Source organism: Streptomyces sp. NPDC098789, assembly GCF_044759975.1.
In the GTDB taxonomy this organism is placed as follows: Bacteria; Actinomycetota; Actinomycetes; order Streptomycetales; family Streptomycetaceae; genus Streptomyces.
The window spans coordinates 100,571-290,883 of record NZ_JBIWAJ010000010.1; the positions used below are offsets into that span (position 1 = coordinate 100,571).

Here is a 190,313-nt window from a genome sequence, read left to right on the forward strand (position 1 = left end):
TACCGGGGCCGGTGCGCGGCCCGCAGGTGTCACGGTCGCAGCGTTGGTGGTCACCGCCGCAGGGGCCGGCTCCCGTACCGGGGCCGGTGCGCGGCCTGCGGGGGCAGCGGTCACGGCCGGGGTGGGCGCCGCGCCACGGGCCGCCCCCCGCGCAGGAGTTGGGACGCGGCCCGCCGGGGCGGACCCGACGGGGCGGGCGCCCGGGCGCGCCGGGTGGACCCCCGGCACGGGGGACGCCACCGGGACCGCCCCGAGCGGCGCCACCGGCACGCGCCGCACAGCGGGCACGCCGGCGGCAGGCAACGGCACGCGCTGCACGGCGGGCACGCCGGCGGCAGGCACCGGCACCCCGGCCGCGGGGAACGGCAGGGCGGGCGCGGGCCGTCCGAACCCCACGACGGGCCCGGCCGCCGCGGCCACCGCACCCGGGAGCAGGCCGCCGCCCGCCGCGGGATCCAGCACCGCCGGGGAGGGGCCCCGGGTGAACGCCGGGTCCTGCCAGGTCGCCAGCCGCCCGCCGAAACCGGCGTCCGCGACACCCGTCACAGCGCCGTCCGTCGCCCGCCGCAGCGGCGGCAGGCCGGCCCAGGCGGCAACGGCCACCGGGGGCGCGGAAGGCGCGGGCACCGGGGCCGGGGCCGCGGTGCCCGGAGCGGGCGAGCCACCGGGCGCCGACGCGCCACGGCCGCTCCGCCTCCCCCGCAGCCGGTCCAGGAATGCCACCTGCTCAGCCCTCCGGTGCGGCGCGCGTCACGAACGACGCGATCTGTTCGGTGTACCGGCGCCGGTCCTGGTGCTCCAGGTCCAAGATCGCCTCCAGTTCCCAGTGGAAGTGGAAGGCCACGTACGCGATCTCCTCGTGCAGCCGGTCGGTCGCGTACGTCACGATTCCCCCAGGCGGCTCCCGCCGAGCTCCACCTCGAAGGGCTCCGCGCAGTGCGGACACCGCACGGCCGCGCGGGTGTGGCCCTCCGCGTTGATCTGGCGGTAGAAGTCCTGGAGGAACGCCAGGTCGGAGGCGAACATGTTCTCCACGATCCCGTCGTGCACCATCGCCAGCGTGCCCAGCCTGACGATGACCCGGCCGAGCAGCACCACCGAGAGGTAGGCGGGGTTCTCCTGCACGCGCACGTCCCGCAGCGGGACCAGCTCGTCGCGCGCCGTGGACAGCCGCATGACACCGTCCCGGTGCACGGTGCCCGCCTCGTCCACGTAGCCCCGCGGCAGCTCGAAGGGGAACTCGGTGCGCAGGGACCACCCGGCTGCCGGTTCCGCCGACGGGCCGGTGGGCGCGGCGGGGGCGGGCGCGGCGGCGGGGGCCGAGGGGGGAAGATCCGCCCCCGCCGCGACCCTGGTCGTCGAACGGCGCATTACTCGATGACCAGTTCTTCGAACACGATGGTGACCGACTCGGTCAGCGCCGCGGCCTCGCCGGCCTTCACCGTGCTCGTCTCGATCTTGCTGCACCAGGCGTTGCGCAGGTTGTAGCGCTTCACCGGGTTGTCCTGGTAGTCCATCATGATGATGGAGGCGTTCTTGCGGGCCGTGCTCATCTGGCCGCGGATCGAGTCGTTGATCCACTGGGTGAAGGACGACGACTGGGTCATGCCGCGCACGACCGTGCACTGGCCGTTCTTCTGGACGCCCGGCAGCAGCGCCACCTCGGGCCGGCCCTGCGCGCTGTTCTGCTGGTAGGTGATGACGTCCTGTTCGAGGGTGAGACCGCTGATCTCGGCGAGGTACTCGACCATCACCCCGTCGATCTGGAGGCCGAAGTTGTGTGACGTGAGGGCGTCACCCGGCTGGAGGCTCATGTGTTCGCTGTCCTTTTCACGACTTCACGACGGGAGTTGCGCACGACGGGAGTTGCGCGCAGGGGTACGGAGAGACGACGGGGCCGGAGGCGGGCTCCGGACCCGGTCACTCCTCCAGCTCCCCGTTGCCGCCGGAGAACTGCGCCAGCCGGAAGATGACGAACTCGGCGGGCTTCACCGGTGAGATGCCGATCTCGCAGATGACCCGGCCGAGGTCGACCGACTCCGGCGGGTTCGTCTCCTCGTCGCACTTGACGTAGTACGCCTGCTCGGGGCTCTGCCCGAACAGGGCGCCGCCGCGCCACTCGTTGACCAGGAAGGCGGAGACGTTGCGCCGGATGCGCGCCCAGAGGTTGTGGTCGTTCGGCTCGAACACCACCCACTGGGTGCCGATCAGGATCGACTCCTCCAGGTAGTTGAAGTACCGGCGGATGTTCAGGTAGCGCCAGGCCGGGTCGGAGGAGAGGGTGCGCGCTCCCCAGACGCGGATGCCGCGGCCCGGGAAGGGCCGGATGCAGTTCACGCCGATCGGGTTGAGCAGGTCCTGTTCGCCGCGGGTGATCTGGAGTTCGAGGTCGACCGCGCCGCGCACGACCTCGTTGGCGGGGGCCTTGTGGACACCGCGCTCGCTGTCGTTGCGGGCCCAGATGCCGGCGACGTGACCGCTCGGCGGGACCAGGCGCGACTGGCCGGTCGCCGGGTCGAAGGACTTGATCCACGGGTAGTACAGGGCCGCGTACTTGGAATCGTAGTTGGCCGTCTCCTGGCGCCAGACCCGGATGGAGCGGGCGTTCATGCCGGGCGGCGGGTCGATGATCGCGACCCGGTCGCCCATCAGCTCGCAGTGCGCGATCAGGCCGAGTTGGACCGCCTTGACGGCCTCCAGGTCGATCGCACCGCGCTGGTAGGCGGACATCAGGTCGGGCACGGCGACCATGGAGATCTCGTCGACGGCCTCCAGACCGCCGAAGCCCGTACGGTCCGCCGAGTCGCCGAGGTACTGCGCGGGGCCGGGGTGGGAGTCCTCGACCCGGTCGGCGGGGAGGGCCGGGGCGGCCGGGGGCGCCGGCAGGTCCACCGTCTGGTTCTCCGGTCGCGCCAACTGCCCCGACGGCGCGGCCTCGGTCACGGTGATGAGCCGGGAGTGCTCCTTGACGTGCGTGACGACGTAGGACCGGTTGCCCTTCTTCGCGCTCACGTCGAAGGTCTCGACCGGCTTGTCGCCGTCCTTGACGATCAGCTTGAACCGCTCGGCCGGCCCTTCCCCCTCCGGGTCGGCGACCTCGACGGACAGCGGGCCGAGGCCCTCCGCGACGGCGGCCACGGCGAAGGAACCGAGCGGGCGGGACGGGGCGGCGGCCAGCGGGGGCCGGGCGGACGCACCGGTGACGGCGGCGGGCGCCGCCGCCCGGCCCGGGCCCTGAGCGGCGGCGTCCCCGGCGGAACCGCCGACGCGCACGACGTACGCGGCCGAACCGCCGTTGTTGAAGAACCCGTAGACGGAGTGCGCGAGGTAGTAGCCGTCGGTGAAGTCGCCGAAGGCCGCGACGTACTGGGTCCAGTTGGTCACCAGCGTGGGCTCGTTCAGCGGGCCGGTCGGAGCCAGACCGACGAAGGCCGCCACCGACGTGCCGACCCCCTCGATGGGGCGCGAACCGCTGGCCACCTCCTCGACGTAGACGCCGGGCGACAGGTAGGACGGCATGCTCTGCTCTCCTCGGGTACGAGACAGGACACCACCACCCTGACGCGCGCGCCGCCCCCTCGAAACGTCCCCCGGTACCTGCACGGGGGCACGGTCGTTGCCCCCGCTGCTCCCTGGACGGGGGCACGCAGGGGCAGGGACAGGGGTAGCGACAGGAACAGCGGAGGAGCAGCGACGCGGTCACTGGCAGGGGAGGTGCCGGCGGCAGGGGCAGCGCCGTGCGCCGGCGCGGACCGGACGGGCTGCCCCGAGGTCTGCCCCCGCGGCTCCTGGCCGGCGGTGGGGCCGCGGTTAGCGTGCGGGGGGTGAGCCTATGGACTTCCCTGGAACCCGCCTCCGTCACCGTCGACCCGGGCAGCAGTACGCGCGTACGGCTGCGCGTGCGCAACACCGGTGACGTGGTGGACGAGTACCGCTTCGAACCCGTCGGCGACGTGGCGCCCTGGACGACGGTGGAGCCGGCGACCCTGCGGTTGTACCCGGGCACCACCGGCACGGTGGAGCTGACCTTCGCACCGCCCCGCACCCCCGACGCCACGGCCGGCCCGAACCCGTACGCGGTGCGCGTCACACCGACCGAGCACCCCGAGGCCGTGACGGTCCCCGAAGGGAACCTGACCGTCACCGCCTTCACCGAGGTGCGCGCCGAACTCGTGCCGCCGACCGTCAAGGGGCGCCTGCGCGGACGCCCCAGGCTGGCGGTGGACAACCTCGGCAACACCAAGGTGACGGCATCGATCACGGGCGGCGACACCGGGGACCACCTCACCTACGAGATCCGCCCCGGGAACGTCCAGATCGACGCAGGGCGCGCCGCGTTCGTCGACACGACCTTGCGGCCCCGGCAGATCGTCTGGTTCGGTTCCAAGGAGGTGCGGCCCTACACCCTGGCGGTGCGCCGCTCCGGGGCCGAGCCGCTGGAGGTCGAGGGGACCTACGTCCAGCGCGGCTTCCTCCCGCGCTGGCTGGCCACCTCCTTCGGGCTGCTGCTCGCCCTGGCCGTCGCCTTCGTGATGATCTGGATGGCCTACGACCCGCAGGTCCGCACGGCGGCCACCGAGGCGACCGAAAAGGCCGGCACCGTGCTGCCGACCACCCAGCCCCTCGCCCCGCCGCCCCCGCCCTCGCCCAGCGCCACCCCCGAAGCGCCCAAGGCCGAGAAGCCGGGCGCCGACGGCGGGGGAGGGGGAGAGCAGTCCGCGAAGCCCGCGGCCCCGGCGCCCGTGGTGCCCGCCGAGAAGGTCCTGCTGCGCAATGCCACCACCCGCATGTGCGCCGACCTGTCGGGGCTCGACAAGGGCCGGATCAACCAGCCCGTCGCGCAAGCCGGTTGCGTCGGCACCACGGTGGACAACCAGCTGTGGAACCTGGAGGTGAAGTATCCGGTGCTCGGCCCGGGCGGCACCCCCCTCTTCCAGATCCGCAACGTCAAGGACCAGCTCTGCATGGACCTCGGCGAGTACGACGGTCGGCCCGTGGGGACCGGCATCGGCGAGTTCACCTGCGACGGGACCACCGCCGACAACCAACTGTGGTGGATCGCCGTGCAGGAGAGCGGCGACTACTGGATCCGCAACTACGCGAGCAACAACAAGTGCCTGAACGTGAAGGGCGGGGCCGTCGACGACCGGCTGGACATCGCCGACTGCACCAACACGGGCAACCAGGAGTGGAAGATCGTCCACCCCAAGACCGGCTGATCACGGGCTGTCGGCCGCCGGATCACCAGCCGCCTTCGCCCGGTACCAGCCGCCCCGCCTTGCGGTACTCCCGGCGGGCACCCTCCAGGAGGTCCTGCGCCGTCACCTCGTCGCCCCGACCGGCGGCGAGGTAGGCGGCGGTCACCACCGCACTGCGGATGGAGCCGCCGGCCAGCTCGAAGTCCCGGGCCAGCGGAGCCGCGTCGATCCCATCGGCGGACGGCACGTGCGCCAGCCCGTGCCGCCACAGCGCGAGGCGCTGCCCCGGGTCCGGGAACGGGAAGTCGACCACCAGGTCGAGGCGCCGGGTGAACGCCGCGTCGATGTTCGCGCGCAGGTTGGTGGTGAGCAGCGCGATCCCGTCGAAGGACTCCAACCGCTGGAGCAGGTAGGAGCTCTCCATGTTGGCGTAGCGGTCGTGGGCGTCCTTGACCTCGGAGCGCTTGCCGAAGACGGCGTCCGCCTCGTCGAAGAGCAGCACGGCGTCGGTGCGGTCCGCCTCCGTGAAGATCCGCTCCAGGTTCTTCTCGGTCTCACCGACGTACTTGTCCACGATCGACGACAACTGGACCACGTACAGGTCGAGTCCGAGATCGGCGGCGACGACCTCCGCCGACAGCGTCTTGCCGGTCCCGGACTCCCCGGCGAACAGGCCGAGCACGCCCCGCCCGCGCCCCCCGCCGGCGCTGAGCCGCCAGTCCCCGAGCACCCGGTCGCGGTGGCGGGCCCGCAGGGCCAGTTCGCGCAGCTGCGCCAGGGGGCCCGCGGGCAGGACCAGGTCCCCCCAGTCCACGGCCGGCCGGATGCGTCGGGTGTGGCTCTCCAGCCCCGAGGCCGACTGGCGGCGCGCGGCCCGCCGTACGTGGGCGGCGCCGAGCGGTGCGCCGTCGAAGGCGGCCAGCGCCCGGGCCGCCCGCGCGGCCCGCCCTATCCGGTCCCCGCCGAGGCGGTACGGGGCGACCGTCGCGGCCAGGTCGAAGCCGTCGGCGGCGTCGGTGCCCAGCGCGGCCCGCCACGCGGCGGTCCCTCCGTCCCGGCGGTCCGGCGCGTCCAGGACCAGGGGGTCCTCGGGGGCCCAGTGGGGGTCGTACGGGCGGGGCCCGGCCAGCAGCACCGTCACGTCCGGCGCCGCGACGAGCGCCCGGACCAGCGGGCCGGGCGCCTCGGGCAGCGCCGGCACGACGACGGCCCGGCCGCTGAGGCGGGCCTCGCGCAGCAGCTCGGCGACGTGTTCGCCCGGCTCGGCGCAGCACAGCCCGTCCAGGCCCGCGGCGCGCAACGCCGAGGCGTAGGCGGCCAGGCCGTCGCCCTCGCGCTGTTCCCGCAGGTAGACGGTGGCGGGAGCCGCCGCCAGGAGGGCCGCGAGCCGGTGGGTGAACTGCTCGGCCGTCCGGTCGCCGGGCAGCGGATCCGGCATCGGGCGCACCAGGCCGAGCAGGGCCGCGTCCGGGGTGTCGTCACCGAGGAGATGGCCGGTCAGCCGGTCGGGCACGCGCAAGGAGCGGGTCAGGAAGGGGCGTTCGGGTTCGATGACTTCCAGCAGGCCGAGTGCCAGGAGGGGCGCGGACGGGTGCAGCCGGGCCCGGGCGGCGGCGGACCGGGCGGGCACCCCGCAGAGTTCGAGGGCGAGACCGACCGTCGCCCGGCGCCTGCTCACGTCGTCGTTGAGGTAGCCGTAGAGGGGTTCGAAGGTCCGGTCGACGTCGGGAGCGAGGGCGACGAGCACGACGGCGACGTCGAGCGCGCTGAGGCCCGCCCGCCCGGCCAGCCGGGCCATCCGGTCCATCCCCTGCCCGGAGTCGTGCGACGGCGCCGCGATGACGCTCCGGTCGGATCCGGCGGCCACGTCGGACACCGGGGGCCAGGTGTCGAGCACGTGGTGGACCGCCTCGTCGGACAGGTAGAGCCCGCGCAGGGGGTCGTCGGCGGTCGGATCACCGGCGGTCCGCTGTTCGACCAGCGCCGACACCCGCCCGCGCAAGGCGCCGAGACGGTCGAGCAGCCCCTGGCCCGGATCGCCCGCATCGCCCGTGTCGGCCGCCGGCTGCGGGATCAGGCCGGCGTAGGGGGCGTTCACCGCGCGTCCGAGCGGCGGGAGGTCTCCCCGGGAAGGGGCGCGCCCCCGGCGTCGGCCCGCGCCGCCCGGGCGGCCCGGGCGGCCGCCACCTGGTGGGGACGGTGCGAACGGCCCCCGGTCACCGCAGGGTCGCCGTCCATCCCGCCCAGCCGGACGGTCGCGCCCTCGGTGACCGGCGGCCCCGCCTCGTACTCGGGGAAGGCCGGGAAGGGCGCGGTCACCACCAGGTCCAGCGAGGGTTTCAGCTCGCCGCCGAGCGCGGACCAGATCTCCGCGAGCGAGCGTGCCTCCGTCTGCACGCCGGCCGCCGTCAGCTGCACGGAGAGCCCCAGCGCCCGCAGGGAGCCCGGCAGTTCCTCCGGCGGCAGCACCTCGCGGGGCAGCAGGGTCGCGAGCACGGCGGACAACAACCGGTGCTCGTCCTGCGGGGTCTTCGTCCACGCGGTCACCAGGTACGACAGCTTGAACCAGCGCGGCGGTTGACTGCGCCGCACGACCACGTCCCGATCGTCGCGCACCTCCGTCCGACCGCGCTGCCGCCGGGCCACGTCCTCCCGGATGTCGTACAAGTAGGTGTTGACCACGGGGGCGTTGCGCCGGGCCGCCCAGTCCCGGGTCGGTGCCTCGAAGGACACCTCGATGCCCGAACCCGTCAACGCCCCGCCGCCGAGGAGGCCCTTGAGCACCTCGTCCACTTCGTGGATCACGCGCGTACTCCTGCCCAGCCCTGCCCTGCCCGCACGGCCGGTCGTGCCCGGGCCGTCGTCCTGCGCCGATCGTCCCCCGGGCGGCATCCGGGCCACAGGAGCGCGGGGGACGACGGCGGGGCAGTCGGCCCTGCCCGCGCGGACACCCGCCGGCGCCCGCGGTTGCCCGATCGGTCAGATGTAGCCCTCCCGGAAGGCGAAGGCCACGGCGTGCGCACGATTGCGCAGGTGGAGCCGGATGGTGAGGCCGTGCATGACGTTCTTGACGGTCCGTTCGGAATAGGACAACTTGCCCGCGATCTCAGCGGTGTCGAAGCCCTCGGCGACCAGACGCAGGACGTCCACCTCGCGCGGCGTGAGCCCGAGGGCCGGCGGACCGGGCCGGCCCGCGGCACCCCGGTGGAGCGTGCCCAGCTGGTGGATGAGCCGACCCAGGAGATCGGCGGGCAGATCGCTGTCGCCGCGGGACGCGGCCAGCACCGCCTGCACCAGCCGCTCGGCCGTGGCGTCGCGGCGCCGGACGATCGCGCCGATCCCGCACTCCATCACGTCCAGCAGCTCGCTCTCCCGCATCGCGCCCACCACGAGAACGGCGCGTGCGCCCTCGCTGCGCACGAGGCGGCGCAGCCGGGTCAGCGCGGCATCGTCGAGGGCGTCCACCACGAGCAGGGCCACCGTGTCCGGACCGGACTCCTCGCGCAGCTCGACCTCGGGGCGTCTGCGCAGCTGGCCGACCGCCCCCTCCAGGCTGATCGGGTCATCGGCGTACACGGCCACGGGCACGCGCCGGTCCGCGGAGCCCGCGTGCGGGCCCGGACCGGCGGAGGGCGTCGTGGCGGAGGGCAGGGTGGTGGTCCGGGGTGAGTCGAGCAACGTTTCCCCTATGCAGCGGCCCGTCGTGCGGCTCGGGCCGGTAGCCGATGAGCTCCCCAACACTTCTTCGGGCGCCACGGGCGGGGCAATCGTGGACGACCACGGGCCCCACCACGAGAGCACGGTGGTGATGACCACGAGGCCGGCCCGCTTCGTGAACGTCGTCGCAGGTCACGGCGGTGCCCCTCGGTCTCGGGCCGGCCCCGGCGAGCGGAAGTGAGCTGCGCCACTTCCGGTCACCACGTCGCGGGCGCGGTCGTCTCATCTGGCGGCGGAGCACACCCTTGCCCACGGAGGTACCGATGACCACACCACTCCACGAGCGCGAAGGCGCCCGGGCGCTCCTCGCGGACCGGGCGGGGCGGGCCCGCTCCGGTTCCGGTTCCCTGGTGCTGCTCCAGGGCGCCACCGGCACCGGCCGCACCGCCGTGCTGGAGGGCGCCGTGCGGGAGGCCGGGGGACCGGGCATGCGGGTGCTGTCGGCGCGGTGCTCGCCGGAGGACACCGGTGTGCCCTTCGCCACGGTGCTGCAACTCCTCGGCCCGGTGCCGGACTTCATCGACCTCGTGCCCGACCACGTCGACCGGGGGAACGCCGCCCGACTGTGGCGGCTGCTGCGCTCGTACGCGGCCGAGGGACCGCTCCTGATGGCGGTCGACGACGTCCACCTCGCCGACTCCGCGTCACGCCGCTGGCTACGCGAAGCGGTGCGCCACATCGACCGATTACCCGTATTACTCGTGGCGAGCGAGCGCAGCCAGTACGACATCGGCCCCCGGCGCTCCGGGCTCGCCCGGTCGCTGTCGCCCTCGCTCGTCCACATCCACACCATCGACCCGCTCGGCGACGCGGCCGCCGCGGAGCTCGTCCGCACCGCCCTGCCGGCGGCCGGACCCGAGGGGACGGCGGAAGCCGTGCGGGCCGGTGCGGGCAACCCACTGCTCCTGCACGCCCTGCTCCACGACCTCGGCGGCGCACCCGAAGCGGTCCCGCTGCTGCCGGACACCTGCGCCGCGCTGTATCCCGGCAGCTACCCGGCGGCCGTCTCGTGGTGGCTGGAGAGCGCGGGCGCGGAGACGGCCGAGGTGGCCCGCTGCCTGGCCGCCCTGGAGGAGGCCTGGCCCCAGCCGTCCCCACCCGAGCACCGCCCGAGCCGGCCCGCCGGGAGCGCCATCGAGGCCGTGGCCGCGTCCGGCCCTCCGGCCGACCCCGATCCGGCCATCGGAGCGGCCGGCGCCCCGGCGGGTCCGTTCGCGGTCGGGATCGCGGCAGGTCCGGCCACGGCCGGGGTCCCGGCCGGTCCGTCCGTGGCCCGGATCCCGACGGGCCCGGGGGTGGCCGGTGTCCTCGCGGAGGCCGCCGGAGCGGATCCCGCACGGGTCACGGGCTGGCTCACCGCGATGACCCGCATCGGACTCCTGCGTCCGGACCCCGCCGGCCTGCCGCGCTTCGCGCACCGCCTGCTGCGCGACGCCGTGCTGAGCGGCTGGCCCACCACCCGGCGGGAGGCGGCGCACCTGGTGGCCGCGAAGACGATGCTGCGTCGCGGCGAGCGCGTCGAGACGGTCGCCGCCCACCTGCTGCGCACCCCGGGCGACGGCCTGCCCTGGGCCCTGCGCGTCCTGCGGGACGCGGCGACCGTCGCGGTGCACGACGCGCGCCCCCGCGACGCCGCGGGCTATCTGCGCCGCGCCCTGGACGAACCGCTCTCCGACGACCACCGCCAGCGCCTGCTGACCGAACTGGGCTCGCTGGAGTACGCCTCGGACGACGGCACGGTGGCGATCGCCCGGCTGGCCGAGGCCCAGTACCTGCCGGCCGCACCCCGCGACCGGGTGCGCGCCGCCGTGGCCCTCGGCACGGCCCTGGTCGGCCGCGGCGAGGTCACCACGGCGCTGGAGGTGATGCGGCGCACGGAGGACGGCCTGGACGGCCACCCGGGACTCGCCCGCACCGTCCAGACCGTCACCGCGCTGCTGGCCGACGCCGACCTCGCCTCCCGTCAGGAGACCTACCGCAGGCTCTCCGCGAGCGGCGAGGACGCGCCGGAGCTCGTCGGCACCGCCAGTCGGGCCCTGCTGGTGCGGTACGAGGCGACCGCCGGACTGATCTCGGCCGCCGAGGCCATGACCCGCGTACGGGCCCTGCTCGCGCAGCCCTGCGACCCGCTGGCCGAGCCCTTCCTGCTGGGGACGGCGGCGGCGGTCGCCGAATGGGCCGACGAACTCGACGAGGCCGAGCGGCTCGTGGACCGCGGCCTGGTCGGCCAGTACCCCGCTCTGCTCCACCCCATGGAGGACGCGCTCCTCAACACCCGCGCGGACATTGCGGCCGCCCGCGGCGACGTCGCCCGGCTGATCGCGGTGCGCGGCGACGGTGCGGCCGTCGCCGCGCGTGCCCACGGCGGGCCCTCCAACCGGGACGCCCACGTGCTGATGGCGCTGGTCCACACCGGCCGCCCGGAGGAGGCCCGACGGCTGGCCGAAGCCTTCGACCTCGGCCGGGCCCCGGAGTCGTGGGAGCTGAACCGCTTCCTCTACGCGCGGGGGGTGCAGCGCCTCGCCGCCGGCGACCCGGCGGGCGCGCTGCACGACTTCCTGGAATGCGGCCGCCGCCAGAGCGCCCGGGAGGTGTTCAGCCCGGTCGTCACCCCCTGGCGGACCGCAGTCGCCCAGTGCCGGCTCGCCTTCGGCGGCGACCAGGAGGCCCTGGCCCTGGCCACCGAGGAGCTGCGGCTGGCGCGGGTGTGGAACACCCCGCGCACGGTGGGGCGCGCACTGCGCGTCCTCGGCACCGCGACCGGTGGCCGTCGGGGCCTGGACCTCGCAGAGGAAGCGGTCGGCACCCTCAGGCACGCACCCGCCGACGCCGGGATGGAGCTGGTCGAGGCCCTCCTCGCCCAAGGCCGCCAGCTCCTCGCCGCCGGCGAACGCGGCCGCGCCCGTGACCGGCTGCGCGAGGCGGCCGACCTGGCCGAGCGCAAGGGCGGCCTGCGGCTGCTGGCGCTGGCCGAGCAGGCCCTGCGCGAGGGCGGCGCCCGGGTCCCGGCCGCGGCGCGGACCGGTTCGGCGGCCCTGACCGACAGCGAACGCCGCATCGCCGAACTGGCCGCGGCGGGCCGGACGAACACCGAGATCGCCGACCTCCTCCACCTGGCCCGGCGCACCGTGGAGACCCACCTGACGAGCACCTACCGGAAACTGGGCATCCGCAGCAGGGCGGAACTGCCCGCCACCCTCGCCCGCGCCCGCCGATGAAGGGGACCGGGCCACGACCCGGCACCGACCGGGCATCCGTCCCTTGTCATGTCCGTCCGGTCGCCGATCTACGATGGAGGGTGTGACGGACCCCTGCTGACGTCCTACGACGACGCCGCGCCCGTCCCCACCGATGAATCCGCAGATCGCTTCACCTCATTCCCGGAGAGCTCGTGACCGACAGCAAGAACATCAACAACCCCGTGGGCCAGGGCGGCGGCCACCGCAAGAAGCTGTCCCGCGCCGAACGGCAGAACAACGGCCCGCACCGCAACCTCGACCGGCAGGGCGCCGCCGACCAGAAGGCGGAGCTGGTGCGCAAGATGCGCGAGAAGGCGCTCGCCGCCGAGGCCGCCGAGGCCGCCGCGCAGGCGAGCGACGACACCGCCCAGAACTGACGCACCGCCGCGGCGGGGCCGCCACCGCACGGCCGGTCCGGCCCCCGCCGCCGCGCGCGTCCCGTGGGTCGGCGCGTACGTTGGAGGGGTGCGCTCAGAAACCCGCTCCGAGGCTTACGGCACGGCCACCGGACCCGTCTCCGGTTTCCTGGAGAACCCGGTCGTCGGGATGGCGCCGTGGATCGTCTTCTCGCTGGTGGTCGGCCCGGGGCGGTTCGAGATCGCGGTCGGGATCGCGCTCGGCACGTCCCTCGCCCTGATCGCCCTGAGCCGGTTCGTGCGCCGCGGCGGTTCCTGGAAGCTGCTGGAGCTGGCCGACGTCGTGTTCTTCGCCGCGCTGGCCGTCATCGGCGCCCTCGCGAGCGAGGGCACGCTGCGCTGGCTGGAGACGTACGCGGGGGAGATCGCGAACCTCACCCTGACGGTGATCGCCTTCGGCTCGATGGCCGTGCGGATGCCCTTCACCCTCCAGTACGCCCGCGAACAGGTCGACCCGTCGCTGTGGCACGCACCGGCCTTCCTGCGCACCAACTACGTGATCACCGGCGTGTGGGGCCTGGCGTTCCTGGTGGCGGCCCTCGCGGGCGGCTACGGCGACCTGGTCCTGCACAACCCCGACAACATCTGGACCGGCTGGATCATCCAGGTCCTGGCGATCGTCGCCGCCCTGCGCTTCACCGTCTGGTACCCGGGCGTGGTCCGCGCCCGCGCCCGCGGCGAGAGCACGCCGAAGGGGGCTTCGCTGCTGCTGCCCCTGGCGGGGCTGCTGGTGCCGATCGGCATCGCGGTGCTGGTCTTCGACGGCAACGTCTGGTGGCTGGGCGTCGCCCTGATGGTCGCGGGCGGGCTGCTGACGAAGACCCTCCGGGCGCGGAGCTGAGCGGCTCCGCACGCCCGGCCGTCCCGGTCCCCTCGGTCAGGCGGGGTGGTGGTCGGCGACGGCGCCGATCTCCATGTCGTGTTCGAGGAGGGCCTTCATGGCGCACAGGGCGGTGGTGAACCCGCCGACGGTGTTGTTGAGCCACGCCACGAGGTCCGCGCCCCGGCCGTGGAAGCCGGTCTCGCGCACCTCGACGAAGGTGGCCTCCGGTAGCCCGGGGCGCGGGGTGAAGGTCACCTCGACCTGGGTCGGCTCCGTGTAGTTGCCCCACTCGAACCGGATCAGCCGGTCCTGCTCCACGGCGGTGACCCGGGCACGGACGCTGGCTCCGTACGTCTCCCACTCCCATTGGAGCTCGGCGCCGGGGACCATCGGCCCGCTGCTCCTGCTGTACCAGAACCGGGTGGTCACGTCGGGGTCGGCGAAGGCGCGGAACGCGGTGGCGACCGGCTTCCGGACGATCATGCAGGCATAGGCCACGGCTTCTTCTTCGGAACTCACGGGCACGATCATGCCCCAGAGGCCGCTCCACGGGCGCGGCGGCGCGGCCGACGGCGAGCACGGCCAGCTCGACCACCCCAGCCGGCGTCTGTCGGCCGTTCTTATATTCTTCTGAGAATCGCCCCATAGCGTCCGCGCATGACGATGAAGCGCATGCTCCCCGTATCGGTATCCGTCGTGCTGACGGCGGTGGCTCTGACGAGCACGGCGGGGGTGGCCGTCGCGGCCCCCGCGGCCCCGCGTGGCAAGGCGCCGACGGACTACCTCTACATGTCGCTCGGAGATTTCGAGGAAGCCGTGTCCGGAAAGGCCCCGGACATCAAGGCGAAGATCGACCGTCCGGACATTCACGGTGTCCAGGTGGTGGCGCCGTGGAAGGCCCTCGAAGGTCGCAAGGGCGAGTACAAGTGGTCGAGGATCGATGACGCCCTGACGTATCTCCAGGGCCACGGCAAGAAGCTGTTCGTCCAGGTCCAGGACCGGTTCTTCGACGTGGACGGCATCGAGAACGCCAATGTCCCCCAGTACGTGAAGGACGAGGGCGGGGTCGCCCCGACGATCGACGAGAACCCCGATGTGGTCACGAGCGCCGGAGCCATGGCCGCGCAGTGGAAGAAGGACGTGCGGACGGACTTCCAGGGACTGCTGAAAGCCATGGCGGCGAAGTTCGACGGCAAGCTCGGCGGGGTGAACCTGCCCGAGACCGCGATCGAAGTGGACACGAAGAAGGACCGCACCGGATACGACTCCACGTCGTACATCGACGCCGAACTGGAGAACATGGCCTACGGCAGGAAGGTCTTCACCAAGACGCCCTTCGTCCAGTACGTGAACTTCCTGCCGGACGACGACGACCACGAGCGCATGAAGGAGATGTTCGACCTCGCCCGGGACAAGGGCATCGGAATCGGCGGACCCGACACCCTGCCGGACCGGGACTGGCAGATGAAGAACTCCTACAAGTTCCTCCACGCCTACAAGGACGTCCTCCCCGTCGTCGCCATGGCCGTCCAGGAGCCCGACATCGGCGCCAAGGACCCCAGGACCGGCCTCCCTTACACCCGTCAACGGTTCACCGACTTCGCCGGCGACTACCTGGGCGCGAGCTGCCTCTTCTGGACCACCGAGGCCGATTGGCTGGCGAAGCCCGCGGCGGGCGCGGGTCCCCGGTAGCCACCGGTGGTCCGCCCGTAGCCCCTGGTACGTGGGCGGCGGTCGAGCAGGATAGTTTGCTCGGATGAGTCTCCTTGATGATGTGGCCGAGCGCGACGGCTGGCGGTGCTGGGTGTGCGACGAACCGGTCGACCCCGACGAGTCGGTGAACGACCCGCGAGGGCCCAGTGTCGACAGCCGGACCACCGACCGGAAGGCCAAGGTCGCCGAGCGGCTCGCCCACCGCGGGTGCAACACCCGCAAGGGCGCGGTCAAGGTGGTCATCGCCTGGCCGGAGCACCTGTACGTGGTCGAACCCGCGCCGCTGATCACCGTTGCCGACCGGTTGGAGCGCAAGGGCGGCCGCGAGATGGTGGGCCGTTGCCCGACGAAGAAGGACGCCCAGGAGGCGGCGGACTGGCTGGTGGACCGGTTCTCCCGGCTGGTCCCGGGGCTGCCGGTGACCGCCGCCGTCGAGCAGGGCGGCGGTCAGTTCCTCGTCGTCCTGGCCACGGGCCGCCGCTGACCGGAGATCACCCGCGCTCGCTCGCCCGCGCCGAGGTGCTGGTCACCTCGGCCGGTCGACCGGCGGGCGAAGGCACCGCCGGGGCGCGGTTCCACCGCATCCGGGACCACGGCAGGGCCAGCTGGCCCTGGTCGGACACCTCGCGCGGGGCGAAGTCCGCCATCGGCGCGACCTCGCGGTGCCGGGCGTAGACGGTGTCGACGTAGCGGTGTCCGGTGTCGGCGGCGATGAAGAGGACCGTCCGCTCGGGGGAGCGCTCGCGTTCGTGGCGGGCGGCGAGGTAGCCCGCGCCGGTCGACAGGCCGGCGAAGACGGCGTGCCGCCGCAGCAGGTCGACGCTGCCGGCCAGCGCGGCGTCGAAGGCGACCCAGTGCAGGACGTCGTACAGCTCGTGGGAGACGTTCCCGAAGGGGATCGAGCTGCCGATCCCGGCGATGATGATCTCCGGGTCGCGGACGTGTTCGGCGCCGAAGGTGACGCTGCCGTACGGCTGGACACCGACGAGTTCCACATCGGCTTCCCCACCGGCTTCCCCGTTCGCCTCCGCCTTCGCCGGGCCGTCGGCGGCCCCGCGCAGGTAGCGGGCGAGGGCTCCCGTGGAGGCGCCCGAGCCGACCCCGCCGACGAGGGTGAGCCCGTCCGCGCCGGTCGCCTCCCGGATCCGGTCGGCGACCGTGCGGTAGCCGAGGTAGTGGATGTCGTCGTGGTACTGCCGCATCCAGTGGTACTCGGGGTGTTCGGCGAGGATCTCGTGGATCCGCTCGACGCGCCGTTTCTGGTCGAGTTTGAGGTCGTCGCACGGTTCCATCTGCGTGAGCGTCGCCCCGAGCACGGCGAGCTGGGTGCGCAGCGTGTGGTCCACCGTGGTCGAGCCGACGATGTGGCAGCGCATGCCGTGCCGGTGACAGGCCAGGGCGAGGGCGTAGGCGTAGATGCCGCTGGAGCTGTCCAGCAGGGTGTCCCCGCGGCGCACGACTCCGGTGTCGAGCAGGTGCCCCACCGCGGCGAGGGCGGAGACCACCTTCATCGTCTCAAATCGCAGGCAGACGAGCCGGTCGTCGAGGCGTACCAGGTCCGGCCTGCCGATCGACTCCGCGATGTGCTGGTCCATTTCGGATCTCCTTGGTGGTGGTGCAGGTCGTGAAGGTACGAGTGGCGGGGATCGCATGGGCGTCCAGGGCGCGCAGGCAGCCGCGCACGCGGTGGCGCAGGCCGGGCGCGGCCGGGTCGAAGAGCACCCCCGCCACCGCCCCGCTGTGCGCGATCTGGACGCCCACCGCTCCCGCCCGCCGGGCGATGCCGCACAGTGCGTCGAACTCGGGGTGGCCGAGGACCCGCTGGCCGCGCCGAGCACTGGCGGTCGCGACCCGGCCGAGCAGCCGCACGTCACCGGTGGCCACCGCCCGGCGCAGCAGCCCGCGCAGCCGCTCCCCGGCCCGCACGTCGTCGTCGCCGGGCTCGGGCACGTTCAGGGCCAGGGTGTCCACGGGCGCGCCCCCGCCCAGAGCGCAGCCCACGACGACCAGCGGCGGCAGCCGGGGGCCGAGGACCTCCAGGACCCTGCCCTCCCGCTGGGCGAAGAGCACCGGGCGGCCGTCGCACATCAGCGGATCGCAGGCCAGCTCCGCGCGCACGGCCAGCCGGGCGACCGTTTCGGCGGACAGCCGCAGCCCGTACGCGTCCGCGACCGCGCGCACGGCGGCGATCACATCGCTGGTCGAGCTGCCCATGCCGAGTCCCACCGGCACGTCACCGGTGAGCCACAACTCCCCGCCGCAGGGCGGCTGGCCGGCCCGCTCCGCGCATTCCGCCACCGCGAGGGCGGCGGCCCCCGCGGCTTTCGTACGGTCGGCCGGTACGACGCTCAGCTCCCCGGGCTCGGTGCCGGGACGACGGACGAACGTGGCGCGGCTGCCGGGGCCGGCCATGGGGAGGGTGACCAGGCCCGCGCACCGGCGTCCCGCGCCGTCGAGGAAGACGCCCTGGAGGATCTCGCCGTGGTGGCAGGGGGCGTACCCGGCGCCGGTGGGGAGGCCACCGCCGCCGGGCGCCACCGGACGTGGGGCGCGGATCATGCGCGGCCCACCGTCCGGTAGCGGTACAGGGCGGTCTCCTCGGCGCTGAACTGGGAGAAGGGGAACGGTTCCGCCGACAGGGCGGTCACGCCCGAGCCGAGGAAGGCGCGGGCCACGGCGCTCCCGGTCTGCGCGTAGACGATCAGCGGGATGCCGCGGGACCGGCAGCGTTCCAGGACGGTGTCGAACGAGCCGTTGCTCAGGGTCATCCCGGTGGCGACGACGGCCTCGGCGCTCTCCAGCACCTCGTGCATGTCGGTGGTGACGGGATCGCCCCACTGGGTGGCCTTGAGGTTGAAGTCGCAGGGCAGCGGTGTGCCGCCGCGCTCGCGGATCGCCGCGACGAGGGGGTTGACGACGCCGATGAGGCCGACCTTGGCGCCCTCCTCGATGTCCAGGAGGCCGGCGATGGCCGCGTCACGGGCCTTCGCGCGGAGCTCCGGGGTACCGGTGGGCAGGGTCACGGACTCGGCGTCGCCCGCCCCGGCGGCGACGCGGTGCGGGCGGGCCTCGGAGAGGTAGGCGTCGAGGGCGGCGATCCGCAGCGGGCGCGGGCCCTCGCGCAGCAGCACGTCGAGCGGGGCGCCGGAGGAGCCGTGGCAGATCGCCGGGGCGATCTCGCCGGCCTCGAAGGCGCAGCCGCCGAACGAGCCGCCGAGGCGGACCAGGACGTACTGGTTGAGGTAGGTGGTGTCGCCGCCGGCCAGGCGGGTGCCGTGGTGCATCCAGAACACGCTGGTCGCGACGAGCCGGTGGGGGAGCGGGCCGTGTTCGCCGGCGAGGACGGCCTCGATGAGGGCGTCGACGGTAAGGGGATTCACGGGATTCGCGGGGTTCACGGGGTCCACAGTGTTCATGGGGTTCACGGGGTTCACGGGGTTCCTTTCATGGGGGCGGGTCGGGGTGCGGCAGCCGGTGCTCCGAGCGGGCCCCGGCAGGTGAGCGCGGGGTTGCCCAGGGCATCGGTGGAGAGTTCCGCGTCCACCTCGAAGACCTCGGCGAGCCGATCGGAGGTCAGGACGGCGGCGGGCGTGCCGGCGGCGACCAGGCGACCGTGGTGCAGGAGCAGCAGCCGGTCGCAGTACCGGGCGGCGAGCGACAGGTCGTGCAGCGCGACCAGGACCGTCTGCTCGGTGCCGGTCGACAACTCCATCAGTTCCAACTGGTGTTTGATGTCGAGATGGTTGGTGGGCTCGTCGAGCAGGAGTCCGTAAGGCTGTTGGGCCAGCGCCCGGGCGATGTGGGCGCGCTGGCGCTCACCGCCCGACAGCGCCTTCCAGGGGCGGTCGGCCAGTGCGGTGAGTCCGACGCGCTCCAGCGCGGCGGCGACCACCGTGCGGTCGGTGGCGTCGGGTCCGCGCCAGTGGTCCCGGTACGGGGTCCGCCCGAGGCCGACGACATCGGCGACCAGCAGGTCGCTGTCCGCGCCCGAGCCCTGTTCGACGAAGGCGACGTGACGGGCGATCCGCCGGGCGCTCCAGTGGCGTACGGACTCGCCGTCGTAGCGGACCGTGCCCTCGTCGGGGGGTCGCAACCCGGCCAGGCAGCGCAGCAGCGAGGACTTGCCCGAGCCGTTCGGGCCGAGCAGTCCGACCGTCTCGCCGGGTGCGATGTCCACGCAGACGTCGCGCACGACCGGCCTGCCCGCCACCGACCAGCTCAGCCCTTCGGCGGTGATCCTCACAGCTCACCCCTCCTGCGCAGGACGAGCAGGAAGAGCGGTACGCCCAGCAGGGCGGTGATCACGCCCACGGGAACCTCGCGGGGCGCGAAGGCGATCCGCGCCAGCGCGTCCGTCCACACCAGGAACACCGCGCCCGCGAACGCCGCGTACGGCAGTAGCACCCGGTGCAGCGGGCCGACGAGGAACCGCACCCCGTGGGGGACGATCAGCCCGACGAATCCGATGGCGCCGACGGTGGCCACCGCCACGGCGGTCAGCACGGCCGTGACCACGAGCAGCAGCATCCGGGTGCGCCGTACGCCGATCCCGAGGGAGGCGGCGGTGTCGGTGCCGAAGGCGAGCCCGTCGAGGGAGTGGGAGCAGAGCCAGGCCGCCGCCAGCCCCAGCGGGGTGACGATCGCGCAGACCACGACCGCGTTCCAGCGGGCCGGCGCCATCGAGCCCAGCAGCCAGTGGGTGACCGCCCGCGTGGTGTCCGCGTCCGCCGAGGCCATCAGGACGAGCGAAGTGATCGCCGTGAAGAGCTGGCCGACGACGACACCGGTGAGGACGATGCGGACGGAGTCCAGTCCGGTGCGCTTCAGCAGGAGCAGGAGCAGCCCGAAGGAGAGCAGCGCGCCGGCGAGGGCGCCGCCGGTGACCCCGAGGGCGTTGGCGCCGACCCCGAGGACGACCACGGTGACGGCCCCCGCCGAGGCCCCCGACGAGACGCCGAGCAGGTAGGGGTCGGCGAGCGCGTTGCGGGTGACCGCCTGGAGCACCGTGCCGCACACGGCGAGCGAGGCGCCCACGAGGGCGGCCATCAATACGCGCGGTAGCCGCAGGTCCCAGACGAGGGAGTCCAGCAGCGGGGGCAACGGCCTTACGTCCAGGCCGAGACGGGAGCCGAGCACGCGGGCGAGGTCGGTCCAGCCCACGTCGGCGGTGCCGATGCGTACGGACGCGGTCACCGAGGCCACGAGGGCGACCGCGGCGAGGAGGAGGAGCGCCTCCGGGCCGCCGCGGACCGGCCCGGAGGCGAGAGGTCCCGCATCCCCTGCCGGGCGACGGGGTCAGCGGACATATCCGAGGCCCTTCATGCCGTCGGCCAGCAACCCCAGGGCGTGTACGGAGCGCACCGAGGGATCCAGCTCGATGCCGGGCACTTCGAGGACCTTGTCGTCACGGACCGCGGCCAGCTTGGAGATCACCGGATGCTGGGTCATCGCGGCGCGCTTCTCCTTGGCGCTGTCGCCGGGCCGGCCGCGCTCGGACAGGTCGCCGATCACGATGAAGTCGGGGTCGCGCTTGGCCACTTCCTCCCAGGAGACCTCCGGCCAGTCCTGGTCGACGTCGTCGAAGGCGTTCTGTGCGCCGATGATCCGGCTCATCTCGCTGGGCAGGCCGGTCCTGCCCGCCACGTACGGCATGCCGTTGAAGACGGAGTAGAGGTAGACCACGGTGGGCCGGCCGGGCCGGCCCGCTCCCCGGGCGGCCTTGGCGGCGTTCTGTCCGGCCCTGGCGACGGCGGCGCGCTGGTCGGCGGCGAGCTTGCCGGCCCGCTCCTCGACGCCGAAGACCTTGCCGAGGTTCTCGTAGTCGGAGAAGAGGAGCTCGAAGGGGGCCGTGCCGGCCGGGCTCTGCCGCGGGCAGTCCACGGCGCTCACGAAGGTCGGGACCTTGAGGGCGCCCAGTTCCTCACGGGTGCCGGCCCGGTCCTTCGTGAAGAGGTCCGCGGAGCCGGCGACGACGAAGTCGGGTGTGGCGGCGCGCAGTTGCTCACCGGTGGCGATCTTGGGGGCGATGACCGGGATCTTGGCGTACGCGGCCTCGTACTGGCCGGGGATCTTCGTCTTGAGGTTGGCGGTTCCGGCCGTCCGGTCCTGGAGCCCGAGTTCGAGCAGGGTCTCGGTCGAGGTCTGGTCCAGGGCGACGGTCCGCTTCGGGGGTGCGGTGAGGGACACCTGACGGCCGCAACTGGTGAAGGAGGCCGCCTTGGTGGAGGCGCGTGCGGCGGGACCGTCGTCCGCCGTGGAGCCGTCGCCGGCCGCTGTGGAGCAGCCTGCGGTGGCGAGGGCGATGGTCAGGGCGATGCCGAGGCGGGCGGGGTGGCGCATGGGTTCTCCGGTCCGGGAGCGCGGGCGTGGGTGTTGTCGTGCACAGGGCAGAAGCTCTGCGTGTGAAGGGTACTGTAATGGTATTCATTTTCATTAAGAAACCCGGGTGCGGTTCGACGAGCCGCCACCCCCACCCCGAGGAGCAACCACACCGTGGCGACCACACCCGCGCCCATCGCGGCCAAGACCCCTACCCCGCGCCCACGTTCGGTGCTGCGCGACACCGCGTTCCTGCGCCTGTGGGCGGGCACCACCGCCTCGGGACTCGCGACCTGGGCCCTGCCCTTCGTCCTCGGGCTCGCCGTACTCCACCGCGGTCTCGGCGCCGCCGGTCTCGGCCTCGTCCTCGCCGCCCGCACCATCGGCTTCCTGGCCGCCGTCGCCGTCGGTGGCGTGCTGGCCGACCGGCACTCCCGCCGCGCGGTCGTCCTCTGGTCGGGCCTCGCGGCAGCGGTCGCCGCGCCCCTGCTCGCCGCCGGACTCGGCCGTTCGCTCGTGCTGATGACCGCCGCTGCCGCCCTCGCGGGCGCCGGACAGGGCGCCTGCCGCCCGGCGTTCCAGGCGCTCACCGCCGAGACCGTGGCGCCCGAGCGCCGCCAACAGGCCAATGCCGCGCTGACCATGGCTGTCCGCGGATGCACGCTTGCCGGGCCCGCGCTGACCGCGCTCCTCGCCGCCGTCCTCGACATCAGGACGCTGCTGCTCGGCATCGGCCTGCTGTGGCTGGTCGCCGCGTTCGTCCCCGGCAAGGGTGCCGCCGGTCCGGCGGACCCGCAGGCCGAGCCGGAGCCGCGCGCCGGCCTGCGCGCCGAGTTCCTGGAGGGGATACGAGAAGCGCGCCGCCACCCCTGGTTCCTGGCCGGACTCGGCGGACTGACCGCGGTGATCGCGCTGGGGTATTCCGTCACCAGCGTCGCGCTGCCCCTGATCAGCCGGGACCGCTACGACACCCAGTGGGTGCTGGCCGCGGCCGTGACCGCGTACACCGTGGGCGCGCTCGGCGGGGCCCTGGTCACCGCCCGGTGGCGGCCCCGCTCGCAGGGGTGGGCCGCCTTCGCGGGGTTGGCCGCCTACGGTGTCGCGCCGCTGAGCTTGATGCTGCCCGTGCACCCGGCCGTGGTCGTCGCCGCCTACGCGGTCGCCGGGACAGGCATCGAACTGTTCAACGTGCCCTGGTTCACGGCCACCCAGCGCGAGGTCGCCCCGGACAAGCTGGCCCGCGTCTCCTCGCTGGACTTCCTCGTCTCCTACGGTCTGGCGCCGGTCGGGCTGGCCCTGATCGCGCCGGCCATCGCGGCCTTCGGCGTCACCCCGGTGCTCGCCGTGTGCGCCGCCGCCTGCTTCCTCGTACCGGCCGCCGCGGCGTTCGTACCCGGCGCCCGCCACTTCGCGCGGACGGCTCCGGCGGCGAGGGGCTGACCTGCACCTGGGCCTGGACCTGCGCCTCCGTCGGCGCCTGCGCCTGGAGGACCGACGCCCGGGGGCGAGTGACGGTCCCGTCCGTCCTCGGGCGGACGGGACCCCTTCCTCAGGCGGCGCCGGTCTTCGTGGCGTTCGTGGCGTCGACCGTCGCCGTCGCGGCGGCGACGGACGGTCGCGGCTCGCGGACCAGCGGGAGCGTCGCGCACGCGGCGAGCAGGGACGCCGCGGCGACGGCGTACCAGCCGTGCTGGAACGCGGTGACGACGTGTTCGGGGGTCGGGGTGCCGAGGAGGCCGATCAGGACCGCCACGCCGAGGACCGCGCCGATCTGGCGGCCCATCGAGGTGATGGCCGAGCCGGTGGCGAAGCGGGCCGGCGGGAGGGCGGCCGCCGACGCCCCGGTCAGGACCGGGAGCGTCATGCCGACGCCGAGGCCGGTCAGCATCATGCCGGGCAGGAGCGAGGTCGCGTAGGCCGAGCCGGTGTCGAGCGCGGCGGCCCACCACAGGATGCCGGCGGCGAACAGTACGGTTCCCGCCAGCGCGATGCGGCCCGCGCCGAACCGGGCCACGGCGGGCCCGATCCGCAAGGCGACCGGCGGCACCAGCAAGGGCCCCGGCGCGATGGCGAGGCCGGTGCGCAGGGCGGAGTAGCCCCATACGCCCTGGCACCACAGCACCGCGCCGAGCAGCATGCCGGCGAAGGCGACGGCGAAGAGCGTCAGGGCGGCCGCGGCGGATGCGAACGCCGGAACCCGGAGCAGTGGCAGCTCGACGATCGGCACGGGGTGGCGGGCCGAGCGCAGGACGAACCAGACACCGAGCAGCACCGCGGCAGCCAGGCCGCCGAGGGTCGCGGCGCTCGTCCAACCCCAATCGGGAGCCTTGACCAGACCGAGCGCGAGCGTGGCGATCGATCCGGTGAGCAGGGCGGCGCCGAACAGGTCGGGCAGCGCGCTCCTGCCCGCCCCCGCGCGCCCGGGCGACGGCAGCACCTTGATGCCGAGCGCGATCGCCGCGATCCCCACCGGCACGTTGACGATGAACACCCAACGCCATCCGGCCTCGACCAGCAGCCCACCGGCCACCGGCCCGAGTCCGGCGGCGATCCCCCCGATCGACGCCCAGGCCCGCACCGCTCCGGCACGCTTCTCGGGCGCCGTCGTGTCGAGCAACAGCGCGAGCGAGGTGGGCATCAACAGCGCGGCGCCGGCGGCCTGTACGAGCCGTGCCGCGACCAGCGTCCCGACGCCGGGAGCGAGCGAGCAGCCGATCGAGGCGAGGGTGAACACCGCCAGTCCGGTCAGGAAGACCGGTTTGTGCCCGGAGCGGTCGGCGACGCGGCCGGCGACCACGAGGAGTGCCGCGAAGACGATCGCGTAGCCGTTGAGCACCCAGGAGAGGGAGCCGAGGCCGCTGCCGCCGTACGAGCGGCCGATCTCCGGGAGGGCGACGTTGACGATGAAGAGGTCGAGGTTCGACATGAAGACCGCAGCCGCGACCGTCGCGAAAACGGCTCGGGACGCGCGGTGTGGGTTTGAAATTCCAACTGTCATGGGGCGGAGATTAGTCGTGTGAGTTTGAAAACACAACGGAGTCGGGGATGATGGGGAGGTGACCTCGAATGCGAAGCGGGCCGCGCACGCGGTTCCGCACCCCGAAGTGCCCGGTCGACCGTGCTCCGTGGCCGCCGCGCTGCAACTCATCGGCGAACGCTGGGCCCTCCTGGCGGTGCGCGAGATCTTCTACGGCAACCAGCGCTTCGACCGGATCGTCCGCAACACCGGCGCCCCCCGCGACCGCCTCGCCGCGCGACTGCGCGCACTGGAGGAGGCGGGCGTGGTCGAGCGCCGCGCCTACAGCGAGCGCCCGCCGCGCTTCGAATACCACCTCACGGAGGCCGGCCGCGATCTCGCGCCGGTGATGCGGGCGATGCTGACCTGGGGCGATCGCTGGGCGGTGGACACCCCGCCGGTCGCCTTCCGGCACCGCGGCGGACCCGGCTCCGCGCACGAGGCCGAGCACGACCTGGACCCGGCGTCGACGTGCCGGACCTGCGGCGAGGAGGTCGCGCCGGGGAGCCTCACGCTCGACGTGCGGGCGCCCGGATGGGACCAGGCCGGACCGACCGAGGGCTCCTGAACCGAGCGGCGATCGCCGACCCGAGCCCGATGGCGGATCCGAGCCCGAGGACGAGCCCGGGTCCGAGTCCGGGTCCGAGCCCGACGCCGGCTGTGACGCCCAAGGGCCGCCAGCCCTTAGCCTGTTGTCATGCCGGATCTTGCCGTCCCGGGCCGCGCGGGCGGCCGGATCGCCCTGGGTGCCGCGGACGCCCTGTGGGCCGACCTGACGTCCGACAGCGCCGTGCCGACGGCGCCCGAGGTGTTCACCCGCCCCGCCGCCCGCGGTCGAGCGGGGTACGCCCTGCTCGGCTGCCGTGTGGTGGCGATGGTCGAGACGGGCGGCGGCCGGTGGAGCGTTCTGGAGGAAGAGGTGCGCCGCGCGGCGGCGGAGATGAACGCGGTCGAGCTGGACGGCCGGGACCTGGTCCGCATCGGCCCGTTCCGCGGCGTCCCGCGGCAGGAACCCGACGGGGGAACGCCGCTGCGATGGCGCGCGCGCATCATGTGGGAACTGCGGCAGCCGTGCTCCCCGGCGGAGTCGGGCGCCCCGGAGCGGACGGCACGAAACGAAGACGGCGGCCGGCCGTGTCAGCTGGCGGGGATCGACTGGCGGCGGATGCTCGTGGAGAAGTCCCACGACCGCACGGTGCGGACCTGGTGGCTGCCGCGCGCCCTGGTCCGACTGCTCGACGCGGCCGAACACGCCGAAACGCGCTGGCTGCACGCCGAACGGACCCGCCGGACGGGCGCGGCCGCCACCGAACAGCCCGCCCCGCGCCGCCCGCCCCGCTCCACCGGCGACCCGCGGACGACGGGCCGCGACCGCCCGACCGCCCCGTCGCGCCCGTACGAAGGGGAGTGGGAAGGCCACCTGTACTCGGTACTCAGCAGGAAGGCCGGTACCGCCCGCAAGGTGGCCGGGTGGGCGTGCGCCGTCTGCGGCGCGGCCCCCGCCGCCGTGCTCGACCACTGCCACGAACACGGCTACGTCCGCGCCCCCGTGTGCCAGTCCTGCAACACCCACGAGCGCCCCGACCACCTGTACAGCAACGACGTCCGCGTCGCCGACCACTACACCCGCCTCTTCGACACCCACGCCGCCGATTGGCTCCGCCACTGGCACCGCTGCCCCGGCTGCCGCACCCGCAGCACCCTGCCGCTGCCGCACCTCGCCGCGTGGGCCGCGCACACGGCCTGCCGATCCCTGCGCCCGACCCACCACGCCGCCCGCGGGCGCCGACCCTGCGGCGTGCTGCGCGCCTACTGGACCGGCAGCCACCGCGCGCCCCGCTCCTGCCTGCTCACCGTCGCCGTCGACTTCTGCCCCTCCGGCGAACACCGCCTCCTGGCGCAGATGCCCTACCGCGAAGCCGTCGAGCGCTTCGGCGCCTGGCTGGCCGAGACCGCCCCCACCGTGGCCGCCGCGGCCGGACCGGAGCGCCTGGACGACCTCCCCGTCCGGTCCCGGCCGGTCGTCGTCGACACCGGCGGCGACGGCCTGGCGCTGTTCTGACCGGCCGGTATGGAGGAAGCGGTGCGCGGCCGCCGGGAATACCCCGGGCGGGTCCCTCGTTGGAGCCCATGGTTGAAAATGAAACAATCATGGAGAGGGAGCCAGGAAGTCATGGGAGCCACGGGAGCCATGCAGTTCGGGATCTTCACCGTCGGTGACGTCACGGCCGATCCGACGACCGGACGTGCGCCCAGCGAGCACGAGCGCATCAAGGCCGTGCTCGCCATCGCGCAGAAGGCCGAAGAGGTCGGCCTCGACGTCTTCGCCACCGGCGAGCACCACAATCCGCCGTTCGTCCCCTCCTCGCCGACGACCCTGCTCGGCTACATCGGCGCGCGCACCGAGTCCCTGATCCTGTCCACGTCGACGACGCTGATCACCACCAACGACCCGGTGAAGATCGCCGAGGACTTCGCGATGCTCCAGCACGTCACGGACGGTCGCGTCGACGTGATGATGGGCCGCGGCAACACCGGCCCGGTCTACCCGTGGTTCGGCAAGGACATCCGCGACGGCATCGACCTCGCCATCGAGAACTACGCGCTGCTGCGTCGACTGTGGGACGAGGACGTGGTCACCTGGAAGGGCAAGTTCCGCACCCCGTTGCAGGCCTTCACCTCCACTCCGCGCCCCCTGGACGGCGTGGCGCCCTTCGTGTGGCACGGCTCCATCCGCTCGCCGGAGATCGCCGAGCAGGCCGCCTACTACGGCGACGGCTTCTTCCACAACAACATCTTCTGGCCCATCTCCCACACCCAGCAGATGGTGAGCCTGTACCGGCAGCGCTACGCCCACTACGGGCACGGCACCCCCGAACAGGCCGTCGTCGGACTCGGCGGTCAGGTGTTCATGCGCAAGAACTCGCAGGACGCGGTGCGCGAATTCCGGCCGTACTTCGACAACGCGCCGGTGTACGGTCACGGCCCCTCCCTGGAGGAGTTCACCTCCCAGACGCCGCTGACCGTCGGCTCGCCGCAGCAGGTCATCGAGCGCACCCTGTCCTTCCGGGACTACGCCGGTGACTACCAGCGCCAGCTGTTCCTCATGGACCACGCGGGCCTGCCCCTCAAGACCGTCCTGGAGCAGCTCGACCTGCTCGGCGAGGAAGTCGTACCGGTGTTGCGCAAGGAGTTCGCGAACCTGCGCCCGGCCGGTGTACCGGACGCGCCGACGCACTCCGCCCGCGTGGCGGCGGTCCGGAACGCTCCGGTGACGGACACGGAGGCACGATGAAGCTCGTCGTCGTAACAGCGGGCCTGAGCACCCCCTCCTCGACGCGCCTGCTGGCCGACCGCCTCACGGCGGCGACCGTGGCGCACCTGGACGCCGAGGCCGAAGCGATCGAGCCGATCGAGCTGGTCGAGACGATCGAGCTGAGGGAACTGGCGACGGAGATCGGCCAGCACCTCGTCATGGGGTTCCCGCCCGCGCGACTGGCCGCCGCGCTCGACGCCGTGGCCGCCGCGGACGGCCTGATCGCCGTGACACCGGTCTTCGCCGCCTCCTACAGCGGCCTGTTCAAGTCGTTCTTCGACCTCATCGACAAGGACGCCCTGACCGGGAAACCGGTGCTCCTCGGAGCGACCGGCGGCACGCCCCGGCACTCCCTGGTCACCGAACACGCCCTGCGCCCGCTGTTCACCTATCTGCGCGCCCTCGTCCCGCCGACCGCCGTGTACGCGGCCTCGGAGGACTGGGGCGACGCGGGGCTGGACCACCGCATCGCCCGGGCGGGCGCGGAACTGGCCCGCTTCATGGCCGCCGCCGCACCCTCCGCCGCCTCTGTCCCCGTTGTCCCCGCCGCGAGCGCTCCCCGCTCGCTGACCGGATCGATCACCTCGGTGCACCCGGCCGACGGCTTCAAGGTGATCCCGTTCGAAGAGCGCCTGGCCGCGCTACGGCCCGAGTAGGGGAGTCGCTCGACCTCGTCCGCCGGGTACGGCCGCTCAGACCCCGGTGGAGAGTGCCACATGGCGCCACTGGTCGAGTTCGCTCCGCACCAGATCCAGCTTCGCCTCGACGCGCTCGACCGCGTCCGCACCCAGTTGCAGGCGCAGCGGAGGCTCGGCGACCTCGGTGATGTCGACGATGGCCTTCGCCGCCTTCACCGGATCGCCCGGCTGGTGGCCGTCGTTCTTGGCCAGCGCCTCGCGCACCGGCCCGGCGCCGGCGACGTAGTCGGGTATGGAGGCCGGTTCGACCCGCATGCTGGAGCTGCTGAGGAACTCGGTGCGAAACCCGCCCGGCTCCACGATCGTGACGCGGACGTCGAGCGGCGCCAACTCGCCGTGCAGCGCCTCGGAGACGCCCTCGAGAGCGAACTTCGACGCGCCGTACAAGCCCACCGCCGGGGCGGTGGCGAAGCCGCCCACGGAGCCGATGTTCAGGACGTGCCCGGAGCGCTGCGCGCGCAACGTCGGCAGGGTCGCCCGCAGGGTGTTGAGCACGCCGAAGACGTTGACGTCGAACAGTGCCCGGGCGGCCTCGTCGGAGATCTCCTCGATCGCGCCGATGAGGCCGTAACCGGCGTTGTTGGCCACGACGTCGATCCGGCCGAACCTCGCCAGGCCGGCCTCCACCGCTGCCGCCAGCTGCTCGGGCTCGGTGACGTCCGCGTCCACCGCCAGCAGTCCCGCACGCCCTTGTGGGTACGCCCGGCGCACCGCGGAGGCGTCCCTCGCCGTGGCGATCACGCTGTGCCCCCGCTCCAGCGCCTCCCGGGTGATCTCGGCGCCGAGCCCACGCGATGCCCCGGTGACGAACCAAACGCTCATGTTCTCCCCTGTTCCACTGTTCCGCTGTTCCACCGCGCCGCCGTTCTCATGACCCGACGGGCTGATGACCAGACGCTAGAACCTAGAGTCGGGTCTAGATCAACAGCAGGTGAGGAGGGGACGCTCATGGACCTGAGCATCGGTGAGGTGGCGCAGCGCAGTGGACTGAGCGTGCACGCGCTGCGGTTCTACGAGCGGGAGGGCCTGTTCGCCAACCCCGTGCGCCGCCTGTCCAACGGCCGCCGGGTCTACCACGAGGAAGATGTGGAGTGGCTGGCCATCTGTACGAAGCTGCGCTCTTCCGGCATGTCCCTCGCGGTGATCCGGCAGTACATCGAGCTGGCCCGTCAGGGCCCGGGCAACGAACACGAACGCCTCCAGCTGCTGCGCCTCCACGAGGCCCACGTGGAGGAGCGGATCCGCGAACTGCAGGGCGCCCTGGACGTGATGCGGTACAAGGTGCGCGTCTACGAGGAGCACCTGGCCCGCGGTGAAGCCGACCGGCTCTGGAATCCGTCCTCCTCGGACGCCGCACACGACGACCCAGCCGATCGGTAGGGCGGATGGCTCCGCAGGTGCGGCACGGAACTCCGGCCGCACCCGCGGAGCGGCTCGCTTCACCGCACGAGGAGCCTGGTGACCTGCCGCGCCACGCCCTCCAGGTCCGCGTCCGGCGGTAGCGGGAGCGTGCCGCTGAGCTGCAGCGCCGTGAATCCGTGGACCAGCGACCAGGCCGCCAACGTCGCGATCTGAGGGTCCCCGTCTTCGGCGCGGGCGGCCAGGAGGGCTGCGCCGCGGCGCAGTGACTCGCCCGCGCGGGCCCGGGCGGCGACCAGGTCGGCGGAGTCCGCGTGGCACAGTCCGGGTTGGAACATCACCTCGAAGTGCCCGCGATGGGTCAGCCCGAACCGTACGTAGGCGACGCCGACCTCGGCGAAGTCGCCCGTCCGTTCCCAGGTGGCGTCGAGCGCGTCGGCGAAGAGGTCGAACCCTTCGACGGCCACTTCGGTGAGCAGGCCGGCCTTGTCGCCGAAGTGGTGGGCGGGCGCGGCATGGGAGACCCCGGCCCGTCGGGCGAGGTCGCGCAAGCTCACCGCGGAGGCGCCGGTTTCCTCGATGGCCTCGACGGCAGCGGCCAGGAGCGCGCGGCGGAGGTCGCCGTGGTGGTAGCTCTGACGGTCTGCGGCGGGGCGGGACGCGGAGGAGGGGGGTGTCATGGGATCAGCCTACCTGGATCTAGGCATTGACAGGATTGATGTGATGAGTGAATCTTTCCAGTGTCAAGTTCTGGGAACTCGAAGGGTGAACACGCAATGGCTCCCGTGATCGTGCTCGTCGTCGGTTGGATCCTGGCCCGCCTCGCGGGACTGCTCGGCCTCTCCGTTCTGGACGGCTGGCAGCCCGCGTTGTGCGTCGCGTTGGCATTGATGTTCACGCTCACCGGCGTTGCCCACTTCACGGGGCGCCGAGCCGAGATGATCGCGATGGTCCCGCCCGCGCTGCCCCGGGCGGACCTGCTGGTGACGGCCACGGGGCTGCTCGAACTGGCAGGCGCCGGAGGCTTGTTGCTTCCCGTGACGCGCCCCTTGGCCGCGATCGGGCTCACGGTCATGCTGCTGGCGATGTTCCCCGCCAACGTCCACGCCGCCCGGTCCGGGCTCACGCTCGACGGGAAGCCCGTCATGCCACTGGTGCCGCGCACCATCCTCCAGGTGGTCTTCGTGTCGGCGTGCGTCCTCGCCGCGCTCTGACCACCGAGCACCGCGCACCGAGCACCGCCCTGATACCCCGAACCACCCGGAGACCGGCAGCGGTTGCGCACAAGCGGCCGCTGCCGCTTCCGTCCACGCCGGAGCCCTTCCACCCGTGTTGACCTGCGGCGAAAGTAGTTCTTGCCCGACGGACACAGGTCCGGAAGGGACTCGGACCGGAAAGCGCCGCCGCGGGACGCGACCGGGTCGGGGCACCAGGGCAGCACCAGCACGCCAGGGCGACTTGCCGACAGACAGCACTCAAGAACGGAAGGCCTTCGTGATGCGCATGCGCAGCGCCCAGGACACCGCGGTCCTCACGCTCTTCCTCATCGCCCCGCACCCCGCTGCCGGATCGGCGCCCGTGGTGCCCGCCGGGTCCGTTCCGCCACCGGCGGTGCCGGACGCCATGGGCCGGCGGTAGCTGCGACCCGGAGCCGGGCGCGGCGAGGCTCCGCCCGTACCGACCACCGGTCGACTCCGCAGCCCGGGGACTCGTAACCCCTCCGCGCAACGGGCCGGGCACCAAGAGCAGCCACGGCGGCAGGAAGCCACCCGGACGAGCCGTTCCGTTCCAGCAGGGGCCGCGCCCGCAGGTCCGGTGACTGGCCTGCCGAAGTCGTGCCGCCGCATCCCCGGCCGCACGACTTCCCCAGAGGTCTTTCCAAGGGCCTTCCCCGCGGGCCGTTCCCACAGCCCTTCCCACGCCCCGTACGCCGCGCCCTCAGGCCGGCCACGCGACATTCTTCTCCGCGAGCTGATGAGGGCTGCCCACGAGCCCGACCGCCGCGGGACCACCGCCTACTTCGTACCACCCACCCATCTGGAGTTCTCGATGACCCGCTTCCTGCGCCGTTCGTCCGCCACCGCCCTGCTCGCCGCGGGCCTCGCCTCCGTCGTGCTGACCAGCACGATCCCGGCGCAGGCAGCACAGGCCCCCGCGGTGCCGGCCGCCTCGCGGACCACCAAGGCCGACACGGGCACCATCACGCCGTTCACGCCGACCGTGCCCAACCCGACCACCGCCACGAAGGCGGAGCTCGCGGCGGCCGCCGCCAAGACCGCGAAGCCCGGCCAGATGTTCCTGGCCCCACAGGCGCAGGCCGCCGCCGCCGACTCCAGCGCCGGCGGTCGGATCAGCCGCACGGAGGTCATAGCGCGCGCCAAGACCTGGGCCGACGCCGGGGTTCCGTACAGCATGACGAGCTACCGCTCGGACGCCAACGGGCGCTACCGCACCGACTGCTCTGGCTTCGTCTCCATGGCCTGGAACCTCGCGTCGTCCTCGGCCAACAACTGGGGCGAGACGACGGGGAGCCTGTTGGACTTCACGTCCTCCATCGCCAAGGAGTCCCTGAAGCCCGGTGACATCCTGCTCAACCCCGCCTCGGGGGCACTCGGCCACGTCGTCGTCTTCAACGGCTGGGCCAACGCTGAACACACCCGGTACGACGCCTACGAGGAGGCCGGCAGCACCGGCGCGGTGCACCACGAGATTCCGTACCCGTACTACTCCGGGCACGGCACCTTCAGCCCCCGCCGCTACGACAACATCACCGACGCCGGGAACGGCGACCTGACGGGTGATGGGAAGGCCGACCTGGTGGCGCTCGAGGCGGACGGCTCGATCACGGCCGCTGACGGTACGGGGAACGGGTTCACCAACTACCACAAGATTGCGAGTGGTTTCGGTCTGCATGTGAATGCGGACCGGTTGAACTACGTGGACGCGGACGGTGATGGGAAGGCGGACCTGATCGGTCTGGAGACGAACGGGTCGCTCACCTTGGCCAAGGGCACGGGGAGTGGTTTCACCGACTACCACACGATTTCCAGCGGGTATGGGGAGTACGTGAACAACAGTCGGCTGAAGTTCGGTGACATCACCGGTGACGGTAAGGCCGATGCGTTGGCGGTGGAGAGCGATGGGTCGCTGACCCTGGCGGTCGGTATGGGCAACGGTTTCACCAACTTCCACAAGGTCGCGACCGGTTTCGGCGAGTACGTCACCGGTAGTCGGCTGAAGCTCGCCGACATCACGGGTGACGGCAAGGCCGACCTGATCGCCTTGGAGAACAACGGGTCGCTGACCCTGGCCGTCAGCAACGGTGACGGGTTCTCGAACTACCACACGATCTCCAGTGGTTACGGGGACTTCGTCAGCAACGACCGGCTGCGTTTCGGTGACGTCACCGGGGACGGCAGGGCCGACATCCTCGCGGTCGAGCCCGACGGCAGCCTCACCCTCGGCACCGGTACCGGCGACGGTTTCAAGGACTTCCGCAAGGTCGCGACCGGCTTCGGCACCTACGTCAACGACCACCGCCTCCAGCTCGCCGGCTGACCCCTCCCGCGGGTCCCGCCGCAACTCCGCGGCGGGACTCGGGCCGTTAGGCGGCGTCACGGGATGCGGACCCTTCCTTCGCGGAGAGTGAGCACGTACCGTGAACGGGTGCGATGCAGCCGTTGTGGGGCGGAGATCGATACCGGAAGCCTGCTGCTGATACGCGACCACGAAGTCGCGAAGACGGTCCGACTGTTGCGCGGGGAGCTGGACTTCCTGCGCTGCCCGACGGGATGCCACACGACCGTACCCGCCAAGGTCTTCTATTGGGCGTCCACCGAGCGGAGCCTGATCCGCTCTCCCGAGTCGTCCGAGATCGCCACGCCCGACGCCCTGCGTGCGGCGCTGCGCGAGCGGATCCAAGGGATCCGGAGCAAGGATCAGGATCAGAGCGAGGACCAGGACCAGGACCAGGAGCCGTACCGGGAGTGGGTGCAGGAACTGGCGCAGGGTCAGGGCCAGGGTCAGGACCGGGGGCGGCAGGGGGAGAGCCTCCTCGCCGATTCGCCCGCCCACTTCAAGCACCTGGTCGGCGCACTGCTGCGGCTCCGGATCGAGGCGGTGCTCGGGTGGTTCACCGAGGCGGAGTACGCGGAGCTCGACCGGCGCTGGCGGGAGCTGACCGGGGCGGTGTACTCCGCGCTGGCGGTCGCTGCGGCCGGGGCGCTGCCGAAGGTCAGGGTCGACCCGGATGAGGGGGTCGCCGTCCTGGGCTCCTGTCAGGCGCGGACGTGGCAGAACCTCTGCGCGGCGTGGGCCCTACGGGCGCGCGGGCTGCCGAGGACCTTCGAGGAGGACCTGCGTACGTACGTGGACGGGTCACCGCCCATCGGTGACGCGCTCGGCCAGTTCTCCGCCGCCGTCGCCCGCATCGCGCGGACCGGGGCCAAGGGCGAGCGCGAGTGGTTCTACTGCGCCCGGGCCGTCGAGGCCGTCCTCCACCACAGGGCCGGCCAGTCGAACCCGGCCTCCCTCGACTGGGCGATGGAGTACATGAGCCTGGAAGTGCGGGTGCGGCGGGCCTGGATCGGTACGTCGTTCAGCGAACGGCTGCGGCTGAGCGAGGAACACCTGCGGCCCACCGTGTCGGCCTTCGACCTCGGCCGCCTCATCGAGCTGGAGAAGGGGCTCCGCATCGACGCGTTCCAGCGGCGGCCGCGCCGGGTCGCCAGGAAGTGGAACAAGACGGAGGAGCGCATCCAGCGGGCGGCGGTCAGGGCGGGTCACCCGAACCTCGCCGCACGGCTCGCCGACCACATCGCCATCCGTTTCCCCGAGAACGAGGTCGGCGTCGCCCTGGCCGGCATGATCGACGGACTCGGGGTCGGGTCCCTCGGCATGGTGCGCTCCCAGATCTACTCGGGACTGGCGCACCACGGCACGGACGCGGACTTCGATCTGGTCCACGCGGCTCTGGAACGCAAGACCGGGTCGTTGAACGCCACGGTGCTCATGGGCGAGGCGCTGATCACGGCGCGGAACGCGGCGGGCGCCCTGCGCATGCTGGAGCGCGTACAGGACCTCGAACCGGCACAGGACTTCCGCCGATCGGACCTGTCCGACGTCCGCGCCCTCGCGCTGACCCTCACCGGCCGCACCGAGGAAGCGCTCGCGGAGATCGGCGACCAGGACGCCTGGTTCACACCCGATCGATGGCTCACCGCGGTCCACCCGTTCCCGCACAAGCACGTGACCACCACCGCCGTCGTGCTCCGCGAACGCGGTCGGGTCGACCAGGCCCTGGCCCTCCTGGAACCGCAGTGGGCGAAGCTGCGGCCGAGCCTGCGCCCGTACGTCGCCGTGGAGCTGGCGCCGGCCTACTTCACCACCGGCCGGTTCGGCGACGCCGTGACCCTGCTGAGGCAAGCACTGGTCCACGCGCTCGAATTCTCCTCCCTCGTCACCCCGATCGTCCGGGCGCAGCTCCAGTACGCGCTCCTGCGTGACGACGAGGAACCCGAGGAAGAGTTGTGGGCCCTGCCGCTGCACTCGCTGGACATCCGCGGACCGGGAGAGGTCACGAACCTCGGAGCCGTCCCGTACAACCCCGTCGCGGACCTCTATGCCGCCATGGCCCGGCTGGAGGAGCTGCGACGCGGAGCCCCAGGGGCCGGAACCCTCGACGGGCTGGCGGACCTGCGCGCGCGGGCGGCCGCCCGCGGCGACTGCTTCGTGCACCTCCAGGCCACCCGGGTGGAGGCCCTCGTCGAGGAGATCCGCGGCGGCGCCCCCGACGCGCGGGCCCCCGACTGGGAAGCCCTCGAACGGCTGGCCGTGGAACAGTACGGGGTCGATCCGCCGGTCGAGTGCTTCGTGCGCCCCGCCGTCGCCGCGGTCTCGGCCGGCGCGCACCAGGACGCCCTCGGGCTCGTACGGAAGGCCGACCGGCTCGTCGGCCGGGCGATGGAGGGGTTCTCCGACTTCGAGCAGGCCGCGGGCGTGGAGGTGGCGTACCCCGGTGACCTGCGGGCGATCCAGGGAGCGCTCCTGGACGGCGAGGGATGCGGAGAACTGCAGCGGACGGTGGAGGAGCTGTGGCGGGACCCGGCGCGGCGGATGCTCACCTCGGGTGCCTCGGGTGCCCCCAGTGGCTCCGAGGCCCGTGGCAGGTTCGCCGACGACCGGGCGCTCGCCGCTTTCTGCGACCGGACGGGGCTCGCCCGCACCGCCGTCCTCGAACAGGTCGAGCACGGCCCCGACCGGCGGTCGCTGGTCCTGACGCTCATCGAGGCCGGACGGACTCCGGTCACGGAGGTCGTCATGACCCTGGACGATCTCGGTCCGCTCGCCGCCCGGCTCGGCACCCGCATCGCCAACTGGACCCCGAGCCGTCCAGGCGACCCCCTCGACGTCCCGCAGTGGCGGACGTTCACCAGCACGCTCCACGCCGTGCTCCGCGAACGGCTCGGCGCCGCCGACCACGTCGTCGTCATCGAGTCGCCGCAGTTGTACCGGCTGCCGTGGCACCTCGCCCTCGGGCCCTCCTGGACGTGCTCCTACGCGCCGAGCTGGGGATCGCTCATGCTGCGGCCGGACGCCGCGGTCGCACGCCCGGCCGTCGGTACGGTGCGCGCGCCCCGCTTCGGCGAATCCCGGGCCGTCGAAGCGGCCCTGACGGCGTCCCTGGTCGCGAGCCGGGCGGAGGCCGCCGCAGCCGAGCTCGCCTTCGCCTCTGCGGACGGGGAGCAGGCGGACGCCGCCGCGCTCGTCCGCATCCTCGAAGGCTCCGACCTCTGCACACTGCTCTGCCACGGCCTGGTCGACACCGGCAGCGCCTCGGTGTCGCTCCTGCTCTCGTCCGAGGGGCGGCTCCCGCCCGGTGATTCCCTGGCCGCCGCCCGTTCCGACCCCGCCCACCGGTTCGACTGGCGGTCCGCGACGGCCGTTGCCCGCTCGCCCTCCGCGATCTTCTCCGCAGCCTGCTCAAGCGGGCTCAACCACACCCGCGGCGGTCAGCAGGTCGGCCTGTTCAGCACGCTCCGCCACCGCGGCCTGCGCACCCTGGTCGCACCGCGCTGGGACATCCTCGCCGAGCAGGTGCTGCCGGTCCTCGACCGTTGCCGCGCCCTCGTGCTGACCGGCAGCCCACCGGGCGTCGCCCTGCGCACGTCCTGTCTGGAAGCGGAACGGTCCGGCGTGCCCGGCTGGATCGCTTGGTCGATGGCTCTGGAAGGTGACTGGTAGATGACTCGGACCTTGACGTCGGCGTTGTCGGAGCGGGAGGTGGACCCCGACACCGTCCACCACACCCTGCGCTACTACCTCAGCGAACGGCTGGACGACCCGACCACGGAAGAGATGCGCGCCGAACTCGCCCGGGGATGGGGCCCGGACTTCGCGGCCGACCTGGAGCGGCTCACCGCCGACCCGCTGCTCCTGGAGAACGCCGCGCTCCTCGTCCTGTCGGGCGCCTGGGACGAGCCGGACCAGGCCGAGCGGATCCTCCGGATCGCCGCCGACGCCAAGGCCAAACTCCCCGTCATCGAGATCGGGATCATCAGCGTCGCCGCCATGTACGGCCTCTACCTGCTGCGCACCGGCGGCATCAGGCGCAGCCAGCGCACCACCATCCGGCGCGGGGACGGCACGTTCGAGGAGCGGGAAACGGTCGACTACGCCGACCCGCTCGGCCCGATCGCCGCGCTCACGCGCTTCCTCGGCCGCGTGCAGCCGCCACCGTAGTGCGGTTCTTTCCGCACCCGCACGCCCCCCGCTCGCGTCAGGCGAAGGTGACCGTGACCGAGGTGAAGCCCAGGGAGTGCAGCATTCCTTCGAGCACCGCGGCCGTGTTGCGTTCGGCGCGCTGCTCCAGCCCGCTCGCCTTGGCCGCCTCGCCGATGCGCTGCACGGCGACCTTCTGCACCGCCTGTTCGCCCGAAGGATTGTCCGAGAAGAAGTCGCCGAGCCGGTCGAGCAGGCCGCGTTGCTTGGAGACCGCGTACGAACGCGCCGGGTCCAGCGCCGCGGCGCCCAACTTGGCGTGCGGCAGCCGCAGCGAGGCCGAGGTCCGGTCCGCGTCGACCGTGACGGCCTGCTGGCCCAGCCCGCCCATTTCGACGTACGCCGACACGGAGCCCGCGCCGACGTACAGGGTGCGGGTGCCGCGGATGCCGTCGGGGAGGAACGGGGCGTCGTGTTCCAGGTCCACCACGACCTGGTAGTCGCCCGCCGCGCCCTCGAACCGGCTCAGGTCGCGCAGGGACTTGAGCACGGCCGGTCCGGTCCGGTCGTGGGTGCGCGAGCCGAAGAGGTCTCCCAGGCCCGGCACGGGGAGGAAGCGCAAGACGAGGACCAGCAGTGCGGCCGTCACGACGACGGTGACGGTGATCCGGCCGACCGTGCGGGCCGTGCGGGACCGGCGTTCCGGGGCGACGTGCGTCTCCTTGGTGTCCATGCTCACCGGATTCCCCGTCGATCCATGGTCACGCGCGCGGCGCGGGGAGTCCTGTAGTTGCTGTAGTACTCCTTAGTACTCCTTGACGCCGTCGAAGCACCTCCTGCACCCACGTGGAGTCAGTGATGTCCGTACGCCGTGTCGTGCCCAACATCCGGTCGGAAGCCGCCGAGGAGAGCCGGGAGTTCTACGGTCTCCTGGGGTTCGAGGAGGTCATGAACCACGGCTGGATCATGACGCTCGCCCCGCCGTCCGCTCCGGCCGCGCAAGTCAGCTTCATGGCCGCCGACCGCACCGCCCCCGTCACCCCGGACATGAGCATCGAAGTGGACGACGTGGACGCGGCCTACGCGGTCATGCGGGGGAGCGGAGCGGAGATCGTCCACCCCCTGCAGGACGAGGAGTGGGGGGTGCGGCGGTTCTTCGTCCGGGACCCCAACGGTCGCGTGGTCAACGTACTCGGCCACCTTTGAGGTGACCGACCGGGGCCGGATCCACCGGCGGGCGCGGTCCGCCGGGGATCCGCGCCGCCGCCGCGTGCAGGGAGCGCAGGGCGAGCAGCAGCACCCCGATGTCGTCCAGGTACACCGGGTCCGGGATCAGGTCCACGGGCGAGATCGTGTACACGACGGCGACCCAGAACAGCGCCTTGTCGCGCAGCGGGATCCCGGCGTCGAGCAGCAGCCGCCGCGCCGCGAAGACGCGCACCAGCAACACGGCGGCGCCGACCGCGAGTCCGGCGGCGACCACGGCGGCCAGGATGAGCCAGGCTTTTGTGTCCATGGCACCCGTATACCCGATCCGCCCCGGTCCTCCCCCCCGCCCCCGTCCGTCAGCCGGTGCGCGCGTGGTCAGCGGGGCGTGGCCGTGTCGGTCGCCGGTGCGGTCGGGGCCATGTCGTACGTCACCCACATCGTGCGGGTGGCCACCTGGTCGTACTTGGACCGGGCCCGGTGGTTGTCGTCGGCGGTGATCCAGCGCACCACGCTCCAGCCCTTGTCCGCGGCCATCGCGCGCAGGGCGTCGAGCAGCAGGTCGGCCGCTCCCGAACCGCGGTGCTCGGGTGCGACGAACAGGTCGTCGAGGAAGCAGCCGACGGTGGCTGAGAGCGGCCGGGCGAACGGACGGTAGTGGGCGAGCCCGACGAGCTGCCCCGCGGCGTCCTCGGCCACCAGGGCACCGACCTCGTGCGCGGGATCGTTCACCCACGCCCAGACGGTCGCGGCGGCGGCCTCCGTCTGCTCCACCGCGTAGAAGTCGGCGTAACCGCGGTAGAGGGCGCGCCACTGGGCGAAGTCCCCGGGCCGGGGCGCACGGACGGTGGTGTCGGGCATGGTGGGGAACTCCTGTACGTGGAGGCGGTTGGCGGGCGGCGGACGGCGGACGGACTCGCCTTACGGCCCTGGTCTTGGTGCCGGTCCTGGTACTGGTACGAGGACCGGTCCTCGATCATGGCGCGACGCGACCGCCGAGGCACGCACCGCCCTGTCGAAGTACGGACGCCCGGGCCGCCACCATGGACGGGACGCCCTCCGCGCCGGAGCGTGTACGGCCGCGGCCCCACCACCCCTTCCTACGGCTGACGTGGGATCAGGGCCCGGAACCGGGCCGCCGCCCGCTCGGTCACGGCCTCCACGTACGGCACGTAGGCGTCGGGGTCCGCGTGGTCGGCCATCGGGAAGGTCACGGGACGGCTGTGCCCGGGGGCGTCGAAAGCGACGATCTCGTGGTGGATCAGCAGCTCGGCGAACCGTTCGGGGTCCCTCGTGGACCAGCTGTAGCGGTAGCCGTAGCCCCCCGGAGGGATCTTCGACCGGCTCTCCGTCGCGAAGCCGTACGCGGCGGATCGGGCCGCGACGAAGATCTGGTCGGCGGGCAGGTGCAGCCGGTAGAGCCACCTGTTCGCGTCGACGGACCCCGGCGGCACGTCCGGTGGGGTCCTGAGCCGCCCGGTGTCGGGCAGGTCCGACCAGTCGAAGTGGATCCACCACCCACGGAGCACCTCGCTGGGATTGCCCCTGATGGTTTCGATGCCGGGCCTCCCCGCGGCCTCCAGCGCCGAGGCCGCCTCGGCGATCGCCCCGAGGACCCGCCGCAGGGCCAGTGCCTCCGCCTGCCGGTTGCGCACCGAGGCGCGCACACCCGCCCACCACGCGGCGGGGTCGCCCACGGCCGCCCGTACGTCCTCGGGCCAGTTCGCGGGACCGTCCCCCCGGGCCGCCATCTCGCGGGGGGTGAGACCGCCGGCCAGGGGACGGTCGGCGACGGTTTGTCGGGCTTCCCACTGCCTGAACCGGAGCACGACCTCCCGCCACCGCCGCTCCTTCTCCTGGTACGCCCGTCGGGTGACGTCGCGCGCGTGGGCCTCCTGAGCGGCCAGGCGCACCTCGATGACGTCCCGGACCGGTTGGTAGACGGCCGCCGCGGCCCGCACCTGCGCCAGGAAGTCCGCTCGGGAGTCGTCGTACCTCGCCCGCGCCCGTCGACGCGTCACCACGGAGTCCCATCTCCGGATACGGCGCTCCGCCCGCCCCAGCAGGCGTTCCGCCTCGGCGATCCGCCGCACGAGCGCGGCGGCGGCCGCGGTCCAGCACTCGACCTCCTCGGGAGTACCGCCCAGGTCGACCTGTCGGGGCGGCCAGGTCCGCCAAGACCCGAGCGCGCGCGTGACGTCGTCCGCGGGCCGGTCCGGCTCGCGGGGGAAGAGGTACACCGTGACGTCGAGCTCCTCACCGAGCCGACCGCCCGCGTACGGGATCCGTAGGGCCATTCCCCCACCATGGCAGGTTCGGTGGCGCCGGTGGCCGTTCGCGCGCGCCGCGTCCGCCGCTGCGACGCGCTCTTCCGGTCGGGCCCGGCGTCCGGCAGGATGCCCGGTGCGCGCGGGGCCGCTCCCGGGCGCGGACCGTGGGACGGGGGCTCTGTGTGTCAGCAGGTCACGAGCAGGCGGTGCGGGACGCGTTCTACCAGGACCCCTATCCCCGTTACGCCCTCGCCCGGCGAGCAGAAGGACTGACCTGGCTTCCGGAGGCCGATGCCTGGTTGGTCGCGCGAGAGGCGGACGTGCGGGAAGTCCTGCGCCGTGACGCGGACTTCTCCTCGGCGAACGCGCTCCTGCCGGACGTCCCGCTGTCGGAAGCCGCGCTCGGGGTCCTCCCGCGCGGGTTCGGCCCACGGCCGACGGTGGTCTCCACGGACGGGACCGCCCACCAGCGCCTCCGGGCCCCGCTGAACCGGGGCCTGTCCTCCGCCCGGATCGCGGCGCTGCTGCCGTACGCGCGGGAGCGGGCGCGCGAGCTGGTGGACGCCTTCGCCGCCGACGGCTCGGCCGAGTTGGTGGAGGCGTACGCCCGGAAGCTGCCCGGGCTGGTCATCGGGCACCTCATCGGGCTGGAGCCCGAAGACGCCCTCGCCGCGGTCCACGGCGGCTACCGCGCCGAGGAGTTGTTCTTCCGGCCGCTGACGCCGCAGGGGCAGGCCGCCGCAGCGCGGGACGTGGTGGCACTCCAACACCTGTTGGACGGCTACGTGCGCGACCGACGGGCCCGTCCCCGCGACGACCTGTGCTCGGACCTGGTGGCGGCCCTGGCGCCGGGGGAGGGCGAGTTGACCCTGGAGCAGCGTCACGAACTGGTGGCCAATCTGCAGAACCTGCTGATCGCCGGATTCCTGACGACCAGCGCGCTGATCTCCACCGCGTTGCTGCACCTGCTCGGGGACCGGGAGCAGTGGCGGTTGCTGTGTTCCGAACCGGAGTTGACCACCTCCGCCGTGGAGGAATGCGCCCGCTTCGATCCACCCATCCAGGCCTTCCGCCGGACCACGACGCGGTCGGTGACGCTGGGCGGCACCCGCCTGCCCGCGGGCGCCGCGGTGCTCGTCGCCTACGCCTCCGCCAACCGCGACGAACGCCGGTACGGGACGGCCGACCGCTTCGACATCCGACGGCCCGCGGACCGGCGTCACCTCGGCTTCGGCCACGGAGCGCACAACTGCCCGGGCTCCCGCCTGGCACGTGCCCAGCTCCACCTGACGCTGGAGCTGTTCTCGCAGACCCTTCCCGGTCTGCGGCTGGACCCGGACCGGCCACCGCCGCCCATGCGCCCGACCCTCATCCACCGCTCGCCCCGGACGCTCCACGCGACCTGGTGAGCATCCGACGAAACCAGCGAAACCAGCGAAACCAGCGAAGCCAACAGGTCCGACGAAGCTAACGGAACCACCGAATCCATCGGAGGGACTCCGTACCGGCAGAACATCTCCTACATCACGATTGAACGGCGCTGACCTGCGGTTTTATGCCGATCTGCGGTGGTGGGGGAGTGCCGTGTGAGGATGCGGCGCCGGTGGGCCTGTGCGAGGTTGGTACGAGTGGGGGCTGGACGGGGGGCGTCTTCTTCCCCGAAGGGGTGCATCACAGATGAACCGACTTCTCGCCGCTGCCGTGAGCACGGCCGCCGCAGCGCTCCTCGTGACCGGCGGGGCCGCCTCGGCCTTCGCCGCCGCGCCGACCGATGACGCGACGAACAAGCTGTGCAGCAGCCTGACCGAACTCAAGGCCGACAACGCGAAGTTGCGTACGCTCGACCCGGCAACCGCCACCAAGGACCAGATCAAGAGCGCGCACAACGCCGTTCAGGATGACTGGAAGACCGTCGCCGAGTCCACCGCGCAGTTCAACGCCGCGCAGAAGGACGCGGTGAAGTCCGCGGCCGACGCCGTGAAGAAGACGTACGACGGCCTGCCCGGTGACACCACCGGCGCCGATGCCCTGACCAAGCTCACCCCGGACCTGCAGAAGCTCGACACGGCCGTGGCCAGTGCCCAGTCCGGGCTGAAGTGCGGCTGATCCGACCCACCACCGGGCCTGCTGCGGGTGCTGCCGGGCCCGCCACCGGACCCACCACCGACGGCGGTGGTTCGATCGCGCACTGTGATCGGGCCACCGCCGTCTCCGTTGCCGTCTCTGTCGCCGTCTCCGTCGGGCTCCGACCCGCCGGGGCCGTCTCGCTCCTCAGCCCGCCAGTAGGGTCCGGATCTCCCGGGCGAGGGCGTCCGGGGCCGTCGCCGGCACCATGTGGTCGGCGTCCGGGAGGACCACGTGACGCCCGTGCGGGGATCGGCCGGCCCGGTAGGCGTGGGAGGCCGTGGCCCGTTCGCGAACGCGGGGCGGCATGCCGATCGAAGGGCGGCCGGCGGAGACCACGAGGAGAGGGATCTCCCCGAGGTCCGGCGGGGTGTCGAGGAGGGCTCGGAGATCACCTCGGGTGTCCTCCAGCTCACGGCCCCGCGTACGCATCGCGGCGACGGTGTAGCCCTCGGCCCGCATGTCGGCGGCCGCGTCGGCGGGCAGGGCGGCGGTGAGCGAGCGGTAGGCCGGGCCGAGCAGCCCGATCCGGGCCAGTAGGGCGCTGATGCGTTGGCCCATCCGCTCCTGGCGCCGCATCTCGGGGCGGAGCAGCAGGTCACAGGACTCGTCGGCGGGGTCCACGAGCGCCAGAGCGGCGATCCGCCCGGGTCGGGCCGCCGCGGCCAGCCGGACGAGGGGCCCGCCCCAGCTGTGCCCGACCAGGAGGAACGGACCGGGCCCGAGGTGGTCGAGCAGGTCGCCCAGGTCGCGGGCCAGGTGGTCCAGGCGGCGCGGACCGGGGTCGGGCGCGCTGCGACCGAGGCCGCTGCGGTCGTAGACGACGGTGGGAGCGAAGGCCGACACGGCCACTTGGACGGGCGCCCAGTAGGAACGTCCCGCCGCCAGACCGCCCTCGAAGACCACGGTCGGCATCGCGGCCGCGGCCCCGGACGCGGCTGCGGCCCCGTCCGGGGCGTCGGGGCCCGCGAGCCGCTGGTAGTAGAGGCTGCGGCCGTCCCTGGTGGGCGCCAGGCCGGCCTCCCCCTGACTGTGCGCGGAGCCGCCGCGCCCGGGCTCGGTCGCCGCCCGCCCCTGCCGCGCGTCCTGACCCCGCTCTTGCGCCCGCCCCATCCGGATCACCCTCCTCGTACGTCACCGACCACTGACCAACGGCCACCCGCCAGCAGGGCGAGTTAGGTAACCCTAACCAATGGGTCAGGCCGTTGCCTACGCCCCCGCTCCCCGCTCCCAGCCAACGCTCGACCGGCGGCTCGTGGCGTGCGGCAGGATGACTCCGTGCCCCTCGTACCAGGAACCCATGGCCGGATGGCCGCCGACCCCGTGCGGATCCGCCTCGTGGCTGCCGTCGCCGCCGCGGCAACCGTGGGCGCGGGCCTGGGGCTTCGGGCCGTGGCGGGCGGGGACGTGGCCAAGTACGGCGGCGACGCCCTCTATACGGTCCTGTTGCTCGCGCTCGTCGTCGTGGTCGCGCCGCGTACGACGCCCCCGCGGGCCGCCGCGATCGCCCTGACCGCGAGTTGGGCGGTCGAGTTCCTCCAACTCGGCCCGCTGCCGGCGGAGCTGGCGCGGCACAGCACCGTGGCCCGTCTCGTGCTCGGTTCCACCTTCAACGCCCCGGACCTGCTCTGGTACACGGTCGGGGCCGCGGTCGGTTGGTGCGTCCACGCCTGTGTCCACGCCTGCGCCCACGTCTGCGCGCGCGCCTGGGCGCGACGCCGTCCGCCGTCGAAGTCGCCTCTGCGGGCGCCGGGCCCGTGATGCCCACGGGCGGCCCCGCCCCTCTGCTCCCCCGTGCGGGGGAGGGGCTCCTCCTGCGAGCCGACGCCTGGCCCGCGCCCCGGCTCGTAGCGTCGAGGGCATGGAATCCGAACCCGGGAAGACCCTCGTCCGCTGGGCGTACGCGGCCGTCGCCTGGTTGGTGGTGAGCTTCGTGTGGCATGTCCAGATGGGCGTCATGTACGAAGACGCGATGGGCCCGGACGACGGCACTCCGGTGTGGCTCTTCCTCTCCTACGACGCCCTCATCGTCCTCATGTCGGTCGTCGGCGTGGTGTGCCTGCTGACCACGGTCGAGCAGGGGCGCCGACGTGCGTCGCACCGGCTGGTGCGCGCGCTCCTGTGGATCGGCTGCGCGGTGCTGACGGTGCGGGGCGTGCCCGGCCTCGTCGAGAACATCACCACGGCGACGGGACTCACTCCGCATGGCCTGCTCGGGATGGAGAAGGAGGCCGTCGTCACGGGGTCGTGGGACTTCTGGAAGACCATGCTGATCAACGGCTACTTCTTCCTCGGCGCGGTACTCCTCGTGCCGGCCACCGTGTTGTCCCGCCGGAGTCGACGCGCGGCGAAGGCGACGTGAACCGGGGATGCGGCCCATGCGCGTTCCTGAGAGCCGGTTCCACGGAACCGCCGGTTCCTACGGCTGGTATCCCGGGTCGGCGAATGCCCGCCCGGGCCACATCCGGTCACACGGCGATCGGAACGTCCTCGATCCAGCAGTCGACCGACTTCGCGGTGATCACGGCTCGGGCCTCCTCGGCATCGGCTCTGGTCAGGAAGGCCCCCGCCGCGGTGACCTCGGGTCCCTCGGGGCGCATCACCCGTGTCATGAGGACGCTGATGTGTCGGTGGCGCTCGCGCCGGATCGTGGCGTTCTCCTCGGCCGACAGGGCCTCGACGAGTTCTTGGGCCGAGGCGATGTCGAGGCCGGCATCGATGCCGGAAAGCGGCCGGCTGGGCCAGGCGAGCGGCCTGGCGGGGTGGAACGGGTTGAAGAAGCTCTGCTGCGTGCGGCGGAGCACTCCTTCGGTCCAGCCGACGGCCATGGCGACCACGTAACCGGACTCGCCCCGGCTCTCCAGGACGAAGACGCGATCTTCCCTGCCGAAGGACGTGTCGGCGTGCTCGGCCTTCACCTGCTCGGTCTCGGTCCCGGTCGCGCACCTGATCGCCAAGCCGCGGTAGTCGGTGCTGATCTTCAGCACGTAGACGGGCTTGAAGAGGAGGTCGATCGTCGTCTCGGGCTCACCGGGCTCACCGGGCTCACCGGGCTCGTCCGCCCCATTGGGTTGGCCGACGCTGCGCATCAGGAGTTGGCCGTGGCTCGCCGTGAAGGCCAAGAGGTGGAAGCTGCGCTCGCTGCGAAAGAGCTCCTTGCCGGGGGCGAATTGGTGGTCGCGGTTGAGCCAGGTGCTGTCCGTCATGGGCTCACGATCTCCGTCCCGCCCACGCCGGTCAATCCGAGGGTGCGTTGGACCCTCTGCCGGTAATGCCCGCCTCGTACAGCGGGGTGCGGGCGTGAGGCATTGCGGACTCCCTCGGGGGTGGCGCCGCGCGGAGCGGCTCCCGTGATCACACCGGTCAAGTCGTGCGCAGAGCAAGACTGTTTGACGCTTGATGTCGAACGCTTTACCTGAATGCGCAAGACGGAGTCGAGTGTCAGGATCTGGTCAAATCCTGTCCGGGATACGCCAGTTGAGGTCCTTGGGTGCCGATTCGCTCCGGCCCCGCGCGTCCGCTCGCCGGTCGCCACCCATCGGAATCCGGACATGTTTCGGCCGATACATGGCGTGTCCATGGCGATCATGAAGATCGCTGGCAACCTCTCCCCATCCCCAACAGCACCACCAGAGCCAGACACACCAACGGCACCAACAGCACCACCGGTGCCACCGGCTCTGCCCGGCGGGCCGGCCTCGTCCCGGCCGCCGATTTCGTTCCACCCCCCACGCTCTGAAGGAGTCCGCGTGAAGTCCACGCATCGCCGGAACGCCACCGCCACCGGCGCCCTGCTCGCAGCCGCCGCCCTGCTGACCGTCGGCGTCCAGGCCGGCAGCGCCAGCGCGCAGCCCGAAGCGTCCGCGAACACGAACGCCCCCGGTGGCGCACCCGTGCGCAACCCGGGCGCACTGCCCGCTCAGCTCACCCCGAGCCAGCGCGCCGAGCTCATAGCCAAGGCGCAGGGCACCACGGCCGCCACGGCCAAGGAGCTCGGTCTCGGCTCGCAGGAGAAGCTCCTGGTCCATGACGTGGTGAAGGACCAGGACGGCACCACCCACACCCGGTACGAGCGCACGTACGAGGGCCTCCCCGTCCTCGGCGGCGACCTGGTCGTCAGCCGCACCGCCGCGGACCGGACGCAGAGCGTGAGCAAGGCGTCGGCCGCCCAGTTGCAGGGCATCTCCACCTCCGCCCCGGCCGACGCGCCGGCAGCGGCCTCCGCGAAGGCCCTCGACGCCGCGAAGTCGATCGGTTCCAAGGCCGACAAGGCCGACGCCGCGCCCCGCAAGGTCGTGTGGATGGCGAACGGCGTGCCGACGCTGGCCTACGAGACCGTCATCGGCGGCCTCCAGGACGACGGCACCCCCAACAAGCTCCACGTCGTCACCGACGCCAGGACGGGCGCGAAGCTCCACCAGTGGCAGGGCATCGAGACCGGTGTCGGCAACACCCACTACAGCGGCCAGGTCACCCTCGGCACGTCCGCGTCCGGTGCGAGCTACACGCTGAACGACGCCGGTCGCGGCGGCCACAAGACGTACAACCTGAACCGCGGTACGTCGGGCACGGGCACGCTCTTCAGCCAGTCCACCGACACCTGGGGCAACGGGGCCAACTCCAACGCCGCCACCGCGGGCGCCGACGCCGCGTACGGCGCCGGGGTCACCTGGGACTTCTACAAGAACGTCCTCGGGCGCTCCGGAATCCGCGGCGACGGCGTCGCCGCCTACTCCCGCGTCCACTACGGGAACGCCTACGTCAACGCCTTCTGGGACGACGACTGCTTCTGCATGACGTACGGCGACGGAACGGGCAACAACGACCCGCTGACCTCGCTGGACGTCGCCGGCCACGAGATGACGCACGGCGTCACCGCAGCCACCGCGGGCCTGGAGTACAGCGCCGAATCGGGCGGCCTGAACGAGGCGACCTCCGACATCATGGGCACGTCCGTGGAGTTCTACGCGAACAACCCCAGCGCACCGGGCAACTACCTCATCGGCGAGCAGATCAACATCAACGGCGACGGCACCCCGCTGCGCTACATGGACAAGCCGAGCAAGGACGGCGGTTCCGCGGACGCGTGGTACTCCGGCGTCGGCAACCTCGACGTCCACTACTCCTCGGGCCCGGCCAACCACTGGTTCTACCTGGCCTCCGAGGGATCCGGCGCCAAGACGGTCAACGGGGTCAGCTACAACTCGCCGACCTCCGACGGCCTGCCCGTCACCGGCATCGGCCGGGACAAGGCACAGCTCATCTGGTACAAGGCCCTCACCACCAAGTTCAACTCCAGCACGGACTACGCGGGTGCCCGGACCGGCACGATCGCCGCGGCGACCGAGCTGTACGGTGCCGGCAGCGCCGAGGTCAAGAACGTCACCGACGCCTGGGCGGCCGTCAACGTGGGCGCCCGTTCGGGCGGCACGACCACCCCGGGGAAGGTCTTCGAGAGCACGACCCGGGTGGCCATTCCGGACTCGCCCGGCCCCGCGGTCACCTCGTCGGTCACCGTCAGCGGGGTCACCGGCAACGCGCCGAGCACCCTCAAGGTGGGCGTGAAGGCCACGCACACCTACATCGGCGACCTCCAGATCGACCTCGTGGCCCCCAACGGGACCTCGTTCCGGCTGCAGAGCTCGTCGTCCGACTCCACGGCGAACCTGGACAAGACCTACACGGTCAACGCCTCGGCCGTAGCGGCCAACGGCACCTGGAAGCTGAAGGTCCAGGACAAGGGAGCCGCCGACGTCGGCACGATCACCGACTTCAAGCTCACCTTCTGACACGTACGGACGTGAAGAAGGTGCCCGGAGCCTCCCCAGGCCCCGGGCACCTTCGCGTCCTCTCGGAGCGGGGCTACGTCACGGTTTCGGCGATGGGCGCGACGCGCGGCACGGCGAGCCGGGCGTAGTCCTCGCCCGAGATGACCGCCGACCGGTCGAGCCGGGCGGCATTGAAGTACAGCTGGGGCCGGGCGATGACCGCGGGGTCGGCGACGAGTTCGAGGTCGGGATCGAAGGCGAAGGGCAGCACGGTGCCGGGGACGGCGTGGGCCAGTCGCTCGGCGGTGGCGGCGTCGCTGAAGCCGACGTAGCGGGCGTCGAACAACGTACGGACGGCGTCCAGGTCTACGCGCCGGTCGCCCGGGACGACCGCGAGGACGTGGCGGGTCGTCTTCTTGTCGGTCTTGACCCGCAGGACGATGCACTTCGCCGCCTCCGAGGTGGGGTGCCCGCGCAGGGCACACACCGACTCCGTGCTGCCCTCGGGTGCGTGATCGATGAGCCGGTAGGGCGTCCCGGTGGTGTCGAACAGGGTGATCAGGCGCTGGTACGTGTCATGTTCGGGCACGCTTCGTCCTCTTTCCCGGTGCTTGCTCTTGCTGGGGTGGTGTGCTCGGTCGGGTCGGTCCCGTGGGTCCGGTGGGTACGTTCGATGTTCTGGCCCCAGTAGGTGCCGGCGACCATCAGCAGGGCGCCCAGGGCGGCCCACGGGGTGAGCCGTTCCCCGCCGACGCCGATGCCGATGGCGACGGCCCAGATCGGTTCGGTGCCCAACAGCAGGCTGGCCCGACTGGCGGAGGTGCCCTGCACGGCCCACGTCTGCGCGAGGAAGGCGAACACGCTGCAGAACAGGGCGAGATAGGCCAGCTGGGCCCAGGTGGTGGCGCTGCTGTGGAACAGGTCGGGCAGGTGGACGGCGGCGAGCGGCAGGAACAGGGCCGAGCCGAGAGCCGTCTGCACGGTCGTGAGGTGCAGCGGGTCCACGGGACGGCGCCCGGTGAGCCGGCCGACGAGAACGACGTGCCCGGCCCGGACGAGCGCGGCGGCGAGCATCAGCGCGTCTCCGGTGCGCAGCGCGTGCAGCCCGGTGCTGGAGGTCAGCAGCCCGACGGCCACGACGCAGACACCGGCTGCGAGGAAGAACGTCCACGGCAGTCGGCCGCCGCCCGTGCGGTCCAGCAGCGGAGTCAGCAGGGGCGTCAACACGATGGTCAGGCTGATGATCAACCCGGCGTTCGCGGCGCTGGTGTGCGCCACCCCGTACGTCTCCAGCACGAGCACGGCCGCCTGGGTGACTCCCAGCAGCGACCCTGCGCCGACCTCCGCACGCGTCCAGCGGGCGCGGCTGCGGGTGCGGCCGCGGACGGCCACCAGGGCTCCGCACGCGAGTGCGGACATCGCGTACCGGGCGAACAGGACCGCCAGCACCGGAAGTGCGACGGTGGCCGTCTTGGCCGCGAGGTAGCTGGAACCCCAGACCAGCGCGACCAGGAAAAGTACCGCATCGGTGCGGCGGGCAACATGCATGCCGCCACGCTGCCCCACCAGCACGTTGAAGGCCATGACCAACGTCTAAACCTACGGTGTAGCGGCACTACAATGTCAGCGTGGACGAACGGCAGCTGCGCATCCTGCGCGAACTGGGAGACCTGGGCAGCGTCAGCGCGGTCGCCGAGGCACTGCACGTGACGCCGTCCGCGATCTCGCAACAACTGCGACTGCTCCAGCGCTCGATTCCCGTCCCGCTCACCGAACGGGCCGGACGCAAGGTGGTGCTGACCGATGCCGGCCAGGCCCTGGCCGCGGCGGCCGTCCAGGTCGAGACGGCCCTGGCCCAGGCCCGGAACACGATCAGCGACTTCGCCGAGCAACCCGACGGCGACGTGTCGGTGGCCGCGTTCCACAGCGCGGCGTCCGCGTTCTTCCCGCTGCTGTTGCGCGGCCTCGCCGGCCCCGGACGCCCCCGCCCGGCACTCGCCGACGAGGACGTCCCCCAGGACCGTTTCCCCACCCTCACCCGTGACTACGATCTCGTACTCGCCCACCGTCTCGACCACGGCCCGCCCTGGCCGCGCACCGTGACCTCGACGACGCTGCTGCGCGAGCCCCTCGACGTCGCCCTGCCGGCCGGTCATCCGCTGGCGGCCGAGCCGCGGCTCACCCCGCGGGACGTGGCGGACCAACCGTGGATCACGGTGCACGACGGCTTCCCGCTGATGTCCACCATCGAGGCCATCGCCAGCGTGGCCAACCGCCGACTCGACATCGTCCACCGCATCAACGAGTTCGCGGTGGTCGCCGAGGTCGTCGCCGCCGGGGGAGGCATCGCGCTGATGCCCCGCTGGACCGCCCGGCCGCACCCCGACGTCGTCCTGCGGCCCCTGAGCGGAGTGCGCGCGCGGCGCGACATCGACGTCCTGCACCGGCCCGAGCGCACCGCGCGCAGGGCTGTGCGCACGGTCCTCGCCGAGTTGCACCGCGCCGCGGCCGCGATCCAGGGGCGCGGCCGCTGAGCATCGATCGCACGGTCGACGCGGCTCCTCGGTCGACGAGGCTCCTCGGGTGCGGCGTCGAACGGGGGCCCGGCAGTGGGCTGTTCAGGCGGATCACAGACACCTGCGGCGGGTTCCGTCGTTGATCGGGGCGTCATTCACCGTGCACTCGTAGAAGGACCTGTGATGTTCAACAAGATTCTGGCCACCGCCGCTGCGACCGCGTCCATCCTCGGAGCGGGCGCCGCCGTGGCCGCCCCGGCCATGGCGATCGGCAATGACGACGGGATCAACACCGTCAACGGCAACGGTGCTTCCCAGGTCTACGGCAACCAGAAGACCGCCGGCAACCAGAGCCCGCAGCTCAGCCTGGTCCAGGGCTCCGCCAACAAGCCCTGCGTCGGACTGCCCGTCAAGGTCAACGCCCAGTCGCTGGTCGCGATCATCGCCAACGTCGGGGTCCAGGACATCCCCGTCCTGTCGAACCCGATGAACCAGCAGTGCACCGAGAACTCCACCCAGGCCAAGGGCGACGAGCCGCTCTCGCACATCCTGGACAACATCCCGGTCCTGTCCGGCAGCGCCTCCCTCAACAGCTGATCCGTTGCCCTCCCGGCGGGCCGGGGCGCCGGCCGCATGCACGAGTGCGGCCGCTGCCCCGGCCCTGACCGGGCGTCACCGCCGACCGGAGGCCCTCGTTCCTCACGGGCCGTGACGAGGGAATTTCGACAGGTAGTAATTAGGTGAATTCCTGACTGAATTCCTGTCAATAGTCCTCCACTTCATATCTCATTTCGATAACGACTGCCGCCTATAAGGCCTGGACCAATCCGCGTGACGCGCGTAACTAGGCTTGTTTTACCGGGTGGTGATTGTTCGTCAAATTCGACGAGCAGGTAACGGAATGATTTCTTGAGGTGCGGCCCCTCTTTGTCCGAATTCTCCGCCGCGTTCGTCTGGCAGGCTTCCGCGCACCCACTCATCCGATTCACAGTTGAGGTGCGCATGACAGGACGACGTAGACGGCGGGAGCATCGCCGCAAGCCCCGGCGGTTGATACTTCTCACCGCCGCCATGAGTACGGCGGCGGTGATAGCCGTAGGCATCGCCTACTCCGGCATGGGTGACGGCGCCCAGGCCGTGCCCGTACGAGCCGCCGAGGGAACCGCCGCGGCACCGGCCTCCGCGCCCGCCCGGGACCAGGAGCCCAAGCCCCTCGCGGCCGCGCCCGCCAACGAGAGCGCGCGCGGCATGATCTACGACGGTCTCGCCCCCGCGCCGGGAGGCGACCGGTGCGCCGGCGTCTACCGGACCAGCGCCGGCCTCTGTACCCACGGGCCCGACGCCCCGCCCAAGGGCGTCGACATCACGAAGGACATCCAGCCCGCGGTCAAGTCCGCGGCTCCGGCGGCCGATCCGGCCCGCCCCCAGGCCGACGACCCGGCGAGCTCCGAAGGCGGCGGACGTCCTGAGGACGCGCCCGCCGCCGACGCCGGTCGCGCCGCCGACAAGTCCGCCGCGCCCGCGCCCTCGGCCGCGGGCCAGGCCGTCGCCGCCGGCCCCGCCGGCCAGACCGTCCAGTGCGACGGTGACGGCAGCACCGGCAACCGGGTCCAGGTCGTGTACGTCCACGGGCCGGGCCGCGACCGCTACTCCGAGTACGTCGCCTCGTTCCGCAAATGGGCGGCCGACGCCGACCTCATCTACGCGACGAGCGCCCAGGAGACCGGCGGTATCCGCCACATCCGCTACGTCACGGCCGCCGACTGCACCCCGACCGTGGTCAACATCGAGCTCCCCGACTCGGCTCTGGCCGAGTTCAGCTCGACCAACACCGCCCTCGCCGGCAAGGGGCTCGACCGCCGGGACCGCAAGTACATGATCTTCGCGGACACCCAGGTCTACTGCGGCATAGGCACCTTCAACGGTGACGAGCGGCCCGGCCAGGCCAACATCAGCAACTTCGGCCCCTCGTACGGGCGCACGGACTCCGGCTGCTGGGGTGGCCACACCGCGGCGCACGAGCTCGGCCACAACCTGGGAGCGGTCAACAACAGCGCCCCGAACACCAGCCGTGGCGCGCACTGCACCGACGAGTTCGACGTCATGTGCTACTCGGACACGCCCTACTACCCGCAGATGCGCAACGTCTGCACCAACCAGGCGTCCGAGAACATCCTCGACTGCAACCACGACGACTACTTCCACACGAGTCCCAAGGCCGGCAGCTACCTCGCCACGCACTGGAACATCGCGGACAACCAGTTCCTGATGCGCACCCAGGGCGGAGGCGGCACGGACCCCGGCCCGAACCCGGGCCCCACGCCGACCAAGAAGCCGACGCCCACGCCGACCAAGAGCCCGACGGGCGGTCCGGACGTGACGGTGGGGCAGATCCAATCGGACTCCGCCGTCGTGAACTGGCCCAAGGTCGAAGGCGCCGCCTGGTACCAGGTCCTGCTGAACGGCAAGCACCTGGGCTGGGTCCAGTCGCCCGTGCTGCGCGTCTACAACCTCCGGCCCGACACCTCCTACACGGTCGCCGTCTCCGTCCGAGACAACGCCGGCCGCGACACGGGAGCCGGTAGGACCGCGTCCTTCCGCACGAAGGGCACGGGCGGCGGCGCGACCACACCCGGCACCCGCTACCTGCTCGGCAACGGCAGCACCGGCATGAACGCCGAGGTCTGGGGCGGGCGCGCCGCCGACGGCACCGTGCTCGTCGGGGCCCGCTCCAACGGGTACGCCCAGCAGCAGTGGTACTTCGACGACGCGGGCAACGGACTGGTCCGCATCCGCTCCGCGGTCTCCGGCAAGTGCCTGCAGCCGGGCAGCGCTCCGGCCGCGGGGGTGTGGGTCGCCCAGCAGCCGTGCGGCGGCGCCGCGCAGGCCTGGAAGCTGACCTCCCGAGGCGCGGCGGTGACCGTCACCGACCCGAGCGGCGGCTTCGCGCTGACCGTGAGCAGCCGTCCCTACTACGGGAACTGGCTGCTGGACCTCCAGCGCGCGGACGGCCGCGCCGCACAGTCCTGGACCGCGCAGAAGGTCGGCTGACCCTCCCTGAGGCCCGCCTGAAACCCCCTCCGGCGGACGGCCGCGTCACGCGCGCGGCCGTCCGCCGGTCCCACTCCCCTCCACTCCCCTCCACTCCATCCCACCCGGAGCCCCTTCACGATGCGCATACGAATCGCTCTCCGAGCCGCCCTGACCGCCCTCGGCCTGATCCTGTTGTGCCCCGCCGCGGCGCACGCCCACGGGGACACCGTGAAGGTGGTGATGACCGGGCAGCGGGAGGGCCACGTCACCGCCGACATCGCCTGGGAGAACGACGGCGACGCGGTCGAGGAGGCGGTGGCCGCCACCGTGAACGCGGTCAGTGGCGACGGCTCCCGCACCATGGGGCCCTGGCGGCTGGTGCGAGATCCCGCCAAGGCGCCGGCCGGCTGGGTCACCGCAGAGTCCCTGCCGCCCGGCTCGTGGAAGGTCGCCGTGGACGTCGGCTTCCCCGCGCTCGGACACGGCGAACTCCAGGTCGACGTCCCGGCGGTGGACCCGGCCCCGGTCACCGGCACGCCGTCGCCCTCGGCGCCCCGTACCCAGACGCCACCGCCGGCCCCGGCGTCGTCCCCCGAGGCTCACGCAGCGCGCGCGGAAGCCGGATCGGGCTCCGCCATCTGGTGGACGGCGGCGGGCGTGACGGCAACGGCCCTGATCGGATCGGCCGTGGGGATCCTCGTACGCCGCCGACGCGAGCGCCGCCGCGGGCACTCGGGGCGGCGGCCGGTATTGCGTTGATCAAGGCGGCGGGGGCGTGCCAGCATGTCGGTGCGTCAGAAGTCACTCTCGGTGCGATGGAGAGGAACCGCCTCCGCGATGCAACCCGTTCCCGCTGACCCCACCGTGCTCCACCCGATGCAGGAGCACCCGCGTGTGGTCCTGCTCAAGCCACTGGTGAAGTCGCCGCTGATCGAGGTCGGCGACTTCACCTACTACGACGACCCGGACGACCCGACCGCCTTCGAGACGCGCAACGTCCTCTACCACTACGGCCCCGAGCGGCTCGTCGTCGGGAAGTACTGCGCCTTGGGCACGGGCACCCGGTTCATCATGAACGGCGCCAACCACCGCATGGACGGACCTTCCACCTTCCCGTTCCCCACCATGGGGGGCTCGTGGGCGGAGCACTTCGACCTGATCACCGACCTGCCCGTCCGGGGCGACACGGTCGTCGGCAACGACGTGTGGTTCGGCCACGGCGCCACGGTCATGCCCGGTGTGCGCATCGGTCACGGCGCGATCATCGCCGCCGGCGCCGTGGTCACCGCGGACGTCCCCGACTACGCCATCGTCGGCGGCAACCCCGCCCGGCTCATCCGCACCCGCTACGACGCCACGGACGTCGCCCGCCTCCTCGCCGTGGCGTGGTGGGACTGGCCCGTGCGATCCATCACCCGGCACGTACGGGCGATCATGTCGGGGACCGTGACCGACCTGGAGGAGGCCGTGGCGCAGATCGACCCGGCCTGACCCCACGACGTCCGACGAGGACGGCCTGCGCTTCGCGCTCCGCCGCGGATTCGTCGAGAGCGAGCGCTACCTGCTGGCCGGGGAGACGATCCCCTGGATCGACTTGAGGCTCGCCTGACGGCCCGGACCGGGGTCGGTCGCCCGAAGGGCCGGTGGCCATCGCCTCAGGCGACGGCGGTTCCCTCGATCTCGACCAGTTGGCCGGGGACGGCCAGTCGCACCACTCCGAGCATCGTGGTGGGCGGTGCCACCCCGGCCGCGCCCAACCGCGCCGCCAGCTCGCCGTAGTGCTGGAACAGCAGGTCGACGTCGGTGGTGTAGACGTTGAGCCGCACGAGGTGCGCGAGGGACATGCCGGCCGCGCCGAGGACCGCCTCCAGGTTGTCCGTGCTCAGGCGCAACTGCGCCGCCATGTCCCCGTCGTGCAGGGGCTCGCCGTCGCCGCTCATCGCGGTCTGTCCCGAGACGTACAGCGTCCGTGAGTGCCCGGACACGACCTCGCCCTGGTTGAACCCCAACGCCACCGACCACGTGCTCGGGTTGACCGCCGTGCGCTCCACTGCCACACCAACTCCATCCGTTCGTCGCGGGGACGTACGTCGACCCGCTCGGCAGACGCCGGTTCCGACGTCGTGTGGACGAGCCTCGTCGCGAATCACGACACCTTCCGTCAGGTATTCGCATAGCGTTCTGCCGTGCGCGCCGATCGGTTGGTCTCCCTGGTCCTACTGCTGCGCCAACGCGGCCAGTTGACCGCCGACACCTTGGCCCGCGAGCTGGAGGTGTCCACGCGCACCGTGCTGCGCGACATCGAGGCGCTCTCCGCGGCCGGCGTCCCCGTCTACGCCGAACGGGGCCGGCACGGCGGTTTCGCGCTGTTGCCCGGTTTCCGGACCGAGCTCATCGGACTCAACCGCGACGAGGCCCTCGCCCTGCTGGCCGCCGGATCGGGGCGCGGCGAGGGGGCGTTCGGCCTCGGCCCGGCGCTCGCTTCGGCCCTGCGGAAGGTGGTCGACGCGCTGCCCGAAGGGCACCGGGCCACCGTGAGCGACGCGGCCGGGCGTTTCCTCGTCGATCCGCGGACCGACCTGCTCCCGCGCCGCCCGACCGCCGACGAGGTGTCCGACGCCACGATGATCGAGGTCCGTCGTGCGGTGCTCGCCGGGAACAAGCTGCGCATCCGCTACGCGCCCACGGGCGGTACGCTTCGGTGGCGCACGGTGGACCCGATCGGACTGGTGACCGTGCGCGACCGTGGATATCTGCTGGCGACGAGATCGGGCGCGGACCGTACCTACCGGTTGTCGCGCGTGCTCGCCGCCGAGGAGCTCGCCGAGGCGGCCGAGCGGCCGAACCGGGTCGATCTGGACCGGATCTGGCGCGAACGCTGCGCGCAGTTCCTCGGCAGCGACCACATCACCGTCCTGGTACGGGTGGAACCGGAGCGCCGGGACGACCTGGTGGACACCGCGGTGGCCGTGCGCGCGGAGGAACCCGACGTGGACGGGCGGCTGCGGCTGGAGCTGACGTTCCAGGATGCGCGACATGCCGAATGGGCACTGTGGCAGCTCGGCGCGGACGCGGAGGCCCTGTCACCGCAGTCGGTGCGCACCGCCCTGCGCCGCCGCGCCGCCGCGATGGCCACCCGCTACGGGGACGTGCCGCTACCGAGACGTGCCTCAGCACCTTGACCTCAACCAAGATCGAGGTCCTAGCGTGGCGCCCAGTTGATCACCTGACGACGGGAAGCACGCTCATGATCCTCGTGACCGGAGCCACTGGAAACATAGGCCGCGCCTTGATCGAGGAGCTGCACGCACGCGGCGCCGGGCCGGTGAGGGGGCTCACCCGTGACGCCGCTCGGGCCGTCCTCCCGGAAGGGGTGGAGGTGGCGGAGGGCGACTTCGCGCGGCTCGCGTCGTTGGAGCCCGCGTTGGAGGGGGTGCGCTCGATGTTCCTCGTGTCGCGCCTGGGCCCGGATGCCGAGGTACTCGATGCGGCCCGGCGGGCGGGCGTGGAGCACGTCGTGCTGGTGTCGTCCATCACCGTCCAGAGCCACCCGCACCTCGGCCCCGCCGGCGAGAACCTGGCGGTGGAACAGCTGCTCAAGGCGAGCGGCATGGCCTGGACGATCCTGCGGCCGACGCAGTTCGCGTCGAACGCCCTGATGTGGTCCGCGACCGTCCGGGGCCGCGGACGCGTCAGCGCGCCGTACGCCGGGACCGCGCTGCCCACCATCCACCCCGCGGACATCGCCGCGGTGGCGCGCGTGGCCCTCACCGAGCCCGGTCACCACGGACGCACGTACGCCCTGACCGGTCCGGAACCGGTGACCGCCCGACAGCAGGTCGAGGCCATCGCGGCCGCACTGGGACGGGAGGTGCCCTTCGTCGAGATCGGCCGGCAGGAGGCCCGCGCGCAGATGGCCGCCGCCTTCGGGCCGGAGGCCGCGGACGCGGTGCTCGACGTCACCGGCGGCGACGTGAACGACGAACTGCTGGCGGTGCGCGACACGGTCGCCCGGGTCACCGGCGAGCCGGCCCGCCCCTTCCGGCAGTGGGCCGCGGAGAACGCCGACGCCTTCCGCTGAGCGGCATCCCCCGCTCGGGCGGGCACGTTGCCGGAGGCGAGCAACCGCAGGGCCCGGGCAGGGGCGGGACCGGCGTGGCGGTGCGGGGCGGCCACCGACCGCCCCGCACCGCCACGCCGACGAAGGTGGATCAGGCGCCGGCGGGCTCCGCCGCCCCGGCCGGCTCCTGGGCCGCGGGGGTCTCGCCGTCGGGGTGCGGGATGCGGTGCAGCCCCCGGCGGTCGTAGAGGCGGGTGACCGCGAAGCCGAAGACCAGGGCGGCGAATAGGGCGACGCCCATCGAGGTCCACGCCCGGGTCAGACCGGCGTCGGCCTGGGCGCCGTAGTAGAGCAGGGAGCGCAGGCCCTCGGTGATCTGGCGCAACGGCTCGAACTCGGCGAGGGCGCGGAAGAAGCCGGGCAGCGCCTGGAGCGGCACGGTGGCGCCGGAGGAAGGAACGGCCATCGCGACGAAGACGATGGTGGCCAGCAGCATGCCCGGGGTGCCGAAGGCGGCGAAGAGGGCCAGGCTGCCCAGGCCGACGACCGCGATGGTGGCGACCGAGTAGAGCCACAGCAGGCCGAGGTGGGAGGCGTCCATGTCGAGGATGCCGACGGTCGCGACCTCGACCAAGGTGCCCATGACCACGGCCATGCCGAGCATCAGCGCCATGCCGATGGCCAGGGTGCGCACGCGGCTGGTGTGCTGCACGGGTTCGCGCTTGCGGATGGGGCCGTAGTCGGTGTGCAGGTAACCGAGCGCGGTGTCGACCTGGGAGTTGACCAGGTTGGCGCCGAGCATGCCGCAGACGACCAGGACCAGCGCGTAGTAGAAGGCGCTCAGGCCCATGGCGCTGCGCGCCCCGAGGGGGTGGCCGTCGGCGACGGCCACGGTCACCGGGTCGGCCAGCTTCAGCTGGGCGGCCGTGGGGAGCGCGGTCTTCTGGGCTCCGGCCTGCTTGAGGAGCTCCTGGCCGATCGAGGCGGAGGCGGCGTGGGCGGCCTTCTGGGCTGCCTGGGAGGACATCGAGGAGCCGATGCTGCCGGCTGCCTGGTTGGTCAGCACGGTCATGGTCGGCGGGGCGGCCTTGCCCTGGGCCGCGGGCTGGGGGGAGCCGAGCGCGGCCACCGTCGCGGAGAAGTCCTCGGGTATGACGAGGGCGCCGAAGACCTTGCCGCTGCCCAGGCGCTTGTCGGCCTCCGCACGGCTGACGACCTGCCAGTCGATGCTCCGGTCGCCCTCGGCGGCCTTGCGGATCCCCGCGACGGCCTGATCGCCCAGGTCGAGGTGCCGGCCGCCGGCGTCAGCGCCGCGGTCCCCGTTGACCAGGGCCACGGGCAGATCGCGCAGGTTGCCCCTGGGGTTGACGTTGCCGCCGACGTAGAGCAGCGCGAACATCATGGAGACCACTGCGGCGATGAGTCCCGTACCGATCCACAACCGGGGTCGGCGGAGCACGGAGGGGGGATTGGGCTGAGGCATCGATTCTCCGGTACGACTGCGTTCCTGAGGCTGGATACTGAAGGTATCCAGATGGTGGATACTGGCAGTATCTTGTTGCGGTGTCCAATCGCCGACGGCGCGAGCCGGACCGAGTGACCAGCAGGGAAGCCGCATGAAGATCTCCGAGCTCAGCCGGCGGACCGGCGTACCCGTCGCCAGCATCAAGTACTTCCTGCGCCAAGGCCTGTTGCCGGCGGGCCGGGCCACTTCCGCGACCATCTCCGAGTACGGGGACGAGCACGCGCAGCGGCTGCGGTTGATCAAGGCGCTGACCACGCTCGGCGGCCTGTCCATCGCCGCCACCCGGGACGTGCTGGGGGCCGTGGACCAGGCCGACACCTCCGAGGGCGCCCTCGGAGCGGTCAGCTACGCCCTCCCGGTGCCCGTGGCCGCCCAGGGCGGCGCGGGGCCCGAGGACGACGGCGCCACCCCGGCCGCCGCTGCGGAGGTGACCGAGCTGCTCACGGCCCTGGACTGGCAGGCCCCCGACACCTCACCGCACGTGCGGGGGCTGACGACCGCCCTGCGGGAGCTGCGGCGGCTGGACGCGCAGTACGGCCCGGGCGAGCTCGCGGCCTACGCACGGCTGGCCGAGGGGGTGGCCCGACTGGACCTGGAACGCGCGGCGGTCCTGGAGGACCCGGTGGCCCTGGCCGAGCGGGCGGTGATCGTCTTCGCGATCTGCGCTCCGGTGTTCGAGCTGCTGCGCCGACTCGCCCAGGAGGACCAGGTCCGGCGGCGCCTGATGGACGACGGCGCCGGCGCCGGCCCCGGACCGGCCGCGCCGCGCGCGTAAGTCCGCGGGACGGACCCGGCTCGGCTCCGAACCGCTCCCGCACCGCTCCCGGATCGGCCCCGAATCCGAAAACGAGTCCCCTTCGTCATGCTGCGGATGGGTTTAACCGCTATGCCGTTTCCCTACCGTGACGCGCCGTTAAGGTGTCACGTGCACCCATCCGTCGGTGCCGGGCGGTCCGCGGCACGGCGGGCACCCGCCGCGCCATCCCACCGAGGAACGCCGGTTGTCAGGACGCAGGCCCACAGACCCAGCAGGACGGAACGCACCCGCCTGGGCGCGCACGCGCTACTGGTTCGACACCATGGTGGCCCGCGGCACGGCGGTGCTGATCGGCTGGCTCGTACTGATGTGCACGGCCATCGTCGTACCGGCCAGCGCGGCCCTGGTCTGGGCGGACGACCACGGCCCGACCACCTCCTCCGGCCGGGCCCTGGCCGTCTGGGTGAGCGTCGGCCAGACCCTCAAGCTCGGCGGCGCCGTCGGTAGTCCCCTGTACGTGGTGCTCTCGGTGGTGCTGGCCCTCGTCGCGCTGCTCTTCGTCTCCACCCTCGTCAGCCTCATCACCACCGGTCTCAACGACAAGGTCCTCGCGCTGCGGCGGGGCCGCTCCACCGTCCTGGAGTCCGGGCACACGGTCCTGCTCGGCTGGTCCGACCAGGTCTTCCCGATCGTGTCCGAGCTGATCACGGCCAACGCCAACCAGCGCCGGGCGGCCCTCGCCGTCCTCGGCCCCAAGGACAAGGCGCAGATGGAGGACGAGATCACCGACGCCGTCGGACGGCTGGGCCGGACCCGGCTGATCTGCCGCAGCGGGACGACCACCGACCCCGCCCTCGTGTCGCTCGTCGCACCCGGGACGGCCCGCGCCGTGCTGGTCCTGACCCACGAAGGAGAGGGGGGCGACGCCCACGTGGTGAAGACCCTGCTCGCCTTGGAGGCCGCGGTCCGCGGACTCGGCGCGCCCGCCCGGCCCGGCGTGGTCGCGGCCGTCCGCGACGGGCGGCACAAGCGGGCCGCGGACCTGGCCGCCGGACCGCTGGGGCACGTACTGAACATCGAGGACATCACCGCCCGGCTGATCGCGAGGACCTCCTGCGAGCCCGGGCTCTCGCTCGTCTACCGGGCCCTGCTCGGCTTCGACGGGGACGAGATCTACACCGTGCCCGCCGGCCACCTCGCCGGCAGCACCTTCGGCGACCTCCTGTTCGCGTACGCCGACTCCAGCGCGATCGGCCTGCTGCGCGCCGACGGCCGGGTGGAGCTCAACCCGCCCTCGGCGAGCGTCCTCGGCGTGCGGGACCGGATCGTGGTGATCACCGAGGACGACGACACGGCCGTCCCGACGGACCGGCCGCTGCCCGTCGACGACCGGGCGGTCGTCACGGCGCCGCCCTCGCGGCCCTCCCCGGAACGCTTCCTGATGCTCGGCTGGAACCCCCGCGCCCCCCGCATCATCGAGCAGCTCGACGCGGGCGTGCCCGACGGCTCCGTGCTGGTGGTGATGGCGGAGGGCGAGGAGCACCTGAAGGACGCGGACCGCTGCGCCCGGACGCCCGGGCGGCGGATGCCGGTCACCGTCCTCGACGGCGACGTGAGCGACCCGGACGTACTGGCGGCGATCGACCCACTGGGCTTCGACCGGGCCGTGGTCCTGGGGTACGACGGCCCGGAGGCGGGCGGCCCGCCCCTCGGCGGCGATGATCGGACCCTGGTCACGCTGCTGCACCTGCGGGCCCTGGAGCGGGCGGCGGGCCGGGAACTGGCCGTGGTGACCGAGATGGCCGACGACCGCAACCGCCTGCTGGCACCCGCCCGCGAGGGCGCCGACTTCATCGTCGGCAGCCGCCTGATCAGCCTGCTGATGACCCAGATCGCCGAGGACGGAAGCCTCGGAGCGGTCTTCGACAGCCTGCTCGCGTCCACCGGCGACACCCTCCACCTGAGGCCCGCCGCCGACTACGTCGTGACCGGACGCCCCGTCGGCTACGCCACGGTGGTGGAGGCGGGGCGCCGCCGCGGGCACTGCGTCATCGGCTACCGGCTCCAGCCGGACGGCCCGGACGGCCCCGCGCACGGCTTGTGCATCAACCCCGACAAGCGGGCGGAGGTCTGCTTCGGGCCGCGGGACTCCGTGCTCGTCCTCGCACCCGGACCGGCCTCATGCGCCGCCCCCGCCCCTGCCCCAGCAGCCGGTACGACGCCCTCGCCCCGCCTGCCGTTCCCCACCTCGTGACGGCCGGCCGGGCTCGACGCGGTCCCGGCCGGCCCGGGACGCCGGCCGGCCCCGTCAGCCGAGCCGCAGGAGCGGGGTGTCCGTGGTGAGGAGGGCCCGTAGGGCCGGGATGTCCGACCAGGTCAGGCCCAGGGTGCGGGCGGCGTAGCGGAGGGTGACGTGCTCGGCTCCGTCGGCCGCCGCGCGCAGCGTCCGCACGGCCCCGTCCCGGTCGAGGAGGGCGGTCCCCCCGGCGGGCGGCTCCCGCCGGGGGGTTCCGGCGCGTTCGCTCTCCAGCCCGGGAATGCCGGTGAGCCGGTGGGAGACGTCGGCGGCGGCTGCCAGGGTCGCCGGGCGCTCCTCGACGAGGGCCCGGGCCACGGGGTTGTGGGCGATGGCCTCCTGGAGCGGCAAGGGGTAGAGCCGCGGGGAGGCGTCCGTGAGCGCGATGACGTGGTTGACGGTGCGCACGGTGCCGCGGACGCCGTGGAGGGCGGCGGCCCACAGCGCGGACGCCTCGGAGGGGTGCCAGGCCAGTGCGCGGGCGGCCGCCGTCGTCGCGTCCCGGTCGGGGACGAGGGGCGGGCTCGCGGCGAGGCGTTCGAGGAGGACCCCTTCGCCGATCTCCCCGTCGAGGCCGGGCCCCGCGACGTGCACGGTGGTGGGGAGCCCCGTGAGGTGGCAGGCGGCGAGGGTGAGGGCGTCACCGAACGGGCTGCACAGCCCGGGCTCGTCGCCGTGGGTCAGGACGTCGCCGCCGATGTCGACGACGTGGATCCGACCGCCCGCCGCTTCGGCCATGGACGCGATCTGCCGGGCCAGGGCGGCGAGGCCCCGGCCGGGGTCGAGGAGCAGCAGCCGGGCGGGCAGGTCCCGCGCGAGGGCGGGCATGGTCGACCCGGCGGGCGGGCGGGCCCGGGTGGCCGGGGTGAAGGCCGCGAAGCCGTCACCCCGGCCGCTTCCGGCTTCCTGCACGAGCCCGTCGAAATCCGCCGCGCCGAGCGGGCTGGAGGTCGGGTCGACCTCGGGGCGCTCCCACGCGTACGTGGCGATCAGCGGCGGGTCGGCCGGTCCGGCCGGGTCCGCCGCGAGGGCGCGGGCGGCGACGAGGGTCCCGACGGGATCCCCTCCGCCGCCCGCCGCGACGTACAGACCGCTCACGCGACCCCCTCGCGCTCGCGCAGGTCGATTCCGGTGATCCGGACCGGAGTCGCCCCCATGTTCTTCTGCGCGCGCCTGTTGGCCGCGTGCAGCCGCTCGTAGTACTCGCGGTCGAGGTCCTTGACGGACCCGGAGTAGAACATCCAGGACAGCACGTCGCGGTACTTGAAGCCCTTGGAGGTCAGCTGGACGCGCCGGCCGAGGCGGTGGATCAGCCCGTTGGACTCGGCGGCCTCCAGGATGGGCTCGAACTCGGCGGCGTGCCCCTGGTAGCCGAAGCGGTCGAGCTCGCCGAGGTCGAGGTCGAAGGTGTCGAGGACGAGGCGCTTGCGGACGATCTCCTCGGCGGTCAGCTCGAAGCCGGTGACGGGGGCGAGTTCGTGGTTCTTGGCCTTCGTGATGTAGTCGGCCACCTCGGCCGCCGACGGCTTCACGCTGCCGCACATGTAGTCGAGCACGCTGGTGTAGGAGCGGGCGCCGACGCCGAGGCCGAGCAGCGGCACGCCGTGGAAGGTGAGCACCTTCTGCGCGTAGCCCCCGCGGCCGGGCTTCTTGTAGCGCACGGAGCCCTCCTGGACGTAACCGTGGTCGAGGAAGACCTGGCGCGCGTAGTCGTAGCGCTCGTACAGCTCGGGCTGCCACATGTACTGGTAGGCGCCCGTCCTGGAGAACCAGGCGTCCGGCCGCACCGTGAGGAAGTACGTGCTGATGGTGGTGGGTTGGAGCGCGGCCAGCTCGTCCACGCTCTGGCGCCAGGTCTCGGGGGTCTGCCCCGCGAAGCCCATGATCAGGTCGGTGGACAGGTCCGGCAGGCCCAGGTCCTGGGCCGTGCGGATGGCGCGGCGGATGACGTCCTCGTCCTCCCCGCCGCGGCCGGCCTCGCGGATCTCGCGCGGGACGAGGGACTGGATGCCGACGTTGGCGCGGGTGAGGCCCATGTCGATGAGGGCCTTGAACTCGTCGGGAGCGTCGGCGATCGACGACGGGGTGGCCTCCACGGCGATCTCCTCCGCCGTGGAGCGCCAGTTGGGGTAGATCTCGCCGATGGTGGCGAATATCTGCTCGAAGTGGCGGGGCCGCAGCAGGGCGGGGGTCCCGCCGCCGATGTAGATGGTGCGCAGCCGGCGGGCCTGGATGATCTCCGCGTGATCGCGGATCTGCGTACAGAGCGCGTCGGTGTAGGCGTCGTAGACGTCCTCGTCCGTGCTGATGATGGTGTACAGGTTGCAGAACCCGCATTTGCGGTCGCAGAAGGGTACGTGCAGGTAGAGGTTGAGCTCGGGAACCTGGTAGTTGGCGAGGTCCGCGGCCCAGATGTCGGGGACGGTCCATTTGCCCTCGGGGAGCGGGCGGTAGGTGGAGCGGGGCGGGTACGAGTACTGGTAGGGCGGAATGACGCCCTGTTCGATGTGGTCGGCGAGCTCTTGGTGCAGCCTGCTGGTCACGGTGTTGCCTTCCGGGACGGGTCCGGGCGCGGGTTCACCCAGCCTGGTGATCGGACCACGGGGCGCCCTTCGGGGCCCATCGGGTGGGAGCACCAAATACCGTCCACCTACTGACCAGTTCATTGTGTATTGCTCCAAATGGTGGTGCCGTGCGGCGAGTTGATTTCGTCTGTCAGGCCCATAGCCGCCGCGCCCGGCCCACGGCTTTGCTGGAGGAATGGAAAACGGGACGGGTCCGCACGGGCCGGGAGTGCTGGTCATCGAGCCGATGGGGAACGCGGGGCGCTTCCTCGTCGAGGCCGCCGAACGCCTGGGAGTGCGCCTGTACGCGGCCACCCACCAGGACGTCCACGACGGCTACCCGCAGTGGCTGCGGGCCGCCCTCGCCGGGCTCTGCGCGACGGACCTGACCGATACTTCGAAGGCGCTGGCGGACATGGAGGCCTTCTGCCGGCAGCACGCCATCGCCGGTGTCGCCCCCTGCTTCGAGCTCTTCACCCCGCTCGCCGCGCTGCTCGCCGAACGGCTGGGCCTGCCCGGCAACGACCCCCGGCTCGCCCGCGCGGCCCGCAACAAGGTCCTGATGGGCGAGGCGTTCGCGGCCGCCGGGATCCCCGCCCCCCGCTGGGCGGTCGCGCACGACGGCGCCGAAGCCCACCGGGTGGCACTGGAGCGGGAGTTGGGCTGGCCCCTGGTCGTCAAGCCCGCCGAGCAGGGCGGTTCCTGGGGCGTGTCCGTGGTCGACGGCCCGGACCAGCTCGCCGAGGCCGTCCGCGCGGCCCGCCAGTACACGCACGCCCAGCCGCACGGCCTGGAGCTCGACGCGCGGGCCCTGATCCAGGAGTACGTCCCCGGGGACGAGTACTCCTGCGACACGGTGGTCGCCGACGGGGTGGCCTACCCGCTGCCCGTCGTCGCCAAGGACACCACCAGGGGCCGGTACCGCATCGAGACCGGGCACACCTGCCCTTCCGGCCTGTCCGCGCCGCTGGTCAGGAAGGTGCAGCACACCGCCGCGCGGGCGGCGCTCGCCGTGGGCGTCCGCGACGGGATCGCGCACACGGAGGTGAAGATCCCACCGGACTCGGACACGCCGTACGTGATCGAGACCGGCGCCCGCCTGCCGGGGGACAACCTGTGCGAGGTCGTCGAGGCCGCGACGGGCGTGAGCGAGGCGGTGGCCCACCTCCAGGCCGTGCTCGGCCTGCTGCCCGACACCGTCCCCTCCCGTACGGACGCGGCGTCGATCCGCTTCCTGCTGCCGGAGCGCGGCGGGGTCCTGCGGCGGGCGGTCATCGCGAACCTGCCCGGTACGCACGGCGAAGTACACCTGCGGCCCGGGGCGGTGGTGCCCGAGCCCACGGATTCGATGTGCCGCATCGGGCACGTGGTGGCCCGTGCGGAGACGGCCGACGCGGCGCGCGGGCTGGCCGGCCGGGCGGCCGCCCGGTCCCGAGTGGAAGTGGGCTGACCCAGGTGCGGAAGATCGCCTTCCTCCGGTCCGTACGCATCCAGCGCGCAGACCCCTACATCCAGCGGGCCGTACGCGCGCTCGCCGACGACGGGATCGAATCCGGGCTGTTCCACACCAGCGGCGCCGCCGGTGACGAAGACTTCCCCGGCCACCGGCAACGGCTCGACCGCGGGGTGACGCCACGGGAACTGGCGGACGCGGTCGCCGGCTGGGGAGCGGACGCCGCGGTGTCGATCTCGCTGCCCTGCGAGAACGCGCTGCGCGACGCCGCGACCAAGGCGTTCCTGGACGCCGCCGGCATCCCCACGGTCATGACCCCGCTCGCGGCGACGATGCTGCTGGTGGACAAGTGGGAGACCAAGCAACGGTGCAGGCGGGCCGGGCTGGCGGTGCCCGACGGGTTCCGCGTCGAGTCCGACCTGCTGGCGGGGCGGGGCCTCGCGGTGCCCGGCTACCGGGACGCGCTGCGCGCGCTGGCCGAGGAGACGGGATACCCGCTGATGTCGAAGCCCGTATGGGACTCGACCAGCATGGGCATCCGCACCCTGCACACGCCCGCCGACCTCGACGCCCACCTCGACGCCCACCGCGCACCGGGTCCCGGGGCGGTGTCCACGGTGGTGGAAGAAGTCGTCGTGGGCGATCTGTGCAGCGTGGACATCGTCGGGCGTCCGGGCTCCTACCAGGTCCTCCCTCCGTGCTGGACCGGACGGGCCGGGCCGGAGCCGGTGTTCACCTTCGCGGACCTGCGCTGGTGCGGCCCCCGCGCGCGAGCGGACGCTGCCTTCGCCGAAGTGGCCCGCACCCTGGTCGACTTCTGCGCGGACCTGGGGGTGTACGGATCGGTGAACGTCGACATGATCTACACCGGCGGCCGGTTCGTGGTCCTGGAGGTCAACCCGCGCATCGGCGGCGCCACCACCCTCTCGTGCGCCGCGTCCGCCACCAACACCTTCGCCTCCCTCGCCCGGATGGCCCGCGGCCTCCCCCTCACCGCGGGCGCGGTGCCACGGGTGGGCTGGGCGATCGAGTTCCTCGCCGGGGACGGCATCGCGCCGGAGCTGGTGGCGGAGCTGCGCCGGCGCGTCAGCGTGGTCACCGCGCACGAGCTGGTGATCGACGGGGCCTCCCACGGGGACATCGTCGTGATCACCCTCGCCGAGGGCGAGGAGGACCGGACGGTGAAGTCCTTGACGGAGCTGCACGAGACGACCGGCTTCCCCGCGGCCGACGTCCTGGGCAAGATCACCTCGCTGCTGAAGCGGTGAGCGCGCCCACCGGAACCCGCCGCCCGCGCTCCGCGGCGGACCGCCTCGGCCTGCCCGCACTGCGCGGTCACGGCCTCTTCGTCACCGGCAACCTGATCGACTCCGTCGGCAACGGCATGCTCCTGCCGCTGGGACTGCTGTACTTCACCGAGGTCCTGGGAGTGCCCCTGGCGCGGGTGGGCGCGGCCATGACGGTCGGTCAGGCGCTGGCCCTGCCGGTCACCTTCCTCGCCGGACGCCTCATGGACCGTGTCGGGCCCCGGCGCGTGGTGGTGTGGGCGAACCTCCTCTCCGCCGCCGGGTTCGCCCTGTTCCTGCTCGCCCGCGACCCGTGGCACATCGCCGCCGTGTACGTGCTCGTCCAGGCCGGCATCAACATGTACTTCACCGCCCAGCGCACCCTGATCACGCACGTCACCCGGGCCGAGGAACGCCGTGCCTGGTTCGCGTTCACCGGTTCGCTGCGCAACATCGGGCTCGCGGCGGGGTCCGCCGCCGCCGCGGGCGCCCTGACCGTGTTCGGGAACGGCTCGCTGCGCTGGATGATCGCCGTCGACGCCGCCACCTACCTGCTGGCCGCCGCCTGCTTCGCGGCCCTCCCCACCACCCCGCCCGAACGGGAGGCCGCGTCGCCGAGCGCGCCGGCGACCCGGTCCGACGACACCCGCCGCTACCTCCTCCTCGTGGCGGTCAACCTCCCCTACGTCCTCGCGCAGGCCGTCCTCGCCGTCCTCGTCGCCGTCTACACCACCCGCGCCCTCGGGCTCCCCGCCTCGGCGGCGAGCATGCTCTTCGTCATCAACACCGTGATCGTCTCCGCGTGTTCGACGGTGGTCACCGCACACGTGGCGCCCAAGGAACCCCGCCGCGCGGTCGCCGCCGGATACCTGATCCTGACGGTCGCGATGGCGGTGTTCGCGCTACCGGCGCTGCCGCGTGCCGCCGCCGTCGCCTGGGTGGCCCTCATCGCTGCGATCACCCTCTTCAGCGTGGCCGAGATCCTCCTCGGCCCGGCCCTGAGCGAACTGTCGGTGAGCCTCACCCCGCAGGCGGCCGGAGGCTTCACGCAGGGCCTGTACCAGTTCTCCTGGGCCGCCGGCATGGTCGCCGCTCCGGCCCTGTTCACCCTGCTCCTGGAGACCGGCCCCCTCTACCCGTGGGGAGTCGAAGCCGCCGCCTGCCTGATCGGCGCACTTGCCGCGCCCGCCCTCAGGGCCACCCACCGCCACCGCCGGAGGAACCAGAGTTGATCGCGAGCACCATCGAGTCCATCCACGAGGTCCCCGCCGCCGAGTGGGAGCACCTGGCCCGCCCCGCGGGTCTCTACCTCTCCCACCGATGGCTCGCCGGGGAGGAGAAGGACCCCACCGCCACCCGTGCGTACGCGCTCGTACGCGACCCGGCGGGCGCCCTGCTCGCCGCCGCCCCGTTCTCCTTCGTGCACGAGGAACCGAACGACAGCTACCAGCCCCGGGCCGTGCTGCCCCCGCACCTGGGGCCCCGCGTGATCGCCGGGGCGCGCCGCGGCTACCACAACACGCCGCTGACCGCCCCCGGCCTCGACCCCGACCGCCGGGACCTCTGCCTCATCCATCTGCGGGACGCCGTACGCCGTTTCGCCGAGGACCACGGCACCACGCACTGGTGGCCCTACCTCACCGCCCCGGCCACCGCCCTGCTCGCGCCCCTGTACCCGGACCCCGCCCTCCACCTGGAGGACGACGCCCTCATCCCCCTCCCCGGCACGGGCATCGACGACTACGTCGCCTCCCTGCGCCGCAAGCGCCGGGCCGCGATCCGCGGCGAACGCCGCGACTTCGCCGCGTCCGGCCTCGACGTACGCCGACAACTCCTCGCGGACTGCGTCGAGGACGCCGCGTTCCTCCTCGCCGGACACCAGCAGGACCACGGGCACGACCGCGACGGCGTGGACGCCATGACCGCCCTGCTGGAGAGGCAGGCCGCGGCGATGGGCAGCGAAGCGCGGGTGGTCGCGGCCTACGACGGAGACCGGATGATCGGTTTCTGCCTCTACTACCACTACGGGAGCACGACGTGGGTCCGCGCGGCGGCCCACGACCGCCGCCACCCCGCGCCCCACCTGTACTTCAACCTCACCTACTACCTGCCGATCGAGGACGCCTACGCCCACGGCGCGAGCGCCCTGCACGTCGGCATGGGGACGATCGAGGCCAAGCGCCTGCGCGGCGCCGCCGTGTCCGGCCTGCACGCCCTGGTCGACCCGCACCCCGCCGGGCCGCGGTGACGGAGGGCCCGTGGGCGAGGTCCTTCCGCCCCGCCGCCCACGGGCCCGGGCTCAGTCGAGGTCGTAGTCGAAGGTGTACGCGACCGACGGCTCGCCGTGCCGCGCGGTGAAGCCGCCCGTCCCGCGCAGCCCGGCCAACTCGCCGGTGCCCGAGCCCGGCACGACCTCGAAGGTGCAGTGCACGGTGCCGTCGGCGTCGAAGGAGCCGCGCTCCTCGACGGCGAAGCCGCCCTTGCGGCCGTCGAGACTGCCCCGCAGCACCTCCATTCCGGCGAACGTACCGGTCGTCGCGCTCACGTACGCGATCGTGTAGTCGCAGGTGGTGTCCGCGGCCTCGATGCCGCCGGTGAAGGTGTTGACGACGCCGGCGCGGGCGAGCGTGGGGTGCGTGCCTCCCGCACCGATCGGGTGCTCCGCCCAATCGGCGGCGGTGAAGTGGCCGGTGGTCTGCACGGGCATGGTCGTCCTCTGGTCCGGCCGCGCGGTCTGCCCCGCGCGGTAGGTGAACAGCCTGGCCGCCGTACCTGACACCTCTTGTCAGGTACGGCGCGACAATGGCCCCATGCGCGCCGACCGGCTTCTGTCCCTGCTCCTGCTGCTCCAGAACCGCGGCCTGATGACGGCCCCCGAACTGGCCACCGCACTGGAGGTGTCCGTCCGCACCGTCTACCGCGACGTCGAGGCGCTCGCCGCCTCGGGCGTCCCGGTCCTGGCCGAGCGCGGACCGGCCGGCGGGTTCCGCCTGATGGACGGCTACCGGACCCGGCTGACGGGGCTCACCGACGCCGAGGCCGGGTCGCTCTTCCTCGCCGGAGCCCCCGGCCCGGCGAACGACCTGGGCCTGGGCGCGGAGTTGGCGACCGCCCAGCTCAAGCTCCAGGCCGCGCTGCCCGCCGCCCTGGCCGACCGGGCCCGGCGCGTCCAGGACCGCTTCCACCTGGACGCCCCGGCCTGGTTCCGCGACGCCGACCCGGTGCCCCACCTGGCGGCCCTCGCCCGCGCCGTGTGGGAACAGCGCGCGGTGCGCACCCACTACCGACGCTGGCGCGGTGAGGTGCACCGGGACCTGCACCCCCTGGGCCTGGTCCTCAAAGCGGGCATCTGGTACGTGGTGGCGCTGGGGGAGGACTCCGTACGGACCTACCGGGTCGCGCGGTTCCTGGCGGTGGAGGGCCTGGCGGAAACCTTCGAGCGACCCACCGGCTTCGCCCTGGCGCCCTACTGGGAGCACTCGTCCCGGCGGATGGAGGCCGCGCTGCACCACGACACGGCCCGGCTGCGGATCTCGCCGGACGCCGCGCGGCTGCTGCCCATGCGGCTCGGCGCGGCCGGCCGGCGCGCCCTCGAAGGGGCCGGGCCGCCCGACCAGGAGGGCTGGGTGGAGGTCCGGCTGTCCGTGGAGACCACCGCCGTGGCGGTCGGCGACCTGCTCGGGCTCGGTGCGGAGGCGGAGGTCCTCGACCCCCCGGAGCTGCGCGACGCCGTCGCCCGCGCCGCCCGCGCCCTGGCGCGGCGCTACGGGCCGCCCCCCGAGTGACCCTCGGCGAAGGAGCCGGCGCCGCCCGGCGACGCGCGGCAACCGACTAGGGTGGAACACCGATCGTGGGCTGCGGAGGGGGATCCGTGGGGAAGTACCGGGTACCGAATCCGCTGCGCGCGGTCCTGGCCGGGATACCGGATCTCCGCTGGCTGCGCGGGCGGCTACCGGACGCTCCCGTGCACCCGCAGCCGTCCGGCCGGTCCCGCTCGCGCGAGCGGGAGAAGAGGGTCCGGGCGGAGTGGGAGGCGCTGCGCGCGCAGCTCGCCCCGGCCGCCGCCGAGCACGTCACGCGCGTGGGCGAGCTACTGGCGGACCCGCGCACGGAGTTCACCCCGGACCCCGGACAGAGCGCGGTGCGACGGGACTACCTGGCCGCCACGGAGGCCTACCAGGCGGCCGGCAAACTGCTGGACGAGGCGCAGGACCTGCCGGACCTGGCGGCCTGCGTGGTGCTCGCGGACCGGGCGGTCGAACTCTTCGTCGCCGCCCGCGCCCGGCACCTGGGGCAACGCCCGCCCGTGCCACGGCCGCGCTGCTTCTACAACCCCCTGCACGGCGCCGCCGCCGAACCGCCGCGCGACCGCGGTGTCCGCAAGGGGCGGCGGGTGGTCGCGCGGGAGGCCGCCGCAGCGCGCCGCCCCGCGTGCGAGCCGTGCCGCCTCGCCCTCGTCGCGGGCGAGGCCCCCGACGTACTGCCCGCCCTGTGGACCGTCCGCGACGAGCGCGACCGCCCGGTGACCCTGCTCGTGCCGTACTACGCGCTGCCCCGCCAGTCGTCCATCTGGGCGGGCACCGCCTGCGGGGCCTACGACGCCGCGGCGGCCGCCCGGGTGCTGCGCGGCGAGCACCGACGCCGTACGGTCGGACGTCCGGCCGGGTGACCCGCGGTCACCGGAAGGACGGCTGTCCCCCGGAACCGGCCGGGACCGATCAGCAAGGCCGCGCGCGGAACCGGTGGGCGCGACCGAATGCGCGGGGAGGTAGGAAGAATGATCGCTCTGGTGTTGGTGGGGATCCTGGTGCTTGCGGTCGGCGGGTGCGCGTGCGTGCTCTGGGCCGAGCGGGGCGGGCCCCGCTGGGCCCGCACGGTGGCCACCGTGACGCTCGCCGCAGGCGCTCTGGTGCGACGCTCGGCGAAGCGGCGGCGCCGCGGCCCCAGGGGGTCCAGCGGCGGAGAGTAGGCCGTCTCCTTCGGCCCGGAGTTCGCGGGTTCGGGCCCGGCCCGCTCGGCGGGCCCGGTAGCCTGAGGCGGCCGGAGAAGGACCTGCCGTTCCCGTCGAACGAGCCGCAGCACCCCCAGAGGTGGATGGCCGTGCGTGTCGCCCCGCGCTCCTACGGAGAACTGCCCGAGTTCGTACGGCACGCCGTCGCCGACCGGGTCGGAGCGGGCGGTTCCGCGACCGACATGGTCCACGGGAGCAGCGCGGGCTTCGCGGCCCTGCTGTCCGTACCCGGTCGCGGGCACGTCTTCGTCAAGGGGCTGCCCGAAGGCCACGAGCGGACGGCGGAGCTGGACGTGGAGAGCCGGGTCGCGCCCTTCCTGCCCGCCTTCGCACCGCGTCTGCTCTGGCGGATCTCGGTGAGCGGTTGGACGGTCCTGGGGTTCGCGGGGATCACGAGCACGTCGCCATGGGTCGACTTCGACGCCGAGGCCGGCCGCCAGCTGGAGGCCGTCACCGCGGTCCTGCGGGAGTTGAGCACGACGGCCGCGCCGCCCGGGGCCGGGTTGCCGGCGGCGTGGGAGCGGTGGAAGGAGTACTGCGACCCGGCCGACGAGCCGCTCCTGATCGGCGACGGGCTCGTGCACGGGGATCCGGCGGCGACCAACTTCCTGCCGGGGGCCGACCGGACGTGGCTGATCGACTGGGCGTGGGCGGCCCGCGGCCCCGGGTGGGTGGACGCGGTCCTGTGGGGTCAACGGCTGGTCCTGGACGGCCGGCAGACTCCCGCACAGGCCGCGAGCTGGTGCGCGCGCGTCCCCGCCTTCGCCCGGGCGCCCCGCGAGGCCGTCGTGGTCCTGGCCGAGGCGGACGCCCGGTCCTGGGAGGCCTGGCAGGCGTACGGAACGACCGGCCTGGAGCGCACGGTGGCCGCGGCCCGGGCCTGGGCCGACTATTGGCAGACGCCGTAGCCGCGCGTCAGACACTCCCCAGGGGGGCGCCGGCCGCTTCGGGATCCGGTGCTGCGCCGGCTTCGCCGCACAGGCTGGCGAGCAGGCGCAGCCCGTCCGCGGTCGGGGTGCCGGGGGCCGCGGACATCACCAGCAGTTCCGTGCCCGTCGGGTCCGGCAGCGCGAAGTTCTCCTGGTGCAGTTCCAGCAGTCCCACCAGCGGGTGCCGGTACGTCTTGCGCCCGTGCGTGCGGGCGCGCACGTCCGCGCGGGCCCAGAGGTGGCGGAAGCGCTCGCTGCCCATCGCCAGCTCGCCGATGAGCGAGGCCAGGCGGGGGTCATCGGGGTAGGTGCCGGCCGCCAGGCGCAGGTGCCCGACCACATCGAGCGTGCAGTCGTCCCACTCCGCGAAGAGGCCGCGCTCGGCCTCCTCCAGGAACACGTGCCGGGCGATGTTCAGGCCGGGCATCGGCCGGCCGAAAAGGAGGCGGGCCAGACGGTTCCCGGCGAGCGCGTCCAGCCGGTGGTTCATGATCAGCGCGGGTGCGTCGGTGACCAGGTCCAGGACGCGCAGCAGCTCCGGCCGCAGCCGGCCGCTCGGCGTCTTCGGTCGCCGGCGGGGCTGCCGGGCGAGCCGGTCGAGGTGTCCGCGTTCGGTCTCGTCGAGGCCGAGGACGCGGGCGAGCGCGTCGAGGACCTGCTCCGAAGGCTGCGTCGCGCGGCCCTGCTCCAGGCGCACGTAGTAGTCGACGCTGACTCCGGACAGGTGCGCGACCTCTTCGCGGCGCAGCCCGGCGACCCGGCGGCGGCTGTCGACGGGGATGCCGACGGTGGCCGGGGCGACTCGGGAGCGCCGGGTGCGCAGGAAACCTGCAAGATCGTCCATGCCCCCAGTATGGCTGCGCCCCAGCAGGTGAGGGTGGCCCTGCCAATACCAGGAAGTCCCGTCCGACGGAAGGCGCGCCCCTGAACACCGGGCGCCGCGGCGGCCAGGATCGAGGGCATCCGAACCGTTTCCCGAGGAGCTCCCGTGAAGATCCTGATCGTCCACGCCCACCCCGAGCGGCAGTCGCTCAACAGCTCGTTGAAGGATCTGGCGGTGTCCACGTTGGAGGCCGCCGGGCACGAGGTGCGGGTGAGCGACCTGTACGCGATGGACTGGAAGGCGGTCGTGGACGCGGAGGACTACGGCCCCCACGCCTCGACTCCGCTGAAGGTCGCCCTGGACTCGGGCCGGGCGTTCGAGGCCGGGACGCTCACCACGGACGTCCTGGCCGAGCAGGAGAAGCTGCTGTGGGCGGACACGATCGTCTTCCAGTTCCCGCTGTGGTGGTACTCGATGCCCGCGATCCTCAAGGGTTGGGTGGACCGGGTGTTCACCTACCGCTTCGCGTACGGGGTCGGGGAGCACAGCGCCACGAAGTACGGCGAGCGCTTCGGCGAAGGCACCCTCGCGGGCAAGCGGGCCCTGCTCTCCGTGACCACGGGCGGGCCCGAGTCGCACTACGCGGCCCGCGGGATCAACGGCCCCATCGACGACCTGCTGTTCCCGATCCAGCACGGCATCCTCTACTACCCGGGCATCGAGGTGTTGCCGCCGTTCGTGCTGTACGGCGTCGACCGGATGACCGCCGAGGAGTACCCGGACGTGGCCAAGGCCTGGGAGGAGCGCCTGCTCACCCTGGAGTCGACCGAGCCGATCGCGTTCCGGCGGCAGAACTTCGGTGACTACGAGATTCCCTCGCTGCACCTGAAGGAGGGGCTGGAGCCCACGGGCCGTACCGGCTTCGGGCTGCACGTGCGCGGCTGATCGGAAGGCGCCCCCTCCATGGCATGGAGGGGGCGCCCGTCATCGTCCGGGTACGGATCAGTTGACGTTGACTCCGGACCAGGCGGCGGCCACGGCCTTGTACTCGGCGGAGGTCGTGCCGTACAGGTCTCCCGCGGCGCTGAGCGTGGCGGTGCGGGCGCCCTTGTAGTTGGTGGTGGACGTCATGTGCACGGTGAGCGCGCGGTACCAGATCTTGAGGGCCTTGTCCCGGCCGATGCCGGTGAGCGCGACGCCGTTGGAGGTGGGGCTGTTGTAGGAGACGCCGTTGATGGTCTTGGCGCCGCTGCCCTCGGAGAGCAGGTAGAAGAAGTGGTTGCCGACGCCCGAGGAGTAGTGGACGTCGAGGTTGCCGACGCCGGAGGACCAGGAGTCGGCGGAGCCGCCGTCCTTGGAGGGCTTGTCCATGTAGCGCAGCGGCGTCCCGTTGCCGTTGAGGTTGATCAGCTCGCCGATGAGGTAGTCGCCCTTGTCGGCGGCGAGGTTGGCGTAGAACTCCACGCCGGTGCCGAAGATGTCGGAGGTGGCCTCGTTCAGGCCGCCCGACTCGCCGGAGTAGTTCAGGCCGGCGGTGTTGGAGGTGACGCCGTGGCTCATCTCGTGGCCGGAGACGTCCAGTTCGGTGAGCGGGTGGGTGTTGCTCGCGCCGTCGCCGTAGGTCATGCAGAAGCAGTCGTCGTCCCAGAAGGCGTTGACGTAGTTGCGGCCGTAGTGGACCCGGCTGAAGGCGCCGACCCCGTCGTTGCGTATGCCGCTGCGGCCGAAGGTGTTCTTGTAGAAGTCCCAGGTGACCGCGGCGCCGTACTGGGCGTCGACCGCCGCGGACTGGCCGTTGGACACGGTCCCGGTGCCCCAGGCGTTGTCGGCGTCGGTGTACAGGGTGCCGTTGCCCGAGGTCTTGTTGGCGAGGTTGGTGGTGTACTGGCCGCCGCGCGTGGCGTCCTTCAACTGGTAGGTGGAGCCGCTCTGGTTGGTGGTGAGCGGCACCGATCCGACGAAGACGCCCTTACCGCTGCCGGTGGCGTTGGCGGTCTGGATGCTCTCGTGGGTGGAGAGGACCGCGCCGTTCTCCCCGTCGGTGACGACGCGCTGCCGGCTGGGGGTGCCGTCGGCGCGCACGCCCTCGACGACGGTCTCGTACGCCAGGCGCGGGGTGCCGCTGGCGGCCCAGACCACGAGGCGCGGGGTGCCGGCGCGGCCGACCGAGGAGAGGGCGGGCTCGTCGGCGTCCTTCGTGATGCCGACGGTGGCCTGCACGGCTCCGGAGGCCTTGGCGGACGCTTCGCCCGCGGAGAGCTTCGGCGAGAGCGAAGCGGGGGCGATCGGAGCCTGGACCGCCTTGTCGGCCGACTTCACGGCCCCCTTGGCGTCCTGGTGGACCACGAGGTCGCCGCCGAGCACGGGCATCCCGTTGTAGGTGCGCTCGTACCGGACGTGGCGGCTGCCGTCCGCGTCGGTGACGACGTCCTTCGCGACGAGCTTCTCCGTGCTGCCGAGGCCCAGCGTGCGGGCCGCGGCGGGCGCCTCGGCCGTGGCCCGGGCGAGATCGGCGGCGCGCTGCTGTGCGGGGCCGGAAGCGGGAGCGGGGGTGGGGGCGGCCTGGGCCGCTCCGGAGCTGACCTGGATGGCACCGGCGAGCAGGGCCGAGGCGGAGAGTACGGCTCCGACAGTGAGCTTTCGCTTCACGTGATGTTCCTTCCGATCCAACCGCGTGTGCGCGGTCGCACCTCGTTCCGGGGCACTTGGGGTGAGTGCTCGCAGGGGGCGGAACGGGTGCTGCGGCTCCGCACGGGAAGCCGTGCCCGTCGGGGTGGGGATCGACTGGGCGCCGCCGTACGAAGCTGTCGGAAGCATGACAATCGACGTGGTCACATGCACAGAGGGCCAGGGAAATTGGCGCACGCCCGCCAGAATTGACGCTCCGTCAACAACTGAGGCCCCGTCAGCCGAGATGCGCATTTCGGCCGAACGGGACCTCAGGAGCGTGGTTACTGCAAGTATTTCGGGGTGCGATTCGGTGGATCGACGCCATTTCCGGCAAAGCCGGGCACGGTTACGGGTTCATTACCACGGTGTGTCCTGCCGCGGGGCGCGGGGTGAACGTGGCGGGTAACTGCCACCCCGCTCAGTGGTGGCGGTGCCCGGCGGACGGGCCGGGGGAGGGGGAGCGTCGGTCGGCCGGCTCAGGCGATGCCGTAGAAGTCCGCGTAGAAATCGGTGATCTGGTCCGTGTGGCCGGCCAGTTCCGGCAGGTGGACGTCGATCGCCGTGCGGACCTGACGGGTCAGTTCGGTACGGTCCTGCACCGCAGGATCGACGAACGGGTCGATGCGGCGGACCAGTTCGTAGTTGCTGGCGACGTCGGCGGCGCGCATCGCCTTCTCCAGCCTGGTCGCGCCGATCGGGGTCACCGGGGGGAGCTTGCGGCTGACGAAGGTCACCCGGTGCAGGACGCGCCAGCACGGGGGCTTGGCCTCGGACTGGCGGGCCTGGCGCAGCGCCGCGGCGTTGGGGTCCGCGCCCTCCAGCCACTTCCGGTCCACGACCTTGCCGTAGAAGTCCTCGAAGTTGTTCTTGTCGCTGTCCAGGTAGAAGGTCATGAACCGGTAGGCGTCGACCCGTCCGGGGACTTCGACGGGCTTGCCGTCCTTGTAGACGGGGTTGGCGTCGGCGTCGTACTTCTGCATGTCTCCGGGGGTGTCGACCATGATGTTGAGGCCGAAGGTGCGGGTCGACTCCTTCGACTTCGCCCGGGTCCGGCTGATGCCGCCCCCGAGTGCGGAGTCCACCTGGACCCCGATGCCGACGCCGAAGACGGTGAAGCCGGTGTTGAGGCCCGCGGTGGCCGTGCCGTTGAACCGGTAGGAGCCCGTGGTGGTCTCGGTGACCACGTCGGTGGTCTCGGTGGTCTCGGCGAAGAAGCCGCCGTCGGCGGACCACACGTAGGTGTTGACGAGGTCGCGGCGGGCGAAGGCGGCCGCCCGGTCCTTGTCCCCCTGGTCCTTGCCGGGGCCCGGGATCGGGCCGGTGAAGCGGCTCAGGAGCTCCTCCGCCCGCTTGTAGGTGGGGTCGGGGTCGGCGTCCCCGGTCGAGACGCCCTCGTAGAACGCCTGGCGCCGCTGCTGGTCCTCGGCGATCCGACGCTTGAGCGCGTAGGCCTCCTTGGGCTTGTAGTAGCTGTACTCGCCGTAGTCCGAGGCGTCCTGGTAGTCGGGGTCGAGGAGCTTGCCCGTCGCGGTGAAGCCGACGGTGCCGTCCAGGGTGCCCTGCTTGACGTAGCGGGGATTGAGCGGGAACGGCAGCAGGTTCCAGTCCCGGGGGATGTCCGGGTTCGGCAGCATCCGGTAGGCCACCACCGCGCCGCTGTGCTCGACCCGCAGCGCGAACACGTCCGCGGTCTCCGACTGCACCAGCGCGTAGCCCGTGTTGGCCGCGATGAAGCGCCGACCGCCCTCCGGATCGAGCTGGTCCTTCGCGGTGTCCGGCTCCCAGCCACCACTGAGGCCCACGGACGTGGAGCGAGCGGTGTTCACGCCTTCGGCGACGTCGGTCTGGTGGCCCCAGGCGTTGGAGACCTCCAAGGTGCCGCCGATGGTGACGACCGCGTCGACGCTGGCGGCCGGGGTCGCCACGCCGATGCCGAGCGGCGCCTGGATCAGGAGGGTGTCGCTGTCCACCGTGTTGTTGAACTGCACGGCCAGCGAGGTGTCGACGCTCTTCTCGCCGCCCGAGGACAGGGTCTGTACCACCTGGTCGGCCTGCTGGAACTCCACCGACGTGGCGTTGATGTAGCTCAGGGAACTGAGCCGTCGGGTGGCCACCAGGTTCTCCGACGGAATCGGCGGCGCGCCCTCGATGTAGCCCACGAGCTGCGGGTCGAACTGCACTTGGCTGACCCATTCGGACTTCAGGTCACCGAGCTTGTAGCCGGTGACCAGGTGCCAGGCGCCGTCCTGGAGGTAGGAGTAGGCGCGCTTCAGCACGCCGCGCGTCGAGCCGTCCCGCCGACTGCGCTGCAGGTCGGCGTACTCGCCCACCGCCGGGGTGCCGGTGATGGTCCGCACGTAGCCGGGCTGCCCGGTGGCGAAGACCGGGCGGACCTCCGGGGAGTCGGAGGAGATCGGCGCGGTGGACATCAGCGGGGTCGGGCGGGCCGCGGCGGCCGTGGGCAGCGGGAGGTCCAGGGCGCGCGGGCCGTGGTCGAGCACGGCCGTCGCGTCCGTCTCGGTCGACTCGTCGTCGAAGGGGTAGTAGGCGATGAGGTCGGCGGTGTCCCCGATCAGACGGCCGAAGAGGTTGTCGAGGATCTGCTCCTCGCCGCGGGCCACGCGCCAGATCCGTACCTGTTCGAGGACGCCGAGGTACCGCTCCGCCGTCGTGCTCCCCTCGGTCCGCCCGCCCAGGGCGAACTGCTCCGTGCCGTAGGACCCCCGACCGGGAGCGTCGGCGGCGGCCAGCGGGAGGCTCTGCGTGGGCCGGCCGTTCAGGTACAGGCGGAAGGTGCTGCCCTTCGGATCGGGGTTCTTCACCCACTTCACGCCGTGCAGTCGGACCTGGTGGCTGCCGGCGTCGTCGGCCGCGAGGTTGCCCAGCTTCTCCTCGAACCGCCAGCGGGCGATCAACCCCTCGGGGCGGACCGTCGGCCCGCCCCAGGTCCGACCGTCGGTCACGGGGAGGTCCGAGCCGATCTCCTTCGCGTCCCGGGCGGTGTTCCACACCCGTGCCTCGCCGATGATCCCGGTGAACGGCTGGTCGCCGGCGCTGCGGCGGCCCCGACCGATCTCCAGGGCCCCGGGATGACCCAGGTCGGGCGCGCCCGCGTAGCGGACGTTCCCGGCGGCGACGCCGTCGATGTAGAAGGTGATGTCGGACCACTGGCGGACGACGATGGAATCGACGAACGCGGTGACGGCCTTCTCCAACGCGGCGGTGTCGTCGGCCTTGAGGTCCTTGGGCAGGCGCGTCTCCTCACGGCTCTCGCCGAGCTTGCGGACCACGCCGACGCGGTGGACGGCGTTGGCCCTGACCTTGCCCTGCGCGGTGTTCGCCGAGTTCAGCCGCACCTCGCTGCCGGCGGCGTCCTCGAAGGCGAAGAAGAGCCGACCGTCGGCCTCGATGCCGAGTTGGTAGGGGACCCGTCCTCCCCGCCCGTCGTCGATGCGGCCCTTGGACAACACGCCCTGGGCGGCGCCGAGTTCCGCGGTCCGCAGGAACACCTCCAGGGTGAGGTCCTTGGAGACGTTCAGGTCGTCGGCGTGCGGGGTGTCGGCATGGACGCCGCCCGCGAAGCGCAGCCCCCAGGACTGCTCGAACGCAGCGGCGACGTGGGTCCACTCGTCGGCGGCGACGGTGGCCCGGGACACCGCGAAGCTCGCGCCGACGCCGAGGACCACCGGTCGTCGCCCGGCCGCGTCCTTCGCACCGAGAGCGAGCACGTACTGCGACTCCGCGCCCAGGTTGGCATGGACGACGCGCGCCGCGTCGCCGTCCTTCGGCTTCAGCCACGCCTCGACGGTGAGGTCGTCGGAGTGCCGGGCGGCCGGGCGGAGCGCGGCGGGCAGGGCGGGCGGCTCGGTCGTGGCGGCGAAGTCCAGCGCGCGGCCCGGCAGGTCGCCCCACCACCGCGACGGACGTGCCTCGCCCTCGTCGGTCGCGGTACCGTCCTGGACCTTGCCCGCGCCGCCGATCAACGAGGCGGTGACGAAGCGGGACCCGTACGCGCCCCCTGATCCGGGGCGTTCGTGCGTCACGAGTTCCGGGGCGTACGAGACGAGGCGGACGGCGGTCCCGACGGCGACGGCCGCGTCGTTCGGGCCGTGGGTCAGCCGCAGCTCGGTCGCCTTCGCGGCGACCTCCGCGGTGAGCGCGTAGGTGGCGCCGCCGACGTCGATCAGATCGCCGGCGGCGAGCGCTCGGCGGGCGCCGGGGGAGGCGAGGGTCAGTACGCCGTCCTTGAAGGACGCGGTGCTCCCGACCGGGACCGGCTCCGCGCGGACGCCGTTGAGGGCGGCCACCATGGCGCTCGCGGAGCGCGGCAGCAGGGCCCAGGTCTCGGAGCCGCCGTCGCCGCCGGTCAGGGTGAGGGTGCAGCGGTCGGCGAACGGGCCGACGGCGTCCGCGGCGACCTTGACCTTGCACGTGCCGAGCGCGAAGCCCGCGTCCCGGGCGGTCAGGTGCACCGTGGTGCCGTTCGAGGCGGCGAGCACCTTGCCGGCACGGCCGATGGTCGTGTCGTAGAAGACGCCGGAGAAGCGGCCGGAGTCGTCGCGGTAGTAGAGGCCGAGGTGCCCGGTGCCGCTCTCCGCGAGGAAGGGGGAGCCCGAGGTGGTCGCGAAGTCGAGGACCGCGCCGGCCCAACCGAGGCCCAGGCCGTCCTGCCCGAGCCGGGCCATGGGCAGCGTGCGGTCGCTGCGCCCCTTGGTGCCGCCGGTGATCCGACCGAGCCGTTCCTGCTTGGCGGCCAGGGAGTCCTTCAAGCGGGTGATCTTGTCGGTGTGGCCGGCGATGTTCGCCGCGCCGTTCGCCACGAGCTGGCGGCGCACGTCGGCGGCCGCGATGGCGGCGGCGGCCTCCTTGGCCTTGTCGTCGGGCGGGTCGATCGCGACGCAGTAGACGGCGACGCGGTCGCCTTCGCCCTTGCGCATCACCAGCTTCTTGTGGTGGCCGTCCCAATGGAGCAGGTTGCAGTAGCCCCGCTCCATGGTGCCCTTGGTCCCGCCACCCGCGTTGATGCCGGTCTTCATGCGGTATCCGGCGCCCCGGGCTTGGAAGTCCAGCCACAGGGCCGAGCCGGGGTCGCGCCGCAGCACCACGGAAGAGCCGTCCGGAGCGAGGACCTCCTTGGTCACGGCGGTGATCAGCCGGTGGTAGGAGTTGGTCTTCTCGACCTGCCACCGCGCCGAGGCATCGGCCGGATCCGCGAGCTCCACGGCGGTGACGGGCTCGTACTCCTTGTCCCCGTCGGGGTCGGCCACCTTCACGAGCCTGATGTCGACGTCGTTGTCGAAATAGACCCAGCAGTCCGTCTTCCCGCCCGATGCGGTGGGGATCCCCGCCGCCGTGGTGGCGGCGCCGAGGGCGACGCGGAACGCGTCGCGGATCCGCCCCGGGTTCTTGATGTCCAGCCGCAGGGACGCCAGTTCCTCCTCGGCCGTCCTGAGGGTCCCCTCCAAGGCGGCGATCTCCGCCTTGAGCCGGTTCTCCTCGGCCGGGTCGATCTCCTCGATGTCCGAGCCGACCGAGGGGAGGTCGAGGTTGTCGGTCATCTGCGCGAGGCGGCCGTCGCGACCCACACCGAGGTCGAGTGCGGCGATCCGGTTCTTTTTGTCCTTGTCCTTCGCCGAGGCGCTCACCGTCCAGGTGAGCAGCACCCTGGCCTGGCGCTTGAGCGGCTTCAGCTGGCCCTCGTGTCCCACGGCGGCGTCCTCCTGCTGGTGCAGGAGCGCGGCGGACAGGCCACCGGCGACGGTGCGGCCGAGCACCCGGAAGCAATCGCGACGGATGCCGGGGTGGTCGGCGATCGGCGCTCCGGAGGAGACCCACCGGACCCCGCCGGTACCCCGGATCTTGGCGTCCAGGCCGTTGTCGGTCTGGTCGAAGGTGCCGCCGCCCCCGTGCACCGTCTCGTCGAAGCGGTAGTACGCCGCGAGCCCCGGCTCGTCCCCGACCAGACGCTCGCCGCGGGTCGCCGCGACGCGCTCGGGCTTGCGGTCCCGGGACCACAGGCGCATCTCGTCCAGGACGCCGTCGAAGAAGCCGTCCGTGGCGCTCCTGGTCGCGATGAGGAGCTTGGCCGGCGTGGCGGCGGGCGCCAGCGGGCCGATCGCCACCTGTAGATCGCCCACGTACAGGGCGGCCTCCGCGCCGTCGTAGATCGCGCAGACGTGGGTGTACGCGTCCTGCGGGACGACGGTCGTACCGGCGGCGCCCTCGACGGCGCCCGTGCCGGAGGCCAGGGTGGCGGCGCCGTGGGCCAGGGTCAGGCGGCCGGAGGCGTCGAGGGAGAGGGCGAGGCCGGTGTCCGTGGCCACGATGGTTCCCGGCTGGGCGGCCGGCTTGATCCAGGCCTCGATCGTGTAGGCGCCCGTGCCGAACCCGGTCGGCGCGGGCGCCTCCAAGTACGCGGTGTTCGGCGCCGCCTTGGCCGTCGACCGCTTGAACCACATCGCGGATTCGGCGAACTCGGTCTGCACCGGGACGTGGACCAGGGGCTTGCCGGTGAAGGGGCAGGTGCCCGGGGCGCGTTCGAGGACGGAGTCCTGGTGCCGGGGATCGGGACTGGTGTAGAAGCGGGTGCCCTGCGTGTGGAAGAGGCCGTCGGCGCCCTGCTCGACGTTGATCGCGTCGATCCGCTCGGACGTCGCGTTGTGGACGAAGAACTGCCAGCGCTGGACGTCGGCGACCGCGGTGGGGACCAACAGCACGGCGAACCGGCCCTCGGCGACCCGGCCGACGAAGCCGAGTTCGAGGGTGGGTTCCAGGAACGGCTCGCCGTCCATGTCCATGATGCCGAGGCTGTCCTTGGCCGACTCCGGGCGGTCGCGGTGCCGGCTGCGCCGGTAGCGCACCTCCTGGACCGGCTTGAGGTCGCCGCCGGCCAGGACGAAGCGGTCGCAGAGCAGGGCGTCCGGGGCGACGGCGGGATTGCCGTCCTTCGCACCCGTGACGTCGCCGTCGGGCGTGCGGTACAGCGCGTCGCCGTGGGAGGCCGCGACGGCCTGCCGGAAGACGAAGACGTGCCGACCGTCGGAGAGCGCCTGGAAGGGGGCGGCGGCGGTCAACCGGGCCGTGGAGGAGAGCAACGGGTCGACCTCCTCCTCCAGGAAGAAGTCGTCCTCGCCCTCTTCGGCCCGGCTACCCCTGCGGACCCGCGGCAGCGGGGCCGCGCCGAGCACGGCGTACCCGGCGCGGGTGATCTCCCTCGGGAAGACGAACTCCTTCGGGTCCTCGCCCCAGTGCCAGACGTCGAGGTCGGGGTTGCCGTCCTCGTCCTCCCCGGTGGGCAGGGCGGCGGCCGCGTCGAGGTCCAGGACGCTGTAGTACAGGCGCCGCTCGGAGTCGAGGGCGAGGGCGACGGTGGTGCCTTGGTGGCGGACCAGAGTGGTGTGGACGTAGGTGCGGTCGTTGTAGGTCTTCAACCTGCTGCGTGCGGGTCGAGCAGTCGTCACGAGGGGTGATTCCTTCCGTGGTGGCACTCCGGCCGTACCTGGTGCGGCACGGACGAGACCTCCCCGGGGGGTGATCCAAATAACCGGACCCTTCGTGATCTGGCGGGATATCGAGGGGCGCGTGGGGCGCGCGCGGCGCGGTCCCCGGTGCGCCCTCCCGGCCATCCGAAGGGCGGTGCCGGCGGGCCCACGGCGCGAGCGGCGAGGTGCCGACGGTCAGCCGGCACCTCGCCGAACTGCGAGGTCGGATGGACGTGCCCCCACTCCTCGCGGCCCTGCCGCGCGCCCGGTCAGGAGCCGGCTTTGCGCTTGTTGTAGACATCGAAACCGACGGCCACGAGGAGCACCAGGCCCTTGATGACCTGCTGGTAGTCGGTGCCGACGCCGACGAGCGACATGCCGTTGTTCAACACGCCCAGGACCAGACCGCCGATGATCGCGCCGAGGACGGTGCCCACGCCGCCGCTGGCGGAGGCGCCGCCGATGAAGGCGGCGGCGATGGCCTCCAACTCGAAGTTGATGCCGGCCTGCGGCGTGCCGGCGTTGAGCCGCGCCGCGAAGACCAGTCCGGCGAGCGCCGCGAGGACGCCCATGTTGGTGAAGGCGAGGAAGACGACGCGCTTGCTCCGCACCCCGGACAGCTTGGCCGCGGCCTCGTTGCCGCCGATCGCGTAAGTGTGGCGGCCGATGATCGAGTTGCGCATCAGGTAGCCGAAACCGACCAGCAGGGCGCCGAGGATCAACAGGACGATCGGCACGCCGTGGTAGCTGGCCAGCAGCAGCGTGAACACGAGCACGGCCGCGGTGATCACCGCGAGCTTGGTCAGGAACAGCCCGAGCGGGAGGACCTCCAGCCCGTACGAGGCCGTCTGGCGCCGCCCGCGCAGCTCCTGGAGGACGGCGACGGCCAGCACCGCGAGGCCCAGCAGCAGGGTGAGGTTGTGGTAGTCGGTGTGCGGGCCGACCTCCGGGAGGAAACCGCTGCTGATGCTCTGGAAGCCCTTGGGGAAGGGGGCGACCGACTGGCCCTGCAGGATGATCTGGGTGCCGCCCCGGAACAGCAGCATGCCCGCCAGGGTGACGATGAAGGACGGGATCCCGAGGTAGGCGATCCAGAAGCCCTGCCAGGCCCCGGCGAGCGCCCCGATCACCAGCGCCGCGAGCAGGGCCACCGGCCAGGGCATGTGGTGCTTGACCATCATCACGGCGGCCGCCGCCCCGACGAAGGCGGCGAGCGATCCGACGGAGAGGTCGATGTGCCCGGCGATGATGACGATCATCATGCCGATCGCCAGGATGAGGATGTAGCCGTTCTGCTGGATCAGGTTGGTGATGTTGAGCGGCTGGAGCAGGATGCCGTCCGTCCAGATCTGGAACAGGAGCACGATCAGGGCCAGCGCGACCAGCATGCCGTACTGGCGTACGTTGCCGCGCAGCGCGCCGGCCAGGGCAGAACCGACGGATCGGCTCGGGCCGGCCTTCGGCGCCTTCTTTGCCTTAAGTGCCTTAAGTGCCTTCGGGGAAGAATCAGGGATGATCTCGGTCGGGGCCATGCCTCACACCTGCTCGTTGCTGGATGCGGCGCTCATGGTCATGAGCCGCATGAGGTTTTCCTGGGTCGCGTCGGCGCGGGCGACCTCACCGGTGATCCGGCCTTCGGCCATGGTGTAGATCCGGTCGCACAGGCCCAGGAGTTCGGGGAGTTCGGACGAGATGACGAGCACGGCCTTGCCCTGGGCGGCCAGCTCGGCGATGACGGTGTAGATCTCCGCCTTGGCACCGATGTCGATGCCCCGGGTGGGCTCGTCGAGGATCAGCACCTCCGGTTCAGCGAAGATCCACTTGCTGAGGACGACTTTCTGCTGGTTGCCGCCGCTGAGCGTGCCGGTCCGGGTGAACACCGTCGGGGCCTTGATGTTCATGGTCCGCCGGAAGGTTTCGGCGACCCTGCTCTCCTCGACCCGGTCGACCCGGTCGACCCGGCCGAACCGCGCGATCCTGCCGAGCGCGCTGAGCGAGATGTTCCGGCTGATGTCGTCGATGAGGTTCAGTCCGAGGTGCTTGCGGTCCTCGGTGACGTAGGCGATGCCGTGCCCGATCGCCTCCGGCACCGTCCGGGTGCGGATCTCCCGGCCGTGCAACCGCACCCGCCCGCCGCTCCACCGCCCGTACGAGCGGCCGAAGACGCTCATCGCCAGCTCCGTGCGGCCGGCGCCCATCAGCCCGGCGATGCCGACGATCTCGCCGCGCCGCACGTGCAGCGTGGCTCGGTCCACCACGGTGCGCTGCGGGTCGATCGGGTGCCGAACGGTCCAGTCCTCGACCTCGAAGGCGGTCTCACCGATGTCGGGGGTGCGCTCGGGGTAGCGGTGCTCCAGGTCGCGGCCGACCATGCCGCGGATGATCCGGTCCTCGGAGATGCCCTCCCGGCCGATCGCGAGGGTCTCGATGGTGCGACCGTCGCGCAGGATGGTCACGGAGTCCGCGACCCGGGCGATCTCGTTCAGCTTGTGCGAGATGACGATGCAGGAGATGCCCTGCGCCTTGAGTTCGAGGATCAGGTCGAGCAGCTTGCGACTGTCCTCGTCGTTCAGCGCGGCGGTCGGCTCGTCCAGGATGAGCAGTTTGACCTCCTTGGCCAGCGCCTTGGCGATCTCGACCAGCTGCTGCTTGCCGACGCCGAGGTCGGCGACCCGGGTGTGCGGGCTCTCGTCCAGGCCGACCTGTCCCAACAGTTGGCCGGCGTGGGTGAGCGTGCGGCGCCAGCCGATGATGCCCCGGGTGGCGTGCTCGTGGCCCAGGAAGACGTTCTCGGCGATCGACAGGTACGGCACCAGGGCCAGTTCCTGGTGGATGATGACGATGCCGCGCTGCTCGCTGGCCCGGATGTCCTTGAAGCGGCAGGGTTCGCCCTCGAAGAGGACCTCGCCCTCGTAGCCGCCGTGCGGGTGGACCCCGCTGAGGACCTTCATCAAGGTGGACTTGCCGGCGCCGTTCTCACCGCAGATGGCGTGCACCTCACCGGCGGAGACGGTCAGGTTGACGTCGGAGAGCGCTTTGACGCCGGGGAACGACTTGCTGATCGACCGCATTTCGAGAAGGGGTCCGGCCATGGGTGTGCGTCCGTATCGTTCGGGGCGGGGCGGGGCGGGGCGGTGGGGGAGGGCAAAGGGTCCAGGGCAAGGGGTTCGGGGCAGAGGGGTCAGGGCACAGCACGAGCGGGCCCCACGCGCTACTTGAGCTGGTCCGCGGTGTACTGGCCGCTGTCGACCAGGACCTTCTGGTAGTTCTCCTTGTCGACGCTGACCGGCTGGAGCAGCTGGGCCGGCACGATCTTCACGCCGTTGTTGTACTGGGTGGTGTCGTTGACCTCGGGCTTGCCGCCGGTCAACAGGGCGTCGCCCATCTGGACGGAGGCCTTGGCGAGTTGCCGGGTGTCCTTGTAGACCGTCTGGGTCTGCCCGCCCGCGATGATCGACTTCACCGAGGCCAACTCGCCGTCCTGGCCCGTGACGACGGGCAGCGCCTTGGCACCGCCGTAGCCGACGCCCTTGAGCGAGGAGAGGATCCCGATCGAGATGCCGTCGTAGGGCGACAGCACGGCGTCGACGTGGGCGCTGGTGTAGGCCTTGCTCAGCAGGTTGTCCATCCGGGACTGGGCGACACCGCCGTCCCAGCGCAGCGTGGCGACCTGGTTGAACTCGGTCTGCCCGCTCTGCACGACCAGCTTCTTCTGGTCGATGTACGGCTTGAGGACGCTCATCGCGCCGTTGTAGAAGAAGGTGGCGTTGTTGTCGTCCGGTGAGCCGGCGAACAGCTCGATGTTGAACGGCCCCTTGCCGTCCTTGAGGCCGAGCTTGTCGGCGATGTAGCTGCCCTGGAGGACACCGACCTTGTAGTTGTCGAAGGTCGCGTAGTAGTCGACGTTCGGGGTGCCCCGGATCAGTCGGTCGTAGGAGATGACCGGGATGTGCGCGTCGGCGGCCTTCTGCAGCACGTTGGTGAGGGAGGAACCGTCGATCGCGGCGATCACCAGCAGCTCGGCACCCTTGGTGATCATGTTCTCCACCTGGGAGACCTGGTTCTCGACCACGTTGTCGCCGTACTGCAGGTCGGTCTTGTAGCCCTTGGCCTGGAACTCCTTGACCATGTTGGTGCCGTCGTTGATCCAGCGTTCCGACGACTTGGTGGGCATCGCGATGCCCACGAGCCCGCCCTTGGCGTCGCCCTTGGCCGTCCCGCCGTCGGCGCCGTCGGTGCCGTCGGTGCCGTTGGCGCTCTGGCCGCAGGCCGCCAGCGAGAGCATCAGCCCCACCGCGACGAGTCCAGCTGAAAGCTTCCGCACAAGATCCTCCAGTGATGATGTTCCGCGACCGGCGTGGAGCGACCCTGGTCGGGCGACCGGGAGCGGTCGGGCGGGGCGGGCCGGAGCGGTTCCCGGTGCCGTGGAACGGCGGGCCGCGGTAGCTCTGGCCTGGCGTGAAATGAAGTGTTAACGCTCACATCAGAGGCGTCAAGGGGCGTCGGGGGCTTCCGTGAATCTGGGTCGCGTACCGGATCAGGGCCGGCCCGGCCCGGCCCGGTCCTGGTCGCGTACTGTGGTCCGCAATCGAGGAGGGAACTGCGAGTGGGAACCGATAACGCCGGGACGCAATCGCGCCAGCCCGTGATGGCGGACGTGGCGAAACTGGCCGGGGTGTCCCATCAGACGGTGTCCCGGGTGCTCAACAGCGCCCCGCACGTGCGGCCCGACACCCGGGACCGCGTGCTGGCGGCCATCCGGGAGCTCGACTACCGGCCCAACTCCGCCGCCCGGGCCCTGGTCACCCGACGCTCGCAGGCCCTCGGGGTGGTCAGCTTCGATTCGACCCTGTACGGCCCGGCGTCGATGCTCGAAGGCATCGAGCGGGCCGCGCGCAGCGCCGGGTACGCCGTCAGCGTGACGAGCCTGCGCTCCCTCGACGGCCGTTCCGTCCAGGAGGCCGTCGACCGGCTGCGCGACCAAGGGGTGGAGGGCGCCGTCGTGATCGCGCCACAGACCTCCGCCGTCAGCGCGGTGGCCCGGCTCTCCAGTTCCGTACCGCTCGTCGCGGTCGGTTCGGGCAACCAGACCCAGGTGCCGATGGTGTCGGTGGGCAACCGCTACGGCGCCGGCGAGGCGACCAGGCACCTGCTCGACCTGGGCCACCACACGGTGCACCACCTCGCCGGACCGGCCAACTGGCTGGAGAGCCAGGACCGGGAAGAGGGGTGGCGGCTGACCTTGCGTGCGGCCGGAGCCCCCGAACCGGCGGTGGAGCGCGGCGACTGGAGTGCTCGCTCGGGCTACCAGGCGGGGCTGCGGATCGCCGAACTGCCCGACGTCACCGCCGTCTTCTGCGCGAGCGATCACATGGCCCTCGGCCTGCTGCGCGCGCTGCACGAGGCCGGCCGGTCGGTCCCGGACGAGATCAGCGTGGTCGGCTTCGACGACATTCCGGAAGCCGGCTACTTCATCCCGCCCCTGACCACCGTGCGGCAGGACTTCGGCGAACTCGGCCGCAGGGCGCTGGAACTGCTTGTCGGGGAGCTGGCGGGCGGCACGCCTTCGCCGACCCATGTGCAGATCTCCCCGGAGATGGTGTTGCGGCGCAGCGCGGGTCCGTTCGTCCGGCGCTGACCCGGGGGGCGCCCGTGGCCCCGATGGCCGCGGTGCCTGGTCCGCGTTGTCCGCTCGCCGTGAAGACCGGCTCCGGTCGAGGCGGCCCTCCCGAGCCTTCCTTGAAAAGTCAACTTGTTAACGCTCGCCATATATGTGAGCGTTAACAATGTGCGCGCCGCCCCTTTCCGAACCGTGTCGAACGGAGCAGTCCCGTGTCCAGAGACGCACTCGTCACCCCTGGCCAACTGATGCTCAGCCAAGAGGACTTCGCAGGACTTCCGGACGGGCGGTGCGTCACCAAATGGACGTTCGGCTCGTGCGACAACGTGACGGTGGAGGTGCTCAGCCTGGGCGCCCGCCTCCAGGCCGTGAACGCGCCCGACCGGTCCGGTCGGCGGGCCAACGTCGTCCTCGGTGGCGACAGCGTGGCGGACATGCTCGGCGCGGCGTCCTTCTTCGGCGCGACCGTGGGCCGCTACGCCAACCGGATCGCCCACGGCGCGCTGCCCCTCGACGGCGTGACGCACCGGCTGGCGACCCTGGCCGGCGGCCACACCCTGCACGGCGGCCCGAACGGCTTCGCCACCCGCCTCTGGGACGGTGTCCCGGTCCGGGCGGACCGCCGGATCGGCGTCCGCCTGCGCACCCGCAGCCGCGCCGGTGACCAGGGGTTCCCGGGCAACCTCACCGCCGAGGTGACGTACCTGCTCGATCCCGAAGGGGAGCTGTCGATCGCCTACCGGGCCACCACGGACGCCCCGACGGTCGTCAACCTCACCAACCACGCCTACCTCAACCTGGCCGGCGAGGGCAGCGGAACGGTGCTCGACCACCTGCTGCGGGTCGAGGCCGCCGAGTACCTGCCCGTCGACGAGGACCTGATACCGCTCGGCCCGGCCGCGCCCGTCGCCGGTACCCCCTTCGACCTCCGCCGGGCCCGGCGGATCGGCACCTCCATCGCCGACGACGAGGAGCAACTCCACCGGGCGGGCCGTGGTTTCGACCACACCTGGGTGCTCGACGGCACCGGCTACCGGCGGGCCGCCGTCCTGAGCCACCCGGCCAGCGGCCGCCGCGTCGAGTGCCTGACCACGGAACCGGGGATCCAGGTCTACACCGGCAACCACTTCGACGGTTCGCTGAGGGGCCGCTCCGGGCGCCCGTACCCCGCCCACGCGGGCATCGCCCTGGAGACGCAGCACTTCCCGGACTCGCCGCACCGGCCCCGGTACCCCTCCACCGTCCTGCGGCCGGGGGAGCGGTACCGGTCGAGGACGGCGTACCGCTTCTCCGCCGGGTAGGGCGAGCGACGCCCGGGGGCGGCGGGTCCCGGTCGGCCCGCCGCCCCCGTCGTGCTCAGGACGCGACGAAGACCCGCACGTCCCAGGCGCCGAGGGAGACCGACCCGCCGGCGGGCACCGACGCGCCGCCGAGCGCGTTGGTCAGGTGCGCCGGGGCCTGGGCCAGGGCGGGCTGCCAGCTCCAGTTGTGCACCACGTGGACGCGGCGCCCGTCCGGGGCCGTCCCGGTGGTCGCGGTGACGGACGCGGGCAGGTCGCGCCAGCCGCCGACGGGGGCGGGCGCGAGCCAGGAGGCCAGCTCGCGTCCCGGCACCGTGCCGACGCACGTCACCCGGCCGGAGCCGTGGGCGCGGGTGGTGACGGCCGACCAGCGGCCGAAGTGCGGGTGTGCGCAGCCGGCCGGCTCGGTGGCGTCCGTGGTGGTGAGGCCCTCCATCCAGCGCGTCGCGGTCGCGCCCGGCGCGAGCGCCAGCGGACTGCCGGGTACCGTGCGCAGCGGCAGATCCACGGGGAGATTGCCGAACTCGTCGTACCACGCGCCCGCGGCCGCCACCAGGCGCGGCGGGGCGGTCTCGTGGCGGGCCCGGGCCTCGTGGTCGGCGTAGCCGGTGCGCGGGCCGAGGACGAGGTGGCTTCCACACCCTGCCGCTGCTCGCCCGCCCGGACTCCGTGATCCCGTCCGGGGCCGATGACCAGCGCCCGGTCTCCGCCTGGGCCGAGGGCGTCGAGCTGCGGGTGCACGCATTCGCCGACGGCGCCGAACGCACCGTGGTGATCCCGCACACCGAGGGCCCCGGCGAGAGCGCCCGCTTCACGCTGCGCCGCACCGACGACCGCCTGCGGGTGACCACCGACAGCCCGCACCCCTGGCGGGTGCGGATCGGCGGCCCGGACGGAGCCCTGCGCGCCGCCCCGGCCGGCACCCGAGAGGCCGAACTGCCCTACCCGGCCTGAGGCCCGCCCGGGAGGCGGACGACGACGGAGCCGGACCGTGCCGGTCGCACGGCCCGGCTCCGTCGTGGGTAGGGTCAGCGGGCGCCGAGGAGGTGTTCGAGGGCCAGCTGGTCCAGCTGCTCGAAGGCCATGCCGCGCCGGGCGGCGGCGTCGACGTCGAACTCCTCGAAGGCGGAGGTGTCCGCGAGCAGCCCGGTGAGGCCGTCCTCGGCCGTGGGGAGGGCGAGCTCGGGCAGCCGGGAGGCGGTGAGCGCGGCCTGCACCTCCGGGTCGGCCCGGAAGGCGCGGGAACGCTCCGCCAGCAGCAGGTAGTTGCGCATGCAGCCGGCCGCCGAGGCCCAGACTCCGTCGAAGTCCTCGGTGCGCGGCGGCTTGAAGTCGAAGTGCCGCGGGCCGTCGTAACCGGCGGACTCCAGCAGGTCGACCAGCCAGAAGGCCTGCCGCAGGTCTCCGGCGCCGAAGCGCAGGTCCTGGTCGTACTTGATGCCGGACTGGCCGTTGAGGTCGATGTGGAACAGCTTGCCGTGCCACAGGGCCTGGGCGATGCCGTGCGGGAAGTTGAGCCCGGCCATCTGTTCGTGGCCGACCTCGGGGTTGACACCGACCCGATCGGGCCGCTCCAGCGCGTTGATGAACGCCAGGGCGTGGCCGACCGTGGGCAGCAGGATGTCGCCGCGCGGCTCGTTCGGCTTGGGCTCGATCGCGAAGCGCAGGTCGTAGCCCTGCTGCTCGACGTACTCGCCCAACAGGTCGAAGGCCTCCTTGAGCCGGTCGAGCGCGGTGCGCACGTCCTTGGCCGCGCCGGACTCGGCGCCCTCGCGCCCGCCCCAGGCGACGTAGACCGAGGCGCCGAGTTCGGCCGCCAGGTCGATGTTGCGGATCGTCTTGCGCAGCGCGTAGCGCCGTACGTCGCGGTCGTTGGCGGTGAAGGCGCCGTCCTTGAAGACCGGGTGGGTGAAGAGGTTGGTGGTCGCCATCGGGACCGTCAGCCCGGCGTCGTCCAGCGCGGTGCGGAAGCGCTTGACGGTCTGCTCGCGCGTGGCCCGGTCGGCTCCGAAGGGGATCAGGTCGTCGTCGTGGAAGGTGACGCCGTAGGCGCCGAGGCCGGCCAGCCGCTGCACGGTCTCGACCGGATCGAGGGCGGGACGGGTCGCGCCGCCGAAGGGGTCGCGACCCTGCCAGCCGACGGTCCAGAGACCGAAGGTGAACTTGTGCGCCGGCGTGGGGGTGAGGGTGTCGCTGGGCATGGAGCGGCTCCGGGTTCAGTGCCGAAGAGGTGTTTGTAATGACTCTAAACAAATTAGTATGCGGAAACGCCAGAAGGAACCCCATCGGAGGAACGCATGCCCGAACAGCGCGTCGTGATCGGCTTCGACAGCTCCACCCAGTCGACCAAGGCGCTCGCCGTCGACCTCGACACCGGCGCCGTCCTGGGCCGGGGTCGCGCCGTGCACACCGTCAGCACGGGCGCCGGCCGCGAGAGCGACCCCGAGCAGTGGTGGGACGCGCTCGGCGAGGCCGCGGCGCGAACCGGCCGGGCGGACCGCGCGGCCGCCGTCTCGATCGCCGGCCAGCAGCACGGTCTGGTCACCCTGGACGCCGCCGGGAGGCCGGTCCGTCCGGCGCTGCTCTGGAACGACGTCCGGTCCGCGCCCCAGGCCGCCGAGCTGAAGGCCGCGATCGGCGCCGCGGAACTCGCCCGCCGCACCGGCAGCGTGCCCACCGCCGCCTTCACCGCCCCCAAGTGGGCCTGGTTGCGCGCCCACGAGCCCGCCGCCGCAGACCGGGCCGCGGCCGTCCGCCTGCCCCACGACTTCCTGACCGAGCGGCTGACCGGCGCGGCGGTCACCGACCGGGGCGACGCCTCGGGAACCGGCTGGTGGGGGCCGGACGGCTACGACCGGGACGTCCTCGCCCGGATCGGCCTCGATCCGGGGCTGCTGCCGGAGGTCCTGCCCCCGGGCGCCCGCGCCGGCGCCGTGCGCGCCGGAACGCCGCTGCGCGAAGGCACGCCGGTGGCCGCCGGCACCGGCGACAACATGGCCGCGGCCCTCGGCCTCGGCCTGCTCCCCGGGCAGCCGGTGCTCAGCCTCGGCACCTCCGGCACCGTCTACGCGGTGGGCCGGACCAGGCCCGCCGATCCGAGCGGCACCGTCGCGGGCTTCGCCGACGCCCTCGGCGGCTGGCTGCCGCTGGCCTGCACGCTCAACTGCACCCTCGCCGTCGACCGCTTCGCCGCCCTGCTCGGCCGCGGCCGCGAGGACGTCGAGGACGGCGGCACGGCGGTCGTCCTGCCCTACCTGGACGGCGAGCGGACACCGGACCTCCCGGGTGCCTCCGGCCTGGTCCACGGGCTGCGCCACGACACCACGCCGGGGCAGCTGCTGCAGGCCGCCTACGACGGCGCCGCCCACGCCCTGCTCGCCGCCCTGGACGGCGTGCTGCGCGCGGGCGGCGCGGACCCGGCGGGCGATGAGCCGCTGCTGCTGATCGGCGGCGGCGCCCGCGGGCGGACCTGGCAGCGGACCGTCCTGCGGCTCTCGGGCCGCGCGGTCCAGGTGCCCGACGCGCAGGAACTGGTGGCGCTCGGCGCCGCCGCCCAAGCCGCCGCGCTGCTCACCGGCGAGAGCGCCGACGCCGTCGCCCGCCGCTGGAAGACGGCGCGGGGCCCGGTGCTGGCGCCGGTGGAGCGGGACGAGGACGCCCTGACGCGGATCGGGGATACGCTGCGTCGGGCCGGGGCCTTGCAGGGAGTTCCGGCCGAGGACCGGTAGGAGGTGCGGCGCGTGGCGGTGGGCGGCAGGGCGAAGGGCGACCCGGGCAACGGGCCCGCTTCGCTACAGGACATGCGACGACGCAACCTCGGGGTGGTCCTCGGCGAGGTCGCCGCGCACGGCTCGCAGTCCCGCCCGCTGTCCCGTGCGGACGTCGCCGGACGCGTCGGCCTGACCAGGGCGGCCGTTTCGTCGCTGGTCGACGAGCTGATCGGACGAGGCGCGCTGACCGAGGCGGAGAACCCGCCCGACGGGCGGGTCGGTCGCCGGGGACGCGCGCTGTCGCTGGCCGACGAGGGCCCCGCCGGAGTCGGCCTGGAGATCGGCGTCACCCACCTCGGCGCCTGCGTGGTGGACCTGCGCGGCGAGCCGCGGGTGTGGCGCAGGGTGGAACGGGCCAACGCGGGCCGGCCCGCCGGGCGGGTACTGGCGGAGCTCGCCGCACTGGCCGCCGAGGCGGAGGCCGAGGCCGCCGCCCTCGGGTTGCGGGTCGAGGGCCGCGTCCTGGCCGTGCCCGGGGTGGTGCCGAACGGCCCCGGCGGACTGGTCGAGCGCGCGCCCAACCTCGGCTGGCACGGCATCCGGATCGCCGACCACTGGCCCGACCCGGACACCGTGCCCGAACCGGAGAACGAGGCGAACCTCGGGGCACTGGCCGAGTACTGGAGCGCCGAGCAGGCCGTGGAGACCTTCGTCCACGTCTCCGCCGAGACCGGGATCGGCGCCGCCCTGGTCATCGACGGGCGCTTGTTCCGGGGCGCCCGCGGCTTCGCCGGCGAACTCGGCCACATCCCCATCCAGCCAGACGGCGTCGCGTGCGCCTGCGGTGCCCGGGGCTGCCTGGAACAGTACGCCGGCGAGGCGGCCGTGCTGCGCGAGGCGGGTCTCGCGGAGCACGGCCGCGCCGCCGGGGCCGGCGCCTTCCCGGCGGGCGACCCGATCGCCCTGCTGGCCGAGCGAGCCGCCGCCGGGCACGCGCCCACCCTGGCGGCGCTGGAGCGCGCGGGACGGGCGTTGGGCCTCGCCCTCGCCTCGGCCGTGGAACTCATCGACCCGGACGGTCTGGTCCTCGGCGGCGCCTACGCCGAACTCGCCGACTGGCTGATCCCGTCCGTGCGCGCCGAGTTGGCCGCCCGGGTCACCGTGCGGCCGTGGGCCCCGGAGGCGCTGCGCCCGTCCGCGCTGGGGCGGCGCGGGCCGCTGTTGGGCGCGGCGCTGACGACGGTCCGCCGGATCGTGGCGGACCCGACCCTGCTGCCGGTCGGCTGACCCGGAGCCTTCCCGGGCCCGCACCTACGCGCCCCCACGGCGTCAGTGGTGCTCGACCACGACCATCGCGTGCCCGTCCGCGGTGGTGACCCGTACGCGGACGTACCCGCCGTCGTGCTGCCAGGCCGGCTCCCGTCCGGCGGGCTGCGGCCGCACCGAGCGCGGCGCGGTGGCGAGCCGGACGGCGACCGGCACGTCGACCAACGGGAACGGGTCGTGCACCAGGCCCAGTTCCGGGGTCTCCCGGGAGGGGATCACGATGGACACCGGGCATTGGCCGATGTTCTCCCAGCCGCGCGAGCTGGCACGGATCCTCCTCGACGCTGCCGTGGAGTGACAGATCGTCCACGCTCGTGATCGACACCGTTCACTGCCGGGGGCGGGCCCCCGGGCCCGGCGTGGCGGTGACGTCCCCGGGGGAGAGGACGGTGTGCTCCGCGGAGCACTGGACGGCGACACGGACCGGGGCGCCGCAGTCGGTGTGGCGCACGTCCATGACGGGCCCTTCGGGGCCGAGCGCGTGCGTCTCGCCCCACTGGCTCAGCGCCACCAGGACGGGCCACAGGTCCCAGCCCTTGCGGGTCAGGCGGTACTCGTTGCGGGAGCGGCTGCCCGGCTCCTGGTAGGGGCTGGACCGTAGGACGCCGGCCGACGTCAGCTTGCGCAGACGGTCGCTGAGGACGGCCTCCGACAAGCCGATGTGGCGGCGGAAGTCGTCGAAGCGGCGGACGCCGTTGACGGCGTCACGCAGGATCAGCAGGGTCCACTTCTCCCCGACCACATCGAGTGCCCGCTGGACGGGACAGTTCTCCGTGCTCGCCTCAAGCCACTCCATCCCGCCATCGTAGGCGCCTGGCTGCGTCATTGACAGTCAGGTGGCACCGGGTCTAGCTTCATTCACAAAAGTCAGATGCTAGGGAAGGCGCTGCGCCGTGGGGCGGACACGTACGTACAGCTGGGACGATCCGGCGGTCCCGGCTCGGGCCGCGGGAGCCATGGCCGGGCTGGAATTCCTGCGCGAGGTGCAGGCGGGGCGACTGGCCGGCGCGCCCCTCGGTCAGACCCTCGACTTCGCCCTGGACGAGGTGGAACACGGCCGGGCGGTCTTCTCCCTGCTGCCGGGGGAGGAGCACTACAACCCGATCGGGAGCATGCACGGGGGCGTCTTCGCCACGCTGCTCGACTCGGCGGCGGGCTGCGCCGTCCAGTCCACCCTTCCCCGAGGGATGGCCTACACCTCGCTCGATCTGACCGTGAAGTTCTTGCGGCCGGTCACGGTGGAGACGGGCCGGGTCCGCGCCGTCGGCACGGTGATCAACGCCGGGCGCCGCACCGCCCTCGCCCAGGCCCAGCTGTTCGACGCGAAGGACCGCCTGCTCGCCCACGCCACCAGCAGCTGCATGCTCTTTCCCTTGACGGGCTGACGGGCTGACGGGCTGACCCGCTGATCGGACAGTCGCCCCCCCGAGCCCCCTCGGTCCTGGTGGTGGGCGATCCTGTTCCCTGTTCGATCTTCTTCAGGAGCGGAGCAGGCATCCGCGAAACCGGCCGGGGGCATGGGATGGCGGAGCAGGCGACGGTTGCGGTAGAGCGCATGGACGGAGCGGCCGCAGCGAAGGCCGAGGGGGCCTTGGGGCTGATCTACGCCGAGGTGTTCGCGGAACCTCCGTACAACGAGACCGAGGACGACGCCGTAGAGGCGCTGCGGCGCCTCTCCTCACAGCTGCACCGGGCCACCTTTCGCGCCGCCTTGGCGCGTACGCAGGACGGGGACCCGGTCGGCATGGCCTACGGCTGGGCGGTCCCCCCGGACACGGTGTGGTGGGACGAACTGACCGTGCCGGTGTCCGCCGACATGCGACGTGAGGACGGGCACCGCACCTTCGGGCTGATGGAACTCGCCGTACGCGCACCGTGGCGGGGGAGGGGCATCGCGCGCCGCCTCCACGAGGCGCTGCTCGAAGACAACGGGGCCGAGCGCGTGTTGCTGAACGTGCAGCCGGGCAGCAAGGCCGCGGTGGCCGCGTACCGGGCCTGGGGATACCGCACGATCGGCGAGGCGGAGCCGCGGGAGGTCGGCGGGAACCCCCGCGAGGTGATGCTGCTCGACCTGCGCGGTTGAGGCTCGCCGAGGGGCCCGAAGGGCCCCGGGCGGGCGGCCCCACTGCCGATGGTCTGTGAGGCAGGTCACCGGAACCGGACGCCCCCGGTGGACAAGGCAGTTCGTGAACTACTCATCGCACGACCGGATACGCGCCGGGGACCCCGAGGCGTTCAGGGAACTCTTCCGCGACCACGCCCCCCTGGTCCACCGGCACGCCGTCCGCGTGACGGGCGATCGCGCCCTTGCCGAGGACGTCGTCTCGCTGACCTTCCTGGAGGCCTGGCGGCTGCGGGAGCGGCTCCTCGACCACGAGGCGGGCCCGCGCCCGTGGTTGATGGGCATCGCGGTCAACGTGCTGCGCAACACCGGACGTGCCGCACGCCGCCACCAAGCCGCCCTCGGACGGCTGCCGGTCCGCGACACCGTCCCGGACTTCGCCGACGAACTCGTCGGACGCATGGCCGACGCCGACCAACTCGCCGCGGCGAAGCGGGCGCTGAAGATGCTGCGGCGCACCGAGCGCGAGGTGTTCACCCTGTGCGTCTGGTCCGGCCTGGGCTACGCCGAGGCCGCCGCCGCGCTGGGCGTCCCCGTCGGCACCGTACGGTCGCGCCTCTCACGGGCCCGCGCGCGGCTGCGCAAACTCGCCGGACAGGAACTGAAGAAGAACCGGGAACCGCTTGCGCGCCCCGGACAAGTACAGGGTGGCCGCACCGCCGCGGCCCGGTCGTACGAGTCGCACGAGGAGACGTACGGATGACCCGCAAGTTCTGGAAGCGGACCGAGCCCGTGACCCACACCGGGCTGAACCGCTCGGGGCCGGAGCACGCAGAGCCGGACCGCGCAGAGCTGGACCGCGCAGAGTCGGACCACGCGGAGCTCGCCCGGCTGTTGCCGGCCCCGTCGGCCCCCGAGATGTCGCTCGACCGCCAGCTGCTGTTCGAGGAGCACCTGTTGAACGAGATCCACACGTCCGCCCCCCTGCCCACGCCGCCGGGGCGGCCGGTCCGACGCGCCCTGTTCATCGGCGTTCCGGTCACCGCCGTCGCGCTCGGCACCGTTTTCGCCGTGAGCGCGCTGACCGGCGGTGGCAACGCCGAACCGGCTTCGGTCGAGGCGCCCGTCGTAGCGGTGGAGGCCGGTAGCACGGTCCAACTCGTCTCGACCGTCCAGCAGATCGCCGCCGCCGCGGGCGCGCAGAAGATGCCGGAGCCCAAGCCCGGCCAGTTCATCTACATCAAGAGCACGGTCTCCTGGATGTCCACCTCGCTCAACGGCGCCACCAACGAGTCCAAGACGTGGGTCCAGCCGCTGCACGGTCGCGAGATCTGGTACACCCCCGACGCGAGCAAGGGCTGGCTCGACGAGCCCGGCTACCAGGCCAAGGGCGGCATCGGCCTCGGGGCGAACAACCCCTACTCCAAGCCCAAGAACGGCAAGGACATCCCGGGCGATGAGACCCGCCTGTCGTACGACTGGCTCAAGGCCCAACCGGCCGACCCGCAGGCCCTGTTGAAGACGATCTACGCGAAGCTGAGCGGCCCGCGCGACCGGGACCAGCAGGCGTTCGAGGAGATCCAGAAGATCATCAACGAGCAGCTCGTCCCGGCGCCGACGGCCGCCGCCCTCTACCGTGCCGCCTCACAGGTCCCGGGCGTGGTCCTCGTCCAGAACTCCCAGGACGCCGTCGGCCGCGGCGGGCTCGCCCTGGCCCGCCTGGACGAGAAGACCGGAGAGCGCACCGAGCTGGTCTTCGACCGTGCGACCTTCGCCTACCTGGGCAGCCGCGGCGTCCAGGTCAAGGAGTTCGGCGGCATCAAGCCCGGCACGGTCGTCGAGCGCACCGCCGTCCTGGAGCGGGCCGTCGTCAACGCCGAGAAGGAACGACCCGCGAAGGGCGGAACCGCCTGAGCGGAGGGCGCACGGTGCGCCGCGGCGCCCGCGGTCGGGGCGCCGCGGTCGCCGCCCCCTACCCTTCCGTGCCGTTGGCCTCGATGGTCCGCTCGATCCAACGGGCGTAGGCGGGCGCGCTGGAGTAGAGGCCGGGGCCCCGCGAGCACGCGACGTTCGGGGCGCCGGGCCCCGAGGTGACGCCGATCAGCTCCCAGCGGCCGCCGCGCCCCCTCTGGACCTGCGGTCCACCGGAGTCCCCGAAGCAGGCCATGGCATGCGGCACGGTGGTGATCGTGCACAGCCGGGTCCGGTCCGCGTACCCGGGCGCGCACTCGGACTCGGCGCCCCTGCGGGTGTTCAGCTCCTGTAGCCGGTCCGGGAACAGGAACTCGGTGTCGGAGGTGGTGCCGAAGCCCAGGAGCCGGGTCGGCGTGCCGGGCTTCCCCGGCCGCTCGGCGATCTTGATCGGCTTCGCGGAGACCGGTCGGTCCAGGCGGATGAGCGCCACGTCGTCCTTGTTGGCGGCCGTGTTGTTGCCGTTCAGATAGCCGGGGTGGACGAAGGTCCGGTCGATCTTCCGGACGGTGCCGCCGGATTTCCGGTGATCGCTGCCGAGGCGCACGATGCCCTCCAGTTCGAGGCCGTCGCCCTGCACGCAGTGGGCCGCGGTCAGGACCCACCGCTCGTCGATCAGCGATGCCCCGCAGTTCCCGTCGAGCAGTCCGTGCTTCGGGGCCGACATCGGCACGCTCGCCATGAAGGGGTAGCTCTCGCTGGATCGCGACCCGTTGACGATGGCACCGGCGCTGCCGGCCGTGACGGTGGCGCAGGCCACGACGGCAAGACCCCCCACGGCGACGGCGCGAGCGACAGCGGTACGGGTGGCACGGGCGGTACGTCGGCGGCGCAGCGGTTTGAAGCTGAACACAGAGGCTTCCCTTGTTTCGCTCGGTCGATCTGTACGCGTTCAGCCTCGTTTCTCACCATCCGCCGGACCATCGGGGCAGCGGGCCGGCCGATGGTGGGGCCAGCACCCCCTCCGTACGGGGGAAACGCCTCGCGGTCTCGGGCGGCGGTGCGGGTCGGGTGCGCGAGGTGTCGCTCCAGGATCACGGCCACGCCGTCCTGGTCGTTCCCGGTGGTGATCTCGTCGGCGACCGCCTTGAGGCTGTCGTGGGCATCGGCCATGGCGACCGAGCGGCCCGCCCAGGCCGACGTGCCTGGCCCCCGCGGCGACGGCGACGGCGGCGGCGAGGACGTCCGTGGTGCGCGGGGAGACGGTACGGTCGCTGCGCACGGGTCCCCGAACGATCTCGGCCCGTCCCGCACTCCGTCCGCCCGTGGTCCACACGGGGGCACCGGAAGAGGAACCGCGTAGGGAACATCGGTGGTCGCGCCTACAGTCGGAGCATGCGCATCGTCTCTCTGCTCCCCGCGGCCACGGACATCGTGGCGGACCTCGGACTCGTCTCCGACCTGGTCGGACGCACTCACGAATGCGACTGGCCGCCCGCCGAAGTCGCCACCGTTCCGGTCGTCACCCGAGCGGAATTCGACGCCGACGAACTCAGCAGCCGGGAGATCTCCGACGCTGTCGGTGGCGCGGCGCACAGCGGGTCCTCGCTCTACACCCTCGACACGGAGGCACTCGCCGCGCTCGCGCCCGACGTCCTGCTCACCCAGGACCTGTGCGAGGTCTGCGCGGTGTCCTACGAAGGCGTCTCCCGGGCGGTGCGCCTCATGGACGCGGGACCCCGCGTGCTGAGCTTGGAGCCCCGCACCCTGGACGACGTCCTCGACTGTCTGGTCACCGTCGGCGAACTGCTGGGCGTGCGCGAAACGGCCGTTCGGCGGCGCGCGGAGCTGCGAGGCCGACTCGACGACGTCCGACGCCGTACGCGCGGCCGGCCCCGGCCCCGGGTCGTCGCCGTCGAGTGGCTCGATCCGCTCTGGCCCGCCGGCCATTGGGTACCCGAGCAGATCGCCGCTGCGGGCGGGGACCCGCTGATGGCCGCGCCCGGCGAGCACACCAAGCCGATGACCTGGGAGGCGGTGCGGGAGGCGCGCCCGGACGTGCTGCTCGTCCTGCCCTGCGGGTTCCCGCCCGAACGGACCCTGGCGGAGATCGATCTGCTCACCTCGCTGCCCGGCTGGGGCGAGTTGCCCGCGGTCCGGGCCGGAGACGTATGGGTCCTGGACGGGCCCGCGTACTTCAACCGGCCGGGCCCCCGTGTGGTCCGAGGAGCCGAGGTGCTCGCCCACGTCCTCCACGGAGTGCGGTCCGGGGACCCGGTGACGGAGTCGGAAGCACGCCGGCTGGGCCGGGCCTGACGGCCACCCCGTGCCCGAGCCCCGCGGCGAACGGCCGTGCGGCGGGAGGACACCGGGCCGCCTACGCCTCGGAGCCCTCCGTGGGCCCCCACTGCCGCGACGGCAGGTGGACCAGCAGGAGCACGATCCCCGCCAGGGTGAAGTTGCGCCCGGCGGGCTCCAGCCCGTTCCACTTGGTGGACTGCCACATCGCGAACCACTCGCCGCCGATGACGAGGAAGCCGAGGCCGAACAGCAGCATCAGCATGAGCAGCCCGAGCGTCGTCGCCCGCCGGGCACGTTCATGGAGCCCCGAACGCAGACCCCGGCCGTGCAGCACCGTCGCGGTGGTGAGCACCGCGGCGGTGAGGACCTCCCAGACGATGATCCCCACGTAGGCGAGGTACACCAGCGTCGGTGAACCGACGGCCCGCCACATGAGGTCCGGGTCCCGGAACGTCGTGTCCATGGCGAGCACGTGCTGGACGAACGCACGGTTGGAGCCGAAGTCGGTGATGTTGCCGAAGGCCACGAGCGCCATGTACGCGGCGAGGAGACCTGTCAGGACCATGACGGCCACCGGCAGCCGGCCGAGCCGCAACAGGCGATCGGCCGCCCCGCCCGGCCGGGACGATGAGGAGCCCCGCCCCGCTCTGTCGCCGGTGCCCGGCCGCCCGGAGATGTCCATGCCCGCACCCTATCCGCGGCCGCGGTCCCGGCTCCGGATCTCCCACGGTCTCGGCGGCGCGCCGCACCACCGCTGAACCTGCGGAACCAGGATGACGACCGGTCACTACGACCGGTCGCTACGGCCGGTCGCTACGGCCGACGGGCCAGCCGCTCCTGGAGCCGGACGTGCCGGAACTCGTAGGCGGGCCCGTTCGCTCGGAGGAGCCCGCGCCGGTGCGCGTCGTCGAGGAAGGTCATCAGGCGCAGGGGTGTGCCTTCGCGGACGGAGAGTTGTACGGCGGTGAGGGCGGTGGCGACCGCCGCGTTGCTCAGGACGCCGGCCGCGAGGGCGTGGCCGCTGCCCACGACCACACCGAGGGCGAGACCGAAACCGGCTCCGTTCGACATGGCGGCCACCCCTCCTGCGTACAGGCCCACGGCGCCGCCCGCCAGGAGCCCGAGGGGGAACAGCATCCGCGTGTGGTGCCGCCAGACGTCCCTGGGACCGAGGACCCTCGTCTCCGTTTCCAGCTCCGGGATCATGGCGCGGGCGGAGCGGGTCAACCGGAACGGCGCCACGATCGTCCTGGCCACCAGGTCCGCGGCACGCCCCCGCAACAGTGCGCCGCCGAAGCCGTACGGCAGCCCCAACGAGCAGCACAGCAGCAGGCTTTGCGGCTGCCCGGCGAAGCGCAGGAGGAGCCAGGTCAGACCGGTCGTCGTGATCCCGTCGAACAGACCGCCCACGATCGCGAGGAGGGGCAGCACGTCCCGCCAGCCTGCGCTGGTCAGCCGCTGCTGATGGTGGAGCCGGGACATGCGGATGCCGGCGTCGAGAGTGCCGAGGGTCCACCCCATGAGTGCGGCGACTACGGCCCAGAGCGGTCCGATCCACGGTGCGAGGGTGAGGAGGACGACCGTCAGGTACACCACGGTGACGGCGGCCCCCGTGATCCACACCCTCGATCGCCGCCCGGGCCAGGACGGGATCCGCCACCAGTGCAGTGCGGCGGCGCCGTCCTCGGTGAGCCGCGCGGCGAGATGCCGCAGCGTCCGTTCGGCCGTCTCGGGGCGGTAGGGGCGGCATCCAGGGGGCCGCGGCCCTCGCGTATAGGCCGCGGCGACCGCGTGATCGAGCAGGTGGTCGCGGACGGCGTCGGGACCGGTCAGGCCGAACAGCTCCTCGACCGGGCCGCGAGGCGCGTATACCTCCGCCAGCAGACTCACCGTCAGGGGATCGTCCAGCGCCCGGGCCACCGCGCCGTCCGGCTCCTCCCGGATCTGCCGGACGAGCTCCCGCCAGGCCGCGGGCGCCGGGTCGTAGAGCGAGTCGAGCAGGTACGAGGCGGCGTCGGCGGGCCGCACCGGTTCGAGCTCCAGGGCGACGGCGCCGGCCGGCAGCTCCCGCTCGGCCGTGTCCGCGGCCTCCTCGGTGCGGGAGACGAGGACGACCCGGAAGGGCGCGGACTCCAACGCGGCCACCGCCAGGGGCCGTACCTCCTCGTGGACCTCGTCGAAACCGTCGAGGAACAGCGCGATGCGGCCCGTGGCCAGCAACTGGCGCAGATGCCGGTGCCCCTTGTGCAAGCGGGAGAGCCGCTCGACCGCCCAGTCGACCACGTCCCTCCTCTGGTCGTCCGGCGCCCAACCGTCCAGCGTCACCAGCACCGGCACCGGGATCCCCGACGTGTACGGCGCCACCGCCGGGTCCGCGCGGTGGTGCAGGGCGGCTCGGAGCAGCACGACCGCGGCGGACGTCTTGCCGGCCGCGGCGGGTCCGACGATCATCAGGCGCCCCGAGGCCAGCCCGCCGTACACCCGGTGCAGATCGGTGAGGTCGCCGCCCGCATCCAGGTCCTCCTCGGTCACCGGGACGACCCCGGGCAGCGGCGGGAACCTCGGCGTACCCCGCTCGGCCGTCGCGGCGGCGACCCTGGTCGTGAGCCGGCGCCGGCTCACCCGCCAGTGCACGGGCACCTGCCTCTTGAGCAGTCCCCGGCTGTCCGCCTCCGCGTACCAGTGCCTGCCCACGGCGTCGGCCAGCTCGTTGGCGGCCCGGTCCAGGTCGTTCTCGGTGATCGCGACGGTCGTGTGGTGGATCTCGGCCCGACTGCCCCTGCCGTTCAGGACGACCGCGGGCCCGAAGAAATCGTTGATCACCCGGCCGTCCCGAAGTTGATCACGGCACGGCTGTTCGCGCCGTTCAGGACCACGGGGGAACCGCCGTGAAAGTTGTTGATCACGCCCGCCCCCGCAGAGCCGTCGCCGGCCACCAACTCCTTTGCCAGTGCACGTGCTTCGGCGGCCACCCGGCCGCGCTCGGCGGGATCCATGCCTGCCAGTGCCTCGGCGAACTCGGCGGTCCACCTCCGCAAGTGGTCCGCGCGCACCCGCTCCCGCTCGTCGTCGTCCAGGGCCGCGTCCAGCGCGGCGACGGTCTCCTCCAGGCCCGCCTCGACCTCGCTCTGCCGCCCGCTGTCGCCCCGGCCGAGAAGCCGGGTGAACCGGAGCGCGCCGGCGTTGTAGCCGTGGGTCAGCGCCGCCGTGAGCACCGTGGTGCCGCAGAACGCCGCCAACTCCGGGACATCGTGAAGCCAGTCCATGGCGATGTCTCATCCCCCCATCGGGTGCGGGTCCTCCCGCACGCGAACCAGATGGTCCTACCGCCGTCGACTCCCCGAGTGGGCCCCGCTCGTCGACCTCGGCAGGGCCCAGACTAGGTCAGCCGCCACTCTCCGCGAGGGTCATGGGACCCTCTGTTACGCAAGTGGGGCGGCCGCTCACGGTACGAGCACGATGCGCCCGCGCAAGCCGCGCGAGGCCAGCGCGTCGTGAGCCGCGCCCGCCTCCGAGAACGGCATCGTCCGGTCCACCCGCAGGCTCACCCGGCCGGCGTCCGCGAGCCGGGCCAGTGCGGCGAGTTGCTCGGCGTCGCTGTGCACGCGGACCTGGGACACGCGGATTCCGCGCTCCGCCGCCGGGCCCGCGCCGAGGACACTGACGAACGCCCCGCCGTCTCCCACCGCTCCGATCACCGACCCGCCCAAGGCCGCGGTGTCGATCAGCCCGGCCACTCCGCCGGGGACGGCGGTGCGGATCGCCGCGGTGGGGTCCTCGGAGCGCGGTACGAAGAGGTCGGCGCCGAACCCTCGTACCAGTTCCTCGTCCCGGGGCCCTGCGACGGCGACGACGCGCAGGCCGCGCGTGACCGCCAGCTCGACGAGATAACCGCCGACGGCGCCCGCGGCGCCGGTGACCGCCACCGTGTCGCCTTCGGTCGGGGCGAGCAGGTCCAATGCCTGCCAGGCGGTGAGTCCGTTCAGCGCGAGTGTTGCCGCCTGCACCGGGGTCGCGCGCCTCGGTGCGGTGGTGACGGCGGTGGCGGGCAGGACGACGTACTCGGCATGGGTGCCGGCCTGGGTCTCGGGCCAGTCGGACAGGCCGATCACGGCGTCGCCGACCGCGAAGTCGCGGACGCCGCTGCCCAGGGCGTCGACGGTCCCCGCCACGTCGAGACCGGGAACGTAGTGGTCCCGCGCGGGGACGCGGGAGGCGAGGGCGCCGGAACGGATCAAGGCGTCGGCGGGGTTCAAGGCGGCTGCCGAGACCCGGACGCGGATCTGACCGTCACCCGGCTCGGGGGTCGGCACCTCGGCGACTCGGAGCACGTCGGAACCACCGTATTCGGACAGGATGACAGCACGCATCGGCACGTCTTCTCTCTGCGGGTGTTCTGTCCGGGCGGGCCCCGGCGAGCCATCCCGTGAACCCGGAATGCCGGTCGCCCATTCCTGGCTCCGGCGAGATCGGCCCGGCCGCCGGGCGGGGATGGAGGTGCGGTGGCGGCCTGTGCGGGTGAGAGTGGGGGGAGCCGGCGCGTGCTGTCAGGTGCTGTCGGGTGCTGGTTCGCGCCGGTCGGTGTTCCTCGGAGGACGGAGTGTTCGATGGCCCGGACGAAATCGACCCGGCGCGCCGATGGTTCCCGATCGCGGCCGGCTCTGTCTCCACGGCTGGTGGCAGGCCTGGTACTCGCGGGACTGGCCGTCTGGTTCGTGCTGATCAACACGCGCACGGCGCGGATCCACTTCTGGATCCCGTGGGTCGACGCACCGATGTGGTTCGTGCTCGCCGTCACCTTCCTGGCGGGAGCCGCGACGGCATGGCTGCTCGGACGCCGCGGCAAGTAGCCGTCGGCCCCGGATGCGCGCGGCGGCGGTCGCACGGGTCGGGGCAGGGCCGGGAAGGGCGACGGCATGGGTGACTGGTGGTACCGCAACATCGTCGAGCCGGGGAAGCTGCCGCTGTTCCTGGCGCTGTCGGCGTTCGTCCTCACCTTCGCCGTCACCCGGGTCATCACCCGAATGATCAGGGCGGGGAAGGGGCCGTTCCGTAACGTCACTCCCGGCGGCCTGCACGTCCACCACGCCGTCCCGGGGGTGATCCTGATGACCGTGGGGGGTTTCACCGGCAGCGCGGCCGGCCGGACGGGGTGGGGGGCTGCGCTGGCAGCGGTGGTGTTCGGCATGGGAACGGGTCTCGTCCTGGACGAGTTCGCACTGATCCTGCACCTGAGCGACGTCTACTGGACCAAGCAGGGCACGATCAGCATCGAGGTGGTGATCATGACCTCGGCGCTGGCGGCGCTGCTGCTCTGCGGGTTCCTGCCGCTGGGAGTGGACGGGCTCTCGCCCGAGGAGGAGCGCAGCCGGCTGACGGTGATGAGCACGGTGGTGGGCAACCTGCTGCTGTCGGTCGTCGCCATGTACAAGGGGAAGCCACGGATGGCCGTACTCGGGTGGTGGTCCCGGTGATCGCCCTGGTCGCCGCCGTCCGGCTGGCCCGGCCCGTGTCACCGTGGGCCCGGCGCTTCTACGGGGGCCGGCACAAGGTCCGGGCCCGGGCCATCAAGCGGGCCTACCACCACGACCGGCGCTGGAGCGGCCTGCGGCGCCGGGTGGACTACCTGATCGGCGGTGCGCCGAGCCAGTAGCCGCGCGAGCGGGGTGCCGGGGGTGTCGCCGGGGATCCGACGCTGCGGGCCGACCCGTCCGTCAGCGCGCGGTCGCGGCCCACGGGGCGGAACACAGATCGTCCGTACTGCGCCGTGCCCGCGTGCTCGCAGGCGCGTCGGCGGCCTTGCCTATCGCGGCCATCGCGACGATCTCCCATCCGGGGTTCGGCCGGAGTTCTTCGGTGAGCGCTTCGAGGTCGAAGGCGCGGAACTGGTGGGTGGACAGCCCCATGGCCTGGGCCTGGAGGCTCAAGTGGGCCACTGCCTGCCCGAGGTCGTAGTCGGCGAACTCGGAGTAGACCAACCCGGTCCCGTCGACATGCCGGCGCGTCAGCGCCACGACCAACAACCCCGCGTCCTTGGCCCACCGCGCGGAGCTGGGCGCCAGGTGGGGCACCACCCGCTTGTACTCCGGCTCCCCGGGCCTGGCCATCAGGAACCCCCAGGGCTGGGAGTTGCCCGCGGAGGGGGACCACCTGGCCGCTTCCAGGAGCAGTTCCAAGGCCTCGTCCGGCACGACACCGGCCGGATCGAAGGCGTACGGGCTGAACCGATCGGCCAGCAGCGGGTGGACCCGACCGGACCACTGATGAGCATCAGACATGATCATCACCAACAGCCGCCCCGAGCGATTCATTTCCGCCCGGCGCGCGAGTGCGTACGAACCCGCGAAATACCGCACGCCCCGACCAGGCCCGACCAGGCCCGAAACGGGGTGTCTCGCCGCGACCGGTCCCGTCCGAGGCGCTGCTGGAGGGCTAGGTCCGGGCCGACCACCAGTTCGGCGGCCGGGGCGTCCCGGCCCGACCCGCGTCCAGCTCGGCCTGCTGGACGGCGTCGTGGGCGGCGAGGGAGGCACGCAGGGTCAGGATGTCCGCGCCCCGGGAGGCGTCCAGCCCGGTGAGCTCGGTGGCCTTGCGCAGCCGATAGTCGACCGTGTTCGGGTGCACCTGGAGCCGGGCGGCGGCCCGGCGGCGATCGAGCCCCCGAGCCAGGAAGACGCGCAGCGTGTCGAGCAGCTCCGGGCGGGCGTCCAACGGGTCGAGCAGTGCTGCCAGCCCCGCCCTGGCCGGGCTCGGGCGGCTCAACTGGTATTCCAGCAGCACGTCGTCGAGCAGGTACAAACCGGGCCCCCGGCCGGACGCCTCCGCCACCGCCCGCACCTCCCCGGCCAGCCGGGCGGCCTCCGCGACCCCCTCCGGCGCCGCGGCGGTCGCTGCGGCCAGCAGCTCGGCGCCGCACATCCGGCCGAGCTGCTCGACCAGCCGGGACAGCCACGCCCGGTCCAGCTGGCCGGATTCGGCCGGCGGAGCCTCGTACGGGATGAGCACCGTCCCACCGCGGCCGGACAGCACCGAGAGCGGAACGCCCGTCGTCTGGCGCTGGATCTCGTTGCGCAGTCGCCGCAGCTTGCGGCGGGCGGCGACCGAGTGGTTCACGCCGGGCACCAGCTCGTCGGGGTGCGGCCCCACCGCGATGCTCAGCACCAGGTAGCAGGCCGGCAGCCGGATGCCGGCCCGGTCCGCCGCGCCCTGGGGGCTGCCGCCCTCCAGCAGACGGGACAGCAGCGACTGCCGCGCGACCTGCTCGTCGCTGAGGGCCGTCTGCCGCTCCTGCACGTACCCCGCGGCCACTTCACAGCTCACCAACCGCAAGTACGCGAGCATTTGGCGCTGCACCAGTAGGACGTCGGCCAAGTCGCCCGGCTCGGCCGCCGGGAAGACCCGGGCCGCGCATTCCTCCGCACCGAGGTGGTAGGCACCGACCACGGCCTCCAGCGGCACGCCCTCGTCGGCGCGCCTGGCCGACGACTCGCGGATGACCGCCGCCTCGGCCTGCCCGAGCATCTCTCCGGTGCGCAGGACCGCCGCGAACCCCCGTATGCCGTGGGTCACCTGCTTGGCGATGTCGCCGCCGAGCTGCTCCGCCGGGAGCGTCCCGTATACGGGGAGCCGCTCGACCAGCCTGACCATCACGGCGCGTTCGAGCGCTCCGGCCGCGTCCTGGAGCCGCTTGTGGACCGGCACACCGCCGAACCGCGGCACTCTGTCCCGTTCCCGGTCACGGCCCCGCTCCCGTTCCACCCCGTTGGATCCGGTCACAATCCACCTCGCACATCTTTGTTCCCCACCCCGGAGACCCGGCCGCGTACCGGCCCCATGATGTTTCCGGGACATCACTTACTGGTTGGTAACACGACTGGCCGGTGCATGGCCAGATGTGGCAGGACCTCGGCCGCATCGTTCACCGCATCTCCTTGCCGGGGACCGCCCACCCCGGCCCGACGCGGCGCGCACCGGACCCCATGCGGCTGCGTCGGACCCCCCACCCAGGATTCGAGGAACGCATGTCGAAGACGGCCGTTCGCCTGATATCCGTCGCTGTCGCAGCCGCTGCAGCCATGGCCACCGCACCCGCCGCCACCGCCGTCGCAGCCACGCCGCCGGCCGCCGCGCCGGCAGCTGCGGCAGCCTCGGCGAGCGACCCGTTCTACAGCTACGGCGGCAGCGAGCCGCTGTCGACGTTCGCGCCGGGCGCCGTGCTGAAGACACGGACCCTGCCGTACCACATCGTTGGCATTCCCACGCCGCTCAAGGCGATCCAGCTGCTCTACCGCACCACCGACGCCCAGGGCCGCCCGGCCGCCAACGTGACCACGGTGGTGCGCAGTCTGACGGGCGACAGCAGCAAGGCGGTCTCCTACCAGTCGTTCTACGATTCGCTGAACCCGCAGGACAGCCCCTCCCGCGCGATCGCCGGCGGCGTCACCCTGGGCGGCGCCATCCCCAATGCGGAGGCCCTCTTCATGGCGCCGCTGCTGCTGCAGGGCTACAACCTCGTCATCCCGGACACCGAGGGACAGCAGGCGAACTTCGCCGCCGGACCGGAGTACGGGACGAACACCCTGGACTCGATCCGCGCCGCGACGAGGGCGGCCGAGACCGGCCTGGACTCCACCACGTCGTTCGGCCTCCTCGGCTACTCGGGCGGCGCGATCGCCACCAACTGGGCCGCCGCGCTCGCGCCGAGCTACGCGCCGGACGTGAACCGTCGACTGGTCGGCTACGCCGAGGGCGGCCTCCTCGTGGACCCGGCGCACAACCTGAAGTACGTCGACGGCTCGCTGGCGTGGTCCGGCGTCATCCCGATGGCCGTCATCGGCGTCTCCCGTTCGTACGGCATCGACCTCAAGAGCTACCTCAACAGCTACGGTCTGAGCGTCTACAAGGACCTGGAGCGCGGATCGATCATCAACGCCCTCGGCCACTACCCGGGTCTGACCTGGAAGAAGATGGCTAAGCCGGAGTACGCCGACCCCAACTCGATCCCCGCCTTCCTGACGGCGATGAACAAGCTCAACCTCGGCTCGGCCGCCACCCCGTCCGTCCCGGGCTTCATCGGCCAGGGCAACGGAGGCGTCTTCGAGGGCACCTTCAGCAACCGCCCGGGCATCGGCACGGGCGACGGCGTGATGGTCGCCGGCGACGTGCGCTCGCTCGCTCGGCAGTACTGCGCCACCGGCAGCTCCGCCGTCAAGTACAACCAGTACGAGCTGCTCAGCCACACGGGCGCGACCCTGGCCTGGGCCCCCGCCGCACTGGGCTGGCTGGGCGACCGCTTCGCCGGCCGGACGGCGCCGTCCGACTGCGGCCGGATCGCCAGCGGCAACTCCCTCGCCCCGGAGGAGCCCGCTCCGCGGTCGTGATCCGCAGCGGCCCCCTGCTGCCCGACGGCGCCGACGGCTCGTACACCCACGGGACGCCGGCGCCGCCGACGTGTCCCGAGCCACCTGAGCACGAGCAGTGGCCGACTCCGCCCCCTTCGGCGCGGGGCATAAGTCCAGGGCGGACGACAGGCCCTAGGCCGGCGCGGGCGTCGCCTTCTCCGCCGCGCGGCTGACCTGCTCCCAGCCGGAGTAGGTCGCCTTGCGGCGTTCCGCGACGTCGACGGCGAGGTCGTACACCATGCTCCCGAGGACCATGCGTATCGGCGGTTCCTCGGCGGCGACCAGTTTCAGGAGTGCCTCGGCGGCCAGCCGCGGTTCGCTGTCGATCGATCCCTCGGCCCACTGCTTCTCCAGCTCGGCCCGCAGCGGGGCGTAGGCCGCCATCGGCGTGGTGGCGCGCATGGCTGCGTACAGGTCGGTCCAGTAGCCGCCCGGCTGCACGATGCTGACCTTCACGCCGAACGGGGCGCCTTCCATGGCCAGGGCCTCGCTCATGCCTTCGAGGGCGAACTTGCTCGCGCTGTAGAGGCCGGTGGTCGTGAAGCCCGAGATGCCTCCGATGCTGGAGATCTGGACGATGTGACCGCCGCCCTGGGTGCGCAGCAGCGCCATGGCCGCTTGGCTGACCCAGAGGGCGCCGAAGAAGTTCACCTCCATCTGCGCCCGGGCCTCGGCCTCGGTGAACTCCTCGACCATGCCGGTCGACAGCGTGCCGGCGTTGTTGACGACGATGTCGAGCCGCCCGAAGTGGTCGGCGGCCGCTTCGACCGCGGTGAAGGCGGCGGCCCGGTCGGTGACGTCCGCGGTCAGCGGCAGGACGCGGCCGGGGTGGGCCGCTGCCAGTTCGTCCAGGGCGGCGGTCGTACGGGCGACGGCCGCCACCCGGTCGCCGGCGGCGAGGGCGGCCTCCGCGAACGCGCGTCCCAGGCCCCGGCTGGCGCCGGTGACGAACCAGGTCCGCGGTCCGTCGCTGCGCGGGCCGACCGATGCTGCGGTGGTGGTCATGACTACCTCATTCTCTCTCGTGGAACCGGGCCAACCTGAGACGAGACGGTCCGTCTCGCACGAGTGTCAGCATGGCACACGCGGAGCGGGTGACGCAAGACGGATCGTCTCGTCTCTTGAATTGGGTAGGGTTCCCCCATGACTACTCCGCCGTCCAAGGCCCCCAACGCCGCCCGGCGCAGCGAGGCCTCCCGCCGAGCGATCCTCACCGCCGCCTTCGACCTCGCCGGAGAGCTCGGCTACGGCAAGCTCAACATCGAGGCCATCGCCACCCGCGCCGGAGTCGGCAAGCAGACCATCTACCGCTGGTGGCCCAGCAAGGGCGCCGTTCTCTTCGACGCGTTCCGCATGCTCAGCGAAAGCCACGGCACAGGTCACGGCGCAGGCCACGGCACAGGTCACGACGAGAGCCGCGGGGAGGACCCCGCGGCCGGGCTGCCGGACACCGGAGACTTGGCGGCGGACCTCAAGGTCGTGCTGCGCGAGACCCTCGCCGAATTCCGCGACCCCCGCATCGCGGAACCCATGCGCGCGCTGACCATCGAGGTCGCCGGCGATCCCGAACTCGCCGCCCAGTACGCCGAGCACCTCGACGAACCCGTCCGCGCGCTCAAGCGCCGCCGCCTAGAGGCCGCCCAGCGGGCCGGCCAACTCGCCCCCGACGTAGACCTCGACCTCGCCATCGACGCCATCTGGGGCCCGCTGCTCAACCGCTGGCTGCTGCGCACCGGACCGCTCACCCCCGAGTACACGGACGCCCTCGTCGACAACGCCCTCCACGGCCTGCGTCCCACCGTGCCCCAGGCCGCCGAGTAGCCACCGCCGCACAGCAGACGGCGAGCGATGCCGGGCGTCCGGTCGGCCCGTAGCCCCCGCACCGAGGCGGGCCCGGCAGGTGCACGGCGTAGCGTCCCGGATCCGCGAGGGCGGCGAAGCCGGTGAGCGTCTCCAGGAGCGGGGACAGCGCGAACCTGACGCCCGCGACGGCCGACACGCCGAATCGCACCTCACCCGTGCCCGTGCATCCCCGCCCCGCCCCGCCCGTCCCGCTCAAGGAGCACTCCGTGCGCTACCTCCACGTCGACGTCTTCGCCGGTCGCCCCTACACGGGGAACAGCCTGGCCGTCTTCCCCGAGGCCCAAGGACTCACCGCCGCACAGATGCTGGCCATCACCAGGGAACTGCGGCACTTCGAGTCGGTGTTCCTGACGCAGGACCCCGCACGACCGCGGACCCACCGGGCGCGGGTCTTCGACCTCGCGGGTGAACTCGACTTCGCGGGGCACCCCCTCATCGGCGCCGCGAGCGTGCTGCACGCGCTGGAGGACGCGCGCGGCGCCACCGGCCAGGAGGCCGCGTGGGCCCTCCGGCTGACCGCCCGCACGGTACGCGTGGCCACCCGCCGCAGCGGACCACGGCGCTACGAGAGCACCCTGGACCAGGGACCTGCCGAGTTCGCCGGCCGCCCGCACGGCACGGACGCCACGACCACCGCGGAGATCGCCTCCTGGTTCTCCCTCGACCCGCACGACCTGGACCCGGACCTGCCCCCGCGGACGGTGTCCACCGGCCTGCGCTACCTGGTGCTGCCCGTACGGGGTGACGCCCTGGCGCGCGCCCGCGTCGCCACTGCGCTCGACGGTCCGCTGTCCCGCCTGGGGGCCGAATTCGCCTACCTCCTCGACGCCGGCGCCATGGAGGGACGGCACTGGACCAACGACGGTCTCCTCGAGGACACGGCCACCGGTAGCGGGGCGGGCTGCGCCGCCGCGTACCTGCGCCGCCACGGCCGCATCGGCGACGGAGTGCCCACCCTGCTACGGCAGGGCCGCTTCACCGGCCGGCCGAGCGAAATGACCATCAGCGCACACGGCGACGGAGGATCCGTCCACACCGTGGAGGTCGGAGGCTCCGTGGCGATCGTCGGCGAGGGGCAACTGGCGGAGCTGCCCTGACCGGACGGTACGGGCGGGTCCACAGCACCCCACCCCTCCCCGCACCACCTCGTACCGGCGTCCATGGCGCCCGTGTACCGATGACCACAGGCCCTCACCCGTGCATGCGGGAGCCCTTGAGGACCTTGTCCACGGAGTTGCGCGGCCCGTGGACGGCGATCCCGACCAGGTCGAGCTGGTCCTTGCGCACCGCCGCCACCGCTGCCCGGTTCGCCCGGTCGTGGCCCGTGGCGAACAGGTCCGACGTGAACACCGCGGTCGGCAACCCACGGCGCAGCGCCCTCTCGTGCGCCGCCGTGACCGCCTCCTTCCCGCCTTCGAAGACCAGCACGGGCTGGCGGAACATCGGCAGGTAGGAGCTGCCGTCGGCGTCCCGGTACGGCTCGCCGACCACCTCGGGCAGGACCGTTCCGAGCCCGCTGACGAGGAAGGCCGTGACGTTCAGCCGCTGCCACGTCTCCAGGTCGTCGCGCAGCAGCACCGCGATCTTGGTGTCGAAGCGCACGGGCCCGTCCGCGCCGCCGCCCACGCCGCCGCCCACGCTGACCTGCCCGCCGTTCTCCCCGCCGTCCCAGCTGCTCCCGCTGCCCTCGCTCTCGCCGTTCTCCCCGCTTCCGTCGTTCCCGCTGTTCCCGCTGTTCCCGTGGTCGTCGACCGATTCGTTGATCGCCTCGTTGCTCATGGCCCGAGACTGCCGGCCGCGCCCGCGCGCGGTCTTGTACGTTCCTTGCGTGGCCCCCCACCCGAAGTCACGGCCTGGCGGCGCCTGATCACTCCGTTCGATCCGGTGCCCCGTACGAGTGGTGCGAGGGGGCATGGTGCTGCAACCGGTCGGTCCGCGCACCTAAACTCGGCGCTCATGTCGCTCTGGCTTCTCAACCATTTCAGTACGTTCACCCTGGCCGCCGTCGCCGTCGGAGGAACCGTTCTCCTGGCCGTCGCCGGCAGCTTGCTGCTGCGTCGCAGGTATCCGTCGTTGGCCCGAGGAGAGCACAACGACATGGTCGGTGTGACGCTGGGCATGTTCGGCGCGATCTACGGGATCATCCTCGCCTTCGTCATCGTCACCCTGTGGACGCAGTTGGAGGACACCCAGACCATCGTCGCCTCCGAGGCCACCGACGCGGCGCTCATCACCCGGGACGCAGCCGCCTTCCCGGCGCCGGTGCGTGCCGGTCTCGATGCGGCCATCAGCGGATACGTCCATGCGGTCGTCGAGGACCAGTGGCCCCTGATGCGCGCGGGACGACCCAGTTACGGAGCCACGGAGGTGCACCTGCAATCCGCCTTCCGGGTGCTCCAGGCCTACGATCCGAAGAGCCAGACGGAGCGCGTCTTCTACGAACAAGCCGTCGACCACCTCAACGACGTCGCCTCCCAGCGGCGCGCCCGCCTGACCATGGCCCGCCAGGAACTGCCCCCGTTGCTCCAGGCTTTGGCCTTCGGCGGTGCGATCGTCCTGGTGCCGCTCACGTTCCTCTACGGTCTGCGCAAGCTGCGGGTGCAGATCATGTTCATCGCTTCGGTATCCGGGTTGATCGGCTTCAGCCTGTTGTTGGTGTTCGTCCTGGACCGCCCCTTCTCCGGCGACCTCAGCGTCAGCCCGGACCCCTACCGCGAAGGAGCCCTCGCCCAGTACTGGACGCCCTGACCCGAAGGCGTGCTCCGGTCAACCGGCGGCCAGCAGGCTCCGCGTGTGCTCGCGGACCTGCGCCGGCGTCAAGTACATGTCGGTGTCCTCGAACTCCCGCAGCGCGGGCGGCCGCGCGGACTGGAAGCCGGTGCGGACGAAGTCGTCGCCGGCCACCGCGTTCAGCAGCCAGTTGGTCATCACCCGGGTCCTGGCCACGTTCGTGCGCAGCGCCGACCAGTGGTACCCCCGGGCCACCGCCTGGGCCGGCAGGCCGCGCAGTGGGACGCCCAGGGGCTTGGACACGGCGTCGGTGCCCCCGAGGTCCACGACCAGGCCGAGGTCCTTGTGGACGTACGACCGCAGCGGCCGCCCGCGCAGCGAGGCGACCAGGTTGTCGGCCAGGACGCGTCCTTGGCGCAGCGCGTGCTGAGCGGTCGGCGGGCAGATCGCCCCGGTCCCGCCCTTGGCCAGGTCCGGAACGGCGGCGGCGTCTCCCAGAGCGAACACTCCGGCCGCCTGTGGCACCGTCATCTGCGGTGTCACCACCAGCCGGCCCTTCTCCGTCTGCGCATCCATGGTCCCGATCAGCGGGCTCGCCGCGACGCCGGCCGTCCAGATCAGCGTCCTGGTCGCCAGGATCCGCCCGTCGGTGAGCGTCACTTCCGCGGGCCCCGCCTTGGCGACGCTGACCCCCAGCGAGACACGGATGCCGCGCCGCCGCATGATCTCCAGCGCCGCGCGGCCCAGGGAATCGCCCAGCTCGGGCATCAGCTTGGGCGCCATGTCCAGCAGGTGCCAGCTGATCTGCCGGGCGTCCAGCCGCGGGTACCGCTTCACCGCGTGGTCCGTCAGCCGCTGGAGGCAGGCGGCCGTCTCGGTGCCCGCGTATCCACCTCCGACCACGACGAAGCACAGCCGGGCCGCCCTCTCGTCCTCGTCCTGGCTGGCGTCCGCGAGATCGAGCTGGGCGATGACGTGGTCCCGCAGGTACGCGGCCTCGGCGAGCGTCTTCATGCCCCGCGCGTGGTCCAGCAGCCCCGGAATGTCGAAGGTGCGGGTGACGCTGCCGGGTGCCAGTACGAGGTGGTCGTACGGCCGGTCGATCACCTCGCCGGTGATCTTGCGGACGATGACGACCTTGGCCGCGGTGTCCACGCCGATCGCCGTGCCGGGAACGATGTGCGTGCGGTGGCGGCTGCTGCGGCGCAGGGACACGGCGATGGACTGCGGGGTCAGGACCCCGGAGGCCACCTGGGGGAGGAGGGGCAGGTACAGCTGGTAGGAGTGCGGAGTGACCACGCAGATGTCGGCCTCGCCGGGGGACAGACTGCGCTCCAGACGGCGTACGCATTCCACGCCTGCGAAGCCCGCACCCACCACGAGGATCCTCGGTCGCGCCACGGTGTCGTCCTTTCTGAGGTTCTGAGGTCCACCAGGTCGGTGACGCGCCTGCCCCGTTCGCGGCGGTGTGCACCTGCGGGGCCGCAGGAATCTCCCGGGACGGGGACGGGGACGGGGACGGCGACGGCGACGGCGACGGCGACCGCCCCGCGCCCGGTGCAGCCGTGGCGCACTGGGCGCGGCGGCCACTTCGACGGGGGCGTCCGCTGCCGGCACCTTCCCGGCACCTTCCCGGCACCCTCCACCGCCGAGATGGACGCGACGACGTCCGCAGGGGGTTTGGAAACGTTCAGACGGTGCAGACGCGGTGTTGACACCGACCACACATCACGAGGTAGGAGACCCACCATGGGCATCATCGCCTGGATCGTCATCGGTCTGCTCGCCGGCATCATCGCGAAGGCGATCATGCCGGGCAAGGACCCGGGCGGCATCATCATCACCATGCTCATCGGCATCGCCGGCGGCCTGCTCGGTGGTTGGCTCGGCAAGGTCATCCTCGGCGTCGACTCGATCGACGGCTTCTTCGACCTCTCCACTTGGATCGCTGCCATCGTCGGCTCCGTCATCCTCCTGGCGCTGTACCGCCTCGTGACCGGCGGTCGGCACTCCCACCGGCACGCCTGACAGGTGCGCCCGGACGGCAGTACCCGGAAGCGGCTCTCCCCGTTAGAGGGAGAGCCGCTCCGTCGTTCCCGCCCGACCGGCCGGCGACCGTCCTCTCGCACCGCCGCCGAACCGGGCGATGGGCCGACCGGGCTGAGAGTCTGTCGTATGAGGTGAGGAGAGCGCCGTGCAGACGTTCCTTCCGTTCGCATCGTTCCGGGACACGGCAGCCGTGCTCGACGGGCGCAGGCTCGGGAAGCAGCGGGTCGAAGCCGTTCAGGTGCTGCGCGGTCTGATCGTGCCGGGGTACGGCTGGCGCCGACACCCGGCCGTACGGATGTGGGCGGGCTACGAGGAGGCTCTCGTGCGCTACGGACTGGACGTGTGCTCGGTCTGGACGGCCGAGGGACGCCGTGACACCTGCGCCGTCACGCTCGTCCAGGACTTCCGCGGATGGCTACCGGGTGGTGCGCCGAGGACGCAGGACGAACTGGAATCGGACGGCGACCTGCCGCCCTGGCTCGGCTCACCGGACTTCCACCGCAGCCACCAGTCGGCGCTGGTGCGCAAGGACCCGGACTTCTACGTCGGGCACTTCCCGGGGGTGCCGGACGACCTGCCGTACGTTTGGCCGGCATCCGACCGCGACGAGGGCATCCAGGATGCCTGAAGCCGAGATCCCGCAGGAGCCGCACATGGGTAGGGGCCAGGAGCGACACGAGGGAGCACCGCCGCACCGGGGCCGTCCGGCCGACGGTGACCCGGACGCGCTGTTTGCCCTCGACGACCTCGACATGGGGCAGGAAGGTCTTCCCCCGGCCGTCACCGGTCCGCTCTTCCGTGACACCCCGGCCGCCCGACGCCTGCTCGCGGTGCGCGAGATCCGCGCCGAGCCCGCCGCCGCGGCCTCCCCGCGCGGCAGGCAGGTCCTCGCCCGCTTCCCGGACGCCGAGATCGTCCCCGTGGACTCGCACTGGGGCATCCCGGACCTCCACGGCAACGCGGGGAACGTCGACCGCTGGGTCCGGATCAAGAGCGAGGTCCTGGTCCTGGGGGAGAAGAAGACGCTGACGACCCGCCCCAACGGACGCTCGGCGGACTGGATCGCCCCGGGCGCCGCCAACGGCTGCGCGATGGCCTGCGCCTACTGCTACGTCCCGCGCCGCAAGGGGTACGCCAACCCGATCACGGTCTTCACCAACAGCGACCGGATCATCGCCCACATCTCGCGGCACGTCGCGCGCCTCGGCCCCAAGACGGAGGCCAACCAGTGCGATCCGACCGCGTGGGTCTACGACGTGGGGGAGAACAGCGACTGCTCCGTCGACGCCCTGATCAGCGACAACGTCAGCGACACCATCCGGGCCTTCGCCCGGTGGCCCTCCGCCAAGGCCTCCTTCGCCACCAAGTTCGTCAACCCGGACCTCCTCCTGCTCGACCCGCGCGGCCGGACCCGCGTCCGGTTCTCCCTGATGCCGCAGGCCGACTCCAAGCTGCTGGACGTCCGGACCAGCCCCGTGGAGAGCCGCATCGCCGCAGCCGGAGACTTCCTGGAGGCGGGGTACGAGGTCCACTTCAACCTCTCACCCGTCGTACTGCGACCGGGCTGGGAGACGGATTGGGCCGAGCTGCTGCGCCACATGGACGATGTGTTGCCGGCGCCGGTCAAGGACCAGGCCGCGGCGGAAGTGATCATGCTGACGCACAACGAGGACCTGCACGAACTCAACCTCGGCTGGCACCCGCGCGCCGAGGACGCCCTGTGGCGACCCGATCTCCAGGAGCCCAAGCGCTCGCAGAACGGCAGCTGGAACGTCCGCTACCAGGGCGGGGTGAAGTCCGTAGCCGTCGAGAAGCTGCGCGCGCTCGTCGCCACCCACGCCCCGTGGCTGAGGATCCGCTACGCCTTCTGACGCCGGTACGCCGGTACGCCGGTACGCCTGTCTGCCTGTCCGCCTGCGAGTCCGCACGCACGCACGCCCGCCCGCCGTCCGGGCCGTTCCGGGGGTAACGTGCTGGGCATGGACCTCCGCACCACCGCCCAGCGCGCTCAACGCCTCAAGTACCTCCACGGCGCGCACAAGCCGCTCGTGTTGCCGACCGTGTGGGACGTCTGGTCGGCGCGTACGGCGGTCGGGGCCGGGTTTCCGGCGCTGACGGTCGGCAGTCATCCGCTCGCCGAGTCCCGAGGGGCCGAAGACCACGAGGGGCAGACCTTCGAGGAGGTCCTCGCCGCCGTCAGGCCGATCATCGCCGCGGTCGACGTCCCCGTGTCCGTGGACCTGGAGTCCGGGTACGGACAGGAGCCCGCGGACCTCGTCGCCGGACTCATCGAGGCCGGCGGTGTCGGCCTCAACGTCGAGGACACCGTCCATTCGGACGGGGGACGGCTGCGCAGCACGCAGGAACACGCGCGCTACGTCGCCGGCCTGCGCGCGGCGGCCGACGACGCCGGGGTCCCCGTCTGGATCAACGGGCGCACGGACCTCTTCCTGCACGCGGACGATCCCTCCGCCGTCCTGGACGAGGCGATCGAGCGACTGCGGTCCCTGGAGCAGGCCGGAGCCGACAGCGTCTACCCGGTCCGGATCCAGGACGACGACGACCTGCTCAGGGCCGTGATCGACGCCGTCGGCATTCCCGTGAACTCCACGGCCCACCCCGTCAAGCACGACCTCGAACGCTTCCGCCGCCTCGGCGTCGGCCGGATCACCTACGGCCCGCTGCTGCAACTCGCGATGACGGACGCGATGAAGGCCGCACTCGGGCCCTGGGCGCCGTAGCCGACCCGGTACGGGGGAGACGGTCCGGATCGCCGGGTGTTCGCGGCCGGGAGCGGGCGTGTGCGCACGGCCTGAAGCGTGACCGATCGACAATGAGCTGCATCCTGGCTTAAACGTTTCATCTCCGACTCGGATGCCTAAAACGGGACATCTTGGCGCCAAATCCAGCCGTGCGCAGCTGACTTGATTGCATGGCGCACCCATTGCACAGGAGTCTTGATGTGCACCCGCGAAGTTCTCGCGGGTGCCTCAGTCGCTCGTTTTCCTTGCAAGGAGAGTGCGTGCGCATGCATACGAAGAGGTTCCTCCGGTCGGCCGCCGTGGCATTCGTCGCGGCAGCGTCGTTCACCCTGACCATCCCCGGCAACGCCTACGCCATCGACCACGTCGAGTGCCGCGGCGGCGAGAGCTTCCTGAAGATCTGGTCCCACAGCGGCGGCTCCGACAGCGTGGACTGCTATGCGAACAAGGGCCGGACCGACTTCGGAGGCTGGTGGGTCGACAAGATCTCCACCGGTAACAACGACCTCATCTACTACGACGCCAACGGCGATTCCGTGCGGATCAACCGCTGGACCGAGATCACGTTCCCGAACCGCCCGCCCAAGGTCAACTCCATCGAGATCCTCTGAGCCCTGAGCCCTGAGCTCTGAGCCCTGAGGCTTGAGGCCCTCGTCGGGATTCCCCCGCAGGTCCGGGTGCCGCCCCCCGGCCCTAGCTCCGCGGCCTGCGGGGGAGTCCTGCCCGGGCCGCCGCTCCCCGTGCGACGTCGCAGTTGCTCACGACCGGCACCCGGGCAAAGACCCGGCCGGTCCCACAGGTGAAGAGGGACCCGAACTCCACGAGTTCGGGCCCTCGCCGATGGAGTTCAGAACGCGATCTCGTGGACGACCAACCCGAGGACGAGGAGGACCAGGGCGAGGACGACGCCGCAGGTGAGACGGAACCGGAAGATGCTCCAGAATTCCGCTCGGCGGCCTTCAGGAGTGTCGGTGCGCCAGACCGACGGGATGTCGACCCGACCCTCGGTGATGGCCGCCGCGGCCCGCCGGACATCCCCGGGATGGTAGTCGTAGTACGTCGGCGCCGCCCCGTACGTGCCCCGGCTCTCCCCGCCGTACCGACGGGTGCGGACGTCCGCACGACCGGCGGTACCGGGCAACCAGTCCGTACGGATCGGCCACAGTGCGGCGACTTCGTGGCTGCTCAGCCACGGCTCCTCCTCGTGCTCCGATTCGGGTGCCCCTGGATCCGGTGTGCGCGGCATGCTTCCCCCTCGACGCGGCCCGCCCCCAGTACACACCCGCCGCTCCGCACGCCGACTGCGATGCGGCGCTTTTGTGACGGGGATCCCGACTTCCGGGCACCGTAACCGGCACCGAACCAGGCAACCAGCACCGCGCCTGACACCCCCGGCCCGGCCTACTGGGCCAGGTAGCCGCCGTCGACGGGGAGGACGGTGCCGGTGATGAAGGAGGCGGCGTCGGAGGCCAGGAAGGCGATGGCCCGGGCCACTTCCGCGGGCTCGCCGAGCCGACCGAGCGGGTGGAGGGCCGTGATGCGGTCGACGTACTCGGGGCCGCCCGGCTCGTCCGCGAGGCGCCGGACGCGCTCGGTGCGGATGGTGCCGGGAGCCACCGCGTTGACCCTGATGCGGCGCCCGGCCCACTCGACCGCGAGGTGCTTGGTGAGCCCGGAAGCGACGAACTTGGCGGGCCCGTAGGCGGCCTGGCGGGCCTGGCCGGCCAGCCCGGAGATCGAGGAGACGCAGACGACGGACCCGCCGGTCTCCTGCCCGGCCATCTGCGCGATGGCGTACTTGCAGCAGAGGAACATCCCGCGGCCGTCGACGGCCATCACCCGGTCCCAGTCCTCCGCGCTGGTTTCCAAGACGTCCGACAGCGGCAGGATCCCCGCGTTGGCGACGAGCACGTCCAGCCCGCCGCCCGCGGTCACCGCGGTGTCGGTCATCCGCTCGGCGTCCGCGGGCCGGGACACGTCCCCGGTCACCACGGTCACCTCGTACGCGTCGCCCCGGTCGGCGCAGTCGCGCCGCAGCGCGTTGAGCCCCGCGGTGTCCAGGTCAGCGGCGGTCACCCGGGCCCCGAGCCGGGCGAAGAGGGCCGCGGTGGCCCGTCCGATCCCGCTGGCAGCGCCCGTGACCAGGCACGACCTGCCGGTCAGTTCGACGAGTCCGCCAGTCTGCACGCCGCACCGCCTCCGTTCGCGGGGCAGGGCCCTACCCCGCCACCGGCCTCCCCAACGAGCTGGAGACCGTACCGGTTACGCCTGGCCGTCGGTGGCCCGTGCCGGGGCGAGGGCCAGGAAGTCGTCGTGGGTACGGACCCGGAGCCCGGGCCGGTCCTCCGCCAGTGCGGCGATCATCGCCGCGGCGAGCCGGCCCGCGGGCACCGGCCGGTAGGGGCGGGCGGGCCCCACCAGCAGCGGGGCCAGCGCGCTCGCGGCCCCGCTGCCGAGCCCCTCGCCCCGGCGGTGCGCGGGCCGGCGCCCGAGGATGAAGGAGGGCCGGAAGAACTCGGTCTGCGGGTAGCCGAGCGCCGTCACCTCCGCTTCCATGTCCCCCTTGACCCGCAGGTAGAAGGCCCGGGCGCCGGAGCCCGCGCCGACCGAGGAGACCACCGCGATCCGCTCGGCGCCCGCCTCCCGGGCCAGCCCGGCCACCCGCACGGTGTGGTGCTGGTCCACCTCGCGGAAGGCCTCTTGCGAGCCTGCCTGCCGGATGGTGGTCCCCAGCGCGCCGTACACGTCGGCCCCACCGGGCCCGAGGGCCAGGTCGTCGGCCCCGAGCGCGGCGAAGTCCACCACCCGGGTGTCCAGCCGCGGGTGTTCGAGGGCGATCGGGCGCCGGGCCAGCACGGTGACGCGCGTATACAGCGGATCGTGCAGCAGCCGCGCCAGCAGTTGTCCGCCGACCAGTCCGGTGGCTCCGACCAGGAGCGCGCTACGGGTCACGGGAGATCCTTTCCGCTGCCGACGGCCGGCCCGCCGGTGTCTGCGCAGGATGCCACACGGGTGTGGGTCCGCCGGTGTCAGACGCGGTCCGCCGCGATGAGGAGGTAGTGGAAGCTGCCTTCCTTGTAGGCCGTCAGGAAGGCTTCCTCGATGCCGGTGGCGAGGTGGGATCGAGCGCGCAGTTCCCAGTAGGGGATGGCCTGGGGGGTGAGGTCGGTGACGGTGATGGGGGTGAGGCCGTTGGCGGCGAGGGCGTCGAAGTAGGCGCTGCGCGGGTGGATGTTGCAGGTGTAGTGGGTGTCGATGTGACTGACGGCTTTGGAGCGCCCGCCGGTGAGGTCGTTGGAGCAGCCGGTGATGCAGACGTAGCGTCCGCCGGGGGCCAGGGCGCGTGCGAACTCGGCGAAGGCCTGGTCGAGGTCGACGTACATGGTGGTCTCGTTGGTCCACACGGCCTGTCGGGAGCCGCTTTCGAGGCCGGTGTCGAGCATGTTCCGGAAGTGGAAGCGGACGTGGTCGTCGACGCCGTGCTCCCGGGCCTGGCCGTTCGCGAAGTCGACCTGGTACTGGGAGATCGACACGCCGTCGACACCGCAGCCGAACCGCTCGTGGGCCATGAAGGAGGTACCGCCACGGCCCGATCCGGCGTCCAGCAGCCGGTGTTCGGGGGCGATCGGACCGAGGTGGTCGAGGAGGAGGTCGGCTTGCGCGCTCTCCAGCCGGTCGAGCTCGCGCACGAGACGCTCCTCGCGGTCGGCTCCTTCGGCGCGCAGGACGGCGGGGTCGTAGTCGCCGATGCCGTAGTGGTGGTGGTAGAGCTCGTCGACGTCGCCGAGGAGGACGTTGACCTCGTCGCCGGTGTGGGTGTTGTCCCAGTAGGCGGCGATGGCCCGCTGGTAGTCGGTGCGCAGCACGGTGCGGGCGGTGTGGGGGGCGGCGGTCATGTGCGGTCCTTGTCCTGGAGGGAGGGCTGGAAGGCGGGCTGGAGGGCGGGCTGGTGGTCGGTCTGGTGGTCGGGTCGGGCGGAGTGCTGGTGGTAGCGGGCTGCGGTCCGGTGCCAGGCGAGGCTGCCGGCGCACCAGTCGAGTACGCCGTCGAGGAACCGCCGCAGTTCGCTTCCGCCGAGGTGGGCGAGGTGCTCCCGCTGCTGGTGGAAGCGGTTCATGAGCTCGTTGTGAAGGCCCGCGCTGATTCGCAGCGCCTCCTGGGGCGTGCAGCGTTGTTCTTCGCGGACGGCTCGGGGGAGGTTGAAGTCTCCGTCGAAGGTGTGCTCTTCGACGGGGGCCGAGTAGATGTCGTTGGCGATGCAGGCGGCCAGGGCCGCGGTCCCGGCCGCGTCGAGTACGCCGGGATGGGCCCAGACGTCGGCGGGCAGCCGGTAGCCGCCCAGGGCGTCGAGGACGGTCATGCAGGGAAGGAAGCTGTTGGCCTGCCGGTTGACCAGGTACTCCCACACCCGCGGTCGGTGACCGGTGGCACGCCAGGTGGCTTCCTGGGCGAGAGCGGAGAACAGGGTCCGCAGGGTGTGCAGGGTCCGCTCCAACTGGTCGGGCGCGGTGATGCGCCGCAGGTGGCCGACGGCGGACCGGAGCCCTTCGAGCGCGGGGTCCTCGCGGGTGGCCGCGGTGAAGGCGCTCTCGTACCGGTCGGGCAGGTGGACCCTGCCCAGGACCGCGGAGGCGGCCGCCAGCCGGGATCCCAACAGGCCGGGGGTCGCGCCCAGGGACGGGTCGTCGCAGTAGTGGTCGTCCATGGCCCAGATGGCGAGCGTGCAGCGCGCCGGCACCATCAGCAGGTCCTCGGTCTCGACGCCCGGGTAGCAGAGCGCGGCCAGCCGCCCGAAGCCCGCATCACGGACCCGCTCCAGGCGCCCGTGGTAGAGGCCGATCTCCTCGGCCCACGCCAGGAGGCGCTCGTCGAGACGGGCGGCCAGCAAGGGATCGTCGCGGCGCGGAGGCGGACAGTCCAGCCGCACTCCGCCCACCACGGCCTCTGCTGCCGGCCCCGGCCCCGGCCAGCGGGCAGCGGTCCACCGTACGGTGGCCGTCGGCGGCCCGGCGAACCGGCGGGCGGCCGACGTGCCGGTCCCGGTGGGCCCGGGCAGCGGGCTCACGCCAGCTCCGGGGGCTTGTTGTAGTGGCCGACCTCGACGTTCTCCAGGACACCGAACGCGCTGGGCAGCAGCGGAACCACCGAGTAGTAGTTGCTGACCAGGTACGAGAGCACCGCGCGGTCGTCGATGCCCATGAACCGCACCGACAGGCCCGGTTCGTACTCGTCGGCGATGCCCCTCTGGTAGAGGCCGATCACCCCGCCGGCTTCCTCGCCCGTGCGCAGCGCGATCACCGAGCTGGTCAGATCGCCCGAGATGGGGATCTTGTTGCAGGGCAGGAACGGGATGCCCCGCCAGGCCAGCACGTGGTGCCCGTTGAACTCCGTGCCCGTGGGGCAGATCCCGGCGCGGGTGCACTCGCGGGCGAACGCGGCGATCGTCCGCCGGTGCGCCAGGAGGAACTTCGTCTGCCGGCGCATCGAGACCAGCTCGTCCAGATCGTCCGGCGTCGGCGGCCCGTGCCGGGTCGAGATCCGCTGCTGCGCGTCGACGTTGTTCAGCAGCCCGAAGTCGGGGTGGTTGACCATCTCGTGCTCCTGCCGTTCGCGCAGGGCCTCGATCGTCAGCCGCAGTTGCTGCTCCGTCTGGTCCTGGGGGCCGTTGTAGAGGTCCCCGACGCGGGTGTTGATCCGCAACACGGTCTGGGCGACGCTGAGCGGGTACTCGCGCGGCGAGACCTCGTAGTCGACGAACGTGGCGGGCAGGTGGGCTTCGCCGTCGTGCCCCGAGGCGATCGCGATGTCCGCCTCGCCCCGGCGCGACATCGCCGGCCGGGAGCGGGCGGCGTAGTCGGCGATGTTCGCGGCGAGTTGAGGCGCGGCGGAGCGGATCCTCTTGAACTCCTTGCGCGGGAGGACCAGCACCGTGCAGGCGGTCACCGCCCGGTAGGTGTACTCCCAGGTGCTCTTCCCGGCCAGACACGCATCGCCGAAGTAGGACCCCTCGGCGAGGATTCCGTGCGAGACCGACTCCGTGTACGCGCCGGCGGTGAAACGGTCCACCTTCCCGCGAGCGACGAGCACGAGCCGATCGGTCTTCTCGGCGGCACGGGCGAGCACGGTTCCCGGCTCGACCTGCCGTTGCTCGAAGGCACCGGCCACGGTGTCGAGCAGCGCATCGTCGGCGAGGTCCCGCAGGAGCGGGATCTGACGCAGGGTCCGGGACAGCACCCGGGTGCGGGCACCGGCGGTGTCGAACGCCACGCGGCCGTCGCCGAGCGTGAAGGCCAGACGCCGGTTGACCCGGTAGGTACCGCCGGGGACGTCCACCCAGGGCAGGACGCGCAGCAGCCATCGTGAGGAGATCCCCTGCATCTGGGGAACGGACTTGGCCGTGTGGGCGAGGTTCCGGGCGGCGTCGCTGCCCGTCGCCGTCGGTTCGACCGGTGGTTCTTCCAGCCGGGATATGGATGCGGGCACGGCTGACTCCCTTCATCGGAACAAGGGGGATGCGGCGGACGGAGCCCGATGGACAGGTCCCGCGGCCGTACGGGGTGCCTGGGGCGACTCCGCTGCTGCGGGTCGGCCTCATGACCACCAGTCCAGGGCAAGCCATCTCAACCGGCAACACGGCATGCGCCGTTCGGGCGGCCCGCATCCTCCGCGCCCTGACCACGACTCACCCCGGAGCCCAGTCACACGAAGAGGGGAAACGATTCTGCAATGGCCCGGGGCGAGACGGCCGGGCATCCGAACTCCGCCCACTCGGGGGCGCGCTGGCCCGGATCAGGCGCCAGCGCCCGAAGGCATCTGTGGCGGTCTGCGACGCAATGCCCCGCGGCTTCGCTCGGGTTGTGTCAGAGATGCGCGCCAAGGGGGTGTTTCGGTCCAAATGACGGCCTCGGATTCCGGGCCGGAACGCCGGGCCCGCCCGCGGGGACACCGGCGGTCCGGGGGCCGTGGGGGCGGCGGCCGGGCCTCGGGCCGATCGGCCCCCGGCCCGGTGGGACGTGGGCGGGGGCGGGCCGCACCCGGGTCCGAAGCGGAATCGCGGGCGCGGTCGCGGGCCCTGCGGCGGACGACGTCCCACCGCGGCCGGGGCGCCTCCTCACGGTGACCGGGCGGCTCTTTCCGGTCACGGACCGGGGTCACCGCCGAGCGGCCGCCTCGTAGTCTGGGACCGGCTCGCTGGTTCTCTCGGGGAACCGCGACAGCTCGTCGATCGTGGCCAGGAGGGGTACATGGCAGTGCGCGGGGAGATCGGCCGCAGTACGGAGACGGCCCGGCTCGGTGCCGCTCTCGAACGGGCCCGCACCGGTCTCGGTCCGGCCGTGGTGGTGGTCCGGGGAGAACCGGGCTCGGGCAAATCGGCGCTGCTGGAGACGTTCGCCGCAGGGGCGGCGGCCGGTGGGTTCCGGGTCGCCTCGGTCCGTGCGACCGGGTCCGCGGACCGCCCCTATGCCTCGGCCGACCGGCTCCTCGCCCTGCTCGGAGCCGCGGCGCCGACCGGCCCGGTCGGCGCCGACGAGATCCGGCACCGACTGGAGGCGACCCGCGTGCGCGGTGACGCTCCGCTCCTGCTGTGCGTGGACGACCTGGACCGTCTGGACCCCGGCTCCCTGCGCTGGCTGCGCGACCTGTCCCGCACGCCGCCGCCCGCACCCCTGTTGATCGTCGTGACCGCCGCACTGCCCGGCACCGGCTCCGGGGCGGTCACCGCCCCCGCCCGCGGCGCCGCCACATCCCCCGCCGTCGCCCTCCTCGCCGGCGCCGACCTCGTCGAGTTACGAGGACTCCCGCCGCACGCCCTGCCCCGGGCCGCCGAACGATGTCGGATCGTTCTCGGCCCCCGCACCACCGCCGTCTGCGCCGAGCTCACCGGTGGCAACCCCGCCCTGCTGCACGCTCTGCTAGCCCCGCACGCGGACACCACCCCCACGGCCGCCGCGCTCCTGGCCACCGCCGCCTCCGGCCCCCTTCCCGGCGCCGACCGCTGGCTGGCCGGGCTGGGCGAACCGGCCCTGGCCCTGGTCCGCGCGGTCGCCGTGCTCGGCGCCGACGCCGAGGTCACCGACAGCGCGGCCCTCGCCGGACTGCCCGTCGGCGCGACCCTCGCCGCCGTCGACGAGCTCGTCGAGGTCTGCGTCCTCGCCAACCGGACCCCGCTGACCTTCCGCCACCCGCTGCTCGCCTCGATGGTCCTGGGCCGGATAGCCGCCGGTACCCGGGTCGCCCTGCACCTGCGGGCGGCGACCCTGCTGCGCGGCCGGCACGCCGCCCCCACCACCGTCGCCCGCCACCTGATCGCCGCCGGACCGGTGGGCGAGGACTGGGCGGTGCGCCAACTCCGCTCCGCGGCGCACCGCCTGGAACGGGACGGCCGGCCGGAGGAAGCCGCCCACCACCTGCGCGGCGCCCTGCGCGAACACCTGCGCCCCCACGAACGCTCCGCCGTGCACCGCGAACTCGCCGAGATCGACGCCTTCGTGGACCCCGAGCGGGCCGCCCGGGTGCTCGACGCCGCCCGCCAGGAATGCGAGATCCCGGCCCTGGCCGCCGACTACACCCTCGCCCTCGCCTCCGTACTGACCGAATGCGGCCGTGCCGATGAGGCCGTGTCCGTCCTGGACGAGACGGCCGCCCGATTCGAGCGGCACCCGGGGGCCGGCTCGTGGCAGCTACGCCTGCGCCTGCACAAGGAGTTCAGCTTCCGGCGCGGCCCGCTCTGGCAGGCGGCCACCGACCCGCTCGGTGACCTGGTCCTCGCCTCCCCGCACCGGGGGCTGGTGGGCCGGGAGGTCGCGGCGCTGCGAGCGGCCCGCGAGGTCGACGCGGGCCTGGACCGGGCGGCCGCCGTACGGCACGCCCGGCAGGGACTGCCCCGCGGTACCGGACGGGTGCCCGGCTGCTCGGTCGGGCTGCTCTGGTACGCCTGCGGGGCGCTGCTGGCGGCGGGCGAGACGGCGGAGGCGTGGAGCCTGTGCGGCCGGGGCCGGCTGCACGCGGGCGCCCGGCCAAGCCGCTGGGAACACGTCCGGATGGAGCTGATCTGCGCCCGGATCCTGCGGGCCCGCGGGGACCTCGCCGCCGCCGAGGCCACCCTCGCCCCGGTGGTGGACCACCTGCTGCCGGCCGCTGCCGGTGGGTTGCCCTCGGCAGTGGCCGTGGTGGCGGCCCTCGCCGAGGTGCGGGCCCTGCGCGGGGAACCCGAGGCGGCCCGCGCCCTGCTCGCCGAGGCCCGGCTGGACGTCGGGCCGTTGCCCCGGCGCCGCGATTCCGCGTACGCGCTGATCGCGCGGGCCGCCGCGAACGAGGACATCGACCCCGCGCGAGCCACCGCCGACCTGCTCGCGGCGGGCCGCCTGCTGGAGGAAGCGGGGGTGCGAAACCCGGCCGTGCTGCCCTGGCGCTCCCGGGCCGCCCGGCTGCTCGCCCGGCAGGACCAACGGGCGCGTGCCGCCGCGCTCGCGCAGGCCGAGCTGGCCGTCGCCCGCCGCTGGGACACCCCGGAGTGCGTCGGCACCGCGCTGCACGCCGTGGCCCTGACCGAGACCGGGCACCGGCGGACGGAGCTGCTCGACGTGGCGGTCGCCCATCTCACCCCGACCCCGGCCGCCCTGGAACTCTCACTGGCCCGCTTCGACCTGGGCACCGCCCTCGCGGAACGGGGCGAGACCGACCGCGCCCTGGCCGAACTGGTCGGCGCGGCCGAACTCGCCCGCGCCTGCGGGGCCGGGGCGCTCCTGCGCCGCGCCCGGGAGGCCGCTGGTCGACTCGTCGCGCCCGGCCGCCCGGACCCGGGCTCCGCCATCGCGCCGGCGCCCACCGGGGCCCGGTACCCCGGCCGCGGCGCCGCGCCGGCCGCCGATGCGCCGACGGTTCCCCGGACCGACCCGCGGCTGAGCGGGCTCACCCCCCAGGAGCAGCGCATCGTCCATCTGGCGCGGGACGGGCACACCAACCGGGACATCGCGGGGCTGCTCTTCCTCGCGGTCCGTACGGTCGAGTTCCACCTCTCCGGCGCCTACCGCAAGCTGGGGATCCGCGGCCGCCGCCAGCTGTCCGAGGTGTTCGGCACCGGCTGACACCGGCTGAACCCGGCCGTTTCAGCGCGCGCCGTGCCCTCAGCCCGTGCCCTCCGCCCAGCGGGCGCCGAGTCGCCGCCAGGCCGGTTCGGCGCCGTCGTCCGCCGCCACCACGTACCGCTCGAAGTCGGCCGTGGCCGAGGTGCCGTGCGCCGACTCCACGGCGCGCGCGGCCAGATGGCACAGCAGCCCACGGTCCACCGGGGTCAGCCCGAGCCGGCCCAGCTGGAGGTAGAGATGGTTCATCACCAGCCGGAAGGAGGAGAACCACAGGTCTTCGGAGACGAAGTCGTGGTGGCCGTGTCCGGAGCGCAGCAGGGCGTGGAAGGCGCTCAGCTGCCGGGTGGGCATCCGCGGGGCCGCCGCGGCGCCCGCCATCGACACCTCCCCCGAGGCCAGCAGCGGTCCGGCGAGGCGCTGGTGCTCCCGGACGGCCGCGGCCCATTCCCGTACGAACGCCGGCCGGTCCGCTCCCGGCCCGCCCGGCTCCGCGGCCAGGCACGCCTCCACCTGCCGCAGGCGCGCGCACAGGGCCGCTTCCTGTCGGAGGAACCGCTCCTCGAAGCGGGCCCGGTAGGCGTCCGGGTCGGCGGTGCGGGAGAGGAAGGCGTCCGCGTGCGAACGGAGCGACAGCACGCCCCTGGTGATCGGCGCACCGCCGTCCTCGAAGGGGATCGACGCGGCGGCCACCGTGGCCCACATCAGATCCAGGGCCAGCACGGGCAGGGGAGCGGAACGCAGCTCCTCGTACATCCGGAAGGTCAGGTCGTTGGTGGCGGAGAGGAAGTCCGCCAGCAGTTCGCTGGCCTTCAGGGAGCCGAGCACCCGCTGCCGGTGGTCGTAAGGCCGTTCCACGACCGTGTTGTCCGCCTCCCAGGGCGACAGCGGCCCGTCCTCCATCTCCAGCTGCGCCAACCGCGCGTGGACGGGGGCCAGCGCGGCCCGGTCCGGTTCGGCGGTCGAGGGACGGGCGCGCAGGTAGCCGGTGACGACCGCCGTCACGGCGGGCCGAACCCGCTCCTCCCAGTCCGCCTGCCCGGTCCGGAAGTTGAGCCGCAGGTGCGGCCCCCGCAGCCAGTGCCGACCGAACCAGGCCCCCGCCACCCACGGCCGGACCTCCGCGAAGGCCGGCCGCAGCCCGCCCAGGACCAGCGCGGGCTGCGCGGCCCCGTCGTGGCAGTGGACGTGCAGGCTGTGCCAGGACGGTCCGGCGGGCCCGCTCACGCCGCACCCCGAGCTTGCGGCAGCTCGGCCAGAACCCGCCCCACCAGGAACCGCAGCTGGTTCTCCTGCCACAAGGTCAGCCCGAGCCGGTTGTTCACCAGGTGGGCGCAGCGCAGTAACACCAGCTCGGTGGCCGGGTGGTCGGTGCCGCCCAGATCCAGCGGACCGGCCAACGGGGAGGCGATCCAGTCGGCGGTGAAACCGCCGCTCTCCTCCAGCCGCCGCAACTCCTCGCGCAGCCGGCGCACGGAGGAGAGCCAGTAGCCCCGGTGGTCGTTGTCCACCGGGTCGGCGGCCAGCTCCCAGGTCCGCAGGGCCCGGGCGCGCAGCTTCTCCCGCTGGGCCAGGAAGCGCGGCTCCACGTCGGCCGCCTCCGGTCCGCTGCCGAAGGGGACCGGAGGCCCGCCCGCCCCGGCCCACCGGTCGCGGATCTCGTCGCACAGCGCGAACACCCCCACGACCAGGTCGAAGGCCAGCAGCGCCCGTTGGTCCATGGTCGCGCCGGCGCTCACCACCGACATCGCCAGTCGGCTCGACTCGCAGAAGTGCCGCTCCACCGCCGCGATGGCGGCGCCGTGACCGTAGTCGGCGTGCTCCCGGACGTACGGGGTGAACTCCACGGAGTTGTTGGGGCGGACCACGTCGTCATGGCCCTCCCGGCCCTCCAGCCCGGCCAACCCCCGCGCCACGCCCGCGAACCGGCTCCGGTCGACCACGTCGGGGGAGGGCGACTCGGCGAGGAAGGCGCCGATCCGTTCCTCCATGGCGGCGCGGATCCCGGCACGGTCGGCGCGGCTCCGGGGGAGCAGCCGCACCCGTACGTGCGGCCCGCCCTCCCAGTACCGCAGGAAGAAGTGGGATCGGGCCAGGCCCCGCCGCTCCAGACCGGCCACCAGCGGCTGGACACAGCGGGTCAGGAGCGCGTCCTGGTCGGCGTCGTAGAAGACGTGCGCGCACACCCAGTCCTCGGCCCGTGCGGCGGCCGGGTCCAGCGGGGCGGCGGTGTCGGGTCCGTCCGTCATGGTCATGATGTCCGTCCTTCGTTGATCTCGACGATGTACTCGGTCACCCGGGGCCCGGCGCCGTCGTGGTCCGGCAGCAGGCCGGCGTCGGGCAGCGCTTCCTGGAGGAACACGACCTGCTCGGGCCCGGCGGCCAGCAGCCGCTCCAGCACCCCGACCAGCAGCAGGTTGGCGAAGTCCACGTAGACCGGCTTGCGGGACTTGACCCGCCACACCTCCCCGCTGACCACGGACCGGGGGTCCAGGGCGCGGACGAAGCAGCGTCGCGGAATGCCGTGTGCGGCCAGCCAGTCGGCGAGCCGGAGCAGCAGCCCCCGATCGCCCTCGCCCTTCGCCCGGGTCGGCACGCTCCCCGGCGGCAGCACCCACTGCCGTCGGCTCACGGTGGCGGAGCCCACCACGACCCGCGGCTGGGCCAGTACCTCGCCCGCCCGGCCCACCTCGTCGAGGGACGGATCGCCGAACATCCGGCGCCCCGGGATCAGCAGGTTGGAAGTGGCGCCGAGGCTCTGCATCAACAGGCGCAGCGCGGGCGGCAGCCACAGCTCGGCGACGAGCCCCGGATGGACCGGGCGGATCTCCTCGCTGCGGCCCCGCGCGTGCAGGACCAGCAGGCCGCGTCCGGGATCGTGGCGCACCAGCAGGTCCCCGAGGCGGATCCGCCGGTCGGCCGCGCTGTCGCTCGCGCCCTCGGGGCAGTCGATCTCCAGCGCCACGGCGGAGGCGCGCAGCCCCACGTTGCTGCCGAAGTGGCGGCGGGTGTCGGCGTGCACCACCCCGGGCGGGGGCGCGGCGCTCTCCACCACCGTGTCCCGCAGGGCCCCGGCCCCGGCCTGGGTCAGCAGCCGCCGGATCCGGTCCCGGCCGCGCCCGTGCCCGGAGTTGACGGCGTTCACCACGAACCCCGGGCCGTCCGGGCCGTCCAACGGCTGGCCGTAGAAGGCGACCGAATCCGGCGCGCGCATCCACCCGGGTCCGCCACCGGCTACCGCGAGCAGCCGGTCGGCGGCGATCCGAACGACCCCGTCGCCGTCCGGCCGGGCGGAGCCGACCTCCTCGCACAGGGCGTCCCGCACGGCGGCCAGTTCACGTATCCGCGGCAGCCGGTGGCGGTGCATGGCCCGGTAGCCGTGCACCCCCACCGAGAGCAGGGCGGACAGCTCCGGGTCGGACCGCAGCCAGTCCTGGACCATCCGGTGGAAGGCCAGGAAGGGTACGGCGCCCCCGGCCGCGATCCGTTCGGCGAACAGGTCGGCGAGCGCGATCCGGCCGGGCAGCGCCGGATCGAGCACGGCCCAGCAGCGGCGCAGGGCGTCGAGGTCCCGCAGGACCGGCTGCCAGGTGGCCCGGTCCGGTCCGGGGAAGGGGTGGGCCAGCAGGGCGTTCTCGATGACGCTGTTCTTGGCGGGCAGCATCAGCCGGTCCGGCCCGAGCAGGTCCCGGATCCGCCGCAGACAGCCGTCCACGGTCTCCACGGCCCGCGGCCGGTCCGCCGGATCGGTCAGCCCCGGATATCCGGCCACCACCTCCGCGAGTGCTTCGAGCTCGCGGTCGACCGCCACCAGATCCGGGCTGTGCGCCCCGGCCAGGAGCCCGCGCAGCGCGGCGACGTGGTCGGGACACTGGTCCGGGAAGGGCCGCTCGACCTCCACCAGACCCAGCTCCACCAACCGTTCCAGATAGGCCGCCGCCTTGACCGGGCCGTTCCCGGTCCGCTCGGCGATGGTCGAGACCGCCTCCCCGCGGGTGGGCCGGCCCTCACGGACCGCGGCCACGCACACGTCCACCGCGGCCGTCGCGCGCAGCGACCGCAGTGGCTCCTCGTCGTCCTGCGGCCCCAGGAACTCCCAACGGTCGCCGACGAGCGCGGCGCCGGGGTTGAGCCGCAACCGACGGCGATCCCGGAACTCCGGATGCCCCTCCAGGGCCCGCACGATCTGCTGGACCACCCACACGTTGGCCTCGGCCACCGTCACCACCGCGGGACCCGCCCGGCGCGCCGGGACGCGGTCCCAGGTGCCCAGGCCGCTCACCGTGAAGGTGCTGAACGGGCTGGTCTTCCTCGTCACCCGGGCGAGATAGGTGACCAGCCGCAGGGCCAGGGACCGTCCCGGAGCCGGTTCGTTCGGGCGCGCCAGCCACTTGCGGACCTCCGCGAGGAGCACCGGACTGCTCAGCGCGAGCCCGTACTGGAAGCCCGGATCGGCCGCCGCCTTGCGCAGCAGCGCCCCTTGGGAACGCACCTGGTGGTCGATCAGTTCGTCGAGCCCGGCGCGCGCGACGGGCAGCCCGGCCCGCAGCAGCCGCCACTCCTCCACCTCGGCGACCAGCGGATCCGGCAGCACGGCCCGCACCTCGGGATTCCACAGCCGGTCGGTGAGGGGACGGCCGTTGTGGACGGCCCGCCGCAGGCCCACCAGGACCGCTCTGGCCGGCCCGGCCCGGCCGATCTCCTCGTGCAGCCGGTCCGACAGCCCGGCCGCCGTCCGCGCCAGCCGCGCTCCGGCCGTGCGCACGGCCTCCACCCGGTGCCACAGCTCGGGCGAGCACATGTCCTCCAGTACGGACACGGGCAGTCCACCGATCCGGACACCGAAGGTGTCCGGCGTCGAGAAGTCCTCGGTCACGGGGCGACTCCAGTTCACGGGAACGGATGCGGATGGGGATTGAGCGCGACCCCGCCCGGGACGCGGGCCCCGGCCCGGATCGCCACCGGTGGCCGCGCCAGCCGCGGCAACCCGTGGATACGGCGCGCCCGGTGCCCGAAGGTCATCGGCAACAGCCCCGGCACGATCACCTTCGCGCAGGCCAGAGCGCCCGCGCGGTGCTCGTCCGTGGTCTGGTCCACCACGATGACGTCCATCCCCCGATCGGTGAAACGGGCCACCACCTCGGCCAGGTCCGCCCGGATGTCCGTGCCGCGCGGCCGGCAGTCGGCGCCGGCGAACGCCTGCGCCACCGGCACCCCGCCGCCGTCGAGGTCCCCGTCCTCCTCCAGCAGGAAGGAGAACCGGTCGAAGGCGCCCGGATGGCAGTACAGCAGCGCGTGGTCGCGCATCTCGCGGACCAGCCCCGGATCGTCCACCATCGCGGCCGCGCGCCCCGCCCCGTCGCGGAACGCCGGCCGGCTGGAGCCCAGGTTCGCGGCCAGCTCCAACAGCCCGTTGAGGAGCGCCCGTTCGGCGTTCACATGGGCGCCGGCGGCGCAGACCGCCGCCGGTTCCCCGAGCCAGCGACGCCCCGGCGGGCGGACCGCCATCATCCACACCGAGGCGAGGCCATGTTCGGCGGTCGTGGCGAAGGCCAGCACCCGGTGCCCGCTCTCCTGCCGGATCCGCTCCACGAGCACCCCGATCCGGGGATCGGCCACCGTGCGCAGATCGATCCTGGGCACCGGGACCCTCCCGTACCAGGTCAGCAGGAAGGCATCCCGTTCGGCGAGCTCGATCAGCCCGTGCAGGGCCGCCTCCTCCAGACAGCCGCCCAGCGCACACCCGTTGGACACCTCGTAGGCCAGCGGCACGGCCGTCGGGCTGCTGTGCCGGGTCCGGTAGTAGGCGTAGTCCTCCGGCACCAGGACCGGCCCGTTCCGGGCGAAGGAGTGCCCCCAGACCCAGTTCAGCGGAAGGTCCGGCCGGAACGGCGGATAGGGGAAATCCGGCTCGGCGTACCGCTCGGCCGGGTACAGCCCCAAGTCCGGGGGGTACACGGCCCGATCGGCCAACTCCGCCCACCCTCCCCGCACCGTGGTGCGGTGCCCGCCGGGCCGGGCTCCGCCCCAGCGCTCCAGCGCCTCCGCGAGCGCGGTGCGGGCGCAGGAACCGAAGTCCAGATCACGTCCGAACCCGGCCTCCTCCGCCAGCCCGGGCAGCCGCACCGGGGCCGAGACCATCGGGTACGGGTAGTCGGTGCGCACGTCGAGCTGACGGATCAGCCCGGTGCGCCCGTCCACGTACCGGGAGACCAGCCCGGCCCACCCGGCCCGCAGGTCACGGACCCGGAGCACGTCCCGGTCCGGTTTGGGCCGGGGGACGTCCATCAGCACCGGCGGCCGGTCCGGCGGCAGCCCTCCGCAGCGGGCGCAGTCCGGCACCGGCAGGAAGGCGTGCCGGTCGACGGCCATGGTGGTCAGGGACAGGAAGACCAGCGCCCGGTCGGTGATGCCGCCCGCCGACGCGGCGACCTCCGCCGCCACCAGCTCCGCCGCGAGCAGGCAGGCCCAGGGGGTGAGGACCGGCGAGGGCCGGGCGGCGAGACGACCGCCGTGCGCGCGCAGCAGTGCGGCGCGGGGACTGTCCGCCCCCAGGGCCCGCTGCCGCCGGGTGCTGGCACACGCCGCGCACCCGGTCCGGCCCGGCACGGTGGTCGGACCGATCACCAGGACACCCAGCTCGACCCGTAGCGGCAGCCAGCGCACGTCGGCCCGCGGCGGCCCGGTCGCCGTCGTCCAGCCGTCGTCGGCGCTGACCACCAGCTCGCAGTCCGGGTCCTGAGGGGCCACCACCCGGTGATCGCGGGCCAGGGCCGCCCGGACCGCCGAGGCGAGCAGCCCGTCACCGGCCACGGCGATGACGGACCGGGCGGTGCCCGGGGCGGGCACGGCCCTCGCGGCGTTGGTCACACTCACGTCCTCACCTCCTGTTCGTTCGCGCGGGCGCCGGGTCCGGCGGGCGGCTGCCCGCCGGACCCGGCATCGGCCCGCGGCCGGTATCAGCAGCAGCAGCAGGAACAGCAGCTGGCCGGCGTACCGGTGGAGGTGCAGTTCGACGCACCGATCTCGACCATGGCGTGACCGACGTTCACGGTCTCCAGGCCGGCTCCGGGCGAGGTGGGCAGGACGTCCAGTTCATCGACGCTGAGGTCATCCAGGTCGAGGACGAGGTCGTTGCGCATCGTTGATCCCCTTTCTCGGTGGAACGGGTGAGGAAGCGACCGTCGAACGGTCGCTCCACGCATCCTGCGACCCGGGCACCGGCCCCGTCTCCACGGTCGGACCACAGGTCCGACCCCGGACCGGCCGCCCCCGACCACGGGTCCGACCCGTAGGTCGGCGTGGCGGCGCATCTCCCCGGGGCTCCTCACCAGGTCAGCGGCGGCTCGTACTGGGCCGTGGGCCGACGGCGGCCCAGGACGACGGTGAACACCGGCACCCGGGCCGCGTCCATCCCGAGCGCCCCCCGCACCACGGCGTCGTCGCAGCCGTTGGTGATCCGAGCGGACAGCCCGGCCGCCGCCGCGAACACGGCGATCCGTTGCGCCACGATCCCCGCCTCCTGGTGCAGCACCCGGTACCCGCGCGCCCCGAACCACCGCTCCCCGGCCAGCCGGTCGGCGGTCAGGAACACCACGGCCGCGGCCTTCGCCGAGTTGACCGCCGGGGTCCGGTCGCACAGCATGGCGACGACCTCACGGCCGTCCCCGTCCCCGTCCCCGTCCCTGTCGCTGTCCATCGCCCGCACCAGGGAAGCGGCCCCCGGCGGGCCCGCGAGCCGGTACCACCCCGGCGCGATCCCGGCCGTGTCGACCACCAGGACGTGCGCGTCCACCAGCGGCGGACACGCCGCGCCGGTGTGATCGCCGGGCACCGGCTCCAGCACGTACCGCAGGGCCGCGACCAGGTCGGCCCCGGCCGGCGGCGGGCCGGCGGGCAGGAACATCCGGCCCCCGGAGTCCCGGACCCGCAGCGCGGCGGCCAACTCCAGCTGCCCGGGCTCCGCCCCGGCCCCGGTCGTGCTGCTTTTGGCCGTCAGGGTCCCGGCCGGTCCGGGGGGCGGCAGCAGGAAATCGGCCGGATCGATCGGTGCGCCGGGCCCCGGCATCCGGGCGGCGAGGTCCAGGGCGGTCAGCCCGGCCCAGGCACCCGCGTCCGCGGAGTTGGGCGCCAGGTGCACAGGCCGGATCCGCGGTACCACCCCGTCGCCCGGCTCCGGCAGCCCTCCGGTCCCCGTATCCCCGGCCGGCTCGGGCACCCTGTCGCCCGGCTCCGGCACCCCGTCCGTTCCCGGAGGACCGGCCGCCCCCTCCGGTGGTCCCGCCCAGGGGTCCGCCGCCCCGAGGTCGACCAGGGCGAAAGCAGTCTCCTCCACGCCGTCCAGCCCCAGCGCCCGATTGACCGTCGCGTCGTCGAACCGGTGGTGCACCCGCCCGGGCAACCCGAGCGCACCGGCCGCCAGCAAGGCGTTCCCCACCACCATCCCGGCCTCCTGCGCACACAGCCGGTAGGCGTAATCGCGGTACCGGAACGCGCTCTTGCGGAACCAGGCCGAGGCCACCAGCAACCCGGTCCCCGCGCCCGCCCCCGTCGCGGTCCGCACCTGCGGGGGCACCCCGCCCGGCCGCAGCAGGGTCAGGGCGTGGTGGGCCGGGTCGTAGTGGTAACACCCGGCGGGCAGGCCGTCCACCGGCCGCGCCAACCAGAGGTAGAGCTCCACGGGGTGGAAGCAGCGCGCCGAGGCCACCATCCGGTGGTACGGCCACACCGCGTGCGGGCCCAACTCGATCCGCCCCAGCCCGTAGGTCCAGTACAGCAGTGTCGACAGGGACCGCCCGTCCAGCGCGTCCCGCCGCGGGACCGCCGACGGGTGGGCGGCGCGGAAGGAACCGAAGGACCACCGCGCGTCCCCGATCCGCCGCGCCGGCACCGGCAGGACGTACCGGGGCGACCCCCGGTACGTCTTGACCGGCAGCGGATCGTCCGGGCCGCCCTCCTCGCCGTGCCCTTCGGCGAACAGGTCCCGCACCCCCTCGAAGGTCCGCCACCAGAACCGCAGACCGGGCGAACCGCGCAGGTCCCCGACGGCGCTACGCATCGCCGCGTTCCCCTGCCCCGGCCCCGGCCAGCACCACCCGCACCACGAAGGGCAGCAGCCCGGCCACCACCGGATCGTGGTCGAGCGGAACGGCCAACGGGCGCGCCCCCCGGGCCCGCAGCGCCCCGAGCATCGCCTCCGCCGCGACCCCCGCCGGGGCCCGCTGCGGCCTGCCGGTCCCCGGACCCGGGGCCACGCACCGGCCCGGCGGGACCGGCGCGTACCCGGGCTCTCCCGTGATGACGGACTGACGGTCCAGCAGGACCGCGCGCAGCCCGTCCTCCACCGCATCCGGCCCACAGGTCACCGCGACCGTCCGCCCGTCCTGCCACCAGGCCAGGACGGGCACCCCCAGGGCCCCGCCGATGTCCGCCACCGTCGGCGTCCCCCGCGCCGCCCGCAGCAGGTCCCACAGCCGGGTCGCCCGGGGCGACAGCGCCCGCACCCCGACCGTCACCGGTCGGGGCGCCACCACCCCGGCCGCGGCATCGGCCAGAGCCATCCGCGCACACTGCCCGCCGAGCCCCGCCGTCACGGCCGCGTCCCAGTCCGCTCCCGCGCCCACCCCCGTCTCGTCGGCCGCCGTGAACACCCGATCAGCGGCCACCGCCGCGGCCCGCTCGATCGCCGGGTCCCAGCCCCACAGGGTGCCGTCGGGCCCGTACCGGCGCGTGTCCGGCCGATGCGCCGCGTACCGGGCGAGCCCGCGCAGCGCCGCGTCCCGCCGGGCTTCGGCGAAGTCGAGGCCCACCCCGTACACGGGCCCGGCGTCCTCGGTGTGTGCGAGGGCCTTCGCCACATGGAGCGGAATCTGGGTGAACTCCTCCTCGTCCAGGACGCGCAGCACCCCCACGTACGGGTCGAAGCACCGGGCGGCCCGTCGCGAGAACTCCTCCCCGGCCACCGGGGCCCCGGCACGGAGTTCCCCGATCCGCCGGGTGAACTCCTCGCGGCCCTCGGGCCGGACGGGCCGGACCGCGGGGTGGGGCAGCACCGTGTGGGTGGAGGTGCGCAGGGTCTCCAGATCGATCCGGGTCAGCTCACCGGCGGCCCGCGCGTCCTGGTCCGGGGCGACGACGTCCTTCGGCGCCGAGGTGATCCCGGTCAGCGTGACGAAGGCGGCGAGCCCGAGGTGGGAGGCGACCACCGCGGCGGCCGGACCCGTCAGGAACGCGTTCTCCCGGAACGGGCCGCGCGCGTCGAGCCGTTGCCACGCCGAGCGCCAGCCGTCGCCGACCGGCCCGAGCCAGGCGACGTCGTCCAGGACCAGGCCCTGCACCAGCGTCGTGTCGGTGCCCCGGCACAGCCGGTCCAGCAGCAACGCCCGTTCCACCGCGTCGCCCTCGCCGACGTGCAGCACCGCGCCCGCCCCGTCGACCAGGTCCTCCGGCCGGGTCCGCCCCAGGTCGGTCAGGACGAGCTCCTGGTCCGGATCGCGGTCCGCCGCCTCCGCCACCAGCTCCGCCAGCCGCCCGGTGTCGGTGGGCCGCCCCGGCGCGAGCGCCGCCCGTACCCGCCGCACCCCGGACCGCAGCACCGAGGAGACCAGCGCGACGAACACCCGGCCCGCGCCCACCACCACGACATCGGCCCGCCGATAGGTCTCGAACCGGTGCGCGGCGCTGTCGCCGTGGTATTCGACGAACGCGATCTCGGACGCGTACGTCGCGCACTCGCGCGGGGTCAGCCCGTGCGGCAGGTCCGCACCGGCGTCGACCAGACACCCGGCGGTGTGCAGCTGCCGCACCAGGGCGCGCACCGCCTCCCGCTTCTCCGCGGGCAACCCCCCTACCAGTTGATCGAGTTCGACCGTGCCGTCGAGGTGCGGGGCCACCCGGTCCAGCCAGCGGTAGGCGGACCGGCCGCGCAGGGCCAGATCCGCGCCGGCGCCGAAGACGTGGACTCCATCGACGGTCGGCACGTACAACACATCGGACTTCAATCGGGGGCGCATCGTCCGCCTTCGGGTCGCAGGTCCGCCTCCCGCCCCTCGCGAGGGGCGGGAGCGGAGCGGCGGTCGGGTCCCACCCGAGTATCCGCAGCGGACGCGCCCCCGTCCCCACGGCCGACCCACAGGTCCCACCACAGGATTTCCCGCAGGGTCCGGACGTGGCGACGGGCGCGCTCCGGGGTAGGAGTTCCGCTGACCACCGAAGGGGAGGCAGAAGTGGGCGACTGGATCCCGCGCGAGGAGTGGGTGAAGACGCAGCCGCAGGCGCTCGTGGCGTCGTGCATCATGCTGCTGGACGACCAGGACCGGATGCTCCTCCTGCGGTACGGCCCCGGCCAGGCGGAAGCCAGTGGGGCGTGGTGGCTGCCGGGTGGCATGGTCGACGAGGGCGAGAACCCCTGGCCGGCGGCCCGCCGGGAGATGAGCGAGGAGACCGGCATCGCGTTGGGTGCGCAACCTTGCTTCATCGGCATCGACCACAGGGCCGACGTCCTGGGCACCGGCCCCGTCGTGGACTACTTCTTCGCGGCGCGGCGCACCGCCGGGCAGCGGATCCGGCTCAGCCTCGAACACGACCGGTACGCCCTCCACCACCCCGGGGACCTCCCGGACCGTCTGGCCGCGCACCGCCGAACGCTCGTCGCGCTGCACGCCGCAGCCTTGGCGGGCCGCGCCGTGTACTTGCAGGAGGGGCTGCCCGTATGAGCCACGTCCCTGAGGTCGCGACCGAACCGGAGCCTACGTGGCGTCTGATGCGTGGTCCGGAGCGCCATCGTGTGGGTCCGCGACGGCACTGCGCGCGTTCGCTGCTGAAGGCAGGGCGTGACGAGGGGGGCTTTCGTAGGTGAGGACGACGGCCTGGATGCCGGCGACGGCGTTCCGCGTGCCGACAACCGTTCGCGTGCGCGCCTCCCCATGTCCCGTCCGCCCGTTGAGGAGGCCGCTCAGGCGTCGAAGCGGCGGCGGGCGGCGTCGATGTCGCCGAGGTACCGGTGCGTCCAGCCGCACATGGCATCGACCGTCGCCCGCATCCCCTGGCCCGACTCGGTGAGGGTGTAGTCGACCCGCGGCGGCACCGTGGGGTGCACGTTCCGCACGACCAGGCCGTTGCGCTCCAGCATGCGCAGGTTCTGGGTGAGCATCTTGTGGCTGATGCCCTCGACCTCGTTGCGCAGCTCGCCGAAGCGCAAGGTGCCGCCACCGAGGGCCTCGATGATCAAGAACGCCCACTTGTTGGCGATGTCGGAGAAGATCTCCCGCGCCAAGGAGTCCGCACGCCTCAGATCTGCCTCTGCTACGACTGCCTCTCCTCCTTCCGCATCGCCGGGCGAGTCCTTGAACTGCTTGGTCACCAAAAGGTTCCCCAGTCACCGAAAAGTGCGTTCTTCCAGGTCAGCAGTCACTCTCCTACAGTTCCTGAGTAACCACAAGAGAGCGGGCGTCCTGCGGGGGCAACCCGCGGGCGCTCGGGACGAGAACATGAAGAGGAGGTGGGCAGCATGGCCATCACCCTGGTGGACCCCACTGGATTGCCCCAGATTCCGGTGTACCGGCAGGTGTCGGTCGCGACCGGGTCGAAGCTGGTCTTCATCGCCGGGCAGGTCGCCTGGGACGCCGACGGGGTCACGGTCGGCGAGGGCGACCTCGCCGCCCAGGTCGAGAGGAGCTACCTCAACGTCGGCACCGCGCTCGCGGAGGTCGGCGCCTCCTTCCACGACGTGGCCAGGCTGACCGTCTACGTCGTCGACTGGACCCCCGACAAGATGCCGCTGTTCCTGGAGGGAGTCGCCCGGGCCTCGGCCGAGTTGGGGATCACCCCGATGGCACCGGGCACGCTGATCGGCGTGGCGGCACTGGACGTGCCCGAACACCTGGTGGAGGTCGAGGCCACCGCGATCATCGATTGAGCGGGTCGCCGCTCTGCGTGAGTGCACATCCAGTTGCGTGGGAGTAACTCCATCAGTGCAAAGCATGCACTTGTCGTTAATCGCCAGGCGGCCTAACTTCAAAGCACAAGCACAAAGCGCAAGCACAAGCGCAACGGTACGAAGGCGCGAACGAGCCGCCTCGCCGCACCGATCGAGATCGAATCCAGGGAGTCCGCCATGAGCACAGCCATGCCCCGTCACGCCGACACGATGCTCCTGTCCGAGGTGACCGCCGCGGTGCAGAGCGCCGGCCTGACCCTGCTGGACCGGTTCACCCCGCATGCCCGGGGCGTGAGCATGGAGGAGGTCGTGGCGGAGATCTACGCCAATGACGACGCGGTGCTGGCCGTGTTGCGGGAGCCGCTGCTGCGGGCTCGGCCGGGGTCGCGGTGGGCGGAGGACGAGTTGGCCGGTGGCGCGCTGCCGGCGGGGGAGTGGTGGGTGGTCGACCCCGCCGAGGGCAACATCAACCACGTCCACGGGATGTCGGACTGGGCCGTGACCGCCACTCTGGTCCGGGACGACCACCCGGTGCTGACGGTCGTTCACCTGCCGTTGACCGGTGACACCTACACCGCTGTCGCCGGTGGCGGCGCCCACCTGAACGGCCACCCGCTGAAGGTGTCCGCCAAGGCCGACCTGGGCGCGGCCCTCATCGGTACCGGCCAGGCCAAGCCGGGCGAGGACGAGGCGACGTTCCGGCGGATCGGTGACTCGGTCACGGCCATGCTCATCAACGGTTTGGTGGTGCGGGTGTCCGTGCCGGCGACGATGCAGCTCATCCACGTCGCCGCGGGGCGGATGGACGCGTTCTGGCAGTTCTCCGACGTCCGTTCCGGCCTGGTCGCCGGCGCCCTGTTGGTCTCGGAGGCCGGCGGCACGGTCACCGACCTGGCGGGCGAAGCCTGGAGCACCGCCAGCCGCGACTTCCTGGCCGCCGCCCCCGGCCTCCACCAGGCCACCCTCGACATCCTCCAGCCGATCGCCTGACCTGCCAGACCTGACCGACCACGCCCGTACGTCCCCTCCCGCCCCACACCCCGCAAGGAGCACCACCCCATGACCACCACCATCGGCATCCTCGGCGCCGGCCGGGTCGGCACCAACCTCGCCACCAAGCTCGCCGCGGCCGGACACCACGTCACCCTCGGCGGCCGCACCCCGCAGGAGAACGCCGCCCACGCCACCGGGCTCTCCGAGCGGATCACCTTCGCCGACCAGCGCACCACCGCCCGCACCACGGACCTCGTGATCAACGCGACCCCCGGCGACAGCGCCCTCGACCGCCTCGCCGACCTGCGCACCGAGCTCGCCGGCAAAATCCTCATCGACGTCTCCAACGCCACCCACCACGCCGAGGACGGGCTCCCGGGCGACCTCCTCTACCCCGGCAGCAGCCTCGCCGAAAAACTCCAGACCGCCCTCCCCGACACCCGAGTCGTCAAGACCCTCAACACCATGCTCTTCATGGTCATGACCGCTCCCGAGACCCTGACCACCCCACCCACCGCCTACCTCTCGGGCAACGACGAGCAGGCGAAGAAGACCGTCACCGAACTCCTCACCGACCTGGGCTGGCAGCCCGCCCAGATCGAGGACCTCGGCGACATCACCACGGCCCGCGCCACCGAAGCCATGGTCCTCCTCGTCCCCCACATCCTGCGCCGCAACGGCTTCACCCCCTTCGCCATCTCCCTGGCACGCTGACCCGCTGACCCGCTGACCCGCCCACGGGCCATGGGCCGGTCGGAAATCTACACAGGGACAACAACTAGTGTGTTGATGAAGTGATTTGGTGTGGCAAGCGATGCTGATTCGATAGCGCAGAACCCTGTGAAGGTGACGTAAAAGTGGTGTAGACCTTACGCCCAGTACGGAGCGGAGAAGGGTGAGGCATGAGGGTGAAGCATCGTTGGCTGCGGGCGTCCGCGACCAGTTCCTTGGCAGTAGTGCTGCTGGCCGGCTGCGGCATGGTGTCGGATCCCGGGGCGGCCGAGGTGGTGCTCCGCGTCGTGGCCGCCGACTACGGCGACGGCCCGGCCAACTCCTCCGAGCCGTACTGGAAGGAGCTGGCGTCCAGCTTCGAGCAGGCGCATTCCAACGTGCGCGTGGAGGTGACCGTCCTCTCCTGGAACGACGTGGACGCCAAGGTCGCAGAGATGGTCAAGGCGGGCCACCCGCCCGACATCGCGCAGATCGGCGCCTACGCCGACTACGCGGCCGCCGGGAAGCTGTACGTGGCCGACGACCTCCTGTCGTTGCGTACGGAATCCGATCTGCTCGCGCCGCTCGCGGAAGCGGGCAGGGTCCGGGGCGATCAGTACGGTCTGCCGTTCGTGGCCTCGACCCGGCTGATGTTCTACAACACGAAGCTCTTGGAGAGCGCGGGCGTCATCGCCAAGGGCGCGTCGTGGCAGCCTCGGAGCTGGGCCGACCTCACGACGGCGGCGAAGAAGCTCAAGGGCGACGGGGTGCGCACCCCGATCGCGTTGCCCCTGGGGCCGGAGGAGGCGCAGGCCGAGTCGATGCAGTGGATGCTCGCCGGCGGTGGCGGTATCACGAACGACTCCGGGAACTACGTCATCGACTCGACCGCGAACGTGAAGGCCTTCGAGTTCCTGCGGGACGACCTGGTGGGCGCTGGACTGACCGGCCCGGACGAACCGGGAAGGCTCGACCGCCAGAAGGCCTTCGACGCCTTCACGCGCGGAGAGGTCGGGATACTCAACGGTCACCCCACCCTGGTGAAGCAGGCCGCCGCGAAGGGGATCAAGTTGGGGATGGTCGCGCTGCCCACGGTGAACGGCTCGGAGCCGCAGGCGATGGGCGTCGCGGACTGGCTCATGGCCTTCAGGAACGGGCACCCGCGGGAAGCCGGGAAGTTCCTCGACTATCTGTATGAGGAGAAGAACGTCACCGCCTTCACCTCGAAGTACGGACTGCTGCCGGTGACGACGAGCGGTTACCAGCGGATGCTCGGCTCCGACGATCCCGGGACCGCGCCGCTCAAGGTGTTCCTGAACGCCCTGCCGACCTCACGTCTGTACCCGGTGGGCAAGAAGTCCTGGGCCGGGGTGAACGCCGACTTGAAGAAGAAGATCGGCGCAGCCGTGCAGCCGGGCGCACGACCGGCGAAGGTGCTGGAAGAAATCGCCGAGGACGCCCGGAAGGCGGGCGACTAGAGATCTGCTCCGGTCCGATCCCGCGGGACCGTCGGGTTCGTCGGCTTCGTCGGGGGCCGCCCGGGGTGAGGTGTGCCACGTGGTCGGTCCGCCGTTCGGTGTGCGGGTGGCCCTGCCGGACTCGAAATGGTAGGGCGGGGTCAGGCCGTGAGCGTGCGTCAAGAAGTGCAGGTCACGGGCCGGTAACGGGGCGCGGTGGGGGATGCCGGGGCGGTGGCGGGGCGTCGCGTGGCGCGGTTTCGGCTCCATGGTGTCTCAGTTGTGGTGCATTCCATACGATTTGAGGCAGCCCTGAGGCCGCTGGTAGAGCTGACCGCATGATCAAAACGATTCGAAAGCCTCGTCATGCCAAGCCCCGTACCCGCACCTCCTCGACGCGAGTCGGTGTGCTCGGGGGTGTCCTGGGCACCCTCGCGTTGGCCGCCACTGCCACCCCGGCCTCGGCCCACCAGGCGGATTCGGGCCCGACGGGCGCGAGTGGGCAGGTACCGTCCTCCCGACCCGATGCCACCCCCTCCTCCAGGAGCTCCGACAGCTCCGACAGCTCGGCTCCGGACAGTGAGACGGGAGCCGTCGCGAAAGTCTTGGCCTTCGCGCGGGCCCAGGTCGGCAAGGGGTACGTGATGGGCGGGACGGGCCCGAACGCGTACGACTGCTCCGGCCTGACCCAAGCCGCCTACCGGCAGGCGGGCGTCGAACTCCCGCGCGTCTCCCAGGACCAGTCCGCGAGCGGCCGGGACGTCAGCCTGTCGGACCTGCGACCGGGCGACCTCCTCTACTGGGGCTCCAAGGGCGCCGCCACCCACGTGGCCGTCTACCTCGGGAACGGCACCTACGTCGGTGCGCAGAACTCCCGCGTCGGTGTCGTCGAGCGCAGCCTCGACTGGTCCAGCCCCTCAGGCGCCGTCCGCGTCCTGTGACGACCTGCGACGGCCGGTCCGGGAGCCGACGACCGGTCCGGTAGCTCGGTCAGCGGTCGCCGGGCGAGCGTCCGGTGAAGAAGTCGATCAGATCCTCGGGCGTGGGGTTGTGCGCGACGACGACGGCGGCCCTTGCGCTGCGGGGGAACAGTGCTTGCTCGTATGCGGTGAGGGCGGCCTCCAGGTCGTCGGGGTGTGCGGCAAGGGCTTGGCCGAGTTCGGCGCCGTCCAGCATGGCCAGGTTGGCGCCTTCGCCGTCCGGGGCCGATAGGTGGGCGGCGTCGCCGAGCAGGGTCACACCCGGTACGCGGCTCCAGCGGTGCCCGATCGGCAAGGCGTACAGAGGACGCAGGACCGGTGCGGTCTCGGCCGCGGCGATCAGAGGGGTGAGCTCCGGTGCCCAGCCCTCGAATTCCTCCGCGATCCGCGCGGCGGCCGCGGAGGCATCGGTGAAGTCGATGGTGGTGAACCAGTCCAGGGGCTTGGCCAGTGTGAGATGGGCGTGGAGGGTCCCGCCCTTCTCCCGGTGGGCCACGAACCACTTCCCCCGCTCGTCCCGGTCGAGCGCGCAGAGGGTTCCGCCGCCGACCGCCTTCGCGGTGGCCGGGTGGCGGGTGTCGGCGTCGTACAGACGGGTCTCGACGAAAGAGCGGCCGATGTAGGAGGGTGTGGCGTCGGAGAGCAGCGGTCGTACGCGCGACCAGGCGCCGTCCGCGCCGACCAGCAGGTTCGTGACGGTGCTGGCGCCGCCCGTGAAGGTCACCTCGTAGCGGCCCTCGGCGAGGCGGTGGACGCCGGTCGCCTTGTGGCCCCATCGGACGGTTCCGGCGGGGAGCGCGTCGAGCAGGATCTGTCGCAGCTCCCCGCGCTGCACCTCGGGGTTCCCGCCCGTGCCGTCGTCGACCTGGTGGAAAAGGACGGTCCCGTCCCGGTCGAGGAGCCGTGTCTCTTGGCGGCCCTCCAGGAGTATGGCGCGGAACTCGTCCATCAGGTCGGCCGCCTTGAGCGCGCGTTGGCCGTTGTGATCGTGGATGTCGAGCATCCCGCCCTGCGAACGCGCCGCGGGGGAGGGATCCGCCTCGTAGACCGCGACCGGGATGCCGTGGAGGCTCAGGACGCGGGCCAGTACGAGGCCGCCGAGCCCTGCGCCGATGATCGTGGCTGAAGTCCGCTCGTAATGCCTGGGTTGCATGAGTCTCCTCGGCTGCCGCGTACCTGCCGAGGGTGTCCCGGCAGGTGCGCGGCAGGCGCTCTGGAAGGATGGATTGCGCGTTCTCCGTCGCTGAACTGCCCCTGCGGTCCGCTCAGATGGCCACGACTCGGCGTCCTCGTGTGTGGCCTGCCTGGCTGTCGATGTGTGCTGCCGCGGCTTCGGCGAGCGGGTAGGACTTCTCCACGGGGATGTGGAGCCTCCCCCTGGAGATGAGGTCGACGGCTTCGGCGAGCGCGTCCTGCACGCTTCCCGCCGTTCCGGAGAAGCGGACACCCAGCTGTGGTGCGTCGAGGTCGGCGGTGGAGATCACCTTTCGCGGGTCACCGGTCAGCTCGACCAGTTCCCGGATCACGCCCGAGCCGGCCAGGTCGAGCGCCGCGTCGACGGTGCCGAGCCGCCGCACCCGATCGACCCAGCCGTCGCCGTACGTCGTGGCGAGCGCGCCCAGGCTCCGCAGGTAGTCCTGATTCGCGGCGCCGCCCGTGCCGATCACTTTGATGCCGCGCGCACGTGCGATCTGCAGCACCGCTGAACCGACGCCCCCGGACGCGCCGCTCACCAGCAGCGTCTGGCCGGGGCGCACCCCCGTCTCGGCGATGACGCGCAGGGCGGTCTCCACCACGGAGGGATATCCCGCCGCCTCCTCGAACGTCAGGTCGTCGGGCATCCGGGCCCAGACCCCGAGGACGGCGAACTCGGCGTAGGTGCTCGCCCCTTCGCCGAAGACGCGGTCGCCGATCTCGACCCCTTCGACCCCCTCGCCGATCTCGTCCACCACGCCCGCCGCGTCCAGGCCGACCCCGGAGGGGAGTTGGACCGGACGGGGCCCCAGGGTCTGGCCCTCGCGGAGCCTCCAGTCGACGGGGTTCACGCCTGCCGCGCGTACGGCGATGCGTATCCGGCCGGGGCCCGCGTGGGGCTCCTCGGCGTCTATGAGGTGCAGGACGTCGGGACCGCCGAATTCGGCGAAGCTCACCTTCTTCATGCCGCCGACCGTAACACTAACCGTTAGTGTTTAAGAATCATTATGAATATGCGCCTGTTAGCATCAAGCCATGACCGTGCCGACCGGACGCCGTGAACGCAAGAAGGCTGCGACCCGCCAGAAGATCGCCGACACCGCCCTGCGGCTCTTCCTGGAGCGCGGGTACGACGCGGTGGGCATCCGTGACGTGGCCGCCGAGGCCGACGTCGCCGTGACCACGCTCTTCTACCACTTCACCTCGAAAGAGGCGCTGGTCTTCGAACAGGACGAGGACTTCGAGCAGCGCCTCACGCGCGCGGTCACGGACCGGGACCCGGCACAGCCGCTCATGCCGGCACTGCGCCACGAGATCCGGGCCATGGTGGCGCACTGCACGGCGGACGGCGCAGCCCCGATCTACCGCATGATCGACGAGTCACGTGCCCTGCGCGAGTACGAGGACTCCATGCGGCTGCGCCACGCGGAAGCCCTGGCCGCGGCCATGACCGCGGACCCCGCACTCGCGGCGACACCAACGGCCTGCCGGGCCATCGCCCGCTTCGTGATCGACGCTTTCGCCCTGGCCCGCGAAGCAGCCGATCCGGACGCCGCGGTCGACGAGGTCTTCGAGCTGATCGAAGCCGCCTGGGAAGCCACCCGCTCCTCCCGGCGCGGGTGAGGGTCCCTTCCGTCACATCGGGCTCATCAGCCGCATCATGCGTTCCGGCGCGCAGAACCGCTGTGTGCCCTCCAGTCACGGCCGAGCGACGTGTCCTATTCAGGCCGTATTCGGCTTTATTTCGTCTTCGGTGGCCCGGGTTCCGGACCTAGCCTCCCTTTCAGGACGGACTCCGAACCCCGTCCGGCACATGCCAGCCACAAGGGGGACAATCCGATGACCGCGCTGCGCAGGACCTTGACCGCACTCGTCCTCACCGTCCTGGTCGCCATGGGCTCCGCAGGCACCAGCTACGCGTGCGACGGCACCCCGTCCACCGGCGCCGGCGACTTCTACTGCCAGACCGCCTGACACCCACCGCGCCGCACAGGGCCCCGACCGCGGACAACGTGCAAGCGGGGCCCTTTGGCGTCTCCGGGGCCGGAGTTCTGCAAAGTAGCGCCCCGCAGTATGCGGAGGACGCCCCGTTCGAGAGCGTGAATCGCTCCGCCGTGGTGGGGGTGGGTTATGCGGGATGGGGTTGGGGCCCGTGCCGCGAGGTCGCAGCCGTCTCGATCTGACTCACGGTCAGCCCGGTTGCCTCGCAGAGCGCTTCGATCGTGAGCCCCAACGGGTGTTGGTGCATCGCTTCGTCGATCTTCACCGCCCAGAGCTCCGCTTCGTCGAAGGGTCGCCGGTCGTAGTGCTGCTGGAGCTCGGTGAGGTGCGCGGGGGAGCAGGTCAGCAGGGGGCGGCGTCCGTCCTGGCCGGGGTCGGCGGGATCGACGAAGGAGGAGTCGGCGGCTTCGCCGTACACCGCCGTGCCCTCCGGAGCGACCGCGTGGCACAGGTCGCACACGTCCGGTAGGTCGGTGGAAAGCCCGCCGCCGCGCCGCCGGGGCCGGTCGGGAGGTGGCGTGGAGGTCGTGGCACCGACCGGCGGGACCGGACCGGTGTCGTCGGGGGAGTAGCGGACCGTGAACAGCTGCTGGGTGTCGGTGAGTTGGAGCAACCGTGCGACGGGGCGGCTCGCAGCCGTCAGCGCCAGGGTCTTGTCGGTCCCGGCCGCCAGACGGTTCAGGTCCAACAGGACGTTCAGTCCAGAGCTGTCGCAGAAGGTGACGGAGGAGAGGTCGAGGTCGAGACCTGTGCGGCTGGACGTCAGGGCCGCGGTGAGGTCCTCGCTCAGGCCGGGAGAGTCGTCCATGTCGATTTCTCCGCGCACGCGGGCGAGGATCCGCCGGGGGCCGGGCTCGAAGGTCACTGCGACGGTGGAGGGGCGCAGGGTGGCGCCGGTGCCGTCCTCGGGAGGGGCGGGCTCGCGGTCGAAGTGGTCGGTCATGGCCTTTCTCCCTTTCAAAGCCATGTGAAGCGGGTCATGCGTTTCCTCCGGCGCCTTCCAGATCGGTGACGATGGCCCGGGCGTGGCGGGTGATGAACGTCCAGCTGGTCCGAGGCTCGACCGGGTCCATGCCCGAATTGTACGACTTGTCGTTCCGGTTTCGCCAGACCTGAATGATGAACCGGGGCCTCGGACCGAACACGGACCGAACACGGACCGAACACGGACCGAACGCGGAACAAACGCGGAACGGACCCCGGCGTGGTCAGTTCGGTCGGAGCCTGAAGCCGCTGCGGGGGAGGGTGGGCATGCGGGACAGCGGGATCGAAAGGTCCTGGTCGGGGACGCTGTATTCGGTCCGGGCCAGTTCGGTCGCGAGGGCCGCGAGCGTCGCGACGGTGACGTCCTCACCGGGGTAGCGCTGGTCGCGGGCGGGGTCGCCGCCTCCGTGGGGCACGAGATCGGCGAGCACGGCGTTGGGCGCGAAGCCCGCGAGTGCGCTGAAGCGGTGCGGGTCGAACCGGTAGGGATGTGCCCACAGCGTGCCGTCGTGGTTCTGACCGTAGAGATCGAGCAGGACCAGGGAGTCCTTCGTGATGTCGTGGCCCCGCCACGTCTGGTCGTGGGCGGCGAGTCCGACCAGGAACGGTGCGAAGGGATAGAACCGGCGTACTTCGTTCGCGAAGGACCTTGCGTAGTGTCCTTCGGTGTCGGCGCGCAGCAGCTCCCGGTGGTGGGGCCAGCGGTGGAGGGCGTGGGCGGCGAACGTGGCGAACCAGGCGACGGCGACGGTCGGCCTGATGATGTTCAGCAGTTCCACGGCCGCGGTGTGGAGCTCCAGGAACTCGCTGTTCGCATCCCGATGCCACGCCACCGCTTCCAGGGCCGAATCGTTGGCCTCCGGCTCGGGAGCGGCGCGGACCTCGGCGAGCAGGGAGGCCATGGCGTCCTCTTGGCGCCGGCGGGCCCTGCGGGCCCGGAAGTGCCTCGGGCCGGGCGTGGCGAAGCCGTCGACCATCGCCGTGCAGTCACGGGCCAACTCGCTGATGGCGTCCTCGGACAGCACCAGGCCCGCCCAGTCGCACACGCCCCGGGCCAGTACCCGGGCCGCTTCGTCGAAGAGCACGATTTCTTCGTGGCGGTCGGCCAGCGCTTCGCGCCACCGCCAGCCGACAGGTGCGCCCAGCGCCGCCACGCCCGCCTCGTCCTTCAGGAGGCGTAGGAAGAGGGCCTCGCGGACGCGGTACACGTCCGAGTCGAGGGTGTGTACGGCGCCCTGCCCGAACAGGGTGTCCAAGTCGGCGCCCGGCAGGGCGGCGGTCCGGACGACGTGCTTCTCGTCGTAGAAGAAGTCGACTGCCTCGGGCCCGCGCAGTGCGATGGCCGGCCGGCCCAGCAGACGCGTCTGCACGATGCCGTCGGAGGCCGCGCGCATGTGATGGGGCAGCCAGGCGTATCCGTGTGCCCAGAGACCGAGAGTGCTGTCGTGCCACATCGCCGTCGAATGCGTGGAAGGGGGCATACGGCGCGCGTACCCGGCACCGTCCCGCGCACACTTGTTCAGGACCTGTCCGGTGGTGTGTCCGGCCCGGGCGCGGTGTCCGCCCCGTCTACGTCCAGGCAGGCGTGTACCCGCTTCCCGCCGTTGGCGGCCGGTGTGACGGTCACGGCACGGGCCATGCGGTGGATCAGGATCAGGCCCCAGCCGCCGGTGCCGCCCAGGTGGGGCGGTCGGACCTCGGGCGGGGCGGGGCTGGTGTCCGTGACGTCGATGTCGAGAAGGCCCTCGTGCAGGAGGAGGTCGAGGCTGCACGGGCCGGTGGTGTGCCGCACCGCGTTGCTCACGAGCTCCGTGACGACGAGAGCGGCATCGCCCTCGGTCACCGTGGAAACGGTCTCCCCGTGATCCTTCGCCTCGTGGAGGAAATGCGCAGTGGCATCTCGGGCGCGGGCAGCCGCGTGGATGCCGGTCGGCAGGTCCACGTGCTGCTGCCGTCGCTCTGTCGCATGGGAAGGGGGCATCGGGAGGCGTCCGTATCGTCGTGGTGTCGGGCTCTCTCCTACTTGAGTAGGCGCCTGCCCGGGCAGGGCGGTCCCATACCCGCATGCGCACAACCGCTGCCGACGGAGGGGTGAAGGGTGGAGGGCGGCCGGCTGCCCGCCGCTGGTGGCCGTCATCCTCGCCGTCCGGTCCCCGGGTCGTCGGTGCACGCGATGCACTCCACGTCGAGTTGATCGGCGAGCTGGTTCATGGCGCCCGCCGCCTCGTCGACGGTTCTGGGTTCGCCCTGCGCGTCCTCGGCTCCGGCGGGTGTCAATAGGTCTCCGGCCAGGGTGCGCAGGAGGGCGGTCACCTGGGCGGCCGGGATCAGTAGTTGCCCGTCGGTCGCCGGGATCAGCGAAATCGCCACCGAGATCATGACGGCGCTCCCTCGTCGCCCAGCCTCGTGGCCGGCGCCGAGCGGGCGCCCGTACGGTCGGGGGGTCTGTCTCCGGCATCGGTTCCCGCGGACGAGGCGCAGAGGTGTTCCATGGCCCGTCGGACCTCATCGAAGTGGCGCCACGGCTTGCCGCTCGTGTGGGGGTGGATCCGGTCCCGATCGGTGTCGTTCATGGTGCCTCCGTGCGGTGCGGACGTGACGAGCGCGTGACCGGCGCTGTGCTGTGGCCGGACGTCTACCCCGCGACGGTCGACCTACCCGCCAGCACGTGGACGCCGGCGACGGGTGGGACGAGCGGACCGAGGACGTCGGCGTGGGGTGATCATGGACGTGAGGGGTAGCCGCGGGACGGAGGCCGGGCAGTCGTCGACCGCGGCCCGATCACCAGCCACAACAGCACTGTCGGAGGCCGGGAGGAATCCCTCCGGTCATCACACGAAGGAGTGGCCGTCATGGGTGGCATGCACGACAAGCACCAGGAGCCCGGCAAGGGCCGTGAAGAGCAGGAGCGCATGAGGCACCCCGGGCAAGAACGCGTTGGCCCGGAAACCGGCCAGGAGGGGGCCAGGGGGGTGAGCCTAGAGGAACTCAAACAGCGGGGCGAGCACGCGACGCGGCGCGAGGACTGCGAGGGCCGTGAGGACCGCGAGGAGGAGCGGCGCGGCGAGTAATCCTGTGCGGCGAGTAATCCTGAATGTGGAACCCGGGCGGTCCCGCCCTCGGGAGGGCGGCCACTGTGCGTGCATGTTCGGGGTGTGTCCGGGCATGCGGTGCCTTGGAGGTTGATATTCATGGTTCCCCTGCTTCTCGTTCTCCTGCTGGTACTGATCCTTTTCGGTGCGGGTTTCGCGCTGAAGATTCTCTGGTGGGTCGCGATCGCCGTCCTCGTGTTGTGGCTGGTCGGGTTCGTGGCCCGTCCCAAGGGCGGTAGCGGCCGCTGGTATCGCTGGTAGCCGTCTGCTGCCCATCCAGCTCACGCACGTCATGGCTGTGGCCCGCCCCCTCCTCAACCGGGGGGCGGGCCACAGCCATGACGTGATGTCCAAGACCCCGTTACCGGGCGATGGCGTCGCTCAGGCGGGGCGGAGCGCGCTGTGGCCCCGGTCCCAGGCCGTGCGGATGTGCGCGGCGAGGCGGTCCTCCAGCAGCAGGGTCGCCGCGCAGCCGAACGCGACGTCGGGCTCCAGAGCGGGTTCGTCGGCGAGGAGGCCGCCGATGACCTCGTGCCGTACGACCTGTTCGTGGACGGCGTCCGCTTCTACGTGCTCGGTGTAGAAGCGTTCGGCGGCCGGACCGGCGCCGCACCTGCGCATGGCGGCGGCGAGCCGGCGCGAGCCGGGGGAGGAGGTCACTTCGACGCACGCGAAGTGACCGATCAGGGCTCCGCGCAGGGCCCGGTGCAGGCCCAGGAGCGACATCAGGTTCACGGTGGCCAGCGCGGGTGCGGGGGCCCGGTCCAGGTAGTGGCCGTAGGCGGGGTCCAGGCCCAGGTCGGCCATGAGGTCGGCGAAGAGCCGTGCGTGGATGCGGTCGGGGCGGCCCGCTCCGAACTCGTCGTACTCGATGGCGACCATCGCGGCCTTGGCCCGACCGGTGAGCCGGGGGATCACCCAGGCGTGCGGGTCCGCCTCCTTCAGGTGGTAGAGGGAGCGCAGGGCCGCGTACTCGCGCAGTTGCCACAGCTCACCTTCGACGTGCAGGCGGTGGCTGAGGCTGTCGCCCGGGTCGACGGGTTCGACGAGCAGGGGGGCGAACGCCGCGGCCACGGACCGCGGCGCGTCCGCCGTGCCCGTTTTGAGGGCATGGAGGAAGCGGTCCTCCAGGGCACGGCGCATCCGCAGCAGCCCGGGATCCCATTCGAGCGCCTCGTCGACCTCCGCGAACCCGCGGTAGTGCAGCTCGTACAGCAAGTAGAGGGCGAGTTGGAGGTCCTCCCCCCACGGATCGGCCCGCAGGGCGGAGCCGGGGGCCCACGCGGGGGGTCGCCCGGTACGCAGGGCACGCACCACCGCGTTGGAGAGTTCGCCGCGGCCCTGTACGAGGGCGGGCGCGGACGCCGACCCCGTGACGGCGCTGGCTCCGGAGGGTGGCGTCATGACGCGCTCCTACCTTCGGGTGTGCCTCGGGGTGTGCCTTCGGGTGACGTGGACCTCTGCTCGCGGGCCCGGTGGCTCGTGTCGCACCACGGGTAGGTACGGCTGCGACGGCAGGTGCACACGGCGACCATGAACCGGTCCGAGCGGGCCGTCGTGCCGTCCGCCATCACGATCTCGACCGGCCCCTCCACGAGTACGGGGCCCGAGGGCTCCACGCGGACCCGCCGAGCCCGCGTGCGCTCGGCAGGGGCGTCGTCGGCGTCGCGGGCGTCGTGTGCGGGGGTACCGAGTGCCCGCGGAGTCGGCGGGTCCTGCGGAGCAGAAGCGATCATGCCGAGCGCCTACCCGTGATCGCGCGGCGCACGCGGCCACGTGCCGGCCCCACGACGGCCTCATCGCGTCACGAGGAGGCCGGGTACGGCGCGGCCTTGAGGCGGCGGGCGAGGTGCGCGGTGTTCGCGGCCAGTGTCGTCGTGGTGGCCGCGGTCTTCTCGGGGGTCTTGTCGAGGTCCTGGTAGTCGGTCCCCTGCATGGCCTCGCCGACCCAGTACGTGACCGCGTTCGGTGCGAGGGAGAAGCCCACGTCGTTCAGGCCCTGGAAGAGATCGGCGCTCACCTTGTGCGCGCCGTCCTCGTTGCCGACGACGCAGACCGCCGCGACCTTGCCGTAGGTGAGCATGCGGCCTTCGTCATCGCTCTCGCCGATCTCGGCGTCCAAGCGTTCCAGCACGCGCTGGGCCACGCTGGAGGGGTGGCCCAGCCAGATCGGCGTGGACAGGACCAGGATGTCGCAGCCCAGGACCGTATCCCGGATCTCGGGCCAGGCGTCCCCCTCGCCCATGTCCACCTCGACGCCCGCCTTGACGTCGTGATCGGCGACCCGGATGACCTTTCCCGTGACGCCGTGCTCGGCGAGAGCGGCCATGGTCTGTTCGGCCAGCAGCTGGGAACTGGACGGGGACGGCGAGGGGGACAGGGTGCAGACGAGCGCGACGGCGCGCAGCGGAGTGGTCTCTGTGGTGTCCATGGTCCGCAGCTGCCGCGCTCCCGGCCGGTATGCGCCTACGGCGGGTGCGCGGGGTCCCCGACGAGGTCGCACGCCGGCGGCCTGGTCGTTTCGGCCGATCGGACGTCCTCAGGCGTACGGGCGCGGGCCGCGGGGGACAGGTCGAGCACTCCGAGCTGATTCCCCGGCTGTACGAGGACGAGGGCCTGTTGGCACTCGTCAGCCGACTCACCGGCCGGCCCGCGGCGCCCGTTCCCGACCCACTGGAACGGCACGTACTGAACATCCTGCACCGGGTGGGCGACACCCACGGCGCCCACACCGACGACTACCCGTACGCCCTCGTCCTGTTCCTCGAAGCGCCCGAGCATCCCGCCGACGGAGGTCTCGCGCAGTTCACCCCGCACACCACGGTCCTCCGGGACGTCGACGACGAACGCGCCGCCACCGCCCACCACGCCGCCGGCGATGCGTACCTCCTGCGCAGCGACACCACCGCACACCGCGTCACCCCGCTCACGCGCCCCGGCGTACGTCGCACCGTGCTGAACTTCGCCTACACCACCCCGGGCTCCCAGCCGGAGCCGTCACGATCGGCCGGCGAGCTGTACGGCTGACCCGGCCGGCCGACCCGCCCTGGCTGCGTAGCTGAGAAGGGGCAACGCGCGCAGCCGAGTTGCGCGAGCAGTCGCTGCTACATGGGTGTCGTCCCTCAGCGCCGGGCCGCCGTCGGCGGGGTGGCGGCGCCGTTCAGGCAGTGGTCGAGGAGTGCGTGCATGCGGGGGACGGGGAGGGACGGGTTGGCCGCCGCGCCCTCTGCGGTGCGAAGGTCGGTGAGGAGGGTTTCCAGGGTCTCCGGTGGCAGGGTCGGGTTGGCGGCGGCTGCCCGGCACACCGCGTCGTCGGGGTCTTCCAGCGGAGGTTCGGGCAGGGTGGGGTCGGTCGCGGCCAGGGCGCGCACCTCGGGGTCCGGGTGGCCGATGAGGTGGGTGCGGCCGGTACGGGGGAACGAGGGCAGGCTCAGCAGGTGCGGACGGTGGGCCGGGCGGGTCACGAAGACGTCCAGGAGGAGGTGCGGCGGAGCCAGCGGGTGGTGGCAGGCCAGCCGGATCCGTACCTCCTCGTCACCGTCCAGCGCCAGTGTCCCGACGAGCTCTGCGGGCAGGCCGGGCCAGCTCGCCGCAACGCGGCGGAGCACCGGTTCATCGGACGCCGCGCAGGTGGCGTACCAGTCCGGCGACAGCTCGGTGGCCGGCCGCGTGATCGGGCAGGTGCAGTCGGGACCGTGATCGACCACGGTCCGGACCGCCTCGAATTCGGCCCAGCTACGGATGGCGGGCTGAAGGCGGGCACGCATCCGCACGTCCTCGTCCGGATCCTGCCTCAGCCCCACCGCCGCCGGTCCCAGGTCGGGCCGGGTCGCGATCAGCCTGCGGATCTCTGCGTCGGGGTGGCGGGCGAGCCGCGCGAGGGCGTCGGCCGGGGTATGGCGGTTGCGGGCCAGCGGATCCACCTCGTCGGCCGCGAAGCACCGCTCGATGACCGCGGGTGACAAGGCGCAGGTGCCGAGCACGGAAGCGGCGTGACGTGATCCGATGGGCGGCAGCTCTGCCTCCACCGCCTCCGGGTCCAGCTGCCGGTTGCCCTCCCGCGCCGCCTCCCGCACCGCGGGATCGGGGTCGTCGAGCAGGACATCGCGCTGCGCGGCGGTGAGCGACTGCCACTGGAAGGCGGCGTACCGACGGAGCGTGGGGTGGTCGTGACCGGCCATGTCCCGTGGGAAGGACAGCGGGACCTGCCGGGAGGACCAGAGTTCCCAGGCGATGTCCTGTTCGCTGACCCTGCCGTCCTCGCCTCCGTCCTGAGCGGTCAGGAAGGTGACGAGGATGTCGTCCGGCAAGGGCCGGACCCGCCGGGGTTTGAGCCGGGTGCCGGCGGCGAGATACGCACGGACGAGTCCCGAAGGGTCCGATGCCAAGGGAGCGAGCCGTACGGGGTCGACGTGCAGGTTGCGGGCGAGGGCACGGCGGATCCCCTCGACCGGGTGGCGGAGGGCCGCGTCGATGACGGCGTCGGGCAGGTCCCGGCCCTCGCACATCGACAGGCCGGCCTCACCGGCCTCACCGGCCGCTTCGTCCAGGAGACGTATCAGCACGTCGGCGGGCGCTGCCGGATTGAAGGCGATGCCGCGCAGCCACAGTTCATGAAGAGAGTCGGACACCGCGTCATCCTGCCACCTCACCCCCTGAACCGGGCTGCCCGACGGCTCCCTCGTCGGCGCTGACCGGCGGCTCCGTCCGGCAGGGCTCCGGACCACGTGGTGGGAGCCCTGCACATCGCCTCTGCGACCTCTGCGACCTCGCGCCGCTGGACCGTCACCCCCACGGGATGCCGGATGCCGGATGCCGGATGCCGGACGGCAGGGGGTGCCCCCGCGAAACTCCCCCCGGGCGTACGAATGAGTTACCGGGGCCTGGGCAGGCGGAGTTGAGGCGGAGTACACGCCTTCGCCGCGTACGGCAACGGAAGAAGGAGGGCGGCAGGAAGACCTGTGCCGCTCTCCGCTCACCGGAGGAGTTGTTTTCGCGTGACCGAGCATGTGTGGAGTTACACGTCGACCTCGGGGCATCTGGCCGGTACCGATCTGATCGGGTACAAGGTCGAGGCGAGCGACGGTGGCATCGGCAAGGTGGACAAGCACTCCGACGAGGTCGGTGACGCGTACCTGGTCGTGGACACCGGAGTCTGGATCTTCGGCAAGGAGGTCCTCCTCCCGGCCAGCACGGTGATCCGGATCGACCCGCGGGAGAGGAAGATCTTCGTCGCCGGTACCAAGGAGCAGATCGAGAACGCTCCCGAGTTCCACCGCGACAAGCACCTCAGCGACCCGACCTACCGCGAGGAAGTGGGCACGTACTACGGCCCGGGCATCCCGTTCGGCGGCCGACCCGCCTGACCCCGCAGGGGGTGAAGGGGGGCCCGAACTCCACGAGTTCGGGCCCCCTTCACCCAGTAGATCGAGCTCCACGAGGGAGGAGCGTACGCACCGTGAACACGTCCGAACGACACCCCCGCACCGTCGGGGCGCTCGCCAGCAAGGCCGACGTCAAGGCCCAGACCCAGGAGAAGGCGGCAGCGATGAAGGAGCAGGGCATGGAGAAGGCGTCCCTCGTCACCGACCAGATCCGCGAGACGGCGGGGCAGGCGGTGCGGCTGGTGCAACAGAGGACGCCCGAGCCGGTCCTCGACACGACGGGCCAGGTCGTGACCGCGGCGAAGGCCAACCGCACCCCGCTGCTCGCCCTCGGCGCCGCCCTGGTCGTGATCCTGCTGGTGCGCCGGGGCCGGGGGCGCAAGTGAAGGCAGCCGCGATCGCGTACAAGCCGGTCGGCCTGGCCCTGGGCGCGGTCAGCGGAATGCTGGCCGGGATGGCCTTCAAGCAGGCCTGGAAGGTGATCGAAGGCGAGGGCGACGCGCCCGATGCGACGGACGAGCACCGGTCCTGGAGGGAGATCCTCATCGCCGCCGGCCTCCAGGGCGCGATCTTCGCCGTGGTCAAGGCGGCGGTCGACCGCTCCGGAGCCGTGGCCACCCGCCGGGTGACCGGAACCTGGCCCGGCTGATGCCACGTATTCGTCCCGCCACCCCGCCATCCCGCCGCCCGGCTGCCCCTGAGGGGGACGCCGGGCGGCGGTGCCACGTGAGCGGTCAACCACGTGACCGGTCAACCACGTGACCGGTCAACCACGTGACCGGTCAGCCACGTGACCGGTCAGCGACGTGAGCGGTCACTTCATCCGGCGGCGGTCCTCGTCGCTCCAGGCGCGGGTGTCGCGGGGCTCGACGTAGGGCTCTTCCCCCTGGGGCAGCCCACCGGCGATCGCCCGCTGGCGCACCATCTCCGCGTCGAACTCCAGCCCCAGCAGGACCGCGAGATTGCTGATCCACAGCCACACCAGGAAGACGACCACCCCGGCGATGGCGCCGTACGTCTTGTTGTAGGAGGCGAAGTTCGCGACGTAGAAAGCGAACCCGACCGAGGCGACCAGCCAGATCAGGAGGGCCAGGAAGCTGCCGGGGGTCACCCACTTGAAGCCGCGGCCCTTGGCGTTGGGCGCGGCCCAGTACAGCAGCGCGATCATGATCGTGACGAGCAGTACCAGCACCGGCCACTTCGCGATCGACCACACCGTCAGCGCGCCGTCACCGACGCCGAGGAGGTTGCCGGCCCGCCGGGCCAGGGCGCCGGTGAAAACGACGATCAGCGCGCTCGCACAGGCGAGCACCATCAGCGTCACGGCCAGCGCCAGGCGGAGCGGCAAAACCTTCCACACCGGTCGGCCCTCGGGCACGTCGTAGACGGCGTTGGAAGCGCGGATGAACGCGGCCGTGTAGCCGGAGGCGGACCACAGCGCCAGCACCAGGCCCACGACGGCCATCACCGAGCCGACGCCGCTGCGGGCCTGCAACTGCGCCACCGCGTCGCCGATCACGTCCCGGGCCGAACCCGGAGCCAGCTGCCGGAGGGTGTCCAGCACCTGCCCCGTCACCGCGTCCCCGGCCGTGCCCAGCAAGGACACGAGCACGAGGAGCGCGGGGAAGAGCGCCAGCACGCCGTAGTAGGTCAACGCCGCGGCACGGTCCCCCAGTTCGTCGTTGGTGAACTCCGCGACCGTCCCGCGCAATACTGCCCACCAGGACCGCCCGGGCAGCTCGGAGGCCCGCTCCGCGGCCCGCGCCACCGGGGAACCCGCATCGCCCCCCACAACACCGGGGGCCGTCATGCCGCTGCCTCGCCGGGCGCGACGGCGGAGCGGCGCTCCTTCTCCGACAGCCCGCCCCAGACTCCGTAGGGCTCCGCCACGCGCAGGGCGTGCTCCAGGCAGCGGGCGCGGACGGGGCACGCAGCGCACACCGTCTTGGCCGTCTCCTCGCGCTCCGCACGCTCCTGGCCGCGTTCCCCCTCGGGGTGGAAGAAGACCTCCGATCCCACGCCTCGGCACGCGGCTTTCATCTGCCATATCCAGTGGTGTTCCGCCCTCCCGGGCAGATGCGACACCTTCGCCATTTCCGATCGTCTCCTACCGCCGGGCCCTTCGGAACACGCGCTCCACCCGCTCGTCTGGCCACGAAGCCCGTTCCGAAACGTGAGCAGTGCCCAGTGCCCAGTGACCCGTCCCCCGTCCCCCGTGTCCCTTGGACCGCCGGCCAGTTGCCGGTGTCCTCCCGGGCACCGGACGTCGCTGCGGGGCGGTTGCCTCCGGCTCACCGCCGTCACGGGCGGCGGGCACGGATGACCAACAGCTCCTCCCACTCGTCGGCGGGGCGCGCCAGGCCCTGCCGCTCCAGCCAAGCCCGTCGGGAGCGCAGGACCGGCCCCCAGGGCACGGTCGCGCGCGCCGTCACCTCGGCGGACAGGCCGGCGGCCGTGAGCCGGGCCACCGTCGCGTCCGGTCCGCACATCCCCGAATGCACCATGAGCAAGCGACCACCGGGACGCAGCAGGGCCGGAGCCGCTCCGCAGATCCTGTCGATCACCGTGCGCCCGTCGGGCCCGGCGTCCCACGCCCGCTGCGGTCCGTGCGCCGGCAGGCCGGAGGCCGCGGCGGGCACGTACGGCGGGTTCGTCACCACCAGGTCGAAGCAGCGCCCCGCCGTGCGCCGCGCGAAGTCGCCGTGCAGTACGCGCAGGGCGAGACGGTGGCGCCGGGCGTTGATGCGGGCGGTGGCCACCGCGGCCCAGGACACGTCGACGGCGGTGACGTCGGCCCCTGCGTACGCGGCCTGAAGAGACAGCGCGCCGGTGCCGCTCCCGATCTCCAGGACGTTCGTACGGGCCCCAGCTCCTCGCGGGCGAGCGCCCCGGCCAACAGCAGGGTGTCCCCCTGCGGCCGGTAGACACCAGGGAGGGCGAACAGGTCCGCGGGCGACGGGCGCAGGGCCATCGTCGTACTGGGCATCGTGTACCTCCTGGGTCGTCCGCGGCGCAGAGGTGCGCAGCAGCTCGCACCGGTCACGCCGGTCACACCGCGACTGCCCCGGCGAAGGGCCCGCCATTCGACCTCCGGAGATCTTCGACGAGGTGGGCCACGGAGCTGGACGCGCCCCGACACCGGCGGCTCCCGCGCCGCGGGCTGTCCGCCCCCCCCCCGAGACGGCCATGACCGGATGTGCCGAGGGCGGCCGCGAATCCGGTTTCCGGTTGCAGCGCCGCCGCAGGGGTAGGCGCAGCTTGTCGAACAGCCTGGTCCGGTGGGTCGCGGCGCCACCTGATCGCCGTTGTCCCGTGTGCTGCGCGGCCCACGGGTGCCCCACCGGGCTGTGCGCGGCACAGGTCGCGCGCTGGACGGTCCGCCCTGCGAAGCGGACGGCCGTGACGGGCTCCTCACGAACGGCGGGCGGCCATGCGCGTCCACGACTTTGCCGTCGAGGTCACCGAGCAGTCGACGGAGCGGGCAGTGGTGTCCGTCACCGGCGACATCGATTACCACACGTGCCCCATGCTCGTCTCGGTCCTGGACACCCTCGACCTGTCGGGCCGGACCCTGGTGCTCGACCTCGGGCGGAGCACGTTCCTGGGGACCAGCGCACTGCACGTCCTGCTCGCCTTGCGCGCCCGTGCCATCGCCGAGGAGTGGACGCTCGAACTGGCCGATGTTCCGCACCAGGGACAACACGTCCTGGATCTCACCGAAACCCGCTGCCTGTTCATCCTCAGCGACGCCCACCCGGCGGGCTGAGCAAGGGCGTGGCGTTGTACCTGCGTCCGTTCTCGTCATCGGACCCGCGCTCCATCTTCCGCACCACTCGCCTCCCATCACGGGCGGGTGGACTCGCCGGCCACGAGGCTCCGGGCGGTGGAGGGTCGTGGACGCCGTCGCGCGCACGGTACCGGCATCCGATCGGTTCCTGACGGTGCGGAGGCGGGAGAGCCTTCCCGTCCTGCGGGAAGGAGCCGTGGCGCGCATGTCCGCACACACGCTCATGCACGCACACACAGGGGGCGAGGCCTACATGGTCGACGGGAAGCGGGGCAGGTGCGGGGCATCTGACGATTCGACGCACGGGCGGCACGATGCGAAGCGTAGGCGTGGAAGAAGAGCTGCTGCTCGTGGACGCACGAACGGGTGCTCCGATGGCAGTCTCCGGGGCGGCCCTGGCAGCAGCGGACCGCTCGGCATGGCAGCGCCCGGACACGGTCGGTCCGGACCACGAGTTCGAGAAGGAACTGCAGAAGGAACAGTTGGAATTCGCCACCGAACCGGCGGTGGACATGGGCGAGCTCCAACAGGAGATCGTCCGCATCCGCGCCGAGGCGGCCCGGCACGCGGCGAGCGCGGGCGCCGTGGTGGCGGCGGTGGCGACGTCACCCCTGGTGGTACACCCGTCGCTGAACGTGGGCTCGCGCTACCGGTGGATGGGCGACCAGTTCGGGCTGATGGTGCAGGACCAGCTGACGTGCGGCTGCCACGTCCACGTGTCGGTCGCCTCCGACGAAGAAGGCGTCGCGGTCCTGGACCGCATCAGGCCGTGGTTGGCCGTGCTGACGGCGATGAGCGCGAACTCGCCCTTCTGGCAGGGCGAGGACAGCGGGTACGGAAGCTACCGGAGCCGAGTGTGGAACCGGTGGCCCTCCGCAGGCCCCGTCGACCTCTTCGGTTCGGCCGACCGCTACCACGAGCAGGTGCGCGCGATGATCGACACCGGGGTGCTGTGCGACGAAGGCATGATCTACTTCGACGCCCGCCTGTCGGCCACCTATCCCACCGTGGAGGTCCGGGTCGCCGACGTGTGCCTCGACGCCGCCACCCCCGTCCTCCTCGCCGCCCTCATCCGCGCCCTGGTCGAGACGGCGGCCCGCGGCTGGCAGGACGGCAGGCCACCGGCCAGGATCGGCACGAACCTGCTGCGACTCGCCTCGTGGAGAGCCGCGCGCTCGGGGCTGGACGGACCCCTGCTGCACCCCGTGACCATGCGCGAGACGTCCCCCGAGCAGGCCGTCGAAGCCCTGTTCCTGCACGTGCGCGGAGCGCTGGAGGACCACGGCGACGACGAGCGCGTCCGGGAGGCCCTCTCCCACCTGTACGAGCGCGGGAACGGCGCCCGCATCCAGCGCAGGCTGCGCGCGGAGGGACAGAGCCTGGCGTCCGTCGTCACCCGGTGTGCCGCGATGACGATCGGGGCGTTAACAGGCGGGCCGGCCCACCTCTGATCCTCACCGGTGCCGTGTGAGCGAGCGTACGAGGACGATCAGCGCGAAGGCCATCACGAGCAAGTGCACCCAGGAGGGGCCGATCGCCGGGGCCATGGACAGAGAGGTGTAGTGAGGGAACGTCATAGCGCGCTCCTGCCCGCGAAGAGCGGTTTGACTCCCCTCGGGTCGGGCCCCGGGTCGGGCCCCGGCTCGGCTCCGGTCGGCCTCCGCGTGGGACCGCCCCGTTACTTCTTCCCGTCCTCATCCGCCTCTCGGGCACCCTCGGCCTGCGAGGGAGTGCCGCGCTGCGTCTGCGGGTGGCGCTGCCTCCGCTGGGCCTCGTCCATGTCCTCGTCAAGCCGCTCGCCCTCGGCCTGCGAGGGGGTGGAGTACTCGTCGTACTGGCTCATGGCAGGTTCCCCGCCTTCTGAGACTTGGGCTCTCTCACGACAGCTGGATATTCACACATGGCTGGATATCCATACACAAGTAGCGTAACGCCTCCTCCGCCACGCTGCCCCGCCCGCCCGGGCAAGCCCTGGCCGCCGGCCCCGGCCCGGAGGAAGCCGAGGCCCAGCCGGAGGGCGCGGCGGGCCAGCACGCGGTCGTCGCGCAGCCGGCAGGGCCCGGCCGCGGCCAACGTCACGGCCGTGTAGAAGACCGAACGGAGCGTCACCTCCGCGCTCTACAGAGCCGAGACGGTTCCACTCCCCGTGCGGGGCAGCACACCCGTGGCGGCGGGGCCCGGCGTGAACTCGGCCCGGTAGCCGAGCAGCAGGCTTCCGACCGGAGCGAGTAGGCCAGGCTTGCTGTCACAACGGGCGGTCCCGGTGATGTCCGTCGCGGCTTCACACAGCAGCGCCCCGCCGGCCGTCGTGAAGCGGACCGTACCGGCGTAGACGGTCCCGTCGTACTCGGCACGCGCCGCGAGACCGGTGACCTGGAGCGGCAGCAGCCGCAGCCCGGCTCGCACCGCCGTCACCTTCAGCCCGTCCGGCGCGCTCCCGGCGCTCGAAGGCCAGTCGCACACCTGCTGCTGCGGACTGAAGTCCAGCCCTTCGGGGCAGTCCATGATGTACGCCACGTTGTTGGAGCACTGGATGAACCGATCCGCCTGGTCGGGATGGGCGGACAGCCGGTTGGAGGTGCAAGGCCCTGGTGTCACCCCGCCGGCCCCCGGCGCCGCGACCGCGATCCCTGCCAGTGCCGTCGTGCTCAGCACGGCACCCACCCCTACGCCGGTCAGCGAACGACCCCACCCTGCGCGCATATCCTTCTCCTCCACACTGGTCCTTGATCCAAAACGCAAGCTACTGATCCGTGCCGTACGGCGGCCACCACGTTTTCGGACAGCCTTCCGTCCTGATCGCGGCGCCCGTAACGCCGCCCCGGGGATCCGGGGCGTGCGCGGTCAGTCCTCTACCAGGTGCAGCGCATCCGGGATCGCCTACGGGTTCTTCCGCTGCGGTCTCAGCGCCATAGAGCCCGTGCTCGTCATCGTGTGACCGCCCGCTCCCGGCGGCCCGACCGCCCCTCGCGAGCGACCGCTGTCCTGCATCGTGACCTTGCCGTGAACCCGATCGCCATCCACCCGCCGTAATCCGCCACACGAGGGCCGGAACAGGTGCCTGGGCCGTGGTGCGAGGTGGGTCGTGGCCCGGTCGAGGTAGGCCGTCCAGGTCTCCGAGCCCGGCGTCCAAGGCGGGGGACGCCACGGGCGAGGAGGTCGCCCGGTACCCGGATCGCGGGCCGGGCTCAAGGGATGATGATGGTCTTGCCCCGGATCCGTCCGGATTCGCTGAGGTGGTGGACGTCCGCGAGCTCGGCCAGCGGACGTGTCGCACTGATGTCGATGTCGATGCCGATGCCGAGCACGGCCGCGTCGACGAGTTCGACGAGCGCGGCAAGATGCCCGACGTCGTTGCGGGCGACGACGTGTACCGCGCTCACCCCGGAGTCGGCAGCTGGTTCGATCGGGGTTGCGATCGAGACGATCCTCCCGCCCGGCCGCACCAGCGGCGCCAGGGCCGCGGCGTCCGGCGGGCTCAGCGGGACCAGATTGAGCAGGGTGTCCACCCGACTGTCGAGCGCGGCACCCACCGGACCGGCGGTGTAGTCGATCACCTGGTCCGCCCCCTGCCGCAGGACCGCCTCGGCGCTGCGCGGACTGGCCGTCGCGATCACCTCGGCCCCCGCGTGCTTGGCCAGCTGCGTCACGAAGCCGCCGACGCCGCCGCCCGCACCGTTGACCAGCACCCGCTGACCCGTGGCCACCTTCCCGTGCTCGAACACCGCCTGCCAAGCCGTCAGGCCGGCGACGGGAAGCGCCGCGGCATGCGCGAGAGGGACGGATTTCGGCGCCGCGGTCAGCAGGGCGGCGGGCGCACGGACGTACTCGGCAGCCGCACCCCCGCTGTCGAGCCGCCCGATGACCCGGTCACCGACGGCGAAGCCCACCGCCCCCGCGCCGATCTCGGCCACGGTGCCGGCGACGTCCCAGCCGAGGGTGTACGGCAGGTCCACGGGGAAGAACGCCCGCAGCAGGCCGGCCCGCAAGGCGGCCTCGGTGGGATTGAACGAGGTCGCGGCGACATGAACGAGTACGTCACCGAAGGCGGGTCGTGGCCGGGGAACGGCTTCGTAGCGGATCACGGAGGTGTCGCCGTACTCGTGGATCCGCGAGGTCTTCATCATCGTCATGCCGCGAATCTACGACCACACATGGAGACGATCCATGCGTCAAACTGCCCAGTTCATGCGCGTACGTCTCGCACCCCTCTTCTCACCCGTACCCTCAGCCCATGGATGTGCTCAGCGACGTGGTCGCGGTGACGCGGACCGGCCGGCCCCGGTCGGCGCATGTGCGGTGGCATGCCCCGTGGGGGCAGGAGTTCGCCTCCGTCCCCGGTTCGGCGGGCTTCCAGGTGGTCCTGCGGGGTTCCTGCTGGCTCCTGCCGCCGGACGCGGAGCCCGTCCAACTGCACGCGGGCGACGTGGTGTTCCTGCCCCACGGCAGCGGGCACACCCTGGCCGACAGCCCCGAGCGGCTGGTGACACCGGCTGCCTGCGGCCCCGACGACCACGAGCCGCCGCACCACGCCTACGCCACGGACACGGTCGACCGGAGCGGAGACGGGGGTCCGGTCACCGTCGTGCTCTGCGGGGCCTACCAGCTCGACCCGTCCCGCGCTCACCCGCTGTTGCTGACCCTCCCGGATCTGATCCGCCTGCCGGCACACCCGGACCGCCATCCCGCGCTGCGCTCAGCCGTGGAACTCCTGGCGGCCGAGTTGGAGAACCCGCGGCTGGGCACGGACGCAGTCGTTCCCGGGCTCCTGGACACCCTGCTGCTCTACATCTTGCGCATCTGGTTCGACGAACAGCCCGCCCGAGGGGATGCCACCGGATGGGCCGCCGCGCTGAACGACCCGCCGGTCACCGCTGCCCTCCACGCCATCCACCGAGACCCGGCAGCGCCCTGGACCGTGGCAGAACTCGCCGGCGAAGCCGGGCTCTCACGGGCACCTTTCGCCAAGCGCTTCGCCCTGTTGGTCGGTCAACCACCCCTGACCTACCTGACCTGGTGGCGGATGACCACGGCAGCACGCCTGCTGCGGACATCGAACGCACCCTTGAGATCCATCGCCGCCCAGGTCGGCTACACATCCGAGTTCGCCTTCGCCCACGCGTTCAAACGCACGCACGGGACCGCACCCGGCGCGTACCGGCGCGACGGCTGATCCAGAGCGGCAGACGGGTTCCGTGAGACCGTCCCGGTCCGCCTCGTGTCCGGCACCGGCGGGGTCGGGTAGTCCATCCTCGCCGTGCGGGCGGGCCCATCGGTTGGCCACCCGTCGGCCCGGCCGGAGGCGCGCTCGGCCGGGGTAGGGCCTGCCCCACCCCGGCCCAGGGGGTTCGTGGGAGTGCGTGGCGGCCCGGCCGCATGATCGGCTGTCCGTACGGGAGTTACGCGACGGAGGGTGGACGGGTGAAGGTTCGGATCGGGTACGCGGCCTGGGTCGTGGGCGTAGCGCAGTTCTTCGTGATCCACGGTGTCGTCGAGTCGGCGTGGGCGAGGCCGTACAGCTGGGTGCGGAACAACATCAGCGATCTGGGCAATGCGCATTGTGCGCTGCAGCCGGATCCTGAACCTCGGTACGTCTGTTCTCCCGAACACGGCTTGATGAACGTGTCGTTCGTCGCCTTGGGACTGCTGCTCGTCGTGGGTGTGGCGCTGACCGGCGCCGCCCTGTGGCGCAGAGGCCCGGCCGGTGTCCTGGCCCGGTTGATGCTCGCCGGTGCCGGCGTCGGCTTCGTGTTGGCCGGGCTGGCTCCCGCGGACGTGAACGAGAACCAGCACGTCCTGGGCGCGCTTCTGATCATGGCAGTGGGCAACATCGGCCTGGTCCTCGCCGGGTTGGGCATGAAGGAACAGGCTCCGGCCCTGTCGCGGTGGGCGACCAGCCTGTTGGGAGCCACGGCGATCACGGCCCTCGGGCTGTTCCTCTCGCACCGCTACCTCGGGCTCGGCATGGGCGGCATGGAGCGTGTTGCCGCCTTCCCCCTGCTGCTCTGGGCCCTGGCCGTCGGCGCTCGGGGCCTCGTACGTCATCAAGTCCGCGGTGCGGACGCATCGCTGGTTCCCGGACACCCCAGCCGAGTCGGCTGAGGGCGACGCTTGCCGGCCGCACGCACTTGCACGGCCTTCTGCGGGCTGGCCGCGGTCAGGATGGCCGCCCCGTTCTGATCCAAGGGCGGACCTGGGTCCGCGGCCGCATCACCGCGGTGCGTCGGTGAGCCGGTGCCGCAGATGGGCGTGGGCCCAGGCGGCCAGGGGGGTCGGGGTGGTGGTCCGGACGGTGCGGGGTTGTTCGGGCACGAAGCCTTCGCGTAGACCCGTCGACATGCCCAGGACGGCCTCGACCAGGCCGTCGGTCATCCCCGCTTCGCGGAGGCGGGTGCGCATGGCCCCGTCGGTGGTTCTCTCGACGTCGATCGGCCGGCCGGTGGCGGTGGTGAGGATGTCGGCGACTTGGCCCCAGGTGAGGTCGGCGGGCCCGTGGACCGCTTGTACGCGGCGCCCCGACCAGGCGGGCGAGAGCAGGAGGGTGGCGGCGACCTCAGCGATGTCGCGGGGCGCCACCCAGGCCATGGGCTGGTCGAGCGGAAGGACCACCTGGAGGGTCCCCGCCCGCAGGGCGTCGAGTTGCAGCTCCAGATTGGTGAAGAAGTAGCCGCAGCGCAGATGGGCGATGTCGACGCCCGCGCCCGCGGCCACCGCGTCGAGTGCGGTTTCGGTGTGGGCCAGCCCGTCGATCTCGCCGGCGCCGTGGCGCTTTTCGGCGCCGACGCCGCTCTGGAAGACGACGCGGCCGATGCCGTTCTCCGTGACGGCGCGGACCACGCTGCTCGTGGCGCGTGCGTAGTCCGCGAGGGGGTCCTGACCTCCGGTGGTCGGGTCCACCCAGAAGAGGGCGTCCACTCCACGGGTGGCCACCGCGACCGCGTCGGCGTCGTACTGGTCGACCCGGACGGCGTCCACCTCCGCACGGATCCCGGGTGCAAGCCGGCCGGGGTCGCGCAGCAGGACCCTGGGCCGGACGCCGGCGCGGACCAGCGTGGTGACGACGTGCCGGCCGACGTTGCCGGTCGGGGTGGTGACGGCGATCTGCATGGCGTCCTCTCGTTCCGCACGGGCGGTCCCGTTCCGTCCATCGCCCGGGTCGGGTTCGTTCGAGCAGGCCGCGGCAGTCCGACCAGGCGTGTCCGCTCAGCAGGGGCCGCAGCCGAGTGAACGGGGTGAGCGGTCCGGTGGGCGCCTGCCCGCGGAAGGCGGGGTCGATGCCGGCGAGCTCGCGTTCGTTGGCGGCGGTCGGCTCGGCCACGTCGCGGGGCCGCTGCGGTCGCCCGGCGCCCGCCGTGTCCGACGTGCCGCCCGACACGCTGACGTTGCCGCACAATGGAGCCCTCGCAGACGGCGTCCAGGACCCCGCCCCAGGGGATGGTGTAGCTGGCCGTGGTGGTGTCCGCGGTGATGCGGGCTACACCCTGGATCACCACGGGCTGGTTCTGCCGGGATTCGTCGCCGCACACCGTGGGGCGAGTTCGTGGTCGGCGGCGCGCCGGGAGGCGTACGCGAACGACCTCGGACAGGCGAGCAGTTCGGTCGCGGTGACGGCCCGCTCGAACCGCGGCAAGAGCGACCCGGATCCGCTGAGTGGTTGCCGCCGTCCGCGGAAGCCCTGTGCCGGTACGGCGCGGAAGGAGGCGAAGCGGATCTCGACCGAGCTGACTCTTTGTGGGTCAGTGCCAGTAGGAGGGCGAAGACGATCCGGAGTCGTTCCAGGAGATGATCAGGAGAATGATGATGATCGCCAACGGGACGGCGATGAGCAGGGCGCACCCGATGGCACCGGGCAGGTTCTTCCGGCGAAGGCGTTGATCGAGCAGCTTGGCCTCGGGGGTGTCGCTACGCCAGTGCGGCTGGAGCTCCGCGGTGCCGTCGGCGATCGCCCCGGCCACCCGGGCGACGTCTGCGGGGTGGTACGTGCGCCACGTACTCTCGCCCCAAGTGGAGTGCGATACAAGGAGGTTGCTGCGGACTTCGTTGGCATTCGCGGTGGCGTCAAGGAAGGCCGTCCGGATGGTCGGCCAGGCTCGGGCCAGCTGCCTCTCGGATATCCAGGCGACGTGCTCCGGTTCAGCTGCTGCCACGGGCGCACCTACTCTCGGCTCGCATGCAGTTTCTCCCCACCCCGGCCGGATAGGCAACCCTCCTGTGCCGCGCCGCCCGCCGGGCAGGACCTGGGCGCGGGCGACGTCGGGGCCCCCGGCGCCCGGAGCCTCGAAGGCCGCGCCGGATCCCCGAACCGAGTGGGCCCTTGCCTCGGGGAAGTCCCGGGCACCGCCGCGAGGGCCTACCGGCTGCTGACGGCCAGCACCCACGCCGTCCACTGCCGTGTCCAGGATCCGGAGCCAAGGATCCCAGCCTGTCACCACCAACCACCGGATATCTTAGGCAAGTTGCAACGATCAACGCTTACGAAAACTCGCAAGAGCCCAATCCAGGACACTCCGAGGTTCATGCCTGCCGTGGCTGAACGGGGGCCTTGAGCTGGGAGATCGCTGAGCCGCTCTCCTTGTACCGACTGGTGTGGAACTGCCAGTGGTAGGTCGCCGAGATCTGGTCGGCGAGCGATTCGAGGTATTGCGCGGTCTGAGCGGCCAGAGGCGTGTCGGCGTGGGCCGGCCGGCTCAAGGTTATCTCTTCGAACTCGTCCGTGAGCAGGTTGACGTGCTGCACGGCGGCGTTGAACGCCTCCTGCGGGGAGCAGTGCAGGGCGGATTGCATGACGGGGACGAGGTTGAACATCTGCCCGTGGCGGATGACTTCTTTGTGGTACGAGAAGAGGTCGTTCATCAGCCCGCCGATGTGGACCGTGATGTCGCGGGCCCGGCGGATCACAGGCTGACGGATGACTTCGTCGGGCAGGAGGAACCCGCTGGCGTAGTCCGCCAGTTCGACCTCCACCTTCATCCCGGAATCGCTGTAACGGATGTGCGCGTACCGCTCGATGTCGGGAGTTCCGTTCACGTAGATGTCCCTGACCGGCCGTTTCATGGCCTGCAGGCATTCCTCCACGGCCGTGGCCAGTCGCTCCAGAAGAAGCGGCGGGGCGCTGCGCGAGAACATTTCGCGGACCCGTGCAAATCCGACGCTGATCGCTTTCGTATCCGGCAGCGCGCCGGCTGACACGGTGCCGGATCTCAGGGCTTCGACGGCTCTGTCCATCATCTCGGCGGCTTCTGGGGACATGGTGTCATCGAGGCTGGAGCGGTGAGGGCTGTACAGGTCGTCGACGTAGAAGAGTATGTCGTTGAGGAGGCCCATCGGTATGAGCCGGTCGGCCGGGGCCATGGGGAAGAGGTAGCTCGTCATAGAGGTGTAGGCCGCATGACCGGGCTGCGTCAGGCCGAGAGCCAGGCATTCGCCGCGGACGACGGCTTCGGCTCGCGTGGCGTGGGGGCTGGCGTTGCGCGGAGGAAGACCTCGCAGGTCTGAGAGATCAAACGTGGAGGACGGCGTGCGGGCCATGTCGTCTCGTTTCTCCTTCAGCCGCCAGCAGCCGACGCGTGGCTTCGTGCCCGTGCGCCGTGCGGTCGGGGGAGCAGTCCTGCTGCTACGGAGCTTCCATGCCCGACCAATGGGCGTCAAGGTCTCCGGCCCGGGATGTCCGAGGCACGGACATTGACCACCGCGGGGTTGTCGAGGGGGCGCCGACCCAGGGGGCGTCGTCAGGGTGCGGAGCCAGGACGGCGGGCGCGTCGTGCGAGGTGACGGGGGCGAGCAGGCTCCAGGCTGTACCGGGTGCCGACCGGGGGCTGGAAGTCGTACAGGGGGGTGGATCCTCCTGCGGGAGGTGCGGATACGTCAGCCCTGCCCGTCTGTCCGCTGCCTCGTGTGAGCAGCGCCTGCGAAAGACGTGCTGGGAAACGGAACGAACGGCCTGCCGATGGTGGAGCCCCGTCGTACGCGGAGCAAGGAGCTGACCGTCATGAACGGCAAGAAGCTGCAGGAGACGGCACGCCGCGCTGCCGAGGCGCTCCCCGGCTCCGAAAACAGCCGTCCCTTCACCGAGAAGTTGGACGTCTACAAGGTCGCCGGGAAGGTCTTCCTGATCGTCACGGACGATCCCGGTGAGCGGATCATCACGGTCAAGGCGGAGCCGGAGCACGGGCGGCGGTTGCAGGACGAGTGCCCGTCGATCACCGCCGGACGCTATCTCGACAAGACGCACTGGATCTCCGTGGGCGCCGACCGGGGTATTACCGCGGCCCTGGTCGAGACCCTGGTCACCGACTCCTACGATCTGGCACTCCACTCGGCGCCCCGCAGCCGACGCCCCGCCGCGCGGACCTGACCGCCCGCCCCGACCACCTCACCGCCTACCCGAAAGCCCCGCCCCATGGACCACTCCGAACCCGCGGCATCGGTCCCCTCCTCGCCTGAACCAACAACCCCTCCGGCAACGTGCCCGCGGTGTGCGAGAAGGACTGAGCCCTCTGAGCCGGGCCGGAGCCCGGTGCCCACTCGGGGGTGTCGGCGCGGGCCGGTCGGCCGGAAGGCGATGATCGTGCTGAGACGGATCTGACGAGCGAAGGGTGTGGCGGGTGAGCGAAGGCGCGGGGATCACTTCGGCGCAGGAGGCGGCGAACGACGAGCTGGTGCTCGCGTTCGGACGGCTGCAGGGCGCCGCGGGGCGGCTGGAGTACCTGCTGGGTGGTGCGATCGAGGAGGAGTTCGGGATCAGCCACTTGATGTACGAGGTGCTGCTGATCGTGGGCCGGGCGGGCGGTCCGGGCATGTCGATGCGGGCCATCGCGCAGGAGCGGGTCCTGACCACGGGCGGAATGACCCGCCTGGTGGACCGGATGGAGGCGGCCGGCCTGGTGGTGCGCGCCGACGACCCCGCGGATCGCAGGGGCAGGCTGGTGCGGCTCACCGGGCGGGGTGAGGACATCGTGGTGCGGGCCAGCCGGCTGCACGTGGAGAACATCCGCCGCTACTTCCTGGCACCGCTGCCCGAGGAGGCGCGGGAGCAGTTCATGGAGTGCCTGAGGATCCTGTCCCACTCGGCGCGGGACGCACTGCCCCGCCTGCGATAGGGGCCGAAGTCCTGAGGGCGGGGGCTTTCGCCACGCGGGAATACCTGACGCGACAGATACTGTTGAGGCAGGTATATCGCTCCGGTGCGGAGCGACTCCCTCTGCGAAGGCCTTCCTGTGAAACTCGTCTACGTTTTCGACGCCTACTGCGGCTGGTCCTACGGGTTCGCCCCCACCCTGGCCGAGGTCGCCCTGCGTCACCCCGAACTGCCCGTCGAGGTCGTGTCGGGTGGCCTGTTCACCGGGCCGCGGGCCGTGCCGATCCGCGAATTCGGCTATGTCCAGGGCGCCAATGCCAAGATCAGCGAGCTGACCGGTGTCGGGTTCGGGGCGGGGTACGAGCGGCTGATCGCCGACGGCTCGTTCGTCATGGACTCGCTGGACGCCGCCCGAGGGATGGCCGTGCTGCGGCAGGCGGCACCGGAGCGGGCGGTGGAGCTGGCCATGGCCGTGCAGGCCGCGTTCTATCAAGACGGCTTGAGCCTGTCCGACCCCGACACTTACACCCGGATCGCCGCGGCGGCCGGCCTTGACACGCTGGAAGTCGGCGCCGCGCTCACCGCATCCGCCACTTCTCTCGCGGCCGATGCCGACTTCCGGCGGGCGGCCGCCCTGGGCGCGCGCGCCTACCCGACCCTCCTGGCCCAGGACGGCGACCGCACCGCGGTGCTCGCCGTCGGCCACGCCGATCCCGACAAGATCGACGCACTCCTGGCGCAGTTCGGCGCCGCCCGCACCCGGCAGGCTGCGCCCGCGCGCTGAATCTCCGCCGACACACCGGCACGGTCGGCGCCGTCCGGACACGGCGGGGCGAACCTGAACCTCGCGCGACGATCAGCAAACCTCACCCCGCGACACCCCTCACCCCGCAGCACCCCTCACCCGGATACCGGCAAAGGACATGATGATGAGCACTCTCGACTTCAAGGTCATCGACCTGGACTTTCCCGTCGGCTCGAAGAACAAGACCGCCACCCTCATCACCGGTGAGCGCGACGCGTTCCTCATCGACACCGGATTCACCCGCGCCGACGGTCACCGGCTGGCCGCCGAGATCCTGGACTCCGGCAAGAACCTCACCACGGTCTTCATCAGCCATGCCGACCCCGACTACTACTGGGGCGCCGAGGTCATCGCCGATGCCTTCCCCGATGCCGAGATCCTGGCGACACCGCTGGTGATCGAGCACATCAAGGCCGCGTACGAGGGCAAGCTCAAGGCCTGGGAGCCGGTCGGTGCCAACCGCCCCACCCGCCTGGTCGCGATGGCCGAACTGACCGGTGACCTCACCTTCGAAGGCCACGTGTTCCAGCTCAAGGGCGGCCACCCGGGACTGCCCGACCGCCATTACCTGTGGCAGGCCGAACACCGGGCGATCGTCGCCGGCGTCCTGCTCTTCCAGAACGAGCACGTCTGGGTCGCCGACACCGGCAAGCCCCAGGATCGCGCCGTGTGGATCGAGCTGCTGGACGAGATGGCGGCCCTCGACCCCGCCTTCGCGATCCCCGGGCACCGGCTGCCCACCGCCGCCGCCCTGGACGCGAGCCCGATCACCTACACCCGGGACTACCTCACCGCTTTCGAGGACGAGCTGGGCGAGGCCGACAGCGGCGAGGCCCTGACCAACGCGCTGGTCACCCGCTACCCCGAAGCCGGCATGCTCATCGCGGCCCAGCTCGGCGCGAAGGTCGCCAAGGGCGAAATGACCTGGGGCTGACCGACCCACCCCGACCACGGGACCGGCCCCGGGCTCTTCGTCACCGTCGTCCCGTCGTCCCGACGCCCTGTCGCCCCCTTGCCCTGTCGCCCGGTCCGCCGTCGTCCTCGGCGCGGGCATCCACCCGCCGCTCCAGCGCTACGGAGCAGCCGGGCGCGTACCCACCTGCTGCCTGTTCCCCCACCAGCACCTCAACCTCGACCTCGACCTCAACCTCAACCAAGGAAGGCTGTGTCCCATGAGGGAGACCAACGACCGCCACGCCTCCACCGCCCCCGTCGACGTGGTACGCCGCCAGTACATCGCCTCCGCCAACGGCGACCTCGAAGCCCTGCGGGCCACCCTGGCCGACGACGTGGAATGGACCGAGATGGCCGGCTTCCCCCTGGCCGGTACCTACCGCACCCCCACGGGTGTCACCTCCGCCGTCATGGAACAGCTCGGCAAGTCCTGGGACGGCTGGGCCGCCCACGACGACACGTACATCGTCGACGGCGAGAACGTCGTCGTCCTCGCCCGCTACACCGCCACCAACAAGGCCACCAGCAAACCGCTCAACGTTCGCGTCGCCCACCACTTCGTCGTACGCGGCGGATTGATCGTCCGCTTCGAACAGTTCGTCGACACCGCCCTGGTCCGCGACGCCATGCACCCCGGCGCGCAGACAGCACTGGCTGGGACGGCGGGGACCTGAGGCCCTCCCGAAAGGCACACCGGTGGCCGCTCTCGCGGGTGCCCGGAACGGTCAGCGAAGGACCTGAACGGCGTAGAGCGTGCCGATCCCGGCGGCGAGGCTGCCGAGCAGGCACCGGAGCGCTCTTTCGGGCAGGTGCGGCTGGAGGCGAGCGCCGAGATATCCGCCGAGTAGGCCACCCGCACCGCAGGACAGGCCCAGCAGCCAGTCGGGGGCGACGCCGACGGCCGGGGCCAGCGTCGTCGTCGCGCGAGGCGAACACTCCACGACATCCCCTCGACACTCGACACTCGGCACTCGCCAAACGGCACCCGGAACAGGCTCCAGGTCAGGTGCCTCCCGTTCTCGTGAACATCGACCCCGCACCGATCGAGCTCGCCACCGCTAGTGCTGTGACCGGAAAGGTTCACCGTGTCGCGGCGCCCGGCACGGCACCTCTCCCCCAGCTACCGCTGGGAGGTGCCCCCTGCGTTGTCGGACCACGCAAGTACGTCCAGTACGAGCCGTGGCCCTCCGCCTTGCGATGTACCGCACCGGACACCGCGACCCGGCAAACCTTTCCGGCCACAGCACTAGGAAGCCGGGATCGGGTCTCGCCAGATGTCCATCGGAACGGCGCGGACCGCGCGTCCGTCCGCGTCCAGGATCCGGCCCATCCGTTTCACGGTGCGCAGTGACACGCGGCGCTCGGCCACCCGCAGGTCGGGGAACCTGCGGGCGAGTGCGGCTTCCAGGCGCTGGACGTCGGCGAGGGAGCGCTGCCAGACGGAGAGGATGAGGTTGTGCCGGCCGGTGACGGCCACGCACAACCGGATCTCGGGGAGCCTGGCGAGTTGGGGGCCGACCTCGTCGAGCCGGTCAGCGGGGAGGTCGGCCCGGAAGGTTGCCAGGACCGGTCGGCCGGCGTCGCGGGCGGCGATCTCGCAGCGGAAGCGGATCGCGTCGGTGGCGGCCAGCCGGTCGAGGCGGCGGCGCAGCGTGGTCGGGCTCAGCCCGGTGGCGGCGGCCAGCTCGGCTTGGTCGAGGCGGCCGTCGACGCCCAGCCTGATGAGCAGCTCCCTGTCCTCGCGGCGGACTTCGGCGCGCGCTCCGGAGGGCGGCCCGTGGCCCGTCGGGTGCTCGTCGTGGAGTTCCAGGCGCTGGGCGGGGTCCAGTGAGTCCAGTCGCCAGCGGATCCCCTCGGCGTAGAAGCCGGTCGCCAGGTGGGCGTGGACGGTGGTGATCCCCGGGAGCCTGCCCAACCGTTCGGCGGTGTACCGGGAGACCATCGCCAGGTCGGTGAAGGCCGCGGTGACGACGAGGTCGCAGCCCTGGGAGAGGTGCTCGATGGTCATCACGTGCGGGTCCTCGGCCAGTTCTTCGGCGATCTGCAGAATCCGGTCGGGAGCACAGCCGACGTCGAGGTAGGCGACGCAACCACGGTCCTCGGGGTGGGGCAGGCCGTAGGTGGTCACCCAGGCGATCCCGGCCTCCGAGAGCCGTCGCCAGCGGCGCGCCGCGGTGACCGGGCTGATCCCGAGGGTCTGGCCGAGCAGCGACCAGGGTGCCCGGGGCCGCAGCTGGATCGCGTTCACCAGAGCCAGATCCAACTCGTCCACTGTCACATCGGAGCCGGTCACCGTCGACTGCCGGTCGATTCGTTCATCCAAGGGCCTCCTGGTGGTGTGATCCTGCGAAATCGCGGGAAATCCCTGCTGTGGGCTCCAGAATCGCGGAACAAGATCGCTCTGTACAAGTTCCCGTCATACGCGGGCTCGATGGAGGTACCTGTGTCCCTGCACGACGACGCCCTGGCTCTGGCCCCGGACCTGGTCCGGCTCCGCCACGACCTCCACCGGTTCCCCGAGCTGGGCCTTGATCTCCCGCGCACCCAGGAGCGGGTGTTGCAGGCTCTGGAGGGACTGCCGCTGGAAGTGAGTCAGGGCTCCGCGCTGAGTTCGGTCACCGCGGTGCTGCGCGGCGGGCGACCGGGGCCGGCGGTGCTCCTGCGGGCCGACATGGACGGGCTGCCGGTCATCGAGAAGGCCCCGCTGCCGTTCGCGTCCGGCAACGGTGCCATGCACGCCTGCGGACACGATCTGCACACCGCCATGCTCACGGGCGCCGCACACCTGCTCGCCGCACGGCGGGAGCGACTCCACGGCGACGTGGTCTTCATGTTCCAGCCCGGTGAGGAGGGCTGGGACGGCGCCGGAGCCATGTTGGCCGAGGGCGTGCTGGACGCGGCGGGCACGCGCCCGGTCGCCGCGTACGCCCTGCACGTGGCGTCGACCATGCCGCACGGGGAGTTCAGCTCCCGGCGCGGGCCGATCCTCGCCGCCTCCGATGCGCTGAACGTCACCCTCCACGGTGCGGGTGGGCATGGTTCGGTACCTCATCGGGCCAAGGACCCCATCCCGGCGGCCTGCGAGATGGTCACCGCCCTGCAGACCATGGTGACGCGTCGCTTCGACGTGTTCGATCCGGTGGTGATCACCGTTGGACTCCTCCGGGCCGGTACCCAGCGCAACATCATCCCCGAGACCGCCCACTTCGAGGCGACCGTGCGCACCTTCTCCGCCGCCGTGCGGGCCAAGGTCAGCGACACCGTGGTGGAGCTGGTGCGGGCCGTCGCGGCCGCCCACGGCTTGCGGGCGGAGATCGAGTACGTTCCCGGGTACCCGGTGACCGTGAACGACGGGGCCGAGACCGACTTCCTCGCGGACACCGTCCGGGAGGCCTTCGGCGAGGAACGCTTCCGGACGATGGCGAACCCGATGACCGGGTCGGAGGACTTCTCCCGGGTGCTCGACGCCGTGCCGGGATCGTTCGTGTGGCTCGGCGCCGCCCCGAAGGGCAGCGATCCCGACAGCCTGCCGGTCAACCACTCGCCCTACGCGGAGTTCGACGACGCGGTGCTCCCCGACGGAGCGGCGCTCTACGCCGAACTCGCCACCCGCCGCCTCGCGGCCTGAACCCGTACACCAAGGAAGAAGCGATCAAGCACATGACCGAACCGCGCGACGTGGTCGAGCAGCAGCTCGCCGCGTACAACAGCCACGACATCGACGCCTTCGTCGCCACCTACGCCGAGGACGTCACGGTCCGCCGGGCCGACGGAGGCCAACTGCAGGGCCGGCAGGCCCTGCGCGACAAGTACGCCGGACAGTTCGCCGAAGGCCGCTGCCGGGCGGAGATCGTGGGGCGGCTCAGCGAAGGCGACTGGGTGGTCGACCACGAGGTCGCCCACGGCCTGGCCGACGAGCCCGTCCGCGTCCTGGTGGCCTACCGCGTGCGCGACGGCCTCATCGACCGCGTCGACTTCCTCGGTTGAACAGTGCTGGGAGCAGCTGGCCACGTCGGGCCAGCTGCTCCCAGAACGCTGCCGCCCCGACCGGTGCGGCAACAGCTGCTGTGCGCGGCGCGATGTCCCGTCTCCTCGAAGGCGGGCCTCAGCGAGCCGACGGGCGTCTCACCAAAGAGAACCCCTGCAAAGAGGCCGTCCGAGCGCGAGAAGTGCAGAGGATCCTTGCCCGTTCCAGTGCCACGCACGTCAGCTGCGGGGCAGCACGCCCAGGAGGGTTGCGGTCAGAGCCAGCTTCAAGTAGTCCCTCAGCTCCAGGTGGAAGCGGGCCAGGTCGGGCTCGGCCTGGTAGGCCGCCTGCAGGCTGGGCGGGGGAGTGCTGTACGCCGACAGCGCGCCGGCCATGACCATGGTTTGCAGGCTGAACAGAGTCGCGTTCTCGCCCAGCTCCGGCAGGTACTTCAGGAGCAGGTCGGTCATGGCCGTCAGGCGGTCCAGGGAGGCGCGCTTGTAGCGTGCGACGACCTCGACGGAGACGTTGTGTTCCAGGACGCTGCCCTGTGCACCGAAGAGGTCGCACAACACCACTCGGCCGGAGAGCGAGCGGCTGAGCGTCTCGGCCACCGCCGCCGCTCGCTCGGCCATGGGCAGGTTCTCATCGGTGCCGGCGGCCAACTCGCCTGCCAGCTCGGTCAGCCACTCCTGCAGGAAATGGTCCAGCAGTTCCAGCAGCACCGCCTCGCGGGACTCGAAGTAGCGCAGCACGTTCGGCTTCGCCAGTCCCACCCGGCGGCTGAGCTCGTTCAGGGTGACCGCGGCCACGGGCATCTCATCGAGCATCGCCGACGCCGTGTCGAGGATCGCCCGTCGGCGGATCTCCCGCTGCTCTTCGGTTCGCGCCCGCTGGAAAGTCACGATCACCAGCCTAACTTAGGTACCTGCGGTACGTTGACAATGTACCGCAGGTACTTTAACGTCGAAGACACAAGATACCTTCGGTACGTAACAAGGTGGGAGGTCGACATGAGCGACCAGTGGACGACGGCGAACATTCCGGACCAGCGCGGGCGAGTGGCCGTGGTGACCGGGGCCAACACCGGACTGGGATACGAAACCGCCAAGGCGCTCGCCGAGCACGGGGCGTCCGTGGTGCTCGCCGTGCGCAACGTCGAGAAGGGCGAGCGGGCCGCGGCCCGCATGACGGGCGATGTGACCGTCCAGGCCCTGGACCTGACCTCGCTCGACTCCGTGCGGACCGCGGCGGCGTCGTTACGGTCCCGACTCGACCGGATTGACCTGCTGATCAACAACGCCGGCGTGATGTACACCCCGAAGCAGACCACCCGGGACGGCTTCGAGATGCAGTTCGGCACCAACCACCTCGGCCACTTCGCGCTCACCGGGCTGCTGTTGGACCTGATGCTGCCGGTGCCCGGCTCGCGCGTGGTGACGGTCAGCAGCACCGGCCACCGCATCCGAGCCGCGATCCACTTCGACGACCTGCACTGGGAGCGGTCGTACAGCCGGGCCGCCGCCTATGGGCAGTCCAAATTGGCCAACCTCATGTTCACCTACGAGCTGCAGCGCCGGCTCGCCACGCACGGCACCACCGTGGCGGTGGCCGCACACCCCGGCATGTCCAGCACCGAGCTCGCCCGCAACAGCCCCGCGACCCTCCGGCTTCCGCTCACCTGGCTCGCGCCGCTGATCACCCAGGCGCCGGCGATGGGAGCGCTGCCGACCCTGCGCGCCGCCACCGACCCCGCCGCGCTCGGCGGCCAGTACTACGGCCCCGGCGGACGCAACGAGGTCAAGGGCCACCCCCGGCTGGTCACCTCCAGCCCGCAGTCGTACGAGGCGGCCCTTCAGCAGCGGCTGTGGGCCGTCTCCGAAGACCTCACCGGGGTGCGGTTCCCCATCGCCGAGTCCGAGCAGCGCCCGTTTCCCTCCGGATCGGCCACCACCATGTAGCCCGCGCTGCCAGCGGGCGCCGCCTCCTTGTCCGGAAGACCACAGCAATTCCGGGGCAACGCCGACGGCAATGCCCCGCGCACCGTTGCGGTCGGGTCGAGGGCGCGTCGGGCAGCCGCCGACCAGCACTTCGCCGGCGCTGCTATGCCGTGCGGCGTCGTAGCAGGTAGAAGGCGCCGAAGCCCGCCAGGGCGGTGAGGGCGAGGAGGGAGCCGGTCTCGACGGCCTGGAGGGGCCAGAAGTGGGAGACCGGGTGGTACTCGTGGATGTAGTACGAGGTGTGGGCATCCGCGCGGCTCTGGCGAATGAGCTCCGGTACCGAGAGCGGGGTCCCGTCGCTGGAGAACAGCTGGGTCGAGAGGACCATGCCGCTGGGGTAGGGGGCGTCCGCGCTGGTGGTGATGGTGACGGACGGCCAGAAGTGGAAGCGGGCCAGGGAGTAGACGTAGGTGAGGACGGCGGTCGCGGCTGTGGCGGTGGCGAGCGCGGCCATCGCACGGCGCAAGAGGATGCCGGCGAGCGCGCCGAGCGCCAGGCCGAGCAGCGGGTAGGCGAGGGCGAGCGGCGCGGCGTCGTGGTAGACGAAGGGGTCGTAGAGCGACCAGTTGCCGATGCCGAAGCGGTTGTCGCGGACCGTGCGGAAGAGCAGGACGAGGACCGTCATCCCTACGGTGACCGTGGCGGCGGCGAGGGCGAGCTTGGTGGCCAGCCAGCGGGTCGGGGACACGTTCTGGGTCCAGGCGAGCTGGGCGGTGCCCGTTTCGAGTTCGCGGCCGACCAGTGCGGCGGCGGCGTAGGCGGGGAGGAGGTAGGACGGGGCCAGGATCAGCCACTGCACGGCGAGCAGCGCGACTTTGTAGAGCCCGACCGCGGGATGGCTGTCACAGGCCTTCGAGCGCGCGCACTCCGCCATCTCGTCGACGGCGTTGGTGCCGCCCGGGCCGAGCATCCACAAGAGGAGGCCGGCGGTGATGACGACGTACGCGGTCCATATCAGGAGGGACGCACGGTGCAGGCGCAGGACTGCGCGGACAGCCCCGGTGCGGGCTGCGGACGTCGTGCGGGCCGCGGACGTCGTGCGGTGCGGGGCGAGCGTGGCGCCGGTCATGTGGTGATCTCCTGCCGTGCGGACGGTGCGGGGTGAGCGTTGTCGGTGATGAGCGCGGGCGCCCCGGGGTTGCGGAGGTGGGCGAGGAGCACCTCCTGCAGCGAGGGGCGTTCCACGGCCCAGTCGGCGTGGGTGTCGAGGGCGCCGCGCGGGCGGACCAGGGCGGTACGGCCGCGGCCGGTGGGGCGTTCCTCGATGACGTCGGTGCCGGTGAGGTCACCCGTGCCCGTGAGGAGGGTGTGAGCGTCGACGATGTCCTCGGTGCCACCGCTGAGCAGGACACGACCGCCTGTGGTCAGGAGGAGGTGGTCGCACGAGTCCTCCAGCTCGGCGATGACGTGGGAGGACATCACGATGGTGGTGCCGTGTTCGAGGGATTCGGACATCAGGGCACCGGTGAGCTGCTGACGGGCGAGCGGGTCGAGGTCGGCCATGGGCTCGTCGAGCAGCATCAGTTCGGGTCGTTTCCCGAAGGCGAGGGCGAGGGCGACACGGGTGCGCTGACCGCCGGAGAGGGAACGGATCTTCACCTTCGGGTCGAGGCCGTCTCCCGGTGTCTCCCGCGTAGACGATGCGTTCGGCGGCGGCCATGTCCCAGAGCCCGCCCTGGTTGAGTTCCCGACCGAGGCGGAGGGTGGCCTCGACGGTCAGCTGTGGGTGCAGCGGCTTGCCCTGGGCGACGTACGCGACGCGGGGGCGGGCGGTGGCCGGGCTCTCGCCGAGCACGCGCAGCGTGCCGCTCGTCGGGCGGAGCAGGCCGGTGGCGAGCGAGAGCAGAGTGGACTTGCCCGCGCCGTTCGGGCCGACGAGGGCGCAGACGACGCCCTGTGGGAGGCGGAACGACAGGCCGTCCAGGACGGGCTTCGCGCGGCGGCCGTGACCGTACGACATGGTCAGGCCGGTCGCTTCGAGAGCGGCCGGTGAGGCTGTGCGGGCACGTGTCATCGGGTGTCTCCCTGCGGAATGGTCTCGTTCAGCGCGTCCTCGAAGAGTGCGGTGATGTCGTCGCGCTCCAAGCCCGCTCGGTGGGCTTCGGCGATCCAGGCGACGAGGGCCGGGCGGTACGGCGAACCGGCACCGCCGCTGGAGCCCAGGCCCTTCGTGACGAAGGTGCCGAGGCCGCGGCGGCCCTCGACGAGGCCTTCGCGCTCCAGCTCGCGATACGCCTTGAGCACGGTGTTCGGGTTGATCGCCGTCGCCTCGACGACTTCCCGGGCCGTGGGCAGCTTGTCGCCCGGTGCGAGCAGGCCGAGGCGAAGGGCCTGCTTGGCCTGATGCACGATCTGAAGGTACGTGGCGACGCCCGAGCGGCGGTCGATGCGGAACTCGATGGCACCTGACGCGCCGGCACCCTCAGTTCTGTCGACGGGGGCCACGAGCCTCACCTCCCTTTCACTAATTAAGTAGTGAAAGGGTGATCTGTTGTGAGGGTCGATGTCAAATGGCGACGACTTCGCAACGGCGGGCCGCGACCCGACTTCGTCGCCGTAGGAAGCCACCTCCAAACGTCCCTTCCATCAACTCGGCTATCAGGAGGCTGAGTTGATGGCAAGGGTGCGCATGCGGGTGCGGGCGACGGGCAGTCGGGGGCCGGTCGGCGGAGGAACAGCGAAAGGTGGGCGTGGCTCGGTGTCGAGCACGTGTCAGGCATGTGGTTATCCGGGACGCCCGGAGCGGGAGGTCAGGCGAGGGGCTGGGCGCTGCTGAAGAGCCGGCCGGTGGGGCCGTCGGGGCCCAGGGTGGCGGCGCGGACGATGTCGCGCGCACTCTCGGCTGCGGTCCGGTCGGTCTCGTCGTGGCCACGCTCGGGATGGGTGGCGGTGTTGCCGGGATCCACGGCGTTGACCAGGATCGAGGTGTCGGCAAGGGCCCGCGCGAGCACCTCGGTCAAGGCGTTGAGCATGTACTTGGCCATGGAGTAACCCGGGGAACGCATTGGCGCGCCGAGGTCCAGTCCGGTGGCGATCTGCTGTGCGGACAGGCTGGATACGTTCACGATCCGGGCGGCGGGTGCCGACGTCAGCAGCGGCAGCAGCGCCTGGGTCAGCGCCCAGGGGCCCAGCGCGGAGACCTCCAGATGGATACGCACGTGGTCCATGTCGGCGTCCAGTGCGGACAGGGTCTGGAAGTCGGGCATCGCGCTCGCGTTGTTGACCAGAACGTCGAGCCGACCGATGCGCCGGGCAAGGTCGTCGGCTGCCTCGCGCACGCTTGTGGGGTCCGAGAGGTCCAGGCGCAGGGCAGTGGCTTCGTACCCCTCCGCGCGTAGTCGGGCGGCCAGCGGTTCGGCGGCCGCGAGGTCGCGGGCGGTGAGGAAGACGTGGAAGCCCTGATCACACAGCTCCCGGGCGACGGCGAAGCCCAACCCGGCTTGGCGTCCTACTCCGGTGATCACCGCGGTCTTGTCGGTCATGACGTTCCCCTTTCTGGGGGCGAGGAATTGTTCGGCTTGCTGGGCGGTCCCCGTGAAGCGCCCCCCCGGACCCGTCTCCTCGGCAAGCCTGACAGGTGCTCAGCGAGGCCTTGGTGGTCGGATACCGGTGCCCACCGGATCGGGAGACGGCCCGGGAGCTGGGTACCGGGGGCCGGACCTGCGGATGGGGGCTGTGCGGCCGGACGTTTGCGAGCCTATGCGGCAGCTGCGTCGGGGGCGCGGACCTGCTGGGTGAGGAAGAGGGCTGCGCGGTCCAGCGCCTGGTCGGCCTCGTCCAGAACGCCGGCGAAGGACTGGAACACGTGGGGAACGTCGGCGGTGATGTCGAGGATCACGTCCACTCCGGCCGCGCGGGCGCGGGCGGCCAGGCGGGTGGAGTCGTCCAGGAGCACTTCGTTGGTGCCCGCCTGAAGGAGCATCGGCGGGAAGCCGGTCAGGTCGGCGAGGACGGCGGGGCTGAGCATGGGCTGGTGCGGGTCGGCTCCGGCGAGGTACATGGCTGCGGTGTGCTCCAGACGCTCGCGGGTGAAGAGCGGGTCGACGTCCGCCTTGGTATCCAGGGTCTCGCCCGACTGGGTGGCGTCCAGGCCGGGGGAGAACGCCACGATCGCAGCGGGCAGCGGGAGCCCGGCGTCGCGGGCGGCGAGGCAGGTGGCGACGGTGAGGCCGCCGCCGGCGGAGTCCCCGGCGAACGCGATGGCCGAAGGGTCCTCACCGCTGTCGAGCAGGGCGCGATAGGCGCTCAGGGCGTCTTCGATCGCGGCGGGGAACGGGTGCTCGGGGGCGAGCCGGTAGTCCAGCGAGTACGACCTGAAACCCGTCTTGACCACGAGGTGCCCGGTCAGCGAGAGCGCGGTCTCGGGAGATCCGAACACCCAGCCGCCTCCGTGGAGGTACAGGATCGTCCCACCGCGCGGATTGTTGTCCGGCTCGACGCGCAGTGCGGGTCGGTTGCCCAGTGTCGTCCGCGCGGTGCGGATGGCCTCGGGCACGATCATCCGGGACATCAGCGCCGTGAATCCGGCACGCATCGCCTCGACCGACTGAGGCCCCTCAGGCCGCGGCTGCCGCAGTAGCGCGTCGATCCTGGCCCGCTGTTCCTTGCTCACGTGGGTGCTCCCGTCCGAAGTCCATTCCACTACACTATATGCCATGGCATCTACATTGAGCGGTGACCCAGTCGACCTCTCGGACTTCTTCGCCGACCTCGTCCGCTGCGAGACGCGTCTGTACAACGCCCTCAATGACCGTCTTCGCGAGCGGCACGGGATCGTCACCTCGCAGTTCGAGTTCCTGCGCCACCTCCGCGACCACCCGGGGGCCCGGGTGGCGGACCTGGCCGCGGAGTTCGCCGTCGGTATCGGAGCCACCAGCAAGGGCGTCGACCGCCTGGAACGCCAGGGATGGGTCGCCCGCCGGCCGAACCCGTCGGACCGCCGGTCCTCGCTGCTCGCCCTGACCGACGACGGCCTGCGCTTGGCCGACGCCGCAGAAGCCACCTTCACCGAGCGGTTGACCGAACTGATCGCAGGCGGCATCAAGGCTTCCCCCGTCACGGCCGCCGCGCGGGCCCTCTCGGAACTGCGCACCTCCCTGGAACGTGACCAGGTCGGCACACCCACCGGCTGACGCGTCTGCACAGCCGGCCGGTACGGCAGCGTCCGGTCATGACCGTTGGATCCGACGGTTGGGGCCTGCGGAGAAACAAGTCGTTGCTTCCGTCGTTGCTCGTCGTTGTTGTGCTATGGGGATATCCGAGGGGACCGAGACGGGGCTGGCGGCGAAGTTCCAGGCGTTGTTGCCGCATCTGGATGAGCGTCAGCGCCGGTTGGCCATAGGAGCGGAGGCCCGGTCGCTGGGGCATGGCGGGATCAGGACGGTGGCCCGGGCGGCCGGGGTGCGTGAGGGCACCGTGTCCCGCGGGGTTGCTGAACTGGAGGCCGGTGAAGCTCCATTGGGCCGGACCTGACGGGAGGGTGGAGGCCGCAAGCGCGCGGTGGACCTCGACCCTGGGCTGCGGCAGGCGCTGCTGGCCCTCGTCGAGCCGGACGTGCGCGGCGAT

Annotated in this window: 178 protein-coding genes and 9 pseudogenes; 91 read left to right on the forward strand and 96 right to left on the reverse strand. The window is 72.3% G+C overall.

The features are described 5' to 3' along the window. From ACIQWR_RS21025 to ACIQWR_RS21045, 5 genes and pseudogenes are all read right to left on the reverse strand, one after another. Positions 1-603: pseudogene (locus ACIQWR_RS21025) on the reverse strand (hypothetical protein); the annotation flags it as partial. 124 nt (positions 604-727) lie between these two features. Next, complete coding sequence (locus ACIQWR_RS21030) at positions 728-886, reverse strand: DUF6760 family protein (protein WP_385781393.1); 159 nt, start codon at positions 884-886, stop codon at positions 728-730. After that, positions 883-1,371: a hypothetical protein gene (locus ACIQWR_RS21035; RefSeq protein ID WP_404011581.1), complete on the reverse strand. Its 489-nt coding sequence runs from the start codon at positions 1,369-1,371 to the stop codon at positions 883-885. Before ACIQWR_RS21035 ends, ACIQWR_RS21030 begins: the two co-directional genes overlap by 4 nt. After that, the gene (locus ACIQWR_RS21040; protein WP_404011583.1) at positions 1,371-1,814 is read right to left on the reverse strand and encodes a phage tail protein; all 444 of its coding nucleotides are present in this window, start codon (positions 1,812-1,814) and stop codon (positions 1,371-1,373) included. The genes ACIQWR_RS21035 and ACIQWR_RS21040 overlap by 1 nt, the downstream gene beginning before the upstream one ends. A 106-nt stretch (positions 1,815-1,920) precedes the next feature. Next, entirely contained in the window at positions 1,921-3,519 is a 1,599-nt protein-coding gene (locus ACIQWR_RS21045; RefSeq protein ID WP_404011586.1) for a phage tail sheath subtilisin-like domain-containing protein, read from the reverse strand. A gap of 305 nt (positions 3,520-3,824) precedes the next feature. On the opposite strand from ACIQWR_RS21045, the gene ACIQWR_RS21050 reads away from it, so the two are divergent. After that, on the forward strand, positions 3,825-5,219 hold the full coding sequence (locus tag ACIQWR_RS21050; protein ID WP_404011589.1) for an RICIN domain-containing protein: 1,395 nt from the start codon (positions 3,825-3,827) through the stop codon (positions 5,217-5,219). Positions 5,220-5,241: 22 nt separating this feature from the next. Here the strand turns inward: ACIQWR_RS21050 and ACIQWR_RS21055 are convergent, their stop codons facing one another. The 3 genes from ACIQWR_RS21055 to ACIQWR_RS21065 form a co-directional block, all read right to left on the reverse strand. Further along, positions 5,242-7,296 carry an ATP-binding protein gene (locus ACIQWR_RS21055; protein WP_404011592.1) on the reverse strand — a complete coding sequence of 685 codons (2,055 nt, stop codon included), beginning with the start codon at positions 7,294-7,296 and terminating at the stop codon, positions 5,242-5,244. Beyond that, positions 7,293-8,003, reverse strand: a complete 711-nt coding sequence (locus ACIQWR_RS21060; RefSeq protein ID WP_404011594.1) for a DUF4255 domain-containing protein — start codon at positions 8,001-8,003, stop codon at positions 7,293-7,295. Before ACIQWR_RS21060 ends, ACIQWR_RS21055 begins: the two co-directional genes overlap by 4 nt. Before the next feature lie 174 nt (positions 8,004-8,177). Further along, positions 8,178-8,876 (reverse strand): LuxR C-terminal-related transcriptional regulator, encoded by a 699-nt coding sequence (locus tag ACIQWR_RS21065; protein WP_404011597.1) that lies wholly within the window; start codon positions 8,874-8,876, stop codon positions 8,178-8,180. A 302-nt stretch (positions 8,877-9,178) separates the two neighbouring features. Here ACIQWR_RS21065 and ACIQWR_RS21070 point away from each other — a divergent pair, with 302 nt between their 5' ends. The 3 genes from ACIQWR_RS21070 to ACIQWR_RS21080 all read left to right on the forward strand — a co-directional run bounded on the left by ACIQWR_RS21070 (position 9,179) and on the right by ACIQWR_RS21080 (position 13,411). Then, positions 9,179-12,133 carry an AAA family ATPase gene (locus ACIQWR_RS21070; RefSeq protein ID WP_404011600.1) on the forward strand — a complete coding sequence of 985 codons (2,955 nt, stop codon included), beginning with the start codon at positions 9,179-9,181 and terminating at the stop codon, positions 12,131-12,133. 173 nt (positions 12,134-12,306) lie between these two features. Beyond that, positions 12,307-12,531, forward strand: coding sequence for a DUF6243 family protein (locus ACIQWR_RS21075; protein ID WP_404011603.1), 225 nt, complete (start codon positions 12,307-12,309; stop codon positions 12,529-12,531). An 88-nt stretch (positions 12,532-12,619) separates the two neighbouring features. After that, complete coding sequence (locus ACIQWR_RS21080; RefSeq protein ID WP_404011605.1) at positions 12,620-13,411, forward strand: hypothetical protein; 792 nt, start codon at positions 12,620-12,622, stop codon at positions 13,409-13,411. Between the two features lie 36 nt (positions 13,412-13,447). On the opposite strand, the gene ACIQWR_RS21085 is transcribed toward ACIQWR_RS21080, so the two are convergent. Continuing rightward, positions 13,448-13,912: an SRPBCC domain-containing protein gene (locus ACIQWR_RS21085; RefSeq protein ID WP_404011607.1), complete on the reverse strand. Its 465-nt coding sequence runs from the start codon at positions 13,910-13,912 to the stop codon at positions 13,448-13,450. A gap of 138 nt (positions 13,913-14,050) precedes the next feature. Here ACIQWR_RS21085 and ACIQWR_RS21090 point away from each other — a divergent pair, with 138 nt between their 5' ends. Next, positions 14,051-15,085 (forward strand): hypothetical protein, encoded by a 1,035-nt coding sequence (locus ACIQWR_RS21090; protein ID WP_404011610.1) that lies wholly within the window; start codon positions 14,051-14,053, stop codon positions 15,083-15,085. Between the two features lie 64 nt (positions 15,086-15,149). Continuing rightward, the gene (locus tag ACIQWR_RS21095) at positions 15,150-15,590 is read left to right on the forward strand and encodes a hypothetical protein (RefSeq protein ID WP_404011612.1); all 441 of its coding nucleotides are present in this window, start codon (positions 15,150-15,152) and stop codon (positions 15,588-15,590) included. 7 nt (positions 15,591-15,597) lie between these two features. On the opposite strand, the gene ACIQWR_RS21100 is transcribed toward ACIQWR_RS21095, so the two are convergent. From ACIQWR_RS21100 to ACIQWR_RS21125, 6 genes are all read right to left on the reverse strand, one after another. Further along, positions 15,598-16,701, reverse strand: coding sequence for a pyridoxal-phosphate dependent enzyme (locus ACIQWR_RS21100; RefSeq protein ID WP_404011615.1), 1,104 nt, complete (start codon positions 16,699-16,701; stop codon positions 15,598-15,600). Further along, the gene (locus tag ACIQWR_RS21105) at positions 16,622-17,665 is read right to left on the reverse strand and encodes a GHMP kinase (protein ID WP_404011618.1); all 1,044 of its coding nucleotides are present in this window, start codon (positions 17,663-17,665) and stop codon (positions 16,622-16,624) included. Before ACIQWR_RS21105 ends, ACIQWR_RS21100 begins: the two co-directional genes overlap by 80 nt. Beyond that, on the reverse strand, positions 17,662-18,504 hold the full coding sequence (locus ACIQWR_RS21110) for a Rossmann-like domain-containing protein (protein ID WP_404011621.1): 843 nt from the start codon (positions 18,502-18,504) through the stop codon (positions 17,662-17,664). The genes ACIQWR_RS21105 and ACIQWR_RS21110 overlap by 4 nt, the downstream gene beginning before the upstream one ends. Before the next feature lie 32 nt (positions 18,505-18,536). Further along, positions 18,537-19,349: an ABC transporter ATP-binding protein gene (locus ACIQWR_RS21115; RefSeq protein ID WP_404011624.1), complete on the reverse strand. Its 813-nt coding sequence runs from the start codon at positions 19,347-19,349 to the stop codon at positions 18,537-18,539. Further along, complete coding sequence (locus ACIQWR_RS21120; protein WP_404011627.1) at positions 19,346-20,299, reverse strand: FecCD family ABC transporter permease; 954 nt, start codon at positions 20,297-20,299, stop codon at positions 19,346-19,348. The genes ACIQWR_RS21115 and ACIQWR_RS21120 overlap by 4 nt, the downstream gene beginning before the upstream one ends. A 102-nt stretch (positions 20,300-20,401) precedes the next feature. Beyond that, complete coding sequence (locus ACIQWR_RS21125; protein ID WP_404011629.1) at positions 20,402-21,445, reverse strand: ABC transporter substrate-binding protein; 1,044 nt, start codon at positions 21,443-21,445, stop codon at positions 20,402-20,404. 153 nt (positions 21,446-21,598) lie between these two features. Between ACIQWR_RS21125 and ACIQWR_RS21130 the strand changes: the two genes are divergently transcribed. Then, the gene (locus ACIQWR_RS21130; protein WP_404011632.1) at positions 21,599-22,864 is read left to right on the forward strand and encodes an MFS transporter; all 1,266 of its coding nucleotides are present in this window, start codon (positions 21,599-21,601) and stop codon (positions 22,862-22,864) included. A gap of 109 nt (positions 22,865-22,973) precedes the next feature. On the opposite strand, the gene ACIQWR_RS21135 is transcribed toward ACIQWR_RS21130, so the two are convergent. After that, positions 22,974-24,422, reverse strand: coding sequence for an MFS transporter (locus tag ACIQWR_RS21135; protein WP_404011634.1), 1,449 nt, complete (start codon positions 24,420-24,422; stop codon positions 22,974-22,976). A 58-nt stretch (positions 24,423-24,480) separates the two neighbouring features. Here ACIQWR_RS21135 and ACIQWR_RS21140 point away from each other — a divergent pair, with 58 nt between their 5' ends. The 4 genes from ACIQWR_RS21140 to ACIQWR_RS21155 all read left to right on the forward strand — a co-directional run bounded on the left by ACIQWR_RS21140 (position 24,481) and on the right by ACIQWR_RS21155 (position 28,412). After that, positions 24,481-25,008 (forward strand): winged helix-turn-helix transcriptional regulator, encoded by a 528-nt coding sequence (locus tag ACIQWR_RS21140; RefSeq protein ID WP_404011636.1) that lies wholly within the window; start codon positions 24,481-24,483, stop codon positions 25,006-25,008. A gap of 129 nt (positions 25,009-25,137) precedes the next feature. Then, a complete protein-coding gene (locus ACIQWR_RS21145) occupies positions 25,138-26,502 on the forward strand; it encodes an endonuclease domain-containing protein (RefSeq protein ID WP_404011639.1) in 1,365 nt (454 codons plus the stop codon). A 129-nt stretch (positions 26,503-26,631) separates the two neighbouring features. Next, on the forward strand, positions 26,632-27,735 hold the full coding sequence (locus ACIQWR_RS21150; RefSeq protein ID WP_404012025.1) for an LLM class flavin-dependent oxidoreductase: 1,104 nt from the start codon (positions 26,632-26,634) through the stop codon (positions 27,733-27,735). After that, positions 27,732-28,412 (forward strand): CE1759 family FMN reductase, encoded by a 681-nt coding sequence (locus ACIQWR_RS21155; RefSeq protein WP_404011641.1) that lies wholly within the window; start codon positions 27,732-27,734, stop codon positions 28,410-28,412. Before ACIQWR_RS21150 ends, ACIQWR_RS21155 begins: the two co-directional genes overlap by 4 nt. Before the next feature lie 36 nt (positions 28,413-28,448). Here ACIQWR_RS21155 and ACIQWR_RS21160 read toward each other — a convergent pair whose 3' ends face one another. After that, positions 28,449-29,276 (reverse strand): oxidoreductase, encoded by an 828-nt coding sequence (locus ACIQWR_RS21160; RefSeq protein WP_404011643.1) that lies wholly within the window; start codon positions 29,274-29,276, stop codon positions 28,449-28,451. A gap of 126 nt (positions 29,277-29,402) precedes the next feature. On the opposite strand from ACIQWR_RS21160, the gene ACIQWR_RS21165 reads away from it, so the two are divergent. Then, positions 29,403-29,834: a MerR family transcriptional regulator gene (locus ACIQWR_RS21165; RefSeq protein WP_404011646.1), complete on the forward strand. Its 432-nt coding sequence runs from the start codon at positions 29,403-29,405 to the stop codon at positions 29,832-29,834. Positions 29,835-29,893: 59 nt separating this feature from the next. Here ACIQWR_RS21165 and ACIQWR_RS21170 read toward each other — a convergent pair whose 3' ends face one another. Beyond that, the gene (locus ACIQWR_RS21170; protein ID WP_404011648.1) at positions 29,894-30,493 is read right to left on the reverse strand and encodes a TetR/AcrR family transcriptional regulator; all 600 of its coding nucleotides are present in this window, start codon (positions 30,491-30,493) and stop codon (positions 29,894-29,896) included. 96 nt (positions 30,494-30,589) lie between these two features. Between ACIQWR_RS21170 and ACIQWR_RS21175 the strand changes: the two genes are divergently transcribed. From ACIQWR_RS21175 to ACIQWR_RS21195, 5 genes are all read left to right on the forward strand, one after another. Further along, positions 30,590-31,027: a DoxX family protein gene (locus ACIQWR_RS21175; RefSeq protein ID WP_404011651.1), complete on the forward strand. Its 438-nt coding sequence runs from the start codon at positions 30,590-30,592 to the stop codon at positions 31,025-31,027. 283 nt (positions 31,028-31,310) lie between these two features. Next, on the forward strand, positions 31,311-31,451 hold the full coding sequence (locus ACIQWR_RS21180) for a hypothetical protein (RefSeq protein ID WP_404011654.1): 141 nt from the start codon (positions 31,311-31,313) through the stop codon (positions 31,449-31,451). Between the two features lie 336 nt (positions 31,452-31,787). Further along, positions 31,788-33,371 (forward strand): FG-GAP-like repeat-containing protein, encoded by a 1,584-nt coding sequence (locus ACIQWR_RS21185; RefSeq protein WP_404011657.1) that lies wholly within the window; start codon positions 31,788-31,790, stop codon positions 33,369-33,371. Positions 33,372-33,458: 87 nt separating this feature from the next. Continuing rightward, positions 33,459-37,055 (forward strand): hypothetical protein, encoded by a 3,597-nt coding sequence (locus ACIQWR_RS21190; protein WP_404011659.1) that lies wholly within the window; start codon positions 33,459-33,461, stop codon positions 37,053-37,055. After that, a complete protein-coding gene (locus ACIQWR_RS21195) occupies positions 37,056-37,553 on the forward strand; it encodes a hypothetical protein (protein WP_404011661.1) in 498 nt (165 codons plus the stop codon). 37 nt (positions 37,554-37,590) lie between these two features. On the opposite strand, the gene ACIQWR_RS21200 is transcribed toward ACIQWR_RS21195, so the two are convergent. Then, positions 37,591-38,265 carry a DUF4230 domain-containing protein gene (locus ACIQWR_RS21200; protein ID WP_404011664.1) on the reverse strand — a complete coding sequence of 225 codons (675 nt, stop codon included), beginning with the start codon at positions 38,263-38,265 and terminating at the stop codon, positions 37,591-37,593. A gap of 125 nt (positions 38,266-38,390) precedes the next feature. Between ACIQWR_RS21200 and ACIQWR_RS21205 the strand changes: the two genes are divergently transcribed. Beyond that, entirely contained in the window at positions 38,391-38,738 is a 348-nt protein-coding gene (locus ACIQWR_RS21205) for a VOC family protein (RefSeq protein WP_404011666.1), read from the forward strand. Here ACIQWR_RS21205 and ACIQWR_RS21210 read toward each other — a convergent pair. The 3 genes from ACIQWR_RS21210 to ACIQWR_RS21220 form a co-directional block, all read right to left on the reverse strand. Then, entirely contained in the window at positions 38,716-39,048 is a 333-nt protein-coding gene (locus ACIQWR_RS21210) for a YkvA family protein (protein WP_404011669.1), read from the reverse strand. The two genes, ACIQWR_RS21205 and ACIQWR_RS21210, sit on opposite strands and share 23 nt — an antisense overlap. 68 nt (positions 39,049-39,116) lie before the next feature. Beyond that, a complete protein-coding gene (locus ACIQWR_RS21215) occupies positions 39,117-39,599 on the reverse strand; it encodes a GNAT family N-acetyltransferase (protein ID WP_404011671.1) in 483 nt (160 codons plus the stop codon). Positions 39,600-39,838: 239 nt separating this feature from the next. Further along, positions 39,839-41,035 (reverse strand): hypothetical protein, encoded by a 1,197-nt coding sequence (locus ACIQWR_RS21220; RefSeq protein ID WP_404011674.1) that lies wholly within the window; start codon positions 41,033-41,035, stop codon positions 39,839-39,841. A 155-nt stretch (positions 41,036-41,190) separates the two neighbouring features. Here ACIQWR_RS21220 and ACIQWR_RS21225 point away from each other — a divergent pair, with 155 nt between their 5' ends. Next, positions 41,191-42,417, forward strand: coding sequence for a cytochrome P450 (locus tag ACIQWR_RS21225; RefSeq protein ID WP_404011676.1), 1,227 nt, complete (start codon positions 41,191-41,193; stop codon positions 42,415-42,417). A gap of 268 nt (positions 42,418-42,685) precedes the next feature. Continuing rightward, positions 42,686-43,114, forward strand: coding sequence for a hypothetical protein (locus ACIQWR_RS21230; protein ID WP_404011678.1), 429 nt, complete (start codon positions 42,686-42,688; stop codon positions 43,112-43,114). Between the two features lie 165 nt (positions 43,115-43,279). Here ACIQWR_RS21230 and ACIQWR_RS21235 read toward each other — a convergent pair whose 3' ends face one another. After that, positions 43,280-44,245, reverse strand: a complete 966-nt coding sequence (locus ACIQWR_RS21235) for an alpha/beta fold hydrolase (RefSeq protein WP_404011680.1) — start codon at positions 44,243-44,245, stop codon at positions 43,280-43,282. Between the two features lie 195 nt (positions 44,246-44,440). Here ACIQWR_RS21235 and ACIQWR_RS21240 point away from each other — a divergent pair, with 195 nt between their 5' ends. Further along, positions 44,441-44,893, forward strand: coding sequence for a DUF2809 domain-containing protein (locus tag ACIQWR_RS21240; RefSeq protein WP_404012028.1), 453 nt, complete (start codon positions 44,441-44,443; stop codon positions 44,891-44,893). A gap of 100 nt (positions 44,894-44,993) precedes the next feature. Beyond that, positions 44,994-45,494, forward strand: coding sequence for a hypothetical protein (locus ACIQWR_RS21245; protein WP_404011683.1), 501 nt, complete (start codon positions 44,994-44,996; stop codon positions 45,492-45,494). A 106-nt stretch (positions 45,495-45,600) separates the two neighbouring features. Here the strand turns inward: ACIQWR_RS21245 and ACIQWR_RS21250 are convergent, their stop codons facing one another. Then, positions 45,601-46,338, reverse strand: coding sequence for a hypothetical protein (locus ACIQWR_RS21250; RefSeq protein WP_404011686.1), 738 nt, complete (start codon positions 46,336-46,338; stop codon positions 45,601-45,603). 543 nt (positions 46,339-46,881) lie between these two features. Here ACIQWR_RS21250 and ACIQWR_RS21255 point away from each other — a divergent pair. After that, positions 46,882-48,921 (forward strand): M4 family metallopeptidase, encoded by a 2,040-nt coding sequence (locus ACIQWR_RS21255; protein ID WP_404011688.1) that lies wholly within the window; start codon positions 46,882-46,884, stop codon positions 48,919-48,921. A gap of 73 nt (positions 48,922-48,994) precedes the next feature. Here the strand turns inward: ACIQWR_RS21255 and ACIQWR_RS21260 are convergent, their stop codons facing one another. Then, a complete protein-coding gene (locus ACIQWR_RS21260; protein WP_404011692.1) occupies positions 48,995-49,489 on the reverse strand; it encodes a YbaK/EbsC family protein in 495 nt (164 codons plus the stop codon). Beyond that, positions 49,459-50,448, reverse strand: a complete 990-nt coding sequence (locus ACIQWR_RS21265; protein WP_404012030.1) for a DMT family transporter — start codon at positions 50,446-50,448, stop codon at positions 49,459-49,461. Before ACIQWR_RS21265 ends, ACIQWR_RS21260 begins: the two co-directional genes overlap by 31 nt. A gap of 80 nt (positions 50,449-50,528) precedes the next feature. Between ACIQWR_RS21265 and ACIQWR_RS21270 the strand changes: the two genes are divergently transcribed. The 6 genes and pseudogenes from ACIQWR_RS21270 to ACIQWR_RS21295 all read left to right on the forward strand — a co-directional run. Further along, positions 50,529-51,434, forward strand: a complete 906-nt coding sequence (locus ACIQWR_RS21270) for a LysR family transcriptional regulator (protein ID WP_404011695.1) — start codon at positions 50,529-50,531, stop codon at positions 51,432-51,434. Positions 51,435-51,599: 165 nt separating this feature from the next. Continuing rightward, entirely contained in the window at positions 51,600-52,013 is a 414-nt protein-coding gene (locus ACIQWR_RS21275; protein ID WP_404011698.1) for a rodlin, read from the forward strand. Positions 52,014-52,487: 474 nt separating this feature from the next. Next, positions 52,488-54,467 carry an RICIN domain-containing protein gene (locus tag ACIQWR_RS21280; protein ID WP_404011701.1) on the forward strand — a complete coding sequence of 660 codons (1,980 nt, stop codon included), beginning with the start codon at positions 52,488-52,490 and terminating at the stop codon, positions 54,465-54,467. Between the two features lie 120 nt (positions 54,468-54,587). Continuing rightward, positions 54,588-55,208, forward strand: a complete 621-nt coding sequence (locus ACIQWR_RS21285; RefSeq protein ID WP_404011704.1) for a hypothetical protein — start codon at positions 54,588-54,590, stop codon at positions 55,206-55,208. Between the two features lie 78 nt (positions 55,209-55,286). Further along, a complete protein-coding gene (locus ACIQWR_RS21290) occupies positions 55,287-55,940 on the forward strand; it encodes a CatB-related O-acetyltransferase (RefSeq protein ID WP_404011706.1) in 654 nt (217 codons plus the stop codon). A 7-nt stretch (positions 55,941-55,947) separates the two neighbouring features. Next, a pseudogene (locus ACIQWR_RS21295) lies at positions 55,948-56,058 on the forward strand (N-acetyltransferase); the annotation flags it as partial. A 46-nt stretch (positions 56,059-56,104) separates the two neighbouring features. On the opposite strand, the gene ACIQWR_RS21300 reads toward ACIQWR_RS21295, so the two are convergent. Continuing rightward, positions 56,105-56,500, reverse strand: a complete 396-nt coding sequence (locus tag ACIQWR_RS21300; protein WP_404012033.1) for a RidA family protein — start codon at positions 56,498-56,500, stop codon at positions 56,105-56,107. Positions 56,501-56,635: 135 nt separating this feature from the next. Between ACIQWR_RS21300 and ACIQWR_RS21305 the strand changes: the two genes are divergently transcribed. Both ACIQWR_RS21305 and ACIQWR_RS21310 read left to right on the forward strand, forming a co-directional pair. Next, on the forward strand, positions 56,636-57,631 hold the full coding sequence (locus ACIQWR_RS21305; RefSeq protein ID WP_404011709.1) for a helix-turn-helix transcriptional regulator: 996 nt from the start codon (positions 56,636-56,638) through the stop codon (positions 57,629-57,631). 65 nt (positions 57,632-57,696) lie between these two features. Further along, the gene (locus ACIQWR_RS21310; RefSeq protein ID WP_404011711.1) at positions 57,697-58,530 is read left to right on the forward strand and encodes an NAD(P)H-binding protein; all 834 of its coding nucleotides are present in this window, start codon (positions 57,697-57,699) and stop codon (positions 58,528-58,530) included. Between the two features lie 130 nt (positions 58,531-58,660). Here ACIQWR_RS21310 and ACIQWR_RS21315 read toward each other — a convergent pair whose 3' ends face one another. Then, on the reverse strand, positions 58,661-59,968 hold the full coding sequence (locus tag ACIQWR_RS21315) for a DUF3533 domain-containing protein (RefSeq protein WP_404011713.1): 1,308 nt from the start codon (positions 59,966-59,968) through the stop codon (positions 58,661-58,663). Positions 59,969-60,125: 157 nt separating this feature from the next. On the opposite strand from ACIQWR_RS21315, the gene ACIQWR_RS21320 reads away from it, so the two are divergent. Continuing rightward, positions 60,126-60,809 carry a MerR family transcriptional regulator gene (locus tag ACIQWR_RS21320; protein ID WP_404011715.1) on the forward strand — a complete coding sequence of 228 codons (684 nt, stop codon included), beginning with the start codon at positions 60,126-60,128 and terminating at the stop codon, positions 60,807-60,809. Between the two features lie 226 nt (positions 60,810-61,035). After that, the gene (locus tag ACIQWR_RS21325; RefSeq protein ID WP_404011718.1) at positions 61,036-63,045 is read left to right on the forward strand and encodes an NAD-binding lipoprotein; all 2,010 of its coding nucleotides are present in this window, start codon (positions 61,036-61,038) and stop codon (positions 63,043-63,045) included. A 54-nt stretch (positions 63,046-63,099) separates the two neighbouring features. On the opposite strand, the gene ACIQWR_RS21330 is transcribed toward ACIQWR_RS21325, so the two are convergent. Continuing rightward, complete coding sequence (locus tag ACIQWR_RS21330; RefSeq protein WP_404011720.1) at positions 63,100-64,185, reverse strand: DUF1152 domain-containing protein; 1,086 nt, start codon at positions 64,183-64,185, stop codon at positions 63,100-63,102. Then, on the reverse strand, positions 64,182-65,630 hold the full coding sequence (locus tag ACIQWR_RS21335) for a coproporphyrinogen-III oxidase family protein (RefSeq protein WP_404011722.1): 1,449 nt from the start codon (positions 65,628-65,630) through the stop codon (positions 64,182-64,184). The genes ACIQWR_RS21330 and ACIQWR_RS21335 overlap by 4 nt, the downstream gene beginning before the upstream one ends. Positions 65,631-65,847: 217 nt before the next feature. On the opposite strand from ACIQWR_RS21335, the gene ACIQWR_RS21340 reads away from it, so the two are divergent. The 4 genes from ACIQWR_RS21340 to ACIQWR_RS21355 are packed head-to-tail and all read left to right on the forward strand — an operon-like array spanning position 65,848 to position 70,638. After that, positions 65,848-67,101 carry an ATP-grasp domain-containing protein gene (locus ACIQWR_RS21340; RefSeq protein ID WP_404011726.1) on the forward strand — a complete coding sequence of 418 codons (1,254 nt, stop codon included), beginning with the start codon at positions 65,848-65,850 and terminating at the stop codon, positions 67,099-67,101. 5 nt (positions 67,102-67,106) lie between these two features. Beyond that, positions 67,107-68,372: an acetyl-CoA carboxylase biotin carboxylase subunit family protein gene (locus tag ACIQWR_RS21345; RefSeq protein ID WP_404011728.1), complete on the forward strand. Its 1,266-nt coding sequence runs from the start codon at positions 67,107-67,109 to the stop codon at positions 68,370-68,372. Continuing rightward, complete coding sequence (locus tag ACIQWR_RS21350; RefSeq protein WP_404011730.1) at positions 68,369-69,622, forward strand: MFS transporter; 1,254 nt, start codon at positions 68,369-68,371, stop codon at positions 69,620-69,622. Before ACIQWR_RS21345 ends, ACIQWR_RS21350 begins: the two co-directional genes overlap by 4 nt. Further along, positions 69,619-70,638, forward strand: a complete 1,020-nt coding sequence (locus tag ACIQWR_RS21355) for a GNAT family N-acetyltransferase (RefSeq protein ID WP_404011733.1) — start codon at positions 69,619-69,621, stop codon at positions 70,636-70,638. Before ACIQWR_RS21350 ends, ACIQWR_RS21355 begins: the two co-directional genes overlap by 4 nt. A gap of 51 nt (positions 70,639-70,689) precedes the next feature. Here the strand turns inward: ACIQWR_RS21355 and ACIQWR_RS21360 are convergent, their stop codons facing one another. Next, positions 70,690-71,097 carry a DUF3224 domain-containing protein gene (locus tag ACIQWR_RS21360; protein ID WP_404011736.1) on the reverse strand — a complete coding sequence of 136 codons (408 nt, stop codon included), beginning with the start codon at positions 71,095-71,097 and terminating at the stop codon, positions 70,690-70,692. Between the two features lie 103 nt (positions 71,098-71,200). Between ACIQWR_RS21360 and ACIQWR_RS21365 the strand changes: the two genes are divergently transcribed. The 3 genes from ACIQWR_RS21365 (at position 71,201) to ACIQWR_RS21375 (ending at position 74,309) form a co-directional block, all read left to right on the forward strand. Continuing rightward, on the forward strand, positions 71,201-72,175 hold the full coding sequence (locus tag ACIQWR_RS21365) for a helix-turn-helix transcriptional regulator (protein WP_404011739.1): 975 nt from the start codon (positions 71,201-71,203) through the stop codon (positions 72,173-72,175). A gap of 86 nt (positions 72,176-72,261) precedes the next feature. Next, the gene (locus ACIQWR_RS21370) at positions 72,262-73,059 is read left to right on the forward strand and encodes a hypothetical protein (RefSeq protein ID WP_404011742.1); all 798 of its coding nucleotides are present in this window, start codon (positions 72,262-72,264) and stop codon (positions 73,057-73,059) included. 431 nt (positions 73,060-73,490) lie between these two features. Then, positions 73,491-74,309, forward strand: a complete 819-nt coding sequence (locus tag ACIQWR_RS21375; RefSeq protein ID WP_404011745.1) for an aminoglycoside phosphotransferase — start codon at positions 73,491-73,493, stop codon at positions 74,307-74,309. 7 nt (positions 74,310-74,316) lie between these two features. On the opposite strand, the gene ACIQWR_RS21380 is transcribed toward ACIQWR_RS21375, so the two are convergent. Then, complete coding sequence (locus ACIQWR_RS21380; RefSeq protein WP_404011747.1) at positions 74,317-75,174, reverse strand: helix-turn-helix transcriptional regulator; 858 nt, start codon at positions 75,172-75,174, stop codon at positions 74,317-74,319. A gap of 144 nt (positions 75,175-75,318) precedes the next feature. Here ACIQWR_RS21380 and ACIQWR_RS21385 point away from each other — a divergent pair, with 144 nt between their 5' ends. After that, on the forward strand, positions 75,319-76,098 hold the full coding sequence (locus tag ACIQWR_RS21385) for an NAD(P)H-dependent oxidoreductase (RefSeq protein WP_404011750.1): 780 nt from the start codon (positions 75,319-75,321) through the stop codon (positions 76,096-76,098). A gap of 57 nt (positions 76,099-76,155) precedes the next feature. Here the strand turns inward: ACIQWR_RS21385 and ACIQWR_RS21390 are convergent, their stop codons facing one another. From ACIQWR_RS21390 to chvE, 5 genes are all read right to left on the reverse strand, one after another. Then, positions 76,156-77,802, reverse strand: coding sequence for a M4 family metallopeptidase (locus tag ACIQWR_RS21390; RefSeq protein WP_404011752.1), 1,647 nt, complete (start codon positions 77,800-77,802; stop codon positions 76,156-76,158). Between the two features lie 497 nt (positions 77,803-78,299). After that, positions 78,300-85,283 carry a LamG-like jellyroll fold domain-containing protein gene (locus ACIQWR_RS21395; protein WP_404011757.1) on the reverse strand — a complete coding sequence of 2,328 codons (6,984 nt, stop codon included), beginning with the start codon at positions 85,281-85,283 and terminating at the stop codon, positions 78,300-78,302. A 290-nt stretch (positions 85,284-85,573) separates the two neighbouring features. Continuing rightward, positions 85,574-86,836 carry a multiple monosaccharide ABC transporter permease gene (mmsB, locus tag ACIQWR_RS21400; RefSeq protein WP_404011759.1) on the reverse strand — a complete coding sequence of 421 codons (1,263 nt, stop codon included), beginning with the start codon at positions 86,834-86,836 and terminating at the stop codon, positions 85,574-85,576. 3 nt (positions 86,837-86,839) lie between these two features. Further along, positions 86,840-88,396, reverse strand: a complete 1,557-nt coding sequence (gene mmsA / locus ACIQWR_RS21405; protein WP_404011761.1) for a multiple monosaccharide ABC transporter ATP-binding protein — start codon at positions 88,394-88,396, stop codon at positions 86,840-86,842. Between the two features lie 119 nt (positions 88,397-88,515). Continuing rightward, entirely contained in the window at positions 88,516-89,589 is a 1,074-nt protein-coding gene (chvE, locus tag ACIQWR_RS21410) for a multiple monosaccharide ABC transporter substrate-binding protein (protein WP_404012036.1), read from the reverse strand. Between the two features lie 363 nt (positions 89,590-89,952). On the opposite strand from chvE, the gene ACIQWR_RS21415 reads away from it, so the two are divergent. Both ACIQWR_RS21415 and ACIQWR_RS21420 read left to right on the forward strand, forming a co-directional pair. Next, positions 89,953-90,942 carry a LacI family DNA-binding transcriptional regulator gene (locus ACIQWR_RS21415; protein WP_404012039.1) on the forward strand — a complete coding sequence of 330 codons (990 nt, stop codon included), beginning with the start codon at positions 89,953-89,955 and terminating at the stop codon, positions 90,940-90,942. A gap of 194 nt (positions 90,943-91,136) precedes the next feature. Beyond that, complete coding sequence (locus tag ACIQWR_RS21420; protein ID WP_404011764.1) at positions 91,137-92,225, forward strand: aldose epimerase family protein; 1,089 nt, start codon at positions 91,137-91,139, stop codon at positions 92,223-92,225. Between the two features lie 55 nt (positions 92,226-92,280). Here the strand turns inward: ACIQWR_RS21420 and ACIQWR_RS21425 are convergent, their stop codons facing one another. Then, positions 92,281-92,970 carry a beta-galactosidase trimerization domain-containing protein gene (locus ACIQWR_RS21425; RefSeq protein ID WP_404011766.1) on the reverse strand — a complete coding sequence of 230 codons (690 nt, stop codon included), beginning with the start codon at positions 92,968-92,970 and terminating at the stop codon, positions 92,281-92,283. Here ACIQWR_RS21425 and ACIQWR_RS21430 point away from each other — a divergent pair. Then, a complete protein-coding gene (locus ACIQWR_RS21430) occupies positions 92,895-93,179 on the forward strand; it encodes a hypothetical protein (protein ID WP_404012045.1) in 285 nt (94 codons plus the stop codon). The two genes, ACIQWR_RS21425 and ACIQWR_RS21430, sit on opposite strands and share 76 nt — an antisense overlap. 74 nt (positions 93,180-93,253) lie before the next feature. Here ACIQWR_RS21430 and xylA read toward each other — a convergent pair whose 3' ends face one another. Beyond that, positions 93,254-94,426 (reverse strand): xylose isomerase, encoded by a 1,173-nt coding sequence (xylA, locus tag ACIQWR_RS21435; RefSeq protein ID WP_404011769.1) that lies wholly within the window; start codon positions 94,424-94,426, stop codon positions 93,254-93,256. A 96-nt stretch (positions 94,427-94,522) separates the two neighbouring features. Between xylA and xylB the strand changes: the two genes are divergently transcribed. Both xylB and ACIQWR_RS21445 read left to right on the forward strand, forming a co-directional pair. Continuing rightward, positions 94,523-95,953: a xylulokinase gene (gene xylB, locus ACIQWR_RS21440; RefSeq protein WP_404011772.1), complete on the forward strand. Its 1,431-nt coding sequence runs from the start codon at positions 94,523-94,525 to the stop codon at positions 95,951-95,953. Positions 95,954-96,025: 72 nt separating this feature from the next. Continuing rightward, positions 96,026-97,222: an ROK family protein gene (locus ACIQWR_RS21445; RefSeq protein ID WP_404011775.1), complete on the forward strand. Its 1,197-nt coding sequence runs from the start codon at positions 96,026-96,028 to the stop codon at positions 97,220-97,222. Between the two features lie 42 nt (positions 97,223-97,264). Here the strand turns inward: ACIQWR_RS21445 and ACIQWR_RS21450 are convergent, their stop codons facing one another. Beyond that, positions 97,265-97,489 carry a hypothetical protein gene (locus ACIQWR_RS21450; RefSeq protein ID WP_404012048.1) on the reverse strand — a complete coding sequence of 75 codons (225 nt, stop codon included), beginning with the start codon at positions 97,487-97,489 and terminating at the stop codon, positions 97,265-97,267. Here ACIQWR_RS21450 and ACIQWR_RS21455 point away from each other — a divergent pair. Next, a pseudogene (locus ACIQWR_RS21455) lies at positions 97,476-97,559 on the forward strand (alpha/beta hydrolase); the annotation flags it as partial. The gene ACIQWR_RS21450 and the pseudogene ACIQWR_RS21455 sit on opposite strands and share 14 nt — an antisense overlap. Before the next feature lie 30 nt (positions 97,560-97,589). Here the strand turns inward: ACIQWR_RS21455 and ACIQWR_RS21460 are convergent. Beyond that, positions 97,590-98,057, reverse strand: coding sequence for a winged helix-turn-helix transcriptional regulator (locus ACIQWR_RS21460; RefSeq protein ID WP_404011776.1), 468 nt, complete (start codon positions 98,055-98,057; stop codon positions 97,590-97,592). A 97-nt stretch (positions 98,058-98,154) separates the two neighbouring features. On the opposite strand from ACIQWR_RS21460, the gene ACIQWR_RS21465 reads away from it, so the two are divergent. The 4 genes from ACIQWR_RS21465 to ACIQWR_RS21480 all read left to right on the forward strand — a co-directional run bounded on the left by ACIQWR_RS21465 (position 98,155) and on the right by ACIQWR_RS21480 (position 101,237). Next, entirely contained in the window at positions 98,155-98,646 is a 492-nt protein-coding gene (locus ACIQWR_RS21465) for a PaaI family thioesterase (protein ID WP_404011778.1), read from the forward strand. A gap of 170 nt (positions 98,647-98,816) precedes the next feature. Beyond that, positions 98,817-99,344 carry a GNAT family N-acetyltransferase gene (locus ACIQWR_RS21470; protein ID WP_404011780.1) on the forward strand — a complete coding sequence of 176 codons (528 nt, stop codon included), beginning with the start codon at positions 98,817-98,819 and terminating at the stop codon, positions 99,342-99,344. Positions 99,345-99,447: 103 nt separating this feature from the next. Beyond that, positions 99,448-100,086, forward strand: coding sequence for an RNA polymerase sigma factor (locus ACIQWR_RS21475; RefSeq protein ID WP_404011782.1), 639 nt, complete (start codon positions 99,448-99,450; stop codon positions 100,084-100,086). Beyond that, positions 100,083-101,237, forward strand: coding sequence for a CU044_5270 family protein (locus ACIQWR_RS21480; protein WP_404011785.1), 1,155 nt, complete (start codon positions 100,083-100,085; stop codon positions 101,235-101,237). The genes ACIQWR_RS21475 and ACIQWR_RS21480 overlap by 4 nt, the downstream gene beginning before the upstream one ends. Before the next feature lie 58 nt (positions 101,238-101,295). Here the strand turns inward: ACIQWR_RS21480 and ACIQWR_RS21485 are convergent, their stop codons facing one another. Together ACIQWR_RS21485 and ACIQWR_RS21490 are read right to left on the reverse strand one after the other, a co-directional pair. Continuing rightward, on the reverse strand, positions 101,296-102,147 hold the full coding sequence (locus tag ACIQWR_RS21485; protein ID WP_404011787.1) for a S1 family peptidase: 852 nt from the start codon (positions 102,145-102,147) through the stop codon (positions 101,296-101,298). 164 nt (positions 102,148-102,311) lie between these two features. Then, a pseudogene (locus tag ACIQWR_RS21490) lies at positions 102,312-102,428 on the reverse strand (HAD family hydrolase); the annotation flags it as partial. Between the two features lie 201 nt (positions 102,429-102,629). Between ACIQWR_RS21490 and ACIQWR_RS21495 the strand changes: the two are divergent. Next, positions 102,630-103,550 (forward strand): cobalamin-binding protein, encoded by a 921-nt coding sequence (locus ACIQWR_RS21495; RefSeq protein WP_404011789.1) that lies wholly within the window; start codon positions 102,630-102,632, stop codon positions 103,548-103,550. A gap of 61 nt (positions 103,551-103,611) precedes the next feature. Here ACIQWR_RS21495 and ACIQWR_RS21500 read toward each other — a convergent pair whose 3' ends face one another. The 4 genes from ACIQWR_RS21500 to ACIQWR_RS21515 form a co-directional block, all read right to left on the reverse strand. After that, the gene (locus ACIQWR_RS21500; protein WP_404011791.1) at positions 103,612-104,217 is read right to left on the reverse strand and encodes a DUF2165 domain-containing protein; all 606 of its coding nucleotides are present in this window, start codon (positions 104,215-104,217) and stop codon (positions 103,612-103,614) included. A 131-nt stretch (positions 104,218-104,348) separates the two neighbouring features. After that, on the reverse strand, positions 104,349-106,358 hold the full coding sequence (locus ACIQWR_RS21505) for a hypothetical protein (RefSeq protein WP_404011793.1): 2,010 nt from the start codon (positions 106,356-106,358) through the stop codon (positions 104,349-104,351). Further along, positions 106,355-106,801, reverse strand: coding sequence for a hypothetical protein (locus ACIQWR_RS21510; protein WP_404011795.1), 447 nt, complete (start codon positions 106,799-106,801; stop codon positions 106,355-106,357). The genes ACIQWR_RS21505 and ACIQWR_RS21510 overlap by 4 nt, the downstream gene beginning before the upstream one ends. Positions 106,802-106,978: 177 nt before the next feature. Beyond that, on the reverse strand, positions 106,979-107,905 hold the full coding sequence (locus ACIQWR_RS21515; RefSeq protein ID WP_404011798.1) for an NADP-dependent oxidoreductase: 927 nt from the start codon (positions 107,903-107,905) through the stop codon (positions 106,979-106,981). Between the two features lie 306 nt (positions 107,906-108,211). Between ACIQWR_RS21515 and ACIQWR_RS21520 the strand changes: the two genes are divergently transcribed. Next, entirely contained in the window at positions 108,212-108,385 is a 174-nt protein-coding gene (locus ACIQWR_RS21520; protein ID WP_399261091.1) for a LapA family protein, read from the forward strand. Positions 108,386-108,451: 66 nt separating this feature from the next. Continuing rightward, positions 108,452-109,188 (forward strand): annotated as a pseudogene (locus ACIQWR_RS21525) (hypothetical protein). 61 nt (positions 109,189-109,249) lie between these two features. On the opposite strand, the gene ACIQWR_RS21530 reads toward ACIQWR_RS21525, so the two are convergent. Both ACIQWR_RS21530 and ACIQWR_RS21535 read right to left on the reverse strand, forming a co-directional pair. Continuing rightward, a complete protein-coding gene (locus ACIQWR_RS21530) occupies positions 109,250-109,813 on the reverse strand; it encodes a nitroreductase family protein (protein WP_404011801.1) in 564 nt (187 codons plus the stop codon). A gap of 154 nt (positions 109,814-109,967) precedes the next feature. Next, positions 109,968-111,311, reverse strand: a complete 1,344-nt coding sequence (locus ACIQWR_RS21535) for a PucR family transcriptional regulator (protein ID WP_404011803.1) — start codon at positions 111,309-111,311, stop codon at positions 109,968-109,970. A gap of 299 nt (positions 111,312-111,610) precedes the next feature. On the opposite strand from ACIQWR_RS21535, the gene ACIQWR_RS21540 reads away from it, so the two are divergent. After that, on the forward strand, positions 111,611-112,915 hold the full coding sequence (locus ACIQWR_RS21540; protein ID WP_404011805.1) for a lipase family protein: 1,305 nt from the start codon (positions 111,611-111,613) through the stop codon (positions 112,913-112,915). 153 nt (positions 112,916-113,068) lie between these two features. On the opposite strand, the gene ACIQWR_RS21545 is transcribed toward ACIQWR_RS21540, so the two are convergent. Then, the gene (locus ACIQWR_RS21545; RefSeq protein WP_404011807.1) at positions 113,069-113,941 is read right to left on the reverse strand and encodes an SDR family NAD(P)-dependent oxidoreductase; all 873 of its coding nucleotides are present in this window, start codon (positions 113,939-113,941) and stop codon (positions 113,069-113,071) included. 138 nt (positions 113,942-114,079) lie between these two features. Between ACIQWR_RS21545 and ACIQWR_RS21550 the strand changes: the two genes are divergently transcribed. Together ACIQWR_RS21550 and ACIQWR_RS21555 are read left to right on the forward strand one after the other, a co-directional pair. Then, positions 114,080-114,757 (forward strand): TetR/AcrR family transcriptional regulator, encoded by a 678-nt coding sequence (locus ACIQWR_RS21550; protein WP_404011810.1) that lies wholly within the window; start codon positions 114,080-114,082, stop codon positions 114,755-114,757. Positions 114,758-115,005: 248 nt separating this feature from the next. Next, positions 115,006-115,896 (forward strand): PhzF family phenazine biosynthesis protein, encoded by an 891-nt coding sequence (locus tag ACIQWR_RS21555; protein ID WP_404011813.1) that lies wholly within the window; start codon positions 115,006-115,008, stop codon positions 115,894-115,896. 94 nt (positions 115,897-115,990) lie between these two features. Here the strand turns inward: ACIQWR_RS21555 and ACIQWR_RS21560 are convergent, their stop codons facing one another. Next, positions 115,991-116,437 (reverse strand): DUF2000 family protein, encoded by a 447-nt coding sequence (locus tag ACIQWR_RS21560; protein WP_404012042.1) that lies wholly within the window; start codon positions 116,435-116,437, stop codon positions 115,991-115,993. Positions 116,438-116,755: 318 nt separating this feature from the next. On the opposite strand from ACIQWR_RS21560, the gene ACIQWR_RS21565 reads away from it, so the two are divergent. Beyond that, positions 116,756-117,547 carry a DUF4239 domain-containing protein gene (locus ACIQWR_RS21565; protein ID WP_404011816.1) on the forward strand — a complete coding sequence of 264 codons (792 nt, stop codon included), beginning with the start codon at positions 116,756-116,758 and terminating at the stop codon, positions 117,545-117,547. Between the two features lie 18 nt (positions 117,548-117,565). On the opposite strand, the gene ACIQWR_RS21570 is transcribed toward ACIQWR_RS21565, so the two are convergent. Continuing rightward, positions 117,566-118,930, reverse strand: a complete 1,365-nt coding sequence (locus ACIQWR_RS21570) for an NAD(P)/FAD-dependent oxidoreductase (RefSeq protein ID WP_404011819.1) — start codon at positions 118,928-118,930, stop codon at positions 117,566-117,568. A 348-nt stretch (positions 118,931-119,278) separates the two neighbouring features. Here ACIQWR_RS21570 and ACIQWR_RS21575 point away from each other — a divergent pair, with 348 nt between their 5' ends. The 5 genes from ACIQWR_RS21575 to ACIQWR_RS21595 all read left to right on the forward strand — a co-directional run bounded on the left by ACIQWR_RS21575 (position 119,279) and on the right by ACIQWR_RS21595 (position 122,951). Then, positions 119,279-119,557 (forward strand): GlsB/YeaQ/YmgE family stress response membrane protein, encoded by a 279-nt coding sequence (locus ACIQWR_RS21575; protein ID WP_404011822.1) that lies wholly within the window; start codon positions 119,279-119,281, stop codon positions 119,555-119,557. Between the two features lie 166 nt (positions 119,558-119,723). Continuing rightward, the gene (locus ACIQWR_RS21580; protein ID WP_404011823.1) at positions 119,724-120,206 is read left to right on the forward strand and encodes an MSMEG_6728 family protein; all 483 of its coding nucleotides are present in this window, start codon (positions 119,724-119,726) and stop codon (positions 120,204-120,206) included. A 25-nt stretch (positions 120,207-120,231) separates the two neighbouring features. Beyond that, the gene (locus ACIQWR_RS21585) at positions 120,232-121,449 is read left to right on the forward strand and encodes a spore photoproduct lyase family protein (protein ID WP_404011825.1); all 1,218 of its coding nucleotides are present in this window, start codon (positions 120,232-120,234) and stop codon (positions 121,447-121,449) included. A 108-nt stretch (positions 121,450-121,557) separates the two neighbouring features. After that, positions 121,558-122,319 carry an isocitrate lyase/phosphoenolpyruvate mutase family protein gene (locus ACIQWR_RS21590; protein ID WP_404011828.1) on the forward strand — a complete coding sequence of 254 codons (762 nt, stop codon included), beginning with the start codon at positions 121,558-121,560 and terminating at the stop codon, positions 122,317-122,319. A gap of 287 nt (positions 122,320-122,606) precedes the next feature. Further along, positions 122,607-122,951 carry a beta/gamma crystallin domain-containing protein gene (locus ACIQWR_RS21595; RefSeq protein WP_404011830.1) on the forward strand — a complete coding sequence of 115 codons (345 nt, stop codon included), beginning with the start codon at positions 122,607-122,609 and terminating at the stop codon, positions 122,949-122,951. Between the two features lie 236 nt (positions 122,952-123,187). Here ACIQWR_RS21595 and ACIQWR_RS21600 read toward each other — a convergent pair whose 3' ends face one another. From ACIQWR_RS21600 to ACIQWR_RS21625, 6 genes are all read right to left on the reverse strand, one after another. After that, a complete protein-coding gene (locus ACIQWR_RS21600; RefSeq protein WP_404011833.1) occupies positions 123,188-123,586 on the reverse strand; it encodes a hypothetical protein in 399 nt (132 codons plus the stop codon). Positions 123,587-123,741: 155 nt separating this feature from the next. After that, positions 123,742-124,527 (reverse strand): SDR family NAD(P)-dependent oxidoreductase, encoded by a 786-nt coding sequence (locus ACIQWR_RS21605; RefSeq protein WP_404011835.1) that lies wholly within the window; start codon positions 124,525-124,527, stop codon positions 123,742-123,744. Between the two features lie 75 nt (positions 124,528-124,602). Beyond that, on the reverse strand, positions 124,603-125,292 hold the full coding sequence (locus tag ACIQWR_RS21610) for an NAD(P)H-binding protein (protein WP_404011838.1): 690 nt from the start codon (positions 125,290-125,292) through the stop codon (positions 124,603-124,605). Between the two features lie 77 nt (positions 125,293-125,369). Next, positions 125,370-126,236, reverse strand: a complete 867-nt coding sequence (locus ACIQWR_RS21615; protein WP_404011841.1) for a geranyl diphosphate 2-C-methyltransferase — start codon at positions 126,234-126,236, stop codon at positions 125,370-125,372. Continuing rightward, the gene (locus ACIQWR_RS21620) at positions 126,233-127,405 is read right to left on the reverse strand and encodes a Camphene synthase (protein WP_404011844.1); all 1,173 of its coding nucleotides are present in this window, start codon (positions 127,403-127,405) and stop codon (positions 126,233-126,235) included. Before ACIQWR_RS21620 ends, ACIQWR_RS21615 begins: the two co-directional genes overlap by 4 nt. Then, on the reverse strand, positions 127,402-128,823 hold the full coding sequence (locus ACIQWR_RS21625; RefSeq protein ID WP_404011847.1) for a family 2B encapsulin nanocompartment shell protein: 1,422 nt from the start codon (positions 128,821-128,823) through the stop codon (positions 127,402-127,404). The genes ACIQWR_RS21620 and ACIQWR_RS21625 overlap by 4 nt, the downstream gene beginning before the upstream one ends. Positions 128,824-129,584: 761 nt before the next feature. On the opposite strand from ACIQWR_RS21625, the gene ACIQWR_RS21630 reads away from it, so the two are divergent. After that, positions 129,585-132,428, forward strand: coding sequence for an AAA family ATPase (locus ACIQWR_RS21630; protein WP_404011850.1), 2,844 nt, complete (start codon positions 129,585-129,587; stop codon positions 132,426-132,428). Between the two features lie 39 nt (positions 132,429-132,467). Here ACIQWR_RS21630 and ACIQWR_RS21635 read toward each other — a convergent pair whose 3' ends face one another. The 7 genes from ACIQWR_RS21635 to ACIQWR_RS21665 all read right to left on the reverse strand — a co-directional run bounded on the left by ACIQWR_RS21635 (position 132,468) and on the right by ACIQWR_RS21665 (position 143,404). Continuing rightward, on the reverse strand, positions 132,468-133,652 hold the full coding sequence (locus ACIQWR_RS21635; protein ID WP_404011852.1) for a thiopeptide maturation pyridine synthase: 1,185 nt from the start codon (positions 133,650-133,652) through the stop codon (positions 132,468-132,470). Then, complete coding sequence (locus ACIQWR_RS21640) at positions 133,649-134,680, reverse strand: lantibiotic dehydratase C-terminal domain-containing protein (protein WP_404011855.1); 1,032 nt, start codon at positions 134,678-134,680, stop codon at positions 133,649-133,651. Before ACIQWR_RS21640 ends, ACIQWR_RS21635 begins: the two co-directional genes overlap by 4 nt. Next, positions 134,677-137,301: a lantibiotic dehydratase gene (locus ACIQWR_RS21645; RefSeq protein ID WP_404011858.1), complete on the reverse strand. Its 2,625-nt coding sequence runs from the start codon at positions 137,299-137,301 to the stop codon at positions 134,677-134,679. The genes ACIQWR_RS21640 and ACIQWR_RS21645 overlap by 4 nt, the downstream gene beginning before the upstream one ends. A gap of 14 nt (positions 137,302-137,315) precedes the next feature. Continuing rightward, positions 137,316-139,301, reverse strand: a complete 1,986-nt coding sequence (locus ACIQWR_RS21650; RefSeq protein ID WP_404011861.1) for a TOMM precursor leader peptide-binding protein — start codon at positions 139,299-139,301, stop codon at positions 137,316-137,318. Between the two features lie 83 nt (positions 139,302-139,384). Next, complete coding sequence (locus ACIQWR_RS21655; protein WP_399261139.1) at positions 139,385-139,567, reverse strand: hypothetical protein; 183 nt, start codon at positions 139,565-139,567, stop codon at positions 139,385-139,387. A 185-nt stretch (positions 139,568-139,752) separates the two neighbouring features. Beyond that, positions 139,753-141,483 carry a SagB family peptide dehydrogenase gene (locus ACIQWR_RS21660; RefSeq protein ID WP_404011864.1) on the reverse strand — a complete coding sequence of 577 codons (1,731 nt, stop codon included), beginning with the start codon at positions 141,481-141,483 and terminating at the stop codon, positions 139,753-139,755. Beyond that, complete coding sequence (locus ACIQWR_RS21665) at positions 141,476-143,404, reverse strand: hypothetical protein (RefSeq protein ID WP_404011867.1); 1,929 nt, start codon at positions 143,402-143,404, stop codon at positions 141,476-141,478. The genes ACIQWR_RS21660 and ACIQWR_RS21665 overlap by 8 nt, the downstream gene beginning before the upstream one ends. Positions 143,405-143,650: 246 nt before the next feature. On the opposite strand from ACIQWR_RS21665, the gene ACIQWR_RS21670 reads away from it, so the two are divergent. Further along, positions 143,651-144,139 (forward strand): NUDIX hydrolase, encoded by a 489-nt coding sequence (locus tag ACIQWR_RS21670; protein WP_404011870.1) that lies wholly within the window; start codon positions 143,651-143,653, stop codon positions 144,137-144,139. 239 nt (positions 144,140-144,378) lie between these two features. Here ACIQWR_RS21670 and ACIQWR_RS21675 read toward each other — a convergent pair whose 3' ends face one another. Then, on the reverse strand, positions 144,379-144,789 hold the full coding sequence (locus tag ACIQWR_RS21675; protein ID WP_404011872.1) for a winged helix-turn-helix transcriptional regulator: 411 nt from the start codon (positions 144,787-144,789) through the stop codon (positions 144,379-144,381). A gap of 144 nt (positions 144,790-144,933) precedes the next feature. Between ACIQWR_RS21675 and ACIQWR_RS21680 the strand changes: the two genes are divergently transcribed. From ACIQWR_RS21680 to ACIQWR_RS21700, 5 genes are all read left to right on the forward strand, one after another. Next, entirely contained in the window at positions 144,934-145,341 is a 408-nt protein-coding gene (locus ACIQWR_RS21680) for a RidA family protein (RefSeq protein WP_404011875.1), read from the forward strand. Between the two features lie 198 nt (positions 145,342-145,539). Next, positions 145,540-146,352, forward strand: coding sequence for an inositol monophosphatase family protein (locus ACIQWR_RS21685; protein ID WP_404011878.1), 813 nt, complete (start codon positions 145,540-145,542; stop codon positions 146,350-146,352). Between the two features lie 69 nt (positions 146,353-146,421). After that, positions 146,422-147,069 (forward strand): NADPH-dependent F420 reductase, encoded by a 648-nt coding sequence (locus ACIQWR_RS21690; RefSeq protein WP_404011881.1) that lies wholly within the window; start codon positions 146,422-146,424, stop codon positions 147,067-147,069. 188 nt (positions 147,070-147,257) lie between these two features. Beyond that, positions 147,258-148,544 carry an ABC transporter substrate-binding protein gene (locus tag ACIQWR_RS21695; RefSeq protein ID WP_404011884.1) on the forward strand — a complete coding sequence of 429 codons (1,287 nt, stop codon included), beginning with the start codon at positions 147,258-147,260 and terminating at the stop codon, positions 148,542-148,544. A 584-nt stretch (positions 148,545-149,128) separates the two neighbouring features. After that, positions 149,129-149,464 carry a C40 family peptidase gene (locus ACIQWR_RS21700; protein ID WP_404011887.1) on the forward strand — a complete coding sequence of 112 codons (336 nt, stop codon included), beginning with the start codon at positions 149,129-149,131 and terminating at the stop codon, positions 149,462-149,464. Between the two features lie 49 nt (positions 149,465-149,513). Here ACIQWR_RS21700 and ACIQWR_RS21705 read toward each other — a convergent pair whose 3' ends face one another. Together ACIQWR_RS21705 and ACIQWR_RS21710 are read right to left on the reverse strand one after the other, a co-directional pair. Continuing rightward, entirely contained in the window at positions 149,514-150,656 is a 1,143-nt protein-coding gene (locus ACIQWR_RS21705; RefSeq protein ID WP_404011891.1) for an FAD-dependent oxidoreductase, read from the reverse strand. 112 nt (positions 150,657-150,768) lie between these two features. Next, the gene (locus tag ACIQWR_RS21710) at positions 150,769-151,662 is read right to left on the reverse strand and encodes an NADP-dependent oxidoreductase (protein WP_404011893.1); all 894 of its coding nucleotides are present in this window, start codon (positions 151,660-151,662) and stop codon (positions 150,769-150,771) included. A 70-nt stretch (positions 151,663-151,732) separates the two neighbouring features. Between ACIQWR_RS21710 and ACIQWR_RS21715 the strand changes: the two genes are divergently transcribed. Both ACIQWR_RS21715 and ACIQWR_RS21720 read left to right on the forward strand, forming a co-directional pair. Further along, positions 151,733-152,320, forward strand: a complete 588-nt coding sequence (locus ACIQWR_RS21715; protein WP_404011895.1) for a TetR/AcrR family transcriptional regulator — start codon at positions 151,733-151,735, stop codon at positions 152,318-152,320. 216 nt (positions 152,321-152,536) lie between these two features. Continuing rightward, complete coding sequence (locus tag ACIQWR_RS21720; protein WP_404011898.1) at positions 152,537-152,671, forward strand: hypothetical protein; 135 nt, start codon at positions 152,537-152,539, stop codon at positions 152,669-152,671. Between the two features lie 154 nt (positions 152,672-152,825). Here the strand turns inward: ACIQWR_RS21720 and ACIQWR_RS21725 are convergent, their stop codons facing one another. The 5 genes from ACIQWR_RS21725 to ACIQWR_RS21745 all read right to left on the reverse strand — a co-directional run bounded on the left by ACIQWR_RS21725 (position 152,826) and on the right by ACIQWR_RS21745 (position 156,255). After that, positions 152,826-153,641: an STAS domain-containing protein gene (locus ACIQWR_RS21725; protein ID WP_404011901.1), complete on the reverse strand. Its 816-nt coding sequence runs from the start codon at positions 153,639-153,641 to the stop codon at positions 152,826-152,828. A 265-nt stretch (positions 153,642-153,906) separates the two neighbouring features. After that, the gene (locus tag ACIQWR_RS21730; RefSeq protein WP_404011904.1) at positions 153,907-155,163 is read right to left on the reverse strand and encodes a cytochrome P450; all 1,257 of its coding nucleotides are present in this window, start codon (positions 155,161-155,163) and stop codon (positions 153,907-153,909) included. A 38-nt stretch (positions 155,164-155,201) separates the two neighbouring features. Next, positions 155,202-155,819: an ATP-binding protein gene (locus ACIQWR_RS21735; RefSeq protein WP_404011906.1), complete on the reverse strand. Its 618-nt coding sequence runs from the start codon at positions 155,817-155,819 to the stop codon at positions 155,202-155,204. Then, complete coding sequence (locus ACIQWR_RS21740) at positions 155,816-156,061, reverse strand: hypothetical protein (RefSeq protein WP_404011909.1); 246 nt, start codon at positions 156,059-156,061, stop codon at positions 155,816-155,818. The genes ACIQWR_RS21735 and ACIQWR_RS21740 overlap by 4 nt, the downstream gene beginning before the upstream one ends. Beyond that, the gene (locus ACIQWR_RS21745; RefSeq protein ID WP_404011911.1) at positions 156,058-156,255 is read right to left on the reverse strand and encodes a hypothetical protein; all 198 of its coding nucleotides are present in this window, start codon (positions 156,253-156,255) and stop codon (positions 156,058-156,060) included. The genes ACIQWR_RS21740 and ACIQWR_RS21745 overlap by 4 nt, the downstream gene beginning before the upstream one ends. Positions 156,256-156,873: 618 nt before the next feature. Here ACIQWR_RS21745 and ACIQWR_RS21750 point away from each other — a divergent pair. Continuing rightward, a complete protein-coding gene (locus tag ACIQWR_RS21750; protein ID WP_385773101.1) occupies positions 156,874-157,035 on the forward strand; it encodes a hydrophobic protein in 162 nt (53 codons plus the stop codon). 120 nt (positions 157,036-157,155) lie between these two features. On the opposite strand, the gene ACIQWR_RS21755 is transcribed toward ACIQWR_RS21750, so the two are convergent. The 3 genes from ACIQWR_RS21755 to ACIQWR_RS21765 form a co-directional block, all read right to left on the reverse strand. Further along, entirely contained in the window at positions 157,156-158,178 is a 1,023-nt protein-coding gene (locus ACIQWR_RS21755) for an iron-containing redox enzyme family protein (protein WP_404011914.1), read from the reverse strand. After that, positions 158,175-158,510 carry a CDGSH iron-sulfur domain-containing protein gene (locus tag ACIQWR_RS21760; protein ID WP_404011917.1) on the reverse strand — a complete coding sequence of 112 codons (336 nt, stop codon included), beginning with the start codon at positions 158,508-158,510 and terminating at the stop codon, positions 158,175-158,177. Before ACIQWR_RS21760 ends, ACIQWR_RS21755 begins: the two co-directional genes overlap by 4 nt. Before the next feature lie 68 nt (positions 158,511-158,578). Beyond that, a complete protein-coding gene (locus ACIQWR_RS21765; RefSeq protein WP_404011920.1) occupies positions 158,579-159,205 on the reverse strand; it encodes a flavodoxin family protein in 627 nt (208 codons plus the stop codon). A gap of 29 nt (positions 159,206-159,234) precedes the next feature. Here ACIQWR_RS21765 and ACIQWR_RS21770 point away from each other — a divergent pair, with 29 nt between their 5' ends. Further along, positions 159,235-159,801 carry a hypothetical protein gene (locus tag ACIQWR_RS21770; protein WP_404011923.1) on the forward strand — a complete coding sequence of 189 codons (567 nt, stop codon included), beginning with the start codon at positions 159,235-159,237 and terminating at the stop codon, positions 159,799-159,801. Positions 159,802-159,896: 95 nt separating this feature from the next. Here ACIQWR_RS21770 and ACIQWR_RS21775 read toward each other — a convergent pair whose 3' ends face one another. Beyond that, positions 159,897-161,405, reverse strand: coding sequence for a hypothetical protein (locus ACIQWR_RS21775; RefSeq protein WP_404011925.1), 1,509 nt, complete (start codon positions 161,403-161,405; stop codon positions 159,897-159,899). Between the two features lie 366 nt (positions 161,406-161,771). On the opposite strand from ACIQWR_RS21775, the gene ACIQWR_RS21780 reads away from it, so the two are divergent. From ACIQWR_RS21780 to ACIQWR_RS21790, 3 genes are all read left to right on the forward strand, one after another. Beyond that, a complete protein-coding gene (locus ACIQWR_RS21780; protein ID WP_404011928.1) occupies positions 161,772-162,140 on the forward strand; it encodes a PRC-barrel domain-containing protein in 369 nt (122 codons plus the stop codon). Between the two features lie 92 nt (positions 162,141-162,232). After that, positions 162,233-162,544 carry a hypothetical protein gene (locus ACIQWR_RS21785; RefSeq protein WP_404011931.1) on the forward strand — a complete coding sequence of 104 codons (312 nt, stop codon included), beginning with the start codon at positions 162,233-162,235 and terminating at the stop codon, positions 162,542-162,544. Then, a complete protein-coding gene (locus ACIQWR_RS21790; RefSeq protein ID WP_404011934.1) occupies positions 162,541-162,807 on the forward strand; it encodes a DUF4235 domain-containing protein in 267 nt (88 codons plus the stop codon). Before ACIQWR_RS21785 ends, ACIQWR_RS21790 begins: the two co-directional genes overlap by 4 nt. Before the next feature lie 165 nt (positions 162,808-162,972). On the opposite strand, the gene ACIQWR_RS21795 is transcribed toward ACIQWR_RS21790, so the two are convergent. From ACIQWR_RS21795 to ACIQWR_RS21805, 3 genes and pseudogenes are all read right to left on the reverse strand, one after another. After that, complete coding sequence (locus ACIQWR_RS21795) at positions 162,973-163,968, reverse strand: YihY/virulence factor BrkB family protein (RefSeq protein WP_404011937.1); 996 nt, start codon at positions 163,966-163,968, stop codon at positions 162,973-162,975. Next, positions 163,965-164,252 (reverse strand): WhiB family transcriptional regulator, encoded by a 288-nt coding sequence (locus ACIQWR_RS21800; protein ID WP_404011939.1) that lies wholly within the window; start codon positions 164,250-164,252, stop codon positions 163,965-163,967. Before ACIQWR_RS21800 ends, ACIQWR_RS21795 begins: the two co-directional genes overlap by 4 nt. A gap of 206 nt (positions 164,253-164,458) precedes the next feature. After that, positions 164,459-165,144, reverse strand: a pseudogene (locus ACIQWR_RS21805) (HemK2/MTQ2 family protein methyltransferase). 444 nt (positions 165,145-165,588) lie between these two features. On the opposite strand from ACIQWR_RS21805, the gene ACIQWR_RS21810 reads away from it, so the two are divergent. Both ACIQWR_RS21810 and ACIQWR_RS21815 read left to right on the forward strand, forming a co-directional pair. Further along, the gene (locus ACIQWR_RS21810; RefSeq protein WP_404011942.1) at positions 165,589-165,924 is read left to right on the forward strand and encodes an STAS domain-containing protein; all 336 of its coding nucleotides are present in this window, start codon (positions 165,589-165,591) and stop codon (positions 165,922-165,924) included. Positions 165,925-166,259: 335 nt separating this feature from the next. Beyond that, entirely contained in the window at positions 166,260-167,396 is a 1,137-nt protein-coding gene (locus ACIQWR_RS21815) for a glutamate--cysteine ligase (protein WP_404011945.1), read from the forward strand. Positions 167,397-167,399: 3 nt separating this feature from the next. Here the strand turns inward: ACIQWR_RS21815 and ACIQWR_RS21820 are convergent, their stop codons facing one another. From ACIQWR_RS21820 to ACIQWR_RS21835, 4 genes are all read right to left on the reverse strand, one after another. Continuing rightward, the gene (locus ACIQWR_RS21820) at positions 167,400-167,522 is read right to left on the reverse strand and encodes a hypothetical protein (protein ID WP_404011947.1); all 123 of its coding nucleotides are present in this window, start codon (positions 167,520-167,522) and stop codon (positions 167,400-167,402) included. Positions 167,523-167,623: 101 nt separating this feature from the next. Beyond that, positions 167,624-167,788, reverse strand: coding sequence for a hypothetical protein (locus ACIQWR_RS21825; protein ID WP_404011950.1), 165 nt, complete (start codon positions 167,786-167,788; stop codon positions 167,624-167,626). Positions 167,789-168,063: 275 nt separating this feature from the next. Then, entirely contained in the window at positions 168,064-168,600 is a 537-nt protein-coding gene (locus tag ACIQWR_RS21830) for a chitin binding peritrophin-A domain-containing protein (protein ID WP_404011952.1), read from the reverse strand. 533 nt (positions 168,601-169,133) lie between these two features. Beyond that, entirely contained in the window at positions 169,134-170,078 is a 945-nt protein-coding gene (locus ACIQWR_RS21835; RefSeq protein ID WP_404011955.1) for an NADP-dependent oxidoreductase, read from the reverse strand. Between the two features lie 101 nt (positions 170,079-170,179). Here ACIQWR_RS21835 and ACIQWR_RS21840 point away from each other — a divergent pair, with 101 nt between their 5' ends. Together ACIQWR_RS21840 and ACIQWR_RS21845 are read left to right on the forward strand one after the other, a co-directional pair. Further along, complete coding sequence (locus ACIQWR_RS21840) at positions 170,180-171,118, forward strand: AraC family transcriptional regulator (RefSeq protein WP_404011958.1); 939 nt, start codon at positions 170,180-170,182, stop codon at positions 171,116-171,118. A 203-nt stretch (positions 171,119-171,321) separates the two neighbouring features. Further along, complete coding sequence (locus tag ACIQWR_RS21845; RefSeq protein ID WP_404011961.1) at positions 171,322-172,047, forward strand: DUF998 domain-containing protein; 726 nt, start codon at positions 171,322-171,324, stop codon at positions 172,045-172,047. Between the two features lie 108 nt (positions 172,048-172,155). Here the strand turns inward: ACIQWR_RS21845 and ACIQWR_RS21850 are convergent, their stop codons facing one another. From ACIQWR_RS21850 to ACIQWR_RS21860, 3 genes are all read right to left on the reverse strand, one after another. Next, complete coding sequence (locus tag ACIQWR_RS21850) at positions 172,156-173,052, reverse strand: NAD(P)H-binding protein (RefSeq protein ID WP_404011964.1); 897 nt, start codon at positions 173,050-173,052, stop codon at positions 172,156-172,158. Between the two features lie 629 nt (positions 173,053-173,681). Next, a complete protein-coding gene (locus ACIQWR_RS21855; RefSeq protein WP_404011967.1) occupies positions 173,682-174,092 on the reverse strand; it encodes a hypothetical protein in 411 nt (136 codons plus the stop codon). Between the two features lie 367 nt (positions 174,093-174,459). Continuing rightward, positions 174,460-175,473 (reverse strand): terpene synthase family protein, encoded by a 1,014-nt coding sequence (locus ACIQWR_RS21860; protein WP_404011969.1) that lies wholly within the window; start codon positions 175,471-175,473, stop codon positions 174,460-174,462. Between the two features lie 460 nt (positions 175,474-175,933). Between ACIQWR_RS21860 and ACIQWR_RS21865 the strand changes: the two genes are divergently transcribed. The 5 genes from ACIQWR_RS21865 to ACIQWR_RS21885 all read left to right on the forward strand — a co-directional run bounded on the left by ACIQWR_RS21865 (position 175,934) and on the right by ACIQWR_RS21885 (position 179,455). Continuing rightward, positions 175,934-176,299 (forward strand): MmcQ/YjbR family DNA-binding protein, encoded by a 366-nt coding sequence (locus tag ACIQWR_RS21865; RefSeq protein WP_404011972.1) that lies wholly within the window; start codon positions 175,934-175,936, stop codon positions 176,297-176,299. 250 nt (positions 176,300-176,549) lie between these two features. Next, positions 176,550-177,044, forward strand: coding sequence for a MarR family winged helix-turn-helix transcriptional regulator (locus ACIQWR_RS21870; protein ID WP_404011975.1), 495 nt, complete (start codon positions 176,550-176,552; stop codon positions 177,042-177,044). A gap of 117 nt (positions 177,045-177,161) precedes the next feature. Then, complete coding sequence (locus tag ACIQWR_RS21875) at positions 177,162-177,806, forward strand: DsbA family protein (protein ID WP_404011977.1); 645 nt, start codon at positions 177,162-177,164, stop codon at positions 177,804-177,806. A 145-nt stretch (positions 177,807-177,951) separates the two neighbouring features. Further along, entirely contained in the window at positions 177,952-178,761 is an 810-nt protein-coding gene (locus tag ACIQWR_RS21880) for an MBL fold metallo-hydrolase (RefSeq protein WP_404011980.1), read from the forward strand. A 238-nt stretch (positions 178,762-178,999) separates the two neighbouring features. Further along, positions 179,000-179,455, forward strand: a complete 456-nt coding sequence (locus ACIQWR_RS21885) for a nuclear transport factor 2 family protein (RefSeq protein WP_404011983.1) — start codon at positions 179,000-179,002, stop codon at positions 179,453-179,455. A 51-nt stretch (positions 179,456-179,506) separates the two neighbouring features. On the opposite strand, the pseudogene ACIQWR_RS21890 reads toward ACIQWR_RS21885, so the two are convergent. Beyond that, positions 179,507-179,671, reverse strand: a pseudogene (locus ACIQWR_RS21890) (sulfite exporter TauE/SafE family protein); the annotation flags it as partial. A gap of 356 nt (positions 179,672-180,027) precedes the next feature. Further along, on the reverse strand, positions 180,028-181,104 hold the full coding sequence (locus tag ACIQWR_RS21895; protein ID WP_404011986.1) for an Lrp/AsnC family transcriptional regulator: 1,077 nt from the start codon (positions 181,102-181,104) through the stop codon (positions 180,028-180,030). A gap of 120 nt (positions 181,105-181,224) precedes the next feature. Here ACIQWR_RS21895 and ACIQWR_RS21900 point away from each other — a divergent pair, with 120 nt between their 5' ends. Both ACIQWR_RS21900 and ACIQWR_RS21905 read left to right on the forward strand, forming a co-directional pair. After that, the gene (locus ACIQWR_RS21900; protein ID WP_404011989.1) at positions 181,225-182,409 is read left to right on the forward strand and encodes a M20 family metallopeptidase; all 1,185 of its coding nucleotides are present in this window, start codon (positions 181,225-181,227) and stop codon (positions 182,407-182,409) included. Between the two features lie 32 nt (positions 182,410-182,441). Beyond that, positions 182,442-182,768, forward strand: a complete 327-nt coding sequence (locus ACIQWR_RS21905) for a nuclear transport factor 2 family protein (RefSeq protein ID WP_404011992.1) — start codon at positions 182,442-182,444, stop codon at positions 182,766-182,768. A gap of 219 nt (positions 182,769-182,987) precedes the next feature. Here ACIQWR_RS21905 and ACIQWR_RS21910 read toward each other — a convergent pair whose 3' ends face one another. Further along, positions 182,988-183,653 (reverse strand): TetR/AcrR family transcriptional regulator, encoded by a 666-nt coding sequence (locus ACIQWR_RS21910; RefSeq protein WP_404011994.1) that lies wholly within the window; start codon positions 183,651-183,653, stop codon positions 182,988-182,990. A 108-nt stretch (positions 183,654-183,761) separates the two neighbouring features. Between ACIQWR_RS21910 and ACIQWR_RS21915 the strand changes: the two genes are divergently transcribed. Further along, entirely contained in the window at positions 183,762-184,709 is a 948-nt protein-coding gene (locus ACIQWR_RS21915) for an SDR family NAD(P)-dependent oxidoreductase (RefSeq protein WP_404011997.1), read from the forward strand. Positions 184,710-184,851: 142 nt separating this feature from the next. Here the strand turns inward: ACIQWR_RS21915 and ACIQWR_RS21920 are convergent, their stop codons facing one another. From ACIQWR_RS21920 to ACIQWR_RS21945, 6 genes and pseudogenes are all read right to left on the reverse strand, one after another. Further along, on the reverse strand, positions 184,852-185,817 hold the full coding sequence (locus tag ACIQWR_RS21920; RefSeq protein WP_404012000.1) for an ABC transporter permease: 966 nt from the start codon (positions 185,815-185,817) through the stop codon (positions 184,852-184,854). Continuing rightward, a complete protein-coding gene (locus ACIQWR_RS21925; protein WP_404012003.1) occupies positions 185,814-186,347 on the reverse strand; it encodes an ATP-binding cassette domain-containing protein in 534 nt (177 codons plus the stop codon). The genes ACIQWR_RS21920 and ACIQWR_RS21925 overlap by 4 nt, the downstream gene beginning before the upstream one ends. Before the next feature lie 136 nt (positions 186,348-186,483). After that, a pseudogene (locus tag ACIQWR_RS21930) lies at positions 186,484-186,762 on the reverse strand (ATP-binding cassette domain-containing protein); the annotation flags it as partial. Continuing rightward, positions 186,759-187,193, reverse strand: coding sequence for a GntR family transcriptional regulator (locus ACIQWR_RS21935; protein ID WP_404012006.1), 435 nt, complete (start codon positions 187,191-187,193; stop codon positions 186,759-186,761). The gene ACIQWR_RS21935 and the pseudogene ACIQWR_RS21930, both read right to left, overlap by 4 nt. Positions 187,194-187,498: 305 nt before the next feature. After that, a complete protein-coding gene (locus tag ACIQWR_RS21940) occupies positions 187,499-188,230 on the reverse strand; it encodes an SDR family NAD(P)-dependent oxidoreductase (protein ID WP_404012009.1) in 732 nt (243 codons plus the stop codon). A 215-nt stretch (positions 188,231-188,445) separates the two neighbouring features. After that, positions 188,446-189,360, reverse strand: a complete 915-nt coding sequence (locus ACIQWR_RS21945; RefSeq protein WP_404012011.1) for an alpha/beta hydrolase — start codon at positions 189,358-189,360, stop codon at positions 188,446-188,448. Positions 189,361-189,403: 43 nt separating this feature from the next. On the opposite strand from ACIQWR_RS21945, the gene ACIQWR_RS21950 reads away from it, so the two are divergent. Next, positions 189,404-189,880, forward strand: coding sequence for a MarR family winged helix-turn-helix transcriptional regulator (locus ACIQWR_RS21950; RefSeq protein WP_404012014.1), 477 nt, complete (start codon positions 189,404-189,406; stop codon positions 189,878-189,880). 115 nt (positions 189,881-189,995) lie between these two features. Beyond that, positions 189,996-190,313: pseudogene (locus ACIQWR_RS21955) on the forward strand (ISAzo13 family transposase); the annotation flags it as partial.

Excerpts from the sequence above, each read along its gene's own strand:
- ACIQWR_RS21710 (WP_404011893.1), bottom strand. The coding sequence starts at position 151,662 with ATGAAGAAGGTGAGCTTCGCCGAATTCGGCGGTCCCGACGTCCTGCAC.
- ACIQWR_RS21575 (WP_404011822.1), top strand. The coding sequence starts at position 119,279 with ATGGGCATCATCGCCTGGATCGTCATCGGTCTGCTCGCCGGCATCATC.
- ACIQWR_RS21750 (WP_385773101.1), top strand. The coding sequence starts at position 156,874 with ATGGTTCCCCTGCTTCTCGTTCTCCTGCTGGTACTGATCCTTTTCGGT.
- ACIQWR_RS21630 (WP_404011850.1), top strand. The coding sequence starts at position 129,585 with ATGGCAGTGCGCGGGGAGATCGGCCGCAGTACGGAGACGGCCCGGCTC.
- ACIQWR_RS21595 (WP_404011830.1), top strand. The coding sequence starts at position 122,607 with ATGCATACGAAGAGGTTCCTCCGGTCGGCCGCCGTGGCATTCGTCGCG.
- ACIQWR_RS21310 (WP_404011711.1), top strand. The coding sequence starts at position 57,697 with ATGATCCTCGTGACCGGAGCCACTGGAAACATAGGCCGCGCCTTGATC.
- ACIQWR_RS21095 (WP_404011612.1), top strand. The coding sequence starts at position 15,150 with ATGAGTCTCCTTGATGATGTGGCCGAGCGCGACGGCTGGCGGTGCTGG.
- ACIQWR_RS21865 (WP_404011972.1), top strand. The coding sequence starts at position 175,934 with ATGAACGGCAAGAAGCTGCAGGAGACGGCACGCCGCGCTGCCGAGGCG.
- ACIQWR_RS21585 (WP_404011825.1), top strand. The coding sequence starts at position 120,232 with ATGGGTAGGGGCCAGGAGCGACACGAGGGAGCACCGCCGCACCGGGGC.
- ACIQWR_RS21680 (WP_404011875.1), top strand. The coding sequence starts at position 144,934 with ATGGCCATCACCCTGGTGGACCCCACTGGATTGCCCCAGATTCCGGTG.
- ACIQWR_RS21380 (WP_404011747.1), bottom strand. The coding sequence starts at position 75,174 with ATGGACGATCTTGCAGGTTTCCTGCGCACCCGGCGCTCCCGAGTCGCC.
- ACIQWR_RS21235 (WP_404011680.1), bottom strand. The coding sequence starts at position 44,245 with ATGGGGCGGGCGCAAGAGCGGGGTCAGGACGCGCGGCAGGGGCGGGCG.
- ACIQWR_RS21230 (WP_404011678.1), top strand. The coding sequence starts at position 42,686 with ATGAACCGACTTCTCGCCGCTGCCGTGAGCACGGCCGCCGCAGCGCTC.
- ACIQWR_RS21145 (WP_404011639.1), top strand. The coding sequence starts at position 25,138 with ATGCCGGATCTTGCCGTCCCGGGCCGCGCGGGCGGCCGGATCGCCCTG.
- ACIQWR_RS21515 (WP_404011798.1), bottom strand. The coding sequence starts at position 107,905 with ATGCGTGCTGTCATCCTGTCCGAATACGGTGGTTCCGACGTGCTCCGA.
- ACIQWR_RS21885 (WP_404011983.1), top strand. The coding sequence starts at position 179,000 with ATGAGGGAGACCAACGACCGCCACGCCTCCACCGCCCCCGTCGACGTG.
- ACIQWR_RS21125 (WP_404011629.1), bottom strand. The coding sequence starts at position 21,445 with ATGCGCCACCCCGCCCGCCTCGGCATCGCCCTGACCATCGCCCTCGCC.
- ACIQWR_RS21275 (WP_404011698.1), top strand. The coding sequence starts at position 51,600 with ATGTTCAACAAGATTCTGGCCACCGCCGCTGCGACCGCGTCCATCCTC.
- ACIQWR_RS21590 (WP_404011828.1), top strand. The coding sequence starts at position 121,558 with ATGGACCTCCGCACCACCGCCCAGCGCGCTCAACGCCTCAAGTACCTC.
- ACIQWR_RS21940 (WP_404012009.1), bottom strand. The coding sequence starts at position 188,230 with ATGACCGACAAGACCGCGGTGATCACCGGAGTAGGACGCCAAGCCGGG.
- ACIQWR_RS21725 (WP_404011901.1), bottom strand. The coding sequence starts at position 153,641 with ATGACCGACCACTTCGACCGCGAGCCCGCCCCTCCCGAGGACGGCACC.
- ACIQWR_RS21715 (WP_404011895.1), top strand. The coding sequence starts at position 151,733 with ATGACCGTGCCGACCGGACGCCGTGAACGCAAGAAGGCTGCGACCCGC.
- ACIQWR_RS21735 (WP_404011906.1), bottom strand. The coding sequence starts at position 155,819 with ATGACGGCCACCAGCGGCGGGCAGCCGGCCGCCCTCCACCCTTCACCC.
- ACIQWR_RS21170 (WP_404011648.1), bottom strand. The coding sequence starts at position 30,493 with ATGACACCCCCCTCCTCCGCGTCCCGCCCCGCCGCAGACCGTCAGAGC.
- ACIQWR_RS21220 (WP_404011674.1), bottom strand. The coding sequence starts at position 41,035 with ATGGCCCTACGGATCCCGTACGCGGGCGGTCGGCTCGGTGAGGAGCTC.
- ACIQWR_RS21250 (WP_404011686.1), bottom strand. The coding sequence starts at position 46,338 with ATGACGGACAGCACCTGGCTCAACCGCGACCACCAATTCGCCCCCGGC.
- ACIQWR_RS21040 (WP_404011583.1), bottom strand. The coding sequence starts at position 1,814 with ATGAGCCTCCAGCCGGGTGACGCCCTCACGTCACACAACTTCGGCCTC.
- ACIQWR_RS21800 (WP_404011939.1), bottom strand. The coding sequence starts at position 164,252 with ATGGCGAAGGTGTCGCATCTGCCCGGGAGGGCGGAACACCACTGGATA.
- ACIQWR_RS21755 (WP_404011914.1), bottom strand. The coding sequence starts at position 158,178 with ATGACGCCACCCTCCGGAGCCAGCGCCGTCACGGGGTCGGCGTCCGCG.
- ACIQWR_RS21045 (WP_404011586.1), bottom strand. The coding sequence starts at position 3,519 with ATGCCGTCCTACCTGTCGCCCGGCGTCTACGTCGAGGAGGTGGCCAGC.
- ACIQWR_RS21540 (WP_404011805.1), top strand. The coding sequence starts at position 111,611 with ATGGCCACCGCACCCGCCGCCACCGCCGTCGCAGCCACGCCGCCGGCC.
- xylB (WP_404011772.1), top strand. The coding sequence starts at position 94,523 with ATGCCCGAACAGCGCGTCGTGATCGGCTTCGACAGCTCCACCCAGTCG.
- ACIQWR_RS21690 (WP_404011881.1), top strand. The coding sequence starts at position 146,422 with ATGACCACCACCATCGGCATCCTCGGCGCCGGCCGGGTCGGCACCAAC.
- ACIQWR_RS21090 (WP_404011610.1), top strand. The coding sequence starts at position 14,051 with ATGACGATGAAGCGCATGCTCCCCGTATCGGTATCCGTCGTGCTGACG.
- ACIQWR_RS21850 (WP_404011964.1), bottom strand. The coding sequence starts at position 173,052 with ATGCAGATCGCCGTCACCACCCCGACCGGCAACGTCGGCCGGCACGTC.
- ACIQWR_RS21290 (WP_404011706.1), top strand. The coding sequence starts at position 55,287 with ATGCAACCCGTTCCCGCTGACCCCACCGTGCTCCACCCGATGCAGGAG.
- ACIQWR_RS21550 (WP_404011810.1), top strand. The coding sequence starts at position 114,080 with ATGACTACTCCGCCGTCCAAGGCCCCCAACGCCGCCCGGCGCAGCGAG.
- ACIQWR_RS21765 (WP_404011920.1), bottom strand. The coding sequence starts at position 159,205 with ATGGACACCACAGAGACCACTCCGCTGCGCGCCGTCGCGCTCGTCTGC.
- ACIQWR_RS21655 (WP_399261139.1), bottom strand. The coding sequence starts at position 139,567 with ATGCGCAACGACCTCGTCCTCGACCTGGATGACCTCAGCGTCGATGAA.
- ACIQWR_RS21660 (WP_404011864.1), bottom strand. The coding sequence starts at position 141,483 with ATGCGTAGCGCCGTCGGGGACCTGCGCGGTTCGCCCGGTCTGCGGTTC.
- ACIQWR_RS21640 (WP_404011855.1), bottom strand. The coding sequence starts at position 134,680 with ATGACCATGACGGACGGACCCGACACCGCCGCCCCGCTGGACCCGGCC.
- ACIQWR_RS21415 (WP_404012039.1), top strand. The coding sequence starts at position 89,953 with ATGGCGGACGTGGCGAAACTGGCCGGGGTGTCCCATCAGACGGTGTCC.
- ACIQWR_RS21545 (WP_404011807.1), bottom strand. The coding sequence starts at position 113,941 with ATGACCACCACCGCAGCATCGGTCGGCCCGCGCAGCGACGGACCGCGG.
- ACIQWR_RS21600 (WP_404011833.1), bottom strand. The coding sequence starts at position 123,586 with ATGCCGCGCACACCGGATCCAGGGGCACCCGAATCGGAGCACGAGGAG.
- ACIQWR_RS21425 (WP_404011766.1), bottom strand. The coding sequence starts at position 92,970 with ATGCGTGCACCCGCAGCTCGACGCCCTCGGCCCAGGCGGAGACCGGGC.
- ACIQWR_RS21495 (WP_404011789.1), top strand. The coding sequence starts at position 102,630 with ATGCGCATCGTCTCTCTGCTCCCCGCGGCCACGGACATCGTGGCGGAC.
- ACIQWR_RS21615 (WP_404011841.1), bottom strand. The coding sequence starts at position 126,236 with ATGACCGCCGCCCCCCACACCGCCCGCACCGTGCTGCGCACCGACTAC.
- ACIQWR_RS21950 (WP_404012014.1), top strand. The coding sequence starts at position 189,404 with ATGGCATCTACATTGAGCGGTGACCCAGTCGACCTCTCGGACTTCTTC.
- ACIQWR_RS21920 (WP_404012000.1), bottom strand. The coding sequence starts at position 185,817 with ATGACCGGCGCCACGCTCGCCCCGCACCGCACGACGTCCGCGGCCCGC.
- ACIQWR_RS21730 (WP_404011904.1), bottom strand. The coding sequence starts at position 155,163 with ATGCCCCCTTCCACGCATTCGACGGCGATGTGGCACGACAGCACTCTC.
- ACIQWR_RS21445 (WP_404011775.1), top strand. The coding sequence starts at position 96,026 with ATGCGACGACGCAACCTCGGGGTGGTCCTCGGCGAGGTCGCCGCGCAC.
- ACIQWR_RS21160 (WP_404011643.1), bottom strand. The coding sequence starts at position 29,276 with ATGAGCGTTTGGTTCGTCACCGGGGCATCGCGTGGGCTCGGCGCCGAG.
- ACIQWR_RS21720 (WP_404011898.1), top strand. The coding sequence starts at position 152,537 with ATGACCGCGCTGCGCAGGACCTTGACCGCACTCGTCCTCACCGTCCTG.
- ACIQWR_RS21165 (WP_404011646.1), top strand. The coding sequence starts at position 29,403 with ATGGACCTGAGCATCGGTGAGGTGGCGCAGCGCAGTGGACTGAGCGTG.
- ACIQWR_RS21480 (WP_404011785.1), top strand. The coding sequence starts at position 100,083 with ATGACCCGCAAGTTCTGGAAGCGGACCGAGCCCGTGACCCACACCGGG.
- ACIQWR_RS21915 (WP_404011997.1), top strand. The coding sequence starts at position 183,762 with ATGAGCGACCAGTGGACGACGGCGAACATTCCGGACCAGCGCGGGCGA.
- ACIQWR_RS21460 (WP_404011776.1), bottom strand. The coding sequence starts at position 98,057 with ATGGAGTGGCTTGAGGCGAGCACGGAGAACTGTCCCGTCCAGCGGGCA.
- ACIQWR_RS21470 (WP_404011780.1), top strand. The coding sequence starts at position 98,817 with ATGGACGGAGCGGCCGCAGCGAAGGCCGAGGGGGCCTTGGGGCTGATC.
- mmsA (WP_404011761.1), bottom strand. The coding sequence starts at position 88,396 with ATGGCCGGACCCCTTCTCGAAATGCGGTCGATCAGCAAGTCGTTCCCC.
- mmsB (WP_404011759.1), bottom strand. The coding sequence starts at position 86,836 with ATGGCCCCGACCGAGATCATCCCTGATTCTTCCCCGAAGGCACTTAAG.
- xylA (WP_404011769.1), bottom strand. The coding sequence starts at position 94,426 with ATGCCCAGCGACACCCTCACCCCCACGCCGGCGCACAAGTTCACCTTC.
- ACIQWR_RS21285 (WP_404011704.1), top strand. The coding sequence starts at position 54,588 with ATGCGCATACGAATCGCTCTCCGAGCCGCCCTGACCGCCCTCGGCCTG.
- ACIQWR_RS21320 (WP_404011715.1), top strand. The coding sequence starts at position 60,126 with ATGAAGATCTCCGAGCTCAGCCGGCGGACCGGCGTACCCGTCGCCAGC.
- ACIQWR_RS21155 (WP_404011641.1), top strand. The coding sequence starts at position 27,732 with ATGAAGCTCGTCGTCGTAACAGCGGGCCTGAGCACCCCCTCCTCGACG.
- ACIQWR_RS21820 (WP_404011947.1), bottom strand. The coding sequence starts at position 167,522 with ATGACGTTCCCTCACTACACCTCTCTGTCCATGGCCCCGGCGATCGGC.
- ACIQWR_RS21745 (WP_404011911.1), bottom strand. The coding sequence starts at position 156,255 with ATGAACGACACCGATCGGGACCGGATCCACCCCCACACGAGCGGCAAG.
- ACIQWR_RS21240 (WP_404012028.1), top strand. The coding sequence starts at position 44,441 with ATGGCCGCCGACCCCGTGCGGATCCGCCTCGTGGCTGCCGTCGCCGCC.
- ACIQWR_RS21245 (WP_404011683.1), top strand. The coding sequence starts at position 44,994 with ATGGAATCCGAACCCGGGAAGACCCTCGTCCGCTGGGCGTACGCGGCC.
- ACIQWR_RS21835 (WP_404011955.1), bottom strand. The coding sequence starts at position 170,078 with ATGACGATGATGAAGACCTCGCGGATCCACGAGTACGGCGACACCTCC.
- ACIQWR_RS21265 (WP_404012030.1), bottom strand. The coding sequence starts at position 50,448 with ATGCATGTTGCCCGCCGCACCGATGCGGTACTTTTCCTGGTCGCGCTG.
- ACIQWR_RS21150 (WP_404012025.1), top strand. The coding sequence starts at position 26,632 with ATGCAGTTCGGGATCTTCACCGTCGGTGACGTCACGGCCGATCCGACG.
- ACIQWR_RS21100 (WP_404011615.1), bottom strand. The coding sequence starts at position 16,701 with ATGGACCAGCACATCGCGGAGTCGATCGGCAGGCCGGACCTGGTACGC.
- ACIQWR_RS21365 (WP_404011739.1), top strand. The coding sequence starts at position 71,201 with ATGCGCGCCGACCGGCTTCTGTCCCTGCTCCTGCTGCTCCAGAACCGC.
- ACIQWR_RS21880 (WP_404011980.1), top strand. The coding sequence starts at position 177,952 with ATGAGCACTCTCGACTTCAAGGTCATCGACCTGGACTTTCCCGTCGGC.
- ACIQWR_RS21530 (WP_404011801.1), bottom strand. The coding sequence starts at position 109,813 with ATGTCTGATGCTCATCAGTGGTCCGGTCGGGTCCACCCGCTGCTGGCC.
- ACIQWR_RS21200 (WP_404011664.1), bottom strand. The coding sequence starts at position 38,265 with ATGGACACCAAGGAGACGCACGTCGCCCCGGAACGCCGGTCCCGCACG.
- ACIQWR_RS21185 (WP_404011657.1), top strand. The coding sequence starts at position 31,788 with ATGAGGGCTGCCCACGAGCCCGACCGCCGCGGGACCACCGCCTACTTC.
- ACIQWR_RS21175 (WP_404011651.1), top strand. The coding sequence starts at position 30,590 with ATGGCTCCCGTGATCGTGCTCGTCGTCGGTTGGATCCTGGCCCGCCTC.
- ACIQWR_RS21180 (WP_404011654.1), top strand. The coding sequence starts at position 31,311 with ATGCGCATGCGCAGCGCCCAGGACACCGCGGTCCTCACGCTCTTCCTC.
- ACIQWR_RS21360 (WP_404011736.1), bottom strand. The coding sequence starts at position 71,097 with ATGCCCGTGCAGACCACCGGCCACTTCACCGCCGCCGATTGGGCGGAG.
- ACIQWR_RS21105 (WP_404011618.1), bottom strand. The coding sequence starts at position 17,665 with ATGATCCGCGCCCCACGTCCGGTGGCGCCCGGCGGCGGTGGCCTCCCC.
- ACIQWR_RS21035 (WP_404011581.1), bottom strand. The coding sequence starts at position 1,371 with ATGCGCCGTTCGACGACCAGGGTCGCGGCGGGGGCGGATCTTCCCCCC.
- ACIQWR_RS21340 (WP_404011726.1), top strand. The coding sequence starts at position 65,848 with ATGGAAAACGGGACGGGTCCGCACGGGCCGGGAGTGCTGGTCATCGAG.
- ACIQWR_RS21070 (WP_404011600.1), top strand. The coding sequence starts at position 9,179 with ATGACCACACCACTCCACGAGCGCGAAGGCGCCCGGGCGCTCCTCGCG.
- ACIQWR_RS21905 (WP_404011992.1), top strand. The coding sequence starts at position 182,442 with ATGACCGAACCGCGCGACGTGGTCGAGCAGCAGCTCGCCGCGTACAAC.
- ACIQWR_RS21685 (WP_404011878.1), top strand. The coding sequence starts at position 145,540 with ATGAGCACAGCCATGCCCCGTCACGCCGACACGATGCTCCTGTCCGAG.
- ACIQWR_RS21760 (WP_404011917.1), bottom strand. The coding sequence starts at position 158,510 with ATGATCGCTTCTGCTCCGCAGGACCCGCCGACTCCGCGGGCACTCGGT.
- ACIQWR_RS21740 (WP_404011909.1), bottom strand. The coding sequence starts at position 156,061 with ATGATCTCGGTGGCGATTTCGCTGATCCCGGCGACCGACGGGCAACTA.
- ACIQWR_RS21195 (WP_404011661.1), top strand. The coding sequence starts at position 37,056 with ATGACTCGGACCTTGACGTCGGCGTTGTCGGAGCGGGAGGTGGACCCC.
- chvE (WP_404012036.1), bottom strand. The coding sequence starts at position 89,589 with ATGCTCTCGCTGGCGGCCTGCGGCCAGAGCGCCAACGGCACCGACGGC.
- ACIQWR_RS21500 (WP_404011791.1), bottom strand. The coding sequence starts at position 104,217 with ATGGACATCTCCGGGCGGCCGGGCACCGGCGACAGAGCGGGGCGGGGC.
- ACIQWR_RS21815 (WP_404011945.1), top strand. The coding sequence starts at position 166,260 with ATGCGAAGCGTAGGCGTGGAAGAAGAGCTGCTGCTCGTGGACGCACGA.
- ACIQWR_RS21705 (WP_404011891.1), bottom strand. The coding sequence starts at position 150,656 with ATGCAACCCAGGCATTACGAGCGGACTTCAGCCACGATCATCGGCGCA.
- ACIQWR_RS21840 (WP_404011958.1), top strand. The coding sequence starts at position 170,180 with ATGGATGTGCTCAGCGACGTGGTCGCGGTGACGCGGACCGGCCGGCCC.
- ACIQWR_RS21510 (WP_404011795.1), bottom strand. The coding sequence starts at position 106,801 with ATGGACTGGCTTCACGATGTCCCGGAGTTGGCGGCGTTCTGCGGCACC.
- ACIQWR_RS21795 (WP_404011937.1), bottom strand. The coding sequence starts at position 163,968 with ATGACGGCCCCCGGTGTTGTGGGGGGCGATGCGGGTTCCCCGGTGGCG.
- ACIQWR_RS21210 (WP_404011669.1), bottom strand. The coding sequence starts at position 39,048 with ATGGACACAAAAGCCTGGCTCATCCTGGCCGCCGTGGTCGCCGCCGGA.
- ACIQWR_RS21205 (WP_404011666.1), top strand. The coding sequence starts at position 38,391 with ATGTCCGTACGCCGTGTCGTGCCCAACATCCGGTCGGAAGCCGCCGAG.
- ACIQWR_RS21135 (WP_404011634.1), bottom strand. The coding sequence starts at position 24,422 with ATGACAGTTGGAATTTCAAACCCACACCGCGCGTCCCGAGCCGTTTTC.
- ACIQWR_RS21280 (WP_404011701.1), top strand. The coding sequence starts at position 52,488 with ATGAGTACGGCGGCGGTGATAGCCGTAGGCATCGCCTACTCCGGCATG.
- ACIQWR_RS21770 (WP_404011923.1), top strand. The coding sequence starts at position 159,235 with ATGCGCCTACGGCGGGTGCGCGGGGTCCCCGACGAGGTCGCACGCCGG.
- ACIQWR_RS21860 (WP_404011969.1), bottom strand. The coding sequence starts at position 175,473 with ATGGCCCGCACGCCGTCCTCCACGTTTGATCTCTCAGACCTGCGAGGT.
- ACIQWR_RS21810 (WP_404011942.1), top strand. The coding sequence starts at position 165,589 with ATGCGCGTCCACGACTTTGCCGTCGAGGTCACCGAGCAGTCGACGGAG.
- ACIQWR_RS21565 (WP_404011816.1), top strand. The coding sequence starts at position 116,756 with ATGTCGCTCTGGCTTCTCAACCATTTCAGTACGTTCACCCTGGCCGCC.
- ACIQWR_RS21695 (WP_404011884.1), top strand. The coding sequence starts at position 147,258 with ATGAGGGTGAAGCATCGTTGGCTGCGGGCGTCCGCGACCAGTTCCTTG.
- ACIQWR_RS21825 (WP_404011950.1), bottom strand. The coding sequence starts at position 167,788 with ATGAGCCAGTACGACGAGTACTCCACCCCCTCGCAGGCCGAGGGCGAG.
- ACIQWR_RS21845 (WP_404011961.1), top strand. The coding sequence starts at position 171,322 with ATGATCGGCTGTCCGTACGGGAGTTACGCGACGGAGGGTGGACGGGTG.
- ACIQWR_RS21215 (WP_404011671.1), bottom strand. The coding sequence starts at position 39,599 with ATGCCCGACACCACCGTCCGTGCGCCCCGGCCCGGGGACTTCGCCCAG.